The organism is Nocardioides aurantiacus, from assembly GCF_003752505.1.
In the GTDB taxonomy this organism is placed as follows: domain Bacteria; phylum Actinomycetota; class Actinomycetes; order Propionibacteriales; family Nocardioidaceae; genus Marmoricola; species Marmoricola aurantiacus.
Window position 1 is genome coordinate 3,335,730 of the sequence record NZ_RKHO01000001.1, and the last position, 224,339, is coordinate 3,560,068.

Annotated in this window: 223 protein-coding genes, 4 tRNA genes and 1 riboswitch (2 of these 228 cut by a window edge); of the genes, 93 read left to right on the forward strand and 134 right to left on the reverse strand. The window is 72.4% G+C overall.

Annotated elements, in window-relative coordinates:
* A protein-coding gene (locus EDD33_RS16200) for a MarR family winged helix-turn-helix transcriptional regulator (protein ID WP_123392035.1) crosses the window boundary here: on the reverse strand, positions 1-482 show its 5' portion. Its footprint begins 40 nt before the window's first position; only the first 482 of its 522 coding nucleotides appear in the window; it begins with the start codon at positions 480-482; the stop codon falls past the left edge of the window.
* Positions 483-661: 179 nt separating this feature from the next.
* Positions 662-1,399 (reverse strand): ferritin-like fold-containing protein, encoded by a 738-nt coding sequence (locus tag EDD33_RS16205; protein ID WP_123392037.1) that lies wholly within the window; start codon positions 1,397-1,399, stop codon positions 662-664.
* Between the two features lie 216 nt (positions 1,400-1,615).
* On the opposite strand from EDD33_RS16205, the gene EDD33_RS16210 reads away from it, so the two are divergent.
* A complete protein-coding gene (locus EDD33_RS16210) occupies positions 1,616-3,100 on the forward strand; it encodes a DEAD/DEAH box helicase (RefSeq protein WP_123392039.1) in 1,485 nt (494 codons plus the stop codon).
* An 80-nt stretch (positions 3,101-3,180) separates the two neighbouring features.
* Here EDD33_RS16210 and EDD33_RS16215 read toward each other — a convergent pair whose 3' ends face one another.
* The 5 genes from EDD33_RS16215 to EDD33_RS16235 form a co-directional block, all read right to left on the reverse strand.
* A complete protein-coding gene (locus tag EDD33_RS16215) occupies positions 3,181-3,801 on the reverse strand; it encodes a L,D-transpeptidase (protein WP_123392040.1) in 621 nt (206 codons plus the stop codon).
* A gap of 4 nt (positions 3,802-3,805) precedes the next feature.
* Positions 3,806-4,564 carry a ParA family protein gene (locus EDD33_RS16220; protein ID WP_123392041.1) on the reverse strand — a complete coding sequence of 253 codons (759 nt, stop codon included), beginning with the start codon at positions 4,562-4,564 and terminating at the stop codon, positions 3,806-3,808.
* A 75-nt stretch (positions 4,565-4,639) separates the two neighbouring features.
* Positions 4,640-5,275 (reverse strand): DUF6758 family protein, encoded by a 636-nt coding sequence (locus EDD33_RS16225; protein WP_123392042.1) that lies wholly within the window; start codon positions 5,273-5,275, stop codon positions 4,640-4,642.
* A 17-nt stretch (positions 5,276-5,292) separates the two neighbouring features.
* A complete protein-coding gene (locus EDD33_RS16230) occupies positions 5,293-5,874 on the reverse strand; it encodes a histidine phosphatase family protein (RefSeq protein ID WP_123392043.1) in 582 nt (193 codons plus the stop codon).
* Positions 5,875-5,877: 3 nt separating this feature from the next.
* Entirely contained in the window at positions 5,878-6,411 is a 534-nt protein-coding gene (locus EDD33_RS16235; RefSeq protein ID WP_123392044.1) for a MaoC family dehydratase, read from the reverse strand.
* Between the two features lie 117 nt (positions 6,412-6,528).
* On the opposite strand from EDD33_RS16235, the gene EDD33_RS16240 reads away from it, so the two are divergent.
* The gene (locus tag EDD33_RS16240) at positions 6,529-7,524 is read left to right on the forward strand and encodes an NHL repeat-containing protein (RefSeq protein ID WP_123392046.1); all 996 of its coding nucleotides are present in this window, start codon (positions 6,529-6,531) and stop codon (positions 7,522-7,524) included.
* Between the two features lie 212 nt (positions 7,525-7,736).
* Here the strand turns inward: EDD33_RS16240 and EDD33_RS16245 are convergent, their stop codons facing one another.
* The 11 genes from EDD33_RS16245 to EDD33_RS16295 all read right to left on the reverse strand — a co-directional run bounded on the left by EDD33_RS16245 (position 7,737) and on the right by EDD33_RS16295 (position 19,382).
* Complete coding sequence (locus EDD33_RS16245) at positions 7,737-7,934, reverse strand: DUF5302 family protein (protein WP_123392047.1); 198 nt, start codon at positions 7,932-7,934, stop codon at positions 7,737-7,739.
* 94 nt (positions 7,935-8,028) lie between these two features.
* Positions 8,029-9,090 (reverse strand): DUF2332 domain-containing protein, encoded by a 1,062-nt coding sequence (locus EDD33_RS16250; RefSeq protein ID WP_123393558.1) that lies wholly within the window; start codon positions 9,088-9,090, stop codon positions 8,029-8,031.
* 94 nt (positions 9,091-9,184) lie between these two features.
* A complete protein-coding gene (locus tag EDD33_RS16255; RefSeq protein WP_123392048.1) occupies positions 9,185-10,384 on the reverse strand; it encodes an acyl-CoA dehydrogenase family protein in 1,200 nt (399 codons plus the stop codon).
* A gap of 96 nt (positions 10,385-10,480) precedes the next feature.
* Entirely contained in the window at positions 10,481-11,662 is a 1,182-nt protein-coding gene (locus tag EDD33_RS16260) for a hypothetical protein (protein WP_123392049.1), read from the reverse strand.
* A 3-nt stretch (positions 11,663-11,665) separates the two neighbouring features.
* Positions 11,666-11,914: a DUF6752 domain-containing protein gene (locus EDD33_RS16265; protein WP_123392050.1), complete on the reverse strand. Its 249-nt coding sequence runs from the start codon at positions 11,912-11,914 to the stop codon at positions 11,666-11,668.
* A complete protein-coding gene (locus EDD33_RS20585; RefSeq protein ID WP_246003557.1) occupies positions 11,902-13,470 on the reverse strand; it encodes a hypothetical protein in 1,569 nt (522 codons plus the stop codon). The genes EDD33_RS16265 and EDD33_RS20585 overlap by 13 nt, the downstream gene beginning before the upstream one ends.
* A 67-nt stretch (positions 13,471-13,537) precedes the next feature.
* Positions 13,538-14,425, reverse strand: a complete 888-nt coding sequence (locus EDD33_RS16275; protein ID WP_123392051.1) for an endonuclease/exonuclease/phosphatase family protein — start codon at positions 14,423-14,425, stop codon at positions 13,538-13,540.
* Between the two features lie 45 nt (positions 14,426-14,470).
* Complete coding sequence (locus EDD33_RS16280) at positions 14,471-15,802, reverse strand: lipopolysaccharide biosynthesis protein (RefSeq protein ID WP_148077115.1); 1,332 nt, start codon at positions 15,800-15,802, stop codon at positions 14,471-14,473.
* The gene (locus EDD33_RS16285) at positions 15,795-16,208 is read right to left on the reverse strand and encodes a DUF2304 domain-containing protein (protein ID WP_123392053.1); all 414 of its coding nucleotides are present in this window, start codon (positions 16,206-16,208) and stop codon (positions 15,795-15,797) included. The genes EDD33_RS16280 and EDD33_RS16285 overlap by 8 nt, the downstream gene beginning before the upstream one ends.
* Positions 16,205-16,972, reverse strand: a complete 768-nt coding sequence (locus EDD33_RS16290) for a glycosyltransferase family 2 protein (RefSeq protein WP_123392055.1) — start codon at positions 16,970-16,972, stop codon at positions 16,205-16,207. The genes EDD33_RS16285 and EDD33_RS16290 overlap by 4 nt, the downstream gene beginning before the upstream one ends.
* A gap of 28 nt (positions 16,973-17,000) precedes the next feature.
* Positions 17,001-19,382, reverse strand: a complete 2,382-nt coding sequence (locus EDD33_RS16295; RefSeq protein ID WP_148077116.1) for a cutinase family protein — start codon at positions 19,380-19,382, stop codon at positions 17,001-17,003.
* Between the two features lie 328 nt (positions 19,383-19,710).
* On the opposite strand from EDD33_RS16295, the gene EDD33_RS16300 reads away from it, so the two are divergent.
* On the forward strand, positions 19,711-20,721 hold the full coding sequence (locus EDD33_RS16300) for an IS481 family transposase (protein WP_123392057.1): 1,011 nt from the start codon (positions 19,711-19,713) through the stop codon (positions 20,719-20,721).
* Here EDD33_RS16300 and EDD33_RS16305 read toward each other — a convergent pair.
* Positions 20,718-22,151: a phospholipase D-like domain-containing protein gene (locus EDD33_RS16305; protein WP_123392058.1), complete on the reverse strand. Its 1,434-nt coding sequence runs from the start codon at positions 22,149-22,151 to the stop codon at positions 20,718-20,720. The genes EDD33_RS16300 and EDD33_RS16305 overlap by 4 nt on opposite strands.
* 240 nt (positions 22,152-22,391) lie before the next feature.
* On the opposite strand from EDD33_RS16305, the gene EDD33_RS16310 reads away from it, so the two are divergent.
* A complete protein-coding gene (locus EDD33_RS16310) occupies positions 22,392-24,410 on the forward strand; it encodes a DUF6077 domain-containing protein (RefSeq protein WP_123392059.1) in 2,019 nt (672 codons plus the stop codon).
* Here EDD33_RS16310 and EDD33_RS16315 read toward each other — a convergent pair.
* A complete protein-coding gene (locus EDD33_RS16315) occupies positions 24,407-25,102 on the reverse strand; it encodes a phosphocholine cytidylyltransferase family protein (RefSeq protein ID WP_123392060.1) in 696 nt (231 codons plus the stop codon). The two genes, EDD33_RS16310 and EDD33_RS16315, sit on opposite strands and share 4 nt — an antisense overlap.
* An 82-nt stretch (positions 25,103-25,184) precedes the next feature.
* On the opposite strand from EDD33_RS16315, the gene EDD33_RS16320 reads away from it, so the two are divergent.
* Genes EDD33_RS16320 through EDD33_RS16335 form a run of 4 tightly spaced genes read left to right on the forward strand, consistent with a single transcriptional unit; the run spans position 25,185 to position 28,575 of the window.
* Entirely contained in the window at positions 25,185-26,432 is a 1,248-nt protein-coding gene (locus tag EDD33_RS16320) for a magnesium transporter MgtE N-terminal domain-containing protein (RefSeq protein WP_123392061.1), read from the forward strand.
* A gap of 5 nt (positions 26,433-26,437) precedes the next feature.
* Positions 26,438-27,040: a DUF1003 domain-containing protein gene (locus EDD33_RS16325; protein ID WP_123392063.1), complete on the forward strand. Its 603-nt coding sequence runs from the start codon at positions 26,438-26,440 to the stop codon at positions 27,038-27,040.
* A 19-nt stretch (positions 27,041-27,059) separates the two neighbouring features.
* Positions 27,060-28,223: an Mrp/NBP35 family ATP-binding protein gene (locus tag EDD33_RS16330; protein WP_056541841.1), complete on the forward strand. Its 1,164-nt coding sequence runs from the start codon at positions 27,060-27,062 to the stop codon at positions 28,221-28,223.
* A gap of 7 nt (positions 28,224-28,230) precedes the next feature.
* Positions 28,231-28,575: a sec-independent translocase gene (locus EDD33_RS16335; protein WP_123392064.1), complete on the forward strand. Its 345-nt coding sequence runs from the start codon at positions 28,231-28,233 to the stop codon at positions 28,573-28,575.
* A 71-nt stretch (positions 28,576-28,646) separates the two neighbouring features.
* Here EDD33_RS16335 and EDD33_RS16340 read toward each other — a convergent pair whose 3' ends face one another.
* From EDD33_RS16340 to sigE, 4 genes are read right to left on the reverse strand one after another with little or no spacing between them, the layout of a single operon-like run.
* Positions 28,647-28,904, reverse strand: a complete 258-nt coding sequence (locus tag EDD33_RS16340; protein ID WP_123392065.1) for a hypothetical protein — start codon at positions 28,902-28,904, stop codon at positions 28,647-28,649.
* Between the two features lie 52 nt (positions 28,905-28,956).
* The gene (locus EDD33_RS16345) at positions 28,957-30,426 is read right to left on the reverse strand and encodes a trypsin-like peptidase domain-containing protein (protein ID WP_123392066.1); all 1,470 of its coding nucleotides are present in this window, start codon (positions 30,424-30,426) and stop codon (positions 28,957-28,959) included.
* Positions 30,427-30,431: 5 nt separating this feature from the next.
* On the reverse strand, positions 30,432-30,974 hold the full coding sequence (locus tag EDD33_RS16350; RefSeq protein WP_123392067.1) for an anti-sigma factor: 543 nt from the start codon (positions 30,972-30,974) through the stop codon (positions 30,432-30,434).
* Entirely contained in the window at positions 30,974-31,570 is a 597-nt protein-coding gene (gene sigE / locus EDD33_RS16355; RefSeq protein ID WP_123393562.1) for an RNA polymerase sigma factor SigE, read from the reverse strand. The genes EDD33_RS16350 and sigE overlap by 1 nt, the downstream gene beginning before the upstream one ends.
* Before the next feature lie 243 nt (positions 31,571-31,813).
* Here sigE and EDD33_RS16360 point away from each other — a divergent pair, with 243 nt between their 5' ends.
* A complete protein-coding gene (locus EDD33_RS16360; protein ID WP_281274191.1) occupies positions 31,814-32,416 on the forward strand; it encodes an O-methyltransferase in 603 nt (200 codons plus the stop codon).
* A 182-nt stretch (positions 32,417-32,598) separates the two neighbouring features.
* On the opposite strand, the gene EDD33_RS16365 is transcribed toward EDD33_RS16360, so the two are convergent.
* Positions 32,599-34,146: a leucyl aminopeptidase family protein gene (locus tag EDD33_RS16365; RefSeq protein WP_123392070.1), complete on the reverse strand. Its 1,548-nt coding sequence runs from the start codon at positions 34,144-34,146 to the stop codon at positions 32,599-32,601.
* Positions 34,147-34,265: 119 nt separating this feature from the next.
* Positions 34,266-34,433 carry a DUF3117 domain-containing protein gene (locus EDD33_RS16370; RefSeq protein WP_200936294.1) on the reverse strand — a complete coding sequence of 56 codons (168 nt, stop codon included), beginning with the start codon at positions 34,431-34,433 and terminating at the stop codon, positions 34,266-34,268.
* 159 nt (positions 34,434-34,592) lie between these two features.
* On the opposite strand from EDD33_RS16370, the gene EDD33_RS16375 reads away from it, so the two are divergent.
* Positions 34,593-35,381, forward strand: a complete 789-nt coding sequence (locus tag EDD33_RS16375; protein ID WP_123392071.1) for an enoyl-CoA hydratase-related protein — start codon at positions 34,593-34,595, stop codon at positions 35,379-35,381.
* A 6-nt stretch (positions 35,382-35,387) separates the two neighbouring features.
* Here the strand turns inward: EDD33_RS16375 and EDD33_RS16380 are convergent, their stop codons facing one another.
* The 13 genes from EDD33_RS16380 to EDD33_RS16435 form a co-directional block, all read right to left on the reverse strand.
* A complete protein-coding gene (locus tag EDD33_RS16380; protein WP_123392072.1) occupies positions 35,388-35,684 on the reverse strand; it encodes a DivIVA domain-containing protein in 297 nt (98 codons plus the stop codon).
* Positions 35,681-36,415: an LOG family protein gene (locus tag EDD33_RS16385; RefSeq protein ID WP_246003558.1), complete on the reverse strand. Its 735-nt coding sequence runs from the start codon at positions 36,413-36,415 to the stop codon at positions 35,681-35,683. Before EDD33_RS16385 ends, EDD33_RS16380 begins: the two co-directional genes overlap by 4 nt.
* Positions 36,412-37,500 (reverse strand): succinyl-diaminopimelate desuccinylase, encoded by a 1,089-nt coding sequence (dapE, locus tag EDD33_RS16390; RefSeq protein ID WP_123392073.1) that lies wholly within the window; start codon positions 37,498-37,500, stop codon positions 36,412-36,414. Before dapE ends, EDD33_RS16385 begins: the two co-directional genes overlap by 4 nt.
* Before the next feature lie 104 nt (positions 37,501-37,604).
* Positions 37,605-38,243, reverse strand: coding sequence for a LysE family translocator (locus EDD33_RS16395; RefSeq protein ID WP_123392074.1), 639 nt, complete (start codon positions 38,241-38,243; stop codon positions 37,605-37,607).
* 64 nt (positions 38,244-38,307) lie between these two features.
* On the reverse strand, positions 38,308-39,549 hold the full coding sequence (locus tag EDD33_RS16400; RefSeq protein ID WP_123392075.1) for a sigma-54-dependent transcriptional regulator family protein: 1,242 nt from the start codon (positions 39,547-39,549) through the stop codon (positions 38,308-38,310).
* Positions 39,550-39,652: 103 nt separating this feature from the next.
* Entirely contained in the window at positions 39,653-40,741 is a 1,089-nt protein-coding gene (locus EDD33_RS16405; RefSeq protein ID WP_123392077.1) for an alpha/beta hydrolase family protein, read from the reverse strand.
* Positions 40,742-40,785: 44 nt separating this feature from the next.
* The gene (locus EDD33_RS16410; protein WP_148077117.1) at positions 40,786-41,313 is read right to left on the reverse strand and encodes a hypothetical protein; all 528 of its coding nucleotides are present in this window, start codon (positions 41,311-41,313) and stop codon (positions 40,786-40,788) included.
* A gap of 152 nt (positions 41,314-41,465) precedes the next feature.
* The gene (locus EDD33_RS19820; protein WP_148077118.1) at positions 41,466-41,882 is read right to left on the reverse strand and encodes a VOC family protein; all 417 of its coding nucleotides are present in this window, start codon (positions 41,880-41,882) and stop codon (positions 41,466-41,468) included.
* A 4-nt stretch (positions 41,883-41,886) separates the two neighbouring features.
* Complete coding sequence (locus EDD33_RS16415; protein WP_123392079.1) at positions 41,887-42,729, reverse strand: helix-turn-helix domain-containing protein; 843 nt, start codon at positions 42,727-42,729, stop codon at positions 41,887-41,889.
* Between the two features lie 40 nt (positions 42,730-42,769).
* On the reverse strand, positions 42,770-43,924 hold the full coding sequence (locus tag EDD33_RS16420) for an XdhC family protein (RefSeq protein WP_123392080.1): 1,155 nt from the start codon (positions 43,922-43,924) through the stop codon (positions 42,770-42,772).
* On the reverse strand, positions 43,917-45,077 hold the full coding sequence (locus EDD33_RS16425; protein WP_123392081.1) for a vWA domain-containing protein: 1,161 nt from the start codon (positions 45,075-45,077) through the stop codon (positions 43,917-43,919). Before EDD33_RS16425 ends, EDD33_RS16420 begins: the two co-directional genes overlap by 8 nt.
* Position 45,078: 1 nt before the next feature.
* Complete coding sequence (locus EDD33_RS16430) at positions 45,079-45,972, reverse strand: AAA family ATPase (protein WP_123392083.1); 894 nt, start codon at positions 45,970-45,972, stop codon at positions 45,079-45,081.
* A gap of 9 nt (positions 45,973-45,981) precedes the next feature.
* Positions 45,982-46,932 (reverse strand): aminoglycoside phosphotransferase family protein, encoded by a 951-nt coding sequence (locus tag EDD33_RS16435; RefSeq protein ID WP_170169852.1) that lies wholly within the window; start codon positions 46,930-46,932, stop codon positions 45,982-45,984.
* Positions 46,933-47,005: 73 nt separating this feature from the next.
* Here EDD33_RS16435 and EDD33_RS16440 point away from each other — a divergent pair, with 73 nt between their 5' ends.
* Complete coding sequence (locus EDD33_RS16440; protein WP_123393566.1) at positions 47,006-47,383, forward strand: DUF2256 and DUF3253 domain-containing protein; 378 nt, start codon at positions 47,006-47,008, stop codon at positions 47,381-47,383.
* Here the strand turns inward: EDD33_RS16440 and EDD33_RS16445 are convergent.
* Positions 47,367-47,921 carry a nucleotidyltransferase family protein gene (locus tag EDD33_RS16445; protein ID WP_123392085.1) on the reverse strand — a complete coding sequence of 185 codons (555 nt, stop codon included), beginning with the start codon at positions 47,919-47,921 and terminating at the stop codon, positions 47,367-47,369. The two genes, EDD33_RS16440 and EDD33_RS16445, sit on opposite strands and share 17 nt — an antisense overlap.
* Positions 47,922-47,972: 51 nt before the next feature.
* Between EDD33_RS16445 and EDD33_RS16450 the strand changes: the two genes are divergently transcribed.
* Complete coding sequence (locus EDD33_RS16450; protein ID WP_123392086.1) at positions 47,973-48,599, forward strand: alpha-ketoglutarate-dependent dioxygenase AlkB; 627 nt, start codon at positions 47,973-47,975, stop codon at positions 48,597-48,599.
* On the opposite strand, the gene EDD33_RS16455 is transcribed toward EDD33_RS16450, so the two are convergent.
* Positions 48,596-48,985 carry a winged helix-turn-helix transcriptional regulator gene (locus EDD33_RS16455; RefSeq protein WP_123392087.1) on the reverse strand — a complete coding sequence of 130 codons (390 nt, stop codon included), beginning with the start codon at positions 48,983-48,985 and terminating at the stop codon, positions 48,596-48,598. The two genes, EDD33_RS16450 and EDD33_RS16455, sit on opposite strands and share 4 nt — an antisense overlap.
* 129 nt (positions 48,986-49,114) lie before the next feature.
* Between EDD33_RS16455 and EDD33_RS16460 the strand changes: the two genes are divergently transcribed.
* The 9 genes from EDD33_RS16460 to EDD33_RS16500 all read left to right on the forward strand — a co-directional run bounded on the left by EDD33_RS16460 (position 49,115) and on the right by EDD33_RS16500 (position 60,976).
* Positions 49,115-49,765, forward strand: a complete 651-nt coding sequence (locus tag EDD33_RS16460) for an FMN-dependent NADH-azoreductase (protein ID WP_123392089.1) — start codon at positions 49,115-49,117, stop codon at positions 49,763-49,765.
* A gap of 119 nt (positions 49,766-49,884) precedes the next feature.
* Positions 49,885-51,408, forward strand: coding sequence for an MFS transporter (locus EDD33_RS16465; protein WP_123392090.1), 1,524 nt, complete (start codon positions 49,885-49,887; stop codon positions 51,406-51,408).
* A 7-nt stretch (positions 51,409-51,415) separates the two neighbouring features.
* The gene (locus EDD33_RS16470; RefSeq protein ID WP_123392091.1) at positions 51,416-53,461 is read left to right on the forward strand and encodes a molybdopterin oxidoreductase family protein; all 2,046 of its coding nucleotides are present in this window, start codon (positions 51,416-51,418) and stop codon (positions 53,459-53,461) included.
* Entirely contained in the window at positions 53,458-54,852 is a 1,395-nt protein-coding gene (locus tag EDD33_RS16475) for an FAD-dependent oxidoreductase (protein ID WP_246003559.1), read from the forward strand. Before EDD33_RS16470 ends, EDD33_RS16475 begins: the two co-directional genes overlap by 4 nt.
* Before the next feature lie 43 nt (positions 54,853-54,895).
* Positions 54,896-57,442 (forward strand): nitrite reductase large subunit NirB, encoded by a 2,547-nt coding sequence (gene nirB / locus EDD33_RS16480; RefSeq protein ID WP_123393570.1) that lies wholly within the window; start codon positions 54,896-54,898, stop codon positions 57,440-57,442.
* Positions 57,439-57,837 (forward strand): nitrite reductase small subunit NirD, encoded by a 399-nt coding sequence (gene nirD, locus EDD33_RS16485; RefSeq protein ID WP_123392092.1) that lies wholly within the window; start codon positions 57,439-57,441, stop codon positions 57,835-57,837. Before nirB ends, nirD begins: the two co-directional genes overlap by 4 nt.
* Positions 57,834-58,955, forward strand: coding sequence for a uroporphyrinogen-III synthase (locus EDD33_RS16490; protein ID WP_123392093.1), 1,122 nt, complete (start codon positions 57,834-57,836; stop codon positions 58,953-58,955). Before nirD ends, EDD33_RS16490 begins: the two co-directional genes overlap by 4 nt.
* Complete coding sequence (locus EDD33_RS16495; RefSeq protein WP_123392095.1) at positions 58,952-59,680, forward strand: sirohydrochlorin chelatase; 729 nt, start codon at positions 58,952-58,954, stop codon at positions 59,678-59,680. Before EDD33_RS16490 ends, EDD33_RS16495 begins: the two co-directional genes overlap by 4 nt.
* Positions 59,681-59,761: 81 nt before the next feature.
* Positions 59,762-60,976 (forward strand): MFS transporter, encoded by a 1,215-nt coding sequence (locus tag EDD33_RS16500; protein WP_123392096.1) that lies wholly within the window; start codon positions 59,762-59,764, stop codon positions 60,974-60,976.
* Here the strand turns inward: EDD33_RS16500 and EDD33_RS16505 are convergent.
* From EDD33_RS16505 to EDD33_RS16560, 12 genes are all read right to left on the reverse strand, one after another.
* Entirely contained in the window at positions 60,973-61,374 is a 402-nt protein-coding gene (locus EDD33_RS16505) for a MauE/DoxX family redox-associated membrane protein (RefSeq protein ID WP_246003560.1), read from the reverse strand. The two genes, EDD33_RS16500 and EDD33_RS16505, sit on opposite strands and share 4 nt — an antisense overlap.
* Entirely contained in the window at positions 61,371-61,883 is a 513-nt protein-coding gene (locus EDD33_RS16510) for an SRPBCC family protein (protein ID WP_123392097.1), read from the reverse strand. Before EDD33_RS16510 ends, EDD33_RS16505 begins: the two co-directional genes overlap by 4 nt.
* Before the next feature lie 228 nt (positions 61,884-62,111).
* On the reverse strand, positions 62,112-63,740 hold the full coding sequence (gene groL, locus EDD33_RS16515) for a chaperonin GroEL (RefSeq protein WP_123392098.1): 1,629 nt from the start codon (positions 63,738-63,740) through the stop codon (positions 62,112-62,114).
* Between the two features lie 172 nt (positions 63,741-63,912).
* Complete coding sequence (locus EDD33_RS16520) at positions 63,913-64,779, reverse strand: SGNH/GDSL hydrolase family protein (protein WP_246003561.1); 867 nt, start codon at positions 64,777-64,779, stop codon at positions 63,913-63,915.
* Between the two features lie 69 nt (positions 64,780-64,848).
* On the reverse strand, positions 64,849-65,733 hold the full coding sequence (locus EDD33_RS16525) for an ATP-grasp domain-containing protein (RefSeq protein WP_170169853.1): 885 nt from the start codon (positions 65,731-65,733) through the stop codon (positions 64,849-64,851).
* 10 nt (positions 65,734-65,743) lie between these two features.
* Positions 65,744-66,208 carry an OsmC family protein gene (locus EDD33_RS16530; protein WP_123392101.1) on the reverse strand — a complete coding sequence of 155 codons (465 nt, stop codon included), beginning with the start codon at positions 66,206-66,208 and terminating at the stop codon, positions 65,744-65,746.
* Between the two features lie 10 nt (positions 66,209-66,218).
* The gene (locus EDD33_RS16535) at positions 66,219-66,686 is read right to left on the reverse strand and encodes a PPOX class F420-dependent oxidoreductase (protein ID WP_123392103.1); all 468 of its coding nucleotides are present in this window, start codon (positions 66,684-66,686) and stop codon (positions 66,219-66,221) included.
* 5 nt (positions 66,687-66,691) lie between these two features.
* On the reverse strand, positions 66,692-66,967 hold the full coding sequence (locus tag EDD33_RS16540; protein ID WP_123392104.1) for a MoaD/ThiS family protein: 276 nt from the start codon (positions 66,965-66,967) through the stop codon (positions 66,692-66,694).
* 50 nt (positions 66,968-67,017) lie between these two features.
* Positions 67,018-68,253 carry a threonine synthase gene (thrC, locus tag EDD33_RS16545; RefSeq protein ID WP_123393574.1) on the reverse strand — a complete coding sequence of 412 codons (1,236 nt, stop codon included), beginning with the start codon at positions 68,251-68,253 and terminating at the stop codon, positions 67,018-67,020.
* Positions 68,254-68,347: 94 nt separating this feature from the next.
* Positions 68,348-68,488: riboswitch (SAM riboswitch) on the reverse strand.
* A gap of 98 nt (positions 68,489-68,586) precedes the next feature.
* Positions 68,587-69,432, reverse strand: coding sequence for a trehalose-phosphatase (gene otsB, locus EDD33_RS16550; RefSeq protein ID WP_123392105.1), 846 nt, complete (start codon positions 69,430-69,432; stop codon positions 68,587-68,589).
* 47 nt (positions 69,433-69,479) lie between these two features.
* Positions 69,480-70,028, reverse strand: coding sequence for a LytR C-terminal domain-containing protein (locus EDD33_RS16555; protein ID WP_246003562.1), 549 nt, complete (start codon positions 70,026-70,028; stop codon positions 69,480-69,482).
* Positions 70,025-70,333, reverse strand: a complete 309-nt coding sequence (locus EDD33_RS16560) for a DUF3263 domain-containing protein (protein WP_123392106.1) — start codon at positions 70,331-70,333, stop codon at positions 70,025-70,027. Before EDD33_RS16560 ends, EDD33_RS16555 begins: the two co-directional genes overlap by 4 nt.
* Positions 70,334-70,459: 126 nt before the next feature.
* On the opposite strand from EDD33_RS16560, the gene EDD33_RS16565 reads away from it, so the two are divergent.
* Together EDD33_RS16565 and EDD33_RS16570 are read left to right on the forward strand one after the other, a co-directional pair.
* Positions 70,460-71,473, forward strand: a complete 1,014-nt coding sequence (locus EDD33_RS16565) for a Gfo/Idh/MocA family protein (RefSeq protein ID WP_123392107.1) — start codon at positions 70,460-70,462, stop codon at positions 71,471-71,473.
* A gap of 44 nt (positions 71,474-71,517) precedes the next feature.
* Positions 71,518-72,975 carry an alpha,alpha-trehalose-phosphate synthase (UDP-forming) gene (locus EDD33_RS16570; protein WP_211332573.1) on the forward strand — a complete coding sequence of 486 codons (1,458 nt, stop codon included), beginning with the start codon at positions 71,518-71,520 and terminating at the stop codon, positions 72,973-72,975.
* Between the two features lie 287 nt (positions 72,976-73,262).
* Here the strand turns inward: EDD33_RS16570 and EDD33_RS16575 are convergent, their stop codons facing one another.
* Positions 73,263-74,858, reverse strand: coding sequence for an FMN-binding glutamate synthase family protein (locus tag EDD33_RS16575; protein ID WP_123392108.1), 1,596 nt, complete (start codon positions 74,856-74,858; stop codon positions 73,263-73,265).
* A 47-nt stretch (positions 74,859-74,905) separates the two neighbouring features.
* Between EDD33_RS16575 and EDD33_RS16580 the strand changes: the two genes are divergently transcribed.
* Both EDD33_RS16580 and EDD33_RS16585 read left to right on the forward strand, forming a co-directional pair.
* Positions 74,906-76,177, forward strand: a complete 1,272-nt coding sequence (locus EDD33_RS16580) for an alpha/beta fold hydrolase (protein WP_123392110.1) — start codon at positions 74,906-74,908, stop codon at positions 76,175-76,177.
* Positions 76,178-76,185: 8 nt separating this feature from the next.
* Entirely contained in the window at positions 76,186-77,046 is an 861-nt protein-coding gene (locus tag EDD33_RS16585) for an SGNH/GDSL hydrolase family protein (protein WP_170169854.1), read from the forward strand.
* A 16-nt stretch (positions 77,047-77,062) separates the two neighbouring features.
* Here the strand turns inward: EDD33_RS16585 and EDD33_RS16590 are convergent, their stop codons facing one another.
* Positions 77,063-77,803, reverse strand: a complete 741-nt coding sequence (locus EDD33_RS16590; protein ID WP_123392112.1) for a potassium channel family protein — start codon at positions 77,801-77,803, stop codon at positions 77,063-77,065.
* A gap of 40 nt (positions 77,804-77,843) precedes the next feature.
* Here EDD33_RS16590 and EDD33_RS16595 point away from each other — a divergent pair, with 40 nt between their 5' ends.
* The 10 genes from EDD33_RS16595 (at position 77,844) to EDD33_RS16640 (ending at position 89,267) form a co-directional block, all read left to right on the forward strand.
* Positions 77,844-79,175: an MFS transporter gene (locus EDD33_RS16595; protein ID WP_123392113.1), complete on the forward strand. Its 1,332-nt coding sequence runs from the start codon at positions 77,844-77,846 to the stop codon at positions 79,173-79,175.
* A complete protein-coding gene (locus EDD33_RS16600; RefSeq protein WP_246003563.1) occupies positions 79,172-80,671 on the forward strand; it encodes a pyridoxal phosphate-dependent decarboxylase family protein in 1,500 nt (499 codons plus the stop codon). The genes EDD33_RS16595 and EDD33_RS16600 overlap by 4 nt, the downstream gene beginning before the upstream one ends.
* A 68-nt stretch (positions 80,672-80,739) precedes the next feature.
* Positions 80,740-81,573 carry an alpha/beta fold hydrolase gene (locus EDD33_RS16605; RefSeq protein ID WP_211332574.1) on the forward strand — a complete coding sequence of 278 codons (834 nt, stop codon included), beginning with the start codon at positions 80,740-80,742 and terminating at the stop codon, positions 81,571-81,573.
* Between the two features lie 119 nt (positions 81,574-81,692).
* Entirely contained in the window at positions 81,693-82,385 is a 693-nt protein-coding gene (locus EDD33_RS16610; RefSeq protein WP_123393583.1) for a uracil-DNA glycosylase, read from the forward strand.
* 60 nt (positions 82,386-82,445) lie between these two features.
* Positions 82,446-83,297 (forward strand): pyridoxal kinase PdxY, encoded by an 852-nt coding sequence (gene pdxY / locus EDD33_RS16615; RefSeq protein ID WP_123392114.1) that lies wholly within the window; start codon positions 82,446-82,448, stop codon positions 83,295-83,297.
* Between the two features lie 274 nt (positions 83,298-83,571).
* Positions 83,572-84,345, forward strand: coding sequence for a DeoR/GlpR family DNA-binding transcription regulator (locus tag EDD33_RS16620; protein ID WP_123392115.1), 774 nt, complete (start codon positions 83,572-83,574; stop codon positions 84,343-84,345).
* Positions 84,346-84,461: 116 nt separating this feature from the next.
* Positions 84,462-85,820 (forward strand): ABC transporter substrate-binding protein, encoded by a 1,359-nt coding sequence (locus EDD33_RS16625; protein ID WP_123392117.1) that lies wholly within the window; start codon positions 84,462-84,464, stop codon positions 85,818-85,820.
* Positions 85,817-86,821, forward strand: coding sequence for a carbohydrate ABC transporter permease (locus EDD33_RS16630; protein WP_123392118.1), 1,005 nt, complete (start codon positions 85,817-85,819; stop codon positions 86,819-86,821). The genes EDD33_RS16625 and EDD33_RS16630 overlap by 4 nt, the downstream gene beginning before the upstream one ends.
* A complete protein-coding gene (locus EDD33_RS16635; protein WP_123392119.1) occupies positions 86,818-87,738 on the forward strand; it encodes a carbohydrate ABC transporter permease in 921 nt (306 codons plus the stop codon). Before EDD33_RS16630 ends, EDD33_RS16635 begins: the two co-directional genes overlap by 4 nt.
* Positions 87,735-89,267, forward strand: coding sequence for a mannitol dehydrogenase family protein (locus EDD33_RS16640; protein ID WP_246003564.1), 1,533 nt, complete (start codon positions 87,735-87,737; stop codon positions 89,265-89,267). Before EDD33_RS16635 ends, EDD33_RS16640 begins: the two co-directional genes overlap by 4 nt.
* A 31-nt stretch (positions 89,268-89,298) precedes the next feature.
* Here the strand turns inward: EDD33_RS16640 and EDD33_RS16645 are convergent, their stop codons facing one another.
* From EDD33_RS16645 to EDD33_RS16660, 4 genes are all read right to left on the reverse strand, one after another.
* Positions 89,299-91,029 (reverse strand): sulfatase family protein, encoded by a 1,731-nt coding sequence (locus EDD33_RS16645; protein WP_148077119.1) that lies wholly within the window; start codon positions 91,027-91,029, stop codon positions 89,299-89,301.
* Positions 91,030-91,236: 207 nt separating this feature from the next.
* Positions 91,237-94,407 (reverse strand): S8 family serine peptidase, encoded by a 3,171-nt coding sequence (locus EDD33_RS16650; RefSeq protein WP_211332575.1) that lies wholly within the window; start codon positions 94,405-94,407, stop codon positions 91,237-91,239.
* A gap of 171 nt (positions 94,408-94,578) precedes the next feature.
* The gene (locus EDD33_RS16655) at positions 94,579-95,586 is read right to left on the reverse strand and encodes a CNNM domain-containing protein (protein WP_123392121.1); all 1,008 of its coding nucleotides are present in this window, start codon (positions 95,584-95,586) and stop codon (positions 94,579-94,581) included.
* On the reverse strand, positions 95,583-97,025 hold the full coding sequence (locus tag EDD33_RS16660; RefSeq protein ID WP_246003565.1) for a hemolysin family protein: 1,443 nt from the start codon (positions 97,023-97,025) through the stop codon (positions 95,583-95,585). Before EDD33_RS16660 ends, EDD33_RS16655 begins: the two co-directional genes overlap by 4 nt.
* A gap of 199 nt (positions 97,026-97,224) precedes the next feature.
* On the opposite strand from EDD33_RS16660, the gene EDD33_RS16665 reads away from it, so the two are divergent.
* Positions 97,225-98,697 carry a protein adenylyltransferase SelO gene (locus tag EDD33_RS16665; RefSeq protein ID WP_123392124.1) on the forward strand — a complete coding sequence of 491 codons (1,473 nt, stop codon included), beginning with the start codon at positions 97,225-97,227 and terminating at the stop codon, positions 98,695-98,697.
* A gap of 148 nt (positions 98,698-98,845) precedes the next feature.
* Here the strand turns inward: EDD33_RS16665 and EDD33_RS16670 are convergent.
* From EDD33_RS16670 to cysS, 5 genes are all read right to left on the reverse strand, one after another.
* Positions 98,846-98,918, reverse strand: a tRNA-Thr gene (locus EDD33_RS16670).
* A gap of 55 nt (positions 98,919-98,973) precedes the next feature.
* A complete protein-coding gene (locus tag EDD33_RS16675; RefSeq protein ID WP_246003566.1) occupies positions 98,974-99,711 on the reverse strand; it encodes a class E sortase in 738 nt (245 codons plus the stop codon).
* Positions 99,712-99,741: 30 nt separating this feature from the next.
* Positions 99,742-101,268 carry a metallophosphoesterase family protein gene (locus EDD33_RS16680; protein WP_246003567.1) on the reverse strand — a complete coding sequence of 509 codons (1,527 nt, stop codon included), beginning with the start codon at positions 101,266-101,268 and terminating at the stop codon, positions 99,742-99,744.
* 2 nt (positions 101,269-101,270) lie between these two features.
* Positions 101,271-102,227 carry a 23S rRNA (guanosine(2251)-2'-O)-methyltransferase RlmB gene (gene rlmB, locus EDD33_RS16685; RefSeq protein WP_123392125.1) on the reverse strand — a complete coding sequence of 319 codons (957 nt, stop codon included), beginning with the start codon at positions 102,225-102,227 and terminating at the stop codon, positions 101,271-101,273.
* Entirely contained in the window at positions 102,227-103,615 is a 1,389-nt protein-coding gene (gene cysS, locus EDD33_RS16690; RefSeq protein ID WP_123392126.1) for a cysteine--tRNA ligase, read from the reverse strand. The genes rlmB and cysS overlap by 1 nt, the downstream gene beginning before the upstream one ends.
* A 126-nt stretch (positions 103,616-103,741) precedes the next feature.
* On the opposite strand from cysS, the gene EDD33_RS16695 reads away from it, so the two are divergent.
* Positions 103,742-105,073, forward strand: a complete 1,332-nt coding sequence (locus EDD33_RS16695) for a C39 family peptidase (protein ID WP_123392127.1) — start codon at positions 103,742-103,744, stop codon at positions 105,071-105,073.
* Positions 105,074-105,131: 58 nt separating this feature from the next.
* On the opposite strand, the gene EDD33_RS16700 is transcribed toward EDD33_RS16695, so the two are convergent.
* Positions 105,132-106,694, reverse strand: a complete 1,563-nt coding sequence (locus EDD33_RS16700; protein WP_123392128.1) for a molybdopterin-dependent oxidoreductase — start codon at positions 106,692-106,694, stop codon at positions 105,132-105,134.
* Positions 106,695-106,758: 64 nt separating this feature from the next.
* Between EDD33_RS16700 and ispF the strand changes: the two genes are divergently transcribed.
* Genes ispF through EDD33_RS16720 form a run of 4 tightly spaced genes read left to right on the forward strand, consistent with a single transcriptional unit; the run spans position 106,759 to position 109,503 of the window.
* Positions 106,759-107,247: a 2-C-methyl-D-erythritol 2,4-cyclodiphosphate synthase gene (ispF, locus tag EDD33_RS20590; RefSeq protein WP_281274193.1), complete on the forward strand. Its 489-nt coding sequence runs from the start codon at positions 106,759-106,761 to the stop codon at positions 107,245-107,247.
* 31 nt (positions 107,248-107,278) lie between these two features.
* The gene (locus EDD33_RS16710) at positions 107,279-107,830 is read left to right on the forward strand and encodes a YqgE/AlgH family protein (protein ID WP_123392129.1); all 552 of its coding nucleotides are present in this window, start codon (positions 107,279-107,281) and stop codon (positions 107,828-107,830) included.
* Between the two features lie 36 nt (positions 107,831-107,866).
* Positions 107,867-108,799: an alpha/beta fold hydrolase gene (locus tag EDD33_RS16715; RefSeq protein ID WP_123392130.1), complete on the forward strand. Its 933-nt coding sequence runs from the start codon at positions 107,867-107,869 to the stop codon at positions 108,797-108,799.
* On the forward strand, positions 108,796-109,503 hold the full coding sequence (locus tag EDD33_RS16720; protein WP_211332576.1) for an IspD/TarI family cytidylyltransferase: 708 nt from the start codon (positions 108,796-108,798) through the stop codon (positions 109,501-109,503). Before EDD33_RS16715 ends, EDD33_RS16720 begins: the two co-directional genes overlap by 4 nt.
* A 6-nt stretch (positions 109,504-109,509) precedes the next feature.
* Here EDD33_RS16720 and EDD33_RS16725 read toward each other — a convergent pair whose 3' ends face one another.
* On the reverse strand, positions 109,510-110,100 hold the full coding sequence (locus tag EDD33_RS16725; protein WP_123393596.1) for a glycosyltransferase family protein: 591 nt from the start codon (positions 110,098-110,100) through the stop codon (positions 109,510-109,512).
* 79 nt (positions 110,101-110,179) lie between these two features.
* Complete coding sequence (locus tag EDD33_RS16730; protein WP_056541086.1) at positions 110,180-110,665, reverse strand: CarD family transcriptional regulator; 486 nt, start codon at positions 110,663-110,665, stop codon at positions 110,180-110,182.
* Positions 110,666-110,886: 221 nt separating this feature from the next.
* On the opposite strand from EDD33_RS16730, the gene EDD33_RS16735 reads away from it, so the two are divergent.
* From EDD33_RS16735 to EDD33_RS16750, 4 genes are all read left to right on the forward strand, one after another.
* Positions 110,887-111,636, forward strand: coding sequence for a UbiA family prenyltransferase (locus tag EDD33_RS16735; RefSeq protein WP_123392131.1), 750 nt, complete (start codon positions 110,887-110,889; stop codon positions 111,634-111,636).
* Between the two features lie 47 nt (positions 111,637-111,683).
* Positions 111,684-112,253, forward strand: a complete 570-nt coding sequence (locus EDD33_RS16740) for a hypothetical protein (RefSeq protein WP_148077120.1) — start codon at positions 111,684-111,686, stop codon at positions 112,251-112,253.
* 231 nt (positions 112,254-112,484) lie between these two features.
* A complete protein-coding gene (locus EDD33_RS16745; RefSeq protein WP_211332577.1) occupies positions 112,485-113,162 on the forward strand; it encodes a hypothetical protein in 678 nt (225 codons plus the stop codon).
* Positions 113,163-113,300: 138 nt separating this feature from the next.
* The gene (locus EDD33_RS16750; protein WP_123392133.1) at positions 113,301-114,044 is read left to right on the forward strand and encodes a phosphoglyceromutase; all 744 of its coding nucleotides are present in this window, start codon (positions 113,301-113,303) and stop codon (positions 114,042-114,044) included.
* Between the two features lie 207 nt (positions 114,045-114,251).
* Here EDD33_RS16750 and phoU read toward each other — a convergent pair whose 3' ends face one another.
* On the reverse strand, positions 114,252-114,902 hold the full coding sequence (gene phoU, locus EDD33_RS16755) for a phosphate signaling complex protein PhoU (protein WP_056541071.1): 651 nt from the start codon (positions 114,900-114,902) through the stop codon (positions 114,252-114,254).
* 123 nt (positions 114,903-115,025) lie between these two features.
* Between phoU and EDD33_RS16760 the strand changes: the two genes are divergently transcribed.
* From EDD33_RS16760 to EDD33_RS16775, 4 genes are all read left to right on the forward strand, one after another.
* Positions 115,026-116,192, forward strand: a complete 1,167-nt coding sequence (locus tag EDD33_RS16760) for a sensor histidine kinase (protein ID WP_123392134.1) — start codon at positions 115,026-115,028, stop codon at positions 116,190-116,192.
* Complete coding sequence (locus EDD33_RS16765; RefSeq protein WP_123392135.1) at positions 116,189-116,866, forward strand: response regulator transcription factor; 678 nt, start codon at positions 116,189-116,191, stop codon at positions 116,864-116,866. Before EDD33_RS16760 ends, EDD33_RS16765 begins: the two co-directional genes overlap by 4 nt.
* A 35-nt stretch (positions 116,867-116,901) precedes the next feature.
* Positions 116,902-118,002: a carboxylate-amine ligase gene (locus EDD33_RS16770; RefSeq protein WP_123392136.1), complete on the forward strand. Its 1,101-nt coding sequence runs from the start codon at positions 116,902-116,904 to the stop codon at positions 118,000-118,002.
* A gap of 76 nt (positions 118,003-118,078) precedes the next feature.
* A complete protein-coding gene (locus EDD33_RS16775) occupies positions 118,079-119,011 on the forward strand; it encodes a DMT family transporter (RefSeq protein WP_246003568.1) in 933 nt (310 codons plus the stop codon).
* Positions 119,012-119,020: 9 nt separating this feature from the next.
* On the opposite strand, the gene EDD33_RS16780 is transcribed toward EDD33_RS16775, so the two are convergent.
* Positions 119,021-119,620: a type III secretion system chaperone family protein gene (locus EDD33_RS16780; RefSeq protein WP_246003569.1), complete on the reverse strand. Its 600-nt coding sequence runs from the start codon at positions 119,618-119,620 to the stop codon at positions 119,021-119,023.
* Positions 119,621-119,666: 46 nt separating this feature from the next.
* Positions 119,667-120,962 carry a D-inositol-3-phosphate glycosyltransferase gene (mshA, locus tag EDD33_RS16785; protein ID WP_123392137.1) on the reverse strand — a complete coding sequence of 432 codons (1,296 nt, stop codon included), beginning with the start codon at positions 120,960-120,962 and terminating at the stop codon, positions 119,667-119,669.
* 135 nt (positions 120,963-121,097) lie between these two features.
* On the opposite strand from mshA, the gene EDD33_RS16790 reads away from it, so the two are divergent.
* A complete protein-coding gene (locus tag EDD33_RS16790) occupies positions 121,098-121,835 on the forward strand; it encodes an SDR family oxidoreductase (protein WP_123392138.1) in 738 nt (245 codons plus the stop codon).
* 46 nt (positions 121,836-121,881) lie between these two features.
* On the opposite strand, the gene EDD33_RS16795 is transcribed toward EDD33_RS16790, so the two are convergent.
* Positions 121,882-122,949 carry a hypothetical protein gene (locus EDD33_RS16795; protein WP_148077121.1) on the reverse strand — a complete coding sequence of 356 codons (1,068 nt, stop codon included), beginning with the start codon at positions 122,947-122,949 and terminating at the stop codon, positions 121,882-121,884.
* Positions 122,950-122,993: 44 nt separating this feature from the next.
* Complete coding sequence (locus EDD33_RS16800) at positions 122,994-123,527, reverse strand: arsenate reductase/protein-tyrosine-phosphatase family protein (RefSeq protein WP_123392141.1); 534 nt, start codon at positions 123,525-123,527, stop codon at positions 122,994-122,996.
* Positions 123,528-123,693: 166 nt separating this feature from the next.
* Between EDD33_RS16800 and typA the strand changes: the two genes are divergently transcribed.
* On the forward strand, positions 123,694-125,604 hold the full coding sequence (gene typA / locus EDD33_RS16805; RefSeq protein WP_123392142.1) for a translational GTPase TypA: 1,911 nt from the start codon (positions 123,694-123,696) through the stop codon (positions 125,602-125,604).
* A 62-nt stretch (positions 125,605-125,666) separates the two neighbouring features.
* Here typA and EDD33_RS16810 read toward each other — a convergent pair whose 3' ends face one another.
* The 7 genes from EDD33_RS16810 to EDD33_RS16840 form a co-directional block, all read right to left on the reverse strand.
* Positions 125,667-126,545 (reverse strand): type IV toxin-antitoxin system AbiEi family antitoxin domain-containing protein, encoded by an 879-nt coding sequence (locus EDD33_RS16810; protein ID WP_170169855.1) that lies wholly within the window; start codon positions 126,543-126,545, stop codon positions 125,667-125,669.
* 61 nt (positions 126,546-126,606) lie between these two features.
* The gene (locus tag EDD33_RS16815; RefSeq protein ID WP_246003570.1) at positions 126,607-127,935 is read right to left on the reverse strand and encodes a protealysin inhibitor emfourin; all 1,329 of its coding nucleotides are present in this window, start codon (positions 127,933-127,935) and stop codon (positions 126,607-126,609) included.
* Positions 127,936-127,965: 30 nt separating this feature from the next.
* Positions 127,966-128,883, reverse strand: coding sequence for an alpha/beta hydrolase (locus EDD33_RS16820; protein WP_123392146.1), 918 nt, complete (start codon positions 128,881-128,883; stop codon positions 127,966-127,968).
* 30 nt (positions 128,884-128,913) lie between these two features.
* Positions 128,914-129,204: a DUF2516 family protein gene (locus tag EDD33_RS16825; protein WP_211332578.1), complete on the reverse strand. Its 291-nt coding sequence runs from the start codon at positions 129,202-129,204 to the stop codon at positions 128,914-128,916.
* A gap of 134 nt (positions 129,205-129,338) precedes the next feature.
* Positions 129,339-130,163: a hypothetical protein gene (locus EDD33_RS16830; protein WP_123392147.1), complete on the reverse strand. Its 825-nt coding sequence runs from the start codon at positions 130,161-130,163 to the stop codon at positions 129,339-129,341.
* The gene (locus tag EDD33_RS16835; RefSeq protein WP_123392148.1) at positions 130,156-130,596 is read right to left on the reverse strand and encodes a helix-turn-helix domain-containing protein; all 441 of its coding nucleotides are present in this window, start codon (positions 130,594-130,596) and stop codon (positions 130,156-130,158) included. Before EDD33_RS16835 ends, EDD33_RS16830 begins: the two co-directional genes overlap by 8 nt.
* A gap of 110 nt (positions 130,597-130,706) precedes the next feature.
* Positions 130,707-131,702 carry an asparaginase gene (locus EDD33_RS16840; RefSeq protein ID WP_123392149.1) on the reverse strand — a complete coding sequence of 332 codons (996 nt, stop codon included), beginning with the start codon at positions 131,700-131,702 and terminating at the stop codon, positions 130,707-130,709.
* Positions 131,703-131,745: 43 nt separating this feature from the next.
* Here EDD33_RS16840 and cysC point away from each other — a divergent pair, with 43 nt between their 5' ends.
* From cysC to EDD33_RS16855, 3 genes are all read left to right on the forward strand, one after another.
* Positions 131,746-132,975, forward strand: a complete 1,230-nt coding sequence (gene cysC, locus EDD33_RS16845; RefSeq protein ID WP_246003571.1) for an adenylyl-sulfate kinase — start codon at positions 131,746-131,748, stop codon at positions 132,973-132,975.
* Positions 132,975-133,940: a sulfite exporter TauE/SafE family protein gene (locus tag EDD33_RS16850; RefSeq protein ID WP_123392152.1), complete on the forward strand. Its 966-nt coding sequence runs from the start codon at positions 132,975-132,977 to the stop codon at positions 133,938-133,940. The genes cysC and EDD33_RS16850 overlap by 1 nt, the downstream gene beginning before the upstream one ends.
* A 115-nt stretch (positions 133,941-134,055) precedes the next feature.
* Entirely contained in the window at positions 134,056-135,519 is a 1,464-nt protein-coding gene (locus tag EDD33_RS16855) for a sugar transferase (protein WP_123393605.1), read from the forward strand.
* A 29-nt stretch (positions 135,520-135,548) separates the two neighbouring features.
* Here the strand turns inward: EDD33_RS16855 and EDD33_RS16860 are convergent, their stop codons facing one another.
* The 4 genes from EDD33_RS16860 to EDD33_RS16875 all read right to left on the reverse strand — a co-directional run bounded on the left by EDD33_RS16860 (position 135,549) and on the right by EDD33_RS16875 (position 141,418).
* Positions 135,549-137,546, reverse strand: coding sequence for an HAD family hydrolase (locus EDD33_RS16860; protein ID WP_148077122.1), 1,998 nt, complete (start codon positions 137,544-137,546; stop codon positions 135,549-135,551).
* 100 nt (positions 137,547-137,646) lie between these two features.
* The gene (locus tag EDD33_RS16865) at positions 137,647-138,960 is read right to left on the reverse strand and encodes a UDP-glucose dehydrogenase family protein (RefSeq protein WP_123392154.1); all 1,314 of its coding nucleotides are present in this window, start codon (positions 138,958-138,960) and stop codon (positions 137,647-137,649) included.
* A gap of 139 nt (positions 138,961-139,099) precedes the next feature.
* Positions 139,100-139,651, reverse strand: a complete 552-nt coding sequence (locus EDD33_RS16870) for an LPXTG cell wall anchor domain-containing protein (protein WP_170169856.1) — start codon at positions 139,649-139,651, stop codon at positions 139,100-139,102.
* Between the two features lie 48 nt (positions 139,652-139,699).
* Positions 139,700-141,418, reverse strand: a complete 1,719-nt coding sequence (locus tag EDD33_RS16875) for a DUF4012 domain-containing protein (protein WP_123392158.1) — start codon at positions 141,416-141,418, stop codon at positions 139,700-139,702.
* A gap of 205 nt (positions 141,419-141,623) precedes the next feature.
* On the opposite strand from EDD33_RS16875, the gene EDD33_RS16880 reads away from it, so the two are divergent.
* Positions 141,624-143,111, forward strand: coding sequence for a tyrosine-protein kinase domain-containing protein (locus EDD33_RS16880; protein WP_123392160.1), 1,488 nt, complete (start codon positions 141,624-141,626; stop codon positions 143,109-143,111).
* 7 nt (positions 143,112-143,118) lie between these two features.
* Here the strand turns inward: EDD33_RS16880 and EDD33_RS16885 are convergent, their stop codons facing one another.
* On the reverse strand, positions 143,119-144,996 hold the full coding sequence (locus tag EDD33_RS16885) for a polysaccharide biosynthesis protein (protein ID WP_123392162.1): 1,878 nt from the start codon (positions 144,994-144,996) through the stop codon (positions 143,119-143,121).
* A 256-nt stretch (positions 144,997-145,252) separates the two neighbouring features.
* Here EDD33_RS16885 and cysD point away from each other — a divergent pair, with 256 nt between their 5' ends.
* The 3 genes from cysD to EDD33_RS16900 all read left to right on the forward strand — a co-directional run bounded on the left by cysD (position 145,253) and on the right by EDD33_RS16900 (position 148,217).
* Positions 145,253-146,167 (forward strand): sulfate adenylyltransferase subunit CysD, encoded by a 915-nt coding sequence (gene cysD / locus EDD33_RS16890; protein ID WP_123392164.1) that lies wholly within the window; start codon positions 145,253-145,255, stop codon positions 146,165-146,167.
* A gap of 77 nt (positions 146,168-146,244) precedes the next feature.
* Positions 146,245-147,495, forward strand: a complete 1,251-nt coding sequence (locus EDD33_RS16895; RefSeq protein ID WP_123393607.1) for a sulfate adenylyltransferase subunit 1 — start codon at positions 146,245-146,247, stop codon at positions 147,493-147,495.
* Positions 147,496-147,587: 92 nt separating this feature from the next.
* Positions 147,588-148,217: an FkbM family methyltransferase gene (locus EDD33_RS16900; protein ID WP_170169857.1), complete on the forward strand. Its 630-nt coding sequence runs from the start codon at positions 147,588-147,590 to the stop codon at positions 148,215-148,217.
* A gap of 7 nt (positions 148,218-148,224) precedes the next feature.
* On the opposite strand, the gene EDD33_RS16905 is transcribed toward EDD33_RS16900, so the two are convergent.
* The 20 genes from EDD33_RS16905 to EDD33_RS16995 form a co-directional block, all read right to left on the reverse strand.
* Positions 148,225-149,433: a glycosyltransferase gene (locus EDD33_RS16905; RefSeq protein ID WP_170169858.1), complete on the reverse strand. Its 1,209-nt coding sequence runs from the start codon at positions 149,431-149,433 to the stop codon at positions 148,225-148,227.
* Complete coding sequence (locus EDD33_RS20145; protein WP_170169859.1) at positions 149,433-150,824, reverse strand: hypothetical protein; 1,392 nt, start codon at positions 150,822-150,824, stop codon at positions 149,433-149,435. Before EDD33_RS20145 ends, EDD33_RS16905 begins: the two co-directional genes overlap by 1 nt.
* Positions 150,821-152,194 carry a lipopolysaccharide biosynthesis protein gene (locus tag EDD33_RS16910; RefSeq protein ID WP_148077124.1) on the reverse strand — a complete coding sequence of 458 codons (1,374 nt, stop codon included), beginning with the start codon at positions 152,192-152,194 and terminating at the stop codon, positions 150,821-150,823. Before EDD33_RS16910 ends, EDD33_RS20145 begins: the two co-directional genes overlap by 4 nt.
* 160 nt (positions 152,195-152,354) lie before the next feature.
* Complete coding sequence (gene wecB, locus EDD33_RS16915; RefSeq protein WP_170169860.1) at positions 152,355-153,470, reverse strand: non-hydrolyzing UDP-N-acetylglucosamine 2-epimerase; 1,116 nt, start codon at positions 153,468-153,470, stop codon at positions 152,355-152,357.
* 5 nt (positions 153,471-153,475) lie between these two features.
* On the reverse strand, positions 153,476-154,585 hold the full coding sequence (locus EDD33_RS16920; protein WP_123393609.1) for a polysaccharide biosynthesis C-terminal domain-containing protein: 1,110 nt from the start codon (positions 154,583-154,585) through the stop codon (positions 153,476-153,478).
* Entirely contained in the window at positions 154,582-155,493 is a 912-nt protein-coding gene (locus tag EDD33_RS16925) for an NAD-dependent epimerase/dehydratase family protein (protein ID WP_123392175.1), read from the reverse strand. The genes EDD33_RS16920 and EDD33_RS16925 overlap by 4 nt, the downstream gene beginning before the upstream one ends.
* Positions 155,486-156,721, reverse strand: a complete 1,236-nt coding sequence (locus EDD33_RS16930) for a glycosyltransferase family 4 protein (protein WP_170169861.1) — start codon at positions 156,719-156,721, stop codon at positions 155,486-155,488. Before EDD33_RS16930 ends, EDD33_RS16925 begins: the two co-directional genes overlap by 8 nt.
* 19 nt (positions 156,722-156,740) lie before the next feature.
* Positions 156,741-157,724 (reverse strand): MraY family glycosyltransferase, encoded by a 984-nt coding sequence (locus EDD33_RS16935; protein ID WP_211332579.1) that lies wholly within the window; start codon positions 157,722-157,724, stop codon positions 156,741-156,743.
* The gene (locus EDD33_RS16940) at positions 157,717-158,745 is read right to left on the reverse strand and encodes a polysaccharide biosynthesis protein (RefSeq protein WP_123392180.1); all 1,029 of its coding nucleotides are present in this window, start codon (positions 158,743-158,745) and stop codon (positions 157,717-157,719) included. The genes EDD33_RS16935 and EDD33_RS16940 overlap by 8 nt, the downstream gene beginning before the upstream one ends.
* A gap of 146 nt (positions 158,746-158,891) precedes the next feature.
* Complete coding sequence (locus EDD33_RS16945; RefSeq protein ID WP_123392182.1) at positions 158,892-159,242, reverse strand: phosphomannose isomerase type II C-terminal cupin domain; 351 nt, start codon at positions 159,240-159,242, stop codon at positions 158,892-158,894.
* Positions 159,243-159,358: 116 nt separating this feature from the next.
* On the reverse strand, positions 159,359-160,351 hold the full coding sequence (gene ygfZ / locus EDD33_RS16950; RefSeq protein WP_123392184.1) for a CAF17-like 4Fe-4S cluster assembly/insertion protein YgfZ: 993 nt from the start codon (positions 160,349-160,351) through the stop codon (positions 159,359-159,361).
* Between the two features lie 21 nt (positions 160,352-160,372).
* On the reverse strand, positions 160,373-160,795 hold the full coding sequence (locus EDD33_RS16955) for a Fur family transcriptional regulator (RefSeq protein WP_246003572.1): 423 nt from the start codon (positions 160,793-160,795) through the stop codon (positions 160,373-160,375).
* Between the two features lie 13 nt (positions 160,796-160,808).
* The gene (locus EDD33_RS16960; protein WP_123392186.1) at positions 160,809-161,309 is read right to left on the reverse strand and encodes a heme-binding beta-barrel domain-containing protein; all 501 of its coding nucleotides are present in this window, start codon (positions 161,307-161,309) and stop codon (positions 160,809-160,811) included.
* Positions 161,310-161,395: 86 nt separating this feature from the next.
* Positions 161,396-161,875, reverse strand: coding sequence for a hypothetical protein (locus tag EDD33_RS16965; RefSeq protein ID WP_123392188.1), 480 nt, complete (start codon positions 161,873-161,875; stop codon positions 161,396-161,398).
* Positions 161,872-162,294, reverse strand: a complete 423-nt coding sequence (locus EDD33_RS16970; RefSeq protein WP_148077125.1) for a hypothetical protein — start codon at positions 162,292-162,294, stop codon at positions 161,872-161,874. The genes EDD33_RS16965 and EDD33_RS16970 overlap by 4 nt, the downstream gene beginning before the upstream one ends.
* A gap of 134 nt (positions 162,295-162,428) precedes the next feature.
* Entirely contained in the window at positions 162,429-162,938 is a 510-nt protein-coding gene (locus EDD33_RS16975; RefSeq protein ID WP_123392193.1) for a hypothetical protein, read from the reverse strand.
* An 8-nt stretch (positions 162,939-162,946) separates the two neighbouring features.
* On the reverse strand, positions 162,947-164,740 hold the full coding sequence (locus tag EDD33_RS16980; protein ID WP_123392196.1) for an alpha/beta hydrolase: 1,794 nt from the start codon (positions 164,738-164,740) through the stop codon (positions 162,947-162,949).
* Positions 164,737-165,045, reverse strand: coding sequence for a hypothetical protein (locus EDD33_RS16985; protein WP_123392197.1), 309 nt, complete (start codon positions 165,043-165,045; stop codon positions 164,737-164,739). Before EDD33_RS16985 ends, EDD33_RS16980 begins: the two co-directional genes overlap by 4 nt.
* Positions 165,042-165,623: a hypothetical protein gene (locus EDD33_RS16990; RefSeq protein ID WP_148077126.1), complete on the reverse strand. Its 582-nt coding sequence runs from the start codon at positions 165,621-165,623 to the stop codon at positions 165,042-165,044. Before EDD33_RS16990 ends, EDD33_RS16985 begins: the two co-directional genes overlap by 4 nt.
* Before the next feature lie 83 nt (positions 165,624-165,706).
* Positions 165,707-166,540: a beta-keto acid cleavage family enzyme gene (locus tag EDD33_RS16995; RefSeq protein WP_123392200.1), complete on the reverse strand. Its 834-nt coding sequence runs from the start codon at positions 166,538-166,540 to the stop codon at positions 165,707-165,709.
* A 60-nt stretch (positions 166,541-166,600) separates the two neighbouring features.
* Here EDD33_RS16995 and dtd point away from each other — a divergent pair, with 60 nt between their 5' ends.
* A complete protein-coding gene (gene dtd / locus EDD33_RS17000) occupies positions 166,601-167,035 on the forward strand; it encodes a D-aminoacyl-tRNA deacylase (protein ID WP_123392201.1) in 435 nt (144 codons plus the stop codon).
* A gap of 6 nt (positions 167,036-167,041) precedes the next feature.
* Here dtd and EDD33_RS17005 read toward each other — a convergent pair whose 3' ends face one another.
* From EDD33_RS17005 to EDD33_RS17025, 5 genes are all read right to left on the reverse strand, one after another.
* Positions 167,042-167,428: a hypothetical protein gene (locus EDD33_RS17005; RefSeq protein WP_123392203.1), complete on the reverse strand. Its 387-nt coding sequence runs from the start codon at positions 167,426-167,428 to the stop codon at positions 167,042-167,044.
* Positions 167,429-167,462: 34 nt separating this feature from the next.
* Entirely contained in the window at positions 167,463-167,915 is a 453-nt protein-coding gene (locus tag EDD33_RS17010; RefSeq protein ID WP_123392206.1) for a VanZ family protein, read from the reverse strand.
* 119 nt (positions 167,916-168,034) lie between these two features.
* Positions 168,035-168,331 (reverse strand): DUF1416 domain-containing protein, encoded by a 297-nt coding sequence (locus tag EDD33_RS17015; protein ID WP_123392208.1) that lies wholly within the window; start codon positions 168,329-168,331, stop codon positions 168,035-168,037.
* A 2-nt stretch (positions 168,332-168,333) separates the two neighbouring features.
* Positions 168,334-169,182 carry a sulfurtransferase gene (locus tag EDD33_RS17020; RefSeq protein ID WP_123392210.1) on the reverse strand — a complete coding sequence of 283 codons (849 nt, stop codon included), beginning with the start codon at positions 169,180-169,182 and terminating at the stop codon, positions 168,334-168,336.
* Positions 169,183-169,227: 45 nt separating this feature from the next.
* Positions 169,228-169,695, reverse strand: a complete 468-nt coding sequence (locus tag EDD33_RS17025; RefSeq protein WP_123392211.1) for a DUF4395 domain-containing protein — start codon at positions 169,693-169,695, stop codon at positions 169,228-169,230.
* A gap of 374 nt (positions 169,696-170,069) precedes the next feature.
* On the opposite strand from EDD33_RS17025, the gene EDD33_RS17030 reads away from it, so the two are divergent.
* A complete protein-coding gene (locus EDD33_RS17030; protein WP_211332580.1) occupies positions 170,070-171,467 on the forward strand; it encodes a bifunctional cytidylyltransferase/SDR family oxidoreductase in 1,398 nt (465 codons plus the stop codon).
* 19 nt (positions 171,468-171,486) lie between these two features.
* Here EDD33_RS17030 and EDD33_RS17035 read toward each other — a convergent pair whose 3' ends face one another.
* Entirely contained in the window at positions 171,487-171,933 is a 447-nt protein-coding gene (locus EDD33_RS17035) for a TlpA family protein disulfide reductase (protein WP_123392216.1), read from the reverse strand.
* A gap of 37 nt (positions 171,934-171,970) precedes the next feature.
* On the reverse strand, positions 171,971-172,267 hold the full coding sequence (locus EDD33_RS17040; protein ID WP_246003573.1) for a MoaD/ThiS family protein: 297 nt from the start codon (positions 172,265-172,267) through the stop codon (positions 171,971-171,973).
* 91 nt (positions 172,268-172,358) lie between these two features.
* Here EDD33_RS17040 and EDD33_RS17045 point away from each other — a divergent pair, with 91 nt between their 5' ends.
* The gene (locus EDD33_RS17045; protein ID WP_123392220.1) at positions 172,359-173,075 is read left to right on the forward strand and encodes a winged helix-turn-helix transcriptional regulator; all 717 of its coding nucleotides are present in this window, start codon (positions 172,359-172,361) and stop codon (positions 173,073-173,075) included.
* 26 nt (positions 173,076-173,101) lie between these two features.
* Positions 173,102-174,031, forward strand: a complete 930-nt coding sequence (mshD, locus tag EDD33_RS17050; RefSeq protein WP_123392222.1) for a mycothiol synthase — start codon at positions 173,102-173,104, stop codon at positions 174,029-174,031.
* A 14-nt stretch (positions 174,032-174,045) separates the two neighbouring features.
* Here mshD and EDD33_RS17055 read toward each other — a convergent pair whose 3' ends face one another.
* Positions 174,046-175,101: an alpha/beta hydrolase gene (locus tag EDD33_RS17055; RefSeq protein ID WP_246003574.1), complete on the reverse strand. Its 1,056-nt coding sequence runs from the start codon at positions 175,099-175,101 to the stop codon at positions 174,046-174,048.
* 52 nt (positions 175,102-175,153) lie between these two features.
* On the opposite strand from EDD33_RS17055, the gene EDD33_RS17060 reads away from it, so the two are divergent.
* Positions 175,154-177,379, forward strand: coding sequence for an RNA degradosome polyphosphate kinase (locus EDD33_RS17060; protein ID WP_211332581.1), 2,226 nt, complete (start codon positions 175,154-175,156; stop codon positions 177,377-177,379).
* A gap of 56 nt (positions 177,380-177,435) precedes the next feature.
* On the opposite strand, the gene EDD33_RS17065 is transcribed toward EDD33_RS17060, so the two are convergent.
* Positions 177,436-178,533 (reverse strand): hypothetical protein, encoded by a 1,098-nt coding sequence (locus tag EDD33_RS17065; protein ID WP_148077127.1) that lies wholly within the window; start codon positions 178,531-178,533, stop codon positions 177,436-177,438.
* Positions 178,534-178,576: 43 nt separating this feature from the next.
* Here EDD33_RS17065 and EDD33_RS17070 point away from each other — a divergent pair, with 43 nt between their 5' ends.
* The 6 genes from EDD33_RS17070 to EDD33_RS17095 all read left to right on the forward strand — a co-directional run bounded on the left by EDD33_RS17070 (position 178,577) and on the right by EDD33_RS17095 (position 185,090).
* Entirely contained in the window at positions 178,577-179,497 is a 921-nt protein-coding gene (locus tag EDD33_RS17070; RefSeq protein ID WP_123392226.1) for an NUDIX hydrolase, read from the forward strand.
* A gap of 188 nt (positions 179,498-179,685) precedes the next feature.
* Entirely contained in the window at positions 179,686-180,810 is a 1,125-nt protein-coding gene (gene pstS, locus EDD33_RS17075) for a phosphate ABC transporter substrate-binding protein PstS (RefSeq protein ID WP_123392227.1), read from the forward strand.
* Positions 180,811-180,909: 99 nt separating this feature from the next.
* Complete coding sequence (pstC, locus tag EDD33_RS17080; protein WP_123392228.1) at positions 180,910-181,854, forward strand: phosphate ABC transporter permease subunit PstC; 945 nt, start codon at positions 180,910-180,912, stop codon at positions 181,852-181,854.
* A gap of 67 nt (positions 181,855-181,921) precedes the next feature.
* The gene (pstA, locus tag EDD33_RS17085; RefSeq protein ID WP_123392229.1) at positions 181,922-183,028 is read left to right on the forward strand and encodes a phosphate ABC transporter permease PstA; all 1,107 of its coding nucleotides are present in this window, start codon (positions 181,922-181,924) and stop codon (positions 183,026-183,028) included.
* A gap of 29 nt (positions 183,029-183,057) precedes the next feature.
* On the forward strand, positions 183,058-183,837 hold the full coding sequence (gene pstB / locus EDD33_RS17090; RefSeq protein ID WP_123392231.1) for a phosphate ABC transporter ATP-binding protein PstB: 780 nt from the start codon (positions 183,058-183,060) through the stop codon (positions 183,835-183,837).
* 206 nt (positions 183,838-184,043) lie between these two features.
* Positions 184,044-185,090 (forward strand): hypothetical protein, encoded by a 1,047-nt coding sequence (locus EDD33_RS17095; RefSeq protein ID WP_148077128.1) that lies wholly within the window; start codon positions 184,044-184,046, stop codon positions 185,088-185,090.
* Between the two features lie 157 nt (positions 185,091-185,247).
* Here EDD33_RS17095 and EDD33_RS17100 read toward each other — a convergent pair whose 3' ends face one another.
* A complete protein-coding gene (locus EDD33_RS17100) occupies positions 185,248-186,243 on the reverse strand; it encodes an inorganic phosphate transporter (RefSeq protein WP_123392233.1) in 996 nt (331 codons plus the stop codon).
* 2 nt (positions 186,244-186,245) lie between these two features.
* Positions 186,246-186,842 (reverse strand): DUF47 domain-containing protein, encoded by a 597-nt coding sequence (locus EDD33_RS17105; RefSeq protein WP_425463856.1) that lies wholly within the window; start codon positions 186,840-186,842, stop codon positions 186,246-186,248.
* Positions 186,843-186,975: 133 nt separating this feature from the next.
* Here EDD33_RS17105 and EDD33_RS17110 point away from each other — a divergent pair, with 133 nt between their 5' ends.
* From EDD33_RS17110 to EDD33_RS17120, 3 genes are read left to right on the forward strand one after another with little or no spacing between them, the layout of a single operon-like run.
* Entirely contained in the window at positions 186,976-187,287 is a 312-nt protein-coding gene (locus EDD33_RS17110; protein WP_211332582.1) for a metal-sensitive transcriptional regulator, read from the forward strand.
* Positions 187,288-187,314: 27 nt separating this feature from the next.
* Positions 187,315-187,512 carry a heavy-metal-associated domain-containing protein gene (locus EDD33_RS17115; protein WP_123392236.1) on the forward strand — a complete coding sequence of 66 codons (198 nt, stop codon included), beginning with the start codon at positions 187,315-187,317 and terminating at the stop codon, positions 187,510-187,512.
* 39 nt (positions 187,513-187,551) lie between these two features.
* The gene (locus EDD33_RS17120; protein WP_123392238.1) at positions 187,552-189,708 is read left to right on the forward strand and encodes a heavy metal translocating P-type ATPase; all 2,157 of its coding nucleotides are present in this window, start codon (positions 187,552-187,554) and stop codon (positions 189,706-189,708) included.
* Positions 189,709-189,715: 7 nt separating this feature from the next.
* Here EDD33_RS17120 and EDD33_RS20150 read toward each other — a convergent pair whose 3' ends face one another.
* Both EDD33_RS20150 and EDD33_RS17125 read right to left on the reverse strand, forming a co-directional pair.
* Positions 189,716-189,883, reverse strand: a complete 168-nt coding sequence (locus EDD33_RS20150; protein WP_170169864.1) for a hypothetical protein — start codon at positions 189,881-189,883, stop codon at positions 189,716-189,718.
* 175 nt (positions 189,884-190,058) lie between these two features.
* Positions 190,059-190,262 carry a cold-shock protein gene (locus EDD33_RS17125; protein WP_056540883.1) on the reverse strand — a complete coding sequence of 68 codons (204 nt, stop codon included), beginning with the start codon at positions 190,260-190,262 and terminating at the stop codon, positions 190,059-190,061.
* Between the two features lie 326 nt (positions 190,263-190,588).
* Between EDD33_RS17125 and EDD33_RS20380 the strand changes: the two genes are divergently transcribed.
* Positions 190,589-191,851: a hypothetical protein gene (locus EDD33_RS20380; protein ID WP_211332583.1), complete on the forward strand. Its 1,263-nt coding sequence runs from the start codon at positions 190,589-190,591 to the stop codon at positions 191,849-191,851.
* Here EDD33_RS20380 and EDD33_RS17135 read toward each other — a convergent pair.
* From EDD33_RS17135 to EDD33_RS17150, 4 genes are all read right to left on the reverse strand, one after another.
* The gene (locus tag EDD33_RS17135; protein ID WP_123392239.1) at positions 191,848-192,801 is read right to left on the reverse strand and encodes a hypothetical protein; all 954 of its coding nucleotides are present in this window, start codon (positions 192,799-192,801) and stop codon (positions 191,848-191,850) included. The two genes, EDD33_RS20380 and EDD33_RS17135, sit on opposite strands and share 4 nt — an antisense overlap.
* Positions 192,802-193,012: 211 nt before the next feature.
* Positions 193,013-193,507 carry an NUDIX hydrolase gene (locus tag EDD33_RS17140; RefSeq protein WP_123392240.1) on the reverse strand — a complete coding sequence of 165 codons (495 nt, stop codon included), beginning with the start codon at positions 193,505-193,507 and terminating at the stop codon, positions 193,013-193,015.
* 300 nt (positions 193,508-193,807) lie between these two features.
* The gene (locus tag EDD33_RS17145) at positions 193,808-194,533 is read right to left on the reverse strand and encodes a hypothetical protein (protein WP_148077129.1); all 726 of its coding nucleotides are present in this window, start codon (positions 194,531-194,533) and stop codon (positions 193,808-193,810) included.
* Positions 194,534-195,381: 848 nt separating this feature from the next.
* Positions 195,382-196,623 (reverse strand): helix-turn-helix domain-containing protein, encoded by a 1,242-nt coding sequence (locus EDD33_RS17150; protein ID WP_123392242.1) that lies wholly within the window; start codon positions 196,621-196,623, stop codon positions 195,382-195,384.
* A gap of 125 nt (positions 196,624-196,748) precedes the next feature.
* On the opposite strand from EDD33_RS17150, the gene EDD33_RS17155 reads away from it, so the two are divergent.
* The 5 genes from EDD33_RS17155 to EDD33_RS17175 all read left to right on the forward strand — a co-directional run bounded on the left by EDD33_RS17155 (position 196,749) and on the right by EDD33_RS17175 (position 200,503).
* Complete coding sequence (locus tag EDD33_RS17155; RefSeq protein ID WP_123392243.1) at positions 196,749-196,967, forward strand: hypothetical protein; 219 nt, start codon at positions 196,749-196,751, stop codon at positions 196,965-196,967.
* A gap of 236 nt (positions 196,968-197,203) precedes the next feature.
* Positions 197,204-197,761, forward strand: coding sequence for a hypothetical protein (locus EDD33_RS17160; RefSeq protein ID WP_148077130.1), 558 nt, complete (start codon positions 197,204-197,206; stop codon positions 197,759-197,761).
* Entirely contained in the window at positions 197,761-198,168 is a 408-nt protein-coding gene (locus tag EDD33_RS17165) for a hypothetical protein (RefSeq protein ID WP_123392246.1), read from the forward strand. Before EDD33_RS17160 ends, EDD33_RS17165 begins: the two co-directional genes overlap by 1 nt.
* A 50-nt stretch (positions 198,169-198,218) precedes the next feature.
* A protein-coding gene (locus EDD33_RS17170; RefSeq protein ID WP_123389226.1) for an IS3 family transposase occupies positions 198,219-199,411 on the forward strand; the annotation gives its coding sequence in 2 pieces (ribosomal slippage) (positions 198,219-198,503 and positions 198,506-199,411; 1,191 coding nt in all).
* Positions 199,412-200,020: 609 nt separating this feature from the next.
* Complete coding sequence (locus tag EDD33_RS17175) at positions 200,021-200,503, forward strand: hypothetical protein (protein WP_123392247.1); 483 nt, start codon at positions 200,021-200,023, stop codon at positions 200,501-200,503.
* A gap of 346 nt (positions 200,504-200,849) precedes the next feature.
* On the opposite strand, the gene EDD33_RS17180 is transcribed toward EDD33_RS17175, so the two are convergent.
* The 4 genes from EDD33_RS17180 to EDD33_RS17190 form a co-directional block, all read right to left on the reverse strand.
* On the reverse strand, positions 200,850-201,239 hold the full coding sequence (locus EDD33_RS17180; RefSeq protein ID WP_246003575.1) for a 5'-nucleotidase: 390 nt from the start codon (positions 201,237-201,239) through the stop codon (positions 200,850-200,852).
* 2 nt (positions 201,240-201,241) lie between these two features.
* Positions 201,242-201,457 carry a hypothetical protein gene (locus EDD33_RS20595; protein WP_246003576.1) on the reverse strand — a complete coding sequence of 72 codons (216 nt, stop codon included), beginning with the start codon at positions 201,455-201,457 and terminating at the stop codon, positions 201,242-201,244.
* Positions 201,458-201,514: 57 nt separating this feature from the next.
* Positions 201,515-201,775 (reverse strand): hypothetical protein, encoded by a 261-nt coding sequence (locus tag EDD33_RS17185; protein WP_123392249.1) that lies wholly within the window; start codon positions 201,773-201,775, stop codon positions 201,515-201,517.
* Positions 201,776-201,864: 89 nt separating this feature from the next.
* Positions 201,865-202,206 carry a hypothetical protein gene (locus EDD33_RS17190; protein ID WP_123392250.1) on the reverse strand — a complete coding sequence of 114 codons (342 nt, stop codon included), beginning with the start codon at positions 202,204-202,206 and terminating at the stop codon, positions 201,865-201,867.
* A gap of 14 nt (positions 202,207-202,220) precedes the next feature.
* Here EDD33_RS17190 and EDD33_RS17195 point away from each other — a divergent pair, with 14 nt between their 5' ends.
* Entirely contained in the window at positions 202,221-202,712 is a 492-nt protein-coding gene (locus EDD33_RS17195) for a hypothetical protein (RefSeq protein ID WP_123392252.1), read from the forward strand.
* On the opposite strand, the gene EDD33_RS20770 is transcribed toward EDD33_RS17195, so the two are convergent.
* From EDD33_RS20770 to EDD33_RS17220, 5 genes are read right to left on the reverse strand one after another with little or no spacing between them, the layout of a single operon-like run.
* The gene (locus tag EDD33_RS20770; protein ID WP_342773636.1) at positions 202,619-202,915 is read right to left on the reverse strand and encodes a 5'-nucleotidase; all 297 of its coding nucleotides are present in this window, start codon (positions 202,913-202,915) and stop codon (positions 202,619-202,621) included. The two genes, EDD33_RS17195 and EDD33_RS20770, sit on opposite strands and share 94 nt — an antisense overlap.
* Positions 202,815-206,231: a DEAD/DEAH box helicase family protein gene (locus EDD33_RS17205; protein ID WP_123392253.1), complete on the reverse strand. Its 3,417-nt coding sequence runs from the start codon at positions 206,229-206,231 to the stop codon at positions 202,815-202,817. Before EDD33_RS17205 ends, EDD33_RS20770 begins: the two co-directional genes overlap by 101 nt.
* A 9-nt stretch (positions 206,232-206,240) precedes the next feature.
* The gene (locus EDD33_RS17210; RefSeq protein WP_123392254.1) at positions 206,241-207,359 is read right to left on the reverse strand and encodes a restriction endonuclease subunit S; all 1,119 of its coding nucleotides are present in this window, start codon (positions 207,357-207,359) and stop codon (positions 206,241-206,243) included.
* Positions 207,356-208,825: a type I restriction-modification system subunit M gene (locus tag EDD33_RS17215; RefSeq protein ID WP_123392255.1), complete on the reverse strand. Its 1,470-nt coding sequence runs from the start codon at positions 208,823-208,825 to the stop codon at positions 207,356-207,358. The genes EDD33_RS17210 and EDD33_RS17215 overlap by 4 nt, the downstream gene beginning before the upstream one ends.
* 22 nt (positions 208,826-208,847) lie before the next feature.
* A complete protein-coding gene (locus EDD33_RS17220) occupies positions 208,848-209,540 on the reverse strand; it encodes a hypothetical protein (protein WP_123392256.1) in 693 nt (230 codons plus the stop codon).
* A 526-nt stretch (positions 209,541-210,066) separates the two neighbouring features.
* Between EDD33_RS17220 and EDD33_RS17225 the strand changes: the two genes are divergently transcribed.
* A tRNA-Lys gene (locus EDD33_RS17225) sits at positions 210,067-210,142 on the forward strand.
* Positions 210,143-210,182: 40 nt separating this feature from the next.
* On the forward strand, positions 210,183-210,440 hold the full coding sequence (locus tag EDD33_RS17230; RefSeq protein ID WP_123392257.1) for a hypothetical protein: 258 nt from the start codon (positions 210,183-210,185) through the stop codon (positions 210,438-210,440).
* Positions 210,441-210,718: 278 nt separating this feature from the next.
* On the opposite strand, the gene EDD33_RS17240 is transcribed toward EDD33_RS17230, so the two are convergent.
* Both EDD33_RS17240 and EDD33_RS17245 read right to left on the reverse strand, forming a co-directional pair.
* Positions 210,719-211,420, reverse strand: coding sequence for a hypothetical protein (locus EDD33_RS17240; RefSeq protein ID WP_148077131.1), 702 nt, complete (start codon positions 211,418-211,420; stop codon positions 210,719-210,721).
* A gap of 64 nt (positions 211,421-211,484) precedes the next feature.
* Entirely contained in the window at positions 211,485-212,942 is a 1,458-nt protein-coding gene (locus EDD33_RS17245) for an NAD(P)/FAD-dependent oxidoreductase (RefSeq protein ID WP_211332584.1), read from the reverse strand.
* Between the two features lie 97 nt (positions 212,943-213,039).
* Between EDD33_RS17245 and EDD33_RS17250 the strand changes: the two genes are divergently transcribed.
* The 5 genes from EDD33_RS17250 (at position 213,040) to EDD33_RS17270 (ending at position 217,696) form a co-directional block, all read left to right on the forward strand.
* A complete protein-coding gene (locus tag EDD33_RS17250) occupies positions 213,040-214,404 on the forward strand; it encodes a mycothione reductase (protein ID WP_123392262.1) in 1,365 nt (454 codons plus the stop codon).
* Positions 214,405-214,499: 95 nt separating this feature from the next.
* On the forward strand, positions 214,500-215,453 hold the full coding sequence (locus EDD33_RS17255) for an ATP-binding protein (RefSeq protein WP_123392263.1): 954 nt from the start codon (positions 214,500-214,502) through the stop codon (positions 215,451-215,453).
* The gene (locus tag EDD33_RS17260) at positions 215,450-215,845 is read left to right on the forward strand and encodes a FluC/FEX family fluoride channel (RefSeq protein ID WP_211332585.1); all 396 of its coding nucleotides are present in this window, start codon (positions 215,450-215,452) and stop codon (positions 215,843-215,845) included. The genes EDD33_RS17255 and EDD33_RS17260 overlap by 4 nt, the downstream gene beginning before the upstream one ends.
* Complete coding sequence (locus EDD33_RS17265; protein ID WP_123392264.1) at positions 215,842-216,198, forward strand: fluoride efflux transporter FluC; 357 nt, start codon at positions 215,842-215,844, stop codon at positions 216,196-216,198. Before EDD33_RS17260 ends, EDD33_RS17265 begins: the two co-directional genes overlap by 4 nt.
* A gap of 10 nt (positions 216,199-216,208) precedes the next feature.
* Positions 216,209-217,696 carry an amidohydrolase gene (locus tag EDD33_RS17270; protein WP_123392265.1) on the forward strand — a complete coding sequence of 496 codons (1,488 nt, stop codon included), beginning with the start codon at positions 216,209-216,211 and terminating at the stop codon, positions 217,694-217,696.
* Between the two features lie 9 nt (positions 217,697-217,705).
* Here EDD33_RS17270 and EDD33_RS17275 read toward each other — a convergent pair whose 3' ends face one another.
* The gene (locus EDD33_RS17275; protein ID WP_123392267.1) at positions 217,706-218,908 is read right to left on the reverse strand and encodes a PucR family transcriptional regulator; all 1,203 of its coding nucleotides are present in this window, start codon (positions 218,906-218,908) and stop codon (positions 217,706-217,708) included.
* 85 nt (positions 218,909-218,993) lie between these two features.
* On the opposite strand from EDD33_RS17275, the gene EDD33_RS17280 reads away from it, so the two are divergent.
* The 4 genes from EDD33_RS17280 to EDD33_RS17295 all read left to right on the forward strand — a co-directional run bounded on the left by EDD33_RS17280 (position 218,994) and on the right by EDD33_RS17295 (position 221,978).
* The gene (locus EDD33_RS17280; protein WP_123392268.1) at positions 218,994-220,133 is read left to right on the forward strand and encodes a ferredoxin reductase; all 1,140 of its coding nucleotides are present in this window, start codon (positions 218,994-218,996) and stop codon (positions 220,131-220,133) included.
* Between the two features lie 69 nt (positions 220,134-220,202).
* The gene (locus tag EDD33_RS17285; RefSeq protein WP_123392269.1) at positions 220,203-221,363 is read left to right on the forward strand and encodes a fatty acid desaturase family protein; all 1,161 of its coding nucleotides are present in this window, start codon (positions 220,203-220,205) and stop codon (positions 221,361-221,363) included.
* 107 nt (positions 221,364-221,470) lie between these two features.
* Complete coding sequence (locus EDD33_RS17290) at positions 221,471-221,821, forward strand: metallopeptidase family protein (protein ID WP_123392270.1); 351 nt, start codon at positions 221,471-221,473, stop codon at positions 221,819-221,821.
* An 84-nt stretch (positions 221,822-221,905) separates the two neighbouring features.
* Positions 221,906-221,978 (forward strand) — tRNA-Glu (locus tag EDD33_RS17295).
* A 103-nt stretch (positions 221,979-222,081) separates the two neighbouring features.
* Here EDD33_RS17295 and EDD33_RS17300 read toward each other — a convergent pair.
* Entirely contained in the window at positions 222,082-223,062 is a 981-nt protein-coding gene (locus EDD33_RS17300; protein ID WP_123392271.1) for a beta-1,6-N-acetylglucosaminyltransferase, read from the reverse strand.
* Between the two features lie 96 nt (positions 223,063-223,158).
* Between EDD33_RS17300 and EDD33_RS17305 the strand changes: the two genes are divergently transcribed.
* The 3 genes from EDD33_RS17305 to EDD33_RS17315 form a co-directional block, all read left to right on the forward strand.
* Positions 223,159-223,235 (forward strand) — tRNA-Asp (locus EDD33_RS17305).
* An 87-nt stretch (positions 223,236-223,322) separates the two neighbouring features.
* Positions 223,323-223,754 carry an SRPBCC family protein gene (locus tag EDD33_RS17310; RefSeq protein WP_123392272.1) on the forward strand — a complete coding sequence of 144 codons (432 nt, stop codon included), beginning with the start codon at positions 223,323-223,325 and terminating at the stop codon, positions 223,752-223,754.
* Positions 223,751-224,339: the 5' end (the start) of a phytoene desaturase family protein gene (locus EDD33_RS17315; protein WP_123392273.1), read on the forward strand. Its footprint extends 1,001 nt past the window's final position; the window shows 589 of its 1,590 coding nt (coding positions 1-589); it begins with the start codon at positions 223,751-223,753; the stop codon falls past the right edge of the window. The genes EDD33_RS17310 and EDD33_RS17315 overlap by 4 nt, the downstream gene beginning before the upstream one ends.

Consider the following 224,339-nt stretch of genomic DNA (forward strand, 5'->3'; position numbering starts at 1 on the left):
AGCGGACGGGAGAAGGGCTCGTGGAGGCGTCGGCCCAGGTCCTCGACCACCGCGGTGGCCTGGACGACCTGCTCCACGTCCCAGTGGTCGAGGCGGTCGCCGAGCGCGGCACACATGGTGCGGCGGGCCTCGCGGAGGCGCTCGTGACCGGCCGGGGTGAGCGAGATCAGCTCGGCGCGACGGTCGGCGGGGTCGGTCCCCCGCGCGACGAGGCCGAGGCGGTGCAGGCCGGCCAGCTGGCGGCTGACGACGGAGGGGTCGACGCCGAGCTTGGCGGCGATGTGACCGGGGCGGATGGCCTCGTGGACGCCGACCACACCGAGGGTGACGAGGTCACCGCGGGACAGGTCGTCGGACAGCGTGGCCCAGTCCGAGCCCCGCGCCCTCACCGAGCGGCTGAACTCCAGCAGCGCGTCGAAGAGCCCGGAGACCGCCTCGGTACGCCGCGGCTCGAGGCCGGCGGCAGGAGAGGTCGTTGACATAGGTCAACTATAGGCTTACTTGGTTGTCGCAAGCAACTTGTTTAGGAGTGAGTCCGTCCACTCCGCCGGGGAGCCTGGTGCCGCACCGGGGCCGCTTCCCCGGCGCAGCATCGGTTTCCCGAGGTCGCTCGGGAAACTGTCACCGGCGACGACACCACCGCCCCACGGACAGGAAGGGCCTAGGAGGCCAGGCCGAGCTCCGCCATCCGCTTGGCGTGGTTCTCGGTGAGGCGGCCGAACATGCGGGCCAGGGCGGCGAGGTCCATGCCGGGGCGGTCGACGCCGCCGGCCAGCAGGGCGGCCAGCGAGTCGCGCTCGGCGGCGACACGCTGGGCCTGCGAGAGGGCCTCCCCCATCAGGCGGCGGCCCCACAGCGCCAGCCGGCCGCCGACGCGGTGGTCGGCGGCGATCGCACGGCGGACGCGGTCGACGACGAAGTCGGCCTGCCCGGCGTGTGCGAGGGAGTCGATGACCAGCTGGCGGGTGCCGGCGTCGAGGAACATGGCGATCTCGACGTAGAAGTCGGCGGCCAGCCCGTCGCCGACGTAGGCCTTGACGAGGCCCTCGAGCCAGTCGTTGGGCGCCGTGGCGGTGTGGAAGACGTCGAAGGCCTGCACGAACGGCGCGACGGCCTCGAGCGGGTCGGCACCGAGAGCGGTGAGGCGGTCCATCAGCGCCGGCACGTGGCCGAACTGGACGGTGGCCATGGTGGCGAGCGCGACCCTGTCCTCGAGGTCCGGCGCGAGCTTGGCGTCGTCGGCCAGCCGCTCGAAGGCGGAGATCTCGCCGTAGGTGATGACGCCCAGCAGGTCGACCACCGCGGCCCGGTAGGCCGGGTCGTCGAAGGCCACCTGGTCGGTGTCGTACGCCGTCGCTGCCGACGGCGCGGAGGTGTCCTCGGGCGACGGTTCGGTCATGGGCGCACCCTACCGATAGGCTGGGCCGTGGGCCGCAGGCTCGATGCCCTCGCACCGCCTCGACGGCGGCGTCGCAGGAGTGCCTCTCAGCACCCCCGCGACGATGCCCTGCGAGCGGCTCGCCCTGGTCGTGACACGACCCCCAGACCATCGACCCGCAGCGTCGGGTCACGCACAGAACAGGCCAAGATCCTGACCACCTTCCGAGAGCTCGGGGTGCTCCCCGAGATTGCCGAGGCGCTCGAGAGCGTCAACATCACCGCACCCTTCCCGATCCAGGAGATGACCCTCTCGGTCGCCCTGATGGGCACCGACCTGATCGGCCAGGCCCGCACGGGCACCGGCAAGACCCTCGCGTTCGGCATCCCCGTGGTGCAGCGCGCCATCGCCCAGCACGACCCCGACTACGCCGACCTCGCCGCCCCCGGCAAGCCCCAGGCCCTGGTCGTGGCCCCCACCCGTGAGCTCGCGCTCCAGGTCAGCAAGGACCTCAAGCTCGCCGGCTCGGTGCGCGGCATCCGTGTCCTCACCGTCTACGGCGGCGTCCCCTACGAGGGCCAGCTCGACGCGCTCGAGTCCGGCGTCGACGTCGTCGTCGGCACGCCCGGCCGCCTCATCGACCTGATGAACCGCCGCGCGCTCGACATCTCCCACGTGAAGTCGCTCGTCCTCGACGAGGCCGACGAGATGCTCGACCTGGGCTTCCTGCCCGACGTGGAGCGGCTGCTCAAGCAGACCCCCGAGACCCGGCAGACGATGCTGTTCTCGGCCACCATGCCCGCCGCCATCGTGGCCCTGGCCCGCACCCACATGCGCCACCCGATGAACATCCGCGCCGAGTCGGGCGAGGACAACCAGATGGTGCCGGCCACGGCCCAGTTCATCTACCAGGCCCACGACCTCGACAAGCCGGAGATGCTCGGCCGCCTGCTGCAGGCCGAGGGCGCCGACCTGATGATCGTGTTCACCCGCACCAAGCGCCAGGCGCAGCGGATCTCCGACGACCTCGAGATGCGCGGCTTCGTGAGCGCGCCGCTCCACGGCGACATGGCCCAGGCCGCCCGCGAGAAGGCGATGACCAAGTTCCGCGAGGGCAAGCTCCAGGTGCTCGTGGCCACCGACGTGGCCGCCCGCGGCATCGACGTCACCGGCGTCACGCACGTCGTGAACTACACCTGTCCCGAGGACGAGAAGACCTACGTCCACCGGATCGGCCGCACCGGCCGCGCCGGCGCCACCGGCATCGCGATCACCTTCGTCGACTGGGCCGACCTGCACCGCTGGAAGATGATCAACAAGGCGCTCGACCTGCCCTTCGACGAGCTGGTCGAGACCTACTCCAGCTCGGAGAACTTCCTGCACGACCAGGGCATCCCGAAGGGGATCAAGGGCCGGGTCATCCCCGAGGGCCAGGTCGTCATCGCCCGTGAGCCGCGCACCGACGGCCGCGGCGGCAGCGGTGGTCGTGGCGGCCGCGACGGTGGTCGTGGACGCGACGGCGGCAGCCGTGACGGCGGTCGTGACCGGGGTCGCGGCGGTCGCAGCGAGGGTGGCCGCAAGGAGGGCGCCGCTCCCGACGCCCCCGCCGCCTCGGGCCCCTCCGGCGAGGGCGGCGACGGCGCGAGCCGCCCGCCCCGCAAGCGCAACCGCAGCCGGCAGCGCACCCGCGGCGGGTCCCCCGCCGCCAGCACCGACAGCTGAGCGTCGCGCGGGACGTCATGCGGATCGTGGCCTGGAGCCACCGGTCCGGATGACGTCCCGTGGTCGCGTCCGGGGCCGGTTCAGGCCGTGACGACGACCGTGCGACCCACGGGCGCGAAGTCCCACAGGGCACGCGCGTCGGGACGCCACTGCCGGATGCAGCCGTGCGAGAGCGGCGTCCCGAGCTGGCCGCGGGTCTGCACCGGCTCCCCGTCGCTCACCGGGATGCTGTGGAAGCCGATGGCGGCGTTGGCGCCGCGGGTGAAGCGCACGAAGTACTCCATCGTCCCGGAGTCGCCGATGCCGGTGGCGTGCCGCGAGCGGGAGTAGACCTCGAACGTGCCCGGCTGCAGGTTGTCGTAGACGCTGCCCGAGGCCAGGTGGGTACGCCGCACCACGTCACCGCGCTCCCCCGCCTCGACCAGCCACACCCGCTGCTCGCCGATCGAGAACACCACCCGGGTGCCCCTGCCGCTGTCGTCCGGGAGCGCCGGGGCGGTGGCCTGCACCGTCCGCGGACCGCGGCGGCCGTCGGGCAGCACCGTCTGGGAGGCCAGCGACGCGGACACCGCGCCCGAGCCGGCGCTCGCGGGTCCGGCGGGAAGCACGCCCACCCCGCCGAGCAGCGAGACCAGGGTGGTCAGCACGGCGAGCGCGACGACGGCCGGCCGCGACCAGGTCACGTCGGCGGGGCGGACCACCGGATCAGACCTTGGCCCGCAGCGCGGTGGCGACGTCGCGGTAGGCCTGGGCGCCCTTGCCGGTCCTCGCCGTCTTGAGGATGGAGCGGCCCGCCGCCGGCGCCTCGGCGAAGCGGATCGACTTGGGGATCGGCGGCTCGACGACGGCGAGGTCGTAGGTCTCGGAGATGGTCTCGAGCACGGTGCGGGCATGGTTGGTGCGGCCGTCGTACAGCGTCGGGAGCACGCCCCACACCTCGAGCTCGCGGTTGGTGAAGCGGCGTACGTCGTGGACCGTGTCGAGCAGCTGCCCGACACCGCGGTGGGACAGCGTCTCGCACTGCAGCGGGATCAGCACCCCGGTCGCGGCGGTCAGGGCGGCGACGGTGAGCACGCCGAGCGAGGGCGGGCAGTCGAGGATGACCCAGTCGTAGCCCTCGGTGTCCTCGACGGCGGTGCGGATGACGTACTCGCGGCCGGTCCGGGTGAGCAGGTCGGCCTCGGCGCGCGCCAGCTCGATGGTGGCGGGCAGCAGGTCGACACCGTCCTCGGTGGCGATGATGACCTCGGCCGGGTCGAGGCCCTTGGTCAGCACGTGGTGGACCGAGACCTCGAGGTCCTCGGGGTCGATGCCGAGGCTGAAGGTCAGGCAGGCCTGGGGGTCGAGGTCGACGAGGAGGACGCGTTGTCCCTGCTCGGCCAGGGCGGCGCCGAGCGAGGCGACGGTGGTGGTCTTGGCGACCCCACCCTTCTGGTTGGCCACGGCCAGGACATGAGTGCTCATCACTGCGCATTGTGCCCCACCGGCGGCGGTTCCCCGCCCGACGTCCCACGCCCGCGCGCCATCTGCCGCGGCGTCTCACCAGGTGGGTCGGGGCCCGCCGAACGGCATCTCGAGGGCCTCGGGCCCGAACCCGGTCACGTCGGCCAGCAGCCAGTCGTCGCTCAGCAGCAGCGCCGCCGAGGCCGGCCGCATCACGAGCCACAGCCAGCGACCGTCGGCCTCCCCCGCGAAGGTCGCCCGGGCCAGCAGCTCGTCGTCCTCGCCGTTGCCCTCGACCAGCCACAGCGGCACCGGCCGGCCGCCGGCGCGGACCTTGATCGCGGGCGGACCGTTGCTGACCTGCGGGCCCGGGTCGTCGTACGTCGTGCCGCTGCACCGGGCTCCCAGCCCGACCCCGGGGTCCTCGGAGACGACCGTGACCTCCACCGCGCCGTCGAGGTCGCTGGTGCCGACGATCGTGGTGACCGTGGCCCGCACCCGCGACCCCTGGCCGACGCAGCCGAAGTCGGCGATGGTCCACCCGGGGCTCATCGGCCACGGCAGGTAGGTGGGGGCGTCGTCGATGCGGCTCACCAGCTCGGCGAAGGCGTCGTACCCCGCGACGTCGGGACGCCACAGCGGGTCGGTCGGGCCGTGGGTCAGGCACGCGAACGAGCTGCCCTCGCCCGACACGGGCGAGGTGCACCGGGGACACGAGGCCGCGAGCGACACGTGCCGCAGCCTAGGGCTCAGGCGTTCCAGCGCGCCACGGCCGGAGACTCGCGTTCCCAGCCGAGGGTGGACAGCGTGGCGGTGCCGAGCACGAAGTGGCGCCCGTCGACGGCCTCCAGACCGAGCCAGCGGGCGGCCAGCACGCGCGAGGCGTGGCCGTGGCTGAACACGATCGCGCGGCCGCCGTGCTCGCGGACGCGCTCCACGACCCGGTCGAGGCGCGTCGCCACCCCGGCGGCGTCCTCGCCCCCGGGGCAGGGGTGCGACCAGACCGTCCAGTCCGGCACCGTCTCGCGGATGTGGGGCGTGGTGAGGCCCTCGTAGTCGCCGTAGTCCCACTCGGCGAGGTCCTCGGTGGTCTCCACGTCGGCGAAGCCGGCGAGACCGGCCGTGCGCACGGCGCGGAGCCGCGGGCTGCTCAGCACCAGGTCGAACCCCTCGGTGCCCACCGCGTCCTCGAGACGGCCGGCCAGCCCGCGCGCGATCTCGGCCCCCTCCTCGGTCAGGTCGAGGTCGGTGGTCGAGGTGTGCCGGCCGTCGCGGCTCCACTCGGTCTCACCGTGGCGGACGACCCAGAGCTCGCTGTCGGTGGCGGCCACGGCTCAGCCCGCCTCCGGCCCGGGCCAGTTCTTGTCCGGCTGCGGGACCGGCCGGCCGGGCTGCTCGCCACCGCGCTCGGTCAGGTAGCTGTCCTTGGGCACCATCACCTTGCGCCGGAACAGGCACACGACCTTGCCGTCCTGGTTGTAGCCCACGGTCTCGACGTGCACGACGCCCCGGTCGTCCTTGCTCGTGGACTCCCACTTGTCGAGCACGCGGGTCTCGCCGTACAGGGTGTCGCCGTGGAAGGTCGGCGCGACGTGGCGCAGCGACTCGATCTCGAGGTTGGCGATCGCCTTGCCGGAGACGTCCGGGACGCTCATGCCGAGCAGGATCGAGTAGACGTAGTTGCCCACCACGACGTTCTTGCCGAACTGCGTCGTCTCGCCGGCGTAGTTGCTGTCGAGGTGTAGCGGGTGGTGGTTCATCGTCAGCAGGCAGAACATGTGGTCGTCGAACTCGGTGACGGTCTTGCCGGGCCAGTGCTTGTACGTCGCCCCGACCTCGAACTCCTCGTAGCTGCGACCGAACTGCATGCGGGCTCTCCTCGTGGACGGCGGTGACGACCGCCTCATCCTGTCGGACCCGGCCCGGCACCGGGAGGGGGCGTGGGATTCCTCACGCCGGGGCGGGTCGGCGCCTACGATCCCGATGTGTCCCCCGCCTCGCGTCCCGCTGCAGGGTCGGTCGTGCTGGGACTGCTCGCGGCGACGCTCGTGGCGACGGGCTGCGCCCGCGAGGACCGGGCGGCGGCGGACCCGACGCGAGGTCCGCGGGACGCCGAACCGCGCAGCCGCTCCGTCGACGTCCAGGGATCGCCGAGCGAGGTCGCGGCTGTGGCCGGAGGCGTCTGGGTGACACAGCCCGAGCGACGCTCGCTGTGGCGCGAGGGCGCCGCCTCCGTCCCGGTCCCCGGCGAGCCGCTGGACCTGGTCGAGACCCCGTTCGGCGTGTGGGTGGCGCTCGGCGACGGGGTCGGCGGATCGCTGGTCCGGGTCGACGCGTCCACCGGTGAGATCCGGCAACGGGTGTCCCTCACCTCGGACGACACCGCGCCCACCCGGCTCTCCTACGACGGTCAGCGCCTGTGGGTCCTCGATGCCGCGCGCGCGAGCGTGGTGGTCGTCGACCCGGCCACCGGCCGCGTCGATCGCCGGATCATGGTGGACGCGCGCACCCAGGAGGTGGCGTCGGGCGGCGCCGGGACCTTCACCACCGGGCAGGCCGAGCTGCCCCTGGCCTACCTGGCCGACGACCGCGAGGGCATCTACCGGGTCGCGAGCGAGGTCTGCACCTTGCCGGACGAGCTGGCCGTGAGCATCGACGTGGTGTGGGTCGCGTGCACCGATGCCGGCCGGGTGGTGGCCGTCGACCCGGGTGCCGACAGCCCTGCGGCCATCGCCGACCTCGAGCGGCCCGACGACGTCGTGCTGACCTCACGGGGGACGGTGGTCGCCCTGTCCGAGGGCCCCACCCTGGTGCTGCTCGACCCTGCCGACGGCACCGAGCGAGCCCGGCTCCGGCTCGGCGACGACCCGGCACCCGTGTCCGGTGGCGTCGAGCTGGCGGAGGTCGGCGTCGACGTCGTCGTCCTCCACCCGGGCACCGAGCGGCTCTACCGCGTCCCGCTGACCGACCTGGAGCGCTGAGGCGGGTCCGCGGCGACGACCTCTCGTCGCCCTGGACCGTCACGCGAGGTGGTCGTCGGGAGCACCGGCTCGTACGACGCGTCAGGACGTCATGCGCAGTGGTCGCCGGTGGTCCCGGAACGTATGACGCACCTGGACGTCGTACGAGGTGGTCGTCGCGGGCACCAGGACGTAGGACGCACCGTGGGCGGGTCGGCGACTCCCCGCCGAGCTCAGCTCCCGCCGCCACCCGCCTTGCGGCGGTGCAGCTGCGGGCCGGCACCGCCGACGACCTCGGAGCCGTGGGCCTTCTCCTTGGAGCCGGCGCGGTCGTCGGGGTGGCGGGCGCCGCGCTTGCGGTCGAGCGCCTCACGCATCTTGGCCTTGATCTCGTCCTGGCTGGGTGTGTCCTGGGGCTTCGCGTCGGCCATGGCTGGTCCTCCCGTCGGGCCGGGCCCCGGTGCCCGGCGTGCGTCCCCACCCTCGCACCCCGGCCCCGGGAGGGCGAGGGGATTTCGGCCCGGGCTACGCCCAGGTGGTCGGCAGCCCGTGGGGAACGGCGTGGCCGAGCACGCGCGGCTCGCCGTCACCCGGCCGACCGCTCCACGTCCGCAGCTCGACCGGGAACCCCCCGGGGGTGCCCGCCCCGCGCTCCCCTGCCGGCTCCATCGTGAGGTGCGCCAGCGGAGCCGTGGGGGTCGCCTGCGACCCGAGGCGCTCGACCCGGTCGTCGAGGTGCTGCTGCTCCCCCGCGTCGAGGTACTGCCGCACCACGCTGTGCCACACCACCGTCGTGGTCCCCTCGCGCAGCCGCAGGTCGTCGAGGAACGCTCCCGCCGGCTGCTGCCGGACGTCCGGGGGGTCTGCGGCGGCCGCGACCGCGAGGGCACCCCGCAGCCGCTCCAGCCGGTCGACCTGGTCGGGCCAGACGTACGCCGTGAGCGCCAGCCGTCCCGCCGTGCTCCGCGGGTCGATCGGGCGCGGGTCGCAGCCCGCCCGCTCGACGAACCGCAGCCCCGGCCACGGCCGCAGCCGACGACCGGCCCACCCCCGCTCCAGCCGTACGACGGACGAGGGCCGGCCGTGCACGAGGCCGGACCCGTCGCCGACGGCGTACTGGTCGGCCAGCAGGTTCAGCCCCGCCGAGCAGCCGAGCTCGGCGAGCCGCACCGGCAGCCGGAGGTCGTCCTCGAGGTGCAGCAGCCCGCCGACCAAGGTCGCCGATCGGCCGACCTCGTTGGTCTGCGGCGGCCGGTCGAGCCACTCGCGCACCGCATCGGGCTGCTCGGACAGCAGCGCCAGCACCGCCTCGGGCCCGCCCACCGGGTCCCAGGTGCCGCCCACGCTGGGGTAGAGCACGCCCACGGCGCCGGCCCGCCGCTCCAGCACCAGCCGGTGCACGCTGCCGAGCAGCCGCAGCGCCAGTGCCGAGGCGGCCGGCAGGTCCTCGTGGCCGGCCAGCACCCGTGCCGTCGGACCACCCGCGGCGACGTCGTCGGCGAGCCGGGCCAGCAGGTCGGCGTACATCGGCGACCCGAGGGCGGCGCACGCCTCGCCCTGCCGCCGCAGCGCCTCGTCCGGCCTCACGCGACCCACCCTCGCAGACGCCTCACGGCGCTCTCACCGGGACGTCACCGTCGTCGCGACCCGTGCCCGACGAACCTCGTGTCCCGGCAGCGCGTCAGCCCTTGATCGCGTAGTCCTTGAGCAGGCTGCGGCCGATGATCATCTTCTGGATGTCGGCCGTGCCCTCGCCGATGAGCATGAACGCCGACTCGCGGTAGAGGCGCTCGATCTCGTACTCCTTGGAGTAGCCGTAGCCGCCGTGGATCCGGAACGAGGCCTCGACGACCTCGTTGCAGTACTCCGCGGCGAGGTACTTCGCCATGCCGGCCTCGACGTCGTTGCGCTCGCCCTTGTCCTTGAGGCGGGCGGCCTTGACCATCATCGCGTGGGCGGCCTCGACCTTGGTCGCCATCTCCGCGAGCCGGAACAGGATCGCCTGGTGCTGGGAGATCGGCTTGCCGAAGGTCTCGCGCTGCTGGGAGTAAGAGATGCCGAGCTCGAAGGCCCGGTTGGCGATGCCGCAGGCACGGGCGGCGACGTTGACGCGGCCCACCTCGACCCCGTCCATCATCTGGTAGAAGCCCCGACCGGCCTGACCGCCGAGGACCTGGTCGGCCGAGACCTGGTGGTTCTCGAAGATCGCCTCGGTGGTGTCGACGCCCTTGTAGCCCATCTTGTCGATCTTGCCGGGGATGGTCAGGCCCGGCGCGGTCTCCCCGAAGCCGGGCTCCTTCTCCACCAGGAAGGTCGTCATGTTCTTGTAGACCGAGTCGGCGCCCTCGTCGGTGCGCACCAGCACCGCGATCAGGTTGGACGAGCCGCCGTTGGTCAGCCACATCTTCTGACCGGTGATGGCGTAGCCGCCGTCCGCGTCCTTCACGGCCTTGGTCTTGATCGCCGAGACGTCGGAGCCCAGCCCGGGCTCGGACATCGAGAACGACCCACGGACCTCGCCGGTCGCCATCCGCGGCAGGTACTTCTGCTTCTGCTCGTCCGTGCCGTGGTGCATCAGCATGTACGCCACGATGAAGTGGGTGTTGATCACGCCCGAGACGCTCATCCAGCCGCGCGCGATCTCCTCCACGGCCAGGGCGTAGGTCAGCAGCGACTCCCCGAGGCCGCCGTACTCCTCGGGGATCATCAGCCCGAAGATGCCGAGCTCCTTGAGGCCCTCCACGATCTCCGTGGGGTACTCGTCAGCGTGCTCGAGCTCGGTCGCGACCGGGATGATCTTGTCCTCCACGAACGACCGCACGGCCTTGAGGATCTCGGTCTGGATGTCGGAGAGACCCTCGGTCTCGCAGAGGCGACCCATGTCGTGCCCTTCGCTGGTGGGGAGGGGGCTCCGCGCGGAGCCCCGAGGAGGCATGGCGAGGCTACGCGCCAGTAGGTCGCGCAGCCATGACCAAACTCACGTCCTGCGAGCGACCCGCAGCAGGCCCTGCTTGACCTTGGAGCCGGCATGGCGCCACAGCGGCGGGAGCGGGGGCGGGGGCGTCGCCAGCCGGGCCTCCAGTGCGCGCACCTCCTGGCGGGCCAGCCGGGCCTCGCGGCGGTGGGCGAACTTCTCGCGGCGCAGGTCGCGCACGTCGGCGAGCAGCCCGGCGACCACGTCGGTGGCGACGTCGGCCACCTCCGCATCGGTCACCGAGGCGACCTGACGGCGCTCGGGCAGGTCGTCGGGCACCAGGAGGTCCTCGGGGTCGCCGACGACGTCGAACCCCCGCTCGCGCACGAGGTCCCGGGCCCGTACGCCGCGTGCCCGGGCGTCCTCGACCTGCGCCGGGGTGGGCCAGTAGCGCTCGCCCCCGCGCGGGACGAGCCGCTCGTCGGCCAGGAAGGTGCGCAGCAGGTTGCCCCGCTCCAGGGCCGACTCGAGCTCCTCGCGGGCGGCCAGGTGCTCGTTGACCCGCCGCAGCGTCTCGGCCTCGACCACCCCCATCGAGGAGTTGGCGAAGCCGGTGCCGAGGTCGTAGGCGTGGGAGTCCAGGCCCAGCAGGCCGGCGAACCGGTGCCAGATGGTGTCGCGGGGGGCACCCCCGCGCGGGAGCGGCAGCACGTGCACGCGCTCGGGCGGCACCACGCCGCCCCAGCGGTCGAGCACGAGTCCGAGGTCGAGGGTGCGCCAGTTCCAGATCGACGAGGGACTGGTGGACTCCTCGGTCGCGAACTCCTCCATCCGCTCGGTCGCGCGGTTCTTCAGGCTCTCCTGCCAGCCCGCGGCGAACAGGCCGAGCGGCTCCCGGGCGGTGACCACGACGTGGACCTCGGCCGGGGCGAGCTGGGCGACCATCGTGGCCGCCTGCTCGGACGAGGCGGCCGCGAAGAACTCGTGGGAGACCAGCGCCCGGCCCTGCCAGGCGACGACCTCGGCGCGCAGCCGGTCCCACGCCGTCTCGGCGCGCGCGTCGGGGGTGCTGCGGGCGGCCTCCCCGCGCACCAGGCGGGAGGACCACAGGTGGTCGCGCCGCTCGGCACCGGGCACGAGCAGGCCCTCCGCGCGCAGCTGGTCGCGCGACTCCCACAGGATGGTCTGCAGGTAGGTCGTGGCCGTCTTCGGCAGCCCGATGTGGACGAAGACGCGCTCGGCCACCGTTCAGAGGCTCCGGCGGAACCGGGCCAGGGCGTCCTCGACGCCCGCCTCGTCGCGGGACGCGAGCGGCACCAGCAGCTCCTCGACGACGTCGAGGAGCTCGGCGAGCCGCAGGCCGTGGCGACGCAGCTCGGTGTTCTCCGCCTCCAGCGCCTCGACCCGCGTGCGCAGGTCACGCACCTCGCGCCGGAGGCCGTCGGTGAACGGGTGCCGCGGGGAGATCTCGCGGCCGCGCAGCCTCAGTCGTGCCACTGGGCCACCACCCGTCCGATGGTGCGCGTGTCGTCGCTGTCCACGGTCGTCCTCTCGTACTTCTCCTCGTGCACGATGCGTGCACCCCGGGCCTCGAGCTCGCGGCGCACCAGCGCCGGCGAGAGCCGACGGTGGCCGGGGTGCTCCGCGCTGCCGCCCCGGACCCAGTGCTCCAGGTGCAGCTGGCCGCCCGAGCGTAGTGCCATCGAGCAGAGCCGCCACAGCACGTCGCGGCCGCCGGCGGTGGTGGAGTCGGCGAGGTGGCGCGCCATCAGCGCGCGCGGTCCCCCGCGAGCTGCCCCGCGGCGTGCCTCGGTCGCGCCGACGGCGAGCACGGAGCGCCACTCGTGCAGGTTGAGGGGCTCGACGTCGAGCCGGAGGCCCTCCGCCTGCGCGGCGGCACGCGCCTCGGTCGCTCCCCGCACCACGAAGTCGTAGGCCGTGACCTCCAGGCCCTGCCGGGCCAGCCACAGCGCGTCGCGGCCGTTGCCGGCCCCGAGGTCGACCACCCGGCCGTCGCTCCCGAGCGAGGCGGCGACCGCCCGGGCGAGCTCCGAGGGCTCCTGCTCCGGGCGGCGGCCCTCGGCCGTGCTGTAGCGCCGCTCCCAGGCCTCGCGGTGCACCCGCGTGCCGCGGAACCAGCCGTTGAGCGCTCGCTGCACCCACGGCGGCGTGCTGAACTGGTACGCCGGGTCGGGCACCCGCCACGACGGCCCGTACATCGCCTCCAGCAGCTTCTCCGGCCGCGCGGGCACCGGGACGGAGCGACCCTCGAGGGTCGCCTCGCCCAGCGGGAAGACCCACTCGGGCTCGAAGGGCACCCCCACCTCGCCCATCAGGAACAGCCGCCCGGCGTCGAGGTAGCCGCCGAAGAGGTCCAACCCCCGCCACGAGCCGTCGGCCTCACGCACGTCGATGCGGAAGGCGGCACCGCTGTAGCGCACCACGGTGTAGCCCATGTCGGTGAGCCGGCGCTGCAGCGCGAAGGACTCGCGCACCACGTCGACGGGGTGGGTGTGCCGACTGACGTAGCCGAGGTCGGCGTCGCTGTCGTGGCCGATCAGGCGCTGCTCGCGGACCGCGCCGAGCAGGGTGCCGTAGGCGACGAACGCCTCGATGCCGGCCTCGCGCAGGGCCCGGAGCACCTCCTCGACCGCGTCGAGGAGCGGGCCGACGTGCTCGGCGCTGCGGGTGTCGAAGGTCTGTGCCATCCGCCCGGACTTGTCGATGCCGAGCGGCTTGCCGGCCTCGTTGACGACGGCGATCCGCTCCTCCCCGGTGCCGAAGCGGCGCTCGGCGTCGTGCAGCACGCGCCCGCTGACGTGCTCGGCCACGGTGAGGCGGGTGTGGCCGCTCAGGAAGGTGCGCAGGGGGGCCGGCCAGGCGACCAGGCGGGCGTCGGCCGGCCCGTCGGGGTCGGGCCCGGTGTCGCGCTGCACCCAGAACGACCAGATGCGCCGTTCGTCGAGGAGCACGTCGACCACGACGTCCTCACCAGGCGGTACGCCGAGCCGGAGCCCCGCATCGTCGACCGCGTCGACCCGGGGCTGTCCCATGCCGTGACCGTCCTCGTCCCTCGTCGCCGTCGTTGACGGACCCAGGGTGCCCGTCGGACGCAGCAATCTAGTCCAGGCGCACCGAGGTGGCGACGATCCAGTGGTCGGTGGCGTAGCGGGCGAGCGGGGGCTTCGTCGCGGCGTACGCGCTGAAGGTGCCGTTGCCGAAGATCCAGTCGATCCTCATGCCGGAGGGAGCCTTGCAGGTGGTGCCGTCGTGGATGCCGCCGGCGGAGGACTCCAGGTCCGTCCGGGCCAGCACCGTGCACATGGCGCGGCTGGTCTCGTTGAAGTCGCCGCCGAGGAAGACCGGCGTGCCGTCGGCGCGCAGCTCGTTGATCTTCGCGGTCTCCAGCACCAGGTCGCGGTCGCGCTCGGCCTGGCGGTCGCCGGGGCTGTTGTGGATGTTGAAGTACCAGAAGGTGCGGGCGGTGCTGCGGTCCTTGAGCAGGACGTAGGGCATCCGGCGCGTCTCCCCCATCGAGGGCACCTCGACGTAGCCGGCGTCGAGCCGGGTGAAGCGCGACGCGTTCCAGATGATCTGGTTGGGGCGGCCGAGCGACCCGTTGGCGAGCACCGGCCACATGTCGTATCCGGGGAGCTCACGCTGGAAGGCCGCGATCTGCTCGGGACGCACCTCCTGCATCCCCACCACGTCGGCCCGCTGGTCGCGCACCAGGTCCGCGCCCCACTGCGAGCGCAGCGCGGAGGGAGCCATCTCGTCGTGCATGCCACCGGGCTCGGTGTGGTGGCTGCCCAGGAGGTTGTAGGTCATCAGCCGCAGCGTCAGCGGCGGTCCGTCGGTGATCACCGCGGGCTCGAGGGCCGGCACGGTCGCCGTGGCGGGGCCCGACGCGGGCGCCACCTCGGCCTCGACCGACCGGGTCGCGTGCACCAGGGCGACCGTCAGCACGAGGGCGACGGCCGTCAGGAGCGCGAGTCGCAGACGGTGCATGTCGGAACTGTAGGGACGCCTCCGCCCCTACGTCCTGAAATCGGACTAATTCCGCCTTCCGGACACCGCAAGGTCGGCCAGGTGCCGTCGCACGGCCGTGCCCAGGAGGGCGACCACGGCGACGGAGCCCACCACCAGGGCGAGCTCCACCCGCAGCAGGACCGGGGCCGGGACGACGAGCACCGCCAGGAACACCGCGACGCCCGCGACCCAGGCGAGCGCACTCCCCCGGTGGTCGTCGAGCGCCACCACCGCCGACTGCAGCGCCAGCCCCAGCATCAGCACCCCGGCCGAGAGCGCCAGCAGCACCAGGTCGCTGCGCGGCAGCCCGAACGCGGGCCCGAAGAGCAGCCGCAGCACCCACGGCCCGAGCACCGCCACCCCGAGCACCCCGGCCAGCCCCACGGCCGCCGTGGCCGCGAGCACCACCCGCAGCTGCTGCCCGAACTCGCGTCGGTCACCGGCCTCCCGGGCCCGGACCAGGCGGGGCAGCAGCGCCGCCTGCACGGCGGCGAACAGCAGCAGCGGGATCCGGGCGATGGTCAGGGCGGAGAGGAAGTTGCCGGCCGCCTCGACCTCCCGGGGCGAGGACAGCACCCGCACCGCCGGTGCGGCCAGGTTGGCCAGCGCCTGCGAGCCGAGCGTGGCGACCAGGAGCCAGCCGAACCGGCCCCGCAGCTCGTGCCAGTGCGCGGGCCCGCCGGCGGTCCCCGTCGTACGCCGCAGCCGGCCGGCCAGCGCGACCACCGAGACGTGCGGGGACAGCGCCAGCACCGCGACGTAGGCGCGCGGGTCGTCGACCCCGGCCGCGGCGAGCACCAGGCACGCCACGGTGCGCACGACGCCCTCGACCCCCTGCTGCGCGCCGTACCCCACGAAGTCACCGGTCGCCGAGAAGCTGCCGCGCTGGAGGTACTGCAGCCCCAGCCCCGCCACGGCGACCAGCAGGCCGGCGGCGTAGGCCCAGGAGCCGTCGAGGAGCGGGTCGCGCACCGCGGGGACCAGCATCGCGGCGACCACGAGCACGACCAGCGCGGCCAGGACCCCGAGCGCCACCAGCGCCGAGAGCCGCAGCAGCGCGCCGGCCCCCTCACCGCGCGCCAGCCGCACCGAGGCGGCGCGGCTCAGCTCCTGCTCGAAGGGCAGGAAGACGCCGATGCCGACCGTGTAGACCAGCGTCCAGAGCACGGCCACACCGGTGAAGGCCACCGGGCCGACCATGCGCGCGGTGACGACGAGGAACACGCTGGCGGAGATCCCCAAGACGAGCAGCCCCGAGCCCGCCACGAGGCTGGCGCGGGACAGGCCCGGCGTCCCGGGGGCCCGGGTGTCGGGGGCCGGGGTGTCGGCAGGAGGGGGCCCGGAGGCCTCAGACATCGGGGTCGGGCGGCAGCGGCTCGGTCCGGTCGGGGCCGCCCGCTCCGCCGGCGCCGCGGCCGTCGCGGCCCGCGTCGTCCAGCTCCATCCGGAGGATGGCGAGGTCCTCGGCGAGGGTGCGGGTCTTCTCCTCCAGCCGGCCGATCTCGTAGGAGTGCTGCAGCGTCAGGACCATCAGCACGATGCTGGCCAGGAAGAACAGCAGGTTGGAGGGGACCTCGACGCCGAGCAGGTCCGCGGCCCCGAAGAGCAGCCGCGGGAAGACCGCGATGGCCAGGCAGGCGACCGCGATCAGGAACCAGGTCACGGCGTACTTCTCGCGCAGCGTCTGGCGGCGCAGCATCTCGAAGAGCACCGCGATCACGACGAGACCGCCGATCAGGCCCAGGGTCACGGTCGAGCTCATGCGGCGACCTCCCGCTCGGCGGGCACGTGGGGCCAGCGGCGTACGAGCGCCAGGGCGAGGGCGACCACGGCCCGGGCGAGGTAGAGCACCGCCTTGGCGGTGGACTGGCTGGCCACGCCCGACTGCCGCACCCGCATCTGCACCGGCTCCTGGCGCACCACGAGACCGTTGCGCAGCGCGATGACGAGGGACTCCACGGTGTCGCCGAGGTACTCCGCGGGGTAGTGCTGCGCGAACAGCCGCAGCGCCCGTCGGTTGGCCAGGCGGTAGCCGCTGGTGACGTCGGTGAGCCGGGTGCCGGCCAACCGGGAGAGCACGAACGCCAGCATCAGCATCGCCAGCCGCCGCAGCCCGCCGGCGCGGTAGGTGTCGTCGCCGCTCGCGAAGCGGGCCCCGACGAGGACGTCGACGGGCTCCTGGCCGTCGGCGCCCTCGAGGCGGGCCAGCAGCGCCGGGAGGTGGGCCGGGTCGTGCTGGCCGTCGGCGTCGACCTGCACCGCGACGTCGTAGTCGTGGCGCAGGGCGTAGCGGTAGCCGGCGCGCATCGCCCCGCCCACACCGAGGTTGAACGGGAGCTGGCACACCGACGCCCCGGCGGCCCGCGCCCGCTCGGCGGTGCGGTCGGTGCTGCCGTCGTCGACCACCAGCAGGTCGACGGTGGGGTTGGTGGCGCGGACCTCGGCCAGCGTCTGCGCGACCGAGCCCTCCTCGTTCCAGGCCGGCATGATCACCAGCACGCGACGCTGGCGGTGATCCTCGGGCATGGGGTCCATCCTAGGAGCCCCCGCGGGGTCAGCCGGCCGCCACGCTCACCGGGGAGAGCCGGGTCGCGATCGAGCTGTCGCCGACCTGGCCGACGTGGTTCAGGCCCCAGCAGGCCCGGCCGCCGGTGCGGGTGGCGCAGCCGAACTGCCAACCCGTGACCACGGCCGTGCCACCGGCGCCGACCACCCGGGCCGGGACGAGCGAGGCGGTGCGGGTGCCGGTGCCGAGCTGGCCCATCGCGTTGGCGCCCCAGCACCAGGTGCCGTCGGAGCGGACACCGCAGGTCTGGGCGTTGCCGGTCGAGACGCCGGTCCAGCCGCTCCCGGGCAGGGCGGTGGGCACCAGGCTGGCGCGGGTGCTGCCGGTGCCGAGCTGGCCCGAGCGGTTGTCGCCCCAGCACAGCGCGACGCCGTCGGAGCGCCAGCCGCAGGTCTGCGTCCAGCCGACGCTCAGGGCGACCCAGCCGTTCGAGAGGCCGGTGCGGGTGGGCAGCGACCGGGCCGTCGTGCCCCCGTGGCCGAGCTGGCCGAAGTCGTTGGCCCCCCAGCACCAGGCGGTGCCGTCGGTCTGCACGCCGCACGCCGAGAGCGAGCCGGCGAACACGGTGCGCCAGCGGGCGTCACCGGCGACCCGGGTGGGGACGGCGAGGCTGCCGGCGGTGCTGCCCGTGCCGAGCTGGCGCTTGTCGTTGAGCCCCCAGCAGAAGGCCTGCTGCTGCTGGTTGGTGGCGCACGTCGTCTGCCAGCTGGCGCTGACGTGGTCCCAGTCGGTGGCGGTGCCGACCTGGACCGGCGTACGACGCGCGGTGCGGGTGCCGTCGCCGAGCTGACCGTGGTTGTTCAGTCCCCAGCACCACAGCGTGCCCGTGCCGCGGATGCCGCAGGCGTGCGAGCCTCCGGTGGAGACCTTGGTCCAGTCGTCGGCCGTGCCGACGCGGGTGGGCTGCGAGCGCGCCACCAGGGTGCCGTCGCCGACCTGGCCGAACTCGTTGCCGCCCCAGCAGCGCACGGCCCCGCCGCGGACCGAGCACACCGACTCGCCGGCAGCGGACAGCGTCTGCCAGGGCGTGGCCGCGGTGGGGCGGGTGACCGGGGTCGAGGGAGCCGTGGGTGACGGTGCGGGGGTCGTCGGCGCGGGGGTCGTCGGCGCGGGGGTCGTCGGCGTGGGCGTCGGGGTGGGCGTCGGCGTGGGGGTCGGGGTGGGCGTCGGCGTGGGGGTCGGCGTCGGGGTGGGGGTCGGCGTCGGGCGGGGGCTGGGTTGGGCCACGACGACGGCCTTGGCCACCGTCACCGCCAGGCTGCCCGCGACGGGCCGCGCCCACGGGGCCGCGGAGTTGGTGACGCGGTAGGGCACGGTCCACGTGCCGGGGCCGGTCGGGGTGCCGCGCAGGGCGCCGGTGCTCGTGAGCGCGAGCCCGGGAGGCAGCGGGCCGGTGACGGACCAGCGCAGCGCGGCGGCGTCGGCGGCGGGCACCCGAGCGGCCAGCTGGGCCGTGACGGGCTTGCCCTGGGTCGCCACGATCCGGGCCGCGGCCGGCCGGGGCACGCGGGCGGCCTGGGCGAGCGCCTGACGGGCGGCGGCGGTCACGGCGGCACCGTTGGACCCGGTGCGGTAGCTGGCCGTACGCCGCGCGGCGGTGCCCAGCGCCGTACGCCCGAAGTCGCAGGCGAGGTCGCCGCTCTGGCACACCGTGACCGTCGGCGGCAGACCGGCGCCGGGGACGTCGGCGACCGTGCTGCCGAAGGACCGGAGCAGGCCGGTACCCGTCGTCGCCGCGACGGGCGATCCGGTGAGGGCCGAGCGGGTCGCGCGGGCCCGGTCGGGGTCGGCGACCAGCGTCAGGCCGACGACGCGGGCGCGGGTGGCGGCGGGCAGCGCGCCGACGGCGCGGTGCACGACCGAGGCGCCCTGGGCGTAGCCGGCGAGCACCAGGGACTGCTGGGGGCAGGCCCTGGCCCGGGTGGCGAGCAGCGAGGTCAGCGACCGCTGGGCGGTCGTGACGCCGGTGTTCCAGGAACGGACCTGGGCGGCGGAGACGGTGCCCTTGGCGGGCCGGGTGGCGCGGGAGCGCACCGGGAAGACCGAGGTGGAGCGCGACCGGAAGTCGACGACGCGGGTCTCGACCGAGAGCCCCTGCGCGCTGCCGGCCGTCCGGGCGGCGTCGCGGAAGCGCTGGAGCGTGGCGCCCGACCACGTCGGGCGGGTGGTGGTGCCCTCCCCGTTGCCGGGGACGAGGACCTGCAGCACCGGGGCGCAGGGCGCGGCAGCGGCGGCGCCCAGGACCGGGCCGGGTGCGACGCGACCGAGGTCGACGAGCGCCGCCGAGGCGAGCACGACGAACGCCAGCAGGGCCGCCTCGAGCAGGCGCACGACCCGGGTGGGGTCCTCGCCACGGCCGTGAGACCTCATCGTCACTCCCTGTCGGCACTCGCGTGACCTGTGTGACGCGATCGACGCGGCGAGTCTAGGAAGTCAGGACGGACGTCGAGGCCTGTTTGGACAAATTCGGCTATTCGGGCGAATCGCCTGGGTTCACGGTCGCCGTCCCGGGACGCGCCACGGCCCCCCTCGCCGGTGCGAGAGGGGCCGGGGTGCGTGTCCTGCGAGGGCTAGATGTGATGACCAGGCACGTTGGTCGAGAACCTGTGACGACACGTTTTGAGTTGGTAGATGGGTGAAGGCCTCCCGGTGTGGAGTGGAGCTGTCTAGAGAACCGCTTCACACACAGGAGGCCTTCGTGTCCCACGCTACCCATGCCAACGCTGCCCTGACCCCTCGCGCCCGGCTTCGGCTGGCGCGTCTGATCGTCGGTCACGGCTGGTCACCGGCCCGGGCGGCCGAGCGCTACGACGTCTCGTGGCGCACGGCGAAGAAGTGGGCCGAGCGCTATGCCGCGGAAGGGTCGACCGGGATGAACGACCGGTCCTCGCGACCGCATCACCAGCCCAACCGGACCCCGGCGCCGGTGGTCCGCAAGATCGTGCACCTGCGCTGGAAGCAGCGGCTGGGTCCCGTGGACATCGGCGACCGGCTCGACATGCCGTCCTCGACCGTGCACGCGGTCTTGGTGCGCTGCGGGATCAACCGGCTCACCCACATCGACCGCGCGACTGGCGAACCGATCCGTCGCTACGAGCACGAACACCCAGGCGATCTGATCCACGTCGACGTCAAGAAGCTCGGCCGTGTCCCTGACGGTGGCGGGTGGCGCTACGTCGGGCGCCAACAGGGCAAGAGGAACCGCTCGGCCACCGCGGTCCGCACCGGCGGGCCCAAGAACAAGCACCATCAGCCGCTGATCGGGACCTGCTACCTGCACACCGTGATCGATGACCACTCCCGCGTGGCCTACGTCGAGGCTCACCACGACGAGACCAAGGAGACCGCCACTGCGGTCCTGCGCAACGCGGTCGCGTGGTTCGCAGAACGTGGTGTGAGCGTCCAGCGGGTCCTCAGCGACAACGGCAGCTGCTACCGCAGCAACCTGTGGCGCGAGACCTGCGCCGAGCTGGGCCTCACTCCGAAACGGACGCGGCCCTACCGGCCCCAGACCAACGGGAAGATCGAGCGGTTCCACCGCACCCTGGCCGAGGGGTGGGCCTTCAAGAAGTTCTACAACTCCGAGTCCGCCCGACTCGCCGCCCTGCCAGCATGGGTCCACGAGTACAACCACCACCGGCCCCACTCGGCCATCGGCAAGCACTCACCCATCACCAGGTTGAACAACCTGGCTGGGCATCACAGCTAGAAGTCCTGCTCGACCAGGGACCACGGGTTGTCGGCACGGCCGTCCACGGCCGTGGTGGTCGGCACGACCTTCGAGCCCATCGGGGTCCGGGTGTACCAGGTGTTGACGAAGTGGTTGTAGGAGTTCACCGCAGCGGGCCGGCGGACCTCGCCCACGAGCTCGTCGCTCACCAGGGCCGGTCCGGTCCAGTTGGCGCTGCCGTTGAAGGCGATCTGCTGGTTGGACCGGCCGCCGTAGTTGCCGCTGATCGCCATCATCTTGAAGTGCGTGTACATGACGTACTTGCGGGTGCGGGAGTCGTACTTGGTCAGCTGGCGCAGCTGGACACCACCGCGCTGCATGGCCTTCATGGCGTGGTAGCCCACGTTGGTCACGAGCACCTTGATGTTGCACCCGGCCCGACGCAGCCGCACCAGCTTGGCCGCCAGGTCCTGGCCCCGCTGGCCGAGCATGGCCGAGACGTTGATGCGCAGGGCGGTCCGCCCGCTGATGCCCACCGACCCGGCACTCGTGCACTTGACGCGGTTGAGCGCCGCCATGAGCGGGTCACCCGCGGCCGGTCGACCGTTGCGGATGAACGGGTAGACGTTCATCTTGACGTCGCCCGAGGTCGCGTTGGTGTAGGGGCTGGACAGGTTGTTCTCGGGCATCGACTGCGAGAACACGGACTGCAGCTTGGTGTAGATGGCGTCGCGGTCGACGGTGTAGAGGTCGTTCCACTGCCCCACGACAGCGGCGCTCGTGACGTTGTGGGAGCCGTACATGACGACGTTGGTCGCCTTGCCCACGCGCGAGAACAGGTAGTACTTGGAGTGCGCGGCGCCGTCCTTGTAGCGGCAGGCCCGGTAGCACAGCCGCGCCCAGTTGCGGGGCGCACCCTTCTCCACGTTGCTGGCGTCGAGCCGCGCGCGCAGGTCCTTCCACACCGGGTTGTAGGTGTCGGTGCCCTTGGCGCCGTCGTTGCCGGAGGCGATGAACACCCGGACGGTGACACCGCGCTTGACCGCGGCCACGAGGGCGTCGGCGGCCTGGGCGCTGCGGAAGTTCCAGGTGGCGATCTGGATCGTCGAGCACGTCGGCGTGCTGTTGATGGCGCGGACGATCCGGTCGCTGATCTGACGCTTGGCGGCGTTGTTGCCCAGCGGGTTGTTCCAGGTCAGCGCGCCGTCGGCCGGGGTGAAGGTGTCGGGCGGCGCAGGTGCCGGGGTCGGGGCGGGGGGAGGAGTCGTCGGTGACGGCGTCGGTGACGGCGTGCCGGTCGGCGACGGGGTCGGGGACGGGGGCTTCGGTGCCTTCTGGCGGCAGTCGACCGGCGGGTCGATGGTGACCGGCGCGGCCGCGTCGGCCGAGGTGAGGGCCTGCGTGGCCAGCAGGCCCGAGACCAGGACGGCGGCGAGGACGCCGGCCGTCGAACGGAGAGGCTTCTTCACGGGCCCCGACCTTTCGATGTTGATGGAGCCGGCGTACCGGCGCGCAGTGACGATGGGCGCGCACCCGGGCCACGGACTCGTCCCCCGATGAACGCGCTGATCGTAACCGAGAGACGGGGTCCTTGGGACCGGTGGGACACATGGGACTAGTCCAGACGGACACCCGCCACTGGCCGGACGGGCCACCCCGGTCGCGCGCCCCGCCGCCGTCGCGCGCCCGGCGTGGGCGAGGATGGCCCCGTGACGCCGACGACGGTCCCCGCCCGCCCCGTGTGGGGCGACCGCCTCGTCGAGGTCGCCACCTGGCTGGTCGCGTGGTGGTCGTTGCTCTACTGGTTCGGCTGGTCGCTCGACCTCTCGCTCTGGCCGCTCGGCCGGGTGTGGGTGGTCACCTCGGTCCTCGGGGTCCTGGGTGCGCTCCTGCTCGCGCGCCGACGGCGCAGCCGCGCCCCCTCCCCCGCGCCCCGCGAGCCCGTGGACGGCGACCCCGGTCGGCGACCCCTCGTCCGGGGACGCTCCGCGGCGCTGCTGCGCGTCGGCGGCACCGCGGTCGCCGGGCTGGCGGTGGCGCTGCTGCTGCTCGCCGTGCGCGACTGGCCCCGGTCGGGCTGGTCGCTGCTCTGGGGGCTCCCGGTGGTGGCGCTGGTCGTCGGACTGCTCGTGGTGCTGGTGCTGCCCGACCCGTCCGACCCGGCCGACGACCACCACCCCCGCGTCGTACGACGCACCGAGCACCTGGCCGCCGCGGCCCTCGCCCTCGCCGTCGGTGTGCTGGCGCTGTTCATCAACCTGCCCGACTACGACGACCCCTACTACGTCAACCGGTCGGTGTGGATCGCCGAGCACGGCACCGCGATGACGCGCGACACGATCTTCGGCCCGGGCACCTTCGTCTCCCCCTACAACGGCGGGATCCCGATCGCCTCGGTCGAGGCCCTCGAGGGCGTGCTCGCCCACCTCACCGGCATCTCGGTCGGCAGCCTGACCTGGCTGGTCACCACCGGCATCGGTGCCGTCGGCACGGTCTGGGCCTTCTGGGCCCTCGCCCGCCGCTGGTCGCTGCGCACCCCGCTGGTCGTGCTCGTGGTGGCGGTGGCCTTCATGCTGCTCAGCGGCGAGTCCCGCCTCGGCAACTTCTGGATCGCTCGGATGTGGCAGGGCAAGGTGCTGGCGCTGACGGTGCTGCTGCCGTTCGTGTGGGTCTGGGCCGACGACCTGGTCCGCACCCGCGACCGGCGTCGCTGGTGGACGATGCTCGTCGCCGGCGTCGCCTTCGTCGGGCTCACCTCGACCGCGGTGATCCTGGTGCCGTTCCTGGTCGGCGGGATGCTGGTGACCGCCCTGGTCCTGCGCCACCGCGAGCTGGCCGTCGGGGCGCTGCTGCTCGTGGTCGGCCCGGTCGTGAGCGGTGCCGCCGTCGTGCTGCTCTCGACCGGGGTCGGGGACAACGGGGCGCTGCGCTACGGGGCGGAGACCTTCCGCCGCGTGCTGGGTCCCGACCACTGGATGGTCGTCGTCGCCCTGGTCGCGCTGGGCCTGACCCCGCTGCTGGTGCGCGGCAGGGCCGCCGCGCTGATGGCCGGCGCCACGGTGCTGGCCACCTTCACCGTGCTCGTCCCCCCGCTGCTCGAGGTGGCCGACGCGCTGACCGGCTCGGGGCCGATCCTGTGGCGGGTGCTCTACTGCGTGCCGATCGGCGTGCTCGTCGGGCTGCTGGCCGTCGTACGCCTCCCGCGGTGGACCGGCCCGCTGCGCCCCGTCGCCGCGGTGGCGCTGCCGGTCGCGCTGGTCGGGTCGTTCGCGCTGGCGGGGGCCGGGCTGTGGGACACCACCGACCACAACGGCCCCGCGACGCTGACCTCGCGCCCGACCTGGAAGGTCGACCTCACCGCCAAGGCACAGGTCGAGGCCGTGCTGGACGCCGGCGCCACCGGCGTCGTGCTGCTGCCGCCGATGGCGATGCAGGTGCTCCCCATGGTCACCACCGACGCGTACGCCGTGGACCCGCGCGGGTGGTACACCCGCATCCTCGCCGAGCCCGACGCCCAGAACGAGCAGCGTCGGCTGCTGGCCCGCTACGCGCGCGACACGACGCCCCGGCTCACCGGCGAGGACCTGGGCCGCGCCCTGCGGACCCTCGAGGTCACCGTGGTCTGCGTGACACAGGCACGGGCCGAGCGCGAGCTGCCGAGGCTGGCCGAGGCGGGGTACGCCGACCCCCGGCGCCGCGCCGACATGACCTGCGTGACGCCGACCTAGCCGACGAACTCGTTGGCGCGCGTGAGGTCCTCGTCGAAGTCGACCTCGACGATATGGAACTCCGAGATGTCCAGGGCCTCGACCCGCAGGCCGTCCTCCTGGATCGCGACCTCGATGCCGCGCTCGAAGTAGTCCTGGTCGCCGACCTCTTGGAGGCGGCGCACGAGCGTGGCCTTGTCGTCGGCCGCGACGTAGTTGATGCCGACCGCCTCGCCGAGGCCGCCGACGACCTGCTTGGACAGCTCGCGGATGTAGCCGTCGTCGTCGAGGGTGTACTTGACCTCCTCCTCGGCGACCGACTCGGTGTTGACGCACACGAAGCTGCGGCCGGCCTCGATGTGCTCGCGCACCAGCCCCAGCACGCGCGGGTCGAACACCACGTCGCCGTTGAGCCAGAGCACCCCACCGGGCTGGGAGAGGTGCAGCGCCTTGTGGAGGCTCTTGGAGGTGTTGGTGGAGTCGTAGACCTCGTTGTAGACGAAGCTGATGTCGGGCATCGCCTCGATCACCAGGTCGAGCTTGAAGCCGACCACGGCGGTCACGTGGACCTCGTCGCCGAGCCCCGCACGCAGGGCGTCCACCGCGCGGCGCATGATCGTCTCGCCCGAGCTGAGCGGGGTCAGCGGCTTCGGGTGGGGCCGGCCGAGGCGGGTGCCCATGCCGGCGGCGAGGATGACGACCTGAGTGGTCACGGTGGACTCCTGTCTGCGGCGGACGCGGGGTGGTCCGCCGTCCGGATCCCGGCGAGCCTAGTCGTAGGTAGTCTCATCCGACGTGAGCACCACACCCACCCGCGTCTTCGCCGCCCGGCTCGCGGGACTGCCGGTGTTCGACCCCTCGGGCGACCAGGTCGGCAAGGTCCGTGACGTCGTGGTCGTGCTGCGCTCCGACGTGCGCCAGCCCCGGGTGGTGGGCCTCGTCGTCGAGGTCTTCGGCCGGCGCCAGATCTTCGCCCCGATGACCCGCGTCACCGCGATGGACGCCGGGCAGGTGATCACGACCGGCCTGCTGAACATGCGGCGCTTCGAGCGGCGTACGACGGAGACGCTGGTGATCGCGCAGATGCTCGACCGCCACGTCAGGATCCGCAGCACCGGCACCGAGGGCACCGTCTTCGACGTCGCGATGGAGCAGGCCCGCACCCGCGACTGGGTGCTCTCCCGGGTGGCGGTGACCGAGGGCGCCAAGGGATTCCGGCGCCGCTCCCAGACCCACGTCGTGGAGTGGGACGACGTGGAGGGTCTGCACGAGCGGCAGCCACGGCAGGGTGCCGAGCACCTCGCCGCCTCGCTGGCCGACCTGCGTCCGGCCGACGCGGCGAGCGTGATCCACGACCTCACGCCGGAGCGGCGTACGCAGGTGGTCGCGGCGCTCGACGACGAGCGCCTGGCCCACGTGCTGGAGGAGCTGCCCGAGGAGGACCAGGTCGAGATCCTCGAGCACCTCGACTCCGAGCGCGCCGCGGACATCCTCGAGGAGATGTCGGCCGACGACGCCGCCGACCTCATCGCCGACCTGCCGCCCGAGACCGCCGCCCAGCTGCTCGAGCTGATGGAGACCGAGGAGGCCGCCTCGGTGCGGCGGCTGATGTCCTACGGCGAGGAGACCGCCGGCGGCATGATGACGCCCGAGCCGGTCATCCTGCCGCCCGACGCCACCGTCGCCGAGGCGCTGGCCCGCGTCCGCGCCGTCGAGCTCACCCCCTCGCTCGCGGCCCTGGTCTACGTCTGCCGCCAGCCCCTGGAGACCCCCACCGGCAAGCTGCTCGGCGTCGCCCACATCCAGCGGCTGCTGCGCGAGCCGCCGTCCTCGCTGGTGGCCGGCGCGCTCGACACCGGCATCGACTACCTCCGGCCGCAGGCCAGCCTCGAGGACGTCGCGACGTTCCTGGCGACCTACAACCTCGTCGCCGCCCCGGTGGTCGACGAGGAGGGCCGGCTGCTCGGCACCGTCGCGGTCGACGACCTCCTCGACCACCTGCTGCCCGAGGGCTGGCGCGACCGCAAGATCGGGCGGAGGTGAGCGGGATGGGCGAGAAGGACCGCCGCGACCGGCACGACCGGCACGACCGGTCCGAGCGGCACGACCGGCACGACCGGGCCGAGCGACGCCCGGAGTCGCGCGTCGTGCGCCTGGACCAGCCGACCGACGTCCGCCGCCGCTCGTTCGTGCGCCGTCCGCAGGTGCGGCAGGACGCGTTCGGGATCTTCGCCGAGCAGTTCGCCCGCTTCATGGGCACGGCGCGCTTCCTGATCTACATGACGCTGTTCGTCATCTTCTGGGTGCTCTGGAACATCCTGGCGCCGGAGTCGCTGCGGTTCGACGACTACCCGTTCATCTTCCTCACCCTGATGCTCAGCCTCCAGGCGTCGTACGCCGCGCCGCTGATCCTGCTCGCGCAGAACCGCCAGGAGGTCCGCGACCGCGTGGTCAACGAGCAGGACCGCCAGGCCAACGCCCGGGCCCACGCCGACATGGAGTACCTCGCCCGCGAGGTGGCCTCGCTGCGGATGTCGGTCGGCGAGGTCGCCACCCGCGACTTCATGCGCTCGGAGCTGCGCAACCTGGTCGAGGAGCTGACCGGCGACGACGACGAGGACGACCCGGACACCCCGGGGAGGCCGTCGTGACCCCACGTACGCTTGCCCCATGACCTCCCCTGACATCGACCGGATCAGGGCTGCTCTCGCGCGGGTCCACGACCCCGAGATCAAGCGACCGATCACCGAGCTGGGCATGCTCGACGACGTCACCGTCGACGACACCGGCCTGGTGACGGTGACCGTGCTGCTCACCGTGTCCGGCTGCCCCCTCAAGGACACCATCACCCGCGACGTCACCTCCGAGGTCAGCCCGATCGAGGGCGTGACCGGGGTCGACGTCAAGCTCGGCGTGATGACCGCCGAGCAGCGCTCGACGCTGCAGGACCAGCTGCGCGGCGGCCAGGCCCAGCGCGAGATCCCGTTCGCCCAGCCCGGCTCGCTCACCCGCGTGATCGCGATCGCCTCGGGCAAGGGCGGCGTCGGCAAGTCCTCGGTGACGGTCAACCTCGCCGTGTCGATGGCAGCGCAGGGCCTCAAGGTCGGCATCGTCGACGCCGACATCTACGGCCACTCGATCCCCGCCATGCTCGGCGTGGCCGACGTCCGGCCGACCCAGGTCGAGGACCTCATCATGCCGGTCCCCACCGCCAGCGGCGTCTCGGTGATCAGCATCGGCATGCTCAAGCCGCGCCGCGACCAGGTCGTCGCCTGGCGCGGCCCGATGCTCGACCGCGCGCTCGTGCAGATGCTGGCCGACGTCTACTGGGGCAGCCTCGACGTGCTGCTCCTCGACCTCCCGCCCGGCACCGGCGACGTCGCCATCTCGCTGGGCCAGCACCTCCCGAGCGCCGAGGTGGTCGTCGTGACCACCCCGCAGGACGCCGCGACCGAGGTCGCCGAGCGCGCCGGCACGATGGCCTCGATGATGCACCAGCGCGTCATCGGCGTCCTGGAGAACATGTCCTGGCTGCCCTGCCCCCACTGCACCCCCGAGGGCAAGGACCACCGCATCGACGTCTTCGGCACCGGCGGCGGGCAGCGCACGGCCACCACGCTGGGCCAGCGGTTCGGCTACGACGTCCCGCTGCTCGGCCGGATCCCGCTCGACACGAGCCTGCGCGAGGGCGGCGACGTCGGCAAGCCGATCGTCGAGTCCGACCCCACCGCGCCCGGCGCGCTGGTGCTGCGCGAGGTGGCCCGCACGCTCACCGCCCGCGGCCGCGGGCTGGCGGGCATGCAGCTGGGCCTGAGCCCCACCGCGAAGGGCTGAGCCTCCGGTGTTCGGGGTCGGGCTGCCGGAGTTCGCGGTCATCGCGCTCGTCGCGGTGATCGTCTTCGGCCCCGACCGGCTGCCCGAGCTGGCCCGTCAGGCGGGGCGGTTCGTCCGCCAGGTCCGCAACCTCGCCAACAACGCCCAGACGCAGCTGCGCGACGAGCTCGGCCCGGAGTACTCCGACCTCAAGCTCACCGACCTCGACCCCCGCGTCGCCATCCGCCGCCACATCCTCGATGCGATGGAGGACGACGACGACCAGCCGGCCCGACGCCGCACGGCCCTCGAGCCCGCCGTCGAGCTCCTCGGCCCCGGCGAACGTCCCCCCTTCGACGGCGAGGCCACCTGAGGGGTGCGCCCGAGGGCCCCTGGTAGATCGGGGCTGTGGAACACGCCGTGATCAGCGTCCGTGACCCCGGTCTACATGGAGCTTCGGGGGCCCCGGGACGAGCGGTGACGCTCCAGCAGGATCAGCACCCGGTGGACCACCATGGCGGTGAGCACGACGCCGGCGACGACGGTGACGGTGGCGTGCAGCCCGCCGACGGCGAGGAGCGCGAACCAGCCGAGGACGGCGGTGACGAGCACGACGTCGACGATGACCGTCCAGCGGCGCTCGCGGTCGCGGCTGGCCAGTCCGTAGCGCACGGGCACGGGCGACTGGGGGACGGTGGTCACCGCACCAGTATGCGCCGCTAAGTCCGTTTTGAGGGGAGAACGCCGGATCTGGTTACTCGGTCTTGGCGTCCAGGGTCACCGGCACGGAGAAGTCACGACCCCCACGGGTCACCGACAGCGTGACCTCCTCGCCCGGCACGTGCGACCGGATCGCCACGACGAGGTCGATCGAGGTGGTGACCAGGGCGTCGTCGACACGGCGGATCACGTCGCCGACCTCGAGGTCGGCGTCGGCGGCTGGCGACCCGCGGTCGATCTCCTCCACCCGGGCGCCGTCGAGGCTGGGCAGGCCGCGGACGTTGGCGCCGATGACGGGGTACTGCGCCTTCCCGCTCCGGAGGATCTGTGCCGCGGTCACCTCGACCTGCTCGATCGGGATCGCGAAGCCGACGCCGATGTTGCCGCCCTGGTCGCCCGAGACCGACCCGAGCGAGGCGATCGCGGAGTTGACCCCCACGACCTGGCCCTGCAGGTTGACCAGCGGCCCGCCGGAGTTGCCCGGGTTGATGGCCGCGTCGGTCTGGACGGCGTTGATGTAGGAGTTGTCGCTCTGGCTCTCGCCGGTCGTCACGGGGCGGTTGACGGCGCTGATGATGCCGCTGGTCACCGTCGAGGACAGGCCGAGCGGCGAGCCGATCGCGACCACCGTCTCCCCCACCCGCATCTGGTCGGCCGACCCGACGGCGGCGGGCTGCATCGAGCGCGCCCCCTCGGCCTCGAGCACGGCGAGGTCGTAGACGGTGCTGCGACCCACCACCTTGGCCACGGAGCGGTTGCCGTCCTGGTCGACGATGCGGATGTCCTGGCCGGCCTCGGCCGCCTCGGCGACGACGTGGTTGTTGGTGATGACGTGGCCCTGGTCGTCGTAGACGAAGCCCGAGCCGGTCGCACCCCCCGACCCCGCCCCGGCGGCGCCGGCGAGGATCTGGACGGTGCTGGGCAGCACCTCCTCGGCGACCGAGGCGATGCTGGCGTTGTCGGCGGGCAGCGGTTGCGCCGTACGACGCTCGACGCTGATCGAGGTCTGCTCACCGTCCTGGGCCATCAGTCCGGCCGCGAGCGCCCCGCCGGTGAGTCCGAGCACCAGAGCGAGGCCGGCGACCGCCGGCCAGACCCACCGCGGCAGCCCGGCGCGGGTCGGGGCCGAGTCGTCGGGCTCCGGCTCGGCCAGGGCGCCGCCGAGGAAGCCGCGGTCGTCCGGGCGGGCGTCGGCGGGCGGGAGCGGGAGGCCGGGGAGCCGCCGGGTGGGCTCGGCGTACGACGGCGGGGGCGGACCCCACGGACCGCTCGGCCCGGGCGGGGTGGCCGCCACCCCGGGCGGGACCCGGCCCGGCGGGGAGGCGAACGACGGCTGGCCCGGACGTGGCTGACCGAGACCCTGCGGCTGCTCCGCGCGCTGCGGCCGTGCCTGCTCTTGCGGCGTCGGCGAGGCGACCGACGGCGAGGCGACCGGCTCCGCGCCGTACGGCTGCCGCCCCGGGGGCGGCGGACTCGGCTGCGGGTCGGGCTGCTCGGGGCTCACGCCTCCTATCTTGACCTACGCGCCCAGACCGCGGAGGTGTTCGTCTCGGCGCCCTGCGGCGTTCCGACGGTGCCCGACCCGGCACCGGCACCACGCTGCGGCTGCTCGCCGCGGATGCTGGCCGGGGAGGGTCGCGCGGGTACGTCGCCACGCACCACCGCTCCCCCGGTCACGGCCACCAGGCCGAGGACCGAGGCCGCGATGGCACCGCCGCCGACCGCCACCAGGCTGACCCGACGACTGCTGCCGTGGCCCGCCCGGTCGGGGGTGGCCGCCCAGTCGTCGACGGACTGCAGCGACTCCAGCAGCGAGGGCGGCGGGGTGAGGGAGCCGGTGTCCGCACCCGGGTAGGCCGGGGCGGGTCGGTCGGTGCGCTCGGTCGCGAGGCTGCCCAGCCGCTGCTTGGTCCAGGCCTCGTGCTCGACGAGCTGGCGGCAGCCGGGGCAGGTGTGGACGTGGGCCCAGGCCCGCTCCTCGACGGCGGCGGGCAGCTGGCCGTCGACGAGCGCGGCGGCCTTGGCCCCGAGGTGCCCGCTCAGCGAGAGCATCAGCGGGCCCCGCCGCTGGCGAGCTGCGGCCGCGGACCGGAGAGGCGGCTGCGGCCGGGGCCGGGGGCGCGGTGGGCCAGCGCCGTGCGCAGCTGGGCCCGGCCGCGGTGGATCCGCGAGCGCACGGTGCCGAGCTTGAGGCCGAGGACGTCGGCGATCTCGTCGTACGTCAGGCCCTCGACGTCGCAGAGCACGACCGCGGCGCGGAACTCCGGGCTGAGCGAGGCCAGTGCCTGCTCGACGTCGGCGTCGAAGAGCCGCTCGGCCTGCGCGACGTCCGGCGTCGGCAGCGCGCTGGGGAGCCGGTGGGCGGCCTCGTCGGTGAGGGCGTCGAAGCGGATCCGTTGCTTGCGGCGGGCCTGGTCGAGGAACAGGTTGGTGGTGATGCGGTGCAACCAGCCGGCCATGGTGCCGGGGGTGTAGGTGTGCAGCGAGCGGAAGACGCGCACGAAGACCTCCTGGGTGAGGTCCTCGGCGTCGTGGGCGTTGCCGGTCAGCCGATAGGCCAACCGGTAGACGCGGGCCGAGTGCTCGGTGACGATCTGCTCCCAGCTGGAGGAGTCGAGCGGACCGTCCTGGGCGCCCGCGTCACCCATGAGCGGGCCGGCGGGGGCGCTCGCGACGCCCGCGGCCGAGGCGGGCGTCGACGGGGAGGTGGGGCCGGGGAGGGTCATGCATCCACGCTAGGGAGGGTTGCTGAGACCCACCTGAGCGCAACCCGGGAAGACGCCCTCAGGTCTCGCGAGCGGTAGGGTCGCCCCGGAAGTCAGCCCCACCGTCAGGAGTCCGTCATCGTCACCGCACCCAAGTCCGCGAGCTGGACCTACGCCGAGGAGTTCGTGCCCGAGGACGAGGTCGTCGCCGGGGCCCGCGCCCGCGCCGAGGAGGTCGGCGTCACCGCGATCGGCCAGGGCGTCGGCGCCGCGCTCGGCCTGCTGGCCTCGCTGCTCGAGGCCCGCTCGGTCGTCGAGATCGGCACCGGCACCGGCGTCTCCGGCCTGTGGCTGCTGCGCGGCATGCGCCCCGACGGCGTGCTGACCACCGTCGACACCGAGGCCGAGCACCAGCGGCTGGCCAAGCAGGGCTTCACCGAGGCCGGCATCGCCTCGCAGCGCGTCCGCCTCATCCCCGGCGCCGCCCTCGACGTCCTCCCCCGCCTCACCGACGGCCACTACGACCTCGTCTTCTGCGACGGGGACAAGCAGGAGTACGCCGACTACCTCACCGAGGCGGTCCGCCTGCTGCGTCCCGGCGGCGTGGTGGCCTTCGACAACGCGCTGTGGCACGACCGCGTCGCCGACCCCTCCCAGCGCGACCCCGAGACGGTCGCGGTCCGCGAGCTCGGCCGCACCGTGCTGGACCACGACGCCCTGGTGCCGGCCCTGCTCCCCGTCGGCGACGGGCTGCTGGTGGCCAAGAAGGTCTGGACGCCCGAGGTCTGACCGCGGGCGACCTGCCGTCCCACCCGCGGGTCGGCGGTGCCCCTGCGTGCCCGCGCTGCGCTGCGCTGCGGCGTACGGGATCGGACAAACAGGGCCTCTGGGTGGGCGAAACTGCCCGCTGGCGCCCGTTTCCTCCCGGTTGCTCGGGCAGTTTCACCGGCTAGCCGGTGAAACTGCCCCCCTCAGCCCCCGACCCCCTCCAGGGGCGCGTCCGAGCCGAGCCAGTCCAGGAGCAGGCGGGCGCCGAACCCGGTGGGGCCGGCGGTCCACTCGAAGGCGTCCTCGGGGGCGTCGCCGACCGAGGCGATGTCGAGGTGGGCCCACGGGAGGCCGCCGGTGAAGGGCTCGAGGAACAGCGCCGCGGTGATGGCGGGCGGGCCGCCCGGCGCGTTGTCGGCGTCGGCGATCTTGGAGACCAGCTTGCCGGCGTACTCCCGCTCGAGGGGCATCCGCCACAGCGGCTCCCCCGCGCGTGCGCCCGCGGCGACCAGGGCCTCCGCGAGGGCGTCGTCGGTGGCGAACAGGCCGCCGAGGTGCTGGCCGAGCGCGACCTTGATGCCGCCGGTGAGGGTGGCGACGTCGACGAGGGCATCGGGCGACAGCTCGGCGACGGCGTGGGCCAGCGCGTCGGCGAGGACCAGGCGGCCCTCGGCGTCGGTGTTGGTGACCTCGGTGGTGCGCCCGCCCACGTGGGTGAGCACGTCGCCCGGGCGCATCGAGCCGCCGCCGACGGCGTTCTCGGCCAGCGGCAGCAGCGCGGTGACGCGCACCGGGCAGCCGACGGCGGGCAGCGCGCCCATCACGGCGGCGACCACGGCCGCGCCGGTCATGTCGCGCTTCATCGTGGCCATCGCCTGTCCGGGCTTGATGGAGAGGCCGCCGCTGTCGAAGGTGATGCCCTTGCCGACCAGCACCACGTGGGGCGTACGACGGCCACGACGCGTCGACGGGGAGTACTCCACCCGCACCACCCGCGGCGGGGTCGCCGACCCCTGACCGACGCCGAGCACGCCGCCGAACCCGCCGGCACGCAGGGCGTCCTCGTCGAGGACCTCGGTCGTCAGGCCGGCAGCGGTGGCGATCTCGACGACCTGGTCGGCCAGCCACTGCGGCGACTTGGTGTTGGACGGGACGGTGGCCAGCAGCCGGCTGCGCCACCCGGCGCGAGCGCGGGCCACGGCCCGCTCGAGCACCTCGGTGGTGCCGACCTCGGGGGCGGTCAGCGCCAGCACGACGTGGCGCACGGGGCGGTGCTCGGCACCCTCGCGGCGCAGGGAGAAGGTGAACGCGCCCAGGGTGGCGCCCTCGACGAACGCGGTCAGCTCCTCGGGGCCGGCGACGGCCTGGACGGCGGAGGCGACCTCGTCGACGTCGCGGCAGTGCCGGGCGAGCGCGGCGCCGGCGCGGCGCAGGTCGGTGCGGGTGGTGGCGCCGACCCCCACGAGCAGCACCCGGACCAGGGCGTCCGATGCGTCCGAGTCGTCGCGGCGTACGCCGGGCAGGTCGGTGACCTCGCCTGCCGCACCGGTGGCGCCGGCGGAGCGCAGCACGTCGAGCAGGTCGGGCACGCCCGCGAGGCCGGCGAGCTCGGCGGCGCCGGGGCCGACCTCGAGGTCGTCGTCCTCACCGGGCAGCACCGCCAGCGCGAGGACCTGCGCGCCGGTCAGGGCCGCGGGCGAGAGCTCGGAGAGCGTGAAGTCGGGCGGCGGGACCTGGGGGGCGAGCGGCACCCGTCGACCCTAGCCGAAGCGCGACCGAAGGCCCCCGTCCTCCCGAGGGAGGACGAGGGCCTTCGCCGTGCTCACGTCGCTGCGGTGCCTCGGACGGGCACCGCCAACCGGGGTCTGGGTCAGCCGACGACGCCGGTGAGGGCGTCCCGGAGGCTCGTGGCCTCCTCGGCGTTGAGCTCCACCACGAGTCGTCCACCGCCTTCGAGGGGAACCCTCATCACGATGCCACGACCTTCCTTGGTGACCTCGAGCGGACCGTCGCCCGTCCGCGGCTTCATGGCCGCCATGTGCACACCTCTTCCCATCCGATTCGTGCGCATGACGCGCTCTTGGGACCCCATTATTCCCCATCACCGCTGCGAGCGGGGCACTCCACCCGTGCGTGGTCCGCGGGATGCGGCAGACTCGGCCGTCCCGACACCGTCGTCGACGACCCCAGGAGCGCCATGTCCGAGCCCGTCCGCTACGCCCTCGACCGCGGCGTCGCCACCATCACCCTCGACCGTCCCGAGGCGATGAACGGGCTCGACCTCCCCACCAAGGAGGCGCTGCTCGCGGCCGTGCGCCGCGCCGCCGACGACGTCGAGGTGCGCTGCGTCGTGCTCACCGGGTCGGGCAGGGCGTTCTGCGTCGGCCAGGACCTCAAGGAGCACCAGCGCACCCTCGCCGACCCGAGCACCCCGCCGCTGGACACCGTCGAGCAGCACTACAACCCGATCGTCAGCACGCTGGTGTCCATGCCCAAGCCCGTGGTCGCCGCCGTCAACGGCGTCGCGGCCGGCGCCGGGGTCAGCCTGGCGCTGGCCTGCGACTTCCGGGTGATGGCCGAGCCGGCCGGCTTCAACCTGGCCTTCGCCGGCATCGCGTTGTCCTGCGACACCGGCTCCTCCTGGACGCTGCCGCGCCTGGTGGGCCGGGCCAAGGCGCTGGAGCTGCTCTACTTCCCCCGCACCATCGCCTCCGCCGAGGCGCTCTCGCTCGGCCTGGTCACCACCGTGGTGCCCGCGGACGACCTCGCCGGGGAGGTCGCGACGCTGGCCCGCCGGCTCGCCGACGGCCCGACCGTGGCCTACGGCGCGATCCGGCGCTCGGTCGAGCACGCCGCCGGCCACTCCTTCGACGAGGCGCTCGCGTTCGAGGCCGAGATGATGGCGCTGACCGGCCAGACCAGCGACCACCGCGCGGCCGTCTCGGCGTTCGTGGAGAAGCGGAAGCCGGAGTTCGGCGGCCGCTGACCCGCCTCAGGGCTCCGGGGTGTCCCGCGGCCCGGGAGCGGTGGGTCGGCCCGGCGCGTCCCGCCGGTCGAGCTCGTCGGCCAGGCGCGCCAGGAGGGCGTCGACCTCGTCGGCGCGGTAGCCGCGGACCGCGGTGTTCAGCCGCACCCCCCGCAGGTCGTCGCCGCGCAGCGGGCCGTCGGGCAGCGAGACGTCCGGCCGGTCGTCGTACGCCGCGGGCATCGACCCGCCGCCGCGCTCGGCGACGAGCACCGCCACGGCGCCGACGAGCAGGACCAGCAGCACGGTCACCACCCACGTCACGGTCGGGCCATCCCCGCCACCATCAGCGCGACGGTCTCCTCGACGTCGTCGGTGACGTGCAGCAGGTCGAGGTCGGCCTGCGAGACCTTGCCGTCGGCCAGGACGGTGCCGCGCAGCCAGTCGAGGAGCCCCGACCAGTAGTCGACGCCGACCAGGACCACCGGGAACGAGGTCACCTTCTGGGTCTGCACCAGCGTCAGCGCCTCGAAGAGCTCGTCGAAGGTGCCGAGCCCGCCCGGGAGGACGACGAAGCCGCTGGCGTACTTGACGAACATCGTCTTGCGGGCGAAGAAGTAGCGGAAGTTGACCCCGACGTCGACGTAGGGGTTCAGGCCGGTCTCGAAGGGCAGCTCGATGCCGAGCCCGACCGAGACGCCACCGGCCTCGGAGGCGCCCTTGTTGGCCGCCTCCATCGCGCCCGGGCCGCCGCCGGTGATGACCGCGAAGCCGGCCTCGACCAGCCGGCGCCCGACCTGCTCGCCGACCGCGTAGAACGGGTCGTCGGGCTGGGTGCGGGCCGAGCCGAAGACGCCGACGGCCGGCCCGAGCTCGGCCAGCGCACCGAAGCCCTCGACGAACTCGCTCTGGATGCGCAGCACCCGCCAGGGGTCGGTGTGCACCCAGTCGCTGGGGCCGCGGGAGTCGAGCAGCCGCTGGTCGGTGGTGGTGAGGTCGACCTGGTCGCCGCGCAGCAACGTGGGTCCTCGGCGCTTCTCGCGGCGGGCGCTCACGCGCGCTCCCCGACGTCGGGCTGCAGCCAGGTGCGGAGCGTCTGCTCGCAGGAGCGCAACTGGGCCAGCGGGACGAACTCCTCCTGCTTGTGCGCCAGCATCGGGTCGCCGGGACCGTAGTTGACGGCCGGGACGCCGAGGGCGGTGAAGCGGGCGACGTCGGTCCAGCCGAACTTGGGGTTCACGGTGCCGCCGACCGCCTCGACGAACGCCGTGGCGGCCGGCAGGCCCAGCCCGGGCAGCGCGCCGGGGGCGGAGTCGGTGACCGTGACGTCGTAGCCGTCGAAGAACTCCGTGACGAACTCCAGCGCCTCGGCCTCGGCCCGGTCGGGGGCGTAGCGGAAGTTGACCGTCACCACGCACTCGTCGGGGATCACGTTGGTGGCGACGCCGCCGGAGACCAGGACGGCGTTGAGGCCCTCGTGGTACTCCAGGCCGTCGATGACCGGCAGCCGGGGCTCGTAGGCCCGGAGGCGGGTGAGCACGTCGGCGGCGGCGTGGATCGCGTTGGAGCCGCGCCAGGCACGCGCGGAGTGGGCCCGCTCGCCCGTCGTACGGACCTCGACGCGGAGCGTGCCCTGGCAGCCGGCCTCGACGACGGCGTCGCTGGGCTCCATCAGGATCGCGAAGTCGGCCTCGACGAGGTCGGGCCGCTCGCGGGCGATGATGCCGAGGCCGTTGTAGACGTCGTCGATCTCCTCGGCCTCGTAGAAGACGTAGGTCACGTCGCGGACCGGCGCGGCCACGTCGTGGGCGAGCTTGAGCGCGACGGCGACGCCGCCCTTCATGTCGCAGCTGCCGAGGCCGTGCAGGCGCTCGCCGTCCAGGCGCGAGGGCAGGTTGTGGTTGAGCGGCACCGTGTCGAGGTGGCCCGCGACGACGACGCGCTCGCCGAGCCCCTGCGTCGTGCGGGCGACCACGGAGTGGCCCAGGCGGGTCACCTCGAGGTGGTCGAGCCGGCGCAGCGCCGCCTCGACGGCGTCCGCCAGACGCTCCTCGTGCTGGCTCACCGACTCGATGTCGACGAGGGTCTGCGTCAGCTCCACGACGTCGGCAGACAGGTCCAGGGGGGAGTCCGGGGGCATGCCCGCATCCTGTCACCCGGGCGGGTGTCGGCCGGGTCGAGTCCGGGTGGAGTCCGGGTGGAGTCCGGGTCGGGTCCGGGTGGAGTCCGGGTCGGGTCGGGGCGCTACTCCGAGGCGAGCATGGTGGCGCCGAGGCCCACCATCATCAGCCCGCCGCCGGCACCCAGGGCGTCCAGCCGGCTCGGCGTACGGGCGAACCAGGCGCGGGCCCGGCCGGCCGCCAGCGCCCACAGGCTGTCCGAGCAGCACGCCATCACGCCGAAGGCCAGGCCCAGCAGCGCGACCTGCAGGCCGGTGCGGCCCGCCTGCTGGTCGACGAACTGCGGCAGGAAGGCGACGAAGAAGACGATCGTCTTGGGGTTGGTCAGCCCGACGACCACGCCGGTGCCCACCGCCCGGCGCGCACTGCCCGGGGCCGGTGCGTCCGGACCGGCCGCCAGCGCCTCACGGGCGTCGCGGCGGTGCCGGACCGCCTGCACCCCCAGCCACACGACGTACGCCGCCCCACCGACCTTGACCACCGTGTAGACGGTCGCGCTCGCCGCCACCAGGGCGCCCAGGCCGACGGCCACGAGCAGCACCTGGCCGAGCACCCCGAGCGCGTTGCCGACCACCGACAGCAGCGCGTCGCGCCGCCCGACGGTCAGCGCCCGCCCGATCGTGAAGAGCAGGCTCGGGCCGGGCACCTGGATGAAGAGCAGCGACGCGACGAGGAACGCGATCCACTGGTGGGTCGAGGGCACGCGCCCAGTGTGGGGCTGCCCCGCCCGGCCGGTCCACCGGGTCGGTGGGTGGAGCAGTCCGAGGTCAGCGGCGGGCGGCGGCCAGGCGGCCCTTGAGCAACGCCTTGGTGGGGTGGTGGTCGTCGCCCATCAGGGCGAGGCACACCTCGACCACCTCGGTGTCGTACGGCGCGAGCTCGGTGTAGCGGGCGACGGCCTGGGGCTGGGGGTCGGCCAGCAGCGCCTCGCGGACCGCGACGGCGACGTAGTCGGCCAGCTCGACCAGGGCGGGCGACTCGGTGCCGGGCATCAGGTCTCCTCCGTACGCCGCGACGGCCGCGCGCACCTGGCCGCGGCGCAGCAGCCGGAGCACCTCGTCGACGTCGACCCGCACGGGGACCTCGAGCCGGTAGGGCCGGGAGGCGAGCCGGCCACCGAGGGCGCTGCGCAGGTGGGAGACCTCGGCCTTGAGGGTGGAGAAGGTGACGGCCTGGTCGCCGTACAGCAGGGCGTGGAGGTGCTCCAGCGACAGCCCGCCCGGGTTGAGCGCGAGCAGCGCGAGGATCTCGGTCTGGCGGCGGTTGAGCAGCAGCCGCTGGCCGTCCAGGCGTGCCTCGGCGGCGCCGAGCAGCGACAGGTCGAGGCCGGCCACCGGGGCCGGGCCGGGCTGGCCGGGCAGGCCGCGGGAGCTGGTGGCGGGCATCGCGGTCTCGATCAGCCGGGCCATCACCCGCGCGGTCGCCAGGCCGATGGGGTGGCTGCGGTCCCAGGTGGTGGAGAGGTCGATGACGCCGAGCTGCTCGCCGCTGACCGGGTCGTGCACGGGCGCGGCCCAGCAGACCCAGTTGTGCACCACCTGGGCGTAGTGCTCGGCGCTGAAGACCATCGCCGGGGCGTCGTGGCGACAGGCGAGGTCGAGGGCGTTGGTGCCGACGCTGGTGTCGTCCCAGCGGCCGCCGGCGACGAAGTTGACCGACTCGGCCTTGCGGCGCATGACGCGGCCGCCGTAGGTCCACAGGATGCGGGTCTCGGCATCGGTGACGGCCACGACGAGGTCGCCGTCCTCGCAGGTGCGACGCAGCTCGGACTCGACGCGCTCGACGGCGAGCTGCAGCGGGGAGTCGTGCCAGAACGAGCGGGTGTCGGTCTCGTCGTCCAGCGGCGCCTCGGTCACGTCGACCTGCACGCGCGGCGCCGACCGCTCCCAGGAGCGCAGGATCTCGGGTCGCACCAGCCCCTCGGCACGGTCACCGTGCTCGATGAAGGTCGTCCACGCGTGCACGGCCTCGAGGCGGCGCGTCCGGAGCTCGTCGCTGGTGCTCGTCATGTGCCGTGGGCCTCCGCGGGGTGCCGGGTGATCTGGGCCACACCGTAGCCCCCGGCGCCTCGCCACCACAGGCGTCGTCCGGGGCGGACCGGACCAGTGGCCCTCAGGCGTCGAGCCGGCGTCGCAGGAAGCGCACCGTGCGCTCCATCGACAGCGGCCACTGCGGGATGAAGGCGTGCTGCTCGCCCTCGTAGAGGCGCAGCGTGGAGTCGACGTCGGCGGCGCGCAGCAGCCGGTGCGTACGCCGCGACCAGGGCGGAGGGCAGGTGTCGTCGGCCGTGCCGTGGTGGATCAGCACCGGCTCGGTGACCCGGTCGAAGTAGGTGCGCGAGGACAGTCCGGCGTAGAAGTCGGGCGCCCCGCGACGGGTCCCGAAACGTCGCGCGAGCTCCTGGGCCGACTCGGGCCGGTTGGGGATCGTGAACTGGTCGAGGTTCTCGGTGAACAGCGAGCTGACCGAGGCGTAGACGACCGCGGCCCGGACCGCGCCGGGCTGGGCGACGAGCGCGTTGAGGGTGACGCCGCCACCCATGGAGCGCCCCAGCATCGCCACGCGCTCGGGGTCGACGGCGGGCAGCTGCTTGAGCGAGGCCACGGCGTGCAGGGCGTCGCGGGTGTAGCCCAGCCGGCTCTCCCGCTCGACGTCGCCGGCCGGGTCGCTGGCAGCGTGGCCGCGGTAGTCGGTGTGCAGCACCACGAAGCCCGCCCGGGCGAGGTAGTCCTGCTCGCGCGCCAGCCCCTGGCCGGTGACGTAGACCGAGGGCTCGATGTAGCCGTGGCACAGCACCACCGCCGGGAACGGTCCCCGGCCCCGCGGCCGCAGCAGGATCCCGGACACGGTCGTGCCGCCGGCGGGGTAGGTGACCTCCCACCGCTCGTAGGCGTCGGTCACCGACTGTCGCCGCACCCGCGTGACGGGACCGCCGTCGAAGTCCTCGCGCATCAGCTGCGGCAGCGAGACCCGGCGCTCGACCGGCGGCAGCGCGTCGGCGGTGGCGCTCGGCGAGGGGGACGTGCTTGCGGAGGGCGAGGGGGACGTGGTCGCGGAGGGCGAGGCGGTCGCTGAGGAGGACCCCGTCGGCGAGGCGTCGGGCTGCTCGGAGCCCGCGCAGGCCGTGAGGGTCAGCCCGGCCGCGCCCAGCAGCGCCGTACGCCGCGTCACGCGACCGCCAGAGCCCACCGGGACACCCATGCCTGCCATGGTGCCCGGGCGACCAAGCCGGGCCGTGCGACCGATCAGTCCGACCGCTCCGCGTCGTCCTCCTGCTGCTCCTCGACGCGCTTCTTGATCCGACCCATCCCCGGGAGCTTGCCGAGCATCTCGTTGAGCTCGCGGGAGACGTCGAGCAGGTCGTGGATGTCGGGCGCCACCGAGCCGAGCGTCGTCATGATCGGCAGCACCTCGGTCTCCAGCCGCCGCGTCAGCTCGGGCAGGTGGTCGACCATCGTGACCAGCGCGGCCACCTCGGCGGGCGAGGTGGTGTCGGCGAGCGTGCGGAGCGTCGGCTCCAGCGTGGTCAGCGGCGGCTCGAGCCGGTCGAGCAGGACGCCGAGGCGGTGGACGAGGGGCTCGGCGTCGGCGGCGATCCCGTCGACCCGGCGTACGACCGCGTCGGCGCCGAGGCGGGTGCCCTCGATGCGCTCCAGCAGCGCGTCGACCCGGCCGATCAGGGACTCGGCCGCGTCGAGCAGGCCGAAGACCCGCTCGGGCAGACCGAGCAGGACACGGGGCAGCTCACGCGGGTCGGGCAGGGGCAATCGCATCCTCCATGCCTACTCCGTGGACACGGGCGGCCCGGTTGTCCAACGGCGCAGATCCGGTTTCCCAGGTGATGAACCCGAACTACCTCCTCGCACACGGGGCCCCGTGTGCGAGGACCCGGTTTCCCTTCATCACCTGGGGAACCGGACGACCGTCAGCCCCCGGCGCGGGGCTCGCCGGGGTAGGAGCCGAAGGACCAGGCGTTGCCCTCGGGGTCCTCCAGCGAGAACTCCCAGCCGTCGGGGCCGGCGTAGTCGGGGTTCTCGGGGGCGCGGGTGATCCGGGCACCGGCCGCGACGGCGCGGTCGTGGACCGCGCGCGGGTCGGCGGTCACGACGTAGAGGCCGGCGCCGCCCGGCGGCCGCGACAGGCCGTGGTCCTTCACGCTGCCGAACATCACGCCGCCGCCCTCGGGCCAGTCGAGCTGCGCGTGGGCGACCTCGTGCTCGTCGCCGTAGACGGCCGTGGCCTCGAACCCGATCGCGACCAGGAAGTCGATCATCGCCCGCGGGTCGCGGGCGTTGAAGGCGGGCCAGACGGTGGGAGGCGGGGTGCTCGCAGGTTCGGTCATGGACTCAGCCTGGCCGGTTGCGGTGCCCGCCGTCTTGGAGGTTTCGGCGCTCCTCGACCAGCCAGGCCGTCGGCGAGCAGCCCGCCATCGCGCTGAACTCCCGGGTCAGGTGCGCCTGGTCGGCGTACCCCGCCTCGAGCGCGAGCCGGGCCAGCCCGCGCTTGTCCGCGGCCAGCCGCGCCACGACGTGGTCGAAGCGGAAGGCCCGGGCCAGCGCCTTGGGCGTCGCACCGAGCTCGGCGCGCACGAGGTCGCGCAGGTGCCGGGGGCTCAGGCCGACCTCGCGGGCGAGGTCGTCGACCCGGCAGCGGCCGCGGCTGGCCTGCAGCACCTGCCAGGCGCGCACCACCTCGGGACGCACCCGGCGGCCCTGGTCGGTGGCGGCCAGGCGGGTGCGCAGCCACACCTCGGCGACCCGCAGCCGCTGCCCGCCCGGCGCCTCGGCCACGCGGCCGTGCAGCTCGGCGGCGACGGGGCCCAGCACGTCGGCGCCGTCCTGGCCCACGCCGGTGAGCTCGGCCGCGGTGCACCCGAGCAGCCGTCGGGCGGCGAGCGGGTGCAGCGCCAGCTGGACGCCGCTCTGTCGGGTCGGCTGCTCGACGCGGGCGGCGACGGGGTGCAGGCCCGCCAGCAGCACGTCGTACGCCGTGGCGCGCGACGCGTCCGGCGGACCGGGCTCGTCGACGGTGCCGAAGGTGCGCACCGGGCCGGCCGTGGAGACCACGAAGGTCAGCCAGGGCGAGGGCAGGCCGCGGTGCTCCCCGGGCTCGAGCCCCGACGCGTCGTAGGCGCACGCCGAGACGACGCCCCCGGGCAGCGTCTCGTGGCTCCGGACGAAGGTCGTCACCCGGCCATCGTGCCCCGCGAGAGGGCCTCGGGGCGAGGGGTCAGGCCACCGGGAGGGACGGGTCGAGGTCGCGGGCGGCGTGGGCGTGGATCCGCCCGTCGGTGGTCGAGAGCCGGTCGCCGCTGCCGCCCCAGCGCCCGGCGATGATCTCCGCGGCGATGCTGACGGCCGTCTCCTCCGGCGTACGAGCGCCCAGGTCGAGCCCGATCGGACTGTGCAGTCGGCCGAGCTCGGCCTCACTCAGGCCGGCCTCGCGGAGCCGGTCGAGACGGTCGGTGTGGGTGCGCCGCGACCCCATCGCGCCGACGTAGGCGACCTCGGGGATGCGCAGCGCCTTCTCCAGCACGGGCACGTCGAACTTGGGGTCGTGGGTCAGCACGCAGATCACCGTGCGGGGGTCGATGCGCTGGGCCTCCAGCTCCTCGGCGAGGAACTTGTGCGGCCACTTCACGATCACCTCGTCGGCCTCGGGGAAGCGCGTGGCCGTGGCGAAGACCGGCCGGGCGTCGCACACCGTGACGCGGTAGCCGAGGAACTTGCCGACCGAGGCGACGGCCGCCGCGAAGTCGATGGCGCCGAAGACCAGCATCCGCGGCGCGGGCGCGAAGGCCCACACGAAGACCCGCATCCCCTCTCCCCGACGCTCCCCGTCGGGTCCGTAGGTCAGCGTCGCGTTGTGGCCCGAGGCCAGCAGCCCGCGGGCGTCGTCGGCCACGGCGTCGGTGGCGCGGTCGCTGCCGAGCCGGCCACCCACCTCCTCGGGCCGTACGACGAGCCGGCGACCCAGCCACGCGGGGTCGGGGTGCTCGATCACGGTCGCCAGCGCGACCGGTCGACCGGCGGCGATGTCGGCCGCGACCTCGCCCAGCTCGGGGAACGTCTGCTGGTCGACCTTCTCGACGTAGACGTCCAGGATGCCGCCGCAGGTCAGGCCGACCGAGAACGCGTCCTCGTCGGAGACGCCGTAGCGCTGCAGCACGGGCTCGCCACTGCCCACGACGTCCTGGCCGAGCTCGTAGACCGCGCCCTCGACGCAGCCGCCGGAGACCGACCCGACGGCCTCGCCGCCGGGTCCCACCAGCATGGACGCGCCGGCGGGCCGGGGCGCGGACTGGAAGGTGGCCACCACGGTGCCCACCCCCACGGTCTCGCCCTGCTCCCACCAGCGCAGCAGGTCGTCCAGGACCTCACGCACGGCCGATCACCTCCAGCACCTCGTCGAACGCGCGCAGGGAGTGCCCTGCCACGAAGTCGTCGCAGTGCGGCAGCACCGCCTCGATCCCCCGCTGGACCGGCTCGTAGCCGTCCTTGCCGCGGTGGGGGTTGACCCAGACCACCCGACGGGCCAGCCGCTGCAGCCGCTGCACCTGCTCGCCGAGCTCCACGGCGTCGCCGCGCTCCCAGCCGTCGGAGAAGACCACGACGACCGCGCCGCGGGCCATGCCGCGCGCGCCCCACAGGTCGAGGAACGCCTTCATCGTCTCGCCGAGCCGGGTGCCGCCCGACCAGTCGGGCACCTCCTCGCCGGCCCGCACCAGCGCGCGGTCGGGGTCGGCGGTGCGCATCGCGGTGGTGACGCGGGTCAGCCGCGTGCCGAGGGTGAAGACCTCGACCCGGCTGCGGCCGCGCCCGGCCTCGGCGGTGCGCGACACGAGGTGGCACAGCCGCAGGATCGCGTCGGCGTAGGGCCGCATCGAGGCGGAGACGTCGACGAGGAGCACCACGCGGCGCGGCGTGGTGCCCCGGCGGCGGTGCTCGACGGCGGCCGGCTCGCCCATCCGGCGCAGCGTGGTGCGCAGCGTGCGGTGGACGTCGACCTCCCCCCGCCTCCAGGGCGCGCGCCGCGTGGCCCGCCGCTGCGGCAGCCGCGGCCGCAGCGCACGGATCAGCGCGTCGAGCAGCGCCTTCTCGTCGGGCCGGAGCGTGGCGACGTCGCGACGGCTGAGCACCTCGACGTCGCTCGCGGCGGACGCGACCGTGTCGGGGGTGTCCTCGCCGCCGCTCTCGCCGCCGTCTCCCAACGGCAGCGGCGAGCGGATCTCGCGCGGCCTCGTGGACGGGATGCTGCGAGGCAGCCGCTCCCGGGAGCCGAACCACGCCTCGAAGACGTGCTCGTAGCGCAGCAGGTCGTCGGGGCCGCTGCACAGCGTCGCGCGGCCCGCCCGGAAGACCGCCGCCCCGTCGCCCGCGTCGACCAGGGCCGCCGCCTGGAGGAACACCGCGGCCCGGTCGTGGGTGACGCCCATCCCGGCCGCGCGCAGGGCGCGGGTGAACCCGAGCAGCACCTCGTCGGCCTCGTGCGCGACGGGCACGGGGACGAGCGGGGGCGGCACGGGCAGGGAGGTCATCTCAGCCGGCCAGCATCCGGTCGAGGGCCTGCTTCACGCGGTCGGTGTCCTCGCGGTACTTCACCACGGTGCCGAGCGTGCGCGAGGCGGTGTCGAGGTCGAGCTCCTCCGCGCCGAGGCGCTGCAGCGCGCGGGCCCAGTCGAGGGTCTCGGCCACGCCCGGCGCCTTGAGCAGGTGCTCGGTGCGCAGCCCCTGCACCACGGTCGCGACCTGCTCGGCGAGCCTCTCGCTCACCTCGGGCAGCCGGCTGCGCACGATGGCCACCTCGCGGGCCAGGCCAGGGTGGTCGATCCAGTGGTAGAGGCAGCGGCGCTTGAGGGCGTCGTGCAGCTCGCGGGTGCGGTTGGAGGTCAGCACCACGAGAGGCGGGGTGGCGGCCACGACGGTGCCGAGCTCGGGGATGCTCACCGACCAGCTCGAGAGCACCTCGAGCAGGAACGCCTCGAACTCGTCGTCGGCCCGGTCGATCTCGTCGACCAGCAGCACCGCCGGTGCCTGGCGCAGCGCCTGCAGCACCGGCCGGGCGAGCAGGAACCGCTCGTCGAACAGCGACTTCTCCGCCTCCCCGGCGTCGAACGCGCCCGCCCCCGGGGCGCGCGACGCGGCGGCGGCCTCCAGGGTGCGCAGGTGCAGGATCTGGCGCGCGAAGTCCCAGTCGTAGAGCGCCTGCGAGGCGTCGATGCCCTCGTAGCACTGGAGCCGGATCAGCGGCGTCCCCGTCAGCTCGGCCAGCGCCTCGGCGAGCGCCGTCTTGCCGGTGCCGGGCTCGCCCTCGAGCAGCAGCGGTCGCTGCATCGAGGCGCTCAGGAACACGACCGTGGCCAGGTCGTCGTCGGCGAGGTAGCCGGTGCTCGCGAGGGCAGCCGTCACCGCGTCCGGAGAAGTGAGCTCCATGCCCGGAGGCTACGTCCGACGGGTTGGTCGCGGGTTGGCGAGCAGCAGCCGCGCGCTGCCGAGCAGCCGCTCGCCGAGCACGGTGCCTCCGAAGCCGAGCACGTGCAGGCCGGTGGAGACCCGTTCGAGGTAGGCCCAGCGCCAGGTCCGGTCGCGGTCGACCCCGGCGCGCTCAGCGACCCGGTCGCACCACCCCTCCAGCAGCGGCCGGCCCCCGTCCTCGAGCCGGCGGGTCCACTCCCGCAGCGTCACCCCGAGGTCGTACGCCGGGTCGCAGCGGAACCCGTCCGGGTCGACCATCACGTGGCCGGCCGGCGCCCCCGCGCGCGGCCGGGTGGTGCGCAGCGCGTTGGCGGGGTGGGCGTCACCGTGCACCACGACGTCCGGGTCCGGACCGGGGGCGGCGAGCTCCTCGGCGTACGCCAGGGCCTGGTGGAGGACGTCGCGGTCGCAGGGGTGGCCGAGCCGGGCGTCGGTCCCGAGCACCAGGGTGCGCAGCGAGAGCGCCTTGTGCTCGGCCACGGGCACGGTGCCCAGGGGCAGTCGCCACGCCTCCCGCAGCGTGTCCACCAGCACGTCGAGGGTGCGGGTCGGCTCGCCCGGCGTCTGCTCCAGCGACCGGCCCAGGCGCTCGAGCAGCAGGGCGTCGTGGTGCGCGTCGTGGTCGTGCAGCACGGCGTACCCCTGGCCGGCCGCCGCCGCGAGCACCGGCACCTCCCCCGGCGTGACCGCGCTCGGGTCGGGCATCCGCAGCTTGACGACCCGGTCCGCCCCGTCGGCGGTGCGCGCTGCGACGACGTACGCCGCGCTGCCGCCGGGCAGGCCCCGGCCCCACGTCAGCGACCACCGCTCCGCGAGCTCGTCGAGGACGGCGGGGAGCCCGTCGAACCACCCCTGGCCCACCTCGCCCAGCGAGGCCACCCGCTGGCGCGCCAGCGGCTGCAGCCTCACCTCGTGCACGCGAGCCAGTGTGCCCCGTGTCCCCGACCCGTGTCCCCGGCCGGGGTCACCGGCCGCGCGGCAGACTGGAGCGGTGCCTCCCGCCGACAAGACCTGCGCCTCCTGCGGCCGCCGCATCGAGTGGCGCAAGAAGTGGGAGCGCGACTGGGACGAGGTGAGGTACTGCTCCACCGCCTGTCGCAAGCACAAGGTCTCGGCCACCGACGAGCGTCTGGAGGCCTCGATCCTCGACCTGCTGGGCAGCCGCAAGGGCGGGGCGACCATCTGCCCGTCGGAGGCCGCCCGCCGGGTCGGCGGCGAGGACGAGGACGCCTGGCGCGAGCTGATGGAGCCCGCCCGGCGCGCGGCCCGGCGCCTGGTCGCAGCCGGGGAGGTCGAGATCACCCAGGGCGGCAAGGTCGTCGACCCCTCCACCGCCAAGGGCGCCATCCGGATCAGGAAGGCCCACTAGCCCCGTCGGGGGTGTCCTGGTCGCGCCCGGTGGCGAGGTCGCCGCACTCCACCAGGACCACCTCGTGGGTGCGCAGGTAGGCCTTGGCCCCCTGGTCGCCCACCGCCGCCTCGGCCACACCGGCCCAGTGGTCGCGTCCGAGCAGCACGGGGTGGCCGGGCGTCCCGTCGTACGCCGCCCGCGCGAGCAGCGACGGGTCCTCGGTGCGCTCCAGCAGCCGGTCCACCACCCGCGCGTCGACGTCGGGCAGGTCGACGAGCGTGACGACGCACCGCGTCGACGCCGACCGCGCGAGGTGCCAGAGGCCCGCCCGCAGCGAGGCGCCCATGCCCTCGGCCCAGTCCTCCGCGACCGCCACCTGCACGCCGTCGGGCACCAGGCCCCGGGCCTCCGCGGCACCTGCCCCCAGCACCACCAGGACGTCGTCGCACGCGGCGAGCGAGGACACGGCGTGCGCGAGCCAGCCCTCGACCAGCGCCTTGGGCCGCCCCATCCGTCGCCCGGCGCCGGCGGCGAGGAGCAGTCCGGTCGTGGTCACGGGGCGATCATGCCCCTAGAACACCTGTTCGAACAGCGCTACGGTGGTCGCATGTCCGTGGACTTCCAGGCCTCGCTGTTCGAGGGCTCCCGCGTGGGGGTCGGTCCGCTCGCCGGGCGGGTGCAGCGCACCGAGCTGAGCCGCGGCGCGTGGGTGGACCTGCTGCCCGGCTGGTTCGAGGGCGCCGACCAGGTCTTCGAGGACCTCGTCGCACGAGTGCCCTGGCGCGCCGAGAAGCGGCCGATGTACGACGGCGTCGTCGACGTCCCGCGCCTGCTCCACACCTACGGCACCGGCGACCCGCTCCCCCACCCCGCGCTGGTCGAGGCCCGCGAGGCGCTCTCGGCGCACTACGCGCCGGAGCTGGGCGAGCCGTTCGTGACGGCAGGCTGCTGCTACTACCGCGACGGCCGCGACTCGGTCGCCTGGCACGGCGACGACCTCGGCCGGGGCCGCACCGTCGACACCATGGTCGCGATCGTCTCCTTCGGCTCCCCGCGCAAGCTCCAGCTGCGGCCCGTCGGCGGCCAGCTCGCCGTGAGCCACGCCCTGGGACACGGCGACCTCGTCGTCATGGGCGGCTCCTGCCAACGCACCTGGGAGCACGCCGTGCCCAAGACCGCACGACCGGTCGGACCCCGCATCAGCGTGCAGTTCCGGCCCCGCAACGTCTTCTAGCAACCGGCCGGGGGCGGCTCGAGGTCGAGGTGGTCGCGCGCCCACGTCATCAGGTCCTGCAGCACCGGCACCAGGGCGACGCCCCGCGGAGCGAGCCGGTAGTGCACCGCCACCGGCGGCCCCTCGTCGACCTCGCGCACCACGAGACCGGCCGCGGTCAGGCCTGCGAGCCGGTCGGCGAGCACCGAGTCGCTGATGCCGGTCGCGCGGCGCACCTCCGCGAAGCCCGCCGGCCCGTCCATCAACGACCCCAGGATGACGCCGTTCCAGCGCTTGCCGAGGAGCTCGAACGCGTGACCGAGCGCGGCGTCGCACAGCGGCGCGGCGTGGCCCGACGCCCCGTCGGCGCGGGTCTGCCCCGCGCGCACGTCGACGTCCCCGGCCATGGCGCCAGGGTAGTCCGCCCCCCGACCGTCGCCGAGCCCGCTCGGATCGGGAATGTCGCTTCGTCGTGCGATGTTGCTTCTGATCTGAAAGCGCATCGACGAGCGACGCGCCCCACCCCGGGAGACACCGTGACCCTGTTCCGCCTCGACGCCAGCATCCTGCCCGCCACCTCCTCCAGCCGCGAGATCGCCGACCTCGTCGAGCAGGAGTGGGCCGCCCAGCACCCCCACGACGAGGTGGTCCGACGCCACGTCGGCTCGCAGCCGCTGCCCGCCGAGGCCTGGGCCGACGCCGTCACCGCCGGGTTCACGCCCGAGGACGAGCGCACCGAGGCCCAGCGCCGCGCGACGGCGCTCGCCGCCGAGCTGGTCGAGGAGCTGACCTCCGCGGACGCCGTGCTGCTGGCCGTGCCGCTCTACAACTTCGGTGTCTCCCAGCACGTCAAGGCCTGGATCGACCTCGTCATCGCCGGCTCCGAGCCCGGCGCCCCGCTCCTCCGGGGCACGCCCGTCGTGCTCGCCACCGTCCGGGGCGGGGCGTACGGCGCCGGCACCCCGCGCGAGGGCTGGGACCACTCGACGGCCTACCTGCGCCGCATCCTCGAGGACGTCTGGCAGGCCGACCTGACCCTGGTCGAGCGCGAGTTCACCCTGGTGGGCGTCAACCCGGCGCTCGAGGAGTTCACCGACCTCGCCGCGGAGATGCAGCGCAAGGCGCACTCCGCCGCCCGTGAGGCCGGCGCCGCGCTCGGCGTACCCCCGGAGCGCCGCGCCTCCTGAGGCGGTGAGGCCCGTGAGGTCGTGAGGACAAGTTGACGCTGGTGTCGCAGCAGGTGTGACAACGGCGAAACACCGGGCGACGACTGTTCGGGGCACCCCCACACCACAGGAGTGCCTCCATGGCCACGACGCAATCGCAGCCCGACCTCACCGCGGCGCCGCAGCCAACCACCACCCCCGCCCCGCCTGCCGCGAGCGGTCGCCGGACCGGCCGCTGGATCGACGACTGGCGTCCCGAGGACACCGACTTCTGGGAGGGCGGCGGCCGGCAGGTCGCCCGCCGCAACCTGGTCTGGTCGATCTTCGCCGAGCACCTCGGCTTCTCGGTCTGGCTGATCTGGAGCGTCAGCTCGGCGTTCCTGCTGGCCCAGGGCTTCACCTTCACCCCCCAGCAGCTGTTCTTCCTGGTCGCGCTGCCCAACCTGGTCGGCTCCCTGCTGCGGCTGCCCTACACGTTCGCGGTGCCGGCGTTCGGCGGTCGCAACTGGACGATCGCCAGCGCCGCGCTGCTGCTGGTCCCGACGATCGGGTTCGCGGTCGCGGTGGGCGACCCGAGCACGCCGTACTGGGTGTTCTGCCTGATCGCGGCGACCGCGGGCTTCGGCGGCGGCAACTTCGCCAGCTCCATGGCCAACATCAACTTCTTCTACCCCACCGCCAAGAAGGGCGCCGCGCTCGGCCTCAACGCCGCGGGCGGCAACCTGGGCGTCTCGCTGATCCAGTTCTTCCTCCCCGTGGTGGTCGGCGGCGCCGGCATCTTCGGTCTGGTGAAGGCCAGCGGGGGCGGGATCCACCTCGAGCGCGCCGGCTGGCTGTACGCCGGGCTGGCCGTCGTCGCCACGCTGGCGGCGTACCTGTTCATGGACAACCTCGGCACCGCCAAGTCCAGCCCCCGCGAGCAGCTCAAGGTCGTCACGCAGCGGCACACCTGGGTGATGTCGGTGCTCTACATCGGCACCTTCGGGTCGTTCATCGGCTACTCCGCCGCGATGCCGCTGCTGATCAAGCTCAACTTCTGGGTGCCCGAGCCGGCGCCGCTCGGCACCGGCATCTACTTCGCCTACTACGCCTTCCTCGGGGCGCTGGTCGGCTCGCTGACGCGGCCGTTCGGCGGCTGGCTGGCCGACAGGTGGGGCGGCGCCAGGGTGACCCTCGCCGCCTTCACCGGGATGATCGTGTTCACCCTGGGCGTGCTCGCGACGCTGCTGCAGCTGACCCCGAACCCGACCGCCGACCCGGCCATCGCCGCGGACAACCAGAGCCTGTTCCCGGTCTTCCTCGGGTTCTTCCTACTGGTCTTCGCCTCGACCGGCATCGGCAACGGGTCGACCTACAAGATGATCCCCGCGATCTGGCGTGCCGGTGCCGTCGCCACCACCGAGGCCGGCACCCCCGAGCGCAGCCGGGCGCTGCTCACCTCCACGCGGCAGGCCTCCTCGGCCCTCGGCGTCATCGGCGCCGTCGGCGCGATCGGCGGGTTCCTGATCCCGCTCGCCTTCAGCTCCCCGTGGGTCGAGAGCCCGCTCCAGGCGACGCAGGGCGCGTTCGTGGTCTTCACCGGCTACTACGTGGTCTGCGCGATCGTCGTCTGGGCGGTCTACCTGCGCCGCGGCCGCTCGGCCGTCGGCCGCGTCGAGGTCTGAGCAGGCGATGGACACGCTCACCCACTGCCCCTACTGCTCGCTCCAGTGCGGCATGACCCTGGTCCGAGAGGGACGCACCCTGGAGGTGCAGCCCTGGCCCGAGTTCCCGGTGAACGAGGGCGGGCTGTGCCGCAAGGGCTGGACGGCGACGGGGCTGCGCGGTCACCGCGAGCGGCTGACGCAGCCGCTGGTGCGCGACCGGGCGACGGGTGAGCTGCGCGCGGCCGGCTGGGACGCGGCGCTCGACCTCGTCGCCGGCCGGCTGCGCGAGCTGCAGGCGGAGTCGGGCCCCGACTCCGTGGCAGTCTTCGGCGGCGGCGGGCTGACCAACGAGAAGGCCTACGCACTGGGCAAGTTCGCGCGCGTCGCGCTGCGCACCAGCCAGGTCGACTACAACGGCCGCTGGTGCATGAGCTCGGCCGCGTCGGCGGCCAACCAGGCCTTCGGCCTCGACCGGGGGCTGCCGTTCCCGCTGGCCGACCTCGAGCAGACCGACGTGCTCGTCCTGGTCGGGTCCAACCTGGCCGAGACGATGCCGCCCGCGGCCCGCCACCTCGACCGGCTCCGCGAGCGTGGCGGCACCGTGGTGGTGGTCGACCCCCGTCGTACGCCGACCGCCGACCGCGCCGACGTCCTGCTCCAGCCCGTCCCCGGCACCGACCTGGCGCTGGCCCTCGGCGTGCTGCACCTGCTGGACGCCGCGGGCGCGGTCGACACGGCGTACGTCGAGGCGCGGACCACCGGCTTCGAGGCCGTCCGCGAGCTCGCCGCCGGCTGGTGGCCCGAGCGGGTCGAGCGCGTCACCGGCGTGCCCGCCACCGAGCTCCGGGCGCTCGCGACGCTGCTGGCCGGCGCCGACCGGGTCACGGTGCTGACCGCCCGCGGTGCCGAGCAGCACGCCCAGGGCACCGCCACCGTGCTCGGCTGGATCGACGTGGCGCTGGCGCTCGGCATGCCCGGGAAGCCGTACGCCGGCTACGGCTGCCTCACCGGCCAGGGCAACGGCCAGGGCGGGCGCGAGCACGGCCAGAAGGCCGACCAGCTGCCGGGCTACCGGATGATCGACGACCCGGCGGCGCGCGACCACGTCGCCCGCGTCTGGGGCGTCGACCCGGCCGACCTGCCGGGGGCCGGGCGGTCGGCGTACGAGCTGCTGGACGCCCTCGGCACCCCCGGCGGACCCCGCGCGCTGATCGTGCACGGCTCCAACGTCGTGGTCTCCGCCCCCCACGCCGGCCACGTCTCGGAGCGGCTCGGGGCGCTCGACCTGCTGGTCGTCTGCGACCTGGTGATGAGCGAGACCGCGGCGATCGCCGACGTGGTGCTGCCGGTGACGCAGTGGGCCGAGGAGACCGGCACCATGACCAACCTCGAGGGCCGCGTCGTGCTCCGTCAGCAGGCCGTCGCGGCACCCGAGGGCGTCCGCTCCGACCTGGAGGTGCTGGCCGGGCTGGCCGAGCGGCTGGGCTCGCCGGTGCCGTTCGCGACCGACCCCGAGGAGGTCTTCGCCGAGCTGGGTCGCGCCTCGGCGGGCGGGCGGGCCGACTACAGCGGCATCACCTACGACCGGATCCGCGACGAGCACGGCGTGTTCTGGCCGTGCCCGACCGGGAGTGCCGGCACGCCGCGGATGTTCGCCGACGCCTTCGCCCACACCGACGGCCGGGCCCGGTTCGTGGCGGTCGACCACGTCGGCACGGCCGAGCCCACCGACGCGTCGTACCCGCTCCACCTGACCACCGGCCGGGTGCTCGCGCAGTACCAGTCCGGCGCCCAGACCCGGCGCGTCGAGGACCTGCCCGACACCGGCCCCTTCGTCGAGCTGCACCCGATGCTGGCCGCGCGGCTCGGCGCGGTCGACGGCGAGCCGGTGGTCGTCACCACGCGGCGCGGCGAGCTGAAGGCGCCGGCCCGGGTGGTCACCACGATCCGGCCCGACACGGTCTTCGTGCCCTTCCACTGGGTCGGCGCCAACCGGCTCACCAACGACGCGCTCGACCCCTCCAGCCGGATGCCGGAGTTCAAGGTCTGCGCCGCGGCGGTGCGCACGTGACCGGCCGGCGGATCGTGGTCGTCGGCTCCGGCATGGCCACCACGCGCCTCGTCGAGGGCCTGGTCGCCCGCGGCGTGACCGAGCGCGACCAGGTGACCGTGCTCGGCGACGAGCCGCACGCGCCGTACAACCGGATCCTGCTCTCCGCCGTCCTCGAGGGCACCCACCGGCCCGAGGCGCTCACGCTCCGCTCCCCGGGCTGGTACGCCGCCCACGGCGTCGACCTGCGCCTGGGCGCCCGTGTCCTCGACGTCGACCGGGAGCGCCGCGAGGTGATGCTGGTCGACGGCGAGCGGTTCGGCTACGACGTGCTGGTGCTCGCCACCGGGTCGATCCCGAGCCTCCCGCCGATCCGCGGCCTGGTCCGGATGGACGGCACCCTGCACCCGGCCGTCCACGCCTTCCGCAGCCTCGAGGACTGCCTCCGCCTCGACGCCGCCGCGGCCGGTGGGGGGCGCGCGGTCGTCGTCGGGGGCGGCCTGCTGGGCCTCCAGGTCGCCCGGGCGCTGGCCGTGCGCGGGCTGGAGGTGGAGCTCGTCGAGGGCGGCGAGCACCTGCTCCGCAGCCAGGTCGGCCCGCAGGCGGGCCGGATCATCGCCCGCGACCTGGCGCGGCTCGGCACGGCCGTCTACACCGGCGCCCGCGCGGTCAGGCTGACCGACGAGGGCCTGCGGCTCGACAACGGCTACGTGCTCAGCGCCGACCTCGTCGTCCTCACCGCCGGCGGCCGGCCCGCCACCGCGCTCGCCAGGCGTGCCGGCCTGGGGGCACGCCGCGGCATCCTCGTCGACGACCGGCTGACCACCAGCGACGACCGCATCCACGCACTCGGCGACTGTGTCGAGCACGACGGCCGGGTGACCGGGTTCGTGCCGCCGGCCTGGGAGCAGGCGCAGGTGCTGGCCGACCACCTGGCCGGGGACGACGTGCGCTACCCCGGCGCGCGCACCGTCGCCCGGCTGCGCGCCACCGACCTCGAGGTGGCGGTGCTCGGCGAGCCGGAGACCGAGCCCGGCGAGGTCGTCGAGGTCAGCAACCCGGTGGTCGGCTCGCACCGCAAGCTGGTGGTGCGCGAGGGGGTCGTGGTCGCCGCGACCCTGGTCGGCGACCTCTCGCGGATCGGCCTGATCACCCAGCACTACGACCGGCAGACCGTGCTGGGGCCGACCGAGCCCGGCGAGCTGCTGATGGCCGACCGGCCCGCGCGCCCCACGGCGCTGCCCGACGACGCCGAGGCCTGCGTCTGCGCGGGCGTCACCGCCGGCGCGGTGCGCGCCTGCACCTCGCTGGAGCAGGTGCGCCGGACCACCCGCGCCACCACCGGCTGCGGCGGCTGCGCCGCGTCGGTGCGGCAGCTGCTCGCCACCCGCCCCGCCCTCTCGACCACCTAGACCCCACCAGCCCGGCTCCACCCAGGAAGGGACATCCCCCGTGATGGCACACCAGCGCAAGACCCTCGTCGTCGTCGGCCACGGCATGGTCGGCCACCGCTTCGTGCAGGCCGCCGTCGAGCGCGGCCTGACCGAGACCCACGACGTCGTCGTGGTCGGCCAGGAGACGCGGGCGGCGTACGACCGGGTCGGGCTCACCTCGTTCTTCGAGGTCGGCGCCGAGGCCCTCTCGCTGCTCCCCACGGGGGCCTACGACGACCCCCGCGTCCGCCTCCTCCTCGGCACCGAGGTCCTCGGCATCGACCCCGAGCAGCGCCGCGTCCGCTTCGCCGAGGGCGACCTGGAGTACGACGAGCTGGTGCTCGCCACCGGCGCCGCACCGTTCGTGCCGCCGATCGCCGGCACCGACCTCGACGGCTGCTTCGTCTACCGCACCATCGAGGACCTCGAGGCGATCCGCGACGCGGCGACCGGCGCCCGGGTCGGGGCCGTCGTCGGCGGCGGCCTGCTCGGGCTGGAGGCCGCCAACGCGCTGGCCCAGCTCGGCCTGGAGACCCACGTGGTCGAGATGGCGCCCCGCCTGATGGCCGTCCAGGTCGACGCCGTCGGCGGGGCCACGCTGACCCGTCACGTGGAGCGGCTCGGGCTGCACGTCCACTGCGAGGCGAGGACCAGCGCGGTGACCGGCGAGGCCGGCCGGGTGACCGGGCTGGAGCTGCAGGACGGCGAGCACGTGCCCGCCGAGGTGGTGGTCTTCTCCGCCGGCATCCGGCCCCGGGACGCCCTGGCCCGCGCGGCCGGGCTCGCCGTCGCCGAGCGCGGCGGGGTGCTGGTCGACGAGCGGTGCCGCACCTCCGACCCCCACGTGTGGGCGATCGGCGAGTGCGCCGCGCCCGCGGGCCGGATGTACGGCCTGGTCGCCCCCGGCTACGCCATGGCCGAGGTCGTCGTCGACGCGCTGACCGGCGGGCCGGGCACCTTCACCGGCGCCGACATGTCGACCAAGCTCAAGCTGCTCGGCGTCGACGTCGCCTCCTTCGGCGACGCCTTCGCGACCACGCCCGGCGCGCTGGAGCTGGTGTTCTCCGACGCGGTCGCCGGGACCTACAAGAAGCTCGTCATCTCCGAGGACGGCCGCACGCTGCTGGGCGGCATCCTCGTCGGCGACGCGACGGCGTACGGCGTGCTCCGGCCGATGGTCTCCTCCGGCATCGCGCTGCCCGACAACCCCGAGGAGCTGATCCTGCCCGCGGGCCGCGGCGGCGCCGAGCTCGGGCTGCCGGACGAGGCGCAGGTCTGCTCGTGCAACGACGTCACCAAGGCCCAGATCGTCGACCACGTCGCCCGCGAGGACGCGCCCTGCGACTCCCCCGCGTGCGTGACGCGGTGCTCGGGCGCGGGCAGCACCTGCGGGTCGTGCAAGCCGACGGTGAAGAAGATCGTCGAGGACTGGTTCGCGGCCCAGGGCCGCGAGGTCGACACCAGCCTGTGCGAGCACTTCGCGATGACCCGCGCCGAGCTGTTCGAGGTCGTCGCGATCCACGGCTACACCCGGTTCGACCAGATCGTGGCCGCCCACGGCACGGGCCGCGGCTGCGAGGTCTGCAAGCCGGCGGTCGCCTCGGTGCTGGCCAGCCAGCTCAACCACCACGTGCTGGAGGGTCCGGCACGGACGCTGCAGGACACCAACGACGCCTACCTGGCCAACATCCAGAAGAACGGCACCTACTCCGTCGTCCCGCGCATCGCCGGCGGCGAGATCACCCCGGAGAAGCTGATCGTGATCGGCGAGGTGGCCCGCGACTTCGACCTCTACACCAAGATCACCGGTGGCCAGCGGATCGACCTGTTCGGTGCCCGGCTCGAGCAGCTGCCGCTGATCTGGCGGCGGCTGGTCGACGCCGGCTTCGAGTCGGGTCATGCCTACGGCAAGTCGCTGCGCACCGTGAAGTCGTGCGTCGGCTCGACGTGGTGCCGCTTCGGCGTCCAGGACTCCACCAGCCTCGCGATCATGCTCGAGGAGCGCTACCGCGGGCTCCGCTCGCCGCACAAGCTCAAGGGCGGCGTCAGCGGCTGCGCCCGCGAGTGCGCCGAGGCGCGCGGCAAGGACTTCGGCGTGATCGCGAGCGAGAAGGGCTGGAACCTCTACGTCGGCGGCAACGGCGGCGCCACCCCCGTCCACGCCCGGCTGCTCGCGGGCGACCTCGACACCGAGACCCTGGTCCGCTACCTCGACCGCTACCTCATGTACTACGTCCGCACCGCCGACCGGCTGCAGCGCACCGCTCCGTGGGTGGACAGCCTCGAGGGCGGGCTCGACCGGCTCCGCGAGGTCGTCGTCGACGACGCGCTCGGGCTGGGCACCGAGCTGGAGGCCGCGATGGCCCGCCACGTCGACACCTACTTCGACGAGTGGGCCGCCACCCTGGAGGACCCGGCCAAGCTGGCGCGGTTCGTCTCCTTCGTCAACGCCCCGGACGTCCCCGACCCCCAGATCAGCTTCACCACCAGCCGCGACCAGGTGCAGCCGGCCGAGGCCGACGGCCCGGTGCAGCTCGGCGCGACGATCCCCGTGGGGGCCCCGCGATGACCACGTCCACGACCACGTGGACCCCCGTCTGCCGCCTGGCCGACGTCGAGGTCGAGGGCGGGGTCGCCGCGCTCGTGGAGGGGCGGGCGGTCGCGGTCTTCCGGACCTGGGCCGACGAGGTGTTCGCGCTGTCCAACTACGATCCCTTCTCACGGGCGTCGGTGCTCTCCCGGGGCATCGTCGGGTCGAGGACCAGCGGTGGGGAGGCGGTCCCGTACGTCGCCTCTCCGATGCACAAGCAGGCCTTCGACCTGCGGTCGGGGCGGTGCCTGGACGACGAGACGGTCGGCGTCCCGACGTACGACACCAGGGTCGAGGACGGCGTCGTCCTCGTCGGACCCGAGCGGACCACCCAGCGCGAGACCGGCCAGGAGCCGGGGACGGAGGACGAGTGACGCAGCCCGGCGACCGGCCGCTGGCCGGCTACCGCATCGGCGTGACCGCGGCCCGCAAGGCCGAGGAGCAGGTCGCGCTGCTGGAGCGCCGGGGCGCCCACGTCGAGGTGGCGCCCGCGCTGTCGCTCGACCCCCACCGGGTCGACGACGCCCAGCTGCGCGCCGCGACCGACGACGTGCTCGCCCGCCCGCTCGACCTCTTCCTCGCCACCACCGGCATCGGCATGAAGGCGTGGTTCGAGGCCGCCGCCCGCTGGGGGCTGCTCGAGCCCCTGCTCGCCCGGATCGGCGAGGCCGAGATCCTGGCCCGCGGCCCCAAGAGCGTCGGGGCGCTGCGCCGCTACGGCCTGCGCGAGCTCTGGTCACCCGAGTCCGAGGAGTTCGAGGACGTGCTGGACCACCTGCGCGGCCGCGACCTGACGGGGCGCCGGATCGTGGTGCAGGAGCACGGCCAGTCGCTGTCGATGGTCGGCCACGCGCTGCGGCGCCGGGGGGCCGACGTGACCACGGTCAGCGTCTACCGCGTCGTCGTAGCCGAGGACCTCGAGCCCGTCTTCGGGCTGATCGACCAGATCGCCGACCGCCGCCTCGACGCCGTCACCTTCACCTCCGCCCCGGCCGTCGCCGCGCTGATGGACGCGGCGGGCTCGACCGGCCGCCGCGACGAGGTGGTCTCGGCCTTCCAGGCCGACGTCGTCGCCTCGTGCGTCGGCCCGGTCACCTCGGCCGCCTTCGAGCTGTGGGGCGTGCCCACGATCTTCCCCGAGCGCTCCCGGCTCGCCGCCATGGTCAAGCAGCTCGAGGCCGAGCTGCCCTCGCGGCGCGAGGGCCTCGCACTCGAGCTCGCCAGCGGCCACCAGCTGCTGCTGCACGGCGAGGAGGTGCTCGTCGACGGCGTCGAGGTGCGGCTCTCCGCCGCGCCGGCGTCGGTGCTGCAGGCGCTGGTCAGCAACCCCGGCAACGTGGTCTCCCGCCAGGCGCTGCTCGCGATGCTGCCCAGCGGCACCGCCGGCAGCGAGCACGCCGTCGAGATGGCGGTCGCCCGGCTGCGGGCCGCGCTCGGCACCCGGGCGGTGCAGACCGTGGTCAAGCGCGGCTACCGGCTGGCGGTCGCGTGAGCACGCCGACGGACGGGGCGCGGCGCCTGGTCACGGTCGCCCACGGCACTCGCAAGGCGGCCGGCAACCGGGTCGCCGTCGAGATCACCCGGCTCGCGGCCGAGCGCCTGGGGTGCGAGGCCGTCACGTCGTACGTCGAGCTGTGCGACCCGCTGCTGACCGAGGTACTCGCCACCTCCGCGACACCGACCGTGGTGCTGCCGCTGCTGCTCTCGACCGGCTTCCACCTGCGCCAGGACCTGCCCGAGGCGGTCGCGGGAGCGGGTGGACCCGTCGTGCTGGGGCGCTCGCTCGGCCCCCACGCCCTGCTCGCCGACGCCCAGGTCGACCAGCTCCGCCGCGTCGGCGCCACGCCGGGCGACCCGCTCGTCATGGTCGCGGCCGGCTCGAGCGACGCCCTGGCCACCCGCGACCTCGAGCGCGCCGCTGACCTGCTCGCCCGCGCCTGGGGCGGCCCGGTGCGCGTCTCGACGCTGTCGGGCCTGGGCCGCCGGCCCGAGGAGGTGGTGCGCGCGGGCGACCTCGTCTCGCCGTACCTCCTGGCCTCGGGGTTCTTCGCCGACCGCGCCGCCCGGGTCGCCCGCGAGGCCGGAGCGACGCTGGTGGCCGACGTGATCGGACCGCACCCGCTCGTGGTCGACCTCGTCGTGCGCCGCACCCGGGCGCTGTTCTCGATCGACCCGGCCGACCTGCGCGCGGGCGTCGACACCGCTCCCCTCGGCTAGACTCGGGCCTGCTCAGGGGTCAGGCGCGTCAGTGGTGGGGTGGCGCGCGCCGTCCCCGCCGCACCCCGGAGCTCGCCCCGCATGACCACCTCGACCCACCCCGTCCCCCGCACCTCACTGACGGGCGTCGCCCGTGCCGGCGGTCGTGACTTCCTCGTCCTCGACGCCGCGGCCCGGCTGCCGACGGCGATGCTGCCGCTCGGCCTGCTGCTGCTCGTCGCGAACCGCACCGGCTCCTACGGCACCGGCGGCCTCGCGGTCGCCGCACTCAGTCTCGGTGCCGCCGCCGGCGGCCCGCTCGTCGGCGCGCTCGCCGACCGGCTCGGGCAGCGGGGCGTGGCGCTGGTCGTCACGCTGGTCCAGGCTGCGGCGCTGCTGACCCTCCTCGTCTCGACGCTCCCGCTCCCGCTGCTGCTCGGGCTCGGCGCGGTCGTCGGGCTCAGCAACCCTCAGATGGGCGCGATGGCCCGCACCCGCTGGTCGGCGCGGGGCCGGGGGCGCGACGACGAGCGCGGCTTCGTGTCGGCGGCGATGGCGCTGGAGGGCGCCCTCGACGAGGTGTCGTTCGTGCTCGGCCCGGTGCTGGTCGGCACCCTCGCCGCGCTGGTCGCCCCCGCCGCCCCGCTGTGGCTCGCCCTCGGCCTGGCCGTCGTCGCCCACCTCGGGTTCGGGCTGCACCGCAGCGCGCTGCGGGCGCGTCCACGCCGCTCCGCCCACGAGGTCCACAGCCCGCTGCCGGTCGCGCGGCTGGCGGTGCTGCTCCTCGCCCTCGGCTCGGTCGGCGTGGTCTTCGGCGCCTCCCAGACCGGGCTCGCGGCCCGGCTGGCGCTCACCGGCGACGACGCCCTGACCGGGCTGGTCTACGGGGTCGGGGCCGTCGGCTCGGCGGTCACCGCGCTGCTCACCACCCGGCTGCCGGAGCGCATCGGCCACGAGCTGCGCATCGTCGTCTCCGGTGGTGCGATGGTCGCGGCCGGCCTGCTGCTCGCGGCTGCCACGACACCCCTGGCGCTCGCCGGCGCGATGCTGCTGCTCGGCACCGCGCTGGCGCCGACGCTGATCAGCGCCTACGCCCTGGCCGAGCGGTTGGCCCCGCCCGACTGGGCGACCACCACCATGACGGCGCTGTCGACGGCCAACGTCGTGGGCGTCGCGGCGGGGGCCGCGGCGGCCGGCGGGCTGGTCGACGGAGCCGGGCCCACGGCCGCCCTGCTCGTCGTCGCCGTCGCCGGCGCGTCGGTCCTGCTCGCCGGGCTCGTCGCCCGGGCGTCGTACGCACGTCGCACCGGGGTCTAGCCCCGACGTCCCCGCCAGAGCCGCCAGGTCCACCAGACCAGCGGAAGCTGGAGGGGCAGCCGCACCAGCGTGCCGACGAGGTACGCCGTGCTCGCCTCGCCCGCCTGGTGGTCCTGCCACGCCTCCCAGCTCTGCCACAGGTTGCCCGGGAAGACCGCGACCAGCAGCAGTGCCGCGGCGAGGCCGCCGAGACGTCGAGTGCGGGGCAGGAGCAGCAGCGCCGCGCAGGCCAGCTCGAGCACGCCGGAGACGACCACGACGGCGGTCTGCAGCGGCAGGAAGTCGGGCACCTGCGCCTCGAACGCCGAGGGCCGCACCAGGTGCAGCACCCCCGAGGCCGTGAACAGCACGACCACGACCCACGCCCAGCCCAGCCGCGGCGCACCCGGCTGGATCACGTGGCGCCGTCGAGGTCGGCCTTCAGCGCAGCCAGGGTGCGGGCGATGTTGCGGCGCTGGAACTGCGCGAACGGCCGACCGGCGGCCGCCTTGTCGAAGGCGTTCGCCAGCCAGGTCGGCCAGCCGCGCCGCCCGTCGCTCCAGGTCTCGGTCACCCGGGTCCCGCCCTCGACCGGCTCGAGGGCGTAGTCCCACCGCGCGACCTTCACGCGCAGCCGCGGGCTGCCGACGCCCCAGCCCACGACGTCGAAGCAGAACCGCTCCCCCGGCACCGAGCGGCGTACGACGCACCGGGTGGTCCACCGCGCCCGACCCCGCTTGTTCGTCCCCGAGAACGACTCGCCCTCGGTGAGCGGACGACCGCCGTCGACCGCGTCCCCCTCGAGCCGGGCGCCGGTGTTCTCCGGGCTCCACCGGGGCATCTGGGTGGGGTCGGCCAGCTGCGCCCAGATGACCGACGCCGGGGCGTCGACCACCACGCTGTCGCTCACGGTCAGGTCGCGGGTCATCGCATCTCCTCGGGGCTGGTGGGTGGGGAGCCTAGCCAGGGCGTCGCCGGGTCGGCGCACGAGTCACTCGTCGGCCTTCTCCGGCACCTGTCGGCCGTCCTGACGGCTGACCAGTCCCCAGTTCCCCGGACGTCCGGGGAATCAGGCGCTGCCGGCGTACGACGCCGCAGGGCCCCGGTCGTGAGACCGGGGCCCTGCGGGTGGATCAGGTGGAGCGAGGGGCTGGACTTAGAAGTCCATGCCGCCCATGCCGCCGGAGGGGTCGCCACCCATGGGGGCGGCCTTCTCGGGCTTGTCGGCCACGACGGCCTCGGTGGTGAGGAACAGCGCGGCGATCGACGCGGCGTTCTGCAGCGCCGAGCGGGTGACCTTGGCGGGGTCGATGATGCCCTCGGCGATCATGTCGACGTACTCGCCGTTGGCCGCGTTGAGACCGTGACCGGGGGTCAGGTTGCGCACCTTCTCCGCCACGACGCCGCCCTCGAGGCCGGCGTTGACCGCGATCTGCTTCAGCGGGGCCTCGGTCGCCACGCGGACGATGTTGGCACCGGTGGCCTCGTCGCCCTCGAGGTCGAGCTTCTCGAACGCGGAGGCAGCAGCCTGGACCAGCGCCACGCCACCGCCGGCGACGATGCCCTCCTCGACGGCCGCCTTGGCGTTGCGGACGGCGTCCTCGATGCGGTGCTTGCGCTCCTTGAGCTCGACCTCGGTGGCCGCGCCGACCTTGATCACCGCGACACCGCCGGCCAGCTTGGCCAGGCGCTCCTGCAGCTTCTCGCGGTCGTAGTCGGAGTCGCTCTTGTCGATCTCGTTGCGGATCTGGTTGACGCGACCGGCGATCTGGTCGGCATCGCCCACACCCTCGACGATGGTGGTCTCGTCCTTGGTGACGACGACCTTGCGGGCCTGGCCGAGCAGCTCGATGCCGGCGGACTCCAGCTTGAGGCCGACGTCCTCGGAGATGACCTGGCCACCGGTGAGGATCGCGATGTCCTGCATCATCGCCTTGCGACGGTCACCGAAGCCGGGGGCCTTGACGGCGACCGACTTGAAGGTGCCGCGGATCTTGTTGACGACCAGGGTGGAGAGCGCCTCGCCCTCGATGTCCTCGGCGATGATCAGCAGCGGCTTGCCCGACTGCATGATCTTCTCGAGCAGCGGGAGCAGGTCCTTGACCGTGGAGACCTTGGAGTTGGCGATGAGGATGTAGGGGTCGTCGAGGACGGCCTCCATGCGCTCCGGGTCGGTCATGAAGTACTGCGAGATGTAGCCCTTGTCGAAGCGCATCCCCTCGGTCAGCTCGAGGTCCAGCCCGAAGGTGTTGGACTCCTCGACCGTGATGACGCCTTCCTTGCCGACCTTGTCCATCGCCTCGGCGATGGCCTCGCCGACGGTGGCGTCCGCAGCGGAGATCGAGGCCGTGGCCGCGATCTGCTCCTTGGTCTCGACGTCCTTGGCCATCGCGAGCAGCTGCTCGGAGACCGAGGCGACGGCCTGCTCGATGCCGCGCTTGAGCGCCATCGGGTTGGCGCCGGCCGCGACGTTGCGCAGGCCCTCGCGGACCATGGCCTGGGCCAGGACGGTGGCGGTGGTGGTGCCGTCGCCCGCGACGTCGTCGGTCTTCTTGGCGACCTCCTTGACGAGCTCGGCACCGATCTTCTCGTAGGGGTCCTCGAGCTCGATCTCCTTGGCGATGGAGACGCCGTCGTTGGTGATCGTGGGGGCGCCCCACTTCTTCTCCAGGACGACGTTGCGGCCCTTGGGACCGAGCGTGACCTTGACCGCGTCGGCGAGGGTGTTCATCCCGCGCTCGAGACCGCGGCGGGCCTCTTCGTTGAAAGCAATCAGCTTCGGCATGACTCTGGTGGTTCCTCACGCTAAGTGAATGGATGGCCCACGTCGTCGCCCGCGACGGACGGTCCGGACCGACCCGGCGTACCCTTCACGCCGTCGCTGCCTGACCTCGACTCGGTGGCCATGTGCGGTGCTGTGCTGGTGGCACTCTCACGAGGAGAGTGCCAGTGCATTTTTAGCACTCGCCCCCAGCGAGTGCAAACGTCGGCCCCGCCTCGTGGCGGGGTCGGACCAGGGCCGCCTCGAGGTGCGGCACCAACGCCTGCGCGGTGCGCTTGTAGCCCACGGAGGAGGGGTGGAAGCGGTCGAGGCTGAACATCACGTCGGGCTCGCGCACGAAGTGGTGCCCGACCGCCTCGGAGAGGGACACCACGGTGGCGCCCAGCGGGGCGACCGCCCGCGCCTGCGCTGCCGCGAGCTGGCGGGAGGCCCGGGAGGCCAGGCGCCGCAGCGGCTGCCGCAGCGGTCGCAGCATCCCGAGGTCGGGGCAGGTGCCGACCACGACCTCGGCCCCGAGCTCCTGCAGCGCCTCGACGCACGCCACGAGGTGGGCGACCGACTCGGCCACCGGCACCCGGTGGGTCACGTCGTTGCCGCCGACGACCACCACGGCCACGTCGGGACGGTACGACGGCCGCAGCCCGGCGACCTGGCCCAGCAGCGCGCTGCTCTCCGACCCGACGACCGCCGCCGTGCGCAGCCTCACCGCGCGACCGGTGCGCTTGGCCAGTGAGCGCGCCAGCCGCGCCCCGAGGGTGTCGCGCGGACGCTCGGCCCCGAGCCCCGCGGCGACGGAGTCACCGAGGACCAGCAGCTCGATGCGCCGACCCTGCTTCTTCTTGAAGGTCCGGTCGGCCGCGAGCGCGTCCTCCCCCAGCGGCTTGCCGATGAGCTCCCGGGCCTGCGCCGCCTGCCGGACCAGCAGGCCCCGGCCGCCGAGGGCGGCCGTGCCGAGGACCGCGGCGAGGCCGGCGGTGACGGCGAACGCGGCGGCGGAGCGGCGTACGGGCGGGGCCGGGGGCGCGATCGACGACGGGGACACGGCGGCAGCCCACCTCATCCCGGGCAACGTCCGGTCAACACCGTGTGGCGCCCGGCTGAACGTCGGTGCTCAGCGGCCGCGGGCGACCCGGTCTGCCACCAGGGCCGCGAAGGCGGCGGCGTTGTCCGGCAGCACGTCGAGGTAGAGGCTGGGCTCGGTCACCTCGAGCTCGCTGACCGCCAGCCGGCCGTCGTCGAGCCGCATCTGGTCGACCCGGGCGTAGTCGAGCGGGCGGCCGAGGAGCTCCCCCGCCGCCGCGACCGTACGACGGGCCAGGTCGGCCGCCTCCGCGGAGACCGGGACGGCGACCGTGCTGCCGCCGTACTGCTGGTGCACCCGGATCTCGCCGGACGCCGGGATCTTGCGCGCCTGCGAGACCACCTCGCCGTCGATGACGAACACCGACGTCTCGCCCTCGGTGCGGACCGAGCCCACGAGCGGCTGCACCACCCACGGCCCCGGGCCGAGCCCGGACTCGTCGGTGCCCGAGGGCTCGTCGGCGCCGTCGAAGACCACGACGCCGCGCCCGCCGGCCCCCACCCGCGGCTTCACCACCGCCGCGGGCACCTCGCCGGGCGAGACCTCGGCGATGGCGCACGGCAGGTCGGGCTCGTCCTCGACCAGCACGGTCGGCACCACCGCGACGCGCTCGCCGAGCGGGGCGAGGTAGGCCTTGTCGGTGTTCCAGGCGAACACCTCGGCGGAGTTGAGCAGCCACGGCAGTCCGGCCGCCCAGCCCAGGAACTCCTCGCGACGGGCCTCGTAGTCCCACGTCGAGCGGACCGCGACCAGACCGGCCGACCAGTCGACCCCCGCGTCGTCCCAGACCACCCAGCGCGGGTCGAGGCCGTGGGCGCGCAGGGCGGTGCCCAGGTGGTCGGTGCCGTCCCCCTCCTCGCCGGCGGGCAGCTGGGCGCAGGTGGCGAGCAGGACGGTCGGCTTGGTGGTGGCCACGCCCCGCACCCTAGGCGCTGCGGGTGACCGGTTCGTGGCGCACGGGGAAGGCCACCGAGGCGGCGATGAAGCACGCGGCCGAGGCCTCGGCGTGGATCCGCGTGGCCAGGTCGAGGTGGGCCGGGTCGGCGACGGTGACCTCGGGGTGCAGCACGACCTCGGTGAACCGGCCCCCGATCCCCTGCTGCTCCATGCTCCCGGTGGCGGCGTCGCGGTAGCCGGTGACGACGACGCCGTGCGTCACCGCGACGTGGAGGTAGGACAGCAGGTGGCACTGGGAGAGCGCCGCGAGCAGCAGCTCCTCGGGGTTCCAGCGTGACGGGTCGCCGCGGAACGGCTTGTCGGCGGAGCCCAGCAGGTCGGGCTTGCCCGCCGCCCGCAGCGTCACGTCACGGTCGTAGTCGCGGTAACCGCTCGTCCCGGTGCCGCGGTCGCCGGTCCACGTGGTCTCGAGCCGGTAGTGGTGGGTCGCCACGGCGCCGACCTCAGTCGTCGGCGTGCTCGGGCGGGAAGCCACCGGTCGCGATCGGGCCCCACCGCTCGATGGTCACCCGGAGCAGCGACTTGCCCTGCTTCTCCATGGCGTCGCGGTACTCCTCCCAGTCGGGGTGCTCCCCGGAGATGCTGCGGAAGTAGTCGACCAGCGGCTCGCGGGCCTCGGGCATGTCGATCACCTCGGCGGTGCCGTCGAGCTGCACCCAGGGACCGTCCCAGTCGTCGCTCTGGATCATCACCGTCGTGCGGGGGTCGCGACGCAGGTTGGCGACCTTGGCCCGCTGCGGGTAGGTCGAGATGACCACCCGACCCTCCTCGTCGACCCCGCAGGTGACCGGCGAGAGCTGCGGGCTGCCGTCCCTGCGGGTGGTGACGAGCACGGCCCGGTGGCGTGGCCGGACGAAGTCGAGCAGCTCCTCGCGCCCGACGCGGTCGTTGGTGGCGATCCTGCGAGCCATGCCGGTCAGCCGCCCGCGACGGCCGGGATGATGCTGATCTGGGTGCCGTCGGGGGTGGGCGTGCCCAGCCCGTCGAGGAAGCGCACGTCGTCGTTGCCGACGTAGACGTTGACGAAGCGCCGCAGCGCCCCGGTGTCGTCGAGGATCCGGGCCCGGATGCCGGTGTGGTGGGCCTCGAGGTCGTCGAGCACCTCGGCCAGGGTGGCGCCGCCGGCGTCCACCTCCGAGCTGCCGTCGGTGTAGGTGCGCAGGATGGTGGGGATGCGGACGCTGACGCTCATGGGTGCTCCTCGCGGCGGGGGTCGGCGGGTGGGACGGGGGTTGGGGTGGCTCAGACGACGCCGGAGCCGGTGAACGCGGCGTACGACGGCTCGATGGTCGCCGCGGCGCCCACCCGGTCGGAGACCGCGTCGAGGGTCTTCAGGCCCATGCCGGTGTTGATCACGACGGTGTCGAGGGTGGTGTCGAGCTGGCCGGACTCCACCAGCTTCCGCAGCACCGCGACGGTGGTGCCGCCCGCGGTCTCGGTGAAGATGCCCTCGTTGCGGGCCAGCAGCAGGATGCCCTCGCGGACCTCCTCGTCGCTGACGTCCTCGACGGCACCGCCGGTCTGGCGGCAGATGTCGAGCACGTAGATGCCGTCGGCCGGGTTGCCGATGGCCAGGCTCTTGGCGATGGTGTCGGGCTTGACCGGACGGATGGCGTCGACGCCGGCCTTGTAGGCGACCGAGACCGGCGAGCAGCCGGTCGCCTGGGCGCCGAAGACGCGGTAGGGCTTGTCCTCGACCAGGCCGAGGGTGATCAGCTCCTGGAAGGCCTTGTGCACCTTGGTCAGCTGCGAGCCGGAGGCGACCGGGATCACGATCTGGTCGGGCAGCCGCCAGCCGAGCTGCTCGGCGATCTCGTAGCCCAGGGTCTTGGAGCCCTCGGCGTAGAACGGGCGGACGTTGACGTTGACGAACGCCCAGCCCTCCTCCTCGCCGGCGATCTCCGAGGCGAGCCGGTTGACGTCGTCGTAGTTGCCGTTCACGGCGACCAGCGAGTCGGTGTAGACGGCCGAGTTGACCTGCTTGGGCTTCTCGAGGTTGCTGGGGATGAAGACCACGGTGCGGATCCCGGCGCGGGCGCCGGCGGCGGCCACGGCGTTGGCCAGGTTGCCGGTCGAGGGGCAGGCGAAGACCTTGCTGTGGAACTCCACGGCGGCGCTCAGGGCGCAGGCCACGACACGGTCCTTGAAGGAGTTCGTCGGGTTGGTCGAGTCGTCCTTGACCCACAGGTTGTCGATGCCGAGCGCGGCACCGAGGTTGTGGGCCTTGAGCAGCCGGGTGAAGCCGGGCTCCATGTTGGGGCTCTGCTCGATGTCGTCGGGCACCGGGAGCAGCGCCTTGTAGCGCCAGATGTTGCGGGGGCCGGCCTCGATCTGCTCGCGGGTGACCTCGGGGAAGGCGTAGGCGATCTCGAGGGGGCCGAAGCACTCCGGACACGCGTAGTGCGGGCCCAGGGCGATCTCGTGGCCGCACTCGCGACAGACCAGGCCCGTGGCGTTGCCGAAGGCGCCCTCGCGCAGGTCGGTGCCGGTGGCGACGTCGTCGCCCGCGGGGCTGGACGCGTCGGGCTCGGACTGGGCGCCGTGCTGGGTGGCGATGCTCAAGGAGGCCTCCTTCTCATCTTCCCCGGACCGGATCTCGGCGCGGGACGGATGTAGCACCACTTCCGCACCAGTCCGGAACGGGTCCGGGAGGATCGTGCGGCGGTTGCCGGGGCTTCAGCGGGCCGTGTCCCTCTGCCCCTCTCGATGAGCTGTGCGCCAGCCTAGGAGGCGGGTCCCCCACCCCCCACATCCGTCCCGACATGTGGGACGGGCGTCCCACTCCTCGGGACGGGAGGCGGGACGCGCGCCTCAGACCCGACCGGCCCGGATGTCCCGCGTCAGCTGGCGGAGCAGGTCGAGCACCCCGCCGGGCCCCTCGACGACCACGTCCGCGAGGTCGGCCAGCGGGTTGTCCTCGGCGGAGGCCGAGCAGACCAGCAGGCCGGGCAGGCCCTGACCGCGGAGCTCCTCGACGGCCTTGAACGCCTCCACGTCACCGAGGTCGTCACCACCGAAGACGACGGCGCGGGCCTCGAGCTGCTCGACGAGGCGGCGTACGGCGGCACCCTTGTGCATCCCGTGGGCGCGCACCTCGATCACCTGCTTGCCGGGCTCGACGTCGAGGTCGTGGGCACGGGCGGCGTCGGTGAGCAGCGGCAGCAGCCGGTCGTACGCCGCCTCCGGGTCCTCGAGCCGTCGGGTGTGCACCGCGACGGCGAGCCCCTTCTCCTCGATCCACGCCTCGCTCGCGTCGGCCCGTCGCAGCAGCCGCGGCAGCTCGCTGGTGAGGGTGGCCAGGCCGCGGGGCGGGGCGGGCGAGATGACCCGGCGCTCCACCGAGGTCCAGCGCTCGTTGCCGTACTGCCCCAGCACGAACAGCTCGCGCCCGTGCTCCCCGACCTCGTTGCCGACCTCCTCCAGGCCGCCCAGCGCCAGCGCCTGCCGGGCGGGACGTCCCGTCACGACGGCGACGGCGCGCACCTGCTCGGCGAGGTCGACGAGCACCTCGGGGGCGTCGGGGTGGATGTGCGCGCTCTCGGGGTCGTCGACGATCGGCGCCAGGGTGCCGTCGAAGTCGAGGCCGACGACGAGGTCGTCGGCCGCGCGCACCACTGCGGCGTAGTGCCGCTCACCGTCGACCGACGTGAACTCCATGGCTCCATGCTCCCAGCCCGCCACGGCGGCGGCCACCGGGTCCGAGGTCAGGAGTAGTCGTCGGTGAGGATCACGGTGAGGCGGTCGAACTGCATCGGCTCCTCGGCCGGCTTGACCGAGGTGATGCCGAGGTCGCGGCCCAGCGCCTTGCCGGCCGCCTTGAGCCGCGGCGGGAAGTAGACGGTGGTGCCGTCGACGGTGCCGTACCAGTTGTCGGACCCGACGACGTTCCACCCGGCGGCCTTGGCGCGGCCCGCGACGGTGCCGGCGAGACCGGTGGTGCGGGTGTTGTTGTAGACCACGACGTAGGTCTCGGCAGGCTTGACCGGCTGCACCTTCTTGGTCGGCTTCGCGGTCGGGGTCGACGACGGGGTGGGGCTGGCCGACGGGGTGGGGCTGGGCTCGGTGACCGCGGGGGTGACCTGCTCGGGGCGGCCCGCCTCGTCGGGGTCGTTGGCCAGGAACACCAGGCCGGCCATGGCGACCGCGGAGATGCTCAGCGCCAGCAGCCGCGTGGAGAGCACGACGCCGCGCTCGTCACGGGCGCGCAGCGAGAGCGGGTTCAGGGGTCGCAGCGGGGAGGGGGACACGCTCACTCCGGGATCTCGAAGCCGAGGCGGCGCGCGGAGCGCTGCCGCTGGCGGGTGGCCCGCAGCCGGCGGAGACGGCGTACGAGCAGGGGGTCGTGGGCCAGCGCCTCGGGACGGTCGATGAGGGCGTTGAGCACCTGGTAGTAGCGGGTCGAGGACATGTCGAACTTCTCGCGGACCGCCTGCTCCTTGGCGCCGGCGTACTTCCACCACTGCCGCTCGAAGTCCAGCATCGCGGCGTCGCGCTCGCTGACGCCGGTGGCCTCGTCGACCCGGGGATCGGGGCTGCTGTGCGCGTGGCTGGCGACCATCGTGGATCTCTCCTCGGTCGGGCCCGGACGTGAGCGGGCGGTGGTGCGGGTACGGCGGCTGGCGCGCCCAGCATAGGCGAGGAATCACAGCCGTGTCATTCGACCCGCGGTGGCTACCGTGCAGCCATGGACACCACCTCGACGACCATCGGCTGGGGCGTGCTCGCCCCGGGGCGGATCGCCCACAACTTCGTCCGCGACCTCACCCAGGTCCCGGACGCGCGCCTGGTGGCCAGCGGCTCCCGCTCGCTGGAGCGGGCCGAGGCGTTCGCCGCCCAGCACGGCGGCCGCGCCCACGGCAGCTACGCCGAGCTCGTCGCCGACCCCGAGGTCGACGTCGTCTACGTCGCCTCGCCGCACACCCTGCACGAGGAGCACACGATGCTCGCGCTCGACGCCGGCAAGGCGGTGCTGTGCGAGAAGCCGATGACGCTGGACGCCGCTGCCACCCAGCGGCTCGTCGACGCCGCCGCGGAGCGCGGGCTGTTCCTGATGGAGGCGATGTGGATGGCCTGCAACCCGGTGGTGCGTCGGATCACCTCGCTGCTGGGCACCCCCGAGGCCCCGGGCGAGCACGGCGTCGCCCGCCAGGTCCACGCCGACCTCGGCTTCGTCGTCGACCGCGACCCCTCGGACCGCCTGCTCGACCCGTCCCTGGGCGGCGGCGCCCTGCTCGACATGGGCATCTACCCGCTCACCTTCGCCCACCTCGTCCTCGGCGAGCCCGAGCAGCTGGTGGGCGTGGCCGGCCTCTCCGACCGGGGCGTCGACCTCGACGTCGCGATCGCGGGCCGCTACGCAGGCGGCGCCACCGCGGCGCTGACCGCGTCGATGTCCGTCAACTCCCCGCGCACCGCCTCGGTCGCCACGACCACGGGCCGCTTCGACCTCGAGCACGACTTCCACTCCCCCACGCGGGTGCTGTGGACGGCGTACGACGGGAAGGCGGGGACGTCGACCTGGCTGGAGGGCGAGGAGCCGGTGATCGGGCGCGGCTACGGCAACGAGGTCGTCGAGGTGCACCGCTGCCTGCGCGCCGGGGCGCTGACCAGCGAGCTGGCCCCGCCCGCGCGGACGGTCTCGCTCGCGCGGCAGATGGACGACCTGCTGGCCCAGGTCGGGGTCTCCTACGACGGCTGATCGACCCCTGATCGCGCCCGCCCGCCGCGGGTACTGTCACCGGCGTGAGTGAGCCCAGCAGCACCTCGACGACCGTGGCCGCCGACCTGCTCGTCGTGGCCAACCGGCTGCCCGTCGACCGGGTCGTCAACGACGACGGCAGCACCGAGTGGCGCGCCTCCCCCGGCGGGCTGGTCTCGGCGCTGGCGCCGGTGATGCGCAAGAACGAGGGCGCCTGGATCGGCTGGCCCGGCGACACCGGCACCGAGGTCGAGCCGTTCGAGAACGACGGCATCGCGCTGGTCCCCGTCGCCCTGTCGGACCAGGAGTACGCCGAGTTCTACGAGGGCTTCTCCAACGACACCCTGTGGCCGCTCTACCACGACCTCGTGGCCAAGCCGTCCTTCCGCCGCGAGTGGTGGGACTCCTACGTCACGGTCAACCAGCGCTTCGCCGACGCCGCCGCCGCCAACGCCGCCGAGGGCGCCACGGTGTGGGTGCAGGACTACCAGCTGCAGCTGGTGCCCCAGATGCTCCGCGAGCTGCGCCCCGACCTGCGGATCGGCTTCTACCTCCACATCCCGTTCCCGCCGGCCGAGCTGTTCTCCCAGCTGCCCTGGCGCCGCCAGGTGCTCGAGGGCCTGCTCGGCGCCGACCTCGTCGGCTTCCAGCTGTCCGGGGCCGCGCAGAACTTCGTGCGGCTGGTGCGCCAGCGGGTCGGGCACAAGACGCACCGCGACACCGTCTACCTGCCCGACGGCCGCGTGGTGCGCGCCCGCGCCTTCCCCATCTCGATCGACACCGAGGGCTTCGAGGAGCTGGCGCGCTCCGAGCCGGTCGAGACCCGTGCCGCCGAGATCCGGCGCGAGCTGGGCAACCCCTCGACGGTGTTCCTCGGCATCGACCGGCTCGACTACACCAAGGGCATCTACGCCCGGCTGCGCGCCTTCAGCGAGCTGATCGCCGACGGCGAGCTCGACGTCGAGGACGCCGTCTTCGTGCAGGTCGCCACCCCCTCGCGCGAGCGCGTCGACCAGTACCGCCGCCTCCGCGACGACATCGACCGCCTGGTGGGACGCATCAACGGCGACCTGGGCCGCATCGGCAGGCCCGCGATCTCCTACCTCCACTCCTCCTTCCCCCGCGAGGAGATGGCCGCGCTCTACCGCGCCGCCGACGTCATGGTCGTGACGCCGTTCCGCGACGGCATGAACCTCGTCGCCAAGGAGTACGTCGCCTGCCGCTTCCACGAGGACGGCGCCCTGGTGCTCTCGGAGTTCGCCGGCGCCGCCGACGAGCTGCGCCAGGCCTACCTGGTCAACCCCTACGACATCAACGGCATGAAGGCCACGATGATGCAGGCCCACCGCGCCGAGCCCAAGGAGCTCTCCAAGCGGATGCGGGCGATGCGCAAGACGGTCACGGAGAACGACGTGGCCCACTGGGCCTCGACCTTCCTGGACTCGCTCGCCCTCGACCGCGACGCCCACGACAAGCAGACCCGCCCGCCGCACGAGTCGTAGGTCCGCCGGGGGACGGGGCGCGCGGCATGTAACGCGGGGTTATGGCATGTGAACAACCCTGGGAACGGGTGTACGCCTGGACGAACACCGCGTTACATGGTGGGGCGGCTCGGGCGACCACCCCGTCGAGGCTCGTACGCCGAGGGGGCCGGCCGGCCGGCGTACCCATCTGGTGCGGTGCTGTTGCTGCCGACTGCCCGTCCTAAGCCTTGTTCACAAGCAGTAACCCCGCGTTACATGGGACGCCGACACCGACACCGCCGCCACCCCACCCCGCCCCCGCCGGCTCAGCTGGGGGACGTCACCCGCTCCGGGCCCAGGTCGCGCTCGCCCGCGCCCGCCTCGGCGGACCGGGGCTCGGCGCTGCCGGGGGCCGCGGCGACGAGGTCGAGCAGCTCCGACTGCAGCGACGGGCCGAGCTCGCCCCAGCCGGCGGCGTACCCGTAGACCTCGCGCAGCGAGCGGGCCTCGTAGTCGCCGCAGAGCACCTCGACGTCGTCCGGGGTGATCAGGCCGGGGTGGGCGACGCCGATCGACTCGGTGACCTTGACCAGCTCCGAGCGCAGCGTGCGGAGGTACTGCGCGCAGCGCTCGCCCTTGCTGACCGGCTCCAGGCCGCGGGTCAGCCAGGCGTTCTGCGTGGCGACGCCGGTCGGGCAGTGGTCGGTGTGGCACTTCTGCGCCTGGATGCAGCCGATCGAGAGCATCGCCTCCCGGCCGGCGTTGACCATGTCGGCACCCAGGGCGAAGGCGACGGTGGCGTTGTCGGTGAGCCCGAGCTTGCCCGAGCCGACGAAGGTGACGCGGTCGGTCAGGCCGGCCTCGGCGAAGGCGCCGTAGACGCGGGCGAAGCCCAGCCGGAACGGCAGCGCGATCGAGTCGGCGAACACGCGTGGCGAGGCGCCGGTGCCGCCCTCGCCGCCGTCGACGGTCACGAAGTCGACGCCGCGGGTCCCGGGCCCCATCAGCCGCACCAGGTCGTGCCAGAAGCCGAGCTCGCCGACCGCCGACTTCACCCCGACCGGCAGCCCGGTCTCCGTGCCGAGCAGCTCCACGAAGTCGAGCAGGCTGTCGGTGTCGGTGAAGGCGGTGTGGCGCGCCGGGCTGGCGCAGTCGCGGCCCATCGGGATGCCGCGGATCTCGGAGATCTCCCGGCTCACCTTGCCGGCCGGCAGCAGGCCGCCCAGGCCGGGCTTGGCCCCCTGGGAGAGCTTGATCTCCAGCGCCCGCACCGGGTTGGCCTCGACCACCTCCCTCAGCCTCTCCAGGGAGAACGCACCCTCGGGCGTGCGGCAGCCGAAGTAGGACGTCCCGATCTGCAGCACCAGGTCGCCGCCCTGCTGGTGGTAGGGCGAGAGGCCGCCCTCGCCGGTGTTGTGCAGGCAGCCCGCCTCCTGGGCCCCGCGGTTGAGGGCGGTGATCGCGGGTCCCGACAGCGAGCCGTAGGACATGCCGGAGATGTTGACGACCGAGGCGGGCCGGAAGGCGTGCCGGCGGCCGCGCGGACCGCCCATCACCTTCGCCGAGGGCAGGCCCGCCGAGGCGTGGTCGCGGGGCAGCGAGGTCGGGAAGGTGCGGTGCTTGAGCACGGCGTACCCGGGCAGGTGCTCGACGTCGTTGTCGGTGCCGAAGCCGGAGTAGTTGTTCTCCTGCTTGGCCGAGGCGTAGACCCAGGCGCGCTGGTCGCGGCTGAACGGCCGCTCCTCGTCGTTGCTCGTGACGATGTACTGGCGCAGCTCGGGCCCGACGCGTTCCAGCAGGTAGCGGGCGTGGGCCACGACCGGGAAGTTGCGCAGCAGGGCGTGACGGGTCTGGGTGAGGTCGCGAGCGGCGACGGCGCCCAGGGCCACCCCGGCTCCCCCGAGCAGGTGCGAGAGCTTCATGGACCATGCCTACACCCCGGAGGCCGCCACGTCGGTACTCTCCGGTAATGGATCTGATCCCCAAGCCGGACCAGGTCGCGTCCGCGGCCAGCAACGTCGCGCACAAGCTGCTGTACGGCGGGCTGGCCGACCTCCGCCCGATGCCCCGCACGCTGATCGACGACGGCCCGCTGCGCGAGGTCTACCACTACCGGCCCCACAAGACCACGCGCGAGACCGGCGACCCGGTGCTGCTCGTGACCCCGCTGGCCGCGCCCGCGATCTGCTTCGACCTGCGCCGCGGCTGCTCCCTGGTGGAGCACCTCGTCCAGCAGGGCCGCCCGACCTACCTCGTGGAGTACGGCCAGATCTCGTTCAAGAACCGCGGCCTGGGGATCGAGCACTGGGTCGAGGAGGTCATCCCCGAGGCGGTCAAGGCGGTCTCCGAGCACGCCGGCGGCCGCCCGGTCCACCTCGTGGGCTGGAGCCTCGGCGGCATCTTCGCCACCCTCGTCGCCGCCGACCGGCCCGACCTGCCGATCGCCTCGCTGACCGTGCTCGGCTCGCCCTTCGACGTCGAGAAGGTGCCGCTCGTGGCGCCGCTGCGCCCGATCCTCAGGCTCACCGACGGCGGCGTCGTGACCCAGCTCTACCGGCTGCTCGGCGGTGCGCCGCGCCCGCTCGTGCGTCGGGCCTTCCAGCTGTCCTCGGGCACCAAGCTGATCACCAAGCCGCTGGCCACCCTGCAGCACCTCGACGACACCGAGTGGCTGGCGCAGATCGAGGCGGTGGACCGCTTCACCCGCAACATGATCGCCTACCCCGGCCGCAGCTTCGGGCAGCTCTACCACCGGATGCTCAAGGACAACCAGCTGCTCACCGGCAAGGTCGAGGTCTCCGGCCGCGACGTCGACGTAGCCGACGTGACCGCCCCCGTGCTCGTCTTCGCCGGCAACACCGACGGCATCGCGCCGATCAACGCGGTGCGTGCCCTGGTCGGCCTGCTGACCAAGGCCCACGAGGTGCGCTTCGAGATCGTGCCCGGCGGCCACCTCGGCATGCTCACCGGCCGCGCCGCACGCACCACCACCTGGGTGGTCCTCGACGAGTGGCTCGAGCAGTACTCCACCCCCGACGACCGCGCCACCCGGTCCAAGGCCCGCGCGAGGCGCAAGCCCCGCAAGCGGGTCGCCACCGCGGGGTCGGCCGAGCCCGGCACCGGCGCCCCGGCGGCGGAGCGGCGTACGGACCCGGTCGCCCCCGACCGGTCCGCGATCGGCTCCAACCCCGACCGCCGGTTCGCCTCGGCCTCCTCGCGCAACCTGGGTCGCAAGCCCTGACCAGCCGGGTGACGGCACGGCGCCTGGTCGCCGCGGTGCTGACGGTGCTGGTGCTGCTGTCGCTGGGCAGCCTGGGGTCGGCCGACGAGCCCGAGCCGACGTACACCCGCTACGTCTCGCTGGGCGACTCCTTCACCGCGGCTCCCTACGTGCCGGTCAACGACATCGCCTACGGGTGCTTCCGCTCGAGCAACAACTACCCCTCGCGGCTGGCCCGGTCGCTGGGGGTGCGCGAGCACGTCGACCGCTCCTGCAGCGGAGCCCGCACCCTCGACCTCGTCGGCAGCCAGCGCACCGCCCGCGGCTCCCGCGTGCCGCCCCAGATGGAGGCGCTGACGCCGGAGACCGACCTCGTCACGATCGGGATCGGCGCCAACAACTACCGGCTCTACGCCCGGCTGGCGACGGTCTGCCGCCGGCTGACCACCGTGTGCCCGCTCGACGACCAGCGCGCGCTCTTCGCCCGCATCCTCGACCGGCTGCGCCCCGCCCTGGTGTCCACCATCGGCGAGGTGGAGCGGCGCGCGCCCCGGGCGCGGGTGGTGCTCGTGGGCTACCCCCGGCTGCTCCCGGCCCGGGGCGACTGCCGCCGGCTGCCGCGGATGCGCCCCCAGGACCGCGCCACCTTCCGCGACGTCAACAAGCGGCTGGTCGAGGAGATGGCGGCCGCGGCCGAGCAGACCGGGATCGAGTACGCCGACTTCTACACCGCCTCGCAGGGCCACGACATCTGCTCGCGCAGCCCGTGGATCCAGGGCCGCGTCGGCGACGGTCGCGTCGCCGCCGCCCTGCACCCGCTGCGCGCCGGCCAGGACGCGCTCGCCGACCTGCTCGAGGAACGGCTCCGGCGCCCGCCGCCACGGTCCTGAGGGGTCGCGACAGGCTCTAGGGCGACGGCCGGGCGGCGAGCTCCTCGCGCAGCCGGCGTACCTCCTCGCGCAGCGCCTGCACGTCGGTGGCCGTGGCCGGCGCGGTGCCCTGCTCGAGGTCCTCCTGCTCACCGAGGTCCTCCACCCGCTCCACCAGCCACGAGGCGATGCCGGCGGTCACGGTGCCCAGCACGCCGATGCCGGCGAGCATCAGCAGGCCCGCCACCACCCGGCCGGTGACGGTCACGGGATACATGTCGCCGTAGCCGACGGTCGTGATCGTCTCCACCGACCACCACAGCGCGTCGCCGTAGGTCTGGATCGGCCCCGAGGAGCCGCGCTCGGCGTCGAGGACGGCCAGCGACCCGGTGAACACGATCAGGGTCACCGAGGCTCCGACGTAGAGCCCGACGCGACCGCGCAGCGACCCGCGCCCGACCCGGTCCAGCAACGTCAGCAGCGAGAGCAGGCGCAGCAGCCGCAGCGGCCGGAACACCGGCAGCAGGGCGGCGGCGAGGTCGAGCGGGTGGTCGCGCAGGAAGCGCCACCGGTCGCGTGCGAGCAGCAGCCGCACCACGAACTCGCCGGTCAGCACGACCCAGGTCAGGGTGACGACCGTCGCCAGGGTGCGGCGCAGGGCGAGCGGGAGGGTCGGGTCGAGGATCGGCCAGGCGTACGCCGCCACGAAGAGCAGCGAGACCACCACGAGGGGCCACTGGACCCGCCGGTCCCACCCCTCCTCGGACGGACGTCGCATGCACGCAGTGTTCCACTGTCGCGTCCACTAGGTTGCCGCCATGCCGACCGACGTGCTGTCGACCCGCACCCGCGTCGGCTACGGCCTCGGGTCGGTGGCCACCGGCACGTTCGGCACCGTCCCCGGGCTGGTGCTGCTGCCCTACCTCACCGACACCCTCGGGATCGCGGCGGCGGTGGCCGGGCTGATCGTGTTCCTGCCCAAGGCCTGGGACGTCGTGCTCAACCCGGTCGCGGGCCGGGTCACCGACCGCACCGACGACCCGCGCGGACCGCGCCGGCCGTGGCTGCTGCGGGCCGGGCTCGCCCTGGCGGTGACGTTCGCGCTGGTCTTCGCCGGGCCCGACCTGGGCTCGCGGGCCTTCGACGCCGCGTGGGTGCTGGTGACGTTCGTGGCCTGCGCGACGGCGTACGCCTTCTTCCAGGTGCCCTACGTCGCGATGCCGGCGGAGATGACGTCGTCCTACGACGAGCGCACCCGGTTGATGACCTGGCGGGTGGCGATCCTCGCGCTCGCCATCATGGTGAGCGGGGCCTCGGCGCCCGCCGTGCGCGACGCCTTCGAGGGCCGCACCGGCTACCGCGTCATGGGGCTCGTGGTCGCGGCGCTGCTGGTCCTCGGCGTCGTCGGCGCCTACCTCGGCACACGCGGCGCCCCGGTCGGCACCGTGGCCCCCGGGACGGGCAGCCTGCGCGACCAGCTGCGCGTGGTCGCGGCGGCACGCGACTTCCGGCTGCTGCTGGCCACCTTCGTGGTGCAGGCGCTGGCCGTGGGCGCGATGCTCGCAGGGGTCGCCTACGTCTCGCGCTGGGTGCTGGTCGACCGCTCGGCCGCGACGCTGCTGTTCGTGTGCTTCGTCGGCCCCGCGCTGCTGCTGACGCCGGTGTGGAGCGCGGTCGGCCGCCGCGTGGGCAAGCGCCGCGGCTACGTCGCCGCCTCGCTCGTGCTCGTGGTGGCGGCGCTGCTGCTCACCACCGCCGGGCACGTCCCCGTCGCCCTGGTGTACGCCGCGACGGCGCTGGTCGGCGTCGGCTACGCCGGGATCCAGGTGTTCCCGCTGGCGATGCTGCCCGACGCCGTGGCCGTCGACGCCGTCCGCACCGGCGAGAACCGCGCCGGTGTCTACACCGGCGTCTGGACCGCCGGGGAGACCCTCGGGCTGGCCCTGGGGCCCGCGCTGTACGCCGCCCTGCTCGCCCTCGGCGGCTACGTCTCCACCGACCAGCCGGCCGACTGGATGACGCAGACCCAGCCCGGGTCGGCGGTGCTCGCGATCACGCTCGGCTTCTCGGTGGTCCCGGCGGCGCTGGTGCTGCTCAGCCTGCTCCCGCTGCGGGGCTACTCCCTCGACGCCACGGAGGTGGAACGGTGACCCACGACCGCAACAACCACGACGACCACGCCGCCGAGCAGGACGGCCCCGGCGACGTGCTCGCCCGGCTCCGCGCGATGCAGGCGGGCGACGTGCCGGTGACCGGCGGCCGCACCCTGGCCTACGTCTACGACTCCGGGCTGGAGGAGGTCGACCGGGTCGGGCGCGAGGCCGTCGCGGCGTACGCCGGCTCCAACGGGCTCGACCCGACCGCGTTCCCCAGCCTGCTGGCGATGGAGAACGAGCTGGTCGGCTTCACCTGCGACCTCCTGGACGCACCGGAGGGCACGGTCGGCACCGTCACCTCCGGCGGCACCGAGTCGGTGCTGCTCGCCGTGCAGGGCGCCCGCGACTCCCGGCCCGACGTCGACCGGCCGCGGATGGTGCTGCCCTCGACGGCCCACCCGGCCTTCCACAAGGCGGCGCACTACTTCGGCGTCGAGGTGGTCACGGTCGCCGTCGGGGCGGACTTCCGGGCCCGGCCCGCGGCCACGGCCGCCGCGATCGACGACCGCACCGTGCTCGTGGTGGCCAGCGCCCCGTCGTACGCCCACGGCGTGGTGGACCCCGTCGGGCGGATCGCTGCGGCCGCGGCGGCCCGCGGGGTGCGCTGCCACGTCGACGCCTGCATCGGTGGCTGGGTGCTGCCGTACGCCGCCCGGCTGGGCCGCGACGTGCCACCGTGGACCTTCGCGGTGCCCGGCGTCACCAGCATCTCGGTCGACCTGCACAAGTACGCCTACGCACCCAAGGGCACCTCGGTGCTGCTGCACCGCGACGCGGCGCTGCGCCGGCCGCAGTACTTCACCTCGGCCCGCTGGCCGGGCTACACGATGCTCAACTCCACGATGCAGTCCACCCGCTCGGGCGGTCCGCTCGCCGGGGCGTGGGCGGTGGTGCGGCAGGTCGGCGACGCGGGCTACCTGGACCTGACGCGCACCCTGCTCGGGGCGGTCGACCGACTGGCGGAGGGCATCGGCGCGATCGAGGGGCTGCACGTCGTGGCCTCCCCCGACGCCTCCCTGGTGGCGCTCGGCACCGACGGCAGCTGCGACGTGTTCACGCTGACCGACGCGATGACCCGGGCGGGGTGGCTGGTGCAGCCGCAGCTGTCCTACGACGCGATGCCGCCGACGCTCCACCTGTCCCCCAGCGCCGCCACGGCGCCCCACGTGGAGGAGCTCCTGACCGACCTCGCCGACGCGGTCCTCGCAGCACGGCGTGCCGGGGCGGTGGCGGTCGACCCCGGGGTCGCCGACCTGGTCCGCGCCCTGGACCCCGCGGCGCTGAGCGACGACGACTTCGACGGGCTGCTCGCCGCGGCCGGGATGGACGCCGCCGCCGGTGGCGACCTGCCGGAGTCGATGGCCGAGGTCAACGCGCTGCTCGACCTCGCCTCGCCCGCCCTGCGCGAGGCGCTGCTCGGCCGGTTCCTGGAGCGCCTGCAGCAGCCGGTGCGGGCGGTCGCGAGCACACCCGTGCACCCGCCGCGTTAGGGAGCGTGCGCGGGGGGTACGAGCCCGGTCGTCAAGCAGGATCCCCGCACTCCGAGAGGTGACACCCCGTGCCCGACGTGACCGCCAACGGCATCTCCCTGCACGTCGAGGACACCGGGGGTGACGGGCGCCCGGTCGTCCTCATCCACGGCTGGCCCCTCAGCGGCGCCTCCTGGTCCGAGCAGGTGCCCGCCCTCACCGCGGCCGGCCACCGCGTCATCACCTACGACCGCCGTGGCTTCGGCGACTCCGACAAGCCCGGCTCGGGCTACGACTACGACACCTTCGCCGCCGACCTCGCCGGGCTCCTGGAGGAGCTCGACCTGCGCGACGTGGCCCTCGTCGGCTTCTCGATGGGCGGTGGCGAGATCGCCCGCTACATCGGCACCCACGGCCAGGACCGGGTGCGCGCCGCGGTGTTCGCCGCCGCCGTCCCGCCCTACCTGCTCAAGACCGACGACAACCCCGAGGGCGGCCTGGGCCAGGACGACGTCGAGGGCATGCAGCAGGGCGCCCGCGACGACCGCGAGGGCTTCCTCGACGGCTTCACGACCGCCTTCTTCTCGGCCGGCGGCGAGCTCAAGGTCACCGAGGAGCAGCGCCAGGAGGCGCTCGCCCTCGCGGCCCGGGCCGGCGACCAGGGCCTGGTGGAGTGCATCCACGCCTTCGGCACCACCGACTTCCGCGCCGACCTGGAGAAGGTCACCGTGCCGACGCTGGTCATCCACGGCGACGGCGACGGCACCGTGCCGTTCGAGGTCTCGGGCAAGCGCACCGCCGAGATCGTCAACGGCGCCGAGCTGGTCGTGGTCCAGGACGGCCCGCACGGTCTGAACGTCAGCCACGCCGAGGAGTTCAACCGGGCGCTGCTGGCCTTCCTCGACAGCAGCAGCCCCGGCTGACACCGACCTCGGGCCTCCGCCAGGCCCGAGCCGGGGCCGGTGCCCTGAGGAACCCTTGGGAGAGTCCTCAGTGCACCGGCCCCGACCCTTGTCCGGACCCGCTCCCTAGGGTGGTCGGCATGAGCGCTCTCGCCGGACTCGTCGACCGCGGACTCGTCGCCGCCGACTGGGCCGAGGCCCTGGCCCCGGTCGACGACCAGATCGCCCGGATGGGCACGTTCCTGCGCGAGGAGGTCGCCGCCGGGCGGGGCTACCTCCCCGCCGGCGACCACGTGCTCCGGGCGTTCCAGCGGCCGCTCGCCTCGGTCAAGGTGCTCCTCGTCGGGCAGGACCCCTACCCCACCCCGGGCCACCCGGTGGGCCTGAGCTTCTCGGTCGCCCCCGGGGTGGCGCCGCCCAAGAGCCTGGTCAACGTCTTCCGCGAGCTCGTCGACGACCTCGGCGTGGCGGCGCCGACGTCGGGCGACCTCACCCCGTGGGCGGACGCCGGGGTGATGCTGCTCAACCGGTGCCTGACGGTCACGCCCCGCGACGCCAACTCGCACCGGGGTCGGGGCTGGGAACCCGTCACCGACCAGGCGATCCGCGTGCTGGCGCAGCGGGCGGGGTCCGGCGTACCCCTGGCAGCGATCCTGTGGGGCAGCAACGCCCAGTCGCTCAAGGGCGAGCTGGGCCCGGTTCCCTGGGTGGAGTCGGTGCACCCCAGCCCGCTGGCGGCGTACAAGGGCTTCTTCGGGTCCAAGCCCTTCAGCCGCGTCAACAGCCTGCTGACGGACCAGGGCGGGGAGCCGGTGGACTGGCGGCTGCCGTGACCGCAGCCCGCAGGTGAGACCTCGCCGGCCAGCCCCACCCCGTGCGCCAGACTGACCCCCATGGAGCTCCTGACCATCCAGTCCTCGGTCGCCTTCGGGCACGTCGGCAACAGCGCGGCGGTCTTCCCGCTCCAGCGGCTCGGCATCGAGGCGTGGGCGGTCAACACCGTCCACTTCTCCAACCACACCGGGTACGGCGAGTGGCGCGGCCCGCTGCTGTCGGCCGACGACCTGCGGGAGGTCGTCCGAGGCGTCGAGGAGCGGGGTGCGCTCGCCCGGGTCGCGGCCGTGCTCAGCGGCTACCAGGGCGGCGAGGAGGTCGGCGACGTGGTCCTCGAGACCGTCGCCCGCGCCAAGGCGCTCAACCCCGACGCGGTCTACTGCTGCGACCCGGTGATGGGCGACGTCGGGCGCGGCATGTTCGTGCGGCCGGGCATCCCCGAGCTGATGCGCGACCGGGTGGTGCCGGCGGCCGACGTGATCACGCCCAACCACTTCGAGCTCGACTTCCTCGCCGGCACCACCACCCGCACCACCGCCGAGCTGCTGGCCGCGGTCGACGACGTCCGCGACCGGGGACCGCGCACCGTGCTGGTGACCAGCGTGCTCACCGAGGAGACGCCCGCGGGCCACGTCGACGTGGTGGCGGTCTCCGACGTCGGCGCGTGGTCGGTGCGCACCCCGCTGCTCCCGATCAGCCCCAACGGCTGCGGCGACGTCACGGCCGCGGTGTTCCTGGCCCACCTGCTGCGCACCGGCGACGCCGCGACCGCGCTGCAGCGGGTCACCTCCACGGTCTTCGGCATCCTGGAGGAGACCATCGCGTCCGGCACCCGCGAGATCCAGCTCGTCGCCGCCCAGGACGTCATCGCCGACCCCCCGACCCGCTTCGGAGCGACCCGGCTGCGCTGAGGTGGCCCTGCCCACCTGGGCGGGCACGGGTGTGCCCGGTCGGGCGCCATCCGGGCAGCCTCGTCCGTCGTACGGCGCGGACCCGGGCGCATTGGCACGCTCCAAACCGGACGCACTGCCCGATCCGTGCGCCCACCCGGGCACGACTCGGGCGCCTAGAGGCCCACACCCGGGCTCACTCCCCCGGTCCGGCATGGTCCACACTGAGCCCGTCCCCGGGTGACGGGGGTCACACATCGGCGGTGACGGGCCGGCTCGGGACGGAGGTGCAGCGATGGAGGCCGACGAGCGGCAGCGGCGCATCCTGGCCCTGGCCCGGCACGACGGCCGGGTCGAGGTCGCCCGGCTCGCGGACGACCTCCGCGTCGCGCCCGAGACCGTACGCCGCGACCTGCGGCAGCTGGTCGAGCGCGGCATGCTGCAGCGCGTCCACGGCGGCGCCCACCCCGTCGAGGGGGTCGGCTACGAGAGCGACGTGGAGCAGCGCAGCCACTCCCAGGTCGCCGAGAAGCGCCGCATCGCCGTCGCGGCCGCCGCCCGTCTCGAGGGCGCCGAGTCGGTCTACGTCGACGAGGGCGTCACCCCGCAGCTGGTCGCCGAGGCCATCGCGGCGTCGCTGCGCCCGGACGCCAAGCTGACCGTGGTCACCTCCTCGCTGCTCGCCGCCGGCGCGCTCGCCCACGTGCCGCAGGTGACGGTGATGCTGCTCGGCGGTCGCCTGCGCGGCCGGACCATGGCCACCGTCGACCACTGGGCGACCCGGATGCTGCGCGAGCTGGTCATCGACCTGGCCTACCTCGGCGCCAACGGCATCTCGCGCGACCACGGCCTCACCACGCCCGACCCGGCGGTGGCGGCCGTCAAGGCCCAGGTGGTCGCCAGCGCGCGGCGCCGGATCTTCGTCGGCGTGCACACCAAGTTCAACGTCTCCAGCTTCTGCCGCTTCGCCGACATCCCCGACTTCGAGGCGCTGGTCACCGACACCGGCGTCAGCGTCGCCGACGCCCACCGCTTCGGCGCGATGGGCCCCCACGTCGTCCGGGCCTAGCCGCCCGGTCCCGGTCGGCGCCGCCGCCCGGGAAGCTCGATCCCACCACCGAACACACCGTCCCATCCGCAGGCGCGGGCCACCCGGTCCGGCCGACGCACCCCGAAGGAGAACCCGTGCTCACACGGTCCAGCACCCGCAGCCTCGCCGTCGCCGCCACGGCCGCGCTGAGCCTCGTCCTCGCCGGCTGCGGTGCCGGCGCAGGCGGTGGCAGCAGCAGCGGCGACGCGAAGTCCATCAACGTCCTGATGGTCGGCAACCCGCAGATGGTCGACATCGAGAAGCTGACCAAGGACAACTTCACCAAGGACACCGGCATCGAGGTCAACTACACGATCCTTCCCGAGAACGAGCTGCGCGACAAGGTGACCCAGGACATCGCCACCAAGTCCGGGCAGTACGACGTGGCCACCATCGGCGCCTACGAGGTGCCGATCTGGAGCGAGAACGGCTGGCTCAAGCCCCTCGACGAGTACGCCGACGCCGGCGACTACGACAAGGACGACCTGATCGACCCCATCGTGGAGTCGCTCAGCGGCACCGACGACAAGCTCTACGCGATGCCGTTCTACGGCGAGTCGTCGTTCCTGATGTACCGCAAGGACATCCTCGAGCGCGAGGGCATCGACATGCCCGCCAAGCCCACCTGGGACCAGGTCGCCAAGGCCGCGGCCCAGGTCGACGGCGCCGAGCCCGGCATGAAGGGCATCTGCCTGCGCGGCCTCCCCGGCTGGGGCGAGATGTTCGCGCCGCTCACCACCGTGGTCAACACCTTCGGCGGCACCTGGTTCACCGAGGACTGGCAGCCCGAGGTCGACAGCCCCGAGTTCACCGACGCGGTCAACTTCTACGTCGACCTCGTCAAGGCCCACGGCGAGCCCGGAGCGGCGCAGGCCGGCTTCACCGAGTGCCTCAACGCGATGAGCCAGGGCAAGGTCGCCATGTGGTACGACGCCACGTCGGCCGCCGGCTCGCTCGAGGACCCCGCCGTCAGCAAGGTCGCCGGCAAGGTCGGCTACGCCGCGGCGCCGGTCAAGGAGACCGAGTCCGCCGGCTGGCTCTGGGCGTGGGCCTGGGCGATGCCCGAGACCACCAAGAAGGCCGACGCGGCCGCGCAGTTCATGACCTGGGCGTCCTCGAAGGACTACGAGCAGCTGGTCGGCAAGGAGCTGGGCTGGGCCCGGGTCCCGGCGGGCAAGCGTGAGTCGACCTACGAGATCCCGGAGTACGAGAAGGCCGCCGCCGCGTTCGGTCCCCAGACCCTGGAGTCGATCGAGAACGCCAACCCGACCGACCCCGGCGTGCAGGCCCGACCCACCGTCGGCGTCCAGTTCGTCGCCATCCCGGAGTTCCAGGACCTCGGCACCAAGGTCTCCCAGGACATCGCCGCCGCCATCGCCGGTCGCGGCACCGTCGAGGAAGCCCTCGCCAACGGCCAGGAGCTGGCCGAGGACGTGGCCAAGGACTACCAGTGAGCACGACCACCACCGACCGCCCCGCCGCGGCGTCCGACGCCGCGGCGGGGGGGCCGCCCCCCTCCAGGCGCTCCTCCAAGGAGCGGTGGTCGCGGCGCGGACCGCTGCTGCCGGCGCTGGTCTTCACGATCATCGTCACGCAGATCCCGTTCCTGATCACGATCGCGGTCTCGTTCCTGAACTGGAACATCCAGCGACCGGGCACCAAGAGCTTCCTGGGCCTCGGGGTCTACGAGTCCTTCGCCGGGCTCTCCAACTTCGCCACCGTCTTCACCGACTCGCGGCTGCGCAACGCGGTGCTCAACACCGTCGTGCTCACCGCCTCGGTGGTCGTCATCAGCCTGCTGGTCGGGCTGGGCATCGCGGTGCTGCTCGACAAGAAGTTCCCCGGCCGGGGCGTGTGCCGCACCCTGCTGATCGCGCCCTTCCTGGTGATGCCGGTGGCCTCGGCGCTGCTGTGGAAGCACGCGCTCTACAACCCCGACTACGGCCTGTTCAACGGCACCCTCAACGCGATCTGGCAGCTGTTCGGCGCCGAGGAGGGGCCGATCGTCGACTACATCTCCACCACGCCGATGCCGGCGGTGGTCGCGGCCCTGGTGTGGCAGTGGACCCCGTTCATGATGCTGATCCTGCTCGCGGGGCTGCAGTCGCAGCCCGGTGACGTCCTGGAGGCGGCCCGCATCGACCGCGCCAGCAGCTGGCAGATCTTCCGCCACATCACCCTGCCGCACCTGCGTCGCTACATCGAGCTGTCGGTGCTGCTCGGCTCGGTCTACGTCGTGCAGACCTTCGACGCGATCTACACCATCACCCAGGGCGGGCCCGGGTCGGCGACGACCAACCTGCCCTACGAGATCTACCTGACGATGTTCCGCAAGTTCGAGTACGGCGAGGCCGCCGCGGCCGGCGTCGTGGTGGTGGTCGGCACGATCGTCGTCGCCACCTTCGCGCTGCGGACCATCTCGTCGCTGTTCAGCGAGGAGGAGATGTCCCGATGAGCCAGACCCTGGAGAACCCGCAGGACGCCGACGAGGCCTCGGGCGAGGACGCCCGGGCGCTGCCGGCGGCGCAGCGTCGCCGGCGCCGCAAGGCCAAGGAGGACACCTCCGCCCCCGCCGGCATCGGCTGGACGATCAGCGCCTGGGTGGTGACGCTGCTGTTCTTCGCGCCCGTGGCGTGGATGGTGCTGACCTCGCTGCACATCGAGGCGGACGCGGCGACCAACCCGCCGTCGATCCTCGCGCCGCTCACGCTGGAGAACTACACCGCGCTGTTCGACCGCAACGTCACGCCGTACCTCATCAACTCGGCCACGGCGAGCATCCTCTCGACGCTGCTGGTGCTGCTGCTGGCCGTGCCCGCGGCGTACGCCCTGAGCATCCGGCCCGTGGAGAAGTGGACGGACGTCATGTTCTTCTTCCTCTCCACCAAGTTCCTGCCGCCGATCGCCGCGCTGCTGCCGATCTACCTGATCGTGCAGAACACCGGGATGCTCGACAACGTCATCACCCTGGTCGTGCTCTACACCTCGATGAACCTGCCGATCGCGGTGTGGATGATGCGCTCGTTCCTGGCCGAGGTGCCGGTCGAGATCCTCGAGGCGGCACGGATGGACGGCGCGGGGTTCCTGCGCACGATGGTCTCGGTGGTGGCGCCCATCGCCGCCCCCGGCCTGGCCGCCACCAGCCTGATCTGCTTCATCTTCAGCTGGAACGAGTTCATGTTCGCGGTCAACCTGACCTCCACCACCGCGGCGACGGCGCCGATCTTCCTGGTCGGCTTCATCTCCAGCCAGGGCCTGTTCCTGGCCAAGCTGTGCGCCGCCGCCACCCTGGTCTCGCTGCCGGTGCTCATCGCCGGCTTCGCGGCCCAGGACAAGCTCGTGCGCGGCCTGTCGCTGGGGGCGGTCAAGTGAGCACCACCCACCACACCACCCACGACAGCGGGCACGACACCGGCACCCGGCTGCACCCCGACACCCTGGGCGGGCTCGACCCGTCGATCTCGGTGCCCGGCTACGACCGGTCGCGGGTGCGGACCGGCATCGTCCACCTCGGGGTGGGCGGCTTCCACCGCGCCCACCAGGCGATGTACGTCGACCGGCTGCTCGAGCAGGGCGTCCCCGGCTCCGAGGAGTGGGGCATCACCGGGGTCGGGGTGCTCCCCCAGGACGCCCGGATGGCCGAGGTGCTCACCGAGCAGCAGGGCCTCTACACGCTCGTGGTCAAGCACGCCGACGGCAGCCGCGACCGGCGCGTGGTCGGCTCGATGGTCGACTACCTGCACGCCCCCGCCGACCCCGAGGCGGTGCTGGAGCGGATGACCGACCCGGCGACCCGCATCGTGTCGCTGACCGTCACCGAGGGCGGCTACCACGTCAACCCGGTCACCGGGGACTTCGACGACCGCGACGAGGGCATCCAGGCCGACCTGCGCGGCGACGCGCCACCGGTCACCACCTTCGGGTTCCTGACCGAGGCGCTCGCGCGGCGGCGTACGGCCGGGACGGCGCCGTTCACGGTGATGTCCTGCGACAACATCCAGGGCAACGGCCACGTCGCCCAGCGGATGGTCACCGCCTTCGCCACCCGTCGCGACGCCGAGCTCGGCGCGTGGATCGGGGAGCACGTCGACTTCCCCAGCTGCATGGTCGACCGGATCACCCCGGTCACCACCGACGACGACCGCGAGGAGCTGCGGCGCGACACCGGGCTGGTCGACGGCTGGCCCGTGGTCTGCGAGGACTTCACCCAGTGGGCGCTGGAGGACCGGTTCGCCCAGGGCCGACCGGCGTGGGAGGAGGCGGGCGTCCAGGTCGTCGAGGACGTGCAGCCCTACGAGCTGATGAAGCTGCGGCTGCTCAACGCCAGCCACCAGGCGCTGTGCTACCTCGGCTACCTCGCCGGACACCGCTACGCCCACGAGGTCTGCCAGGACGAGCTCTTCGCCGGCTTCCTGCTCGACTACATGGAGCGCGAGGGCTCCCCCACGCTCGAGCCGGTGCCGGGTGTCGACCTCGACGCCTACCGCCACCAGCTCGTGGAGCGGTTCGCCAACCCCGAGATCCGCGACACCCTCGCCCGGCTCGCCGCCGAGAGCTCCGACCGGATCCCGACCTGGCTGGTGCCGGTCATCGCCCACAACCTCGCCCACGACGGGGAGGTCCGTCGCTCCGCCCTCGTCGTCGCCGCCTGGGCCCGCTACGCCGAGGGCGTCGACGAGCAGGGCGAGGCGATCGAGGTCGTCGACCGGCGCAAGGACGCCGTCATGGAGCGGGCCTCGCGGCAGGGCGAGGAGCCGCTGGCCTTCCTGGAGGACCGTGACCTGTTCGACGACCTGGCAGACCAGCCGCGCTTCACCGAGCCCTACCTCGAGGCCCTGGCCTCGCTGCACGAGCACGGGGCCCGGGCGACCCTCGAGCGCTGGCAGGCGGACCGGGCGTAGGCGCCGGCGGGCGGCGTACGTCCGAGGCGTCTCAGCGGTGGTAGTCCCGCACCGCCGACGCCTGGAGCTGCGTGACCAGGCGGTTGCGACGGGCGCCGACGGCGTACGGCGCGGGGACGGGGGCGCGGCAGGCGGCGCCGGCGCAGTCGAGGTACTGCCGGTGCAGCGCCACCAGGTCCCGCAGCACGGCGGCGTGGGCGGGGTCGCGGGCGAGGTTGGTGAGCTCGAGCGGGTCGGTCGCGAGGTCGTAGAGCTCGGCCTCACCGGTCGCGTAGCGCGTCAGCTTCCACCGGCCCAGCCGCAGGCCCCGGGTGTTGAGCGCCGACGCGCGCACCGCGGCGCTCTCGCCCCGCCACCGGCGCCGGACGTCGGTGTAGGCCGTCTCCGGCATCACGCCCTCGGTGACGACCGGCCGGGTCCAGCCGCGGTCGCCGCCGGTGATGGTCGGCCGCAGGTCGGTGCCGTCGGCGCCGGGCAGCCGCGTCCCCGCCCACGACGCGATGGTCGGTCCGAGGTCGACCGTGGTGGCCGGGTCGAACCGCTTCCCCCGGGGTACGCCGGGCCCGGCGACCAGCAACGGGACGCGCAGCGACGGCTCGTGGGCGTTGACCTTGCCCTGCCGCTTGCGGTGCTCGCCGAGGTAGAAGCCGTTGTCGGAGGTGAAGACCACGACGGTGCGGGCGAGCTGGCCGGTGCGGCGCAGCCGCTGCAGGGTGCGCCCGACCTGGACGTCGAGGGCGTAGAGCGACTCCGCGCGCTGTCGCGTCAGCCGGGTCAGTGCCCGCTGCTCGACGCGGTTGAGCTCGGGCAGCCGCCGCAGGTACCGCGGCTTGTCGCCCACCACCGCCTCCGGGGACCCGGCGCGCGGCACCCCCGACCCGTGGGTGATGCGACGGTCGAAGCGGCCCTTGACCCACTCCGGTCTCGCCGGGGTCAGCCAGTTCACGAGCGTGTCGTCATCACGCAGCGACGGGGCCGGGTCGTCGGGCTCTCGCGGGGTCCCGTGGTGCGGCGCGACCGGGTTCCACCAGACGAACCACGGCTTCCCGGTGCGCCAGCGGTCGGTCAGCGCCCGGGTCTGGGCGCCCAGCACGTCGGTGGAGTAGCGGCCCGGGGAGCCCACGATCCGCCCGTCGATGTTCTGCACCAGGCTGAAGTAGTCGTAGGTGCCCCCGCGGAGCTGCTCCCCCGCCGCCCAGAGGTGGTCGGACCCGGCCGCCCAGTGGCTCCACCCCGGCGGCACGTAGCGCAGCGAGGACTGCCCGGCCTTCGCGGCGGGACGCCGCAGCCGCTGCTGGCCGTAGCCGTTGAGGTACTTGCCCAGCAGCGCGGTGCGGTAGCCCGCCCCCTGCAGCGCCGTCGCCAGCGTCCGGCGGTCGTCGAAGGCCGCGAAGCCGAACGGCTGCTCGTGCGTGAGCACGCGGTGGTGGTGGCTGTAGCGACCGGTGAGGAAGCTCGCCCGCGAGGGGCAGCACAGCGGGTTGGGTGCGAAGGAGTTCTCGAAGCTCAGCCCGCGGTCGCCGACCAGCCGCCGCGTGCGGGGCATGAAGCGCAGGTCGTCCACCCGCATGTCGTCGGTCTCGATGACCATCACGTTGGGGCGCCGGGCCGGCGCCGAGGCGGCCCGCGCGGGCGTCGAGGCCGAGGGCGAGGCGGGCGGGGCCGACGGGGCGACGACCCCGGCGACGTCCCTGCCCGCGTCCCGCGCGCCGACGTACGCCGGGGCGGTGCACGCCCCGCCCACCAGGGCGAGTGCCACCACCGTCACCACCGTCGTACGACGCACCACTGGGCCTACCTCCGAGTCGGGACCGGGCAACAAACCCTACTATTCACATGAACAAAGTTGGATAAGGGGTCCACGTCTGGGACGTGGACCCCTCATCACGAGCACGGATCTCGGTAGTCCGAGACGATCGGCACCGCTCCGACGGCGGAGGTGGTGCCTTTCGTCTCGGACTACCCGGTGCTACCGGGCGGCCACCGACCCGACGACGACGTCGCCGGACCCGACCAGCACGTTCTCCGACGTGCGCACCTCGACCGCGCCGAGCAGCTGCCGCCCGGCCGCGGGCGCCTGCAGCGCCGTCACCGTGCCCGGGACGGTCCAGCTGGCCTTGGCCGGTCGGACCGCGTCGGTGTCGGTCACCGCGACCGCGCCGAGCGCGGGGTTGGTGAAGACGTCGACGTAGTCGTAGGTGGTCGACCCCGACGGCACGGAGTAGCCGTCGACCAGCACCACGTAGGTGCCGGCCGCCGGCTTGGCGATCGTCACCGACTCCTCGGAGTCACCGTCGGCCGACTGGCCGGCGACCTTGCAGCTGCCGGTGGTGCAGTCGTAGACCGTCAGGTCCAGGTCGGCCCCGGCGTCGGACGTGCCGCCGATGGTGGCGCGCAGGGAGGTGGTCCCCGCCGTCACCGGCACCTGGAACTGCGTGGACTCGCCGGCCCTGATGGTCTGCTCGCCACGCCTGGCGCTGCCCAGCGTGGTGCCGACCGCACGACCGGTGAACTCACCGAAGGTGTTGGTGACGGTCCAGGTCCTCTCCACCGGGGTCCCGGCCGTGGCCGAGGGGATCTCGGTGGGGTCGGGTGCGACCTCGGCGCCCAGCACCGAGCCGGTGAGCGTGTACGGCGCGCTGGCGGCGTCCGAGGTCCGTCGGGCCTCGACCGTCACCTCCCAGACACCGGCCTGCGGGTCGGTCACCGTGCGGCTCGTGGGCGAGCCCGCGGCGCAGCCTGCCCCGGCGTCGGGGTTGTAGCAGGAGGTCGTGGAGTTGGCCTCCACGCCCACGCCGTACGGGTGGAACCGCAGGAACCGGATCTGACCGGCTCCGGCAGCGGTGCCGCCGCCCTCGAGGTCCACCTTGAAGGCCGGGGTGTCCTTCGGCACGTCGAAGAAGTACGACGTGGTCTGGTTGCGACCGATCGAGCCGGACCTGGTCACGGTGTAGTCGTTGGCGGCCGTGAACTTCTCCGAGGCCACCACCGTGTTGAGGGTCTGCGCGTCGACGCCCGGGGTGGCGGCGTCGTCGAGGTTCAGCACCGCCGAGTGGGCGCCGGCCGACGTGGGGTTGACCCTGACGGCCACCGTGGTCGGCGTCGCGAGGCCGAGGGTGACCTTCGCCGGAGCGGTGAAGGTGCCGTCGTTGCCGACCCACTGCAGGTCGTAGGAGACGTTGCCGCCCCGGCCCGAGTAGCGGGTGAAGGTGTAGGTCCGGGTGTAGGAGTCACCCGCGGCCACGCCCTCGCGGTCGTTGATGCCCACGCCCTTGCCCGGGGTCGCCAGGAAGTCCGAGAGCGCCGTGTCCACGTCGACCGACGAGGTGATCTCGACGGTCCTGGGCTGCGCCTTGAGCACCTGCCAGGCCTTGACCGTGTCGATGAGGCCGTTGCCCTGCTCGTAGGCGCCGTAGCGGTCGAAGAAGCGTGCCGTCGAGGTCATCGCCTGGCGCAGCTGCGCCGGGGTGGCCGAGAGCTTGCTGTCCTTGGCCGCACCGAGGAGCAGCGCGGCCGCACCGGCCGCCTGCGGCGAGGCCATCGAGGTGCCGTTGAACATGGCGTACCCCGGCGGGCAGGTCTGCGCGATGCAGGCACCCTTCGGGTCCTGCCACTGCGGCACCGTGGAGATGGCCGACCCGGGGGCCACGACCTGCGGCTTGAAGCCACCGTCCTCGCGGGGGCCGCGGGAGGAGAAGCCGTGCAGGTTGTCGGCGAAGGCGGAGTCCGAGCCGTAGTTCGAGCGCCACGTGTCGTCGCTGATCGAGGACCCGACGCTGACCGTCTTGGTGGCCACCGAGGGGTCGCCGACGGTGTTCATGCCCGAGCCGCTGTTGCCGGCCGAGATGAAGATCTCGACGCCGTAGGTGTCGACGAGCCGGTCGTAGAGGACCGCGCGGGCGTTGTTGCCGTCGTTGAGCGCGGGCAGGCCGCCGATCGACATGTTGATGACGTCGACGTCGGCCTGGGCCAGCCAGGTCATGCCCTCGATCAGGGCGTGCGCGGTGCAGCCGTCGGTGAACAGGCACACCCGCACCGACTTGAGGTGGGCGCCGGGGGCGGCGCCGCTCATCTTGCCGTCGAACATCCTGTTCGCCGCGGTGATGCCAGCGACGTGGGAGCCGTGGGCGCCCGAGACGATGCCGATGTTGACGTAGTCGCCCTCGACCTGGACGACGAAGGGCATCGTCTCCTTGACCGGGGTGGCGGGGTCGTCGGTGCCGAAGTGGCCGATGTCGTAGTCGTCGGCGTAGTCCGTCATCGCCTCCTCGTCGCGGAAGTCGGCGTCACGGTCGGTGTCGACGTAGATCTCGTCGGTCCTGGTGTCGCGCAGCACCGCGAAGTCGCCCGAGCTGCCGGCCGGGTTGCCGTCGCGGTCGAGGTCGTTGCCGACCTCGCCGCCCAGACGCGGGTCCCGCTCGTCGAGCACGTCGATCGTGTAGGCGCGGTTGCGCGGCGCCTTGTAGGTGGTGCCGTCGTAGATGAAGGTGCGGCCGCTGACGCTGTCGGACATGTCCAGCCAGGTCGGGTCGTCGTCGCCCACCGGGTCGGTGTAGGTCTTCCAGTCGAGGATCTTGCGGTCCCCGGTGGAGGTCTCCTGCAGCGAGGGGTGGTCGAGGTCGACGCCGCTGTCGACGATGCCGATGGTGGTGCCGCGGCCGTCCCACTTCTTCTTCGAGGCGGTGAGCTGGGCGGCGCCGGTCTCGCCGATCGGCATGTAGGGGTTGACCTTGGGCGTGCGCTTGCCGGGGGCGGCGTACGGCGTGGGGGTCTGGGTGCCCTCGGGGCGCGGGTCCTCGAGCGGGATCACCTGGTCGAGGTCGACGGCCTGGACGCCGCTGGCCCTGGCCGCGGCCTTGGCCTGCGAGGTCGGGACCGAGACGCGGAGGTAGCCCACCTCGGCCTCGCTCGCCTCGACGCGGCCACCGAGGGCCTCGAGACGATCGGCGACGGCACCGGTGCTGCCCTGCTTCGCCGCGACGAGCAGCGTGACCCGCTTCTCGCCCTGGGCGCGGGCCTCGCCGAGCAGCGCCCGGTCCTGCTTGTCGAGCCCGACGCCGGCGCCGGGCGGGTCGTCCGGTGGTGCGGCCGTGGCCGCGGTGGAGGTGAGGGCCAGGCCGGTGGTCGTCAGCGACGCCACCGCCAGTCCCACCAGGCCCCGAGAAAACCTGTGGTTCACGATGCTTCCCTTCGAGCGGACCGCGCGCGAGCACGCGGCCGGGCGTCGCCCGAGTGCGACGCCCGGACCAGCGAACCCCCGGCCCCGCGAGGCGGGGAAGGGGGTCCGGGCGATCGTTACGTGAGGGAGACCTCAGGCTGCGCGGTCGACCGGGAACAGCCGCTGCACGATGTCGGTGAGCGTCACCACGCCCACCGGCACCCCGTCGTCCTCGACCACGGCGAGGTGCGCACGGGTGTCGCGCATCGTGGTCAACGACTCGTGGAGCGGGCGGGCGGCGTCGAGGTGGAGCACCGCGCGCATCACCTCGCGGGCCGGCCGGTCGTCGGGCTCGAGCATCGTGTCGCGCACGTGCACGACGCCCACGACGTGGGCGCCGGCGCGCACCAGCACCCTGAGGTGCCCCGAGGCCACGGTCGCCGCCCGCACCGCGGCGACGTCCTGGTCGTCGGTGACGGCGGTGGCCCGGTCGCCCGGGCGCACCAGGTCGCCCACCGTCAGCGTCTCCAGCTCCAGCGCCGAGGTCAGCTGCGCCGACCGGGCGGCGTCCAGCGTGCCGGCCCCGGCCGAGTGCTCGACGAGCTGGCGCAGGTCCTCGGCGCTCTGCCCGCTGTGGGGGCTGTCCTGCGGCTCGACGCCGACCCGGCGCAGGCACCAGTTGGCGGCCTCGTTGAGCGCCACCAGCAGCGGCCGGGTGAGGAACATGAAGCCCCGCATCGGCAGGGCCAGCGCGGTGGCGGCGGCCTCGGGATGGGCGATCGCCCACGACTTGGGCGCCATCTCCCCGACCACGAGGTGCAGGAAGGTGACGATCAGCAGCGCCAGCACGAAGCCGAGCGTGCCGGCGACCCAGCCGGGCAGCCCCCAGGACTCGAAGACGGGCGTCAGCGTGTAGTCCAGCGCGGGCTTGGTGACCGCTCCGAGGCCCAGGGCCGCGGCGGTGATGCCGAGCTGGCAGCCGGCGAGGAGCACCGTCAGCTCGTCGAAGCTGCGCAGCGCGGCGCGGGCCGAGCGGCTGTCCGCGGCCTGGTCCTGCAGCCGGTGGCGCTTGACCGCGAGCAGCGCGAACTCGGCGGCCACGAAGAGCGCGCTCAGCACGATCAGCACGACCGTGACGGCGACGACGACGATCGGGGTCATCGGTGGTCCTCCTGCTCGACGGGGCGGCTCGCCTGCTGCTGGGCGTCCTGCTCCTCGGTGCCAGTGGCTTTGCCGGTGCCGGTGCCGGGGTCGGCCCGCACCTCCAGCGTCAGGCGTACGACGGAGGGCACGTGGCGCTCGACCTCGAGGACCTCCAGCCGCACCTGCTCCACGGGGGGTTCCTCGTCGTCGAGGACCGCCGCCGGGTCGGGCGGCAGCTCGACGGTGACGGTGGTCCCGACCTCGGGCAGGGCGCCGTGCGCCTCGATCAGCAGGCCGCCGACGGTCTCGGCCTCGCTGTCGGCGAGCTCGCGGTCGAGCAGCCGCTCCACCTCGTCGACGTGGAGGTCGCCGGGCACCGTCCAGCTGCCGGGCTCGCCCTCCTCGGCGGCGGGCGGGGGTGCGGGGTCGTGCTCGTCCTCGATCTCGCCGACGATCTCCTCGGCGAGGTCCTCGCCGGTGACGACGCCCGCGAAGCCGCCGTACTCGTCGAGCACGCACAGCAGCTGGGCCCGCTCCTCGGCCATGGTGCGCAGCGCGTCGGGCAGCCGCATCAGCGTCGGCACCCGCACGGCGCCGCGCATCAGGGTCGCCGCGGTGCCGCCCGCGCCACGACCGGCGCCGAGCACGTCCTGCAGGTGCACCACCCCGACGACCTCGTCGTGCTCGTCGAGCACGGGGTAGCGCGAGTGGCCGCTGCTCATCAGGCCCCACAGGACCTCGGCACCGTCCTCGGGGCGGACCACGTCGACGCGGGCGCGGGGCACCATGGCGTGCTCGACGTCGTCGTCGGGGAAGTCCAGGACCCGGTCGAGCAGCACCGACAGCTCGGCCGGAAGGTCGCCGCTCTCGCGCGAGTCAGCCACGATGTGCTCGAGGTCGCGCGGGGTGGCGGCGTGCTCGACGTCGTGGACCGGCTCCATGCCGGCCAGCCGCAGCAACCGGTTGGAGGCCTTGTCGAAGAACGTGATCAGCCAGCCGAAGAGCCGCAGGTAGAGCGTCGTCGAGGTCGCCAGCCCGACCGCGAGGGCCTCGGGACGGGCGATGGCGAGGTTCTTGGGGAACAGCTCGCCGAAGATCATCTGCACGAACGTCGACAGCAGCAGCGCCAGCACCGTGCCGACGCCGACGCCCACGGCGGTCGGGACGCCGATGCCGCCGAGCGCCTCGCCCAGCGACTCGCCGATCAGCGGCTCGGCGACGTAGCCGACGAGCAGCGCGGTGACGGTGATGCCGAGCTGGGCGCCCGAGAGCATGAAGGAGGTGCGCCGGGTGACGGCCAGGGCGCGCTCGGCGGCCGCGTCACCGGCCTGGGCGCGCGCCTTGAGCCGGGAGCGGTCCACCGACATGTAGGCGAACTCCTGGGCCACGAACCATCCCGTCGCGGCGGTGATCGCCAGCACGACGAGGACGCCGAGGAGGAGCGAGAGGACCCACATCAGCGCACCACCTCGCGGCGGACGGGTCCTTCAGGGGCACGGGGGTGGGGACTGTCGGTCTCCATCGGGTGCGGCGGTTCTCCTTCTGCGCGCGGGCGTGGTGCCCGGGTGGTCGACCAGTGTGACGGCCCCACCTGAACGCTGCCTGAGCGATCACGGGACCCGGGGGCGTCGGCGGGACCGACGTACGCTCGGAGGCATGAGCGTCGTCCCCGCCGCCCCGACCAGCACCCTCCGGCTCGACGACTGGTTCGCCCGCGAGCTGCCCGAGCTGGCGCTGACCTGGAAGGCGCTCACCGCCCCTGACCCCCGCCTGCTGGTGCTCAACGAGCCCCTCGCCGAGGAGCTCGGCCTCGACCCCGCACAGCTGCGCACCCCCGAGGGGGTCGGCCTGCTGCTCGGCACCGACGTGCCCGCCGACGCGCACCCGGTGGCGCAGGCCTACGCCGGCCACCAGTTCGGCGGCTACAGCCCGCGCCTCGGCGACGGGCGGGCCCTGCTGCTCGGCGAGCTGACCGACCGCGAGGGTCGCACCCGCGACCTGCACCTCAAGGGCTCGGGCCGCACCCCGTTCTCCCGCGGCGGCGACGGGCTCGCGGCCGTCGGCCCGATGCTGCGGGAGTACGTCGTCAGCGAGGCGATGCACGCCCTCGGCATCCCCACCACCCGCTCCCTGGCCGTCGTCGCGACCGGCGGCGCCGTGCAGCGCGAGACCGTGCTGCCCGGCGCCGTGCTGACCCGGGTGGCCAGCAGCCATCTGCGGGTGGGCAGCTTCCAGTACGCCCGCGCCACCGACGACCTCGACCTGCTCCGCCGGCTGGCCGACCACGCCATCGCCCGGCACCACCCCGCCGCGGCGGACGCGGCGCAGCCCTACCTCGCCCTGTTCGACGCCGTCGTCGAGGCGCAGGCCTCCCTGGTCGCGCAGTGGATGCTCGTCGGCTTCGTGCACGGGGTGATGAACACCGACAACGTCACGATCTCCGGCGAGACCATCGACTACGGCCCGTGCGCGTTCATGGACGCCTACGACCCCGCCACGGTCTACAGCTCCATCGACTCGGGCGGCCGCTACGCCTACGGCAACCAGCCGGTGCTCACGCAGTGGAACCTCGCCCGGTTCGCCGAGTCGCTGCTGCCGCTGCTCCACGACGACCAGGAGCAGGGCGTCGCGCTGGCCGTCGCGTCGCTGGAGCGGTTCACCCCGGCGTACGCCGCTGCCCGCGCCGCCGGTCTGCGCCGCAAGCTCGGCCTGCCCGAGGGACTGGCCGACGACCTCGTCACCGGCCTCGGCGACGAGCTGCTCGTGCTGTTCCACGCGGGCCGGGTCGACCACACCTCGGGCTGGCGGCTGCTTTCGGCCGCCGCCCGCGGCGACGCCGAGCCGCTGCGCGGGCTGGTGCTCGACCTCCCCGCCCTCGACGCGTGGCTGGAGCGCTGGCGGGCGCTGGGTCCCGACGCCGAGGTCATGGACCGCACCAACCCGGTCGTTGTCCCCCGCAACCACCTCGTCGAGGAGGCGCTGGAGGCGGCCACCGCCGGTGACCTGGACCCGCTGGCCGACCTGCTCGCCGCGGTCACCGCGCCGTACGACGCCCTCCCCGGCCGGGAGCGCTACGCCGAGCCGGCCCCCGTCGACTTCGGCGACTACCAGACCTTCTGCGGCACCTGAGCCCCGGCGCGCGAGGCCTCCGGCGGTCCCGTTTTCCCGGTGATGAACCCAGACTGCCTCTTCACACACGACGCGCGGTGTGCAGAGAGGCGGTTTCCCTTCATCACCTGGGAAACCGGTCCCCATAGCGAGCGAGCCTGGGCACCCGAGCCGGTGACAGGAGTCGAACCCGCGACATCCTCATTACAAGTGAGGCGCTCTACCTACTGAGCTACACCGGCGCGCGGGCCGGGGTACGACGCCGCGGACGCCATCGTAGGGGGCGGGCGGCGCCGGTCAGGCGGGCCGTTCGCGCACCAGCACCGCGACCTTGTCGATCCGGTGCTCGGGGTTGCCGAACTCGTCGGACCAGTAGTTGCCCTCGGCGTGGTCCTCCGGCGTCGCGCAGGTCGACAGCGTCAGCATCGCCTCGGTGGGTCGTACGCCGGGGCGCCCCGGCACCGGCGCCGCCTGGGCCCGCAGCGAGGCGGGCGAGCGGAACGAGGTCTCGCGCGTGGCGGTGACGCGGTAGACGAGCACCCGGTCCCCCGAGCGCACCTGGACGCGGGCACCCTCGGCGAGGGCGGGCAGCTGCGCCAGCGGGGCGCCGTGGGAGGTGCGGTGGCCGGTGACGATGAAGTTGCCGACCTCGCCGGGCCCCACTCCGCCGCCGGGACCGCGCGGCGAGGCCATCACCCCCGTGTCCTGGATCGCGGTGCCCGGGGCGTCGTCGGGCCGGCCGCGGTAGCGCTGCACCGGCACGTCGCGCAGGCCCAGCGCCGCGATGCTGACGTAGGACGTCCGCGGCTCCGGTGCAGGCGTCTCCGGCGTCGGCGAGGGGTACGGACGCGCCCGCGTCACCCACGGCGGCGGCCGCGGGTCGGTGACCGCACCACCGGTGTCGTCGGTGGTGACGGTGCGGGTCGGCTCGCTGGGCTCGGGCGCCTCGACGGCTCCGGGCGGCGGGTCGGTCGTGCACGCGGCGAGCAGGACCGAGCCGATGCCGGTCACCAGGAGCGCGCGAGTCCTGCCCACGCCTCCACGGTAGGCCGCGCCCCCAGCCGGTCACCCCAGGTCGAGCTCGACGTACTCCTCGACCTGCATCCGTCCGTCGGTGCGCACCCCCACCGGCTGGATCCCGACGGGGCGTCCGTCGCGGTAGGTGACGAGCGTGAACTGGGCGTCGCGGCGCAGCTTGCTCCCGATGGCCAGGGCGTACGCCGCCCCGCCGGTCGTGCCGTTGGTGTAGCTGTAGCCGACGCGGCCGTTCTCCCCCACCACCCGGTCGGGCCCGACCTGCACGTGCAGGTGCCCGGCCAGCACCAGGTCGGTGCAGCCGCGGGCCAGCGCGGTGCGTCCCAGGTTGGCGTCGTGGACGAGCAGCGTGGCGATCCGCTGGTCGTCCTCGTCGAGCGCGCAGACGTCGTCGGCGATGGTCTCCTCGACCTCGCGGAAGCTCAGGTCGGTCTCGTCGCGCCAGCTGCCGAGCCCGCTGGAGCGCGGGTCGTCGACGCCGGTGATCCGGACGTCGCCGAACTCCTCGACCGGATCGCCCTCCAGCCGCGTCCAGCCGAGGTCGGCGAGGTAGCGGCCCACGAAGCTGCCGTTGTCGTGGTTGCCGGCGATGGCGACCCGGGCGTCGTACCCCTCGAAGGCGGCGTCGAGGGAGTCGAGGCTGAACGCCTCCCAGGTCTGCCCGGTCGAGGTGTCGTCGCCCGCGTCGAGCACGACCGTGGCGCCGGCGGCGTCGCCGACCGCGCGCACCACCTGGTCCATGCCGATGTTGTCGTGGCGGTCGCTGACCAGCACCGCGACGGTCTCGTCCTCGGCCGGGGTCCGCAGCTGGTCGGCCACCTCCGGCACGCGGTCGACGAGGTCGTCGTAGAACACCGTGCTCTTGTCGTAGGTGTCGAGCGCGCTGGCCAGCAGCCGACGCGTGCCGCTCGTGAACAGCCCGCCCTGCACCTGCCAGTCGGAGAGCTCCGGCGGCACCGGGACGTCGGGGTACGCCGCCTGCAGCGGCAGCCAGGTCGGGTCCTGGACCCGGTCGGGCTCCCGCTCCCCCGGGCGTACGACGGCCAGCACCCCGCCGACGAGGACCGCGAGCGCGACCGCGCCGGCCAGCACCCCGCGCCGCGTCCGGGCGCCCTCGCGGACCCCTCGGACGAGCTCGCCCCGACGAGCCGGCCCGACCAGCCACCACAGCAGCGGCAGCACCAGCCCGGCCACCGCCCCGGTCACCACGGCCCGCCACGCCAGCTGCGTCAGCACCTCCATGACCCGGCGCTGCTCGGCCTCCGGGCGGGCGGCGATCGCGGCGTACCGCTGCGCCAGCTCGGTCGTGGTCGAGGCCGTCGTCTTGCCGACCTCGACGTCGACCCCGACGGTGCCGGCCGCCGGGAACCGCAGGTCGGGCAGGTAGGGCCCGAGGTCGAGGTGCACCCGGCCGTCCAGGGTGGGCCGCACCTGCGCGTCGTGGCTGGCCACCACGGTCTCGACCGAGCCGTGGGTGAAGGTCCAGAGCGCGACCGGGGCCGCCACCACCGCCCAGGCCAGGAGCGCGAGCAGCGCCCCGGCCAGCCTGCGCGCCACCGCTAGGCGCCGGGGGCCGCCCGGCGCTGCGCCACGGCGTACAGCGCGACGCTGGCCGCGACGCCCGCGTTGAGCGACTCCAGGGAGCTGGCCATCGGGATCGAGACCAGCTGGTCGCAGGTCTCCGCGACCAGGCGCGAGAGGCCCTTGCCCTCGGAGCCGACCACGATCACGAGCGGGCCGTCGACCTCGAGGTCGGGCAGCGCGACGTCGCCGTCGGCGGCCAGGCCCACGACCGTGCAGCCGGCGTCCTGGTAGGCCTTGAGCTGCCGGGTCAGGTTGACGACCTGCGCGACCGGCACGCGGGCCGCGGCACCGGCCGAGGTCTTCCAGGCGCTGGCGGTCATGCCGGCGGCACGCCGCTCGGGCACGACCACGCCGTGGGCGCCGAAGCCCGCCGCCGAGCGCACCACGGCGCCCAGGTTGCGGGGGTCGGTCACCGAGTCCAGCGCCACGATCAGCGCGGGCTCGCGGTTGGCGGCGGCCTGGTCGAGCAGGTCCATCGGGTCGGCGTACTCGTAGGGCGGCACGCGGGCGGCGAGGCCCTGGTGGACCGCGCCGTGGGTCATCCGGTCGAGCTCGACGCGGGGCACCTCGAGCAGCGAGAGGCCCTTCTCGGCCGCCTCGCCGAAGACCTCGCGGAGCCGGCCGTCGCGCTCGGCGCCCTCGGCGACGTAGATCGCGGTGACCGGCAGGCCGGCCCGCAGCGCCTCGACGACCGAGTTGCGACCGGCGATCCACTCCTGGTCCGACCCGGGCTTGGACTTGCGCGGGCGCCCGGCGATCGACTTCTCCGCGCGCTTCGCCTGCTTGTGGGCCTTGTGGTAGGGCCGGTCCTCCGCCTTCGGGGTCGGACCCTTGCCCTCCAGGCCCCGCCGGACGCGGCCGCCCGACCCCGCGGTCGGGTTGCCCTTGCCGGTCTTCTTGATCGCGCCTCGACGCGACGAGTTGCCAGCCATCAGCCCACGCTCCAACGCGGGCCCTGTGCCGTGTCCTCGATCTCGACGCCCGCCGCCTTGATCTGGTCGCGGATGGCGTCCGCCGCCGCGAAGTCCTTGTCGGCCCGGGCGCGCGCCCGCTGGTCGAGCAGCCCGCGCACGAGGGCGTCGACCACGTCGCGCAGCCCCTCGTCGCCGGAGCCGGTGGCCCAGTGGGGGTCGCGCGGGGAGAGGCCGAGCACGTCGAGCATGGCCAGCACCCGGCCGGCCGCCTCGCGGGCGCCGGTGGTGTCGCCCGCGTCGTGCAGCCGGTTGCCCTCGCGGACCGCGTCGTGCAGCACCGCGACCGCCGCGGAGGTGCCGAGGTCGTCGTCCATCGCCTCGACGAACGCCGCCGGCAGCTCCCCGGGCTCGGCGTCGACGCGGTCCAGGAAGCCCTCGACCCGGCGGAACGCCGAGGCGGCCTCCTCCAGCGCCTCGAAGCTGAACTCGACGGTGGAGCGGTAGTGCGCCGCGACCATGTAGTAGCGCAGCTCGATGCCGCGCACCCGCTCCAGCACCGCCGGCACGAGCAGCGAGTTGCCGAGCGACTTGCTCATCTTCTCGCCGCTGGTGGTGATCCAGGCGTTGTGCATCCAGTACGACGCGAACTCGTGACCGGCCGCCCGCGACTGGGCCTGCTCGTTCTCGTGGTGGGGGAAGCGCAGGTCGACGCCGCCGCCGTGGATGTCGAAGGCCTCGCCGAGGTACTTGCCGGCCATCGCCGAGCACTCGACGTGCCAGCCCGGTCGACCGCGGCCCCAGGGGCTGGGCCACGACGCGGTCAGCGGCTCGGACTCCTTGCGGCCCTTCCAGAGCGCGAAGTCGCGCGGGTCGCGCTTGCCGCGGGGGTCGGCGTCGCCGGCGGCCTCCATGTCCTCGACCGACTGGCGGGTCAGCTCGCCGTACGACGGCCACGACCGCACGTCGAAGTAGACGTCGCCCGACCCGTCCTCGGCGGCGTAGGCGTGCCCCCGGTCGATCAGCAGCGCGATCAGCTCGAGCATCTCCGGGACGTGGCCGGTGGCCGCGGGCTCGTAGGTCGGGGGCAGCACGTGCAGCGCGTCGTAGGCGCGGTCGAGCTCGCGCTTCATGTCGAAGGCGAGGTTGTACCAGGGCCGGTCCTGCTCGGCGGCCTTGGTGAGGATCTTGTCGTCGATGTCGGTGATGTTGCGGATGAAGGTGACCGCGAGGCCGCGGTGGGCCAGCCAGCGGCGGAGCACGTCGAAGTTGACCGCCGAGCGGACGTGGCCGACGTGGGGCTCGGACTGCACCGTCAGGCCGCAGACGTAGACGCCGACGCGCCCCTCGACGAGGGGGACGAAGTCGCGGACCGCCCGGGAGGCGGTGTCGTAGAGCCGGAGTGCCACCCGCTGATCCTAGTGGCCGCGGGGGCCTCGCCCGGACACGACCCGAAGGCCCGCTCCACTACCACCTGGGACGACGGATGTGGCGAAACGACACTCGAGTGACCGAAGAGAACTAGGCTGCCGCGCATGTCGTCTCGGATCCGCCCCCGCTCGCACCCCGCATCGACCCTGCTGGGCCGATTCTCGGGGCGGCTCCCGGGCCGGTTCCCGGTGCGGGTCCGCGCCCTGGGGGCGGGCTTCGTCGCGCTCGCCCTGGTCGGCGTCGCGCTGACCGAGGGTGGCACCGCGTCCGCCCCCGAGCTCGCGCAGGCACGCCTGGCGGCCGGGGCGGCGCAGCACACCTTCCGCCAGGTCACCACCGACGCCGGCTTCCGGACCGGCACGAGCGAGGGGGTGCGCATCGGCGGCGGCGCGGTCACCCTGGCCACACCGATCGGGCGCACGACGTACACCGGGAAGAGCTGGGAGCTCGGCCGCTGGACCTCCGCCTGGTCCCGGCCCGCGCACTCCTTCGACGAGCTGGTCCCGTCCTGGGACACCACCACGCCCCCGAACACGCACGTGCAGGTCAAGGCCCGGGTGGTCTCCACCTCCGGGCGCACCAGCACCTGGAAGGTGCTCGGCCACTACTCCACCCGTGACGCCGCCTTCCGCCGCACCAGCGCCGGCACCCAGTCCGACGCCGTCGCGAGCGTCGCGACCGACACCGTCCGGGCCGCCCCCGGCGTACGCCTGCAGCGCTACCAGCTGCGCGTCCTCGTGCTCCGGCTCGTGGGCCACCAGGCCGCGCCCAGCGTCCGCTCGCTGCAGGCCGTGGCCAGCAGCAGCGGCGCGCTCCAGCCGGTCAGCCGGCCGCTGCTCCGCGCCCGCTCGCTGGCGGTGCCGCGCTACTCGCAGATGGTCCACCGCGGGGAGTACCCCCAGTACGGCGGCGGCGGGCAGGCCTGGTGCTCCCCCACCTCGCTGTCGATGATCCTGGGCTACTACGGCGCGCTGCCGCCGGCGCAGACCTACGCCTGGGTCTCGAGCTCCTACCGCGACCGGTTCGTCGACCACGTCGCCCGCGCCGTCTACGACTACGGCTACCGCGGGGCCGGCAACTGGGCCTTCACCACGGCGTACGCCGCCCAGCGCACCGGCGGCGCCTTCGTGACCCGGCTGTCCTCGCTGCGCGACGCCGAGCGCTTCATCGCCTCCGGCGTCCCGCTCGCCGCCTCGGTCTCCTTCTCCCGCGGCCAGCTCACCGGCGCGCCGATCAGCTCGACCAACGGCCACCTCGTCGTCATCACCGGCTTCACCGCGAACGGCGACGTGGTGGTCAACGACCCGGCCGCCGCCAGCAACGCGACCGTCCGCCGGGTCTACGACCGCGCGCAGTTCGAGCGGGTCTGGCAGCGCGGCTCCCGCGGCACCGTCTACGTCGTCCACGACGCCGCCCACCCCCTCCCCGCCTGGTAGGCGCGACGCCGTCCCGGTGCGCCGGCACGACGCCGCCCACCCGGACCCCCAGCAGGTCCTACCGCGCGGTGAAGGTGTGGCCGTCCCAGCCGGTGGCGCCGTCGGGCACGACGTCGGCGCGGGCGGCGGTCTGGGTGTAGCCCGACCGGTCCGTGGCGCGTACGACGAGCTGGTGCTCGCCCGGCTCCACCTCGACCCGCAGCCGCCACTGCACCCAGGTGTCGTCGTTCGACGAGCCGCCGAGGTCGGCCTCGCGCCAGGGACCGCCGTCGAGCTGCACCTGCACCCGCTCGATGCCGGTGTGCTGGGCCCAGGCGACGCCGCCGAGGACCACGTCGCCCGCCGGGACGTCGGCGCCGTCCTCGGGCACGTCGACGCGGGACATCGTCTTGACCGGGCCGCGCTCGCCCCAGCCGCGCTCGGTCCAGAAGGCGGTGACGTCGTCGAACCGGGTGACCTCGAGGTCGACCAGCCACTTGGTGGCCGAGACGTAGCCGTAGAGCCCGGGCACGACCATCCGCACCGGGAAGCCGTGGTCGACCGGCAGCGGCCGGCCGTTCATCGCCACCGCCAGCAGGGCGTTGCGGTCGTCGGTCAGCGCCTCCAGCGGCGTGCTGCAGGTCCAGCCGTCCTGCGAGGTCTGCAGCACCGCGTCGGCGCCGTCGCGCACGCCCGCCGCGGCCAGGACCTCCCGGACCGGGACGCCGGACCAGAAGGCGTTGCCGACGAGGTCGCCGCCGACGGGGTTGGAGACGCAGCACAGCGTCACCCACGCCTCCGTCAGCCGCCGGTCGACGAGGTCCTGGTAGGTCAGCCGCACCTCGCGGTCGACCATCCCGTGGATCCGCAGCGCCCAGTCCTCGGGCCGGATCGCCGGCGAGGCGAGGGCGGTGTGGATGAGGTAGAACTCCTCGTCCGGCGTACGCCACGGCGCGACGCCGTCGACCCGCAGGTCGGCGGACGGCGGCACCTCGCCGGGGGTGACCGGCAGCCGCAGCAGCCGGCGCGACTGCTCGACGCTGCGCCGGGCCCCGCCCGCGACGCGGCCGGCCACCGTCAGCACGGCGGTGACGCCGAGCACCAGCCCGGCGCGCGTGAGGAAGCGTCGTCGCCCCTCGTGGTCGCTGCCGGGGCGGTCGTCGAGGACCGGACCGGTGAGCAGGCGCAGCGTGACCACCCACGTCATCACGCCGACCACGAGGGCCAGGGCGGCGGCGGTGCCCGGGGTGGGCTGGCTCATCACGGCGGCCAGGCCGATCGCCGCGAGGGCGAGGAAGACGAGGTCGGGCACGAGCGGGGCGCGACGCACCCAGCTGGCGGCGTAGGCGCACACGCCCAGGAGCAGCACCACCGTGCCGCCGAGCAGCAGCGGCTTGTCGAGCGCGCCGACCAGCCCGATCAGGGCCTCGGCGAGCGCACCCGGGGTGGCGTCGCGCACCACCGCGGCCACGGCGGCGACCGGCGAGGTGTCGGCCCGCAGGGCCCAGGCGGTGGCCTCGGAGAGCCCGACGGCGCAGGCGCCCGCGATGGCGCCGGCCGCGGCCAGCCAGGCCCGGGAGACCGGCGCCTGCGGTGCGTCGACCGCGGGGGTCGTGCCCGTCCTGTCCGTCGTCGTGCTCACCCCGCCATGGTCGCACCTCGGCGGGCAGGCGTCGCCCGGCCGCCGACGTCGGCACAATGAGCGCGTGACCCACTCCTCAGGCCTGCGCACCGGTCTCGGCACCGACGTCCACCGGCTCGTCGCCGGTCGTCCCATGCACCTCGCCGGGCTGCACTGGCCCGAGGAGGAGGTCGGGCCGGAGGGCCACTCCGACGGCGACGTCGTGCTGCACGCGATCTGCGACGCGCTGTTCTCGGCCTCCGGGCTGGGCGACCTCGGCAGCAACTTCGGCACCTCCGAGCCCCGCTGGTCCGGCGCCCCCGGCGACGACCTGCTCGCCGAGGCGCTGCGCCGCGTCCGCGGGGCCGGCTGGGAGGTCGTCAACGTCGCCTGCCAGTTCGTGGGCAACCGGCCCCGCTTCTCCACCCGCCGGGCCGAGGCCGAGCAGGGCCTGCGCGAGCGCCACGGCCTCGACGTCTCCCTGACCGCCACCACCACCGACGGCCTCGGCCTCACCGGCCGCGGCGAGGGCCTCGCCGCGTTCGCCACCGCCCTGCTGGTCCGCTCCCCCTGACCCCGGTCGGCCGCAGGTGCAACGATGGACCATGCAGCCCGCCCGCGGATCCCTCCTGATCTCCTCGGCGACCCTGCAGGACCCCAGCTTCGCCCGGTCGCTGGTCCTGGTCGTCGACTCCGACGACGACGGCTCGCTGGGCGTGATCCTCAACCGCCCCTCGGCCACCCCCGTGGGCGAGGTGCTGAGCGCGTGGTCCGACGTCACCACCGCCCCGCAGGTGCTGTTCTCCGGCGGCCCCGTGGAGGGCAACGCGGCGCTGGCGCTCGCGCGGCTCTCGGGCCCGCGCCGACCCGACGCCTGGCAGCCGCTCACCCCCACGATCGGGGTGGTCGACCTCGACCGGCCCGCGGAGGACTACGTCGGCCTCGTCTCGGCGGTGCGGGTGTACGCCGGGTACGCCGGCTGGGGCGCCGGGCAGCTCGACCGCGAGATCGAGGAGGGCAGCTGGCACCTGGCCCCCGCCGAGGAGCACGACCTGTTCAGCACCAGCCCCGACACGCTGTGGCGGCAGGTCCTGCGCCGTCAGCCCGGTGCGGTCGCCATGCTGGCCACGATGCCCGAGGACGCCAGCCTCAACTAGGGGCCCCGAGGACCGGAGAGGACACCCGAGACGATCATGCGCACCCGCGACAGCCTGTGGCTCGACGTCACGACGTACGGCCCCGACGACGCCCCCGTCACCGTCTTCCTCGCCCACTGCTGGACGCTGGACCAGCAGGACTGGCAGTACCAGGTGCGTGACCTGCTCGCCGAGCACGGCCACGGCATCCGGATCGTCACCTGGGACCACCGCGGCCACGGCGGCTCCTCCGACGTGACCCGCGCGGGCGCCCGGATCGAGCTGCTGGCCCGCGACTGGGGCGACCTCGTGGACCACCTCGCCCCCACCGGCCCGCTCGTCCTGGCCGGTCACTCCATCGGCGGGATGGCGATGCTCGAGCTGGCCGAGCAGCGGCCCGACCTGTTCGAGCGCGTCGTCGGGGTGGCGCTGGTGGCCACCTCCTCGGGCGACCTCGACACCGTCACCCTCGGGCTGCCCGACGTCGGTCCGCTGGTCCGCTCGCAGATCCCTCGCATGCTCGCGCTGCGCTCGATGACGCTGTCGCGCCGTGCCCGCCGCCGGGCGCCGATCACCGAGCGGCTGGTGATGCGGACCCTGCTGTTCGGCACCCCGGTCCGCCTCGGCGACGTCGCGCTCGCGGTCGAGGGACTGATCAGCTGCCCCGGCGCGACCGTGGTCGGCTACTACGAGGACTGCCTGCGCCACGACCGCGCCACCGCGCTGCAGCGGTTCGCCGGCATCCCCACCCACGTCCTGGTCGGCAGCCGCGACGTCCTCACGCCGCCCGCCCACGCCCGGGTGCTGGCCGAGGGCATCCCCGGCGCCACGCTCACCGTCGCCCCCGGTGCGGGCCACATGCTGCCGCTGGAGCGCGACGCGCTGGTCTCCGCGACCCTGGTCGGCCTGCTCCGTCCGTACGCCGGTCGCGCGCTGCCCGACGACGCCGCAGCCGCCGCCGCTGCCCCGAGCCGCGGCGTCGCCTCGTGACCGCCCCCCGCACCGCCGCCCGCACGGCCGTCGTGCTGCTCGCCGCCGGGTCGGGCACGCGCGTGGGCGCCGACCGCAACAAGGTGCTGCTCGACCTCGTCGGCCTGCCGGTCCTGGTGTGGTCGGTGCGCACCGTGCTGGCCGTGGAGGGCGTCCACCGGGTGGTGCTCGTCGTCCGCCCCGAGGACACCGAGGCCGTCCGCGACGCGGTCGCGCCCCACCTCGGCCCGCACGACCTCTGGGTCGTCGACGGCGGCGCCGCGCGCCACGACTCGGAGTGGCGGGCGCTGCAGGTGCTGGCCCCCGACATCGAGGCCGGCGAGCTCGACGTCGTCGCCATCCACGACGCCGCCCGGCCGCTCGCCACCCCCGCGCTGTGGCACGCCGTCGTCGACGCCGCGGTCGAGCACGGCGGCGCCCTGCCCGTGACCCGGGTGCCGGCGCTGCTCGGTCGCGACGGACGCCCGGCCCCCGACGTGGTGGCCGTGCAGACGCCGCAGGCGTTCCGGGCCCCCGACCTGCTCGCCGCCCACCGGCAGGCGCAGGCCGAGGGCTTCGTCGGCACCGACACGGCCGCCTGCCTCGAGCGCTACACCGACCTCGCCGTCGTCGGCGTGCCGAGCGACACCGCCAACCTCAAGGTCACCTGGCCCGAGGACCTCGCGCTGGCCGCCGAGCTGGTCGCCGCCGGGCGCGGCGGCTGAGCCGGACTACGCGCCGCGGGTGGCGCTGAGCGCGGCGAGCACCTCGAGGTCGGCCTCGTCGGTGACGCGGCGGGCCAGGGCCGGCGCCTCGAGGTGGCGCACCGGGAAGCGTCGGGAGAGCCCGGCGACGAGGCCGGCCAGGTCGTCGGTGCCGAGGTCGTCCAGCGCGGCCAGCACGGCCGCCGGGAGCACCACGGGCGAGGCGAGGGCGACGAGCCCGTCGCGGTCGACGGTGGCGCCGAGCCGCAGCGGGCCGTCGGGCGGCGCGTCGTACTGCTTGACGGTGTCGGTGACCGGACGTACGCCGACCACGACCGCGCCGGTCGAGCGGGACAGCGCGATCGCCTCGAGGAGGAACTCGACCGGGGTGAGCGGGCACAGCGGGTCGTGGACGACCAGGTCGAGGCCCTGCTCGCGGACCTGCGCGAACGGCACGGCCAGGTCGTAGAGCGTCGCCCCGGCGGTGGTGAGGGCCCAGGACGCGGCGGCCAGCAGGGACTCGCCGTGCACGAGGGCGAACGGCAGCGAGCCGCGGCCCTCGACGGGGACCAGGCCCAGCGGCGGGTCCACCTCGTCGTCGTACGGCCAGTCGGTCATGCCCACGAGCCTAGGACGCGACGAGCCCCCGGGACCCGGGGGTCCTGGGGGCTCGTCGTGGTGACGGGTGGGGCTGGGCCTAGGAGGCCAGCACCTCGTCGAGGATCGTCTCGGCCTTGTCCTCGTTGGTGTGCTCGGCGAGCGCCAGCTCGGAGACCAGGATCTGGCGGGCCTTGGCGAGCATCCGCTTCTCGCCGGCCGACAGGCCGCGGTCACGCTCGCGGCGCCACAGGTCGCGGACGACCTCGGCGACCTTCATGACGTCGCCGGAGTGGAGCTTCTCCAGGTTGGCCTTGTAGCGGCGCGACCAGTTGGTCGGCTCGTCGGGCACGACGGCCCGGAGCACCTCGAACACGCGGTCGAGACCGGCCTTGTCGACCACGTCTCGCACCCCGACCAGGTCGAGGTTGCACGCGGGGACGCGGACGACGAGGTCCTGCTGGGCCACGATGCGCAGCACGAGGTACTGCTTCTCCTCGCCCTTGATGGTGCGCATCTCGATGTTCTCGATGACGGCCGCCCCGTGGTTGGGGTAGACGACCGTTTCGCCGACAGTGAAAGTCATATGTTGTGTTCCCCTTTCGAGGTGACCAGTCTAACACGGTTGCCGGGGTCCCCTTTCCTGCGTTTGCGCAGGTCAGGGCCGCTTTCAGGGCTTGACAGATCCGCAATTCATATGTCTTCCGCGCGCGGGGGTGGAGCAGCGTGGCCCTCCGGGGGCCCTCACGGGCGCCCGGTTGCGGCGATCCCTGACGCGCACGGGCCGCGTGGTCGATACTGCCCAGCATGAGCACCTCGGTCGCGACTCCCGACGCCGCCAGCCCCTCCACCTCGCGTCGCGGCCAGCTCCGTGCGCTGCTCCGCACCACCCATCCCCGCCAGGCGCTCGCCATCGCCGTCGTCGTGGGGCTGCTGGTCGCGCTGATGGGTCGACCGCCGCGGGAGTGGCTGGTCAGCGCGGCCGCCGTGCTGGTCGTCCAGCTCGCGCTGGGCCTGGTCGACGACCTCGTCGACGTCACCGAGGACTCCCAGACCCAGGCGGCGGGCAAGCCGCTGGCCTCCGGGGCGGTGCCGCGCGGCAACGCGACGTACGCCCTGGCCGTGCTGCTGCTCCTCGCGGTCCCGCTGTCGCTGCAGAACGGCATCGTCGCCGGACTGGTGCTGCTCGCCACCTTCGTGGTCGGCGTGGTCCACGACCGCTGGCTGCACCGCACGCCGCTGTCCTTCGTCGGGTGGGCGGCGTCGTTCGCCCTGCTGACCGCCTTCGTCAGCTACGGCGGGTGGGGCCGCGAGGCCGAGGGCAGCGCGCCCGTCACCCAGTTCGCCGTGCTCGCCGCCGTGCTCGGCGTGCTGGTGCACTTCCTGGTCGCCCTGCCCGACCTGGTGACCGACAACCGGGGCACGGTGCGACACCTGCCGCTGCGGATCGCGCTGCGCACCGGGGCGCCGAAGCTGTTCGCCGTGACGGTCGCGCTGACCGTCGGGGTGGTGGCCGCGATGGTCTGGACGGCCCTGACCGCCGGCATCGCGCGCTGAGCGATAGGCTCACCGCGCCTGCCGGATCGCGAGAGGACCCGTCCCCCATGCCGAAGAACGTCCGACGACGTCTAGCCGCCGCATCACTGGTGCTGCTGCTGCCGGGCCTGGGCGCCTGCGGCTTCGGCGCGCAGACCAACAAGGTCTACCAGCCCGCGGTCGGCTCCAACGCCCGCGGCGAGTCCGTCGACGTCCTGGGGGCCGTCGTGGTCTCCGAGGACGAGGGCTCCGGCACCTTCGTGGCGTCGCTGGTCAACACCTCGCTGGACCAGGACGACGAGCTCACCGGCATCACCGGTGAGGACGTGCAGGTGCAGCTGAGCGAGAAGGTCGAGCTCCGGTCCGACGACATCCTCAACCTCGCCGACGCCGGAGCCGTGGCGGTCGAGGGCGAGGGCATCCGGGCCGGCGCCTACACCCGCCTCACGCTGGAGTTCGCCAGCGGCCAGCAGACCGAGATCAACGTGCCGGTCGTGGCCCCCGAGGAGGAGTTCGCCGACGTCACGCCGGCCGAGCCCTCCGCCTCCCCCAGCGAGTCGTCCTCCGCCTCGCCCAGCGAGTCCGCCAGCCCGTCGGCCGGCGAGTCCGCCAGTGCCTCGGAGAGCCCCTCCCCGTAGTCCGTGACGTGTCCCGACCCTCGGGACGACGGTCCCCGTCGAACTTTTTTCGAGCCGCTTCCGGCGGTCGGAGACCGTGTCGAGGGGCGCGCGCGGACGTCGTACGCCCGGCTCCATGACGCGAATTCGCGGTCTTTTTCGTACCGTTCTGTAGGGGTTTCCACCTGTCGGACGTCGGGGACGGTCAGGGCAGCCCGGGGAGGGACTCCGGGGAGGGAAGGAACCACTGACATGACGCTCCACCGCTCCATCAGCCCGTTCACCAAGACCGCGACGACCGGCCTCCTGGCCGCCACCATGGCGCTCAGCGTGAGCCTCACCGGCACCGGTGCCGCCTCGGCCGCGACCGCTCAGCCCGCCACGTCCTCGTCGGCGGTCTCGAAGGTCGCCACCGAGAAGAAGGTGGGCTCGACGAAGGCGCCGATCAAGGGCGTCGCGGAGAACGGTCGCAAGGTCCGCGGCTCGTTCACGCCCACCGAGTTCACCGTCGTCGACGGGGTCCTCAACGTCACCGGCACCCTCGAGGGTCGCTTCACCGGCAAGGGCAAGCCCACGCCCTTCAGCCAGGAGATCACCACGCCCGTCCAGTCCGTCAACGGCGCGGCCCTCCAGGCGCCCGCCACCCGGGGCCAGTCGGCTCCGCTCGCGGCCGCCGCGCCCACGGCTGCCGCCCCCGGCTCGTGCGACATCCTCAACCTGGACCTGGGCCCGCTGAACCTCGACATCCTGGGCCTGCAGGTCAACCTGCAGCGCGTCGTGCTCGACATCGTCGCGCAGTCGGGCGCCGGCAACCTGCTCGGCAACCTGCTGTGCGCCGTCGCCGGTCTGCTCGACGGTGGTCCGCTGGCCGGGCTGCTCGACCAGCTCTCGACGCTGCTCAACCGGATCCTGGGCGTCCTGAACCCGTGATCCCCGCCCGGGGACCCCAGCGGTCCCCGGGTGCACCACAGCTCCGCGAGACGTACGCCGTCCCGCCGGTCCCCCCGGCCGGCGGGGCGGCGTACGTCCGTCTGCTGCACCACGGCCGCGGCCACTAGGCTCGGGCCCATGAGCCAGACGCTGATCCTGCTCCGCCACGGCGAGAGCGACTGGAACGCCAAGAACCTGTTCACCGGCTGGGTGGACGTGGCGCTGACCGAGAAGGGCCGCGCCGAGGCCGTCGCCGGCGGCGAGCAGCTCGTCGAGGCCGGCCTGCTGCCCGACGTCGTGCACACCTCGCTGCTGCGCCGCGCGATCACCACCGCGCACCTCGCCCTCGACGCCGCCGAGCGCCACTGGATCCCGGTGCGCCGCTCGTGGCGGCTCAACGAGCGCCACTACGGCGCGCTGCAGGGCAAGGACAAGAAGCAGACGCTGGAGGAGTACGGCGAGGAGCAGTTCATGACCTGGCGCCGCAGCTTCGACACCCCGCCGCCGCCCATCGAGGACGACGACCTGTGGTCGCAGGCGGGCGACCCGCGCTACGCCGACCTCGGCGCCGACCTGCCGCGCACCGAGTGCCTGAAGGACGTCGTCGCGCGGATGCTCCCCTACTGGGAGTCCGACGTGCTGCCCGACCTCGACGCCGGCCGCACCGTCCTGCTCGCCGCCCACGGCAACAGCCTCCGCGCGGTCGTCAAGCACCTCGACGGCATCAGCGACGAGGACATCGCCGGCCTCAACATCCCCACCGGCCAGCCCCTGGTCTACGAGCTCGACGACCAGCACCAGCCGCTCGAGAAGGGCGGCCGCTACCTCGACCCCGAGGCCGCCCGCGCCGCCGCCGAGGCCGTCGCCAACCAGGGTCGCTGAGGCGTCCCGGGGGTCGGTCGAGGGCTGGGCGCGCGCCGGGTGCTGCGTGCCGGCCGGGTGCTGCGTCGTACGAGGTGGTCGTCCCGGCGACCCGGACGCACGACGCACCCCGGGACGTCATACGGGGTGGTCGTCAGGGCGACGACGACGTATGACGCTCCGGCCACCCGACGACCGAGAGCCGCCGGGGACCCCGGGCGCCGGGCCTCAGGCGTACTGCGGGTGCTCGCCGGTGACGAGGAAGACGACCCGGCGGGCGATCGAGACGGCGTGGTCGGCGATGCGCTCGTAGTAGCGGCCGAGCAGGGCGATGTCGACGGCCGGCTCGACGCCGTAGGTCCAGTCCGAGCCGAGCAGCTCGCGGAAGGAGTTGCGGCGCAGCTTGTCCATCTCCTGGTCGACCGCCTCCAGCTCCTCGGCGGCGGCGACGTCGGACTCGGCGATGATGTGCTCGACCTTGGCGATCATCACCTCGGCGACGGCGGCCATGCGCTCGATCATCGGTACGACGGCCGGCGGGACGGCGATCTCGGGGACGCGCAGCCGGGCGATCTTGGCGACGTGCACCGCCAGGTCGCCCATCCGCTCGAACTCGCTGACCATCCGCAGCGAGGCCACCAGCATCCGCAGGTCGCCGGCCACGGGGTTCTGCAGCGAGAGCAGCTCGAAGGACCGCTCCTCGAGCTTCTCGCGGAGCGCGTCGATGTCGGCGTCGTTGCTGATCACCTGCTCGGCGCGCTGGGCGTCACCCTCGAGCAGGGCGGTGGTCCCCGAGGTGACGGCCTCGCGGACCAGGCGGGCCATGGCGATGAGGTCGTCGCGGATGGAGTCGAGCTGGTCGGAGTAGGCGTCGCGCATGCCCTCCAACCTAGGCAGTGCCGGTGAAGAGTGGGCGTCGTTGCGTGAACTGGCGGTGAACAGGGTCCGAAAGGGTGATCGGCCGGACCAACCGCAGGTGAAGACCTGCGTACGATCGCTGACGTGAGCCCGACGGTCCAGGCCCTCCTCTTCGCGCTGCTCGGAGCAGTGCTGGGTGGGGGCACGGTGCTCGCGTTCCGCATCTCCGAGCGCCAGCGCCGCGCGCCCGAGCCGCCCGAGCCGCCGCTCCCCCCGGGCGTGGCCGCCGTGCTGTCGGTGCTGCGCAGCAGCGCGCTCGTCGTCGACGGCAGCGACAGCGTCCTGAAGGCCTCCGCGCCCGCGGTCGCGATGGGCATCGTGCGCGGTCACGAGATCACCGAGCGCGAGCTGGCCGACCTGGTCCGCCAGGTGCGCCGGGACGGCCAGATCCGCGAGACCGAGCTGCTCATGCACCGCTCGGGACTGCCCCCGCGCCACGTGACCGCCCGCGTCGCGCCGCTGAGCTCCCAGCTGGTCCTGGCCCTGGTCGAGGACCGCACCCGGGAGCGACGGGTGGAGTCGATCCGCCGCGACTTCGTGGCCAACGTCAGCCACGAGCTCAAGACCCCGGTCGGCGCGATCAAGCTGCTCAGCGACGCCGTGATCGACGCCGCCGACGACCCGGAGGCGGTGCAGCGCTTCGCCGGCCGGATGCACACCGAGAGCGACCGGCTGGCCCGGCTGGTGCAGCAGATCATCGAGCTGTCGCGGCTGCAGGGCGACGACCCGTTGGTCGAGCCCGTCGCGGTCGACGTCGACGGCATCGTGGCGCGGGCCATCGACGAGTCCTCCACCGACGCCCAGGCCCGCTCGATCGCGGTCGCCCAGCAGGGCCAGCGTGGCCTGGCGCTGCTCGGCAACCGCGAGCAGGTGGCGGTCGCGCTGGGCAACCTGGTGGCCAACGCCGTGGCGTACTCCCCCGAGGGCTCCACCGTCGTGGTCTCCGCGACCGCCCACGACACCACCGTCGACCTCGCGGTCACCGACCAGGGCATCGGCATCCCCTCGAGCGAGATCGACCGCATCTTCGAGCGCTTCTACCGCGTCGACCCCGCCCGCCACCGCTCCACCGGTGGCACCGGCCTCGGCCTGTCGATCGTCAAGCACGTCGCCGCCTCCCACGGTGGCGAGGTGCGGGTCTGGTCGGTGGAGGGCCAGGGCTCGACCTTCACGCTCACGCTGCCGCGCAAGCCCGGCGTACCCCCCACGTCCCCCCAGGACGTCACCGAACCTCTCAAGGAGAACGCATGACCCGCGTGCTGGTCGTCGAGGACGAGGAGAGCTACAGCGACGCCCTCGCCTACATGCTCCGCAAGGAGGGCTTCGAGGTCGCCATCGCCGCGACCGGGCCCGACGCCCTGACCGAGTTCGACCGTGCGGGGGCCGACATCGTGCTCCTCGACCTGATGCTCCCGGGCCTGCCCGGCACCGAGGTGTGCCGCCAGATCCGGCAGACCTCCAACGTGCCGGTGATCATGGTCAGCGCCAAGGACGACGAGGTCGACAAGGTGGTCGGGCTCGAGCTCGGCGCCGACGACTACGTCACCAAGCCCTACTCCCCCCGCGAGCTGGTCGCCCGCATCCGCGCGGTGCTCCGCCGCGGCAGCGAGCCCGACCTCGCCCCCACGACGCTGGAGGTGGGCTCGGTGAGGATGGACGTCGAGCGCCACATCGTCACCGTCGGCGGGCACGAGGTGCGGCTGCCGCTCAAGGAGTTCGAGCTGCTCGAGATGTTCCTGCGCAACCCGGGCCGCGTGCTGACCCGCGGCCAGCTGATCGACCGCGTCTGGGGCTCGGACTACGTCGGCGACACCAAGACGCTCGACGTCCACGTGAAGCGGCTGCGCGCCAAGCTCGAGGACAACCCGGCCGAGCCGACGCTGCTCACCACGGTCCGCGGGCTCGGCTACAAGCTCGACCTCTAGCCCGGCGCGGTCGGCCCGCACGGCACACTGGCGCCGTGACGGTGCGCCAGGTCGGGGTCGAGGAAGAGCTGCTGCTGGTCGACCCCGCGACGGGGCGGCTGACGGCGGTCTCGCGGCAGGCGGTGCGCGCCCACGAGGCGCTCCCGGAGGCCGAGGCCCCGGTCGAGGCCGAGCTGTTCCTCCAGCAGATCGAGACCCAGACGCCCCCGACCACCGACCTCGACGAGCTCGACGCCGCGCTGCGCCGCAGCCGCCGGGCGGTCGGCGAGGCGGCCGCCGAGGCCGGGGCCGCCGCCGTCGCCGTCGGCACGCCCGTCCTCGTCGACGGCCAGGTCACGATCACCCCGCAGCCGCGCTACCTCCGGATCCGTCAGGAGTACGCCGAGCTCGCGCACTCGGCGCTCGCCTGCGCGATGCACGTCCACGTCGACATCGAGAGCCCCGAGGAGGGCGTCCGGGTGCTCGACGGGATCGCCCCGTGGCTGCCCGTGCTGCTGGCGGCGAGCGCCAACTCGCCCTACCTCGAGGGCCGCGACACCGGACACGCCAGCTGGCGCTCGCAGATCTGGGGTCGCTGGCCCTCCCACGGCAGCGGCGAGCCGTTCGGCGACGTCGCGACCTACCACCGGGTGGTGGAGCAGATGGTCGAGTGGGGCGCCGCGCTGGACCCGGCGATGGCCTACTTCGACGCCCGCCTGGCCGCCGACCTGCCCACCGTCGAGGTGCGCGTGGCCGACGTCTGCACCGAGGTCGAGGACGCCGTCGTCGTCACCGCGCTCGCCCGGGCACTCGTGACCACGGCCGCCGCGGCCGACGCCCCCGCCTCCTGGCGCGGCGACCTGCTGCGCGCCGCCTCCTGGCGCGCAGCCCGGCACGGCCTGGCCGAGCGGCTCGTCGACCCGGCCACGCAGGCCCTGGCGCCGGCCCGCGCCGTGCTCGCCTCCCTGGTCGCCCACGTGCGGCCCGCCCTGGAGGAGGCCGGCGACGCCGCGCGCGTCGAGGACGGCCTCGAGGCGCTGCTCGCCCGCGGCGGCGGCGCCACCCGCCAGCGCTCGGTCCTCGAGCGCACCGGCTCGCTCGAGGCGGTCGTGGCCGACGTGCGGGAGCGGACCGAGGCGTCCTGGCAGGCCGGATAGTCCCTGGCACGATCTCGCCGGACGACGGCCGACCTGCGCGTCGCGACCTGTCGGGGCCCGTCCCTACGCTGAGCGGGTGACACCCACCCCCACCGTGCCTCGCTGGCTGCCGCTGGCCGCCGTGGCGACGACGCTGGTCCTCTGGGCCTCGGCGTTCGTCGCGATCCGCCACCTCGGCGACGACTTCTCCCCCGGCGCGCTCTCGCTGGGCCGGCTGCTGGTCGGGGCCGTGGCGCTCGCGGCGGTGGCGCTGCCGCAGGGACGTCCGAGCCCGACCCGGCCGCAGTGGGTGCGGCTGGTGTCGATCGGGCTGCTGTGGTTCGCGCTCTACAACCTCACCCTCAACGCCGGCGAGCTGCTGGTCGACGCCGGCACCGCCTCGATGCTGGTCCAGGTGGCGCCGGTGCTGATCGCGCTCCTGGCGGCGTTGTTCCTCGGCGAGCGGTTCACCACCGGGCTGGGTCTCGGGCTGGCGCTGGCGTTCGGCGGCGTGGCGCTGATCTCGGTCTCCACGTCGTCCGCAGGCGACGGCGGCGACGTGACCGGGGTGCTGCTCGTGCTGGTCAGCGCCGTGGCGTACGCCGTGAGCGTGGTCCTGCAGAAGCCGCTCATGGGCACCCTCTCGGCCGTCCACGTCACCTGGATCGCCTGCACCGTCGGCGCCGTGGCCTGCCTGCCGTTCGCCGGCCGGCTGGTGGCCGACCTGCGCGAGGCGCCCGCGTCGTCGATCTGGTGGCTGGTCTTCCTCGGGGTGTTCCCCACCGCGATCGCCTTCACGACCTACGCCTTCGCGCTGCGCCACATGAGCGCCTCCAGCCTGGGCGTCACGACCTACCTCGTGCCGCCGATCACCGTGGCGCTGGGGCTGGTCTTCCTCGGCGAGGCCCCGCCGACGATGGCCTACGCCGGCGGCGCGCTCGCGCTGCTCGGCGTGGCGGTCGCCCGTCGTCGGCCGCGGCCGCGCACGCCCACGCCGGGCGAGCCGGCCCCGGTCGGCAGCCGGGGCTGAGGAGCGGGGTCAGGCCGGCTCGTCGGCCGGCGACCCGAGGTCGTCGAGCCGCAGCGGGCCGCGGAACGCCGCGAGGTTGCGCACCGACTCGCCGCGCGAGATCCGCCACTCCCACTCCTTGCGGATCGAGGAGGCGAACCCGAGCTCGAGCAGGGTGTTGAACGAGCCGTCGGCGTACTCCAGGACCGAGCCGAGCAGCCGGTCGACCCCGTCGGCCGTCGCCGCCTCGAGCGGCAGCCGCGCGTCGAGGTAGATGTCGCCGACCCCGTCGAGCGCGAACCCGAAGGCGAACATCTTCATGTTGCGCTCCAGCATCCAGCGGTAGACGCCGGTGTGGTTCTCGTCGGGCTGGCGGCACACGAAGGCGTGGACGCCCAGCGCGTGCGGGCCGACGTCGAAGCGGCACGGCGTCTGCAGCTTCTTCTCCCCCGGGAGGTCGACGCTGAGCGAGGTCCGCGACAGCGGCGTCCAGTCCAGGTCGGCCTCGCGCAGCACCGCGAGCACGGAGTCGAGCGCACGCTGCCGCTCGGGGGCCAGCGGCTCGTCGGACACGGCGTCGTCGGCAGCGGACTCGGGGGCGGCGTCGGAGGAGGCGTCGGGGGAGGTCACGCCTCCCAGGGTGGCAGAGGCCGCCCAGGGCCGGTCCGGGGTCGGGCTAGAGCGCGACGCCGCTGATGTCGGCCCGCATCTTCTCCTGGGCTCCGCGGTAGACCGCGAGCATCCGCTCGGCGGTCCGGTCCCAGCCGAACTGCTCGGCGTGGGTCCGGGCGCCGCGCGCCAGTCGCTCGCGCAGGCCGGGCTCGAGCAGCACCCGCTCGAGCGCCGCGGCGTACGCCTCGGGCTGGTGGCCCTCGACGAGCAGCCCCGACCCCTCGTCGCGCACGGCGGTGGGCAGCCCGCCGACGGCAGCGGCGACGACCGGGGTCCCGGTCGACTGGGCCTCCACGGCGACCAGCCCGAAGCTCTCGTTGTACGACGGGACGCAGACCACGCTCGACGCGGCGTACCAGTCGACCAGGCGGGCCTGCTCGACCGGCTTGACGAACCGCACCTGGTCGCTGATGCCGAGCTGCTCGGCCAGGCGGACCAGGCCGTCGGGCTGCTCCAGCCCCGACCCGGACGGCCCGCCGACGACCGCGACGGTCAGGCTGCGGCGCAGCTCGGGGCGCCGTTGCAGCAGCACCGCGACCGCACGCAGCATCACGTCGGGGGCCTTGAGCGGCTGGATGCGCCCCACGAAGGTGACGACGTGGCCCTGGGCCGGCAGCCCGAGCCGTTCGCGGGCACCGACGGCGTCGCCGCCGCGGAAGGTGTCGAGGTCGACGCCGGGGTGGACGACCTCGACGCGACCGGGGTCGGCGCCGTAGAGGTCGATCAGCTGCGAGGCCTCGTCGTCGGTGTTGGCCACGAGCATGTCGGCGGCCGCGACCACCTGCTCCTCGCCGATCAGCCGCGCCATCGGCTCGGGGGTGTCGCCCTCGGCGAGCGCGGCGTTCTTGACCTTCGCCATGGTGTGCATCGTGTGGACGAGCGGCACCCCCCACCGGTCGCGGGCGAGCGCCCCGACCTGGCCGCTGAGCCAGTAGTGGCTGTGCACGAGGTCGTAGTAGCCCACCGGGTGGTAGGCCTCGGCGCGCAGCACCTCGCGCGCGAAGACGCACAGCTGGGCGGGCAGCTCGTGCTTGGTCAGCCCCTCGTAGGGGCCGGCCGAGACGTGGTGGACGCGGATGCCGTCCTGCACCTCGACGACCGGCGCCGACGTGCTCGACGTGGCGCGGGTGAAGACGTCGACCTCGACGCCGCGGGCGGCCAGGCGGCGGGACAGCTCGAGGACGTAGACGTTCATCCCGCCGGCGTCGCCGGTGCCCGGCTGGTCCAGCGGCGAGGTGTGGAGGCTGACCATCGCGACGCGGCGCAGGGCGGCGTCGAGCGGGGACGCGGGCTGCGTCATCTGGTGCCTCCGTGGGGGTGGTCGCTGGCTGCCCGCCCTCGGCGTACCCCGTCGAGCCCGGCTCCTGCGCTCCCTATCATTGCTCGCGAGGCCCACCGGTCCGCGGTGAGGTCGACGTGACCCCTCGGAGGACCCGTGACCCGCACCGCTCTCGTGACCGGCGCCAGCAGCGGCATCGGCGCCGCCACCGCCCGTGCCCTGGCCGGCGACGGCTTCACCGTCGTGTGCGCCGCCCGGCGCGCGGACCGCATCGAGGCCCTGGCGCAGGAGATCGGCGGCACGGCCGTGGTCTGCGACGTCACCGACGCCGCCTCCGTGCAGGCCCTGGCCGAGGGCCTGGGGTCGCTCGACGTGCTCGTCAACAACGCGGGCGGCGCCTTCGACGCCGCGAGCGTGGAGACCGCCGACCCCGAGACCTGGGCCCGGATGTACGACGTCAACGTGCTCGGCGTCCTCCGGGTGACCCAGGCCCTGCTCCCCGCGCTGCGCGCCGACGGCGGCGGGCTGGTCGTCAACATCGGCTCCACCGCGGGCCGGGTCGCCTACGAGGGCGGGGGCGGCTACACCGCGGCCAAGCACGGCCTCAAGGTCGTCACCCAGACGCTCCGGCTCGAGCACGTCGCCGAGCCGCTGCGCTTCACCGAGGTCGCCCCCGGCATGGTCGCCACCGAGGAGTTCGGGCTGGTCCGCTTCGGCGGCGACCAGGACAAGCGCGACAAGACCTACGAGGGCGTGGCCGAGCCCCTGGTGGCCGACGACATCGCCGAGGTCGTCCGCTGGGTCGCCTCGCTGCCCTCCCACGTCGACATCGACGAGGTCGTCGTACGTCCTCGGGCGCAGGCCGCCCAGCACAAGGTCCACCGGGAGGGCTAGGTGTCGGCCTGAGCGGTGGCTGTTTCCGCCGGCGACCGGCAGTCCCTCAGCCCTTGTCGAACACCGTCCCCCGCCGGGTGGCGGTGGTGTCGTCCTCGTCGACGGCGAAGCAGCTGGCGACGTAGGCCCCCTCCTCGGTCGGCCACTGGTCGACCGAGCCGGGGTAGGCCTTGGCGACGACGCCGTCGGGACCGGTGGAGACGCGGCGGTAGAGGCTCCGGCAGACGCGGTCGAGCTTGGTGTACTCCGCGTCGCTGAGCGCCACGAACTTCCCGTCCGCCCCCTCACGCACGGCCCGGCGGCCGTTGACGTCGCCGCGGGCGACGGCGGTGTTCAGCACCATCTCGGCGATCTCCTCGCCCTCGTGGGGCTTGGCGCACGGCACCCGCTTGCCGGGCACGTCGACGCAGACGCGCTCGGCGACCGGCACCTTCGTCGTGGTCAGGTCGGCCATCCGCAGCGTGCCGGGCTCGTCCTGCTCGAAGGTGCACACGAAGCGGCGCTGGCCCTCCTCCCACAAGGTGGCGGGGAACGGGTCCCACGCGACGTGCAGGTCGCTCCGCTCGGCGAGGGCGGGCCCGAGCTGGACCGGCAGGCCGCCGGCGCGCTGCTGCGCCCGGCCGTACGCCGTCGTGGCGAGGCAACGCTGGTTGACCTGGTCGCGCACCTTGGCCTGCAGCGGGGAGTCCTGGTCGAGCAGCTTCGCGTAGGAGGTGACCTGCTCGTCGAGGGCCGGGGCGAGCGCGACGGTGGCGTAGAGCTCGAGGGCGTGCGGCTCGGCGCATTCGACCTGCTCGGAGAAGGCCGCGTCGTCGCGCATCGACTCCCCGAGGGTCGCGTCGCCGTCGGCGTGCTCCTCGACCCAGTCGGTGAAGCCGTCCTCGCCCAGCACGGCGGGGAGCTGCTGGTCGCCCCAGCAGGTGCCGGCCTCCAGCGCAGCGGCCGGGAGCGGTGCCGACGGGGACGCGGAGGGGGTCCCGGACGCGTCGGCCCCGCTGTCGGGATCGGCACCGGGGTCGCCGCCACCGGAGCAGGCGGTCAGCAGGAGCGCCGGGAGGAGCGCGGCGAGCAGGGTGCGGGCGGGCGTGCGGGTGGGGCGGGGTGCTGCGGGCATGCCCACCAATGTCGCACGACCCACCAGCGTGGGCCGAAACGCCGTCAGCCGGTGGGGGCGCCCAGAGCGGCGGCGATCCGCGTGACGGCCTCGTCGACCTGGCCGGCGGCCAGCGCGTGGGCCTCGTCGCCCCGGCGGAACGGGTCGGCCACGTCGTACTCCTCCAGGGCGGCGCGCGACCGCTCGCGCCCCGCCGCAGCGACCAGCGAGGCGGGGTCGGGCTGCGGCCCCACGACGTCGACGAGCGCGGCGAGCTCGCGCAGCGTGAAGGTGCGGCGCAGCGCCACCGGCGACTCCTGCAGCACCCGGGCGCGGACCTCCTTGGTCGCGGTGAGCACCAGGTCGGCGTCGCGCACGATCGCGTCGGTCAGCTGCCGGGCGGCGAACCCGTCGGCCGAGCCGCCGAGCCGCTCCAGGTGCGCGGCCGCCTCGGGGTCCATCGGCTCGCCCACCAGGGCGCCGACGCCCGCGCTGGAGACCTCGAAGCCCTCGCCCAGCCGGGCGGCCAGCAGCCGCTCACCGAGGGGCGAGCGGCACACGTTGCCCACGCACACGACCAGGACCCGGTACGCCGCCACGCGCCCACCCTAGTGAGGTGCCGTCCACCTCGGTCACGGCCCCGTCACCGGCCCGACGGCTCCTGGTCGCCCGCACCGTGCAGGGCATCCCCACGCGGCCGATAGACTGACCCGTCGCCTCCTCACCCCTGAGTCGAGCGACCTCCTCGAACCGAAGGTCTTCCGCATGTCCACGCCCTCCCCCAGCTCGGCCGGTGCCAGCTTCCGCACCGACCTCCGCAACGTCGCGATCGTCGCGCACGTCGACCACGGCAAGACCACGCTCGTGGACAAGATGCTGTGGCAGGGCGGCGCGTTCGGCGCCCACCAGCACGTCGACGAGCGGGCCATGGACTCCGGTGACCTCGAGCGCGAGAAGGGCATCACGATCCTCGCCAAGAACACCGCGATCCACTACGCCGGCCCCTCGGCCGACGGCAAGCCGATGACGATCAACATCATCGACACCCCCGGCCACGCCGACTTCGGTGGCGAGGTCGAGCGCGGCCTGTCCATGGTCGACGGCATCGTGCTCCTGGTCGACGCCTCCGAGGGTCCGCTGCCGCAGACCCGCTTCGTGCTGCGCAAGGCGCTCAACGCCGACATGCCGGTCGTGCTCGTGGTCAACAAGACCGACCGCGGCGACGCCCGCATCGCCGAGGTCGTCGACGAGACCTACGAGCTCTTCATGGACCTCCTCGACGAGTCCCACAGCCAGGACGCGCTGGACTTCCCGGTCGTCTACGCCTCGGCCCGCGCCGGCAAGGCCTCGCTCGAGGCCCCCGAGAACGGCGCCGTGCCCGACTCCGAGGACCTCGAGCCGCTGTTCCGCACCATCCTCGAGACGATCCCCGCCCCGACGTACACCGAGGGCGCGCCGCTGCAGGCCCACGTCACCAACCTCGACGCCAGCCCCTTCCTCGGCCGGCTCGCCCTGGTCCGGGTGCACGAGGGCACGCTGAAGAAGAACCAGACCGTGGCCTGGATGCGCACCGACGGCACCACCAAGAACGTCAAGATCACCGAGCTGCTCGTCACCGAGGCGCTCGAGCGCAAGCCCGGCGAGTCCGCCGGCCCCGGTGACATCGTCGCCATCGCCGGCATCCCGGACATCATGATCGGCGAGACCCTGGCCGACGCCGAGAACCCCGTCGCGCTGCCGCTGATCAAGGTCGACGAGCCCGCGATCTCCATGACCATCGGCACCAACACCTCCCCCCTGGCCGGCCGCGGCCCGACCAAGAACACCAAGGTGACCGCGCGTCTGGTCAAGGACCGGCTCGACGCCGAGCTCGTCGGCAACGTCTCGCTCCGCGTCCTGCCCACCGAGCGCCCCGACGCCTGGGAGGTCCAGGGCCGCGGCGAGCTCGCCCTGGCGATCCTGGTCGAGCAGATGCGTCGCGAGGGCTTCGAGCTGACCGTCGGCAAGCCGCAGGTCGTCACGCGCGAGGTCAACGGCAAGCTCCACGAGCCGGTCGAGCGCCTCACCATCGACGCGCCGGAGGAGTACCTCGGCGCGATCACCCAGCTCCTCGCCGTCCGCAAGGGCCGCATGGAGCAGATGACCAACCACGGCACCGGCTGGGTCCGCATGGAGTTCCTGGTCCCCGCCCGCGGCCTGATCGGCTTCCGCACCGAGTTCCTCACCGAGACCCGCGGCACCGGCATCGCCCACCAGGTCTTCGAGGGCTACGAGCCGTGGGCCGGCGACATCCGCTCGCGCTCCAACGGCTCGTTGGTGGCCGACCGGTCGGGTGCCGCCACGGCGTACGCCATGACCAACCTGCAGGAGCGCGGCGTGATGTTCCTCGAGCCGGCCACCGAGGTCTACGAGGGCATGATCGTCGGCGAGAACTCCCGCGCCGACGACATGGACGTCAACATCACCAAGGAGAAGAAGCAGACCAACGTCCGCGCCTCCTCCTCGGACAACTTCGAGAAGCTGGTCCCGGCCAAGCGGCTCTCCCTCGAGCAGTCGCTGGAGTTCTGCCGCGAGGACGAGTGCGTCGAGGTCACCCCCGACGCCGTCCGGATCCGCAAGGTCGACCTGGACGCCAACACCCGCGGCCGCACCGCGGCCCGGGCGCGCCGCAGCTGACACCTCGTCACACCACCACCCACGCCCGACGGACGATCAGTTCGTCGGGCGTCGGTGCGTCCTCAGGCGACAGCACAGGTCGGGCAGACGCGAACTGATCGTCGATCGGGCGTGAGCACCGACGAGACCACGGCTCTGACGTAGTCCTGGCCGAACATCGCGTGCCGCCACGCGAAGCGCAGCACCCGGTGGTCCTCGGCGACGAAGCCGTTGTAGCGCTCCATGTCGCGAGCCAACGAGGCGCTGTCGGAGTGGAACTCGAAGGAGTCGGCCTCCACGACGACCCGTCGTGACCGGTCGACCAGATCGGCCCGACCGACGTTGCCCACCCACACCTGGGGCTCGAAGTGGGTGCCCGGGACGTCGATGAGGACCGCTCGCAGCACGGACTCGAAGGGGTTGGCCGCGAGCGGGCTGGCCTGCTCGAGCACCCGGAAGGCCCGGCCGCGACCCGAACGGGGCGACCTCTGGCAGGCGAGCAGGAGATCGGTGAGCGGAACACCGTCCCGCAACGCGCTGTCGGCCACCGCGAGGGCGACGTCGAAGGCGAGGTGACGTGCGCAGTCCAGGACCGTGCGAACCGGGTCGGTGACACCGGCGTCGAGCTCCGCGCGCGAGACCTCGGCCCACCGCAGCTCGACGCCGGCTCGACGTGCGCCGACGTTGCGACCCCGGGGCACGACCACCTGGGGGCGCTCGGGCGGCAGCTTCACCGGCCAGCCGTGGGCCAACGCGGCCGACAGCAACGACGACGCTCCACCCAGCTGCGCTGCGGCCGCGGCATGCGCGTCGTAGTCCGGCAACCGGTAGCGGCCGTGCGCAGCTCGCACGACCCGGCCCTGCTCGACGGCCCGCCGCAGCTCGTGACGCGGCACTACTCGCAGCACGTCGGCCGTCCGAGCCACCCCGCCGCACCGCACCAGCGCCTCGACGACGTCCACGCCGCCACCCCACGTCAGGGGCGACGGCGCCGCAACCGGCCGTCCACAGCCGGCCCCGGGGCTACTCCCCCAGGACGATCGAGGCGAGCTGACGCAGCTCGTGGGTCAGGTGGGTCTCGGGCACCTGGCAGCCGTCGGGGCCGCAGCGGAAGTCGTAGACGAAGCGGTCTGGCTGCGGGGGCGGGCTGGTGACGGCCCGGAAGTCGATCCGCTCGACGAGCTGGCGCACCTCCGGCGCACGGGGGTCGTCGGAGGCCAGGTCGACGGTGCCCTCGCGCACCAACCCCCCGAACCCTCCCGTACGCCGCACGGCGACCGTCTCCGCCGGGGCGGTCGGGGTCGATGCCGTGCCGGTCGACTGGCCCGGGACCACCCCCACCTCGCGCCAGGCCTCCTCGACGACCGACGCCTGCTCGCCGGCGGCCGCGACCGTGGCGGCGGCGAAGGTGCCGAAGTCGGAGTCGGCGGGCACGCCGGAGGTGAGGGCGGCGTACCAGATCCTGCCGGCGCCCTCCCAGGACTCGCCCCCGATCGCCCGCGCGGCCAGCACGAAGGCGCGGTTGGGGATGCCGCTGTTGAGGTGGACGCCCCCGTTGTCGTCCTGGGTGTCGACGTAGTCGGCCATCGAGCCGACCTGGGGGTCCTTGCCGATGCGCGGGTCGTCGTACGCCGTCCCGGGCTCGACCATCGACCGCAGCGCCCGGCCCTGCACGTCGGGCTTGAAGATGCCCTCGCCGATGAGCCAGTCGGCCGACGCGGCGTCCTGGCCGAGGAAGCGCTGCTTCATGCAGGCGCCGAAGACGTCGGACATCGACTCGTTGAGGGCGCCGGACTGGTCCTGGTAGACGAGGTTGGCGGTGAACTGCGTGACGGCGTGGGCCAGCTCGTGGCCCAGCACGTCGATGGGCTTGGTGAACCGCTCGAAGACCGTCCCGTCGCCGTCGCCGAAGACCAGCTGGTTGCCGTCCCAGAACGCGTTGTCGTAGTCCTTCTCGTAGTGCACGGTCGCCACCACGGTCGCGCCCTTGCCGTCGTAGGAGTCGCGCCCGTAGTCGGCGAACAGCCGCAGCGTCTCGGTCAGCCCGACCGCCGCCTCGTCCACGGCCGCGTCGCCGGACTCCGGCTGGCCCGAGGTGCGGGTCAGGGTGCCGGGCAGCTCGGTGCCGTTCTGGGCGTCGTAGACCTCCCAGTCGTCGTCCTGGGACCGTGCCGTGGAGACCGCTCCGCCCATCGCGGGGTGGCCCTCGACGCGGCGGCCGCGCAGGGACCGGTCGATCTCACGGGTACGACGCACGAGGCCGGCGACGTGGTCGTCGTCGACCCCGTCCGCGAGCCGGTCGAGGAGGTAGGCGGGGATGAAGTGGCAGCGCATCCGTCCAAGGTCACCCATCTCGGGCGCCGACACAAGGCCGCGCCGGGCTCAGCCCGCCGTCGACCCCAGCACCGCGGCGAACCGCGCGACCGTGTCGGCGGTGGCCTGCTCGGCGGCCGCCGAGAAGGGACCCATGTCGACGAAGCCGTGGATCATGCCGTCGTAGCGCTGCACGTCGACGCCCACGCCCGCGGCGGTGAGGGCGGCGGCGTACGCCTCGCCCTCGTCGCGCAGCGGGTCGAGCTCGGCGGTGACCACGACGGCGGGCGGGAGCCCCTCGAGCGGACCGTGGATCGGCGAGAACCGCGGGTCGGCCGGGTCCTGCGGGGCGTAGTGCTCCATGAACCACAGCATCGTGGGCAGGTCGAGGAAGTAGCCCTCGCCGTTCTCGGTGCGCGAGGGGTAGTCGCCGCCGCCGTCGGTGGCGGGGTAGATCAGCAGCTGCGCGGCGAGGCCGGGGACGTGCTGGCTCACCACCGCGGCGAAGTTGCCGCCGGCGCTGTCGCCCGCGACCGCGACCCGGCCGTCGCCACCGAGCTCCTCGGTGCGCTGCTGCAGGTCGCGGGTGGCGGCCAGGGCGTCCTCGAGGCCGGCGGGGAACGGGTGCTCAGGGGCCAGGCGGTAGTCGACCGAGACCACCACGGCGCTCGCGTCGCGGCAGATCCGGCGGGCCAGGTTGTCGTGGGTGTCGAGGTCGCCGATCACGAAGCCGCCGCCGTGGAAGAGCGCGACGACCGGCCACGGCCCGTCACCCTCGGGGCGGTAGACCCGCGCGGCGCGGGGTCCGTCACCGCCGGCGACCTCGGTCTCGGAGACCGACGCCACGGGGACGACGTCCTCGGGCTTGCGGAAGTCCACAGCCAGCGTGCGGAACGCGGTGCGGGCGGTCACGGGGTCGGTCTGGTGCATCGGCGTGCCGCCCTCGATGAGCGAGAGCAGGCCGGCCAGCTGGGGGTCGACGGGCATGGGGCTCAGTGTGCCGGGCGACCCCAGGGGTCAGCGGCGCCGGGTGACCGAGACGAGCGCGGGGCGTACGTCGAGCACGTAGACCAGCGCCGCGACGATGCCCAGGATGCCGAGCAGCCCGAACACCGACGGGAAGACGAGGGCAGCCCCCACGGCCAGGCCGAGGATCAGCAGCCAGGCCGGCTTGGTGAGCTTGCCGGCCGCCTCGTAGGCCTCGGCGGGACGCAGCAGCGCATCGACCAGCGCCCAGATCTTCAGCGCGAGCAGCACGAGGAAGGAGATGGACGCGACCGCGTTCTGGAACTCGAAGATGCTGGCCACGCCCCCAGGATAGAGGGCGGACGGCAACAGGCCCCCGGGAGAGATCCCGGGGGCCTGCCGGCCCGCGCCTCTGGCGAAGGGAGGGATCACCAGAGGGCGAGCTGCCCGTCGTCCGTCGACGACGGGGGTTCAGTTCACGAGGACGCGGAGTCCGCGGTCTTCGCAGCGCTGCTCTGGGCGGAAGCAGCGGTCTTCTGCGTCGAGGCGGCGGCCTTCTGCGTGGTCGCCGCGGTCTTCTCGGCGGCCTGCGCGGTCTTCTGCGTGGTCTTCGCAGCGGCCTTGGCCGGGGCCTTCTTGGCCGCGGTCTTGGCAGCGCTCGTCTTCTTGGCCGCGGTCTTCTTGGCCGAGGTGGCGGTGTCGCTGGCCTTCTTGGCAGTCGACTTGGTGGTCAGGGCGTTGGCGCCGGCCTTCTTCGCGGTCTTGGTGGCGGGAGCCTTCTGGCCCGGGGTCCGCTTGGCCTGCGCGGTCTTGGCCCGCTCGCGGCGCACCACGGTGGAGGAGTTGGGCGCGTCACGCAGCGCGGTGACGGCCTTGTAGCCGTCCTTGCGCACGGCGGCGACGAGCTTCTCGCCCCGCTCGACGAGCTCGGTGTAGGTCTTGGTCAGCTCGGCGATGGCCTCGTCGATCTGGGCCTGGACCTTGCCCGGCAGGGCCTTGACGTCGCGCTGCAGCTCGGCCACGCGGGACTCGAACTTGCGCTGCGCGTCCTTGGCGTCCTCGGTCAGCTCCTCGACGCGGTCGTTGACGATGCCGACGGCCTGGTCCTGGAGGGCCTTGGGGTCGCGCTCGACCTTGGCGACCCGGCTCTGCACGTCGGCGAGGCGGTCCTGCGCACCCTTCTGGGCGTCGGCAGCGACGCCGCGGGCGATCTCGTAGGCGACCTCGGTCGCGCCGGCGACGGCGTACAGGGGCTTGACGGCCTCGGTGGCGAGAGCGTTGATCGGGTTCTTCTTAGCCATGTTGTTCTCCTTCGATTGGCTGATGACCCTGGTCGGGTACGACCACGGCAGCAGGGGGGTCCACGAGCGGGGTCGTCGTCGGCGACGAGGACCGGAACGCCTGGTAGACGTCGAGCAGCGACTGCTTGTGCCGCTCGCTGAGCTCCGGGTCGCCGAGGATGGCGAGCTCCACCGACCGGGCCTCCGTGGCGTCCGGACTGACGATGCCGGCCTGGACGTAGAGCTGCTCGGCGGAGATCCGCAGCGCCTTGGCGAGCTGCTGGAGCACCTCGGCCGACGGGCGGCGCAGACCTCGTTCGATCTGGCTCAGGTAGGGGTTGGAGACCCCTGCCTGCTCGGCCAGCTGGCGCAGCGACAACTGCGCGGAGACGCGCTGCTCGCGGAGGTAGTCCCCCAGCGACTCAACGGTCTTGCCGACCTTGCTCTTGGACATGCCTCCACCATGCTTGCTGCTGCTAGCAGATGCAAACGCTGAGGGGGTGAACGCGGTCACATTCGCCCTGTATCGCGAGGGATTCCTCGTGCTAGCAGTGCTAGCAACTCTCAGGAACGGGGGTCGAGCACCGCCCGCACCTCGCCCACGGGACGGCCGCCGCCGAGCAGCTCCACCCGTCCTGTACGCCGCACCGCGTCGGCGTCGACCCCGGGCTCGTCCAGCACCCCGTGACGCTCCAGCAGCGCCGCCATCAGCACCGGCCGCGCCCGCGCGCCCCCGTCGTAGGTCTTGGTCGCGAACGCCCGCCCGTCGGGCAGCGCCACGACGTAGCAGGACTCCGCCCCGGCCTTCCCGATCGCGCCGGGGACGGCCTCGAGGAGGGTGCGCTCGTCGCGCGTGCTGCCCGAGACGTACGCCGGGTGGGCGCGGATGGCGGCAGCGATGCGGCCCGCCGGCGTGCCCTCGGGTGCCGTGGCGATCCGGGCGAAGGCCCGCGCCAGGCCGGTCAGCGACGTCGAGAGCAGGGGGGCGCCGCAGCCGTCGACCGCGGTGACGGCGACGTCCTCGCCGGTGGTGGCGGCGAAGGTGCGGGTCAGCTGCTGCTGGAGCGGGTGGTCGACGTCGAGGTAGCTCGCCGTCGGCCAGCCGTTGGCGACACAGGTGGCGAGCATCGCGGCGTGCTTGCCCGAGCAGTTCATCAGCACGCTCGCCCGGGAGCCGCCGTCGCGGAGCAGCTGCTCGCGCGCCGCGTCGTCGAGCGGGAAGTCGGGGGGCGTCCGCAGGTCGGCCTCGGACAGGCCGGCGCCGGCGAGGATGCGGCGTACGCCGTCGAGGTGGAAGGGCTCGCCGGAGTGCGACGCGCACGACAGCGCGAGCAGCTCGCCGTCGAGGTCGAGCCCCGCCTCGAGCATGCCGAGCGCCTGCACCGGCTTGTTGCAGCTGCGCGGCAGCATCGGGCCGGCCGCGTCGCCCGCGGAGGCGACCACCTCGCCGGCCGCGTCGAGCACCACCCACGACCCGCGGTGGTGGCCCTCGGTGAACCCGGAGCGGACGATCTCGGCGACGACGACGGGGGCAGGTGAGGGGGCTGGGGAGTCCGACATGGACGCGACGGTACTGAAGGGTCGGCTCTGGCACGATGTCCCGGTGCCCGCCCCCCAGCACTGCCCCTCCCCGCGCGAGCTGGACGACCTCGAGGTCCTGCTGAGCGGCGCCCTGGCCCCCCGCACGAGCTTCGACGACGACGTCCGGCTCGAGCTGCCCGCCGAGCTCGCCGCCCAGGTCGAGGCCGGCGGCGAGGTCGAGCTCGTCGACCCCGAGGGGCTGCCGCTCGCGCTGTACTCCCGTGAGCACCTGCTGCCGCTCGCGCGGGCGGCGTACGGCCCCTTCCGACGGCTGCAGGCCACCCCCGCCCGGGTCCGCGAGCAGCACCCCGACGCGCTCGTCGTCCCCGTCACCGCGCCGCTGGGCGAGGCCGCGCTGCGCCTCGTCGCCGAGCGCGCGGGCGAGCGCGAGGTGGTGCTGCTGACGCTGTCCGGCACCGGCACCCCGCAGGGCGTCAGCCCGGTCGGGCTGGTGCGGGCGACGCTGGCCGCCTCCCGGGCGCTGGCGGGCTCCGGCACGACGGCCCACGTGGTCGTCGTACCCCTGGCGGCGCGCGGTGACGCCGACCTCGACCACCGGCTCGGGCACGACGTCGTGAGCGCGTACGCCGCCGGCGAGGTGCTCGCGCTCCCGGGCGGCGCCACCGACACCGACGACGACTGGCCCGCCGAGGTCGCGGCCGTGGTCGAGCAGGACCAGCCCGACGACGACCACGTCGGTGTGGTGGTGCTCTTCACCGGCCTCTCCGGCAGCGGCAAGTCGACGATCGCCCGGGCGCTGCACGACCTGCTGCTCGAGGACGGTCGGCGGAGCGTGACGAGCCTCGACGGCGACGTCGTACGCCGCCACCTGAGCAAGGGCCTCGGCTTCTCCCGCGAGGACCGCGAGACCAACATCGCCCGGATCGGCTGGGTGGCCGCCGAGGTCGCCCGCCACCGCGGCGTCGCGCTCGCCTCCCCCATCGCGCCGTTCGACGCCACCCGCCAGCAGGTGCGGGCCATGGTCGAGGACGCCGGGGGCGAGCTGGTGCTCGTCCACGTCGCGACGCCGCTGGAGGAGTGCGAGCGGCGCGACCGCAAGGGCCTCTACGCCAGGGCCCGCCGCGGCGAGATCCCCGACTTCACCGGCATCTCCAGCCCCTACGAGGAGCCGCAGGACGCCGACGTCGTCGTCGACACCACCGGCCGCACCATCGAGGGCTGCCTCGCCGAGGTGGTCACCGCGCTCCCCTTCTTGCTGTCCGTGCCGGTCGAGCCCGTCGAGACGCCCTGATGGACGACCTCCTCACCCTCTCCGCGCTCGCCGTCCTCGTCGTCAGCTTCGGCGTCGGCATCGTCGTGGGGCTGACCGGGATGGGCGGCGGGGCGCTGATGACGCCGGCGCTGATCTTCCTGGGGGTCCCCTCCACGGCGGCCGTGGCCAACGACCTGGTCGCCGCGAGCATCAACAAGTCGGTGGGCGCCTCGGTGCACTGGCGGCGCGGCTCGCCCGACCTGCGCCTGGCCGGGCTGCTGGTGGCGGGGTCGGTGCCGTTCGCGTTCGCCGGCGGGTTCATCGTCAAGAGCGTCGGAGCGGCCGCGGAGCAGGAGGAGTTCCTGAAGACCGCGATCGGCTGCGCGTTGCTGTTCACCGCAGCGACGTACGCCCTGCGGATGTATCTCCAGCTGCGCCACGTGACCGGCGGCAACACCCTGAGCGAGGAGCAGCCGCGCGTCCGCGCCGTCCCGACGCTGCTGGTGGGCGCGATCGGCGGGCTGCTGGTCGGCATCACCTCGGTGGGGTCGGGCTCGCTGATCATGGTGGCGCTGCTGCTGATCTACCCCACGCTGTCGGCGGTGCGGCTGGTCGGCACCGACCTGGTGCAGGCCGTCCCGCTCGTCCTCGCCGCCGCGGTCGGCCACGTCGTCACGCAGGGCGTGACCTGGGAGGTGCTGATCCCGCTGGTCCTCGGCGGCACCCCCGGCACGTTCCTGGGCGCCCGGATGGCCGCGTGGGTGACGCAGTCGGTCATCCGTCGCGGGATCGTCATCGTCCTGTCACTCACCGGACTCACGATGCTGGGTGCCCCGCCCGCGTGGGTCGGCATCATCGGCGCCGGCATGCTGCTCCTGGGCCCGCTGGCCTGGGGTTTCGTGCGCACCCGGCACGGCCTGACGGCGTTCGACAACGACTCGACGGCCTGGCGCGTGGGCTCCCCCGGCCCCGCCGACGGCCACACCAGCGCCCCGGAGGACTAGACCGGAGGGGTGGCGGAGGTCACCGCACCCTGGGCGGTTGGGGACGTGACTCCTAGGGTAGGACCTCGTTGGTCCAACAAAGGGCTGACAACTCAAATCGGGGGATTTGATCTTCATGACTGTGCAGCTGGTCCACAGCTCGACACGCGTCGCACGCGACTCCCACGGATTGAAGTACGTCCCCGTGGTCGCCTTCGGCCTCGACCTCGTGCTCGTGACCTTCAGCGTCTTCGTCGCCGTCCTCGGCCGCGAGAGCATCGCGCTGCCCGGACCGTCCGCCAGCAACGACGTCACGTCGACCCTCGAGGTCGCCGGTCCGCTGATGATGTTCGGCTGGGTCGCCGTGCTCTTCCTGATGGGCGCCTACCGGCTCCAGGTGTTCGGCGCGGGGCTCGACGAGTACAAGCGCGTCATCAGCGGCTCCCTCGTGACCGCGGCCGCCGTCACGTCGGTGTGCTACCTCGCCAGCTTCCCCCTGTCGCGGGTGTTCTTCCTGCTGTGCTTCCTCGTGGGCGTCCCCGTGCTCGTGACCGGCCGCCTCCTGCTCCGCCGCAGCCTGCAGCGCGCCCGCACCCGCGGCGCCCTGCAGCACCGCGTGCTCATCGCCGGCACCGAGGGCCACGTCGACGAGATCGCGTCGGTCCTGGCGCGCGAGTCCTGGCTGGGCTACCGCGTCATCGGCGCGCTCACGCCCAACGCCACCGCCGAGCGCGACGCCACCGCCTCCGGCGTCCCCCTGGTGGGGCACTCCCGGTCCCTCGCCGAGGTCGCCATCGAGGCCGACGTCGACGTCGTGTTCCTGGCCGGTGGCGCCTTCGACACCTCGGCCGACATGCGCCGCCTGGCCTGGGACCTCGAGCACGAGGACATCGAGGTGGTCATCGCCCCGAGCGTCACCGACGTGGCCGCCGAGCGCGTCAGCATCCGACCCGTCGGCGGCATGCCCCTGGTCCACCTCGAGAAGCCCCGTTCCCGCGAGGCCGTGCGTCGCATGAAGCGCACCTTCGACATCGTCGGCTCCCTGGTCCTGCTGGCAGCCTTCTCGCCCGTCTTCGCCTTCGCCGCGCTCAAGGTCAAGCTCCACGACGGCGGTCCGGTGTTCTTCCGGCAGGCGCGCGCCGGCCGCGACAACATCATGTTCGAGTGCCTGAAGTTCCGCACCATGGTGATGGACGCCGAGGCCCGTCTGGCCGACCTGCACGCGGCCGCAGGCTACGAGGGCGGGCTGTTCAAGCTCGAGGACGACCCCCGCATCACCAAGCCCGGCCAGTGGCTGCGTCGCTTCTCCGTCGACGAGCTGCCCCAGCTGGTCAACGTCCTCAAGGGCGACATGAGCCTCGTCGGCCCCCGCCCGCCGCTGGAGCACGAGGTCGCGCAGTACGACGACGACGTCGCCCGCCGGCTCCGCGTCCGACCCGGCATGACCGGCCTCTGGCAGGTCTCCGGCCGCAGCGACCTGTCGTGGTCCGAGGCCATCCGCCTCGACCTCTACTACGTCGACAACTGGTCGATGGTCCAGGACCTCACCATCCTGTTCCGCACCTTCAGCGCCGTCTTCGCCTCCCGCGGCGCCTACTAGGCGAGCTTTCCGGCGACCGCGACGCCCGATCACGACGACCTACGTCGGCGCGCCACCTCCAGCCGCAAACGGCGAGGAAGGCGTCTGAGCTGCTCGCGGTTCTCCAGGTGCCACGCCCGTCCTCGGAGGAGGCTGCGCCATGGTTCCGAGCTGGCTTCGGCGGAGCCTGCGCGCCACGAGTTGACCCGGCGCAGCCGCCCCTCGCCTCGCCACAGGTTCTCGACCACCTGGCGGGTGCGCAGCTGCTGGGCCAGAGGGGCATACGGCAACCAGATCTCCTCCTGCCAGGGAAAGGCCCCCCACACCTTCGCCTCGTGCCGGGTGGGGTGCACCCAGAACATGCGCAAGAGCTCCAAGACGGGTGTTGCCACGTCGAGGTGCGCCGAGTCAGGGGGCAGGACCTCCGCCACGAGCTCGGCGGTGCGTACGGCACAGCCGTGCACCACCCCGAGCCCCCAGTCGACGACCGGCACATTGACCTCGGACTCCAGCACGGGCTCCCATCTCCCGTCCACCGACCGATAGTCGAGCGTGCGCCCGACCGACCCCGCGCACAGCGTCTCCACCACGGTGTGCGCGGACCGAAGACGATCCAGAGCGTGTGGGTGCCGCGGTTCGTCGAAGAGCCACGGCACCAGGAGGGTCGAGCCCCTCCGGGCCAGGTCCCCGGGATCGCCGAGCAGACCCACGTAGAAGTGGTGCAGCCTGTGACCGCCCATCTGGGCAACCAGGTGGTCGACCGCAAAGGCGGCTGATCCGCCCCACCCCGCGTCGACGAGTGCGCTGGGGACACCGTCGGCCAGACCTTCCTGACGGAGGTAAGCGATGCTGCGGTCCGCCATCTGCCGGCCGCGCCTGCGTACCTCGGAGACCAGCGGTTCGGACTGCAGTGCGCCAGCCAGCTGCTGTCGCTCCTCGAGGTTGAGCGGGAGGTCTGCTCGGTCGGCGAGACAGCAGTCGAGGCCGACGAGGTCGTAGACCTCGGACGGATCGAGGTCCACCCGCGCCAGCAACGTCCTGGCGGTGTAGTCGACGCCGGCATCGACCCAGCGGGCCAACAGCTCGTCATGGGTGGCGGACGCCCCGAAGACCCACGGCCGACGCGAGGCGTGGAGGTAGCGGAGCTCGAGCTCGGGGGCGAGCCGGGTGACGATCGGACGAGCCGCGGCCAGCATGGACTCCCCGTCACGGGCCACGTAGTACAGCCGCCGGACGCCGCGCAGACGCGCTTGGTCGACGACCCAGCTGGCGAAGCCGACGAGCATGGCGCCCAGGGGGCCGGCACCGACCTCGGCCTGGGCGGGCGGTGCACCTCGGCGGAGCGCCTCCAGGCGCGACAGGCGCGAGGCGCCCGCGATGAGCGACGTCATCCCGGCGCTGTCGGCTGCGCTGCCCTCGAGCAACCTCTCGTAGCGGTTGAGCCGCCCCTGCGGCTTCCAGGAGGACGACCACCCCTCGATCCGTGCCGCCGCGACGTCGCTGCGTGGGTGGTCACCGTGGTGGTGCACGACGTCATGCTGACCGAGCTGCTCGGCCACCAGGGTGAACAGACCGCCGTGCGCCTTGCTGACACCCCGCTCGCTCGAGGTGAACACCCGGTCCGACTCCCGGGCCAAGCCGTGACGCAGGAGCAGCTCCTTCACGAAGGCCTCACGGTGCGGCGTGTCGGAGACGAAGATCACGGCTCCCGCGGTGCGTGCTGCCACCACCACCTCGGCGACACCTGGGGCGGGCACGACCAGCTCGCGCTCGACCGTCTCCTCGGCATCGACCCAGCGCGCTGCCTCCGCCTCGTCGACGACCAGCGCCTCGGCCACCGCGCTGTAGATCTCGTGGAGGGTCGCGTGACGCCCCAGGAGCCGCGTCAGAGCCCCTTCGTGCCGTCGACGGGCAAGCGCGAACACGTGCGGGTCGACCACCAGCACGCCCTGACGCCGGAGGCGGTCCGCGACCAGCCCGAACACGGCGTCCGGATCACCCACGCGTCGGGTCAGGACGGTGTCGAAGACATCGAACGAGGTGGTCACGGCCATCACACGGGCTCCGTCAGGACGAAGGGAAGTATGGGTCCAGCATTGCCTACTGCATCGACGGTGACCACACAGGCGCAGGACCGCCGTGCGCCACTCAGCGTCGGCCCAGTGCCCGATAGCTGAACCCGGCGGCCCGCCAGGCAGCGGCGTCGAGGCAGTTGCGTCCGTCGAGCACCCGCTTGTCCCGCACGAGCCCGGCGACGTGGGTCGGGTCGAGGGAGACGTACTGCTGCCACTCGGTGAGCACGAGCACCAGCTCGGCCCCGGTGAGCGCGTCGTCGACGTCCTCGGCGAAGACCAGGTCGGGCCACTTGCGGCGGGAGTTCTCGATGGCCTGCGGGTCGGTGACGACCACGGACGCCCCCTGGAGCGACATCTGGGCGGCCACACTCAGGGCGGGCGAGTCCCGCACGTCGTCGCTGTCGGGCTTGAACGACGAGCCGAGCACCGCGATGCGGCGTCCCTGGATCGACCCACCCAGCTCCTCGCGGGCCAGGTCGACCATCCGGACCCGACGACGCATGTTGATGGCGTCGACCTCGCGCAGGAAGCTCAGCGCCTGGTCGACGCCCAGCTCGCCCGCCCGCGCCATGAAGGCGCGGATGTCCTTGGGCAGGCAGCCACCACCGAACCCGAGGCCGGCGTTGAGGAAGCTCCGGCCGATGCGTTCGTCGAGGCCGATGGCGTCGGCCAGGAAGGTGACATCGGCTCCCGACGCCTCGCACAGCTCCGCCATGGCGTTGATGAAGGAGATCTTGGTGGCGAGGAAGGAGTTGGCGGCGACCTTGACCAGCTGGGCGGTCGCGAGGTCGCCGACGAGCCGGGGGCTGCCCTCGGCGATCGCGCTGGCGTAGACCTCGTCCAGGACCGTCACGGCCCGCTCCCCCGCGGGGCCGTCGGCGACGCCGTAGACGATGCGGTCGGGGTGCAGGGTGTCCTGGACGGCCTTGCCCTCGCGGAGGAACTCGGGGTTCCAGACCAGCTCGGCCTCGGGCTGCACCTCGTGCACCCGGCGGGCCAGCCGCTCGGCGGTGCCGACGGGCACGGTGGACTTGCCGACGACGAGGTCACCGGGCGCGAGGTGGGGCAGCAGCGACTCGACGGCGGCGTCGACGTAGGTCAGGTCGGCGGCCATCTCGCCCGAGCGCTGCGGGGTGCCGACGCACACGAAGTGGACCCGGGCGCCGGCGACCGCAGTCGGGTCGGTGGTGAAGCGGAGCCGGCCGCTGGCACCGGCCGAGGAGAGGATCTCGGGCAGCCCCGGCTCGAAGAAAGGCGCCTGTCCGGCGGACAGCGCCTCGACCTGGGCCGGCAGGACGTCGAGGCCGACGACCTCGTGTCCCAGCTCGGCCATGCAGGCGGCGTGGACAGCGCCGAGGTAGCCACAACCGACGACGGAGATCAGCACGTCGCGATCCTAGGTGCCAGCTGTCCCCCCGCACCCGGCGGGAGCCTGAGCGACGCATGACCATCGGGTGACCACCCGGAGACGCACGAACGCCGCGACCCGGTGGGCCGCGGCGTCCGTGGTGTGGAGCTGGGGTGGGTCAGAGCGCCTTGCGCTTGGCGGCCACCAGGGTGACGCCACCGACCAGGAGCAGCGCCAGGGCGCCAGCCAGGGTCAGCATGGTGCCGGAGTCGGCGCCGGTCGCGGGCAGGTTGCCCGAGCCCGAACCGGTGCTGGAGCCGGTGGTCGGGGTGCTGCCGTCGCCGGAGTCACCACCGCCACCCTGGCTGCCCTGGGGAACGGTGATCTCGGTGCTGCCGAGCTCGCCGCTCTCCGAGCCGCTGCCGCTCGCGAGGTAGCTGCCGGGCTCGCAGAGCTCGACGGTGAAGGTCGCGGTCCCGTCGGGGCCGGCGGCCTGGTCCTCGTTGAAGACCTCGTTGCCGTCGGCGTCGATGACGACGAGCGTGAGGGTCTCACCTGCGACGCCCTCGACGGTCACCTGCGAGGTGTAGCAACCGTTGCCGGACGGGGCGGGCGGGGTGGCGGAGACGCCACCCTCCTCGCCGGGGTAGGAGACGGCCTGGGCGGCCGTCGGCGCGAGGAGGACGAAGAACGCGGCCACGAGGAGCGCGATGAGGCGGGTGACCTTCATGGTCATCTCCCAAGAGTGTGTCGGGGGTCAGAGATCCGAGAGTTCGTGCTAAGAGCAGCCTGATCCCTCGACGCGGACGTTAGCAGGCTTGGTGCCGGGCGTATAGCGAACCGCGAAGTCCGATGAGATGGGCTGGCCCGCCATTGTCAGGGTCAGGGACTTGGTCTGGCCCGGGGCGAGGGTGAAGTCCCGCGTCCCGGCTTGGAGTCCGTCGTGCTTGTAGGTGATGAGGTCACGACGTCCGTCACTGGCTCGTACGCCGGTGATGGCCCATCCGGGAGGCGCGTAAGCGACGACCTGGATGCGCAGATCACCCGGTCGCGACCGTCCGACGATGCCGGTCACGGACGGGGGCAGGTCCCGGTTGAGCGGGGCCGCGGACCGCAGCTGGACCTTCATCGTGGCCGATGTCGTGGTGCCGCAGCTTGCGGGCTCGGTGGTGATACGCACCCGCTGGTAGGAGCTGGTCTTCGAGCCGATCCGGTCGTGGAGGTAGACACCGAAGCGCGGTGAGTCCGGGGTGGGATCGCGCAAGGTCTGCCCGAGCTCGGTGTCCTCCAGGATCGACTCCTCCTTCCTGCGCGCAGACCAGACCATGATGCGGCGCTGCTCCACCCCCTCCGCCAAAACCGCGGTGAGCGCCGCAGGATCGCCGGGAAAGGTCCGCACCCGATCGAAGACCCGACGAGCCGCTTGGGCGAAGACCTCGTTCTGCTGGTCCGGATCAGGAACGTCTCGGTACACGTCGACGAGGAGCTTCTGCACCGCGTTGCGGCCCGTCAGCCGGCCAGCGTCGGTGTTCACAGGACCTACAGCCCCGAGCAGCAACTGCAGGGCCCACGGATCCACCGCGGCCACCCCGTCGATGGTCTCGCCAAAGCGGCGCTGCCACATCTCGGTGATCAGCTCGGCGGCTCGGGGGAAGTCGGGTGAATCAGTGACGTTGGCGGGAAAGCGGCCCAATCCTGGGCCGTAGAGTCCCTCCTCCGCCATCGAGAGCGGCAGCACCGGCCGCTCGAACTCACCGACGTCGCCCGCGGTGGCCTGGCGGACCAGCTCCAGACGGCCGTCTTCCGCACGAAGCACTGCAATGGCTCCGGGAATGCCGCCGAGCGACCGTTGCTCTGCGGTGTTCTGCGCGAGGAGGAGATAGGTGCGGCGCCCACTCCCCCCGAGCATGTCGGGCAGCAACCTTCCCGCGAGCGAGACGGTGCGTGCCAGGCGGGAGCTGCGGCCCAGCAGGTCCTGCGTGTCGACCACCCGGTCACGCAGGGCCGGCGTCAGACCCTCGGCACGGATCGCGGCAGCGTCCTGGTCGGCGTCGTCGAGCAGCACCGCGGCTCGTGTCAGCTGTCCGCTGGCCTCGCGGAGCGGGGCCAGGTCGACGCGGCCGCCCTGGAGCCCGATGTCCGCCGGGTCGACGTAGGAGAGCGCGGTCATCACCGCCGGGAGCGCGCCGTGGGTGACGTCGTCCGTGGTCGCGGTCAGTCGACGCGCGGCGTCGACGTCGTCACCGATCGAGGGCAGGGTCGACGCGGCGCCCCAGAGCGGGCCTCCGAGCGCCGCCCTCGCGTTGCCCGTCTCGTCCTGCGCGCGGGACAACGCCTTCTTCGCACCCGGCACGTCCCTGTCGAGGAGCCGGACCCGGAAGTCGCCGATGGCGGTGTTGGCCTGCTGCGCGGACCGGTAGGCCGAGAACGCCTGCCAGGCCATGAACCCCGCGAGCAGCACCACCAGGACCACCAGCCCCAGGACGACCCGCACCACGGGGCGGCCCCAGCCGCGCTCCCGATGGGGTCCGTTCGAGCGTCGAGGACGTCGACGGGAGGCAGCCACCAGCGCAGCGTAGACGAGCCGAGGTCACCACCAGGTCAACGTGTTCGGCCTGCGGGAGTCGACCTGTCCACGTTCTTCTTCTGTCGTAGGGTGAGCCCGCTCGTCCGACCGGCGGGCGGATGTCGAAGGGACCTTCGTGGAGTTGCGCGACTACCTCCGCATCGCCCGGCGCCGTTGGGTGCTGATCCTGCTCAGCACGCTCACCGCACTGGGTCTGGCCGCGGTGTTCACCGCCCAAGCAACCCCCCAGTACGAGTCGACGGCCCGGGTGTTCATCTCGACGTCTGCCTCCGGTTCGTCCTCCGACGCCTACCAGGGCGGGCTCTTCAGCCAGCAGCGGGTGGCCTCCTACGCCGACGTCGTCAACGGGGTCGACGTCGCCCAGCGGGTGGTCGACGACCTCCAGCTCGACGTCAGTGCCGAAACCCTCGCCTCGCGGATCTCGGCCGCCGTCGTGCCCGAGACCGTGCTCCTGCAGGTCTCGGTCCGCGACCCCAACCGGTTCGAGGCCCAGCGCATCAACGAGGCGCTCATGGTGCAGATCCAGGACGTGATCCGCGAGCTCGAGACACCACCGGGACGGCGAGTCGCCACCCTTAAGGCCACCGTCGTCGACACACCACAGCTGCCCGAAACCGCAGTGTCCCCACAGCCGACGCGCAACCTGGGCCTGGCACTGGTGCTGGGCCTGCTCCTCGGGACGGGTCTGGCCGTCACGCGCGAGCTGCTCGACACCAGCGTCAAGGCCATCGACGACGTGCCGACACTGGAGCACCTGCCCGTGTTGTCGGGTCTCTCCTACGACCCGCAGGTGTTCGGCAAGCCGCTGATTACCGACCTGCCCACCCACTCGCCACGGGTCGAGGCCTTCCGGGTGCTCCGCACCAACATGGAGTTCCTCGACGTCGACGCCACCAGCAAGGTCTTCGTCGTCACCAGCTCGGTGCCCGGCGAGGGGAAGTCCACGACGTCGACGAACTCCGCACTCGCCTTCGCCGTGGCCGGCCGCAACGTGCTGCTCATCGACGCCGACCTGCGACGCCCGCAGGTCTCCAACCTGCTGGGCCTCGTGGACAGCGTGGGCCTGACCACCATCCTGGCCGGCCAAGCCAGCATCGACGACGCACTCCAGATGCACGCCGACTCCGGACTCAGCGTGATCACCTCCGGGGCCATCCCGCCCAACCCCGCTGAGCTGTTGCAGTCGCGCGCCATGCAGGAGCTGCTCGACCAACTCCGCGACCGCTTCGCGGTCATCGTCATCGACGCCCCACCGCTGCTTCCCGTGACCGACGCGGCGTTGCTGGCGTCGGAGGCCGACGGCGCCGTCGTCGTCGTGCGCTACGGCCGGACGACCAAGGACCAGCTCCGGGGCGCCGCCGACCGGCTCGGCAGCGTCGACGCCAAGCTGCTGGGAATTGTCTTCAACATGATCCCTGAGCGCGGCGCCGGCTACGGCTACGGCTACGGCTACGGCTACGGCTACGGACCCGACCAGGCCACGAGCTCGACCCGCGGCCGGCTGACCTGGCGGCAGCGTCGCGACCAGCGGCGTCAGCGCCGTCAGTCCGGCCAGGGGGGCCGCCACAACGACGAGGGTGCGACCACCTCGGCGATGTCCTGACCCCCCGTCACCCCTGCGGCGGCTCGCTCCGGCCGGTCACGACGGTGGTCGCCGACCGGCGCGCGAGGTCGTCACGCATCCCGGCGCAGGCCTGGGCCAGGGTCCGCGAGACCACCGAGGGCGCCTGGTAGGGGTCCAGCCCCTCGGCCGTCACCGGCGAGAAGTCGGGCACCGCTGCGTGCGAGATCAGGGGGTGCTGCGGGCGGACGTCGAGCTCGTCGTCGCCGAAGAGCTCCTCGTGCATCTTCTCGCCCTCCCGGAGACCTGTGAACACGACGTCCACCTGCTTCCCGGACAACGCGATCAGCTGCTGCGCGACGTCGCGGATCGCGATCGGCTCCCCCATGTCGAGCACCATGACGTCGCCGCGCGAGCCGATGGCGCCGGCCTGGATGACCAGCTGCACCGCCTCCCGGATGGTCATGAAGTAGCGCGTGACGCGGGGATCGGTCACCGTGATCGGGCCCCCGGCGGCGATCTGGGCCGTGAAGGTCGTCAGCACCGAGCCCCGACTTCCCAGCACGTTGCCGAAGCGCACGCTCATGAACAGGCCCTCGGCGTCCCGGGCCGCTGCAGCCGTGAGGCCCTCGGCGAGGCGCTTGGAGTAGCCCAGGACGCTGCAGGGGTTGGCCGCCTTGTCGGTCGAGACGTTGACGAACCGCTCGACCCCCGTGGCCACGGCTGCCGCCAGGACGTGCTGGGTGCCCCAGACGTTCGTCTTGACCGCCTCACCCGGGGCAGCCTCCAGCAACGGGAGGTGCTTGAGCGCGGCCGCGTGGAAGACCACGTGCGGCGCCCGGCGCGCGAACAGCGCCTTGACGTAGCGCTCGTCGCGGATGTCGCCGAGCTCGGTGTCGTCGGAGTCGAGCATGGCCCGGCCGGTGATGGAGAGCTGGACGGCGTGGAGCGCGCTCTCGTCGCGGTCGAGCATGATGAGCTCCGACGGGCCGAACTTGGCGATCTGCCGGCACAGCTCCGACCCGATCGAGCCGCCCGCACCCGTGACGAGCACGCGCTTGCCGGTCAGGTAGTCGGCGATGGACTCCACGTCGGTCTCGATCGGCTGCCGGCCGAGGAAGTCCGTCACGTCGATGTCGCGGACGTCGCTGATGTTGACGTGCGCCGGGTTGTGCAGGTTGCTGACGCTCGGCAGCACCTTGAGGTCGATGCGGCTCTCGGTCGCGAGGCGACTGACCACCGACACCAGCTCGGAGGGTGCGCTCGGGATGGCCAGGATGGCGGTCGTGGCCCCCACCCGACGGGCGACCTCGACGAACTCGAAGGCGGAGCCCACCACCGGCACACCGCTGAGGCGCCGGTGCGACTTCCGGGGGTCGTCGTCGACCAGGGCCACCGGGCGCCACCCGCAGTCGGGGTCGCGCAGCATCGAGGCCACCAGCTGTGCCGCGCCGTTGCCGGCGCCGATGACGACGACGGGCTCCCGAGTGGCCGGGTCGACGAGGCGGCGTACGTCGCTCCAGTCGCGCAGCAGGCGGTACGCCGCCCGCCCTCCGACGACGAGCACGAAGGCCAGCATCGACGCGGTGACCGTCAGCGACACTCGCGCCGGCGCGCCCACCGCGAGGTTGACGGTCACCACGAAGAGACCGACGAGGCCGCTCACCAGGCTTGCCAGCACGGCATCGGCGAAGGACCCGACGGGCGAGCGACCGAGGTGCAGGTGGAGCGGCAGCCCGATCCCGACGTAGGCGATCGCGCAGGACACTCCGAGTACAAGAGCGGAAGGCAGCACCAACGTCGGGCTGTAGCCCACCGCCACCTGGAGCAGCGCCATGGCGGCGAACGCGACCAGCCAGGACACCGAGTCGTAGGTGACGAGCACCAGCGTCCGGGTCTGACGGATGCGGCTGAAGGCGTCCTGCACGAGAGCTCCCGGGATGACGGAGTGCGCCACCTCGCACGGGCGCACCCGCGACCGGCGGCAGACGGCAGGAGGAACTTACCCGCTGTTGCACTGATGTGCAGCGTGAGTACGCGGATGAGTGCCGAAACGGGTCCGACTGCCCCAGACAGACCGAGTCGATCGACTTTGGTCTCATTCCGCTCGGGCTGCGGGAGCGGCCGCCGCGCCGTGGATACGATGTGGGCTGCCCATCACCGACGAGAGGCATCCACGCCCGATGTCACAGCCCCACGCCGACTACCGCCTGAGCCAGCTCGACCAGCTCGAGGCTGAGTCGATCCACATCTTCCGCGAGGTCGCGGCCGAGTTCGAGAAGCCGGTGCTGATGTTCTCCGGCGGCAAGGACTCCATCGTCATGCTCCGGCTGGCGGAGAAGGCCTTCTACCCGGCGAAGATCCCGTTTCCCGTGCTGCAGATCGACACCGGCTACGACTTCCCCGAGGTGCTGGAGACGCGCGACAACTGGGTGAAGCGGCTCGGCGTGCGCATGATCGTGGCGAGCGTCGAGCAGGCCATCGCCGACAAGGTGGTCGTCGACGACGGCAAGACCAGCCGCAACCGGCTGCAGATCGGCACCCTGCTCCACGCCATCGAGGAGGAGGGCTTCACCGCCGCCTTCGGTGGCGGACGCCGCGACGAGGAGAAGGCCCGAGCCAAGGAGCGCGTCTACTCCCACCGCGACGACTTCGGCCAGTGGGACCCCAAGAACCAGCGTCCCGAGCTGTGGAGCCTCTACAACGGTCGCATCCACGGCGGCGAGCACATGCGGATCTTCCCGCTGTCGAACTGGACCGAGCTCGACATCTGGCACTACCTGGCACAGGAGAAGGTCGAGATCCCGTCCATCTACTTCTCCCACCAGCGCCGGGTCTTCCAGCGCGACGGGATGTGGCTCTCCGAGAGCGAGTTCAACCCGACCAAGGGCAACGAGACAGTCGAGGAGAGGACGGTGCGCTTCCGCACCGTCGGCGACCTCACGCTGACCGGGTGCGTCGAGTCCGAGGCCGACACGATCGAGAAGATCATCGAGGAGGTCTCCATCGCCACGGTGACCGAGCGTGGAGCCACGCGCGGCGACGACCGCTTCTCCGAGGCCGCCATGGAAGACCGCAAGAAGGAGGGCTACTTCTGATGGCCAGCAACACTGATTCGCCGGTCGAGCCCGTCGAGACCAGCGACCCCACGCTAGAGGACCTCGGCGTCGGCCAGATGGACCTCCTGCGCTTCGCCACCGCCGGCTCCGTCGACGACGGCAAGTCGACCCTCATCGGACGGCTGCTGCTCGACTCGAAGGCGATCTTCAGCGACCAGCTCGAAGCTGTCGAGGCCACCAGCCAGTCCAAGGGCTACGACTACACCGACCTCGCGTTGCTGACCGACGGACTCCGCTCCGAGCGCGAGCAGGGCATCACGATTGACGTGGCCTACCGCTACTTCGCCACTCCGCGACGCAAGTTCATCATCGCCGACACGCCCGGTCACGTGCAGTACACGCGCAACATGGTCACCGGCGCCTCGACCGCCGACCTCGGCCTGGTGCTGGTCGACGCCCGTCAGGGCCTGACCGAGCAGTCCCGCCGTCACGCGGTGATCCTGTCGCTGCTCCGGGTGCCGCACATGGTGCTGGCGGTGAACAAGATGGACCTCGTCGACTACGACCAGGGCGTCTACGACAAGATCCGGCGCGAGTTCACGGCGTTCGCCACCAAGCTCTCGATCCCCGACCTCGAGATCATCCCGATCTCGGCGCTCAAGGGCGACAACGTCGTGACCCGTTCGGAGCACATGCCGTGGTACCAGGGCTCGTCCCTGATGCACCACCTCGAGAACGTCCACGTGGCGTCCGACCGCGACCTGATCGACGCCCGTCTGCCCGTGCAGTACGTCGTGCGACCCAAGTCCGACGAGTTCCACGACTACCGCGGGTACGCCGGCCAGCTGGCCGGCGGCGTGCTCAAGCCGGGCGACGAGGTGGTCGTGCTGCCCAGCGGCATGACCTCCAGGATCGCCGGCATCGACCTCTTCGACCGCGAGATCACCGAGGCCTACCCGCCCATGTCGGTCACGGTGCGGCTCGAGGACGACGTCGACGTCAGCCGCGGCGACATGATCGCCCGGGTCAACAACGCACCGTCGGCCAGCCAGGACATCGACGCGATGGTCTGCTGGATGACCAACCAGCCTTTGCACCCGCGACAGAAGCTGGCGATCAAGCACACCACCCGCACCGGTCGCGCGCTGGTCAAGGACATCCAGTACCGCCTGGACATCAACACCCTCCACCGCGACCAGGAGACGAAGGAACTCGGGCTCAACGAGATCGGGCGCGTCCAGCTGCGCACCACGGTCCCGCTGCTGTGCGACTCCTACTCCAAGAACCGGACCACAGGATCGTTCATCCTGATCGACGAGGCCACCGGGGTCACCGTCGGCGCGGGCATGATCAACTCGGTCGCATGAGGGGCTCCGGAGTGCGAACGAGGCGGGGCTGGACCACGGTGACGAGAGACCTCCTCCGACGTCGGGGATTCGACATCGTTCGGTTCAGTCGTATGCAGGCGATCCGTCACCTAGAGATCGATTTCGTGCTCGATGTCGGCGCCAACACCGGCCAGTTCGCCAGCCAGATCCGCAGGTTGGGATACGACGGCACCATCGTTTCTTTTGAGCCGTTGAGCAACGCCCTACGTGTCATCTCCCAGATCGCTGCCCGAGATGAAAAGTGGACGATCCAACCGTATGCGCTCGGCGATGTCGAGCAGCACCTGGATATCCACGTCACCAGAAATCTAGTCAGCAGTTCGATACTCGAACAGGGCGAGTTGCTGAGCCGGATAGATCCTGGTTCGACACCCGTTGACACGGAGCGCATCCTGGTGCGACGCCTAGACTCGGTCTATCCAGACCTCGTTCCACGCGGCGCTCGAACCCTCCTGAAGATTGACACCCAGGGATACGAGCGGCAAGTTCTCCTCGGTGCCGGCGAATGGCTCGAGACCATCGCGGCGGTCCATCTCGAAGTCTCCCTGGTTGAACTATACGGAGGAGAATTTTTGCTCAGCGAAGCCCTTGAGTTTCTGGAAAGTCGAGGATTCCGGGTGCTCACCATGGAGCCGTCACTGCCTGACCCCGTCACTGGTCAGCTGCTTCAGGTTGATCTCACGTTGGATCGGCGGAGTTAAGGCTCCGCTAACGTCGTTGCGTTCTTGCGGCTCTGCGTCTAGCCCCTTCTACACTGGCAACCAGCTGCGAGGTCACCAGAGCGCGTCCGTACCTCTCGCGCGCGAATGCTGTGGCAGCAGCGACTTGGGCGGAACGGGCCTCTATGTTCTGGACCAATCGAACGACGGCATGCGCAAACTCGGCCGGGTCATCGGCCAGTGTGACGCCTCCGGCGCTGGCCGCTCCCATGCCCTCATCCGATAAGGTCGTAGCCACCACCGGAACCCCCTCGGCGAAGGCTTCCAGCATCTTGTTCTTGATGCCGGTGCCGAACTGTAGCGGCACGACCGCCACGGACGCCGCTCTGAGATACGAAGCGACGCTCTCCACCGCGCCGGTGACCGTCACAGCATCAAGGTCACGTGACAGCTGTCGAATGCGCGGGCCAGGTGCCCTTCCTACGATGAAGAACCTTGCGGTAGGGACCTGACGGAGCACCGTGGGCAGAACTTGGTGAGCAAACCACACGGCAGCCTCCTCGCTGTACTGCGTGCTCATGTCGCCGGTGAACACCAGTACCGTGCCATCGATGATCTCGACGGGGTCAGCACCGTCAACCCCGTCAGATATCTCGTACGTGGTCGGGATGACGTAGGTCGCTCCCCCACCGACTCGATCCGCGTCTGCTCGCGTCGTGATGGTTGTGACGTCCGCTGAGCGGTTGCACCAACGCTCGTATTGGCGCAGAAGGTGTGCCTCGGCCCTCAGCACGGCTCGCATTCCTGGACGAGCATGCTCGACCCTCCGCGCGAACTGAAACGAAAGTGCGTCACAGAAGTCCAGGACTGCGGCTGTACGTCTTCCGCCCATGTACGGCGCCGTCCGAACCAGCGAGTACAAGGTGCAGACGGCATCGTGCCGACGCTCGGCCTGACGGATTGCCTGGTGGAGTGAGCCGTCGTAGGCGCGGGCGACTTGCAGGGGCCATCCCGAAGCCAGTCCTGCCCCTCGACGGACCCAGCGTGACGACCTGGGTACGACCACCAGGTCGTCGACAATGCCGCGCAACTCTTCCACGAACTCGTCGGAGACCCCCTCCAGTGACCTCGAACTGGTCACCAAGCACACCTTGTAGTGATCACCGAGCATCAACAGCTGCTGGAAGACCCGCCGCTCCGCTCCGCTGTTCGGGGGCCAAGGGAACCGCGACGTGACGTAACAGATCCACTCGCTCATCAGCGCCTCACCACGAACCGAGCGATGCCGACGTAGATGGTGCCGAAAAGGATCAAAACGATGGTCGTGAATGAGTTGATGCCCCCCAGTAACCACTGCGCTGGGAAGGTGAGAAAGGGGAGCACCATCAGGGCGCGCCGAGGATTCACCATGGAACGCTCCGCTAAGACGGACATCCTGCCCACCAGCCATCCGAAGAACAACCCACCGAGGATTACGCCTCCGGTGCCGGCATTGATCCACAACTCGGTCACAATTCCATACTCGGGGGTGAAGGTCCGATCCGTCTCGGGCTGTTGCAGAGTAATGAGATACGCCGACGTCTGTGACGGTTTGTCGGGAAACAACGACCGCGGGACGGGTTGTGTCGCGAGATCGAGTAGCGTGCGACCCCACAATCTCCCGTCGTACGTCTGGTAGGTCTGAGCGAAGAAATCAAAGGAGTCGAACCGTCCGCTGAAGTCTGTCACGGACTGCCGTGCGCTCACTTGAGCCGAGTCGCCAACGGTGGTGTTCTCGACTCGAAATGTCGCGTAAGCCCCGGCCCCGAGAATCACCAGAACCGTGAGCGGGACGATTGCCCTGAGCTTAATGGCGCCGACGTTCCGCTCGCGCCAGGCGATCATCGCAAGGAGTGGCGCCGCATAATACGAACGCTGGCCGTATGGAAAGATCAGCACTGCGCCAAAGATAAAGGTGAGGGCGATGCATGGGACCCGCCAGCTCTGATCTCGAGGGATCAGCACGAGTGCCAGCCAGAACGGCAGCCATGCCAAGGCGATGGACACCCCGGTCACGTAGAACTGACCGCCATCGTTGACAAGACTCCTGAATAGGGTGGGTTGGGTGTAGGCGAACCGCATTGTCACGCCAGCAATCTGAGCGCTCAAAAGCAGTCCCACCACCGCAAGCGACCCCGCGACCAATGCCACCCCGAGCGGGGCGCGAAGGCGCGGGTTCGGGGAAAGCGACCCACCCGGGGTCTCGCGATTGCGCGTACTCATTCCGACCACGACGCCCGTCGCCAGCGTGGCGCAAAACAGACCCGCCAGGATCATAGGGCCTCCCAGGGCCCCGCGTTGCAGCAGTCGGGCGTAGCTGGTGACTTCGGTGTCCAACAGTGCCAGAGGTCTGAGCACGTAGGTGAATGCGACGGCCAGGGCTAGTACCGATGCCGCCGACGAGACTTTCGGACTAGTTTGCCCAACGATCATGACGCCCGCTGCGACGGCGCTGACGAGGGCCAAGAGCAAGCTCAATCGTCCGCCGCTGGGCGACGTCCAGAGCCATATGACCAGAACGGAGGACACCATCCACGCTCCGACCACGACAGGAGCGACCACTGTTCGGCGCTCAGACTGCGCCTTGGTCCTCAGCGGTTGCATGCTCATATGATTGTCCTGAAGACCGCGTGGGCAAGAGCCATTGATGCGGAGGCTGCCGTAAACACATGGGCCGATACGACCTGACGCCCGGCCAGAGACCCGCCGAAGCCTGCCCACAGCGCCGACACGAGGACCACGAGCACGACTACTGCGGCCAGAACAGCCAGACATGCTATTCCGAGAGGCGAACTCGGCATCGCAATCATGCCAGCACATACTGCTGCTAGGCCAAGCAGGTTGGCGGCAGCTATCGTCTTGTAACGGCCCTCAGCGACTATCAGCGAGTAGGTCGGTCCTCCCCACGCCGCCGCGGCTGCAGCTAGCACCGCGGGAGGGAGAACTGCCGTGAAGACAGCTGAGCGCTCGGCACCCAACCCAAAGAGGATTAGCACGTGGTCCGCGGCCAACAACAGACACACCGCCAAGCAGGAGGTGACAACGCCAACCGCTCGGTTGACCCTCTTGAACAGGGCAATACGAATCGGCTGCTGATGGCCGCCGTTATGGCGCGCGAGTCGCGGCAGCAGTGCCGCCGAGGCTTGAGTTGAGACCAGTGCGACGCCGCCAGCAACCGTGAAGGCTGTGACATAGGCGCCGACGTCCTCGACTGGCATCACACGCATCGCATACACACGGTCGGCATACAGTCGGGCACCCCCAGCCAGGGTCGCAACGGCAAGAGGCGCCAAGGTGTGCCTCCCAAGCCGGAGTAGGAGGTGCGTTCTAGCCGGGGTGCGGAAGCGACCAGCCAACAACACCCGCCAGACGTACCAGGACAGGAACGCCAGAGAGATGCCCGCAACGAATGCCTGCCAAGCCAGGACATACACCGCCTGTCCCGACTTCGCCGCCACGACGCCGGCACCCGTCCACCTCAAAAGGTCGGCGAGCATGAGAAATCCGGCACTCGTGGCCTGTCTGTCTCGACCGATGATGATGCCTACGTAAAGTCGTGTTGGTAGTTCGAGCGCAAGGGAGGCCGCGACGAGCAGAGTGGCCACATGGTGGTGCTGCACCGCATCAGCGGAGACGGTTGTTGAGAAGATGAGGTAGATCAAGCCGAAGAGGATGACGGCCAACAGGCCAATCCACGATTCGTAGGCTCGCATTAGCCCAGATTGCAGTGGTTCCTCGCTCCCGGACGAAAAATCTCTGCTGGCGCTCGTCGAAAGACCCAGGTCGAATACGGATAACACCAGCTGGAAACTGAGATAGAGCGAAACCAAACCAAATGATGCCGCATCTAGAGCGTGGGAGAGGACGGCCAAGAGCCCCATCACCCCGACCGCCGAGGTGATCTTCTGGGCGACAGCCCCTGCGACGCCGGCCAGCACTCTCCTGTTCGCCAGCCTTGCCCTCAACTCACGACTTCCCAACGGAGCCTTACGTCGACACCGGGGTGTGTACAACTTCCACGGCGCATCTTTCCGAGCTGGTACGGCGCCGAGCCCATTGGATCGTCTTTATTGGTTGCCGCAACCAGCCGCCAGCAGCGAAGGTCCAGACCCGGTATCCCGTCCGCGACGGGCAGCCGTATCACGAACGCTCCTCGTGGATACCCGCCCACCGGTGATGGCGCGAGGCTGTGGATGAGATGAACCGAACCACGCGTCTGCTGGTGTCGTCGACCTCGTAGCCGGACGGCATCGACCCCGACCCTCGGTCCGTCATCGCCATGCAGACGGCACGCACCACGTCATCCGAATCGAGACCGGTCATCATGATGCTCCCGGTGTCCAGGGCCTCGGGACGCTCGATGGAGTCCCGGAGCGTGACTGCGGGGAAGCCCAGGACGGCCGACTCCTCAGAGATCGTGCCGGAGTCCGAAAGCACGCATGCCGCCCGCGATTGCAATCGGTTGTAGTCGTGGAAGCCAAAGGGCTCGAGCCATCGGACGTCGCCCTCGACGGTCTCCCCGAGCGCCTCGATCCGCTTGCGGGTCCGGGGATGCGTCGAGACGATGACCGGCAGCGACCAGGTCTCGTGGACCTGTACCAGGCAAGCAAGCAGGTCGCGCAGGCGACCCGGCGCGTCGACGTTCTCCTGGCGGTGGGCGCTGACGAGAAAGTAGCCCCCGGGGTCGAGGCCTAGCCGCTTGAGCACGTCGGAGCCAGCGATGTCGTCGCGGTAGTGGTCCAGGACCTCGCGCATCGGTGAGCCAGTCACGATGACCCGCCGCGGGTGCAGGCCCTCGGCGAGCAGGTTGCGCCTGGCGTGCTCGGTGTAGGCCAGGTTGAAGTCGGCGACATGGTCCACCATTCGCCGGTTGGTCTCCTCGGGGACGTTCTCGTCGTAAGAGCGGTTGCCCGCCTCCATGTGGTACGTCGGAACGTGCATCCGCTTGGCCATCAGGGTCGCAATGCAGGAGTTGGTGTCACCCAGCACCAGCACCGCGTCGGGCCGCTCGGCCAACAGAACCTTCTCGGCCTCGACGAGCACTCCGCCGAGGGTGGACCCCAGGCTGGAGGTGTCCACGTCAAGGTAGTGGTCGGGGGCACGCAGCCGGAGGTCGTCGAAGAAGACCTGGTTGAGCAGCCGGTCGTAGTTCTGCCCGGTGTGGACGAGCACGTGCTCGATGCCCTGGGTCGTCTCCATCCGGGCGATGACTCTGGCCAGCCGGATGATCTCCGGCCGGGTGCCGACGATGGTCATTACCTTCACGTCGTGTCCACCCTCTCGGCATACTGGTCCGGGTCGCGCGGGTCGAGCAGCTGATCGGACCAGAACATCGTCACCAGCTCGTCGTCCCCGATGTTGCGGATGTTATGAACCCACAGCGTGGGCATGTCGACGTACGCCGGGGAACTGCCCGTCACCGTGAACGACACCACCTCATCGTGCAGCAGCCGACGGAGGCGGATCTCCGCGGTGCCGTGGACCACCATGAAGCGCTCCACCTTGCGGAGATGGTAGTGGTCGCCTCGCACCATGCCCGGGAGCGTGGTCGAAACGAATGCCTGGCCCGTCCCGCCGTGGGAGCGCACTGCCTCCACTAGGGCGCCGCGATTGTCGGCGTGCACGGTGGGGGCCACGGGCCACATCTGGGGGAACGAAGCCGCACGGTAGGTGTTGAATAGGTCGACCTCGAACGGAGTCGTCAGCGGGGGGACCTCACCGCGTCCGGCGTACAGCGCATGGGTCGCCTGCAGGCTCGCGAGCACGCCGCTGATCAGGTGGGGCTCGCCCTCCACCACGCGCTGTTCGTCGTCGCCAACCGAGTCGAGAAGTGCAGCGGCGGCCTGCTGCACGTGCAGCAGGCCGACCTCCCGGTCAGCCGTCACAACCGGCGACCCGCCCCTTGCGACCTCGGCCGCGAAGGTCGCGACGAAGGAGTTGTAGTGGGCCCGGCCGTGCTCACCGAAGAGGTTCGGCAGAAGCACGTCGGCGAATGACCCGCCGGTCGATCGTGCGGCGTCGGCCAGGAGGGTGGCAGCCCGTGCCTTGCCCCGTCCGTAGGGGTTGTCCAGCGATGCGTGCACCGAGTTGGCGTAGACGACGTCGACCGGTCGCGGCGACGCCCTCAGTGCGGCCGCCAGCGCGTCGGCAAGATTGATGTTTCCCTGCTCGACGGCTGTCGGCTCCTCGGCACGGTTGACGCCCGCGAGGTGCAGGACCACGTCGCTGGCGCTCACCGCCGCGGCCAGGCGTCGGGGGTCAGCCACGTCGGCGCGACCCAGCCGGACCGGCTCAATCCCGTGCAGCGCTCGGAGCCGGCAGGCAGTGTGCCAGCCCAGGAAGCCGAAACCCCCCGTGATGCAGATCCTCACCACAGCTCCCTCCATCCTTCGGGGCCCGCCGGCGGGCGCCAGCGCCCGGCCAGCCACCCTCGCTCCTGGCCCTGTCCGAACCACAGCATCTCCAGCCGACGTGCAGGACCGGCCAGCCGGGGGCTCCTCCCGCCCAGGCCGAAGCCGACCCGAACCACGGCGCGAGCGAGTCCCTCGGGCACGTGGCGCGGCTCCCGGCCCCCCAGCAGCCTGACGAGGCCCGCCACTGTAAGATCCTCGGCGGGCTGCAGCACGAACCGCGGCGGCGGGTCGCCTGTCAGCGTGACGAAGGCGATCGCGTCACCCACGTTGACGACCTGCACCTGCGGGGTGGGGGACGCTCCCTCCCCCGCGACGCTCGCGATCGGTGAGGACACCAGGCGCCGCAGCAGCGCGGTGGTGGGGCGCCCCGCCCCGTGCACCGAGGTCGGGCGGAACACCGTGCCCGCGGGTCCGACCACCGCCTCACCCAGGGCCTTGCTGTGGGAGTAGGCGCTGAACGGGCGGGTGACCGGGGACTCGTCCAGACGGACTGCCCGTCCCTGCACCGCTGCCGAGCTGACGTGAACGAACCGGGGAGCCCCCTCTAGGCCCGATACAGCAGCGGTGACGAACGCCGGCAGCAGTGCGTTGGCACCATAGAGCGCGTCTGTCGCCACGCTGCTCGCCGTGGCTAGGCCGGCGGCGTTGACCACGGCATCGACGCCTCGGAGGCGGTCACTTAGCGCGTCCACGACCGATGCCGCAGCCCCGTGATGGACCGCCCGGAGAACGGCCTCGGCCGTCCGCGCCGAGGTCGTGAGACGGGGTGCCCGCACGTGCCGCACCCCGGCCCCGCGTCGGGTCAACGCCTCCACGACGGCCGACCCCACGAAGCCGGTGGCCCCCAGCACCGCCACCTCAGCCACGCCTGCCCCCCTCCCCTCGACCGTTCACCGCGTCCTCCAGCATGCCCTCCAGGGCAGCCGCCCCCGAGCCGGCGCCCAGGTGCTCCAGGTAGTAGCGGCGGGCCTGTCGACCCAGCTCGTCGCGCCGGGCCGCGGACATGGAGGCAACCTCGACGAACGCCTGCGCCAGGGACGACACGTCCTCTGGCGGCACCGTGAGCCCTCCGGCGTCACGGACCACGGTCGCGGCGTCCCCGGCCACGGCACAGACCACGAGGCGCTCGCAGGCGAAGGACGCCTGGACCTTGCTTGGGATCGTGCCGGAGAACAGCGGCAGGTTTTTCAGGGACACCACCTGCGAGGCGGCTTGCGCCATCAGGGTCGGCATCTGGCTCATCGGTCTCGGCCCCATGAAGACAACACGGTCCTCCACGCCGAGCGACGCCGCCAGCGCCCGCAGCCGCGGGACGGCGACCCCGTCCCCCACCAGCGCGAGAGCCACGGTCGGCCGGGACACGGCGGCCCGCGCCACGGCCCGAATTACGGTGTCGAGGCCCTGGACGTCGCCGATCCCTCCGGCGTACATCATCCAGGTGCGGGCCGGGTCGAGCTCGGGACGCGATGGCGGGAGGGCCGGTGCGAAGATATGCTCGTCGATCCAGTTCGGCACGCAACGGACTCGCGGGGCGCCACGCGCCTGCAGGGTGGCCGCCATGCTGGGGCTGATAGCGGCGACACCGTGGGCGCGTCGGTAGAGCGCAGCCAGCCCACGAGCGATCACACGCTCCGCCGCGTGGGCAACCCGCGGATCCCCGATGAAGCCGCTGGCGGTCACGCTCTCGGGCCACAGGTCCTGCACGTAGAGCACGAAGGGAACCCCCGCGGCACGGTGCAACCGAAGGCTCGCGAGTCCCACAGTCGCTGGCGTCAGGTAGGTGAGGCACACGTCGGCATCGCGGAGCCATCGCACGTGGGCGGTGGCGGACAGGGCGAACGACGTCAGGCTGGCGGCCCGCCGCCAGGCGGAGTCGTCGTGGCTCGGGACGTCCGGGACACGCATCAGCTGCAGTCCGTCGCGCGCCTCGCGCTGACGCCACGTCATCCTGTAGCCCGGATAGACCCGACCGTTGGGATAGCTGGGAAAGCCCGTCAGCACGCGCACGTCGTGACCGCGGCTCGCCAAGGCCCGTGCGATCGCGGTGGGGTGCGCCGCCGCGCCGGGCTCCGGCTCGTACCACTGGGTGACCATGCCAATCCTCATCGCGAACTCACCGGGGCACAACCCGTCCATGGAGCGCGCCGAGGAGCAGTGGCGTGACGAGGTAGCCCACCAGCACCGAGCAGACCAGGAACGCGGTAACGGGCAGGGGGACCTGCCGCCACCCGAGTGCGACCACCACGCAGCACACCGCCGAGGCGAGGGCGACCCAAGCGCCGGTGCGCAGGTGGCCCCACCCGCGCTCGTCGACGACCCGCTGATAGACGTGACCCCGGTGAGCCGTTCCAAGGGCGTCGCCCCGGCGGACGATCTTCACGATGACCCAGCCCGTGTCCGCGAGGTAGACCAGCAGGGGAGCAACGGCAACGGCTCCCGGGACGCCCTCACCCCAGGCCAGGACGGTGCAGCCGGCGATGACGGCCCCCAGGCCGTAGCTGCCGACGTCGCCCAGGAACACCGCACCGGCCGCGTTCCAGGGGAGGAAGCCGACTGCGGCACCGATCAGTGCCCCCCCTAGGACCAGAAGTGCCGGGACGGCCTCGGTGTGGCCCAGCCAGCCGAACCAAACCCCGGCCACGGCCGCGTGGAGCGCAGAGATGCCGTTGATCCCGTCCATGAAGTTGAACGCGTTGACATACGCCGCGAACCCCAAGGAGCCCAAGACCACGAAGGCGGGCCACCACGGCTCAACACCCGCCACCCAGCTGGCGGTGCCCGCCACGAGCACCCCCCCGACGACCTGCGCCACTAGGCGGGTGCGGGGCGGAAGCGGGGAGCGGTCGTCCGTCAGGCCGACAAGGGCTAGCAGAACCGCCACCAGCAAGACCATGGTCGACCCGGTGTCACCGGTCAGGACCAAACCCACCGGGACCAGGACCAGCATGACCGGCAGTCCCCCACCACGCGGGACGACCCGGTCATGGGAGGACCGATTGTTGGGTCGGTCCAGCAGCCGGGCACGCCGCAGCAGCGGGACGGACACGCCGGTGAGTACACCGGTGCCCACCAGTGTCAGCAGGAGGCTCTCACGCACCGTGCGCTACCAGCTGCCGGAACCGGGGCAGCTCGGCCAGGACAGCACCGACCTCCTCGACACCCAGCCTGGTGGTGTTATGCGAGTGGTAGGCCTCCGTCGCGACGCGGCGATCGCCCTCGTCGAAATATTCCCCGTAGTTGAGGTCACGCGCGTCAACGGGTACCCGGTAGTAATCGCCCTGATCCTCCGCCCGGGTGAGCTCCTCCTCGGTCGCCAGGGTTTCGAACAGCTTCTCGCCATGACGGGTGCCGATCATTTGGACGTCCGGCTCGACGCCGACAGCGCGCGCGACCGCCGTCGCCAGGTCGGCGATCGTGCTCGCCGGAGCCTTCCGGATGAACAGGTCCCCGGGCCGGGCGTACTCAAAGGCATGCTCCACGAGGGCGACAGCCTCTTCGAGCGACATCAGGAACCGCGTCATGTCGGGATTCGTGACCGTCATCGGTGTGCCGGCCCGAGCCTGCTCAATAAAGAGCGGGATCACTGAGCCCCGGGACATCATCACGTTGCCGTACCGCACGGTCGAGACCGTGGTGCGCGCCGTGGGGTTGTTGCGCGCGAAGGCCTGCGCGACCTTCTCCATCATCGCCTTACTCATGCCCATGGCGTTGACAGGGTATGCCGCCTTGTCCGTCCCGAGGCACACCACGGAGCGGACGCCGTTGGCGTTGGCGGCCTCGATGACGTGGGAACTGCCGATGACGTTGGTCTGCACAGCCTCCATGGGGAAGAACTCGCAGGAGGGGACCTGCTTGAGCGCGGCGGCGTGGAACACCAGGTCGACGCCTCGGGTAGCACGGTCAACGCTGTCGTAGCTGCGGACGTCGCCAAGGTAGAAGCGGACCCGGGGATCGTCGAGGGCTGCGCGCATCTCGTGCTGCTTCAGCTCGTCGCGGCTGAGGACGCGGATCTCGATGTCGTCGGCCCGGTCCAGCAGCCGTCGGACCATGGTGGAGCCGAACGATCCCGTGCCTCCTGTCACGAGCACGACACTGCCGCTCGGCAGGGAGAAGGTCATGCCAGGTCCGTCCCGTCGGGGTAGCGGTCAGGGGTTGGGCGCCTGACTCCGGTTGGTTTGCTCGACATCACGGCCAAAGCCCACCGCACGATACCGATACAAAACACGGATCGGCGCCGGACCCGCTCGGGACGGCATGATCTGGCTCACCCGACGCGGCCGAAGTCGTCCTCGTGGCGACAGATGTCGTCCTCACCGGTGTAGGCGCCGTGCTGGACCTCGACGATGACGAGCTCCTCCTTGCCCTCGTTGGCGAGGCGGTGCCGCGCACCGAGGGGCACGTCGACGGAGTGGCCGGGACCGGCGATGATCGTCTGGTCGTCGATCACGCAGGTCGCGACCCCGAAGACGACCACCCAGTGCTCCGAACGGTGCTCGTGGGTCTGCAACGACAGGCGATGCCCGGGCGTGACGTGGATCCGCTTGATCTTGTAGCCGGGCGCGACGTCGATGACGTGCCACGACCCCCAGGGCCGGTCCTCGGATTCCAGTGCCATGTGCGCCTCGTCCCGTCCGTGCCGCGCTCTCCCGTGGAGCTCCGTGCGTCAGCGATTCTCGCGCACGACCTGCCCGCGACCGAATCGGGTCTCAGCAGCGGGGCGACCGGTCTGGATCAGCGCAGCGGCCGGACGTGCAGCCCGACCTCGGGGTCGACGACGACCTCCTGCATGGCCGGGAGGCCGTCCGCGTCGAGCTGGGCGTCGACCGGCACGTTGCGCTTGAGCAGCGCGAGCGCGATCGGCCCGAGCTCGTGGTGGCGGGCGGAGGTGCCGACGAAGCCGACCTCGCGCTCCCCCAGGACCACCGGCGCGCCGGCCTGGGGCAGCCGGTTGTCGGAGCCGTCGAGGTGGAGCATCGTCAGGCGGCGGGGCGGGCGGCCGAGGGTGTGGACGCGCGCCACCGTCTCCTGACCGCGGTAGCAGCCCTTGCCGAGGTGCACGGCCGAGGGGATCCAGCCGACCTCGTTGGGGATGGTGCGGTGGTCGGTGTCCTGCCCGAAGCGGGGCTCGCCGCGCTCGATGCGCAGCGCCTCGTAGGCCCAGGTGCCGCAGGCGGGGCCGGCCGCGGCGGCGTACGCCTCGAGGTCGGTGCGGGGGAAGACGTCGTACTTGCCCGAGGTCGGGGTCCCCGCAGACGGGTCGGCGCCCACCGGGCGCCAGGCGACGGCGAGCTCGTCGGTGAGGTCCTCGACCTCGACGCGCATCATGAACCGCATCCGGTCCAGGAACGCCGCGAGCGCAGCGGCCTGGCCGGGCTCGGTGTGGGCGGTGAACGCCTCCCCGTCGTCGACGCCGTGCATCGCGTGCTCGACGTGACCCTGGGGCGAGAGGACGAGGGCAGACGTGGGGACGCCGGGGGCGAGCCCCTCGAAGTACTGCGTGGTCAGGGAGTGCAGGTAGGTCAGCCGGTCGGGTCCGCTGACCCGGAGGACACCGCGGTGGGACAGGTCGACGAACCCGTCGCCGGAGACCAGGGTGCGCTGCTCGCCGTTGAACGAGCCGTAGTGCGCCGCGACCGGGGCGTCGACACCGTCACCGGAGACCGCGCCGGGCAGGGACAGCAGTGCGCTGCGGGCGGGAGCAGGGGCGGCGGGCTGGTCGGTCATGGGTCCAGTGTCCCTCGCGGCTCAACGGGTGGGCTGGGCGGTGCAGGTGGCGCAGGTGCCGAAGACGGTGAGGTGGCCGTAGTCGGGGGCGAAGCCGTGTCGCTCGGCGAGGGGCGCGAGGGACTGCTCGACCTCCTCGCGACCGATGCTGGTCGTCTGACCGCACGAGCGGCAGACGAGGTGGGCGTGCTCGTGACCGGTCGCGGAGTGGTAGGTCGGTGCGCGGTCGGTCAGGTGGGCGTGGCGGATCAGGCCGAGGTCGTCGAGCAGCTCCAGCGTGCGGTAGACCGTGGAGAGGTTGACCGAGTCGGAGTGGCGGCGTACCTCCGCGTGGACCTCGTCGGGAGTGGCGTGGCCGAGCTCCTCGACGGCGCGCAGCACCATCTCGCGCTGCGGGGTGAGCCGGTGACCGCTCGCCCGGAGCAGGTCCTGCCACTCGGTCACGACGAGCCTGCGTTCACTGACGCTTCAGCTGGGCGTGGGAGTGGGGCTGGAGGGGCTGACCCATGGCGGCCATGTCGTAGGCGTACATCAGGTCGCCGTTGACGTAGCCGTAGAGCCGCTTGCCGCCGACGTACTCCTTGGCGGTAGCGGTGCGTACGACGGCGTCGGTGGTGACCTCGAAGCGGGGCTGCTCGGCGTGGACCTCGCCGATGTAGGTCTCCACGAAGCCGGTGTTGTGGGCGAGCAGGAACTCCAGCGAACCGTCCTCCTGGGGCCGGATGAACCCGGTCTCCTGGGCCGCCTCACGCACGTGGTTGCCGTCGGCGTCGACGATCCAGGCGCGCGACATGTAGTGGATGAACGGGCGGCCGTCCTGCTGGAAGATCAGCTCCTGGCCGAACTGGAACGGCTCGATCGTGGGGTACTCCCCGTGCCCGTTGCCGGCCCAGGTGCCCAGCATCCACGCCAACCGGGCGCACTGGGGGTGGATGTTGTCGGGGATCTCGAACGGCATGCGGGGCCCTCTCGCGGGGGTCGGGGACGACGCCCGAGTCTAGGCCCGTCATGGTCCTCCTCGGGCTCCTCGGTCCGTCACCGACCTCAGCCGACGTCGACGGGCTCGGGATCCAGGGAGTCGACGTCGTCGCGGCTGCCGTCGACGCAGCCGCCGCTCACCTCCACCACGACCTGGTCGTCCTCCGCGACGGAGGGGCGCGCGCCGACCCGCACGCCGTCGCGCTCCAGGTTGACCGACGCGTCACCCTCGTCGGTGACCTCCCAGCCGTCCTCGCCCAGCCGCTCCCCCACGGCGCGGACGAGCGCGACCGGGTCGCCCTGCGCGCGCAGGCCGAGCGAGGCGGCGTACTCCACGCGGTCGGAGCTGCCGGCGCTGCACACCGACCACTGCCCGGCGGCGTCGACGAGCTCGGCGGTGCCGCCCAGCGACGACGCGACGTCCTCGACGCCGGCGCGCACCGTCCGACGGGAGTCCTGGAGGCCCTCGGCCGGGTCGCCACCGCACCCGGTGAGGAGTGCGGCGAGCACCGTCACCGCGAGCAGGGGGGTCCGCACCACGCTCACCGGACCGGGATGGTCTCGGTCTCGCCCAGCAGGGCGTCGGTCTCGTCGGAGTCGGCGTCGATGCACGCGCCGTTGCCGTCGAAGGCGATCACCTGCTGCCCTCCCCGCGTGGTCTGGCCGATGCTGATCGTGGTGCCGTCCCGCTCGGCGGCGACGACCGTGCGCTCCCCCGCGGTGATGGTCCAGCCGTCCGACTCCAGTGCCGTGCGCACCTTCGCCAGCCGGGGCTCGGCCGGTCCGTCGTCGAGGGCCGCGGACGCCCCGCCGGCGACGTACTTCAGGCCGGGCGAGGGCTCGGAGCGACAGGTGCGGTAGGCGCCGGTCAGCTCCTCCATCTCGATCCCGACCGACCCCAGCGTCTGCGCGACGTCCTGGACGAGCGACTGCAGGTCGGCGCGGGACGTCTCCAACGACGTCATCGCCCCCTCCGCCGAGCCCGAGCCGCCACAGCCCGCGGTGCCGGCGACCACTGTCGCCACCGCGACGAGGAGGGCACGCGAGGAGAGGGCGCCAGCACCGTCACGACGGAGGCGGCCTGGGGCAGGCATCGGGCTCACCCGAGGTCGACGTCCTCTTGCCTGCGCAGCGGCACGTCCGCGCCGTCCGCAGGCAGGTCGACGCACTCGCCCGTCACCGCCAGCGCGACCGCGCCCTCCTCGCGGGATTCCCCCGCCACAGCACGAAGACCCTCGCGGCGGAAGCTCGCCCCGTCCGCCGAGGGCCCGGAGAGCACCTCCCACCGGTCGCGCTCCATCACCTCGGCCAGACGCCGCACCTGCGCGGCGGCATCTCCGTCGCCTCGAGCCGTGATCCCGATGCGGTACGCCACGCCAGGGGCGGGCTCGCTGCGGCAGGTGACGTACTCGCCGCGGGCCGACGCGGGCTCGAAGCCCGCCTCGCGCAGCCGCTGGGCCGTCCTCTGCGCCACGCCGGTGGTGTCGGCCCGGGCCTGCTCGGGCGAGACCGTCGACGCGCCCTCGTCATCCCGGGCGCCGCCGCACGCAGTGACGCCGGCCAGCGCGACGAAGAGGCCGACCGCGGTCAGGACGAGGGTGCTTCGCATCGCTGCTCCTAGTCGATGGGCCGGGTCTGCGAGCGACCCGGTTCACCCGAGGTGGGGTCACGATCCTCCTCGGGGTCCTCAGCGGACCCGAAGAAGGGGTCGGTGCTGTGGTCTGCGGCGTTGACGTTGCCGGTGTCACCGTCCACGATGCGGCCCAGGTTGTACAGCGACTCGCTGTCGACGTCGAAGTAGCGACCGTGGTCCTCGCTGTAGGACCCGTCCTCGCTGCGGAAGATCGACTCGGCCTCGAACCGCTGCGCCCCGAACTCGTCCTCCGAGGGGTCGTTGCCCAGGCCCAGATCAGGGTGGATGAGGTCCTTGGGCGAGGCCCATCCCTCGTCGCCGAGCCGGGCGACCTTGTCGCGACTGTCCCGACCGACGAACACGTCGTCCGAGCCGACACCGAGGTCCTCGGCGTGGTCGGCGCGACCGGCGCCGGGACTCCCGATCAGCGCGATGCGGTCGACGTCGAGGCCGTTCTCCGTGGCGGCGTACGCCGTGGTCGTGGAGCCGTAGCTGTGGCCGATGGCCGTCATCGACGCCGGGTCGTCGGCACGTGAGGCTCGCATGCCGTCGATGGCGTCGGCCAGACGAGCACCGCCGTCGGCGGCGCGGGACTCGGTCGCCGTCGCCAGGTCGGTCGGGCCCGCGGGGGCGTCGTACCCGAGCCAGAACATGGTGGCCACGTCGCTCCGGTCCCCCTGGTAGCGGGAGGACTCGTGGAGGTTCATCATATCGCCGGTGTAGTTCTGGACGTCCGTCATCTCGGTCTTGATGCCGGGGGTGAAGACCGCGACGTCGTCGGCGGTGTCCATGTCCCCCACCGCCACCGCGACCCGTCCGTCGCCGTCGAAGGCCGAGGGGTCGTAGAGCCACAGCTGGGCGCCGGGGCGGACCGTGGGGTCCAGCGGGTCGACGTAGCCGTCAGCGTCGTCCAGCGCGGTCCGGGTCGCCCGGGCGTTCTCCAGCATCCGCTGCTCCAGCGCCGACAGCGTGCCGTCGTCCTCCTTGGCCTCGAGCCGGGCGAGGTCGTCCTCGAGCAGGATCCGGTTGGCCTCGTCGCGGGCGGAGGCCGGCAGGCCGTCGGCCCCACCGACCGTCTGCGGGTACGCCGCGACGACCGCCTCCTGCTCGGCCTCGCTGAGCCCGCGCCACCAGGCCGCGACCTGCTCGGGCGTGGCCCCGTCGCCGGGGGCACCGGGGGCGCCCATGGCGCTCTGGGCGGCGCTGGGGATGCCGCCGTCGGCCGACAGCGCGCTGGTCAGCGACGTGCCGGCCACGAACGCCTGCCGCAGCGTGTCCTCGTTGTCGCGGACCCGTCGGGTCAGCGCGTCGTGGTCGCGGACGAGGTCGCGGTAGCGGCCGTCCAGGGCGCCGGCCCGCTGCTGCAGCGCGGTGATCTCGGCGTCGCTGACGTCGGTGGCCGCGCGCACGTCGGCCTCGAGCTGCTGGCGGTCCTGGTCGGCGGTCGACTTGGCGTCGACCAGCTCCTCGTAGGTGCGGTCGTGCTCGCGCAGGTTGTCGGCGTACGCCGAGACGGCCCGACCGACCCGTCGCACCGTGTCCGACATCCGCGCGTGCTCCTCCGACGCGCCTCCGGCGGCCCCCTGGTAGGCGTCGTAGGCCTCGCCCCACCACGTCCCGTTCAGGTCGCCGAGCTGGGTCGCCTCCTCGGAGAAGTCCTGGTAGCGGCTGGCCGCGCGGTAGAGCCGGGACGCCAGCGAGTCCGCCTGGTCGGGGTCGCCCGTCGGCTCCACCAGGTCGGGACGCGAGGCCGGGATCTCGATGACGACGTCGCTCATCGCGCCGGCCCCAGTCGTCCGTCCAGGTCGGAGAACCCCTGGCCGGAGGCGTCGTCGGTCTCGCCGTAGCGGTCGGCGGCCGCGGTCAGCGCACCGGAGAACCCCGTCGCGATGTCGGCGCTCTCCTGGGCGTAGCCCGCCCAGGCGTCCAGGAAGTCGGCGGCCGAGGCCCGGACGCTGTCGCCCAGCGACATGCTCGAGGTCTGCTCGAACAGCTCCGCCGTGGTCGACATCCGGTCGGCCACCTCGGTCCAGTCGCGGCTCCCCGCCCGCAGCGCGTTGAGCTCGAGCCCCAGCTCGCTCACGAGGGCACCTCCCCGAGCAGCACGCTGGCGCCACGCACCCGCAGCACCACGCCGCGGCCGGGAGGGGCGAGCAGCTGCAGCTCCTCGCGGCCCAGCTCGGCGGGCCGACCCGCCAGCACCCGGGGGACGCCGCCGGTCGGGGCGAGGACGTGCCAGCCCTCCGTGCGCAGCGCGTCCTCGGCACGCAGCAGGACCCCGACGGCGCGGACGTCGTCGACGCCGGCGTCGCGGAGCGTGGTCTCGCGGCGGCGGGTGCCCTGCACCTCGCCGGCGGTCCAGCGCGCCTCGGGCGAGGCGGGAGTGCCGGCGTCCTCGGCGCCCACGGCGGGGCCGACCAGCTCGCGCCAGCGGTCGAGCACGTCCGCGTCCTGACGGGCGGCCGCCTCGGCGGGGTCGACCGGGGCGGTGCCCTCGGGGAGCGGCGGCACCGCGCCGTCGGCTGGCGGCAGCACCGCGAGGGTGACGTCGGGGTGCCGGCGTCGTACGACGCTCCAGAAGGGGTCGGCCTCGACCTGCGCCCGCGCCTGCTCACCCCCGACGAAGCCGTCCGTGCCCGCGTCGTCCGGTCCTTGCGTCATGTCGGACACCCCCCGTGTCGTCGTGCTGTCACGGGCAGCCGTGCCCGCTCACGTGCCGCCAGCATGCCCCGGCGCGACGCGGCTCACACCCGCTCCGGCCGTACGCCGAGCAGCGCCCTCGCCTCGTCGGGCGTCATCGGCTCCCGCTGCGCCAGCCGGCCCAGCTCGACCGCCCGGGCGACCAGCTGGTCGTTGTGCTCGACCGGCACCCCGCGGGCCAGGGTGAGCGTGTCCTCCATGCCGACGCGGAGGTGGCCGCCCTTGGACAGCGAGGCCAGCGCGACCGGGAGAGCCGTGCGGCCGATGCCGGTCGCCGACCAGCTCGTCACCGCGTCGGGCAGCGCCGCCACCGAGGCGACCAGGGCGTCGGCGGTGCCGGGCATCCCGCCGGGGACGCCCATCACCAGGTCGACGTGCACCTTCCCGCCGTACGGCAGGCCGTGGCGGTCGAGCAGCCGGTGCAGCGCCCACACCTGGCCGAGGTCGAACAGCTCGAACTCCGGCACCACCTCGCGCTCCTGGGAGAGCCGGTAGAGGTCCTGCACGAACGGCCACGGGTTGAGGAAGACGTCGTCGCCGAAGTTGGTGGTGCCCATGGTCAGGCTGCACGAGTCGGGACCGGCGTCGAGCACCCTGAGCCGGTCCTCGAGCGGGTCGTGGACCGAGCCGCCGGTGGAGAGCTGCACCACCAGGCCGGTCTGCTCGTGCAGGGCCTCGACCGTCGCCCGCAGGCGGCCGCCGTCCAGCGTCGGCCGGTGGTCGTCACCGCGGACGTGCACGTGGACCATCGCGGCGCCGGCCGCCTCGCTGCGCTGCGCGGTCCCGACGAGCTCCTCGAGCGTCGTGGGCAGCTGGGGGCAGTCGGACTTCGCGGTCTCGGCACCCGTCGGCGCCACGGTGATCAGCAGGTCTCCCATGGCGGGACGGTATCCGCCCTCCGCCGCTCGAGCCCGTCGGGACCACGGCAGACTGCGGGCATGCGAGCGGTGCTGCAGCGGGTGACGTCGGCGTCGGTGACGGTGGCCGGGGAGGTCGTGGGCGCGATCGACGAGCCGGGGCTGCTGGTCCTCCTCGGCGTCACCCACGACGACGGGCCCGAGCAGGTGGCGTGGATGGCGCGCAAGGTCCGCGACACCCGGCTGCTGCGCGACGAGCTCTCGGTGGGCGACGCGGGCGCGCCGGTGCTGGTGGTCAGCCAGTTCACGCTCTACGGCGACGCCCGCAAGGGTCGGCGGCCCACCTGGCAGGCCGCCGCGCCCGGCGAGGTGAGCGAGCCGGTCTACGAGGCCGTCTGCCGGGCGCTGCGGGACGCGGGCACGCGCGTGGAGACCGGTGTGTTCGGCGCCGACATGGCGGTGGCGCTCGTCAACGACGGGCCGGTCACGCTGCTGCTGGAGACGCCGCAGGCCTGAGCGGCGTCAGCCGACGCCGACGGCCGCGGTGAACGCCCGGCCGATCACGTAGGCACCGAGCACGAGCAGCAGCGCCAGCGTCGCCAGCAGCACCGGGACGAACATCCGGCTGTCGCGCACGTGGTCGAACCACGGCTCCCCCGCACCCAGCACGTCCGGCTCCTGCCGGTGCGTGCCGACGACGAGGCGCCCGCGGCGCTCGGGGAGGTCGACGTCGGGAGCGGGACGGACCGGGGCGGACGACGCGGCCACGGTGACCGTGGGGGCGACGAAGCCGGGGCGGTACTGCGGCGGCCGGCGGTGCCTCGCCGCATCGGTCTGGGCGACGAGCGCTCGCTCGTAGGCCTCCCGGTAGGCGGCCGCGAACTCGTCCGGCACCTCGGGGGGCGACATCGATCCCGGCTGTCCACCCGACACGCCGTCGATGCTAGACCCGGTCGGCCCTCGTGCGGGAGGGAACCAGCGCAACGACGAGGGCGCCGAGCAGCAGCCCGAGCGTGTTGGCGACGACGTCGCTCGCCGACATCTGCCGCAGCGGGAGCAGCAGGCCCTGGGCGACCTCGACGGCCAGCGCACCCAGGAAGGCGTACGCCGCCCAGTCCTGCCAGCGCAGCCGGGGGAAGGCCAGGGCGCCGAGCACCCCGACCGGGACCAGGATCGCCACGTTGGCGACCTGCTCGGCACGACCGGGCTCGGTGACCCATCCCGGGACCCCGCGGGCGGCCAGCTGCTCGCGCACCGCCACCAGGAGGGCGTCCGGGCCGCTGCTCGACGGGGACAGCACGACCACGGCCAGGGTCACGAGGACGACCGCGAGCAGCACCCGCGCGACGACGACCCGTCGGGTCGGCGTGCGCGAGGGCGGGGCGGTGGTGGTCATCGGGTCCAGTGTGAGGGTGCGACGCGGGCCCCGGGACGCGGACGAGCCCGCCGGGACCCGGTGCGGGGTCTCGACGGGCTCGACCGACGGTGCTCGACCGACGGTGTCGGCCGGGTGCCTCAGACGCTGACGGCGACCTCGGCGACCGAGCCCTTGCGGGCGGACACCTTGGTGTCGACCGGCTCGGCCTTGGGGGCCAGGGTGCGCAGGGTCCAGTCGCCGTTGCCGACGAAGAACCGGAAGTGGCCCGTCGCCGAGGTCGGGACCTCGGCGGTGAACTCACCGGTGCGGTCGAGCAGGCGCACGTAGGCGTTGCCGACCGGCTCCTCGCCGCGGGTCACGCGGCCCTGGATGATGGCCTCCTTGGCCACGTCGATGCCGTCGAGCGACAGGCCGCCCTCCGTTGCTCCGCACATGCTCAGGCCTCCCCGGGCTCGTCGCCGAGGGCGATCGGGACGCCCACGAGGGAGCCGTACTCGGTCCACGAGCCGTCGTAGTTCTTGACGTTGGAGTGGCCCAGGATCTCCTTGAGCACGAACCAGGTCAGCGACGAGCGCTCACCGATGCGGCACAGCGCGATGGTGTCCTTGGAGTCGTCGATGCCGACCTCGGCGTAGATCGCCTGGAGGTCCTCGTCGGACTTGAAGGTGCCGTCGTCGTTGCAGTTCTTGCTCCACGGCACGTTGAGCGACGTGGGCACGTGGCCCGCGCGCTGGGCCTGCTCCTGCGGGAGGTGGGCCGGCGCGAGGAGGCGGCCGGCGTACTCGTCGGGGCTGCGCACGTCGATGAGGTTCTGCACGCCGATGGCGGCCACGGCGTCGTCACGGAAGGCGCGGATCGAGGTGTCCTGGTCCTGCGCGGTGTAGCTGGTCTTCTCGCGGGTGGGGACCTCGTTGGTCAGCTCGCGGCTGTCGAGCTCCCACTTCTTGCGACCGCCGTCCATCAGCTTCACGTCCTGGTGGCCGTAGAGCTTGAAGTACCAGTAGGCGTAGGCGGCGAACCAGTTGTTGTTGCCGCCGTAGAGCACCACGGTGGAGTCGTTGGCGACGCCCCGGCTCGAGAGCAGCTGCTCGAACTGCTCCTTGTTGACGAAGTCGCGACGGACCTGGTCCTGGAGGTCGGTGGTCCAGTCGAGCTTGATCGCGGTGCGGATGTGGCCCTTGTCGTAGGCCGTGGTGTCCTCGTCGACCTCGATCAGGACGACGTTGCTGTCGTCGAGGTGCTCCTCGACCCAGTCGACGTCGACCAGTGCGTTCTCGCGGCTCATGTGTGCCTCTTCTTCTCGGTGGTGGGGAACGGGTGGATCAGGGGTTCAGGCGTTGGCAGGCGTACGCCGCCCGGCGCGGGGGCCGGTGGCGCGGCGCAGCAGGAGGTACATCTCGCAGCCCAGGCAGAGCCCGAAGGCGGCGTTGAGCAGGGCGGCGACCAGGGCGAGCCCGGTGGCCACCAGGCCCAGGACGGGGAGCCCGACGGCGTAGCCGAGCAGGGCGACCGCGGCGAAGGCCAGGCCGACGCCCTGGGCGAAGCGCGGGGGCTGCGGGTCCTCGAGGTGGTCGGGGGCGGCGAGCCGGGGCCGCACGAGACGACGGAACAGCCACGCGGCCGGGGTGCGCTGCACGCCGAGGGCCACCCCGACGGCGAAGAGCGCCGCCTGCACGGCCAGCAGCGTGACGCCGAGGGCGCCCGGGGCGGTGAGCAGGCTCAGCGCCAGGACGATGCTGGTGAGGACCGCGTTGAACTGCGGTCCACGCGGGTCGATCTGGCCCTGCTGCTGCGACATGGCTCTCCTGGTGGCCTCGACGGTGGTGTCCGGATCTCCGCCGGCGCTGGGACGCGCGGGCGTGGCGACGCACCTGGTCGGGTCGGCCGGTGGGGCCGGGGGTGCGGTCGCGTCAGGACATTCGACACAGCGACGAGCGCACGCGGCAGTGGTCGACTGCGCGGCGACGGGTCAGCAGCGTCGTGGGCACGAGGACGACCCTAGGCAGTCGACGCGCGAGATCGGACATCGCGTCCCACCATGTGGACTAGGTGTTCACATGTCGGACGCCTCGACCCAGTCACGCCGTTGCCCGGTCACCCCGCTGCGCCGCGAGTAGGGTCGCCTCGCGCACCGGTCGGCGCGTGACGAACAGGGAAGTGGGTGGGCGAGCCGTGCCCAAGAACGTGGCCGTCATTCTGGCCGGCGGGGTCGGGGCACGCGTGGGTCTCAGCATCCCCAAGCAGCTCATCAAGATCGCCGGACGGACGATCCTCGAGCACACCCTGGTCGCCATCCACAGCCACGAGCTCGTCGACGAGGTCGTGATCATGATGGCGCCGGGTCACCTCGACGCCGTGCACGACATCCTCCGGTCCGGCGACTTCCCCAAGGTCACGTCCGTGCTCGAGGGGGCGGACACCCGCAACGGCACGACCGCCCGGGCCCTGGCCGGCATCCCCGGCGACGACACCAAGGTCCTCTTCCACGACGCGGTCCGGCCCCTGGTCGACGCCCGCATCATCAGCGACTGCTTCGAGGCCCTCGACACCTACGGCGCGGTCGACGTGGCCATCCCGTCCGCCGACACCATCATCGAGGTCACCGAGGACAACGTCATCCGTGACGTCCCTCCCCGCGCGCTCCTGCGTCGCGGGCAGACCCCCCAGGCGTTCCGGCTCGCGACGATCAGGGAGGCGTACGCCGCGGCCGACCGCGATCCCGACTTCGCCGCGACCGACGACTGCACCGTCGTGCTCCGCTACACCCCCGACGTGCCGATCTGGGTGGTCCGGGGCGACGACCGCAACATGAAGGTCACCGAGCCGATCGACGTCTACGTGGCCGAGAAGCTCTTCCAGCTCTCGGGCAGCGACGCCGTCCCGCAGCGGACCGAGGAGGAGTACCGGGAGGCGCTCGCCGGCAAGGCCCTCGTCGTCTTCGGCGGCAGCTACGGCATCGGGGCCGACATCGCGGACCTGGCACGCACCTACGGCGCCTCGGTCGTCGCCTTCAGCCGGTCCGGCACCGGCACGCACGTCGAGCGCCGCGAGGACGTGGCGGCCGCGGCGCGCGAGGCGATCGCCCTGCACGGGCGGATCGACTACGTCGTCAACACCGCCGGCGTGCTGCCGCGAGGGCTGCTGACCGAGACCACCGAGGAGGCGGTCTACCACGCCACCGAGGTCAACTACCTGGCGCCGATCTTCATCGCCCAGGAGTTCCACCCCCACCTCGCCGCGAGCCGCGGCAGCCTGCTGCTCTTCACCTCCAGCTCCTACACCCGGGGCCGCAGCGGCTACAGCCTGTACTCCTCCGCGAAGGCCGCCACCGTCAACCTGACCCAGGCGCTGGCCGACGAGTGGGCCGGCTCCGGCGTCCGCGTCAACTGCGTCAACCCGGAGCGGACGGGCACCCCGATGCGCACCCGCGCCTTCGGCGAGGAGCAGGCGGGCTCGCTGCTGCGCTCGACCGACGTCGCCAAGGTCTCGCTGGACACCCTGCTCGCCCCCGCCACCGGGCACGTCGTGGACGTGCGGCGCGACGACCCGCTGGCGCGCTACGGCGGCTGAGCACCGCCGCCGGTCACCGTCAGGACACGGAGCGCTCGAGGGCGCTCAGCACCTGCTCCTTGCGGGGCGCACCCGTGGCGCGCGTGACCTCGTGCCCGCGGGCGTCGAGGACGATCGTGGTGGGGGTGCGCAGGATGCCCAGGCGGCGTACGACGTCGAGGTGCTGCTCGGCGTCGACCTCCACGTGGGCGACACCCGGCGTCACGGCGACGACCTCGCCCAGGGTGCGCCGGGTCGCCCGGCAGGGGGCGCAGAACGCCGAGCTGAACTGCAGCAGGGTGGCCCGCTCCCCCGCCTGGTCGGCCCAGGGGGTGTCGGCCAGCACCGACGGCTCGACCGACGGCTCCGGCTCCGGGGCGTCCGCGGTGACGTCGCGACGGAACCGGCCGTCGGTCAGGGCGCGGTAGCCGCCGAACAGGCCGGCCGCGACGAGGGCGGCCAGCAGGACCCAGGCACCGGTGGACATGACGGGCCCAACGACGCGAGCCGGCCGGGCATTCCGCTCAGCCGCCGGCGAAGGGGGGGAGGAGCTCCACGCTCTGACCGGGCTGGACGAGGACGGTCGTGGGGTCGTCGGTGGTGACCGGACGGTCGCCCACCATCACCGAGCAGCAGGCGAGGACGTCGGCGAACCTGCGGCCCTCGTGGGTGGCGCGGGCGGTGGCCAGCAGCTCCGAGAGCGGGGTGGGTCCGGTGACCTCGACGGCGTCGGTGTCGGTGCCGGCGGCGTGGCGCGCGGCGGCCCAGTAGCGCAGCGTCACGGTCGCCGTGCGGACGCTCGGGTCGGGAGCAGCGCTCACGTTGGTTATCCTTGCCTCTGGTCGGGGCGTTCCCATCAGCGTAGATGGGTCGCCGCACGACCTCTCGCCGGGAACTCACCCAGGAGGTGCCATGGGCACCCTGCTCCTGCTCACCAAGGCGCTGCAACCCTCCGCCGAGGTGCTCCCGGGCCTGGCCCTGCTCAGCCACTCGGTGAAGATCCTGCCCGCGGAGGGCAGCGCGCTGCTCGAGGCTCCCGACCACGACCTGCTCCTGGTCGACGGCCGTCGCGAGCTCGCCCAGGCGCGCGACCTGTGCCGGCTGATCCGCACCACCGGCTCCGACCAGCCCGTGCTGCTCATCGTCACCGAGGGCGGGCTCGCGGTCGTCACCCACGACTGGGGCATGGACGACGTCGTGCTCGACACCGCCGGCCCCGCCGAGATCGACGCCCGGATCCGGCTCGGCCTGGCCCGGCTCTCCGCCCGCGCGGACGCCGACGACCCGGACGCCCACGTGATCCGGTCCGGCGAGGTCGTCGTCGACGAGGCGACCTACACCGCCAAGCTCGGCAAGCGGGTGCTCGACCTGACCTTCAAGGAGTTCGAGCTCCTGAAGTACCTCGTCCAGCACCCCGGCCGCGTCTTCACCCGCGACCAGCTGCTGCAGGAGGTGTGGGGCTACGACTACTTCGGCGGCACCCGCACCGTCGACGTCCACGTGCGCCGGCTCCGCGCCAAGCTCGGCACCGACCACGAGGCCCTGATCGGCACGGTGCGCAACGTCGGCTACCGCTTCGTCGCGCCGCCGCGCGAGAGCCGCGAGCGCCAGGACGCCCCGAGCCGCTGACCCCGCTCCGGCGCTAGGGTCGCGCCATGGTCGCCATCACGCACGTCGCAGCCGCCGACTTCGACTGGGCGGCCGAGAGCGGTCCCGCCGCCGACGTACGCCGTGTCGCCCGCGCCACCACGGCGCACGACGGCGCCACCACGCTCAACGAGCAGGCGTTGCTCCAGCTGAAGAACCGCGGGCTCCGGGACGCGGACCTCTGGCTCGCCCACCGCGACGACGCCCCGGACGCCCCGGCGGCCGGGTTCGCCTTCCGGCACGCCGAGAGCCTGGTCGACCTCGCCGTGCACCCGGAGTCACGACGCCACGGGGTCGGCCTGGCGCTGGCCAGCGCGGCCCTGCCCGAGGGCCGCCGCGTCGAGGTCTGGTCGCACGCCGACCACCCCGGCGCCGAGCGGCTCGCGCTGCACTTCGGGCTCCCCCGCGAGCGCGAGCTGCGCATCATGAAGCGCCCCCTCACCGACCTGCCGTCCTGGGCCGCCCCCGAGGGCGTGGTCATCCGCGGCTTCGAGCCGCAGGACGAGGCCGCCCTGCTGGAGGTCAACGCCTCCGCGTTCGCGCACCACCCGGAGCAGGGCCACATGAGCCACGCCGACTTCGTCGAGCGCACCAGCGAGGCGTGGTTCGACCCGTCCGGGCTGCTCGTCGCCGTGCCCGCCGGCGACGCCTCGGGCCTGCCACCGATGCTCGGGTTCCACTGGACCAAGGAGCACCGCGACGAGCAGCCGCCGTACGGCGAGGTCTACGTCGTCGCGGTCAACCCCAAGGCCGCCGGCCGCGGCCTCGGCACCGTGCTGACCAACGCCGGCCTCGCCCACCTCGCCTCCCGCGGGCTCGACGACGTGCTGCTCTACGTCGACGGCGACAACGACCCGGCGATCGCCGTCTACACCAACCAGGGCTTCGACACCGACCGCGTCGAGGTGCAGTACCGCGGGGTCGTCAGCCTCGGCTGACCTGGCGGGCGGGATCAGGCGCGCAGCACCGCCCCGGCACGCTCGGCGATCTCCCGGACGTACGCCGGGCACTCGCGGCCGGCGTCGACGAAGTGGATGAACCCGTGGACCATCGAGGCGTAGCGGGTCAGGTCGACCTCGACGCCCTGCTTCTCGAGCAGCGCGGCGTAGGCCTCCCCCTCGTCGCGCAGCGGGTCGAAGCCCGCGGTGACGACGTGGGCGGGGGCGAGGTCCGCCGGGAAGTCGGTACGCCGCAGCGCGGACGCGTCGGGGTGGTGCACGTCGACCGCGTCGGGGTCGAAGAAGTTCTCCCGGGCGCCGTCGAGGAACGCCTGGGTGAGCAGCAGCCCCTCGGGCGCGAACAGCCGACGGCTGGTGCTCTCCTCCACCCAGTCCGTGCCGGGGTAGATCAGCAGCTGCAGCCGCATCGGCAGCTCCTCCTCGGCCGCGAAGACGGCCGTCGAGGCGCTCAGCGCGCCCCCGGCGGAGTCGCCGCCGACGGCGAGACGGTCGCGGTCGGCGCCGACCTCCTCGGCGTGCTCGACCAGCCAGCGGTAGGCCGCCTTGCAGTCGTCGCTGGCCGCGGGGAAGCGGTGCTCGGGGGTGCGGCGGTAGTCGACCGCCAGCACCTGCACGCCGGCCGTCTCGGCGAGGACGCGGCAGAACGGGTCGTGGGTCTCCAGGTCGCCGTACATCCAGCCGCCGCCGTGCAGGAACAGCAGCGTCGGGGACGTCTCGGCACCGATGCACGCGGTCGGGGTGTAGAGCCGCGCGTCGAGCGGTCCGGCGCCACCGTCCACCTGGAGGTCGCGGTACGCAGCCAGCGGCGGGCGGCCCCCGATCATGCGCGTCAGCCGGCGGTAGGACAGCCGGGCGTCGTCGATCGGCAGGGTGGACATGTCGGCGATCCGCGCCAGCCTCTGCGCCGCGAACATCAGCTGCAGCTCGGGGGCGAGCTCCAGCCCGTCGAGCCGGCGCGGGCGACCGCGCAGCAGCCGCTGCACCCCGGGCGGCAGCCCCATCACCAGGCGGAGGACGAGACGTTCGAGGGCGAAGCGCAGACGGGTCACGGGGGAAAACTACGACACCCCTCGTTCACCTGTCGGTGGAAGGATGGGACCCATGACCGAGAGCCTCCACCCCGCGACGGGTTCCGACGCCGACGAGGGCCCCCAGGACCCGACCCTGCGCGTCGTCCCCGCCGACAGCTTCGACGTGGACCCGCCCTACGACCCGGGTGAGCCGCAGTTCGACGAGGGTGAGTTCCCCGACCGGTTCCTGGACCGCGAGCTGTCGTGGCTGCACTTCAACCAGCGGGTGCTGGCGCTCTCGGAGGACCCCGCGCTGCCGCTGCTCGAGCGGGCCCGCTTCCTGGCCATCGTGGCCAGCAACCTCGACGAGTTCTTCATGGTGCGCGTGGCCGGCCTCAAGCGGCGGATCGCGGCCGGGGTCGCCGTACGCGCGGCGTCGGGGTTGATGCCCCGCGAGGTGCTCGAGCAGATCTGGCGGGTGAGCGGCGAGCTGCAGGCCCGCCACGCGTCCTGCTTCCGCGACCAGATCGTGCCCGCGCTCGCCGCGGAGGGCATCACGCTGGTGCGCTGGGACGACCTCGACCGCGAGGAGCAGAAGCAGTGCAAGCGTCTGTTCAAGGAGCGCGTCTTCCCCGTGCTCACCCCGCTGGCCGTCGACCCGGCCCACCCGTTCCCCTACATCTCCGGGCTCTCGCTCAACCTCGCGGTGCTGGTGCGCAACCCCAAGACCGACAAGGAGCACTTCGCGCGGGTCAAGGTGCCGCCGATCTTCACCCGCTTCGTGCCGCTGGGCAACCAGCGCTTCGTGCCGCTCGAGGACGTCATCGGCGAGCACCTGAAGAAGCTCTTCCCCGGCATGGAGATCATGAGCGTCAACACCTTCCGGGTGACGCGCAACGAGGACCTCGAGGTCGAGGAGGACGACGCCGAGAACCTCCTCAAGGCGCTGGAGAAGGAGCTGCTGCGGCGCCGCTTCGGCCCGCCGGTGCGGCTCGAGGTCGAGGAGAACATCGACGCCCACGTGCTCGAGCTGCTGATCAGCGAGCTCGGCGTCACCGAGTCCGAGGTCTTCCGGCTCCCCGGCCCGCTGGACCTGCGCGGCCTGCACGGCATCGCCGACCTCGACCGCGAGGACCTGAAGTACCCCAACTTCCTGCCCGCCACCCACACCCTGCTGGCGCCCGTCGAGTCGGCCTCGCCGGTCGACGTCTTCAAGGCGCTGCAGCGCTCCGACGTGCTGCTGCACCACCCCTACGACTCCTTCAGCACCTCGGTGCAGCGGTTCATCGAGCAGGCCGCGGCCGACCCGCAGGTGCTCGCGATCAAGCAGACGCTCTACCGCACCTCGGGCGACTCCCCGATCATCGACGCCCTCGTCGACGCCGCCGAGAGCGGCAAGCAGGTGCTGGTCATCGTCGAGATCAAGGCGCGCTTCGACGAGTCGGCCAACATCCGCTGGGCCCGCAAGCTCGAGCACGCCGGCTGCCACGTGGTCTACGGCCTGGTCGGCCTGAAGACCCACTGCAAGCTGTCGATGGTGGTGCGCGACGAGCCCGAGGGCATCCGCCGCTACACCCACATCGGCACCGGCAACTACAACCCCAAGACCGCGCGGATGTACGAGGACTTCGGGCTGCTCACCACCGACGAGACCATCGGCGAGGACGTCGCCCACCTGTTCAACAACCTCTCCGGCTACAGCCGCAACGCGTCGTACGCCGAGCTCATGGTCGCCCCCGACTCGGTGCGCACCGGCCTGCTCGACCTGATCCGCGCCGAGACCGCCCACCACAAGGCCGGGCGACCCGCACGGATCCGCCTCAAGGCCAACTCCATCGTCGACGAGGCCGTCATCGACGCGCTCTACACCGCCTCCCGCGCCGGGGTGCCGATCGACCTGCTGATCCGCGGCATCTGCGCGGTCCGGCCGGGCGTGCCGGAGCTGTCGGAGACGATCCGGGTCAAGTCGATCCTCGGCCGCTACCTCGAGCACAGCCGGATCATGTGGTTCGAGAACGGCGGCGAGCCGCTGGCCTACATCGGCTCCGCCGACCTGATGCACCGCAACCTCGACCGCCGCGTCGAGGTGCTGGTCAAGCTGCCCTCGGCCACCGAGACCGACGAGGTCACCCGGCTGCTCGACCTCGCCTTCTCCGACCACACCGCCGGCTTCTCGCTCGACTCCGACGGTGAGTGGTCGGCCGTCACCTCGCCCGACGAGCAGCCCGTGCGCAACCTCCAGGAGCACCTCATCTCGATCCACAAGCGGCGCCGGCGCGGCCAGCACGACCGCGGGGAGCGGGCCTCGCGCGGCTGAGGCCGGCACCCGCCGACCCCGCGACGTACGCCGGGGCCGACGATCGGGCTCGCGCCTCAGCAGGTCGCGAAGACCAGCGGGCCCTCGTAGAGGCCGGAGAGCACGAAGCCGTCGTCGCTGCGGGGGCGCAGGTCGAGCAGCACGTCGGGGCCGACGGCGCGCGAGCGGGTGAGCTCGTAGTCGTCGGCGACGCGACCGCCGCCGCGCCCCGGCGTCTCCCCCACGACCAGCTCGGCGCGGGCGCGCAGGTCCTCGCGCGCCCGGTCGTCGTCCTCGTAGTGCGCGACCACGTGCAGGGTGCGGCCGGCGTCCATGCCCATCGCGAAGCCGGCCAGCGGGGAGACGCCGCCGACGTCGTCGACCAGGCCCTCGGCCTGCTGCTGCTCCTCCTCGGCGGCGGTGGCCATCGACAGGTCCTCGCACACGAAGTCGCCGGTCCACAGCATCGCGTTGACGGTCCCGCCCAGGCGCCCGGCGACGTCCTCCACGCCGGCCACGTCGCTCACCGGGGTGGCGTCGCCGCGGGCGACCTTCGCGGTCGAGGCGGCGTAGGACCTGGTGTCGCTGCTGACCACCAGGCCCTGGTCGGGCAGCAGGGCGACGTACTGCAGCGCCGGGGTCAGCGTCGGGTCGAGCGAGGCGACCAGGTCGATGCCGCCGTCCCAGGTGCCCCCCGGGCCGCCGCCGGCCGGAGCGTCGTACCCGGCGCGGCGCAGGTTGCCGGCCAGCACGTCGAAGTCGGTGCCCTCGGGGGGCCGGAGCACCATCGCCGCACCCTTCGGCGACTGCGAGTAGAGCTCCCACTGCGCGGTGGCCGGGCCGAAGCCGTAGATCTCCTGCAGCGCGCCCGCGGCCTCCTCGGTGCTCGAGACCGGGGACAGGTCGGCGTCGTAGGCCTTCGCCGTCATCGCCTCGACGGCGTCGCGGTCGGGGTCCTCGCCCAGGTCGGCGCCGACGCTACGGCGCACCTGGGTCCAGTCGGTGAAGGCGACCCGGCGGGCGTCCTGCGGCGCGTGGGTGAGTGCCTCCTGGAGCGGGGTGCGGTCAGCGCGGCGCCACAGCCACACGCCCGTGACCACGAGCCCGGCGACCAGGGCCAGCACGAGCAGCCCGACGAGCAGGGTCCGGCGGCGCGGCCGCGGACGTCTCTGCACGTCAGGAGGGTAGCCGCCGCGTGGGCGTGTGAGGATGTCCGCCATGGGTCAGCCCCCTCCGCTCCCTGCGACCCCTCCTGCTCGGGCCACCGGCCCGGACGTCGTCGCGGCGGGAGCCGTCGTCGTCCGCAAGGGCCCCGAGGGCCGCGAGGTGCTGCTGGTGCACCGACCGAAGTACGACGACTGGTCCTTCCCCAAGGGCAAGCAGGACCCGGGCGAGCACGTCACCACCACGGCGGTGCGCGAGCTGCTCGAGGAGACCGGCGTCGAGGTCCGGCTCGGTCGCCCGCTGCTCCCCCAGCTGTACGCCGTCTCCGGCGGTCGCGCGAAGAAGGTGCACTACTGGGTCGGTCACGTGGTCGGCGACGACGACGTCAGCGGCTACGAGCCCAACCCCGAGGTCGACGAGGTGCGCTGGGAGCCGCTGGCCACGGCCGCCTCGCTGCTGACCTACCTCGACGACGTGCACCTGCTCGAGCAGCTCCGCAAGCAGCCCCGGGCGACGAGCGCCCTGGTCGTCGTACGCCACGCCAAGGCGGCCAAGCGGCGCGACTGGCACGGCCCCGACCCGCGTCGGCCGCTGCTCGACGTGGGCGAGGAGCAGGCCCGTGAGCTGTCGCGGCTGCTCGCGGCGTACGGCGTGACGCGGGTGCACAGCTCCTCGAGCACCCGCTGCACCCAGACGCTCGCGCCGTACGCCGAGGAGCAGGTGCTGCCGCTGCAGGAGCTCGACGAGCTCTCCGAGGAGCTCTCCGACCCCGACGCGGCCGCCCGGCTGCTCCACACCCTGGCGGCGGCGCCCGAGTCGAGCGTGGTGTGCAGCCACCGGCCCGTGCTGCCGACGCTGCTCGGCGTCCTGGGCGTCGAGGAGGAGCCGCTGGCCCCCTCCGAGCTGGTGGTGTGCCACCACCGCAGGGGCGAGCTCGTCGCGGTCGAGCGGCACCTGCCGGTCCCGCTCGCCTGACCCGCGGCCCGGACCACGCAAAGGCCGCTGAACTGCGCATTTCCACGTGACGCACGTCATGGACGCGCGGTGTCCCGCCATCTGGGCAGCCAGCGTTCACCTGCCGTTCACCCGCGTCCCCGTGCCGTGACACCTCTGCTTCCTAGGTTCAGCTCGTCCACCCCCTTGTGAACTCACAGGAGCCTGAAGTGAACCGCTCTTCCCTCCGTCGCATCGCCGCCCCCGGCGTCGCCGCGATCGCCCTCGCCACGGCGCTCTCCGCCTGCGGGGCCGCCAACGAGAACGCCTCCAGCGGCAGCGACTCCTCCGCCGAGGGCGACTCCTCGCTCTCCGGCGAGCTCGCCGGCGCCGGCGCCTCCTCCCAGGAGCGCGCCCAGGAGGCGTGGTCCACCGCCTTCCAGGCCGCCAACTCCGGCGCCACCGTCACCTACGACCCGGTCGGCTCCGGTGACGGCCGCACCCAGTTCATCGAGGGCGGTGTCGCCTTCGCCGGCTCCGACGCCTACCTCGACGACGACGAGAAGGAGCTCAGCGGCGCCAAGGAGCGCTGCGAGGGCCAGGACCCGATCGAGGTCCCGGCGTACGTCTCCCCCATCGCCATCGTGTTCAACCTCGAGGGTGTCGACGAGCTCAACCTCGACGCCAAGACCACCGCCGAGATCTTCGACGGCAAGATCACCACCTGGAACGACCCGGCCATCGCCGACCTCAACCCCGACGCCGAGCTGCCCGACGAGCGGATCACGCCCGTCCACCGCTCCGACGACTCCGGCACCACCGAGAACTTCACCGACTGGCTCAACCAGGCCGGCGACGGCGCGTGGAGCTACGACGCCGACGGCGTCTGGCCCGCCAAGGGCGGCGAGGCCGCCGAGGGCACCTCCGGCGTCATCTCCGCGGTCACCAACGGCACCGGCACCATCGGCTACGCCGACGAGAGCCAGGCCGGCGACCTCGCCATCGCCAAGGTCAAGGTCGGCGAGGAGTTCGTCGAGGCGACCCCCGAGGCCGGCGCCAAGGTCATCGAGGAGTCCGAGCGGGTCTCGGGCCGCCCGGACGTCGACATGGCGTTCGAGATCAACCGCACCACGACCGCGGCCGACACCTACCCCGTCGTCCTGGTCTCCTACCTGATCGCCTGCCAGACCTACTCCGACCAGGCCCAGGCCGACCTGGTCAAGGGCTACCTGTCCTACATCGTCTCCGACGAGGGCCAGAAGGCCGCTGCCGACAACGCCGGCGCCGCTGCGCTGTCCTCGTCGGTGGCCGAGGAGGCCCAGGCGATCGTCGAGAAGATCTCCGCCGGAAGCTGAGCCACGCACACCAGCACGGCAGCATGATCGGCGTGCGGGGGGTCACCACCCCCCGCACGCCACTTGCACGACCAGCCCCTTCCACCCAGAGGACCTGACGTGACCACCACGCCCGCCGCCCCTCCCGCCGCCCGCCCCAAGCGGCGCCAGGGCGACCGCATCTTCGCGGGGCTCTCCCGCGGCGCCGGCATCTTCATCCTCGTCGCCCTCGCCGGCGTGTTCGTCTTCCTGGCGATCGAGGGCATCCCCGGGCTCACCCAGCCCGCGAGCTTCTACGCCCCGCAGGCCAGCACGTTCGTCGGCTACGTGGTCCCGCTGCTGTTCGGCACGATCCTCGCGGCCGTGATCGCGGTGATCATCGCCGCGCCCCTGTCCTTCGGCATCGCCCTGGTGATCAGCCACTACGCCCCCCGTTCGATCGCGGTGCCCGCGGCGTACGTCGTCGACCTGCTGGCCGCCGTTCCCAGCGTCGTGTTCGGCCTGTGGGGCATCAACGTCCTGGCCCGCAAGGTGGCGCCGGGCTACGAGTGGCTCTACGAGCACCTCGGCTTCATCCCGTTCTTCGCCGGTCCGCCCTCGACGACCGGCCGCACGATCCTCACCGCCGGCATCGTGCTGGCGATCATGATCCTGCCGATCATCACCGCGATCTCGCGCGAGATCTTCGCCCAGACCCCCCGGCTGCACCAGGAGGCCGCGCTGGCCCTGGGTGCCACCCGCTGGGAGATGGTCCGGCTGACGGTCTTCCCCTACGCCAAGTCCGGGATGGTCTCCGCGGTCATGCTCGGCCTGGGCCGCGCCCTGGGCGAGACGATGGCCGTCGCGATGGTCCTCTCGGCCGGCGGCGGCATCACCTTCAACCTGATCTCGTCCTCGAACCCGGCGAGCATCGCCTCCAACATCGCCAACAACTACAAGGAAGGCACGCCCGGCAAGGTCTCGGTCCTCATCGCCACCGGCCTGGTGCTGTTCCTGGTGACCTTCCTGGTCAACTTCGCGGCCCGCTGGTTGGTCGGCCGCTCCGAGCGGAGGATGGCCCGATGAACCACCGCACCCGGTTCTCGGTCTCCCCCGCTCCGCTCCTCCACCCGACAACTGTGAGGGGACCCCGATGAGCACCACCACCCAGGCGCCCCAGGCGCCCCGGGGAGCAGCTCCCACCCGCGCCCAGAGCCTGCAGCGGCCGCGGCTCCCCCGCTGGGCGCCGCTGCTGGTCGCCCTCGGCGCCGTCGCCGGCGCCGCCCTGCTGGGCCTGCTGCTCGGCTGGGGCCTGCTGAGCACCGGCTTCGTCGCGCTGCTGCTGTTCGTGGTGCTGATGCCGGTCTGGTCGCTGGTGGTGGAGAACCGCCGCGCCGCCGTCGACCGGCTGATGACCTCGCTGGTCTGGAGCGCGTTCCTGGTCGCGCTGGTGCCGCTGCTGTCGCTGATCTGGACGGTGGTCTCCAAGGGCGCGCCGCAGATCAACGCGACCTTCCTGACGTTCTCGCAGTTCCGCACCGACCTCTCGCAGCCGGTCGGCATCTATCACGCCCTGATCGGCACCCTGCTGATCACGCTGGGCGCCACCGTGATCGCGGTCCCGATCGGCATCTTCACCGCGATCTACATCGTGGAGTACGGCCAGAAGGGCCGCCTGGCCCGCTCGATCACCTTCCTGGTCGACGTGATGACCGGCATCCCCTCGATCGTCGCCGGCCTGTTCGCCTTCGCGCTGTGGATCCTGCTGTTCGGGCCCTCCGCCCGCGCCGGACTCGGCGGCTCGATCGCGCTGGCCATCCTGATGATCCCGATCGTGGTGCGCTCCACCGAGGAGATGCTCCGGCTCGTGCCCGACGACCTGCGCGAGGCGTCGTACGCCCTGGGGGTGCCGAAGTGGCGCACCATCGCCAAGGTCGTGCTCCCCACGGCGCTGGGTGGCATCGTGACCGGCGTGACCCTCGCCATCGCCCGCGTGGTCGGCGAGACCGCGCCGCTGCTGCTGATCGCGGGCCTGACGACCCGGACCAACTTCAACCTCTTCGACGGCCGGATGACGACGCTGCCGGTCCTGATCTTCACCCAGAACGCCAACCCGGGCATCCCGCCGCCGAGCGGCGGTGAGCCCCCGGGCATCGGCATCGCCTGGGGCGGCGCGTTCGTGCTGATCGTGATCGTGATGCTGCTCAACCTCGTCGCCCGCGTGGTCGGCAAGTACTTCGCCCCCAAGACCGGACACTGAGTCCGGACAACACGGAGAGTTCACACACCATGGCCAAGAGCATCGACGTCTCTGACCTCGACATCTACTACGGCGACTTCCTGGCGGTCGAGAGCGTCAACATGACGATCCCCGCCCGTTCGGTGACGGCGCTCATCGGACCGTCCGGCTGCGGCAAGTCGACCTTCCTGCGCTCCCTCAACCGGATGCACGAGGCGATCCCCGGCGCCCGCGTCGACGGCAAGATCATCGTCGACGGGCAGTCCCTCTACGACCCGGGCGTGGACCCGGTGGAGGTACGCCGCATGGTCGGCATGGTCTTCCAGCGGCCCAACCCGTTCCCGACGATGTCGATCTACGAGAACGTCCTCGCCGGGCTGCGGCTGAACAACAAGAAGCTCAAGAAGGCCGCCGCCGACCAGGTCGTGGAGAAGTCCCTCAAGGGCGCCAACCTGTGGAACGAGGTCAAGGACCGGCTGGGCAAGCCCGGCATGGGCCTCTCGGGCGGCCAGCAGCAGCGGCTGTGCATCGCCCGCGCGATCGCCGTCGAGCCGCAGGTGCTCCTGATGGACGAGCCCTGCTCGGCCCTCGACCCGATCTCGACCTCGGCGATCGAGGACCTCATCCACGAGCTCAAGTCGGAGTACACGATCGTCATCGTCACCCACAACATGCAGCAGGCGGCCCGGGTCTCCGAGGACACCGCCTTCTTCAACATCGCCGGCACCGGCAAGCCCGGCAAGCTGATCGAGATGAACCCCACCAAGAAGATCTTCAGCGTCCCCGACGAGGCCGCCACCGAGGCCTACATCTCGGGTCGGTTCGGCTAGGTCGCACGTCGCAGGCACGGGGTAGTCCGAGACGTTCGGCACCCCGCCAGGGCCCGTTTCAGGTGCCAAACGTCTCGGACTACCCCCGCCGGGCGTGGGGTGGCTGACCGGTCCCCGCCGTCCACAGAACGACATAAGCCCCATGACGCCGGTCCCCTGTGGACAGGCGCAGCCAACCTGCGCGTCGCACGGGTTGGCTGCCGGCCATGGACCGGTACGACGCGCTCGCGCTCGCCCGTGCCGCGACGGTCCCTCCCGTCCGTCGTGACGACACCGGTCTCCGGGGTCCGACGCGTGTGCAGCTGCGTTCTGCCCGATGGCGTCGGACCAGCCGCGGGCTCTACGTCCCCTCCGACGTCGACGCCCTCGTGGCCGAGCAGCGCATCCGCGAGGCGGCGGCGGTCCTGCCCGAGATCGGCGGCGTCACCGGATGGGCGGGGCTGCGCTGGACAGGTGGCACCTGGTTCACCGGCAGGACCCCGGGCGGGTTCCAGCCGGTCGACCTGGCCACGTGCTACGAGGACATCCGCGGCCAGCCCGGCATCCGGGTCTGCCAGGAGCGTCTCCCGCCGGGCGAGCTGGTGGATGTCGAGGGGGTACGTGTGACGCTGCCCGTCAGGTCTCTGTTCTTCGCCACGAGGTACGCCCGTGACCTGCGGGCGGCAGTGGCCGCGGTCGATGCTGCGGCGTACTCCGACCTCGTCTCCCTCGAGGAGGCGTGGGACTACACGCTCAGGCACCCGGGGTGGACCGGCGTCCCGCAGGCGAGGAACGCACTCGCCCTCGCTGACGAGAACACGTGGTCGCCGGCCGAGACCGCGATGCGCCTCGTGTGGGTGCTCGACGCCTGCCTTCCCGTGCCGCTCACCAACCGGCCCGTGTTCGACCTGCGCGGACACCACCTCGGCACACCCGACATGATCGACCCGGTGACTGGCCTGCTCGGCGAGTACGACGGTCCGCACCACCTCGACGGGCCGCAGCGGTCGATCGACGTACGCCGTCTCGACGCCTTCCGCGCGCACGGCCTGGAACCGGTCGTCGCCATGGCGCCGGACCTGCGGGAGCGGGAGCTTCTCGCAGCGCGCCTGAGGTCGGCCCACGAACGCGCGTCGCACCGACCAGCCACCGATCGATCCTGGACCCTGGACCCACCGGCCTGGTGGCGGGCGACCCACACGGTCGACCTGCGCCGGGCGCTCGCCACCCGGGGTGATGATCGGTTGCTGGACTATCGGCGACACGCATCCTGAGAGCGCGGCGCAGCCGGACCGACGACCCGGCTGTGGCACCCCCGCCTCGGTCCCACGAGGTACTCCGAGACGTTTGGCACCCTCGGGAGCACCTCGGACAGTGCCAAACGTCTCGGAGTACCCGAATCGCCGGTCGGAGCCGGTCGGAGCCGGTGCGTCAGGGCAGCTGCAGCACGAACCGCAGCAGGAGGTAGACCAGCGCGGCGACGCCGCCGGCGGCGGGGAAGGTCAGCACCCAGGCGGTGAGGATGGAGCGGGCGACGCCCCAGCGGACGGCGGAGAAGCGCTTGGTGGCGCCGACGCCCATCACCGCGCTGGTGATGGTGTGGGTGGTCGAGATCGGGGCCTCGAAGACGTACGCCGCGGTGTAGAGCACGCTCGCGGAGATCGACTCGGCGGCGAACCCGCGCGCCGGGTCGAGGTGGATGATCCGGCGTCCGAGGGTCCGCATGATCCGCCAGCCGCCGGAGTAGGTGCCCAGCGAGATCGCGGTGGCGGCGGCGATGATGACCCAGATCGGGAGCGGGTCGCCCGAGGCGACGTACCCGCCGGAGAGCAGCGCCAGGAAGATCACGCCCATCGTCTTCTGGGCGTCCTGGAGGCCGTGGCCGAGCGCCATCGCCGCGGCCGAGATGGTCTGCGCCAGCCGGAACCCCGACCCCACGCGGCGGGGTGAGGACTTCCGGAACAGCCACATGATCAGCAGCATGAAGCCGAGGGAGAACGCCAGCAGCGGCGAGAGCACCATCGGGATGACGACCTTCTCGATCACCGTGGCCCAGTTGACGAAGACGCCGGCGGTCAGCGCCGAGCCGACCAGGCCGCCGATCAGGGCGTGCGAGGACGACGAGGGCAGGCCGTAGTACCAGGTCACCATGTTCCAGGTGATCGCGCCGAACAGACCGGCCATGACGATGACCATGCCGTGGCTGCCGACCCCGGGGTCGATGACGTCACTGACGGTGCTGGCGACCTTCTGGCCGAGGAACGCGCCCACGAAGTTCATGACCGCCGCCATCAGCAGCGCCACCCGCGGGGTCAGGGCGCGCGTCGAGACGGACGTCGCGATGGCGTTGGCCGCGTCGTGGAACCCGTTGGTGTAGTCGAACACCAGGGCCACCACGACGACCGCGACGATGATCGCGATCTCCACGCTCAGGACTCCTTGGCGTGGATCTGCTCCACCGTGTTGGCGACCTTCTCGAACGCGTCGACGGCGCTCTCGAGCGACTCGACGATGTCCTTGAGCTTGAGCACGTCGAGCGCGTCGTAGCTGCCGCCGAAGAGCAGGGCCAGGATGTGGCGGAAGCTCTTGTCACCGGCGTTCTCGAGCCGGTTGATCTCGATCCAGTACTCCGAGAGGTCCTTCATCGAGCGGAGCCGCGGCATCGCCTCGGCGGTCAGCTCGGCGCAGCGCTGCAGCACGTCGACCTGCTCGGCGATCTCGGCGGGCAGGGCACCGACCTCGTAGAGGACGGTCAGGTCGACCGCCTCCTCCATGTAGTCCATGACGTCGTCGAGCCCGGAGGCCAGCGCGTAGATGTCCTCGCGGTCGAACGGCGTCACGAAGGTGGCGTTGACCCGCGACGCGATCTCGTGGGTGGTCTCGTCGGCGCGGTGCTCGGCCTCCTGCATGCGGGCAGCGATCGCCTTGCGGTCCGCCCCTTCGCCGAGCAGCTCGGCCAGGATGGCCGCCCCCTCGACGAGGTGCTGCGCGGAGGTCTGGAAGAGGTCGTAGAAGACGTCGTCCACGGGCTTGAAGCGAAACGCCACTGGGTTAACTCCACGTGAGCAGGATCAGAACGTCGCCATGCTAGGCGGTGGCGAGCCCCCGACGGCAACTCGGTCGGGCGTTGTACCCCCAGGGGGTATGTATGGTGGAGCCATGGACACGACCCCCGGCTACCACGACCACAAGGGTGACTACCTCACCCGGCTGCGGCGCATCGAGGGACAGGTCCGCGGGCTGCAGCGGATGGTCGACGAGGACGTCTACTGCATCGACATCCTCACCCAGGTCTCGGCCGTCAAGAGCGCCCTGGCGAGCGTCTCGGTCGGTCTGGTCCAGGACCACCTCGGCCACTGCGTCCAGGACGCCGTCGCGGGTGCCGCGGCCGGCGACGAGGACGGCCGGGCCCGCGCCGAGGCCAAGGTCGCCGAGGCGAGCGCCGCCATCACCCGCCTGCTCAAGAGCTGAGAACCCATCCCACCGAAGGAGCACCCCATGAGCACGACGTACGACGTGACCGGCATGACCTGCGGGCACTGCGCCCAGGCCGTCACCACCGAGCTGTCCTCCGTCCAGGGCGTGACCGGCGTCCAGGTCGACGTCGCGACCGGCAAGGTCGTCGTCGAGGGCGAGGGATTCACCGACGCCCAGGTCGCCGAGGCCGTCGACGAGGCCGGCTACGCCCTGGCCTGACCCCGGCACCACCACCTCGCACCACCCCCGGAGACCCCGATGAGCCAGACCCCCGTCCGCGACACCCGCTCCGTCGACCTGCTGGTCGGCGGCATGACCTGCGCCTCCTGCGTGGGCCGGGTGGAGAAGAAGCTCAACCGCCTCGACGGGGTGACGGCCACGGTCAACCTCGCCACGGCCTCGGCCCGGGTCGCCTACGACCCCGCACTGGTCGACGAGGAGACCCTCGTCGCGACCGTCGAGCGCACCGGCTACTCCGCCTCGCTGCCCAGCGAGGGCGACGACCCGGCGCAGGAGGAGGACACCCAGGCCCGGGTGCTGCTGCGCCGGCTGGCGGTCGCAGCGCCGCTCACGGTCGCGGTGGCGGTGCTGGCGATGGCCCCCGGCGTGCCCCGGCTCCCGTGGCTGCAGCTCCTCCTCACACTCCCCGTCGTGGCGTACGCCGGGTGGCCGTTCCACCGCGCGGCTGCGGTCAACGCCCGCCACCTCTCCTCGACCATGGACACGCTGGTCTCGATCGGGACCGTGGCCGCCTTCGCCTGGTCGGTGGTGGAGCTGCTCCGCGGCGAGATGCACCTCTACTTCGAGGTCGCCGCGACGGTGACGACCTTCCTGCTGCTGGGCCGCTGGCTTGAGGCACGGGCCAAGTCGCGCGCCGGGTCGGCGCTGCACGCGCTGCTCGAGCTCGGCGAGACCCGGGCGGTGCTGCTGGAGGCAGGGCCCGACGGCGCCGCCGAGCGCGAGGTCGACGTCGCCGCGCTGCGGCCCGGGATGCGGGTGCTGGTGCGCCCGGGCGCCCGGGTGCCCACCGACGGGGTCGTCGTCGCGGGCCGCAGCAGCTGCGACGAGTCGATGGTGACCGGGGAGAGCCTGCCGGTCGAGAAGGACGCCGGCGACGAGGTCGTCGGCGGCACGCTCAACACCGACGGACGCCTCGAGGTCGAGGTCACCCGGATCGGCCGCGACACGCTGCTGTCCCGGATCCGGCAGACGGTGGCCGACGCCCAGACCGGCAAGGCACCCGTCCAGCGGCTCGCGGACCGCGTGTCGTCGGTCTTCGTGCCGGTCGTGCTGGCGATCGCCGTGGTCACGGCCGTCGCCTGGCTGCTGGCCGGCCAGGGCGCCGACGCGGCCGTCACGGCGGCCGTGGCCGTGCTCGTCATCGCCTGCCCGTGCGCACTGGGGCTGGCCACGCCCACCGCGATGCTGGTCGGCACCGGGCGCGCCGCCCAGCTGGGCATCGTGGTCCGCAGCGCCGAGGTGCTCGAGACCTCGCGCGCCGTCACCACGGTCGTGCTCGACAAGACCGGCACCCTGACCACGGGCCGGATGCGGGTGCACGAGGTGGCCGGCGACCCCGACGCGCTGCTGCTGGCGGCGGCTCTGGAGCACGGCAGCGAGCACCCGGTGGCCCGGGCGCTGGTCGCCCACGCCACCGCACCCCTGCCCGACGTGGAGGAGTTCACCGCGCTCCCGGGCTCCGGCGTGCGCGGCACCGTGGCCGGCACCGAGGTCGAGGTCGGACGCGCCCCCGAGCCCGACACACTGCCGCGCGAGCTCGGCGAGGCGGTGGCCGCGGGCCGCGCCCGGGGCCGCACCACCGTGCTGGTGACGGTCGCCGGTCGCCCCCGCGCCGTCGTCGCGGTCGGGGACACCGTCCGCCCGGAGAGCCGTGAGGCGGTCGCCGCGCTGCACGCCGCCGGGCTGCGCACCGTGCTGCTCACCGGCGACCACGAGAGCGCCGCCCGCCACGTCGCCGACCAGCTGGGCATCGGCACGGTCGTGGCCGGCGTACGACCGGAGGACAAGCTGGGCGAGGTACGCCGCCTGCAGGACGCCGGCGAGACCGTCGCCATGGTCGGCGACGGGGTCAACGACGCGGCGGCGCTGGTGCAGGCCGACCTCGGCATCGCGGTCGGCACCGGCACCGACGCCGCCATCGAGGCGGGCGACGTCACGCTGGTCAACGGCGACCCGCGGCTGGTCGTGGCGGCGCTCCAGCTCTCGCGCCGCACCCTGACGGTGATCCGGCAGAACCTGTTCTGGGCCTTCGCCTACAACGTGGTCGGCATCCCGGTGGCGGCCCTGGGCCTGCTCAACCCGATGGTCGCGGGAGCCGCGATGGCCGCCTCCAGCGTCTGCGTGGTGACCAACTCGCTGCGGCTGCGCCGCTTCACGGTGGCCACGCAGGGATGACGGGGTCCTAGGAGCCGGGCACGCCGCGACCCTGCTGCGGGATCCCGAGGGCCTGGTCGATCTCGTGGGGCGTCAGGTGCGCGTCGGACTGGTTGGCCGCCACGATCAGGGTCGCCGTGAGCTCGACCTCGCTCAGCAGCTCGTCGTCCTCCAGCCGCACGTCGTACGGATCCATGGCCGAAGCCCCTCCCCCTGTGTGCTTGTCGGACCACTCCTACCCACCCCGTCACCTGCGAAAACAGGTTAGGCCACGTGACCGACGGGTAACCCCGGAACGGGTCGCCGGGACTGCCCCAGGAACGCCACAGGGCCCCGACCGTGAGGTCGGGGCCCTGCGTCGAAGTCCGTGATCAGAGAGGACGAACGTTCTCCGCCTGGGGGCCCTTGGGGCCCTGGGTGACGTCGAACTCGACCTTCTGGTTCTCGTCGAGGGACTTGTAGCCCTGCGACTGGATCGCGGAGTAGTGGACGAAGACGTCGTCCCCGCCGTTCTCCTGAGCGATGAAGCCGAAACCCTTTTCGGCGTTGAACCACTTGACGGTGCCCTGAGCCATGCTGGTGTTCTCCTGTTACTAAAGGCGAGAGACCGCCACTTCAGCGGCCTCTGCAGAGTGCGGGTGATACGCCGTCCCGCCTCGCAAGCCTGTAGCAAAGAGAAGAAACGCCGTTGGATCACAAACTTCCAACGAGCGTTGATGAAACCGCTGGAACTTGCACCCTGCAGTTACGACAGTACCAACACTCCGGTGGCCTCGTCGCCCACCCCCGTCCGTGGCGGGGGACCGCCGCCTCCGAGCCCCGCGTGTCCTCCCCGCGGTTGGCTCGTTGCGCAGGGAGGCGACGCCCACCAGGACGCGCAGGAGCGACTCCAGGAGGGGACGTGGGACGACGAGGGCAGACCGCACTCCAGACGCGGTTCACACGCATCCCGGCCCAGTCCACGGGCTGGTGGCCCGACCGCCCGGAGCCCGGCCCGCCGCTGCTGCGGACCGACCGCACGCGGCCGGTCCCGTCGCGGCTGCGGCAGCACCGGGTCGACCCGACGGCAGTTCTGCGCAAGGCTCTGCTCGCAGCACCCGGCGAGGAGACCGACGCGGGGGCGCCCACCGAGGGGGACGACGTGACCGACCAGACGACCGACGAGCACGGCGACCAGCGTCGGGGGCGGCTCGGACGCCTGCTCGGACGCCGCCGCGACGACCCGTCGCCCACCACCGACGACGCCGCGACCGAGCGGTCCACGACCCCGGTCGGCTCCGCTGCGCCCGAGCCGGAGCCCGCCGCCGGCGACGAGGGCGGGCGCTGGGTCTACCACCACGCCGACGAGACGTCAGGCTTCCAGGGCTGGCTCTACCACTACGACGACGGCACGCTCGCCGCCGAGGACGGCACGGTCTACGAGTACGCCGACGGTGGCGCGCTCGAGCAGCCGACCGACACTGCGGCGGCCGAGCCCGAACCGACGCCGGAGCCCGAACCGGTCGCTGCGGCCCAGCCCGAACCGGAGCCCGAGCCCGAACCGGAGCCCGTCGCGGTGGCCGAGCCTGAGCCGGAGCCCGAACCGGAGCCGGAGCCCGAGCCGGAGCCCGAGCCCGAGCCGGAGCCCGTCGCAGCGACCGAGCCCGAACCGGAGCCCGAGCCCGAGCCCACGCCCACGTCCGATGACGTCCCCACCTTCCTCGAGTACTCGCCCTCCGGGCTCGTGCCGCTCGCGGCCGGGACCGTCCTCGCCCTCGCCGGGGTCGGGGCGGTCGTGCTGGCCGTGCTGACGCTCGAGGACCCGTCGACGGACGGGGTGCTGCTGGTCCTGCTGCTGGCGGGCCTGGCGGTGGCGGCCGGCGTCGTGCTGTCGCGGTGGGATCCCACCACCGTCACGGTGCGCGAGGGCACGCTGCTGGTCGAGCGGGGCGGGAAGACCCGTGAGGTCGACCTGCGCGACCCCGACCTCGCCGTCGAGCTCGACGACCCCGGGTCACGGTCCTGGACCGGCACCTTCACCTCCGGCGAGGACGACCCGGTCGTCGTACGCCGCTCCGACGTCGAGCCGCGCCGCTTCGCCCAGGTCGTCGAGCACGCCCGCACCCAAAGGCCCGACTCCGAGGCCGGCTCCCGGGGCGAGCGCGAGGGCGCCACCCGGGCCTAGTAGCCCGGGATCGCGACCTCGAGCCGGTCGCCCTTCGCCACGACGCTGCCCTGGACGCGGAACCTGACGCGGTCGGTCACCGGCAGCAGGGCCCCGGAGTCCGGGTCACGCACCTGCCCGGCCATGCGGGCGAGGGGTGGGCGGGGCGTCGTGATCCGCCACCCGGCCCCGTCGGGCTCGGTGGTGGCGCGGACCGGTCCGGCCAGCGTCCAGGTCGACGAGGACAGCCCGCCCACCCAGGCCAGCCGGGCCGGGCAACCTCGCGGACGGGCCTCGTCCCCCAGGGGGCGGGTGCAGCGGCGCACGAACGACCGGACGGCTCGCTGCACCTGCGCCTCCCCCGCCGCGGTCAGCTCACCCCCGAGGTCGAACGGATAGGGCCTCACGTCGCGGGTGTCGATCCGCTCGCCGGGGCCGTGCGTGACGAGGCCCTCGGGCCCGACCGCGGCCACGGTGAGGTCACCGGGCGGCAGGTGGTAGCGGCGCCCCTCGGCCGGCACCGGGTCGACGGGCACCTCGACGTCACCGACCCGCAGGGCGGTGACGCCCCGCCCGGTGAGCTCGACCGTCGGGAGCACCGAGCCGACGAACCCGCCCGACTTGCGGACGTCCACGCGCAGCCACTCGCCCCCACGCTCGTCCGGTGGGTCGGTGTCGAGGGTGTACTTCACGTAGGCCAGGTCGCCGTCCGCCTCGATCCTCACGTCGCGGCGCGCCAGCGCCCCCTGCTCGAGCACGTCGTCGACGAGCAGCTCGTCGGAGACGGCCAGCGACTCCTCGACGACCAGCTCCTTCAGCGCCGTTGCGTCGGCCTCGACGAGCGCCGCGGTCAGCAGCTGCACCTGGCCGCGGGCGGTGGTCGGGTCGTCGGCCGACCCGTCGGCGCAGCCGGCCAGCGCGAGGACGGTCAGGCCGGCCGCTGCGGCCGCGGTGCGGCGTACCCCTCGCATGCGGTGATGGTCGCAGGTCCGGCCCCTCGACGCAGCCGCCTCGACGCAAGCGCACGGGCCATGTCCCCCGGACCGGGGCCCCGACCCTCGGAACGCTCGGGAGACCGTGGCACCTGCCACCGTCTCCGGAGCCGTCGGACGCCCGGTCCCCGACCACGTGGTGCGACCGGCCCCGGAGCGGGGCCGGGGTCGACCGACGGTGGCGTCGACCTCAGCCGGTGGCGAACCGCGCGGCCGACTCCCCCGACAGGGCCGCGTCGATGCGGGCGCGCATGCGGGCGGCCATCGCCGGGCGGAGGTCCTCGAGCTCGTCCGGCGTGCACCAGCGCACGTCGGTGGACTCGTCGTCGGCCACCCGCGCCTCACCGGAGACCCAGGTGCAGGCGAAGGTGAGGTCGAGGTAGACCGACCGGTCCCCGTTGGGATAGGCCACCTCGTCGGTCGCCCCCACCAGCGCGAGGCGGTCGACCCGGATCACCACGTCGGCCTCCTCCAGCGCCTCGCGGGCGGCCGCCACCGCGGGCTCCTCCCCCGGGTCGACGATGCCGGTGACGGGGGTCCACGTCCCGTCGTCGGACCGCCGGACCAGCAGCACCTCGGTGGCGGGCCCGGTGCCGCGGCGCACGACCGCGGTCACGCCGGGCAGCCACAGCAGGTCGTGGCCGATGTGGGAGCGCAGGTCGGCGACGTACGGCGGGATGGGCACGCGCCCGACGCTAGCGCCCGAGCCGGGTGCCGGCCTCGCTAGGCTCCCGGGGTGCGGGTCGCCCAGCCTCCGTACGCCGGGCCTCTGAGGCTTCAGGAATTTAACCCTGACCTGGGGGTTCGACTTGGCGATCACAACTCGCTTGCTGACCTGCTGGCATGTCTTGCGAGCGTTCCTGGAATGCACTGCGCGGGGATGTGGAACGCGGCTCCCTCAGCAGATCCGCCGGTCAGTCAGGCCAGATCTTTAATCGAGCTGACGGCGGGTGCTGCGGCGGTCATCGGCGGAGAGGGGTGGACTTCAGCCTCCGCCACGGCTTTCGTCGCCGGCGGTCTCCAACTCGGGAGATGGTGGACTCGCCTTCTTCTCATCGTCTTGGTTGCGCCGCCTACGCTTCTTCCATTCCACCTGCCGCACACGGATAGCGCCAGTGCCAAACGAGTAGCTCACCTCGCCCTTGAAGCCGTCGAGGTCTTCGTCGATCGGCCGCTCGGGCACCTCGAACGAAATGATTTCGCCTGCGTGACACAGGCGCGGCAACTCGACGCCAGCCTGCAGCTCAAGGTTCTCGGACTGACCTCGCACTACCCGGGATTCGCTGTCCGGATCGCGGAGGTAAATGAATGTGATCGTAAGGCCGTGGACGTTGACGGTTGCCCCTCGGCAGGTCAGATCGACGTCACGCCAAGCGGTCATGGAGTCCATCAGTTTGGGAGTGACCTCTGCGTCCATACTGAGGCCGGCAGACTCCAGGACATTGAGCATGCGGGTTATCTCGCCGACAGTGGAACCCATTCGCGGCACCACATCGAAGTTGACGTCGATGGCCGCCTCCGTTGCAGCTACCGAAGCGGCAGATGCCTCCGCCGCAGTCTTCGAGTGCTCGGCCGCTTTTCCCGCGCTGTTGGCCATGAACTTCGTCAAGATCGCTAGCCAAGCGGTAATGCCGGCCAAGATCACCGTCGAAGCGAGCGTAATGAGCGGCCCCCAGTCCTTCACCCAATTAATGACAGCGTCAGAGTTCACGCACGGAGTGTCGCATCACCGAGGTTTGAGGGATGGTTGCTGCCCCCGAACCAGGTGCTGGAGCAGCGGGCAGCGCCCTCAAGCTCGGTTCGGTTCGCTGGCCACATGGCGCGGACTCTGGAGCGGCGCCCGCTTAGTCTCGCCCCCCGAACGGCCTGACTGGTCCGGAGCAAGGCATCCGCTACCCCAGAGGGTGCGTTCGGGGTAGCGACGAGACCCGCGCTCAGACTGGCTGCGCGGGATGGGCCGCTCTGTAGCAGCGCGGGTGTTCGCGCGGTCTTGGGACGAGACCCACCCCGACCTTGCGCCACAGGATCAGCTAGCCCGTCCGAAGCAAACACGTGGCAAACCGCTGTAGGCGGAGCAGTCGGCCCGCCTCGGCGGCGATACCGGCCGCGGCCAAGCGGCTTCGTGAGCCAGGCGTGGACGTCGAGACGGTGAGACGCGTTGGCGGTCGCCGGCGAGACGGCGGCGCCCGTGCTCGTAGACACCCAGCGGGCGTCCGCACAACCCGCAGCGGCGGCCGTGTTACCTCGAGCGGTGCCGTGCTGGGCGGCGCGGCGCAGCGCAGCGCAGCGCAGCGCAGCGCATCCCCAGATCCCGGCCGAGAGCGAACATCTCGTCATGGGCCGGGCCGCCGCGCATGCAACCGAGCTCGAACTGGGAGCGGCCGCGCGGGCGCAGCGTCCTCGAACCTACCGGTAGGGGCCCCTAGCCTGATGGTCGTTGCCGCCTACCTACACGTGGCTCGCGGCGCGGACCGGCTCGCGTCACGGTCCGCTGTCGTGCCGACTGGCTTCGACCTGGAGAGCCCGCAGCATGCGTCCGACGGCTGGGGTGACGCGCCCTCAGACCAGCTCCTCCACGAGATCCTGGGCGAATGCGAGGCTCTCGGTAGCGCCCTTCTTGAGAGCCTCCAGCTCGCTGCCGTCGACTGCGAGAAAGGCGCCAAAGTTCACGTTCGCGACGGCGATCTGGCAGGCGGCGATGCGCAAGAAGTCGCTGTACTCGCTCTGCTCGCGCCGTGTGAGGTCCGCCCAACGTGCCGCTTCCGTTGTGGACAACGATCTGCGCCAGCGCTCCTGGGCATGGCCGGCGTGTAGGGCGATGTACTCCAGGATGCGGGTTGCGTCCTCGATGGCGGTCACCATGGCCTCGTATCCAGCCAACATTCGCTCTAGCTCCGCTTCCGCCTCGTCAATCTTTAGGTTCAGCTCGAGCTCCTTCTGCTTGTTGCGACGCGACACGAGCAGGAAGCCGCCGATGGCGAGCATCGCCGCTGGCACGGCGACGACGCTGGCCGCGATCGTCATCCCCCCAGCGACCCCGGCGCCACCGGCAGCAAGGCTCCCGCCACCAAGGAACGCCCAGGTGGCGTTCGTCGCGGCAACGCCGGACAGACCGCTGATCGCGGCACCTGTCGAGGCGGTCCCGAAGGTGGCTGCAGCCGTGAACGCACCGTAGGCAGCGGCACCGCCGACCCCTGCGCCCACGGTCGCGCCCCCTAGAGCTCCCGCCAACCGGCTCGCGGCCAGGTCCAGCTCGTACCCGGTCACGGCGCCGGGCTCGACCGGCTCCTCACTGTCCAAGGTCTCCGGGGTCGGAAGGTCGGGCGCTCCCGAGATCAGGTGCGCCTGCTCGATGAAGGGGACGAAGAACTTGTCGCGCGCGTGGTCGTGCGCCAAGTTGAAAGAATCGGCCGCCTCGTCAACCCGATCGGTGCGTGCGCCGACAACACGGTGGAGCGCCGTCAGGCGCTCCTTGGTCGGACGACCGGCAGTACTCAGCTTCGACCTGGTCGTGGCCTTCGAGATCGGCAACTCACTCACGGTCATGGAGTGCTCCACGGTCCGTCGTTCAGCGAGGCCGATGAGCTCGGCGGGCGTGACCTTGAGCGCCTCAGCGATCCGCTCGACGCGGTCCGGGCGCGGGCGCATCTGCCCAGACTCGACTCGTGACATCGACACACCGGCACCCGCACCCACGCTGTAGCCCGCGCGCTCGCCGAGGCCCTGCTGGCTGAGGTCCTCGGGACTGCTTTCGCGGAGCTCACGAATGACCTCGCCAAGTGCCTTGGTCGAGTAAGCCATGGGGGCAACCTTACCACTGAAACACTAGTCGGATGGACTTAGTGTTTGACTTAGCGTAGAAGTGGTGCGTTACTTAGTCCGGACTCCCGACCGGGGGTCGCACTCACATCGAAGAAAGGTCTCCCATGGCCAAGATCAACAAGGCCCTGTTCGCCGTCGACGTCGCCGGCACCGCCTACCGCACCAACCTCGTACTCCATGACCCCGCGGTGCACAAGGCCGCCGACACTGCGTGGGTCGACATCAAGCAGGCCGGTCGGTCTTCCGGCGCTCTCGTGCGCGAGGTGGTCGAGTCGTGGCACCGCAACGCCCCGGACAACCGCGTCCGGGGCGTCAACGCCTAGCGGCAAGCTGCGCCTGGCCGCGGCGCCATCCCGCACGCTCGTCGCAGCGAACGGTTCTGGATCCGCGCCGACCACCTCGAGGTTTTGGCGACAGGAGGGGCAGGCGACGGGCCCGACCATCTGGCGCAGCCAAATAGGGATACCTACTGCTGGCCGACCCCGAAGCGAGGATGCGGCTGCGCCTCGGCGTCGGGCTGGTGCCCGTTGTCTTCGGCTGCTGATTGCCAGCTGTCACCGTGGTCATCGGAGCCGGGGCAGCGATGGACATGGATCCGCCTCCTGAGCCGCTGCGCCCGTTCACGGTGGCCCTGGCGGCGGGCGTCGTCACCGCTTACCTCGGTCACCGCGTGCTGCGCCCCTTCGTCCGGCCGTGGACTGACGAGTACCCCACCCGATGCGACCTCACCGTGGTCGAGCAGCGGCCGGGCGACCGGCTTCCTCGTCTTGTGAGACGGCGTCTTGCCTTGTCGGACCAGGCAGCTAGCTTCGGACACGACGAGGCGCTCAGCTTTGCCGGACAGCAATGTCGAGCAGGGCTAGGGTGCCTGACCGAGGGGTCGACCGAGGTCAGGGGAGACACAGTCATGGGTACTGCAACGGTAGAGGTGCTGAGCACCGATGACGCTGAGCGCCGCCGCGCCGAGATCCTCTCGGCGGCGGGTGGCGACGAGCAATCGCTGCGCGACCGCGCAGCTCAGTACGCACTCAGCGCCCGCGAGCTCGCCGCACTGGATGCCTTGGACGCCCTGGACGCCCTGGACTACCTGCTCGGCGGGCATCGCACGGAGAACTAGTGTCGCCCCGGCAACGTCCCATTCAAGAGCTCGAGGACCAGGCCCAGGAGTTCGCCCAGCGTCTCACCGCGTCGGTGTACTCCGTGGCCCGGGGCTGTGACCCGTTCGCCGCCACCGTCACCGGTGACCGCATCACGGTGCGCCAAGAGCCCGACACCGGGGTCCCCCTTAGCGTCGACGGGGCGGTGGTCCTGACTCTAAAAGTGTCGTTCGCCTGCGCGTGGGACCGCGTCGGCCACTACCTGGCAGTCGACGAGTCCCGGATGCGGGTCTACGCCGGAGCCCAGGCCGCCGGCGAGCCCCTCTTTCGCTACGCGTACCTGCGCCGCCTCAGCGGCAAGGACCAGCCCGGCGCCCACGTGCACGTTCACGCCCACCGCGACGGCTTGGGTCTGCTGCACGGATAGGTGACATCTGATCTGCGTCGATGTGTGTCGGCGCTGGAAGGATGTGCACTATGCCGAAGGCGTTCCCCAGAGAGTTCCGCGAGGACGTGATCCGGGTCTACCGGGACTCGGATGCGTCGCTGGCCCAGGTCGCCAAGGACTTCGGCATCTCGCCGTCGTGCCTGAAGCGCTGGGTCACGATCGATGACAAGAAGTCTGCCCGCCCATCCTCAGCCGGCCGAGCGCCCGTGGAGTCCGACGCGCTGCGCGAAGCGAACAAGCGAATCAGGCTCCTCGAGCAAGAGAACGAGGTTCTGCGCCGCGCCGCTGCGTATCTCTCTCAGGCCAACCTGCCGGGAAAATGATGTACCCGCTCGTCCGCGAGCTGGCCGCCGATGGGGTCCCCGTCGCGGTGACGTGCCGGGTGCTGAAGATCGCTCGCCAGCCCTACTACCGCTGGCTGGTCAATCCGGTCACCGATGCCGAGCTGACCGCGGCCTACCGGGCGAACGCGTTGTTCGACGCCCACCGCGACGACCCCGAGTTCGGCTACCGGTTCCTCCTCGACGAAGCCCGCGGCGCAGGTGAGCCGATGGCCGAGCGGACCGCGTGGCGGATCTGCTCCGACCTCGGTTGGTGGTCGGCGTTCGGGAAGAAGCGCGGCAGGAACGGGAAGAAGCCGGGCCCGCCGGTGCACGACGACCGCTGCGCCGTGGTCGACGACCAAGGCAGGATCCGCCACGAGTTCACCGCCACCGGCCCGAACGAGCTGTGGCTGGCCGACATCACCGAGCACTGGACCGGGGAGGGCAAGCTCTACGTCTGCGCGATCAAGGACGTCTGCTCCAACCGCATCGTCGGCTACTCGATCGACTCACGGATGAAGTCCCGGCTCGCGGTCGCTGCGCTGAACGACGCAGTCGCTCGCCGCGGCAAGGTGGCCGGTTGTGTCCTGCACACCGACCGAGGATCGCAATTTCGAAGCCGCAAGTTCGTCCACGCGCTCAACCGCCACGACATGGTCGGCTCGATGGGCCGCGTCGGCGCAGCCGGCGACAACGCAGCCATGGAGAGCTTCTTCTCGCTGCTGCAGAAGAACGTCCTCGACCGCCACCCCTGGGCCACCCGTGAAGAGCTGAGGATCGCGATCGTCAGGTGGATCGAGAGGACCTACCACCGGCGCCGGAGACAGGCTGCTCTCGGGCGATTGACCCCGGTCGAATACGAGCTGATCATGACTCCAACCGCCACCCAGGCGGCCTAACCAAAACTGTCACCCGTTCGTGCAGCAGACCCGACCTCGGGGAGGCTGGTGACGCTTGGGCCCATGTTCCGGCTCTGCTTGGTTGTGGACATCTCGCCCTCCTAGGGCGGTTGGTGCCCGACCTGACTTGTGTGGCGGGCCGCGGCACGGAACGCGTTACTGCGCTCGCAACTAACCGTTCGCGCGAAGAGAAAGGAGACAACCCGCTCCTACGGGAAGGCACGAGGGCTGTCCAGGCGGGGCCAAGGATGCGAAGACGTCAGGTCAGACACCTCGTGTCACCGAACAGGTCGCGCGCCCCTAGGGCCGTCCTGCGCGAGATCGACTGGTCATGTTGTCGGGCTGAACGCGACAAGACGGGACTAGACCGCCCGAGACCATCCGTCGAATCACATGGGAGTTAGGCCGCCAGACGTGGTTCCCTCAGGGCCGCAAGGCTCGAGGCCCTGCGTCTGAGACATGAATTTCGGGGGATCAATGTCAGAACACGTGCTTGCGCGGCGATGGGTTCAGGCGCTGTGCGTAGGCCTGGCAGCCACAGTCGCGACGGGAACCGTCACGGTGATCAGTCCGGCTGTTGCACATGCAGACACCATCACCGTTGCGAGTGTGGCTGACCCAACCGGCGACGTCAGGCTGCTAGCTCGGAAGGGACTGACACGCGCTGAGAGGAAGTCGATCGACCTGAGGAAGGTCACTCTCAGACGGGTTGATGACAAGGCCCGGTTCACGTTCGCTATCCGCGACTTGATGCGCACAAGGAAGTTTGACCAGATGCTCTTCGTGTCGTGGAACGAGAGCCCCGACACCCCCGACCCGTGGATGGGGTCTCTATCGCTGGGGGTCAACAGCAAGTACGCGTCGGCTTCGTACTCGAGTCCGGACGGCGAGCGGTTCGAGAACTGCACTCCGCCTATCGTTCTCCGACCCCTGCGTAACGAGATCGAGGTAACTGTTCCTTGGCGGTGTGTACCTGAGGGCCCCTTGAAGATCAAGGTCACCACCATGACCGGCCGCTATCGCAGCGATGAAGCGCCCTACTCTCGTGACGCCGTGGCGTTCCCAGGCTGGCCGACCGTTCTGCCGATCTGATCCAGTCGAGTAGAGACGCATAAACAAGGCCCCGCTCTCACGCGGCTCGATGCGCACCACCGCTAGATGGGGTGGCGGACTGCCCTTGGACACCTGCTTGCTGAGCCACGACGCGTGAGCTGGCAACGGCAGCGGAAAGTCTTCGTTGATTCGGGAAGGTGCAGGTCAGCCTCTGAATTCTGCTCACGCGATCTAGCAGTTGCACCCATAGCCAACAAAATCAGCACCCATCATTTCGCGCATCCGTTCCGCGAGCCTGGCCTAGGCACTTCTCATGCTGATCTGACCTCCTGTTGGCGCCGGGTTCGGTGACGCTAGACCTGTCCCGTGTCAGGTTGGCACGGGTTCAGGGACTTGCCTCGTTCGCGACGCCGTACGGGATGTGGACCGCGACGACATCCTCAAGCGCCCCAGTGAGGTGGAGGTCCTGGTCGTCGAAGTAAATGTGTGGCTGCATGACCCGCAGTACGCGCGCCTTTTCGATACCGCCGAGAAAGAACGCGTCGTCGACCCGCACGCCCCACTCCCGGAGGGAGTGCACCGCGCACTCGTGCGCGGAGGCGTTCCGCGCGGTGACCAGTGCGATACGAAGGCGTGGGGTGTAGTCGGGTTCATCCGACCGACGTGTGCGGCCCGTGCAACCGCGCGCGTGGAGCCGGACGCGACCGCGAGGACCACGGGACGGGAGCCCTCGAAGGGTCTCCGGGACCGAGGGGTAAGCCGCAGTGCCAATCACACTTAGCCGACGAACCCAGCGAGCCAGTCCGCGACCCTCTCCTTGTAGATCGCCGTCACGGCAGCGAGGCCGAACAGAATGGCCGCAAAGTCGGACCCAAGCGATCGCAACGAAGAGTTCGGACCCATGAACCAACCGACAATCATGAACAGCAGGCTCACGAAGCCGCCGATCGTGAGCGCGCCCACGGTGTAGTTCACGAACTCGAGAGGCTCCATGGCACGGATGCTCTCACAAAGGCGGGAGGGATAATTGCAGGTGGTGCCTTGGCGCGCTCAGTCTCCGGGCCACTTGTCTTCGACCATGTCGACGTTACGCACGGAGCCGTACATCCCTGGCGCCAGGACTTCGACAACCTCCCCTTCGAGGTAAAACAGGACGGCTCCACCGTCGACCTCGATCAAGTCGGCGAATCGCAGTTCCGAGTCAGCTTGGAAGCCTTGCGGGACTTCCATGCCTTTCGCTATCGCCTCATCGTGGGCGCGCTGTCGCGTGGACGCCCAGGTATTGCTGTATCGGATCAGGTACGGCAGCATCCTCGGACGATCTCATGAGGGCGGGCCCGAAGGCCGGCGTGGACGACTCGCCGCTCCCGTTTCGCCCGTGGGATACGCCGCGACCCCGGTTATGCAAGGCGCGAGAGCAATCGGAGTACTTGCACGACCAGTTGCAGATTGGCTGCGAAGAAGGCCGTCAGGGCCGCAAAACGAAGCCACTGCCAACCGAGGACCGAGTTCTGCAGGTAGCGGCCGCGCGCAACGTCGTCCCTATCTTCGTCGTGTTGGTGGGTGAGAAACAGGCTGAAGTTTGTGAAAAGCCTCGGGACCTTGGCATCGGGCCACCCGGATCTGCGGACATCGGCTTGGTACGCCCATGCACTGACCTGCGCTCCAGTTCCGAGCAGCGCGGCACCGGAGGCCACCCAAGCGAATACACCGAAAACGAAGTCGAGCAGCGCATTTGTCACGGCAGGACCTTGTCATGAGGGCCGGCCCGAAGGCCGGCGTGGACGGCTCGCCGCTCCCGTTTCGTCCGCGCTCCGTCGGTGCTGCTCGGTTCAGCAAGTTCTGCGAGTCGTTCATCGTCACGCCGAGGGGCACCGGTGCGCTGCAGCCGATGAAGATGCGGCCGCGGCAGCTCGACCTCGTCGGCTCCGTCCTCGACGCCAACCCTCGTCCGCGCACCGCGGGCTGGATGATGCCGCGCGGGCGGGGCCAGTCAACGCTGGTCGCCGCGCTCGGCCTTTACGACCTCATGCTCGGCGAGGAAGGCGCGTCGGTCGTGGTAGCTGAGGTCGACGAGCGGCAGGCCGGAATCGTGGTCAGGACGGCCGCGCGGATGGTGGAACTATCCGAGGACCTGTCGAGCCGCGTGCAGGTCTACAAGGACCGTCTGGCGGTGCCCGAGCGGGGCGCGTCGTTCGTCTGCCTGCGGTACTCCCTGTACGCCATCTCGCCGTACTTGCGGAAGTAGGCGTCCGACTCGGTGAGGTCGAACAACGCGCTGGAAGCCACGCCGACGACGAGCCGGTTTTCTAGTTCGTATGCCATAGCCGTTCCTTTGTTCCCAGCAGCTCTACGCGACGGTGACGTCAGGGAGTGCCCGGTCGCGTACCTCGCTGAGGATGGTGACGATGTCGTCGACCTGCTCCTCGTTGAAGATGCTGTCGGGGCCATGGGGTGCGCTGTCGGTGAACGGGGACTCGTAGAGGCGGGCCACCTCCATGACGCCGTTGGCGGTGAGGTGCTCCACGATCAGGTTGACGAAGCGGAGCTGGTTGGCCGTGAACGTCGTGTCGGTGAGGTAGCGGTCGAAGGCCTGGGTGGCAGCGGCGCGGTCCAGGCCCACCAGGGAGCGGACGAACAGTCCGAGGCCGTGGGCGTCCTCGCGGGCCTTGGCGAGGTCGGCCTCGGTGCCGGCGCCGGACTCGAGCAGCATCGCCTCCAGGGCGGTGAGGTCGTCCGGGGTCAGTTGCAGGTTGCGGCGCAGGCGTTGGAGGGCGAGGTGGTCCTCGTGGTCGCGGAGGTAGGCGCGGGCCTTGGCGCGGAAGCGTTCCCAGTTCGTGCCCGGGGTGACGCCGGGCAGCTCCACGATGGTGCCCTCGCCGAGCTCGTCGGCGAAGTTGGAGTAGACGACGGCGCGCTTGGTCTTGTCCACGAACCGCACCAGGGCACGCACCCGGCGCCGTGCCAGCTCCAGCATCGGCAGGGTGACATCAACCCACCAGTCGTCCTCCGACAGGCTCTCCAGCAGCACTTCCTGGGCCTTGACCGAGGGGATCGCGGTCTGGCCGAGCAGGGCGGTGGCGATGTCCTGGACCTGCTTGCGCAAGCGCTCGAACAGGACCGCGTCGCTCTCCAGACGGGCGAGCTGGAGGCGCAGCAGGATGAGGTCGAACCGTTTGGCGTCCTCGTCGTCGTCGCGCTCGGTGGAGGGCAGCCCGGCCAGGTGGCGCGCGACGTCGCCCGCCTTCTCCGGTGGCATCTGCTGCCAGGCCTCCCACTCGGAGTAGGTCTCCACCCACTGCCGGGCGGGACGGACCAGGAAGTTGTCGGTGTTCATGCCGGCCACGACCTGGTGCAGCGACCAGGCGACGTCCACACGGAGGCCGCGCTCGGACCTCTCCCCCTCCCCGACCGCAGGGTCTTCTCCGGGCTCGGTCGGGGCGTCCTGGTCCAGCGCCGCGACCAGCCCGAGGCGGGTCTCGAAGAGCCGCTCACCCAAGGACTTCTGCAACGAGCCCTCGGTGCCGGGCAGGTCTTGGCCGAAGTACTCCAGGTTCTGGCAGAAGTCGAAGACGTAGAAGTTCTTCTTGTCATCCCCTGGGCCGAACAGGTCCGGGCACAGTCGGGTGCCGCGGCCGATCATCTGCCAGAACTTGCTCTTGGCGCGCACTGGCTTGAAGAACACCAGGTTGAGCACCTCGGGGACGTCGATGCCGGTGTCGAGCATGTCCACGGAGATCGCGATGTGCGGGGCCTTGTCCTTGACCGAGAAGTCGTCGATCAGGGACTGGGCGTAGGTGACGCCGTGGGTGATGACGCGGGCGAAGTGGCCGGCGTGCTCGGGGTAGTTGAGGTCGAAGCGCTCCCGGATGAACTCGGCGTGCTTCTGGTTCTTGGCGAAAACGATCGTCTTGCCCAGGCGGTCTCCCCCGGCGACCTTGAGCCCGTCAGTCATCAGTGTGGCCAGGACCTTGTCGACGGTGTCGGCGTTGAAGAGGAACTGGTTGAGCTCGGCGGCCGCAACCTCGTCGGGGACCTCGCCCTCCTCGTTCCACTCGGCCCTGTCCCAGTCGTCCTTCTCCTGCTCCGACAGCTCGTCGTAGCGGATGCCCTGACGCATGAACTTCAATGGCACCGACACCCCCACCGGGGGCACGAGGTAGCCCTCGGCGACGGCCTCGTCCAGGCTGTAGGCGTCGGTGGGGACGCCGTCCTCGAGGTTGAACAGCGTGTAGGTGTTGCGGTCGACCTCGTTCTTCGGGGTCGCGGTCAGGCCGACGAGCAGGGAGTCGAACCAGCCGAAGATGGCCTTGTACTTCTGGTAGACCGAGCGGTGGGCCTCGTCGATGACGACCAGGTCGAAGTAGCCCGGGCCGAACATCCGTGCGCCGCCGTCGGTGACGTTGATCAGGTTCATCATTGTCGGATACGTCGAGACGTAGACCCGACCATCGGCGCTCTTCTCGGTCACCAGGTTGACCGTGGTCACGTTCGGTAGGTGCGCCTTGAACGCGCCGGCTGCCTGGTTGACCAGTGCGGTGCGGTCGGCGAGGAACAGCACCCGCTTGACCCACCCGGCGCGCATGAGCTGGTCGACGAGCGCGATCACTACGCGGGTCTTGCCTGACCCGGTCGCCATCACCAGCAGGGCGTCGCGCTGCCGGGCAGACAGCGCCTCGCCGATCGTGCGGATGGCGCGGTGCTGGTAGTGGCGCTCGACGATGGTCTTGTCGATCACCGTGTCTGCCAGGGTCAACCGGGTGTTGCGCCGGGCGACCATCAGCTCGAGCTCGTCGCCGGCGAAGAACCCTTCGACCTTGCGCGGCGGGTAGCCGGCGGCGTCGTCCCACAGCCAGGTCTCGTAGCCGTTGGTGTAGAGGATGACCGGCCGGCGGCCGGTCATGGTCTCTAGGCAGTCGGCGTACAGCTTGGCCTGCTGCTGCCCGATGCCGGGGTCCTTGGTGGTTCGCTTGGCCTCGATCACCGCCAGCGGCAGCCCGTCGGCCCCCCACAGGACGTAGTCGACGTACCCGAGCCCCTGAGCGTTGGGCATGCCGGTGACCTCGAACTCGCGGTCGCGGGCCTCGGTCAGGCGCCAGCCGGCCTCGCGGAGCAGCTCGTCGATGATGAGCTCGCGGGTCTGGGCCTCGGAGTAGTCGTGGGTGTCGGTCAGGGTGTTCGCGGCCTGGACGGCCTTGATCTCGGCGCGGAGCTCGGTGATCTCGGCGTCCTTGGCCGCACTGAGCTCGTCGCGCTCCTTGAGCGCCTTGGCGTGGGCTTCGTCCTGGTCGTGGAACTTCTTGGCCAGCGCCGCGACCTCGGCGCGGGTTAGTGGTGCGTTGCTGCCCGCGACCGTGGGGTCGAACACCGTCCCGGTGGGGACTGCGGCCGGGTCTGTGGAGTAGCGGAAAGCCGTCCACACCACGACGTGGTGCAGCTCGCGCAGCACGTCGACGGCTGCCCGGGGCGGGATTGGCTGGACGTAGTGCACGGCCCGGTTGCCGAGCTTGCGGATCAGGTTCAGCTTCGCCCCGATGCCGGAGCCGACCTTGTTGCGAAACGCCGCCTCGTTGATCCGGGCAGAGAGGTCGTCCTTGTAGGGCACCGGCAGCGCGTCGACGTCGTAGATCAGCCCTACCAGCTGCTCAGCGGCCCTGCGCGCGTAGATGCACGCGGTGCGCGGGTCCGAGGCCAAGTAGCCCTCAGCCCGCGCGCAGTCGGCGTAGGTCTGGGGCCACTCGGCCTTGATGAAGTCGAAGTTGGCCACGCGGCACTCTTACCGTGTGTCTGTCGACGGCCGGGCAAGCATCCGGGTTACTAGCGAGACTCGCAGCGCATCCAGCTCCGAAGCCTGCGTGCGTTGGTCACGAGAAAGGGCTGCCACAGCCTCGGCACGTCTCACGAACTCGTGCTGCACTTGCAGGTCTGGCAACTGCACAATCGCCTCCTGAAGGTATGGCAACTTGATGTACTTGATCACACCGCCAATGCTCTGGGCACGCAGTCGTTCGACGTAGAGATCCAGAAATGCGTGAAGAAATTTGGGTAGGGCCGCAGTCTCGTCGGCACTCTCAATCACGTATGTGCGCTGGTAGGCATTGAATTGGCCCTCGTAGTACTTGACGTTCAGGTCTCCATTCCCCGCTACCAGTATCGCCTTGCAGTCGAAGGCCGGCACGTCGATGCGCGACGGGCGACTGGCGCAGGTGAAGAAAGGAAACTCGCCATCTTCCACAGCAGCATTCGCGTCAAGCTTCCCGGTCCTGATCCGAACCAATGAGCCCAAGAGTGTGGGAGATGTCGGCAACGAGCCCGCGGAGCCCGGGACTCGCGGGTCCCCGAACATCTCAAGAAAACAAGACTTCTTCAGGTCATCGAGGTGGGCGAGGGCGACGCTGCGCTTGAGGCAGAGTGAGTCGGTGTGGTCCAGGATTGTGGCGATGCGGCGCTGCTCGGCGAGAGGTGGGAGCGGCAGCTCGGACTGCTTGACGATGCGGTCCGAGACCGCTGGGTAGCTCGACCCGGTGGCCTTCCGGACCATGTCCACAATGAATCCCTCTGAACGCACCCAGTGGAACAAGTACCGGCCGTGGAGATCCCGTGTGGGCCTCAGCACGGTGAACCCCGTGGATGCCGTCGCGCCATCCAGATGTGGCGGGACAACGGCAACAGCATTCAGGTTCGGGCGCACGGTGGACACGAGGACATCCCCGGCGGCAACAAGTTGGCGAGCTCGGCTCGGAGCCTCGGCCGAAGAGACACCCGCAGCGCCCGTGACCTCTTTGCGAGAATTATCAACGGCACCCAGATCGATGTAGTCGAAGGCGACGGGCTCGGTCGCTCTACTCGGATTCCAGGTCGACACCCGGGTAGTCACGTCCCCGATCCTCTTCACGAAAGCAAAGCTCTCAGATCTGCGAGGCCGTGCTGGATCTCGGCTTCCAGATTTTCAAGGTCAGCGAGGATGTCGAGCGGCGCGCGGTGCTCGACCTCGTCATGGACGGCCTCCCTGTAGCGGTTCAAGGAGAGGTCGTAGCTCTGGGCGGCGATGTCGGCCTTCGGGACGAGGAACGACTGGTCAGTGCGCGCCCGGTCGCGCTCCGGCGAGCCTGGTTCTGACGCGCTCAACCCACGGGCCAGGACGTCGGGGAGGTCGTTGGCCTCGATGGGGTTGCGCTTGTCGTCGAGGCTGAAGCCGTCGGCGTGCACGTCGTAGAACCAGACGTGGTCGGTGCCGCCGGAGTTCGTTTTGGTGAAGAACAGGATCGCGGTGGACACTCCGGCGTACGGCTTAAAGACCCCGGAAGGGAGCTTCACCACTGCTTCGAGCTTCTGGTCCTCGACCAGGATCCGGCGAAGATCCTTGTGCGCCTTGGACGAGCCGAACAGCACGCCGTCCGGAACGATGACGGCTGCACGGCCGCCGGGCTTCAGCAGACGGAGGAAGAGTGCCAAGAAGAGGAGCTCCGTCTTCTTGGTCTTGACGACGCGCTGAAGGTCCTTCGACGTGGACTCATTGTCCAAGCTCCCTGCGAAGGGCGGGTTCGCCAGAATCAGCGAGTAGCTCCCTTCCTCATCTGAGGCGCCCTCAGAGAGGGAGTCGCGGTAGCGGATGTCGGGCTGCTCCACGCCGTGGAGCAGCATGTTCATGCTGCCGATGCGGAGCATGGTCGAGTCGAAGTCGTAGCCGTGGAACATGCCGTGGTGGAAGTGCTCGCGCTGCTTCGCATCCGTCATCACGGAAGGGTGGTGCTCGCGCACGTACTCCGAGGCCGCGACCAAGAACCCAGATGTGCCTGCCGCCGGGTCGCAGACCTCGTCGGTCGGCTGCGGCGCCGTCATGTTGACCATCAGCTTGATGATGTGACGGGGGGTGCGGAACTGGCCGTTCTGGCCGGCCGAGGCGATCTTGCTGAGCATGTACTCGTAGAGGTCACCGGTGGTGTCGCGGTTGTCCATCGGGATGTCGTCGAGCATGTCGACGACCCGGGACAGCAGCGCCGGGGTGGGGATGGTGAACCGGGCGTCCTTCATGTGCTCCGAGTAGGTCGACCCGTCCCCGCCCAGCGTGCGCAGGAGTGGAAAGACCCCCGCGCCGACGATCTTGAACATGACGCCGGGCTCGCGGCTCTTGAAACGGGACCAACGCAGCTCGTCCTGGCCCGGCTGGAAGAGGGGGCCCTCGACCGGCTGGCCGGTGCGGTTCGCCTTCTTCTCCGCAAGGGTCTGCAGGTCATCCAGTCTCCGGATGAACAGCAGGTAGGTGATCTGCTCAATGACCTCCAGGGGGTTCGCGATACCCCCGGACCAAAAGGCGTCCCAGACGCGGTCAACCTTGTTCTTGAGGTCTCCGGTGATCACTCGGGCACCCTAAGCGGAGTCATTACGCGATCTGCTGCGGATCCACCGCGACTGTTTCCACGCTGATCCCGGTCTGTGGGAGGGGTCCGAACGCGGACCTGGTCGTACGAACGACCGCCCGCGACATGACAGCGTTGCCCGTCATACCGATCGCGGCGCCGAGCCCAAACGGGACTGCCTTTCCGAGGACGAGGATGCCTTGCTTCGTCCCGTACTTGGTCACGAAATTCTTCCCGAGCACGCCGTTGATCTTGTAGATGACATCCATCGAGACTGCCTGTGTCAGCCGGCGGCCCCAATGCGACCCCGCTCTTCCTGCCGCCTTTTCTACTACGGCGACACCCCCGGGGCCGGCGAGGATTGTGAGCAGGAGGGCTTTGCGGCGGTCGATGTCTTCGACCTCGATGCCATGCACAGAGGCAACCGCCAAGACGTAGACAGCGCTCGCAGCCGTGAATGCCCCCGCGTCTGCCACGCCGGCAACCAAGCCTCCCGGGAGGCCGACGCCGGGTGCCGCTGCCACACCGCCGGCTGCAGCTCCCGTGGTCGAGACCAGCCCTGTGTAGGAACGCTCCAGAGCGGTGATGAGCTCTGCGGTGGTCATGTTCGAGCGACGAAGGTGCGCGGCGCGGATGAACCGCTCGACCTCCGCCCCGGAGACGCTGACGGCAGAGTCGATACCTGCCATGACCATGTCGCGCGCCTTCGGTGCCACTTGCCCTCCTCGAGAACGTCCACTTTTGCGGACAGTCCGGGAAGTGTCTCAGGGTTCCGGAGTGCGTTGCCCAGTTTCGGCTGGGCATCCCAACTCTGGCCCGCGTCGCACTTCGGCCGGAAGCCCCTGCGTTGCCACTCCGTCGCTCCGCTGGTTTCCATCGCGCGGGTACACGTTGCAGCGCGCGCCAAAGCCGCCCCGGCGGTGTCGGGGCGGCTCTGGTCAAGAGGGCTGTCCTGGTGGTGATTCTGCGAAGTCTTCGCCTTGATTCTGCGAAGACCCCCTGCTGGAGCTAGCGGGAATCGAACCCCGTCCCAGCTGAGGATCGACCAAGCCGGTCGGCAGCCCCTACTGCCACGCGAACGTGGCACGAGGACACCAGGTGTCTGGCTCGGTGAACGAGAACGAAGCTGGCCCGGACGGGGGGCACCGCGACGCCCGTCTGCGATGATGTGTCCAGGTTCAGAGAACGGGGTTTTCCTGACGGTAGTCCCTACGAAAGTCCTGATTAAAGTCCTGATCCCCCGGGCCTCTAGCTCAATTGGCAGAGCAGCGGACTTTTAATCCGCGGGTTGTGGGTTCGAGTCCCACGGGGCCCACCAGTGCGGTGTGAAACCGCGCAAACCTGGGCAAGGTCCCCACATGGGGGACCGTGCCTACCTCGGCTTCGCGCCGGGACGACGACCGGCCGTCGACGTGCGCATCGGCACGCGGTGGCTCCCCGGAGAGCTGCGGTCCTGGATCCGTCGGGGAGAGAGCTGGTGGGCCCACGTGGACTACGTGCTCCCTGAGGACGGGGCGCACACCGCGACCGTGCTGGCCGCGTCGATCCGGTCCGCGGACCCGCGCGCGGAGCCGCCGGGGACGTCCGAGGACGGGTCGGACCGTCAGGAGGTCTGAGCCGGTGGGGGCCGGTCCTCGCGCTGCGGGGGCACCGGCGGGTCGGCGGCCCGGCCGTCCCAGTCGGTCCAGGCCCGGCCGTCCCAGAAGCGGTGATCGAGCGGGCGGCTCGGGTGGCGGTACCACCCGACAGCGAGCTCCTCGGCCGTCGTGCCATCCGGTGTGTCGTGCGTGTGGGGTCGCATCGCCCCTCCCGGTCCTCTGGCGAGAAGGCGTCCCGACCGGGTCCGGGGCTGGCACGCCCCTCCAGTGGACCACGGCCACGGCCGGTGGGGAAGTCAGCCGGTGACGCGCACCTTCACCACGCTGGTCGGGTAGCGCACCCCGGCGTCGTGGTAGCGGTGGAAGCGACGGGTCAGGGCGGCGAGGTCGCCCGGCGACATCTTGATGCACCCCGCGGAGCGGTAGTCGTTGTACGCCGGCACCTCCCAGCGGCACCGCTGGTCGCCGCGCTCGTCCCGGCACTGGCCGTTGGTGACGGTCTGCTCGGAGTGGATGAACAGCGCCTGGCGCAGGGTGCCGTTGCGGCAGCGCTTGTTCTCGAGCTGGAAGACCCGGCCGTCGATGTAGTTGCCGTCACGCCGGTCCTGCTGCACGAACGAGTAGTCCCCGTGGGGCAGCCACCCCTCGTTGCGCACGCAGCCGTCGGTGCCGCGCGGTCCGGTCCCGGAGCCGGCGCGCCACGACACCTCCTCGGCGAGCTTCCAGCGGGCCTTCGCCCCGGCGCGGGTCCACGACCGCCACACGACACGCGAACGGAACGGACGGGCGTAGTTCTTGTCGAACACGATCACCGCCCGCCGTCGCTGCACCGAGGCGGCGGGCACCAGCACCTGCCCGGGTACGACGCGCGGCTGCACCGCCGCGGTGCCGACGGTGGTCGAGCGCGGGGCCGCCTCGACCACGGAGGGGAGGGCGACGCCGGAGGCGGCGAGCGCGAGCACGGCGAGGAGCCGAGCCGCTCGGGGGAAGGAGCTCATCGGGGCAGTCAAGCCCAACCGGCGCCCGATCCCCCGCGGATCGGGCGCGACACGCCCGCGAGGGTCAGCTCGCGGCGCGGCCGCGGACGCCGGCGTCGGTGAGCCGCGCCTCCTCCAGCGCCTGCGCCTCGAGCTCGGCGCGACGCTGGTCGCTGCCGAACGAACCCGGCTCGCTGACCAGCTCGGTCGCCCCCTTGGGCAGGCGCTTGAGAGCCATCCGGGCGAAGATCTGCTGCTCGGTCGCGGTGCGCTGGGAGCGGTCGTTGGACAGGAACGTGACGGCCCAGTGGATGAGCGCGGTGAACTGGTTCTTGAAGCCGGTGAGGTAGATCAGGTGGACCCCGAGCCACATCAGCCAGGCGATGAAGCCGCTGAGCTTGACCTTGCCGATCAGCGCGACGGCGTCGAAGCGCGAGATCGTGGCCATGCTGCCCTTGTCGAAGTACTTGAAGGGCTTCTGGGCGGGCTGGTCGGTGAGCCGGCCCTTGATCTCCTTCGCGGCGTACTTCGCCCCCTGGATCGCGACCTGCGCGACGCCGGGGAGGTTGTTGAGCGCGATCATGTCGCCGACCACGAACACCTCGGGGTAGCCCGGGAGGGTGAGGTCGGGGTTGACGCCGATGCGGCCGGCGCGGTCGAGCGAGGCGCCGGACTGCTCGGCGAGCGTCGCGCCGATCGAGCTGGCCTGCACGCCGGCGGCCCAGATCTTGGTGACCGACTCGATGCGGCGCTTCTGGCCGCTCTTGTCCTGCACCTCGAGGCCGCGCTCGTCGACGTCGGTGACCATGGCGCCGAGCTGCACCTCGACACCGAGGTCCTCCAGCGCCTTCTTGCTCTTCTCGCCGAGCGTCGCGCCGAACGGCGGCAGCACCTGGCTGGCGGCGTCGACGAGGATGACGCGGGCGTCGCGGCTGTTGATGTGGCGGAAGTCCTTGCGCAGCGTCTTGCGCGACAGCTCGGCGATCTGGCCGGCCATCTCGACGCCGGTGGGGCCGGCCCCGACCACGACGAAGGTCAGCAGGTGGTCGACGTCGTCGCCCTTGCCCGCCATCACCTCGGCGAGCTCGAAGGCACCGAAGATGCGGCCACGCAGCTCCAGCGCGTCGTCGATGCTCTTCATGCCGGGGGCGAACTCGGCGAAGTGGTCGTTGCCGAAGTAGGACTGACCGGCACCGGCCGCGACGAGCAGCGAGTCGTAGGAGGTGACGGTGCGCCGGCCGAGCACGTGGTGGGTGACCGTGCGGGCGTCGAGGTCGATGTCGGTGACCTCGCCGAGGAGCACGGTCGCGTTGTCCTGGCCCGAGAGGACCTCACGCGTGGCCGGAGCGATCTCGCCCTCGGAGAGGATGCCGGTCGCCACCTGGTAGAGCAGCGGCTGGAACAGGTGGTGCGTCGTCTTGGCGATCATGGTGACGTCGACGTCGGCGCGTCGCAGCGCCTTGGTCCCGAAGAGCCCGCCGAAGCCGGAGCCGATGACGACGACCTGATGACGCCTGTTCGCAGTGGTGTTCACGTCAGCCATAACACCCATGTTCCCCCGATGCGTCCCCCTACCACCAATCCTGGCTGGTTGAGTGCATCACAACCCCCGGGTGGGACGGCTCGGGCACGATGGCGGGGTGACGCACTACGACCTCGCCGTCATCGGGACGGGCTCGGGCAACTCCATCGTCGACCACCGGTTCTCCGGCTGGCGGGTGGCGATCTTCGAGGAGGCCAGGTTCGGCGGCACCTGCCTCAACGTGGGCTGCATCCCGACCAAGATGTTCGTCTACCCCGCCGACCTCGCGCGGTCGGCGAGGCACGCGCCCGAGCTCGGCGTCGACACGGCGTACGACGGAGTGCGCTGGCGCGAGGTGCGCGACCGCATCTTCGGCCGCATCGACCCGATCGAGGCCGGCGGCCGCGACTACCGCCGCGGCCAGGAGGGCGTCGACGTCCACGAGTCGCACGCCACCTTCGTCGACGACCACACCCTCGACACCGGCCGGGGCGAGCGGGTCACGGCCGACCGCGTCGTCATCGCCGCGGGCAGCCGCGTGCAGGTGGCCGACATCCCGGGGCTCGACGACGTGCCGTTCCACACCAGCGACACGGTGATGCGGCTCGAGGAGCTGCCCGCACGGATGGTCGTCGTGGGCGGGGGGTACGTCGCCGCGGAGCTCTCGCACGTCTTCAGCTCGCTCGGCACCCACGTCACCCAGGTGCAACGCGGCTCCCGGTTGCTGATGGCCCACGACCGCGAGATCTCGCTGGCCTTCACCGCCGCCGCCTCGCGGGCCTGGGACGTGCGGCTGGACCGCAGCCCGGCCAAGGTCGCCCGCCGCGGCGACGGCGTCGTGGTGACCTTCTCCGACGGCGAGGAGGTCGAGGCCGACGTGCTGCTGATGGCCACCGGCCGGGTGCCCAACTCCGACCGGCTCGGGCTGGAGCACACCGGCATCGAGGTCTCCGACGACGGCCTCGTCGTCGTGGACGAGCACCAGCGCACCACGGTCGAGGGCGTCTTCGCGCTGGGCGACGTCAGCAGCCCGCACGCGCTCAAGCACGTCGCCAACCACGACGCCAAGATCGTGCAGCACAACCTGCTGCACCCCGACGACCTGCGCCGCAACGACCTCGGCCCGGTGCCGAGCGCGGTGTTCACCTCGCCGCAGATCGCGAGCGTGGGACTCACCGAGGAGGCGGCCCGGGAGCAGGGGGTCGCCCACCGCGTGGTGAAGCAGGACTTCGCCGACGTGGCCTACGGGTGGGCGATGGAGAGCACCCCCGGCGAGGAGTTCCTCAAGCTCGTGGCGAGCGAGGACGGGGGCACGCTGCTCGGCGCCCACGTCATCGGCCCGCAGGCCAGCCTGCTGCTGCAGCCCCTCGTCCAGGCCATGAGCCTGGGGACCAGCCCGGCCGACCTCGCCCGCGGCCAGTACTGGATCCACCCGTCGCTGGCCGAGGTGGTCGAGAACGCCGTCCTCCAGCTGGTGGATTGATCCGAGACGCGGGCGTGCCGGTTCCCCTACGCTGACCCCCAGCGGACGGTCGCGACCAGGCGATCGTCCTCCACGCGCGTGGACGAAGGCGAGGGATGGTGCCGCTGACCAAGCGATCACTCGTCCTTCCCGCGAGTCCTCCGTCGGTCAAGCTGGCGCGCTCGTGGGTCACACGCGTGCTCGCGGAGATCGGCCGCGACGACCTCGTCGAGTCGGCCGCGCTGGGCGTCTCCGAGCTGGTCACCAACGCGCTCATCCACTCCAAGCCGCCGCTGTCGGTGCGCATCCGCGGCACCGTCGACCACCCGCGCATCGAGGTCGTCGACTCCTCCCCCGTGCCGCCGCAGCGCTCGGAGATGTCGCCCGAGCCCGAGGACGTCGACGACCTCAACGTCACCACCTTCGGCCGCGGCCTCGACCTGGTCGCCATGATGTCGGCCCGCTGGGGCTCCGACCTCGCCCACGACGGCAGCAGCAAGTCGGTGTGGTTCGAGCCGCAGGGCGACAGCGACGAGAGCGGCCGCACCGGCGAGATCTTCGACTTCGACCCCGACTTCGGGCTGGAGGACAGCGCCGAGGGCGGCGACGAGCCGCAGCTGAGCATCCAGCTGCTCGGGCTGCCGCCCCGCCTGTTCAGCCTGCTGCGCACCTTCTACTACGAGACCCGGCGCGAGCTGCGGCTGCTCTCGCTCACCTCGCCCGAGGGCTACCCCCTGGCCCACGAGATGACGGCCGCCTACGTCCAGGCCGACCGTGAGCGCCGGGTCGTGGTCGGGATCTCCACCCTCGACCAGGCCATCGCCGACGGCCTGGAGACCGTCGACCTCGACTACCTCGTGCCGGCCACCGCGCCGGCCACCATGTCCCGGCTGCGCGACCTCTACGTCGAGATTTACCGCGAGTTCGCCGACGAGCACCTGCTCGCGCTGCGGCCGCCCGAGGTGATCGTGCAGCTCCAGAACTGGTACTTCACCGAGTTCGAGCGCCAGGGCCGCGGCGACCCGCCGCTGCCGTGGGACGGCCCGACCACGGTCGCCACCACGGCGTGAGCGGGTCCACCCGCCCCCCTGCCTCCCACCTGCTGGCCGCGGCGGTCGGCGGCGTCGTCGGGGCGCTGCTGCGGTGGGCGCTCACCCTCGCGTGGCCGGCCGCACCCGGCGAGCTGCCGTGGGTCGTGGTCGCCATCAACGTCGTCGGCAGCGGGCTACTGGCCGCCCTGCCCGCCCTGCCCGTCGTACGCCGCCGCGACTGGGTCGCCCCCCTGCTCGGCACCGGCGTCCTCGGCGGGTTCACCACGATGTCGGCCGCGTCGGTGGACACCGTGGTGCTCCTCGACGCCGGGAGGCCGGTCGCCGGGGCGGCGTACGTGCTGGGGACGCTGGTGGGCGCGCTGCTGACCGTCCTGCTCGTGCGCCGGGCCCTGGGCGGAACGGCGCGATGACCGCCACCGCGGCGCTCCTGGTCGCCCTCGGGGCCGGGCTCGGCGCCCCCCTGCGGCTGCTCGCCGCGCACCGGTGGGACGGCCCCGGTGAGCGCCGGTGGCCGCACGGCACGCTGACCGTCAACCTGGTCGGCTCGCTGCTCCTCGGCCTGCTCGTCGGGGCGGCCGTGGACGGACACCTGCTGGCGCTGCTGGGCACGGGGTTCTGCGGCGCGCTGACGACCTACTCCTCGTTCGCGGTGCAGGCCGTGACGCTCGGCGGCCGCCGCGGGACGGCGTACGCCGCGGCCACGGTGGGCGGCTGCCTGCTGCTGGCCACCCTGGGGCACGTGGCCGCCCGTGCCCTCTTCTAGCGTGCTCCCCATGTCCGGCTTCCTGCTCCGTCGCGCCCGTCTCGTGCCCGTCGGCCCCGGAGCCTCCGCCCCGCCGGGGCCGGTCGACGTGCGCGTCGTCGACGGCCGCGTCCGCGAGGTCGGCGAGTCCCTGCGCGCCGAGGGTCTGCCCGAGGTCGCCGCCGACGGCCGCTTCCTGGTGCCGGGGCTGTGGGACCAGCACGTCCACCTCGGCCAGTGGGCGCTCGCGGCCCAGCGGCTCGACCTCACCACGACGCGGTCGCGGCAGGAGGTCCTCGACCAGGTCGCCGAGCGGCTCGAGGCCGTGGCCGGGCTGCCGGTCGTCGGCTGGGGCCACCGGCCCGCCACCTGGTCCGAGCCGCCGACCACCGAGGTGCTCGACGAGCTCGCCGGCGACCGCGCCGTCGTGCTCATCGCCGGCGACGGCCACCACGCGTGGCTCAACCGGGTGGCGATGCGCGCGCTGTCGCTCGCCGAGCGCGAGGGGATGGTCAGCGAGGGCGAGTGGTTCGCGACGTACCCCCGCCTGGTGCGGCTCGTCGGCACCGACGGCACCAGCCCCGAGGCCTACCTGCACGTGATGCGCGAGGCGGCGGCCCGCGGCGTCACCGGCCTCGTCGACCTCGAGTTCGACCAGTCCTTCAGCGCCTGGCCCGCCCGCGTCGAGGCGGGGGCGGCGCTGCTGCGCGTCCGCGTCGGGGCGTACGTCGACACCCTCGACGAGTTCTCGGCCGCGGGCATGCAGACCGGCCAGCCGCTGCCCGAGTGCGGCGAGCTGGTCACCATGGGGCCGCTGAAGATCATCTCGGACGGCTCGCTGAACACCCGGACGGCCTGGTGCTGCCGGGAGTACGTCGGCGGCGGCCACGGCGCGGCCAACATCTCCGCCTCCGGGCTCCACTGGGCGCTCGACCACGCCCGCCGCAGCAACCTCGACGTGGCCGTGCACGCCATCGGCGACGCGGCCGTGTGGCAGGCGCTCGACGCCTTCGAGGCCACCGGCGTCCGCGGCTCGGTCGAGCACGCCCAGCTGGTGCGCCGCGAGGACTCGCGCCGGATGGCCCAGCTGGGGGTGCGTGCCAGCGTGCAGCCCGCCCACCTGATCGACGACCGGCTGCTCACCGAGACCATCTGGCCCGACCGGACCGAGCGCTGCTTCGCGCTGCGCTGGTTCGTCGACGACGGCGTCGAGGTGGTGCTGGGCAGCGACGCCCCGGTCGCCCCCCTCGACCCGTGGCTCGCGATCGCCGCCGCCGTGCACCGCGGCGAGCCCGACGAGGACGCCTGGCACCCCGAGCAGCACCTCACCGTGGCCGAGGCGCTCGCCGCCAGCACCGACGGTCGCGGCACGGTGGCGGTCGGCGACGCGGCCGACCTGGCGCTGCTGGACACCGATCCGCTGCCCGGCGGCGACCCCGTCGAGCAGGCGAGGGTGCTGCGCGCCGTCCGCTCCGACGCCACGTGGGTGGCCGGGGACCTGGTCCACTCGTCGCTGTAGGACGGCTCCTCAGCCGGCGTCGTCGGGCGTCTGCGCCGCCCAGGCCTCCGGGTCGAGGGTGCCGAGGGCGACGGTGAGCTCGAGCACCGCCACGGGGTCGTCGAGACGCTCGCCGAGCACCTCCCGCACCTGGGTCATCCGGTAGCGCACCGTCTGGGCGTGCACGAACAGGTCCGCCGCCACGGCGTCGCGACGTCCCTGGTGGAGCAGCCACGAGCGCAGCGTCTCCACCAGCTTCTCGGCGCTGCCGGGCCGCAGCTCGCGCAGCGGGGCGAGCACCCGCGCCCGGAGGTCCTCGAGCGCGACGGGGTCGGCGCAGAGCACCAGCTCGGCCAGGTGGGCCTCGGAGTCCGGGCCCCGCCCCAGCTCGCGCACGCGCACCGCGCGGGCCAGGGAGTCGCCCACCGCCGACCACGGGCGCGCCGGGCCGGCGACCGCCGAGCGGTGCTCCAGGGCGCGGAGCAGCGCACCGCGCCGGTGCTCGTGGACGTCGGGCACCAGCAGCACCGCGAGCCCCTCCTCGCCGTGCACCTCGACCGGCTCGGCCACCTGCAGCGTCTCCGGCGACAGCGAGGACAGCACGGCGCGGGCCTGCGAGTCGGGCACCAGCACCGCCGTCAGCGTCTCCGGCACCGGCCACCCCGCCTCCTCGGCCGCCCGCTCGACCGCCTCGGCGTCCGCGCCGGCCAGCAGCTGCGCCGCCAGTCGCTCCAGCAGCCGCTGCCGCACCCGGCCGGTGGTCTCGCGCTCGTCGCCGTGCCCGGCGACGCTGGCGGCGGAGAGCTCGTCGATGTAGGCGAAGACCAGCTCGGCGAAGCGCCCGACGTTCTCCGCGTCCAGGCCCGCCGCCACCGCGGTCGTGGACATCTCGCGCCACGCGACCCGCGCCCCGATCCGGTAGGCCGAGAGCAGCGCGTCGACCGACCGGCCGCTGCGTGCCTCGCCGCGACCCAGCTGGTAGGCCCCGTCGGCCGCCACCGCGGTCGGCGACTGCTCGGCACCCCGCGACCGCTCGGCCAGCGACAGGAAGCCGCCGAGCGCCAGCTCGACCGCGCCACGGATGGTCTCGCCCATGTGGCCGGTGAACGCCTCGGAGTAGCTCGGCACCTCGTCGGTGATGGCCGAGACGGTGCGGTCGGCGACCTGCGGGAGGGAGGCGCGCAGGTCGGTGACGGTGCGTCGGGTGAGGCGGAGGGTGCGCTGTCGGGCCATCTTTTGTTCCTCACGAACAAGACAGGGCGCTCGATTCACGCCACAGGCTCATGACTTTAACCCGTGACTCACGAAGAGTAGTGCCATGGCCACCACCACTGCGTTCGTGCGACTCACCAGCCCGGGGACCCCCCGCTGGATGAGCTCGCTCAAGGACGGTGCCCGCAAGGTCGCCGAGCTGGCCGCGACCCCGCTGGTGCCCTCGGACTACCTCGACATCATCGACCCGCTGCGGCGCGGTGCCGACCTGCGCGGCCGGATCGAGTCGATCCACGCCGAGACCGCCGACGCGGCCACCATCGTGATCCGCCCCGGCGCCGACTGGGCCGGCCACGTGCCCGGCCAGTACGTCCGGATCGGCATCGACGTCGACGGCGTCCGCCAGTGGCGCGCCTACTCCCTGACCCACGGCCCCCGCGCCGACGGCCGGATCTCGGTCACCGTCAAGTCCGTCCCCGAGGGCAAGGTCAGCAACCACCTCGTCCACGACGCCCGCGTCGGCACGCTCGTCCACCTCGAGCAGGCCGCCGGCGAGTTCGTGCTGCCCCCCGAGGGCGGCAAGTTCCTCTTCGTCACCGCCGGCTCGGGCATCACCCCGGTCATCGGGATGCTGCGCAACCTGTTCCCGGTCACCGACTCCGGCGCGGTCGCGCTGCCGCGGAGCGCGGCGTACGACATCACCGTCGTGCACGTCGCCCCCTCCGAGCCCGACTCGATCTTCCTGGCCAACCTGCGCGAGCTCGACCGCGCCGGCCTGATCACCCTCGTCGCGCGGTACGACGACACGCACGGCGTGCTCGACGTCGCCGACCTCGCCGAGCTGGTGCCCGACCTCGACGCCCGCGTCACCCTGGCCTGCGGCCCCGCCGGGCTGCTGGACGCCCTGGGCGCCCACCACGCCGACCGCGGCCTGGAGCTGCTCACCGAGCAGTTCCGCGTCGCCACCCTCGTCACCGGCGAGGGCGGCACCGTCAGCTTCGACAAGTCCGGCATCGCGCTCGAGGCCAGCGGCGACCGGCCGATCCTCGACCAGGCCGAGGACGCCGGCGTGCTGATGCCGAGCGGCTGCCGGATGGGCGTCTGCTTCGGCTGCGTGCTCCCGCTGCGCGAGGGCGTCGTCCGCGACCTGCGCAGCGGCGACATCACCACCGCCGTCGAGGGCGACGGCGTCAACATCCAGACCTGCATCTCGGCCGCCGCCGGCCCCTGCCGCATCGACCACTGACCACCTGGGCCCCGACGAGCCCGACCGACGTGACCCGCCCGACCTGATCACCACCCGAAGGAGATCACCATGACCGTGCTCCAGAAGAAGACCACCGCCGAGAACCCGATCGCCCACCTCACGCCTGCGGACATCGAGCAGATCGGCCGTGAGCTCGACGCCATCCGCGCCGAGGTCGTCGCCGCCCGCGGCGAGAGCGACGCGGCGTACATCCGCAAGGTCATCGACGTGCAGCGCAAGCTCGAGCTCGGCTCGCGCGCCGTGCTGCTGTTCTCGCTGTTCCCGCCGGCGTGGATCGCCGGCACCGCCGGCCTGACGGTCGCCAAGATCCTCGAGAACATGGAGATCGGCCACAACGTCATGCACGGCCAGTGGGACTGGATGCGCGACCCCAAGATCCACTCGACCACCTGGGAGTGGGACAACGCCTCCCCGGCCGAGCAGTGGAAGCACTCGCACAACGAGCTGCACCACACCTACACCAACGTCGTCGGCAAGGACAACGACCTCGGCTACGGCATCATGCGGGTCGACGAGGACCAGAAGTGGGTGCCGTTCTACGTCGCGCAGCCGCTGTGGAACTTCATCAACGCGTGCTTCTTCGAGTACGGCATCGCGGCGTACGACCTGGAGCTGGGCAAGAACATCAAGCGCAAGCGCACCAAGACGCCCGAGTTCAAGGCCAAGCTGAGCCAGACGCTGCGCAAGATCCGCAAGCAGGCCACCAAGGACTACGTCGTCCACCCGCTGCTCTCGGGCCCCTCCGCGCTCAACACGCTGGCCGCCAACTTCGTGGCCAACCTGGGCCGCAACCTGTGGACCCACTCGGTCATCATGTGCGGGCACTTCCCCGAGGGCGTCTCCACCTTCGAGAAGAAGTCGATCGAGGGCGAGTCCAAGGGCGAGTGGTACGTCCGCCAGATGCTCGGCTCGGCCAACATCACCGGCTCGCGCGCCATGCACATCGCCACCGGCAACCTGAGCTACCAGATCGAGCACCACCTCTTCCCCGACCTCCCGAGCAACCGCTACCAGGAGATCGCACCCAAGGTGGAGGCGCTGTTCGAGCGCTACGGCCTGACCTACACCACCGGCTCGCTGCCCAAGCAGGTCGCCTCCGCGTGGCACAAGGTGATCCGGCTCTCGCTGCCCAACGACTTCCTGTCGCGCAAGGTCAACCCGACCCCGCTCCCCGCCCGGGACCGCTCGGAGACCACCGTCGCGGCCTGACCGACCGGATAGTCCGAGACGTTTGGCACCCCCTGGGACTTCCCAGGGGGTGCTTTCCGTCTCGGACTATCCCCATGCGGGCTTGGGGCACCACCGAGACTGGGGGCGTGCTGGAGACGACGGAGACCGATTTCGAGGAGCTGGTGGGAGAGGCGCTGGACGGCGTACCGCCCGAGCTGGCGAGACTGATGGACAACGTCGTGGTGCTCGTCGAGGACGAGCCGCCGGCCGAGGAGCCCGACCTGCTGGGCCTGTACGACGGGATCCCGCTGACCGAGCGCGACACGAGCTACACCTTCGCCCAGCCCGACCGGATCCTGGTCTTCCGCGGGCCGCTGACCCGGATGTGCGAGACGCCCGAGGAGCTCGTCGAGGAGGTGCGCATCACCGTGGTGCACGAGATCGCCCACCACTTCGGCATCGACGACGACGCGCTCCACGAGCTCGGCTACGCCTGACCCCGCCTCCCTCCGCTGCCGCACCTCGCCGCCCCCCACCGGAGGCGTGTCCTAGACTCTGCGCGTCGTCCTCCGGGGCGGCAGGCCCCCATCGTCTAGTGGCCCAGGACCCCGCCCTTTCACGGCGGTAGCACGGGTTCGAATCCCGTTGGGGGTGCCCCGTGCAAGCACGACGGCCGGATCTGGAGGCCGACGTCCTGGCAGACCCAGCACCGCCCGCAGCCCCGGCCCTCCTCCACGGCTCGCCGCTGGGGCCTTTGCTAGATGGGTCGACCGTTCACGAGGCTCGTCTCGATGTGATCGATGACCGCCGCGTCTATCGTCGGGTCGAACTTGCGGGCGAACAGCGCCGGAGTGCTGCGCAGCTGGGGCAGATCCGCAGTCCGCCACACATGTGGGTGTGAGCCCTCAGAGCGGCTCCAGTCGATCATCCTCATCGCACCCAGGTTCTCGGTCTCGGTACCTGCGGCAGGGAGCATGCTGCGGAAGGGTGAGTTCAGTGCGACCGTCTGCAGGAACAGCTCGTCCGGGCAGAAGGTCCACCTGAACAGCCGTCGGATTCGAGTCGTCTGGCTCATGACGTGAGTGGCGAGCTCCGCGGTGATACTGAACCACTGACTCCCGAACTGCAGCTCCCAGGGGTCCTTGGCCAACCGGTTGACGCCAAGCCTGGTCTGCGCCCGCATCAACGCCGAGGTGAGAGCCCGCCCTGGTCTGGAACGGACGTAGCGAACCGGCAGCAGCTCGTGCAGCACGTGGAAGAGGCGGGCCCGAAACATGACCTCGTCGACGTGGTGGTCCGGGGCGATCTCGATGTACTCGCGGCCCTCGCTACGCGCGAAGAAGGCATGTATCTGCGACATCGGCTTGATGGGCAAGTCGGCGCCGGAGAGCAGATGGAAGTAGGAATACCCGCCCTTGGCGGTTGCGGAACGCAGCAACACCAGCTCGCAGGCCACCGTGCTCCATCCACCCCACCTCACCCGCAGGCGCGGGACGAGCACCAGCTCAGAGTGCCGTAGGACCGAGGCGGCTCGCGCGGGGTCGAAGTCCTCAGACCTGGCATCGACGTGGAGATACACGTCGTTGTCCTCGTGGTCGAGGAGTCGTAACAACCCCTCCAGCTGATCGAACTGATGGTGTGCCATCACCAGGAATGCATGGCGCAACGACGACCTCCAGTCGGGCAGCTCCTGGGCGACAGAGGCTCGAACATACTGCGACTGCCGCCCGATCGTCACGGAACGACCACGCTCAGGGAATGCAGGCGGGTGCCGATTTCAGCCTGGCCGTGGTCGTGCGTTAGCATTCCGTGGCTTCGCAAAACGAAGTCGCAAGGCCCCGTAGCGCAGTTGGTTAGCGCGCCGCCCTGTCACGGCGGAGGCCGCGGGTTCGAGTCCCGTCGGGGTCGCCACCACCACGAGGGCGAGGTCACCATGACCTCGCCCTCGTGGCGTCTCCGGGCACGAGGACGAGCGGCCACATCGGGTACCGCACACGCATGGCTACTGTCCAGCGCGTGATCACCGTGTCCCCCGAGAAGGTCTGGGAGGTGCTGGCCGACGGCTGGCTCTACCCCGTGTGGGTCGTGGGCGCCTCGCGGATGCGTGAGGTCGACGACACCTGGCCCGCCGTGGACGCGGAGCTCCACCACTCCGTCGGCAGCTGGCCGCTGCTGCTGGACGACACCACGTCGGTGATCGCCTGCGAGGAGCCGCGCGAGCTGGTCCTGACCGCCCGTGGCTGGCCGATGGGCGAGGCCCGCGTCACCCTCACGCTGGTGCCCGAGGGCTCCGGCACCCGCGTCACGATCGAGGAGGAGGCCGTCAGCGGCCCCGGCGCCCTGGTGCCCCGCCTCGTGGCCGACCCGGGGATCGCGTGGCGCAACACCGAGACGCTGCGTCGGCTCGCCTACCTCGCCGAGCGCCGATGACGACGTACGACGCGGTGGTGGTCGGCGCCGGCCCCAACGGGCTGGTCGCCGCCAACCTGCTCGCCGACGCCGGCTGGTCGGTCGTCGTGCTGGAGGCCCAGGACACCCTCGGTGGCGCCGTGCGCAGCGACCGCGAGCTGCACCCGGCCTTCGTGCAGGACACCTTCAGCGCGTTCTACCCGCTGGCCGCCGCGTCCCCGGTCGTGCGCGGGCTCGACCTGGAGGAGCACGGGCTGCAGTGGGCCCACGCCCCGGCGGTGCTCGGCCACCTCTTCCCCGACGGCGAGTGGGCGCTGCAGACCCGCGACCGCGAGGCCACCGCCGCACGCTTCGACGAGCAGCACCCCGGCGACGGCGAGGCGTGGCTGAGGCTGTGCGGCGAGTGGGACCGCGTCGGCCCCCACATCGTCGAGGCCCTGCTGAGCCCGTTCCCGCCCGTCCGCTCCGGGCTGCGGGGCCTGGCGTCCCTGCCCGGACCCGGTGGCGCCCGGCTGGTCGGCGACCTATTGCGCTCGGTCACCGGGCTCGGGGAGAGCCGCTTCGGCGGCCGCGCCCCCCGCACCCTGCTCGCGGGCAACGCCGGCC

What these genes read in the sequence shown, in the direction of transcription:
- EDD33_RS17265 (WP_123392264.1), top strand. Translation starts at nt 215,842, where the DNA reads ATGACCGCCACCGCGGCGCTCCTGGTCGCCCTCGGGGCCGGGCTCGGC.
- EDD33_RS17240 (WP_148077131.1), bottom strand. Translation starts at nt 211,420, where the DNA reads ATGAGCTCCTTCCCCCGAGCGGCTCGGCTCCTCGCCGTGCTCGCGCTC.
- EDD33_RS16410 (WP_148077117.1), bottom strand. Translation starts at nt 41,313, where the DNA reads ATGCGATTGCCCCTGCCCGACCCGCGTGAGCTGCCCCGTGTCCTGCTC.
- pstB (WP_123392231.1), top strand. Translation starts at nt 183,058, where the DNA reads ATGGCCAAGAGCATCGACGTCTCTGACCTCGACATCTACTACGGCGAC.
- EDD33_RS19820 (WP_148077118.1), bottom strand. Translation starts at nt 41,882, where the DNA reads ATGACCGAACCTGCGAGCACCCCGCCTCCCACCGTCTGGCCCGCCTTC.
- EDD33_RS16560 (WP_123392106.1), bottom strand. Translation starts at nt 70,333, where the DNA reads ATGGTCGCCAGCCACGCGCACAGCAGCCCCGATCCCCGGGTCGACGAG.
- otsB (WP_123392105.1), bottom strand. Translation starts at nt 69,432, where the DNA reads ATGGAGTTCACGTCGGTCGACGGTGAGCGGCACTACGCCGCAGTGGTG.
- nirD (WP_123392092.1), top strand. Translation starts at nt 57,439, where the DNA reads ATGACCACGTCCACGACCACGTGGACCCCCGTCTGCCGCCTGGCCGAC.
- pstA (WP_123392229.1), top strand. Translation starts at nt 181,922, where the DNA reads ATGAGCACCACCACCCAGGCGCCCCAGGCGCCCCGGGGAGCAGCTCCC.
- EDD33_RS16715 (WP_123392130.1), top strand. Translation starts at nt 107,867, where the DNA reads ATGCGCACCCGCGACAGCCTGTGGCTCGACGTCACGACGTACGGCCCC.
- EDD33_RS16710 (WP_123392129.1), top strand. Translation starts at nt 107,279, where the DNA reads ATGCAGCCCGCCCGCGGATCCCTCCTGATCTCCTCGGCGACCCTGCAG.
- EDD33_RS16975 (WP_123392193.1), bottom strand. Translation starts at nt 162,938, where the DNA reads ATGCGAAGCACCCTCGTCCTGACCGCGGTCGGCCTCTTCGTCGCGCTG.
- mshA (WP_123392137.1), bottom strand. Translation starts at nt 120,962, where the DNA reads ATGACGCAGCCCGCGTCCCCGCTCGACGCCGCCCTGCGCCGCGTCGCG.
- EDD33_RS16730 (WP_056541086.1), bottom strand. Translation starts at nt 110,665, where the DNA reads ATGACTTTCACTGTCGGCGAAACGGTCGTCTACCCCAACCACGGGGCG.
- EDD33_RS16665 (WP_123392124.1), top strand. Translation starts at nt 97,225, where the DNA reads ATGAGCGTCGTCCCCGCCGCCCCGACCAGCACCCTCCGGCTCGACGAC.
- EDD33_RS16815 (WP_246003570.1), bottom strand. Translation starts at nt 127,935, where the DNA reads ATGGGTGACCTTGGACGGATGCGCTGCCACTTCATCCCCGCCTACCTC.
- EDD33_RS17255 (WP_123392263.1), top strand. Translation starts at nt 214,500, where the DNA reads ATGGTGCCGCTGACCAAGCGATCACTCGTCCTTCCCGCGAGTCCTCCG.
- EDD33_RS16465 (WP_123392090.1), top strand. Translation starts at nt 49,885, where the DNA reads ATGGCCACGACGCAATCGCAGCCCGACCTCACCGCGGCGCCGCAGCCA.
- EDD33_RS16330 (WP_056541841.1), top strand. Translation starts at nt 27,060, where the DNA reads ATGACCTCCCCTGACATCGACCGGATCAGGGCTGCTCTCGCGCGGGTC.
- dtd (WP_123392201.1), top strand. Translation starts at nt 166,601, where the DNA reads ATGCGAGCGGTGCTGCAGCGGGTGACGTCGGCGTCGGTGACGGTGGCC.
- EDD33_RS16945 (WP_123392182.1), bottom strand. Translation starts at nt 159,242, where the DNA reads ATGGCACTGGAATCCGAGGACCGGCCCTGGGGGTCGTGGCACGTCATC.
- EDD33_RS20150 (WP_170169864.1), bottom strand. Translation starts at nt 189,883, where the DNA reads ATGGATCCGTACGACGTGCGGCTGGAGGACGACGAGCTGCTGAGCGAG.
- EDD33_RS16940 (WP_123392180.1), bottom strand. Translation starts at nt 158,745, where the DNA reads ATGACCTTCTCCCTGCCGAGCGGCAGTGTCGTGCTCGTGACAGGAGGC.
- mshD (WP_123392222.1), top strand. Translation starts at nt 173,102, where the DNA reads ATGGTCGCCATCACGCACGTCGCAGCCGCCGACTTCGACTGGGCGGCC.
- EDD33_RS16405 (WP_123392077.1), bottom strand. Translation starts at nt 40,741, where the DNA reads ATGGGTGTCCCGGTGGGCTCTGGCGGTCGCGTGACGCGGCGTACGGCG.
- EDD33_RS16855 (WP_123393605.1), top strand. Translation starts at nt 134,056, where the DNA reads ATGACTGTGCAGCTGGTCCACAGCTCGACACGCGTCGCACGCGACTCC.
- EDD33_RS17125 (WP_056540883.1), bottom strand. Translation starts at nt 190,262, where the DNA reads ATGGCTCAGGGCACCGTCAAGTGGTTCAACGCCGAAAAGGGTTTCGGC.
- EDD33_RS16765 (WP_123392135.1), top strand. Translation starts at nt 116,189, where the DNA reads ATGACCCGCGTGCTGGTCGTCGAGGACGAGGAGAGCTACAGCGACGCC.
- EDD33_RS17020 (WP_123392210.1), bottom strand. Translation starts at nt 169,182, where the DNA reads ATGAGCCGCGAGAACGCACTGGTCGACGTCGACTGGGTCGAGGAGCAC.
- EDD33_RS16565 (WP_123392107.1), top strand. Translation starts at nt 70,460, where the DNA reads ATGGACACCACCTCGACGACCATCGGCTGGGGCGTGCTCGCCCCGGGG.
- EDD33_RS20585 (WP_246003557.1), bottom strand. Translation starts at nt 13,470, where the DNA reads ATGGGACAGCCCCGGGTCGACGCGGTCGACGATGCGGGGCTCCGGCTC.
- EDD33_RS16835 (WP_123392148.1), bottom strand. Translation starts at nt 130,596, where the DNA reads ATGTCCAAGAGCAAGGTCGGCAAGACCGTTGAGTCGCTGGGGGACTAC.
- EDD33_RS17005 (WP_123392203.1), bottom strand. Translation starts at nt 167,428, where the DNA reads ATGTCGCCCCCCGAGGTGCCGGACGAGTTCGCGGCCGCCTACCGGGAG.
- EDD33_RS16590 (WP_123392112.1), bottom strand. Translation starts at nt 77,803, where the DNA reads ATGCGACGTCCGTCCGAGGAGGGGTGGGACCGGCGGGTCCAGTGGCCC.
- EDD33_RS17245 (WP_211332584.1), bottom strand. Translation starts at nt 212,942, where the DNA reads ATGGCTGACGTGAACACCACTGCGAACAGGCGTCATCAGGTCGTCGTC.
- EDD33_RS17120 (WP_123392238.1), top strand. Translation starts at nt 187,552, where the DNA reads ATGAGCCAGACCCCCGTCCGCGACACCCGCTCCGTCGACCTGCTGGTC.
- EDD33_RS16450 (WP_123392086.1), top strand. Translation starts at nt 47,973, where the DNA reads ATGTCCGTGGACTTCCAGGCCTCGCTGTTCGAGGGCTCCCGCGTGGGG.
- EDD33_RS20145 (WP_170169859.1), bottom strand. Translation starts at nt 150,824, where the DNA reads ATGAGCATGCAACCGCTGAGGACCAAGGCGCAGTCTGAGCGCCGAACA.
- EDD33_RS16725 (WP_123393596.1), bottom strand. Translation starts at nt 110,100, where the DNA reads ATGACCGACTGGCCGTACGACGACGAGGTGGACCCGCCGCTGGGCCTG.
- EDD33_RS17185 (WP_123392249.1), bottom strand. Translation starts at nt 201,775, where the DNA reads ATGCTGCCGTACCTGATCCGATACAGCAATACCTGGGCGTCCACGCGA.
- EDD33_RS16575 (WP_123392108.1), bottom strand. Translation starts at nt 74,858, where the DNA reads ATGAAGCTCTCGCACCTGCTCGGGGGAGCCGGGGTGGCCCTGGGCGCC.
- EDD33_RS16960 (WP_123392186.1), bottom strand. Translation starts at nt 161,309, where the DNA reads ATGCCGTTCGAGATCCCCGACAACATCCACCCCCAGTGCGCCCGGTTG.
- wecB (WP_170169860.1), bottom strand. Translation starts at nt 153,470, where the DNA reads ATGACCATCGTCGGCACCCGGCCGGAGATCATCCGGCTGGCCAGAGTC.
- EDD33_RS17060 (WP_211332581.1), top strand. Translation starts at nt 175,154, where the DNA reads ATGACCGAGAGCCTCCACCCCGCGACGGGTTCCGACGCCGACGAGGGC.
- EDD33_RS16735 (WP_123392131.1), top strand. Translation starts at nt 110,887, where the DNA reads ATGAGCACCTCGGTCGCGACTCCCGACGCCGCCAGCCCCTCCACCTCG.
- EDD33_RS17015 (WP_123392208.1), bottom strand. Translation starts at nt 168,331, where the DNA reads ATGTGCGGAGCAACGGAGGGCGGCCTGTCGCTCGACGGCATCGACGTG.
- EDD33_RS16900 (WP_170169857.1), top strand. Translation starts at nt 147,588, where the DNA reads ATGCAGGCGATCCGTCACCTAGAGATCGATTTCGTGCTCGATGTCGGC.
- groL (WP_123392098.1), bottom strand. Translation starts at nt 63,740, where the DNA reads ATGCCGAAGCTGATTGCTTTCAACGAAGAGGCCCGCCGCGGTCTCGAG.
- EDD33_RS20595 (WP_246003576.1), bottom strand. Translation starts at nt 201,457, where the DNA reads ATGGAGCCTCTCGAGTTCGTGAACTACACCGTGGGCGCGCTCACGATC.
- EDD33_RS16980 (WP_123392196.1), bottom strand. Translation starts at nt 164,740, where the DNA reads ATGAGCGACGTCGTCATCGAGATCCCGGCCTCGCGTCCCGACCTGGTG.
- EDD33_RS16275 (WP_123392051.1), bottom strand. Translation starts at nt 14,425, where the DNA reads ATGCACCGTCTGCGACTCGCGCTCCTGACGGCCGTCGCCCTCGTGCTG.
- EDD33_RS16840 (WP_123392149.1), bottom strand. Translation starts at nt 131,702, where the DNA reads ATGTCGGACTCCCCAGCCCCCTCACCTGCCCCCGTCGTCGTCGCCGAG.
- EDD33_RS16500 (WP_123392096.1), top strand. Translation starts at nt 59,762, where the DNA reads ATGACCACCTCGACCCACCCCGTCCCCCGCACCTCACTGACGGGCGTC.
- EDD33_RS17280 (WP_123392268.1), top strand. Translation starts at nt 218,994, where the DNA reads ATGGCCACCACCACTGCGTTCGTGCGACTCACCAGCCCGGGGACCCCC.
- EDD33_RS16245 (WP_123392047.1), bottom strand. Translation starts at nt 7,934, where the DNA reads ATGGCCGACGCGAAGCCCCAGGACACACCCAGCCAGGACGAGATCAAG.
- sigE (WP_123393562.1), bottom strand. Translation starts at nt 31,570, where the DNA reads ATGGGTGACGCGGGCGCCCAGGACGGTCCGCTCGACTCCTCCAGCTGG.
- EDD33_RS17230 (WP_123392257.1), top strand. Translation starts at nt 210,183, where the DNA reads ATGGGGGACCGTGCCTACCTCGGCTTCGCGCCGGGACGACGACCGGCC.
- EDD33_RS16350 (WP_123392067.1), bottom strand. Translation starts at nt 30,974, where the DNA reads ATGCTCTCGCTGAGCGGGCACCTCGGGGCCAAGGCCGCCGCGCTCGTC.
- EDD33_RS16595 (WP_123392113.1), top strand. Translation starts at nt 77,844, where the DNA reads ATGCCGACCGACGTGCTGTCGACCCGCACCCGCGTCGGCTACGGCCTC.
- EDD33_RS16930 (WP_170169861.1), bottom strand. Translation starts at nt 156,721, where the DNA reads ATGGTCACCCAGTGGTACGAGCCGGAGCCCGGCGCGGCGGCGCACCCC.
- EDD33_RS16740 (WP_148077120.1), top strand. Translation starts at nt 111,684, where the DNA reads ATGCCGAAGAACGTCCGACGACGTCTAGCCGCCGCATCACTGGTGCTG.
- EDD33_RS17135 (WP_123392239.1), bottom strand. Translation starts at nt 192,801, where the DNA reads ATGCGAGGGGTACGCCGCACCGCGGCCGCAGCGGCCGGCCTGACCGTC.
- EDD33_RS16995 (WP_123392200.1), bottom strand. Translation starts at nt 166,540, where the DNA reads ATGGGAGACCTGCTGATCACCGTGGCGCCGACGGGTGCCGAGACCGCG.
- EDD33_RS17150 (WP_123392242.1), bottom strand. Translation starts at nt 196,623, where the DNA reads ATGGCTTACTCGACCAAGGCACTTGGCGAGGTCATTCGTGAGCTCCGC.
- EDD33_RS16220 (WP_123392041.1), bottom strand. Translation starts at nt 4,564, where the DNA reads ATGAGCACTCATGTCCTGGCCGTGGCCAACCAGAAGGGTGGGGTCGCC.
- EDD33_RS16905 (WP_170169858.1), bottom strand. Translation starts at nt 149,433, where the DNA reads ATGAGCGAGTGGATCTGTTACGTCACGTCGCGGTTCCCTTGGCCCCCG.
- EDD33_RS16290 (WP_123392055.1), bottom strand. Translation starts at nt 16,972, where the DNA reads ATGCCCGAGGATCACCGCCAGCGTCGCGTGCTGGTGATCATGCCGGCC.
- EDD33_RS16870 (WP_170169856.1), bottom strand. Translation starts at nt 139,651, where the DNA reads ATGAAGGTCACCCGCCTCATCGCGCTCCTCGTGGCCGCGTTCTTCGTC.
- EDD33_RS16400 (WP_123392075.1), bottom strand. Translation starts at nt 39,549, where the DNA reads ATGACGAGCACCAGCGACGAGCTCCGGACGCGCCGCCTCGAGGCCGTG.
- EDD33_RS17310 (WP_123392272.1), top strand. Translation starts at nt 223,323, where the DNA reads ATGGCTACTGTCCAGCGCGTGATCACCGTGTCCCCCGAGAAGGTCTGG.
- typA (WP_123392142.1), top strand. Translation starts at nt 123,694, where the DNA reads ATGTCCACGCCCTCCCCCAGCTCGGCCGGTGCCAGCTTCCGCACCGAC.
- EDD33_RS16750 (WP_123392133.1), top strand. Translation starts at nt 113,301, where the DNA reads ATGAGCCAGACGCTGATCCTGCTCCGCCACGGCGAGAGCGACTGGAAC.
- EDD33_RS16580 (WP_123392110.1), top strand. Translation starts at nt 74,906, where the DNA reads ATGGATCTGATCCCCAAGCCGGACCAGGTCGCGTCCGCGGCCAGCAAC.
- EDD33_RS16375 (WP_123392071.1), top strand. Translation starts at nt 34,593, where the DNA reads ATGTCCGAGCCCGTCCGCTACGCCCTCGACCGCGGCGTCGCCACCATC.
- dapE (WP_123392073.1), bottom strand. Translation starts at nt 37,500, where the DNA reads ATGCCCCCGGACTCCCCCCTGGACCTGTCTGCCGACGTCGTGGAGCTG.
- nirB (WP_123393570.1), top strand. Translation starts at nt 54,896, where the DNA reads ATGGCACACCAGCGCAAGACCCTCGTCGTCGTCGGCCACGGCATGGTC.
- EDD33_RS16280 (WP_148077115.1), bottom strand. Translation starts at nt 15,802, where the DNA reads ATGTCTGAGGCCTCCGGGCCCCCTCCTGCCGACACCCCGGCCCCCGAC.
- EDD33_RS16425 (WP_123392081.1), bottom strand. Translation starts at nt 45,077, where the DNA reads ATGACCTCCCTGCCCGTGCCGCCCCCGCTCGTCCCCGTGCCCGTCGCG.
- EDD33_RS16470 (WP_123392091.1), top strand. Translation starts at nt 51,416, where the DNA reads ATGGACACGCTCACCCACTGCCCCTACTGCTCGCTCCAGTGCGGCATG.
- EDD33_RS16990 (WP_148077126.1), bottom strand. Translation starts at nt 165,623, where the DNA reads ATGACGCAAGGACCGGACGACGCGGGCACGGACGGCTTCGTCGGGGGT.
- EDD33_RS16635 (WP_123392119.1), top strand. Translation starts at nt 86,818, where the DNA reads ATGAGCCAGACCCTGGAGAACCCGCAGGACGCCGACGAGGCCTCGGGC.
- EDD33_RS17270 (WP_123392265.1), top strand. Translation starts at nt 216,209, where the DNA reads ATGTCCGGCTTCCTGCTCCGTCGCGCCCGTCTCGTGCCCGTCGGCCCC.
- EDD33_RS16455 (WP_123392087.1), bottom strand. Translation starts at nt 48,985, where the DNA reads ATGGCCGGGGACGTCGACGTGCGCGCGGGGCAGACCCGCGCCGACGGG.
- EDD33_RS16540 (WP_123392104.1), bottom strand. Translation starts at nt 66,967, where the DNA reads ATGAGCGTCAGCGTCCGCATCCCCACCATCCTGCGCACCTACACCGAC.
- EDD33_RS17155 (WP_123392243.1), top strand. Translation starts at nt 196,749, where the DNA reads ATGGCCAAGATCAACAAGGCCCTGTTCGCCGTCGACGTCGCCGGCACC.
- EDD33_RS16510 (WP_123392097.1), bottom strand. Translation starts at nt 61,883, where the DNA reads ATGACCCGCGACCTGACCGTGAGCGACAGCGTGGTGGTCGACGCCCCG.
- EDD33_RS17010 (WP_123392206.1), bottom strand. Translation starts at nt 167,915, where the DNA reads ATGACCACCACCGCCCCGCCCTCGCGCACGCCGACCCGACGGGTCGTC.
- EDD33_RS16655 (WP_123392121.1), bottom strand. Translation starts at nt 95,586, where the DNA reads ATGACCCCGATCGTCGTCGTCGCCGTCACGGTCGTGCTGATCGTGCTG.
- EDD33_RS17025 (WP_123392211.1), bottom strand. Translation starts at nt 169,695, where the DNA reads ATGTCGCAGCAGCAGGGCCAGATCGACCCGCGTGGACCGCAGTTCAAC.
- EDD33_RS17275 (WP_123392267.1), bottom strand. Translation starts at nt 218,908, where the DNA reads ATGGCCCGACAGCGCACCCTCCGCCTCACCCGACGCACCGTCACCGAC.
- ygfZ (WP_123392184.1), bottom strand. Translation starts at nt 160,351, where the DNA reads ATGACCGACCAGCCCGCCGCCCCTGCTCCCGCCCGCAGCGCACTGCTG.
- EDD33_RS16430 (WP_123392083.1), bottom strand. Translation starts at nt 45,972, where the DNA reads ATGGAGCTCACTTCTCCGGACGCGGTGACGGCTGCCCTCGCGAGCACC.
- EDD33_RS17110 (WP_211332582.1), top strand. Translation starts at nt 186,976, where the DNA reads ATGGACACGACCCCCGGCTACCACGACCACAAGGGTGACTACCTCACC.
- EDD33_RS17115 (WP_123392236.1), top strand. Translation starts at nt 187,315, where the DNA reads ATGAGCACGACGTACGACGTGACCGGCATGACCTGCGGGCACTGCGCC.
- EDD33_RS16830 (WP_123392147.1), bottom strand. Translation starts at nt 130,163, where the DNA reads ATGGCTAAGAAGAACCCGATCAACGCTCTCGCCACCGAGGCCGTCAAG.
- EDD33_RS16695 (WP_123392127.1), top strand. Translation starts at nt 103,742, where the DNA reads ATGTCGTCTCGGATCCGCCCCCGCTCGCACCCCGCATCGACCCTGCTG.
- EDD33_RS16745 (WP_211332577.1), top strand. Translation starts at nt 112,485, where the DNA reads ATGACGCTCCACCGCTCCATCAGCCCGTTCACCAAGACCGCGACGACC.
- EDD33_RS17070 (WP_123392226.1), top strand. Translation starts at nt 178,577, where the DNA reads ATGGGTCAGCCCCCTCCGCTCCCTGCGACCCCTCCTGCTCGGGCCACC.
- EDD33_RS16295 (WP_148077116.1), bottom strand. Translation starts at nt 19,382, where the DNA reads ATGAGGTCTCACGGCCGTGGCGAGGACCCCACCCGGGTCGTGCGCCTG.
- EDD33_RS16325 (WP_123392063.1), top strand. Translation starts at nt 26,438, where the DNA reads ATGGGCGAGAAGGACCGCCGCGACCGGCACGACCGGCACGACCGGTCC.
- EDD33_RS16235 (WP_123392044.1), bottom strand. Translation starts at nt 6,411, where the DNA reads ATGCAGTTCGGTCGCAGCTACGAGGAGTTCGAGGTCGGGGCGACGTAC.
- cysD (WP_123392164.1), top strand. Translation starts at nt 145,253, where the DNA reads ATGTCACAGCCCCACGCCGACTACCGCCTGAGCCAGCTCGACCAGCTC.
- EDD33_RS16535 (WP_123392103.1), bottom strand. Translation starts at nt 66,686, where the DNA reads ATGGCTCGCAGGATCGCCACCAACGACCGCGTCGGGCGCGAGGAGCTG.
- EDD33_RS16820 (WP_123392146.1), bottom strand. Translation starts at nt 128,883, where the DNA reads ATGCCCGTCGACCCCCAGCTGGCCGGCCTGCTCTCGCTCATCGAGGGC.
- EDD33_RS17285 (WP_123392269.1), top strand. Translation starts at nt 220,203, where the DNA reads ATGACCGTGCTCCAGAAGAAGACCACCGCCGAGAACCCGATCGCCCAC.
- EDD33_RS17045 (WP_123392220.1), top strand. Translation starts at nt 172,359, where the DNA reads ATGGGCACCCTGCTCCTGCTCACCAAGGCGCTGCAACCCTCCGCCGAG.
- EDD33_RS16370 (WP_200936294.1), bottom strand. Translation starts at nt 34,433, where the DNA reads ATGGCGGCCATGAAGCCGCGGACGGGCGACGGTCCGCTCGAGGTCACC.
- rlmB (WP_123392125.1), bottom strand. Translation starts at nt 102,227, where the DNA reads ATGGCTGGCAACTCGTCGCGTCGAGGCGCGATCAAGAAGACCGGCAAG.
- EDD33_RS17095 (WP_148077128.1), top strand. Translation starts at nt 184,044, where the DNA reads ATGGACCGGTACGACGCGCTCGCGCTCGCCCGTGCCGCGACGGTCCCT.
- pdxY (WP_123392114.1), top strand. Translation starts at nt 82,446, where the DNA reads ATGGAGCTCCTGACCATCCAGTCCTCGGTCGCCTTCGGGCACGTCGGC.
- EDD33_RS16285 (WP_123392053.1), bottom strand. Translation starts at nt 16,208, where the DNA reads ATGAGCTCGACCGTGACCCTGGGCCTGATCGGCGGTCTCGTCGTGATC.
- EDD33_RS17035 (WP_123392216.1), bottom strand. Translation starts at nt 171,933, where the DNA reads ATGTCCACCGGTGCCTGGGTCCTGCTGGCCGCCCTCGTCGCGGCCGGC.
- EDD33_RS16970 (WP_148077125.1), bottom strand. Translation starts at nt 162,294, where the DNA reads ATGACGTCGTTGGAGACGTCCCGCGCCGACCTGCAGTCGCTCGTCCAG.
- EDD33_RS16205 (WP_123392037.1), bottom strand. Translation starts at nt 1,399, where the DNA reads ATGACCGAACCGTCGCCCGAGGACACCTCCGCGCCGTCGGCAGCGACG.
- EDD33_RS16255 (WP_123392048.1), bottom strand. Translation starts at nt 10,384, where the DNA reads ATGGGTCGCCTCTGCGAGACCGAGGGTCTCTCCGACATCCAGACCGAG.
- EDD33_RS17195 (WP_123392252.1), top strand. Translation starts at nt 202,221, where the DNA reads ATGAGGGCCGGCCCGAAGGCCGGCGTGGACGGCTCGCCGCTCCCGTTT.
- EDD33_RS16850 (WP_123392152.1), top strand. Translation starts at nt 132,975, where the DNA reads ATGGACGACCTCCTCACCCTCTCCGCGCTCGCCGTCCTCGTCGTCAGC.
- phoU (WP_056541071.1), bottom strand. Translation starts at nt 114,902, where the DNA reads ATGCGCGACGCCTACTCCGACCAGCTCGACTCCATCCGCGACGACCTC.
- EDD33_RS16895 (WP_123393607.1), top strand. Translation starts at nt 146,245, where the DNA reads ATGGACCTCCTGCGCTTCGCCACCGCCGGCTCCGTCGACGACGGCAAG.
- EDD33_RS20770 (WP_342773636.1), bottom strand. Translation starts at nt 202,915, where the DNA reads ATGGCCCCGACAGCATCTTCAACGAGGAGCAGGTCGACGACATCGTCA.
- EDD33_RS16795 (WP_148077121.1), bottom strand. Translation starts at nt 122,949, where the DNA reads ATGCCCGCAGCACCCCGCCCCACCCGCACGCCCGCCCGCACCCTGCTC.
- EDD33_RS16610 (WP_123393583.1), top strand. Translation starts at nt 81,693, where the DNA reads ATGAGCGCTCTCGCCGGACTCGTCGACCGCGGACTCGTCGCCGCCGAC.
- EDD33_RS16660 (WP_246003565.1), bottom strand. Translation starts at nt 97,025, where the DNA reads ATGTGGGTCCTCTCGCTCCTCCTCGGCGTCCTCGTCGTGCTGGCGATC.
- EDD33_RS16620 (WP_123392115.1), top strand. Translation starts at nt 83,572, where the DNA reads ATGGAGGCCGACGAGCGGCAGCGGCGCATCCTGGCCCTGGCCCGGCAC.